Origin of the sequence: Pseudomonas libanensis (assembly GCF_001439685.1) — a bacterium.
GTDB lineage: Bacteria > Pseudomonadota > Gammaproteobacteria > Pseudomonadales > Pseudomonadaceae > Aquipseudomonas > Aquipseudomonas libanensis.
Map to the genome: position 1 here is coordinate 1 of NZ_JYLH01000014.1, position 195,941 is coordinate 195,941.

At 59.9% G+C, this 195,941-nt stretch carries 177 protein-coding genes, 7 tRNA genes and 3 pseudogenes; 95 read left to right on the forward strand and 92 right to left on the reverse strand.

What is annotated here, in order from left to right:
- The first annotated feature begins 258 nt into the window (after nt 1-258).
- Genes TU73_RS20530 through TU73_RS20540 form a run of 3 tightly spaced genes read left to right on the forward strand, consistent with a single transcriptional unit; the run spans nt 259 to nt 3,824 of the window.
- The gene (locus TU73_RS20530; RefSeq protein ID WP_057013757.1) at nt 259-918 is read left to right on the forward strand and encodes a paraquat-inducible protein A; all 660 of its coding nucleotides are present in this window, start codon (nt 259-261) and stop codon (nt 916-918) included.
- Nucleotides 905-1,528: a paraquat-inducible protein A gene (locus TU73_RS20535; RefSeq protein ID WP_057013758.1), complete on the forward strand. Its 624-nt coding sequence runs from the start codon at nt 905-907 to the stop codon at nt 1,526-1,528. Before TU73_RS20530 ends, TU73_RS20535 begins: the two co-directional genes overlap by 14 nt.
- Nucleotides 1,521-3,824, forward strand: a complete 2,304-nt coding sequence (locus tag TU73_RS20540) for a PqiB family protein (protein WP_057013759.1) — start codon at nt 1,521-1,523, stop codon at nt 3,822-3,824. The genes TU73_RS20535 and TU73_RS20540 overlap by 8 nt, the downstream gene beginning before the upstream one ends.
- Before the next feature lie 184 nt (nt 3,825-4,008).
- On the opposite strand, the gene mksF is transcribed toward TU73_RS20540, so the two are convergent.
- The 3 genes from mksF to mksB are packed head-to-tail and all read right to left on the reverse strand — an operon-like array spanning nt 4,009 to nt 8,820.
- Nucleotides 4,009-6,849: an Mks condensin complex protein MksF gene (gene mksF, locus TU73_RS20545; RefSeq protein ID WP_057013760.1), complete on the reverse strand. Its 2,841-nt coding sequence runs from the start codon at nt 6,847-6,849 to the stop codon at nt 4,009-4,011.
- Nucleotides 6,846-7,553: an Mks condensin complex protein MksE gene (gene mksE / locus TU73_RS20550; protein WP_043050870.1), complete on the reverse strand. Its 708-nt coding sequence runs from the start codon at nt 7,551-7,553 to the stop codon at nt 6,846-6,848. The genes mksF and mksE overlap by 4 nt, the downstream gene beginning before the upstream one ends.
- Nucleotides 7,543-8,820 (reverse strand): Mks condensin complex protein MksB, encoded by a 1,278-nt coding sequence (gene mksB / locus TU73_RS20555; RefSeq protein ID WP_043050869.1) that lies wholly within the window; start codon nt 8,818-8,820, stop codon nt 7,543-7,545. Before mksB ends, mksE begins: the two co-directional genes overlap by 11 nt.
- A 187-nt stretch (nt 8,821-9,007) precedes the next feature.
- Between mksB and TU73_RS20560 the strand changes: the two genes are divergently transcribed.
- Both TU73_RS20560 and rimI read left to right on the forward strand, forming a co-directional pair.
- Entirely contained in the window at nt 9,008-9,754 is a 747-nt protein-coding gene (locus TU73_RS20560; RefSeq protein ID WP_057013761.1) for a hypothetical protein, read from the forward strand.
- Nucleotides 9,747-10,199 carry a ribosomal protein S18-alanine N-acetyltransferase gene (gene rimI, locus TU73_RS20565; protein ID WP_057013762.1) on the forward strand — a complete coding sequence of 151 codons (453 nt, stop codon included), beginning with the start codon at nt 9,747-9,749 and terminating at the stop codon, nt 10,197-10,199. The genes TU73_RS20560 and rimI overlap by 8 nt, the downstream gene beginning before the upstream one ends.
- A 58-nt stretch (nt 10,200-10,257) precedes the next feature.
- On the opposite strand, the gene TU73_RS20570 is transcribed toward rimI, so the two are convergent.
- A complete protein-coding gene (locus TU73_RS20570) occupies nt 10,258-10,662 on the reverse strand; it encodes a hypothetical protein (protein WP_057013763.1) in 405 nt (134 codons plus the stop codon).
- 139 nt (nt 10,663-10,801) lie between these two features.
- On the opposite strand from TU73_RS20570, the gene can reads away from it, so the two are divergent.
- A complete protein-coding gene (gene can / locus TU73_RS20575) occupies nt 10,802-11,446 on the forward strand; it encodes a carbonate dehydratase (RefSeq protein ID WP_010213394.1) in 645 nt (214 codons plus the stop codon).
- On the opposite strand, the gene TU73_RS20580 is transcribed toward can, so the two are convergent.
- The 4 genes from TU73_RS20580 to TU73_RS20595 form a co-directional block, all read right to left on the reverse strand.
- Nucleotides 11,443-11,967: a hypothetical protein gene (locus TU73_RS20580; protein ID WP_057013764.1), complete on the reverse strand. Its 525-nt coding sequence runs from the start codon at nt 11,965-11,967 to the stop codon at nt 11,443-11,445. The two genes, can and TU73_RS20580, sit on opposite strands and share 4 nt — an antisense overlap.
- Before the next feature lie 141 nt (nt 11,968-12,108).
- Nucleotides 12,109-13,278, reverse strand: a complete 1,170-nt coding sequence (locus TU73_RS20585; protein WP_057013765.1) for a hypothetical protein — start codon at nt 13,276-13,278, stop codon at nt 12,109-12,111.
- A gap of 119 nt (nt 13,279-13,397) precedes the next feature.
- Nucleotides 13,398-15,098: an acid phosphatase gene (locus TU73_RS20590; protein ID WP_057013766.1), complete on the reverse strand. Its 1,701-nt coding sequence runs from the start codon at nt 15,096-15,098 to the stop codon at nt 13,398-13,400.
- A gap of 138 nt (nt 15,099-15,236) precedes the next feature.
- Nucleotides 15,237-16,655 (reverse strand): short-chain fatty acid transporter, encoded by a 1,419-nt coding sequence (locus tag TU73_RS20595; protein ID WP_057013767.1) that lies wholly within the window; start codon nt 16,653-16,655, stop codon nt 15,237-15,239.
- Between the two features lie 186 nt (nt 16,656-16,841).
- Here TU73_RS20595 and TU73_RS20600 point away from each other — a divergent pair, with 186 nt between their 5' ends.
- From TU73_RS20600 to TU73_RS20620, 5 genes are all read left to right on the forward strand, one after another.
- Nucleotides 16,842-18,131: an MFS transporter gene (locus TU73_RS20600; protein ID WP_057013768.1), complete on the forward strand. Its 1,290-nt coding sequence runs from the start codon at nt 16,842-16,844 to the stop codon at nt 18,129-18,131.
- A gap of 193 nt (nt 18,132-18,324) precedes the next feature.
- Nucleotides 18,325-19,230, forward strand: a complete 906-nt coding sequence (locus tag TU73_RS20605) for a cation diffusion facilitator family transporter (RefSeq protein WP_057013769.1) — start codon at nt 18,325-18,327, stop codon at nt 19,228-19,230.
- Nucleotides 19,231-19,339: 109 nt separating this feature from the next.
- Complete coding sequence (locus TU73_RS20610) at nt 19,340-20,560, forward strand: TolC family protein (protein WP_057013770.1); 1,221 nt, start codon at nt 19,340-19,342, stop codon at nt 20,558-20,560.
- Between the two features lie 20 nt (nt 20,561-20,580).
- Nucleotides 20,581-21,684 (forward strand): efflux RND transporter periplasmic adaptor subunit, encoded by a 1,104-nt coding sequence (locus tag TU73_RS20615; protein WP_057013771.1) that lies wholly within the window; start codon nt 20,581-20,583, stop codon nt 21,682-21,684.
- A 17-nt stretch (nt 21,685-21,701) separates the two neighbouring features.
- A complete protein-coding gene (locus TU73_RS20620; RefSeq protein ID WP_057013772.1) occupies nt 21,702-24,836 on the forward strand; it encodes an efflux RND transporter permease subunit in 3,135 nt (1,044 codons plus the stop codon).
- 66 nt (nt 24,837-24,902) lie between these two features.
- On the opposite strand, the gene TU73_RS20625 is transcribed toward TU73_RS20620, so the two are convergent.
- The 3 genes from TU73_RS20625 to TU73_RS20635 all read right to left on the reverse strand — a co-directional run bounded on the left by TU73_RS20625 (nt 24,903) and on the right by TU73_RS20635 (nt 28,689).
- Complete coding sequence (locus TU73_RS20625) at nt 24,903-26,357, reverse strand: heavy metal sensor histidine kinase (protein WP_057013773.1); 1,455 nt, start codon at nt 26,355-26,357, stop codon at nt 24,903-24,905.
- The gene (locus TU73_RS20630; protein WP_057013774.1) at nt 26,354-27,028 is read right to left on the reverse strand and encodes a heavy metal response regulator transcription factor; all 675 of its coding nucleotides are present in this window, start codon (nt 27,026-27,028) and stop codon (nt 26,354-26,356) included. Before TU73_RS20630 ends, TU73_RS20625 begins: the two co-directional genes overlap by 4 nt.
- Before the next feature lie 341 nt (nt 27,029-27,369).
- Nucleotides 27,370-28,689 (reverse strand): OprD family porin, encoded by a 1,320-nt coding sequence (locus TU73_RS20635; protein WP_057013893.1) that lies wholly within the window; start codon nt 28,687-28,689, stop codon nt 27,370-27,372.
- A 226-nt stretch (nt 28,690-28,915) separates the two neighbouring features.
- On the opposite strand from TU73_RS20635, the gene TU73_RS20640 reads away from it, so the two are divergent.
- From TU73_RS20640 to TU73_RS29660, 3 genes and pseudogenes are all read left to right on the forward strand, one after another.
- Nucleotides 28,916-29,248 carry a DUF2790 domain-containing protein gene (locus TU73_RS20640; RefSeq protein WP_057013775.1) on the forward strand — a complete coding sequence of 111 codons (333 nt, stop codon included), beginning with the start codon at nt 28,916-28,918 and terminating at the stop codon, nt 29,246-29,248.
- 195 nt (nt 29,249-29,443) lie between these two features.
- A pseudogene (locus TU73_RS29655) lies at nt 29,444-30,130 on the forward strand (PAS domain-containing protein); the annotation flags it as partial.
- A 108-nt stretch (nt 30,131-30,238) separates the two neighbouring features.
- Nucleotides 30,239-30,670: pseudogene (locus TU73_RS29660) on the forward strand (methyl-accepting chemotaxis protein); the annotation flags it as partial.
- Between the two features lie 153 nt (nt 30,671-30,823).
- Here TU73_RS29660 and TU73_RS20650 read toward each other — a convergent pair.
- Together TU73_RS20650 and TU73_RS20655 are read right to left on the reverse strand one after the other, a co-directional pair.
- Nucleotides 30,824-31,060: a hypothetical protein gene (locus tag TU73_RS20650; protein WP_057013777.1), complete on the reverse strand. Its 237-nt coding sequence runs from the start codon at nt 31,058-31,060 to the stop codon at nt 30,824-30,826.
- A 441-nt stretch (nt 31,061-31,501) separates the two neighbouring features.
- Nucleotides 31,502-32,311: an AraC family transcriptional regulator gene (locus tag TU73_RS20655; protein WP_057013778.1), complete on the reverse strand. Its 810-nt coding sequence runs from the start codon at nt 32,309-32,311 to the stop codon at nt 31,502-31,504.
- Nucleotides 32,312-32,448: 137 nt separating this feature from the next.
- Between TU73_RS20655 and TU73_RS20660 the strand changes: the two genes are divergently transcribed.
- Together TU73_RS20660 and ddlA are read left to right on the forward strand one after the other, a co-directional pair.
- Complete coding sequence (locus TU73_RS20660; protein ID WP_057013779.1) at nt 32,449-33,087, forward strand: LysE family transporter; 639 nt, start codon at nt 32,449-32,451, stop codon at nt 33,085-33,087.
- 44 nt (nt 33,088-33,131) lie between these two features.
- Entirely contained in the window at nt 33,132-34,226 is a 1,095-nt protein-coding gene (gene ddlA / locus TU73_RS20665) for a D-alanine--D-alanine ligase (protein WP_057013780.1), read from the forward strand.
- A gap of 25 nt (nt 34,227-34,251) precedes the next feature.
- On the opposite strand, the gene TU73_RS20670 is transcribed toward ddlA, so the two are convergent.
- The 6 genes from TU73_RS20670 to TU73_RS20700 all read right to left on the reverse strand — a co-directional run bounded on the left by TU73_RS20670 (nt 34,252) and on the right by TU73_RS20700 (nt 39,496).
- Complete coding sequence (locus TU73_RS20670; protein ID WP_057013781.1) at nt 34,252-34,566, reverse strand: helix-turn-helix domain-containing protein; 315 nt, start codon at nt 34,564-34,566, stop codon at nt 34,252-34,254.
- Nucleotides 34,567-35,038: 472 nt separating this feature from the next.
- A complete protein-coding gene (locus TU73_RS20680) occupies nt 35,039-35,758 on the reverse strand; it encodes a purine nucleoside phosphorylase YfiH/LACC1 family protein (RefSeq protein ID WP_057013782.1) in 720 nt (239 codons plus the stop codon).
- A 27-nt stretch (nt 35,759-35,785) separates the two neighbouring features.
- Complete coding sequence (gene ggt / locus TU73_RS20685; RefSeq protein ID WP_057013783.1) at nt 35,786-37,615, reverse strand: gamma-glutamyltransferase; 1,830 nt, start codon at nt 37,613-37,615, stop codon at nt 35,786-35,788.
- A gap of 36 nt (nt 37,616-37,651) precedes the next feature.
- Complete coding sequence (locus TU73_RS20690) at nt 37,652-38,431, reverse strand: PhzF family phenazine biosynthesis protein (protein WP_057013784.1); 780 nt, start codon at nt 38,429-38,431, stop codon at nt 37,652-37,654.
- Nucleotides 38,432-38,562: 131 nt separating this feature from the next.
- Nucleotides 38,563-38,639: transfer RNA gene (locus TU73_RS20695), tRNA-Met, on the reverse strand.
- 305 nt (nt 38,640-38,944) lie between these two features.
- Nucleotides 38,945-39,496 carry an RNA polymerase sigma factor gene (locus TU73_RS20700; protein ID WP_057013785.1) on the reverse strand — a complete coding sequence of 184 codons (552 nt, stop codon included), beginning with the start codon at nt 39,494-39,496 and terminating at the stop codon, nt 38,945-38,947.
- A gap of 264 nt (nt 39,497-39,760) precedes the next feature.
- On the opposite strand from TU73_RS20700, the gene sctW reads away from it, so the two are divergent.
- From sctW to sctU, 11 genes are read left to right on the forward strand one after another with little or no spacing between them, the layout of a single operon-like run.
- The gene (gene sctW / locus TU73_RS20705) at nt 39,761-40,816 is read left to right on the forward strand and encodes a type III secretion system gatekeeper subunit SctW (protein ID WP_057013786.1); all 1,056 of its coding nucleotides are present in this window, start codon (nt 39,761-39,763) and stop codon (nt 40,814-40,816) included.
- Nucleotides 40,813-42,906 (forward strand): type III secretion system export apparatus subunit SctV, encoded by a 2,094-nt coding sequence (gene sctV, locus TU73_RS20710; RefSeq protein WP_057013787.1) that lies wholly within the window; start codon nt 40,813-40,815, stop codon nt 42,904-42,906. The genes sctW and sctV overlap by 4 nt, the downstream gene beginning before the upstream one ends.
- A gap of 34 nt (nt 42,907-42,940) precedes the next feature.
- Nucleotides 42,941-43,846: an FHA domain-containing protein gene (locus TU73_RS20715; protein ID WP_057013788.1), complete on the forward strand. Its 906-nt coding sequence runs from the start codon at nt 42,941-42,943 to the stop codon at nt 43,844-43,846.
- Entirely contained in the window at nt 43,843-45,201 is a 1,359-nt protein-coding gene (locus TU73_RS20720; protein ID WP_057013789.1) for a FliI/YscN family ATPase, read from the forward strand. The genes TU73_RS20715 and TU73_RS20720 overlap by 4 nt, the downstream gene beginning before the upstream one ends.
- On the forward strand, nt 45,188-45,616 hold the full coding sequence (gene sctO, locus TU73_RS20725) for a type III secretion system stalk subunit SctO (RefSeq protein ID WP_057013790.1): 429 nt from the start codon (nt 45,188-45,190) through the stop codon (nt 45,614-45,616). The genes TU73_RS20720 and sctO overlap by 14 nt, the downstream gene beginning before the upstream one ends.
- Nucleotides 45,613-46,074, forward strand: a complete 462-nt coding sequence (locus tag TU73_RS20730) for a type III secretion system HrpP C-terminal domain-containing protein (RefSeq protein WP_057013791.1) — start codon at nt 45,613-45,615, stop codon at nt 46,072-46,074. The genes sctO and TU73_RS20730 overlap by 4 nt, the downstream gene beginning before the upstream one ends.
- Entirely contained in the window at nt 46,071-47,084 is a 1,014-nt protein-coding gene (locus TU73_RS20735; RefSeq protein WP_057013792.1) for a FliM/FliN family flagellar motor switch protein, read from the forward strand. Before TU73_RS20730 ends, TU73_RS20735 begins: the two co-directional genes overlap by 4 nt.
- On the forward strand, nt 47,081-47,737 hold the full coding sequence (gene sctR / locus TU73_RS20740) for a type III secretion system export apparatus subunit SctR (RefSeq protein ID WP_057013793.1): 657 nt from the start codon (nt 47,081-47,083) through the stop codon (nt 47,735-47,737). Before TU73_RS20735 ends, sctR begins: the two co-directional genes overlap by 4 nt.
- Before the next feature lie 7 nt (nt 47,738-47,744).
- On the forward strand, nt 47,745-48,008 hold the full coding sequence (sctS, locus tag TU73_RS20745; protein WP_057013794.1) for a type III secretion system export apparatus subunit SctS: 264 nt from the start codon (nt 47,745-47,747) through the stop codon (nt 48,006-48,008).
- A 10-nt stretch (nt 48,009-48,018) separates the two neighbouring features.
- Entirely contained in the window at nt 48,019-48,807 is a 789-nt protein-coding gene (sctT, locus tag TU73_RS20750; protein ID WP_057013795.1) for a type III secretion system export apparatus subunit SctT, read from the forward strand.
- Nucleotides 48,804-49,901 (forward strand): type III secretion system export apparatus subunit SctU, encoded by a 1,098-nt coding sequence (gene sctU, locus TU73_RS20755; RefSeq protein WP_057013796.1) that lies wholly within the window; start codon nt 48,804-48,806, stop codon nt 49,899-49,901. Before sctT ends, sctU begins: the two co-directional genes overlap by 4 nt.
- Here the strand turns inward: sctU and TU73_RS20760 are convergent, their stop codons facing one another.
- From TU73_RS20760 to TU73_RS20850, 19 genes are all read right to left on the reverse strand, one after another.
- A complete protein-coding gene (locus TU73_RS20760; protein ID WP_082642643.1) occupies nt 49,902-50,267 on the reverse strand; it encodes a transcriptional regulator in 366 nt (121 codons plus the stop codon).
- Nucleotides 50,264-50,467: an HrpT family type III secretion system protein gene (hrpT, locus tag TU73_RS20765; protein WP_057013797.1), complete on the reverse strand. Its 204-nt coding sequence runs from the start codon at nt 50,465-50,467 to the stop codon at nt 50,264-50,266. The genes TU73_RS20760 and hrpT overlap by 4 nt, the downstream gene beginning before the upstream one ends.
- On the reverse strand, nt 50,464-52,602 hold the full coding sequence (gene sctC, locus TU73_RS20770) for a type III secretion system outer membrane ring subunit SctC (RefSeq protein ID WP_057013798.1): 2,139 nt from the start codon (nt 52,600-52,602) through the stop codon (nt 50,464-50,466). Before sctC ends, hrpT begins: the two co-directional genes overlap by 4 nt.
- A 14-nt stretch (nt 52,603-52,616) precedes the next feature.
- Nucleotides 52,617-53,006, reverse strand: coding sequence for a type III secretion system chaperone (locus TU73_RS20775; protein ID WP_057013896.1), 390 nt, complete (start codon nt 53,004-53,006; stop codon nt 52,617-52,619).
- A 1-nt stretch (nt 53,007) separates the two neighbouring features.
- Nucleotides 53,008-53,226 carry a hypothetical protein gene (locus tag TU73_RS20780; protein WP_046070775.1) on the reverse strand — a complete coding sequence of 73 codons (219 nt, stop codon included), beginning with the start codon at nt 53,224-53,226 and terminating at the stop codon, nt 53,008-53,010.
- A 114-nt stretch (nt 53,227-53,340) separates the two neighbouring features.
- Entirely contained in the window at nt 53,341-53,913 is a 573-nt protein-coding gene (sctL, locus tag TU73_RS20785) for a type III secretion system stator protein SctL (protein WP_057013799.1), read from the reverse strand.
- A 24-nt stretch (nt 53,914-53,937) separates the two neighbouring features.
- On the reverse strand, nt 53,938-54,303 hold the full coding sequence (locus TU73_RS28555; RefSeq protein WP_231984748.1) for a type III secretion protein: 366 nt from the start codon (nt 54,301-54,303) through the stop codon (nt 53,938-53,940).
- A gap of 169 nt (nt 54,304-54,472) precedes the next feature.
- Nucleotides 54,473-55,258: a type III secretion system inner membrane ring lipoprotein SctJ gene (sctJ, locus tag TU73_RS20795; RefSeq protein ID WP_057013801.1), complete on the reverse strand. Its 786-nt coding sequence runs from the start codon at nt 55,256-55,258 to the stop codon at nt 54,473-54,475.
- 6 nt (nt 55,259-55,264) lie between these two features.
- Nucleotides 55,265-55,624 (reverse strand): hypothetical protein, encoded by a 360-nt coding sequence (locus TU73_RS29395; protein WP_231984747.1) that lies wholly within the window; start codon nt 55,622-55,624, stop codon nt 55,265-55,267.
- A gap of 52 nt (nt 55,625-55,676) precedes the next feature.
- Complete coding sequence (locus TU73_RS20805) at nt 55,677-55,856, reverse strand: hypothetical protein (protein WP_057013803.1); 180 nt, start codon at nt 55,854-55,856, stop codon at nt 55,677-55,679.
- A 186-nt stretch (nt 55,857-56,042) separates the two neighbouring features.
- Complete coding sequence (locus TU73_RS20810) at nt 56,043-56,960, reverse strand: sigma 54-interacting transcriptional regulator (protein WP_057013804.1); 918 nt, start codon at nt 56,958-56,960, stop codon at nt 56,043-56,045.
- A 372-nt stretch (nt 56,961-57,332) separates the two neighbouring features.
- Nucleotides 57,333-58,433: a redox-regulated ATPase YchF gene (ychF, locus tag TU73_RS20815; protein WP_046070818.1), complete on the reverse strand. Its 1,101-nt coding sequence runs from the start codon at nt 58,431-58,433 to the stop codon at nt 57,333-57,335.
- Nucleotides 58,434-58,455: 22 nt separating this feature from the next.
- Nucleotides 58,456-59,040 carry an aminoacyl-tRNA hydrolase gene (gene pth, locus TU73_RS20820; RefSeq protein WP_057013805.1) on the reverse strand — a complete coding sequence of 195 codons (585 nt, stop codon included), beginning with the start codon at nt 59,038-59,040 and terminating at the stop codon, nt 58,456-58,458.
- Between the two features lie 167 nt (nt 59,041-59,207).
- Nucleotides 59,208-59,813 carry a 50S ribosomal protein L25/general stress protein Ctc gene (locus TU73_RS20825; protein ID WP_043049236.1) on the reverse strand — a complete coding sequence of 202 codons (606 nt, stop codon included), beginning with the start codon at nt 59,811-59,813 and terminating at the stop codon, nt 59,208-59,210.
- A 138-nt stretch (nt 59,814-59,951) separates the two neighbouring features.
- Nucleotides 59,952-60,893 (reverse strand): ribose-phosphate pyrophosphokinase, encoded by a 942-nt coding sequence (locus TU73_RS20830; RefSeq protein ID WP_003208392.1) that lies wholly within the window; start codon nt 60,891-60,893, stop codon nt 59,952-59,954.
- Between the two features lie 46 nt (nt 60,894-60,939).
- Nucleotides 60,940-61,014, reverse strand: a tRNA-Gln gene (locus tag TU73_RS20835).
- Between the two features lie 37 nt (nt 61,015-61,051).
- Nucleotides 61,052-61,855, reverse strand: coding sequence for a 4-(cytidine 5'-diphospho)-2-C-methyl-D-erythritol kinase (gene ispE, locus TU73_RS20840; RefSeq protein WP_057013897.1), 804 nt, complete (start codon nt 61,853-61,855; stop codon nt 61,052-61,054).
- 64 nt (nt 61,856-61,919) lie between these two features.
- Nucleotides 61,920-62,537, reverse strand: a complete 618-nt coding sequence (gene lolB / locus TU73_RS20845) for a lipoprotein insertase outer membrane protein LolB (protein ID WP_057013806.1) — start codon at nt 62,535-62,537, stop codon at nt 61,920-61,922.
- Between the two features lie 4 nt (nt 62,538-62,541).
- On the reverse strand, nt 62,542-64,266 hold the full coding sequence (locus TU73_RS20850) for a tetratricopeptide repeat protein (RefSeq protein ID WP_057013807.1): 1,725 nt from the start codon (nt 64,264-64,266) through the stop codon (nt 62,542-62,544).
- Nucleotides 64,267-64,569: 303 nt separating this feature from the next.
- Between TU73_RS20850 and hemA the strand changes: the two genes are divergently transcribed.
- The 6 genes from hemA to TU73_RS20880 all read left to right on the forward strand — a co-directional run bounded on the left by hemA (nt 64,570) and on the right by TU73_RS20880 (nt 69,934).
- Nucleotides 64,570-65,859 carry a glutamyl-tRNA reductase gene (hemA, locus tag TU73_RS20855; RefSeq protein WP_057013808.1) on the forward strand — a complete coding sequence of 430 codons (1,290 nt, stop codon included), beginning with the start codon at nt 64,570-64,572 and terminating at the stop codon, nt 65,857-65,859.
- Nucleotides 65,856-66,938 carry a peptide chain release factor 1 gene (gene prfA / locus TU73_RS20860; protein WP_057013809.1) on the forward strand — a complete coding sequence of 361 codons (1,083 nt, stop codon included), beginning with the start codon at nt 65,856-65,858 and terminating at the stop codon, nt 66,936-66,938. The genes hemA and prfA overlap by 4 nt, the downstream gene beginning before the upstream one ends.
- Nucleotides 66,939-67,769 (forward strand): peptide chain release factor N(5)-glutamine methyltransferase, encoded by an 831-nt coding sequence (prmC, locus tag TU73_RS20865; protein ID WP_057013810.1) that lies wholly within the window; start codon nt 66,939-66,941, stop codon nt 67,767-67,769.
- Nucleotides 67,763-68,518 carry a molybdopterin-synthase adenylyltransferase MoeB gene (locus TU73_RS20870; RefSeq protein ID WP_057013811.1) on the forward strand — a complete coding sequence of 252 codons (756 nt, stop codon included), beginning with the start codon at nt 67,763-67,765 and terminating at the stop codon, nt 68,516-68,518. The genes prmC and TU73_RS20870 overlap by 7 nt, the downstream gene beginning before the upstream one ends.
- Nucleotides 68,511-69,305, forward strand: a complete 795-nt coding sequence (gene murI, locus TU73_RS20875; RefSeq protein ID WP_057013812.1) for a glutamate racemase — start codon at nt 68,511-68,513, stop codon at nt 69,303-69,305. The genes TU73_RS20870 and murI overlap by 8 nt, the downstream gene beginning before the upstream one ends.
- A 110-nt stretch (nt 69,306-69,415) precedes the next feature.
- The gene (locus TU73_RS20880) at nt 69,416-69,934 is read left to right on the forward strand and encodes an acyloxyacyl hydrolase (RefSeq protein WP_043049248.1); all 519 of its coding nucleotides are present in this window, start codon (nt 69,416-69,418) and stop codon (nt 69,932-69,934) included.
- Between the two features lie 106 nt (nt 69,935-70,040).
- On the opposite strand, the gene TU73_RS20885 is transcribed toward TU73_RS20880, so the two are convergent.
- The 12 genes and pseudogenes from TU73_RS20885 to TU73_RS20935 form a co-directional block, all read right to left on the reverse strand.
- Entirely contained in the window at nt 70,041-70,346 is a 306-nt protein-coding gene (locus TU73_RS20885) for a YkgJ family cysteine cluster protein (RefSeq protein ID WP_046070825.1), read from the reverse strand.
- A 102-nt stretch (nt 70,347-70,448) separates the two neighbouring features.
- A pseudogene (locus TU73_RS28560) lies at nt 70,449-70,541 on the reverse strand (DUF2878 family protein); the annotation flags it as partial.
- A 4-nt stretch (nt 70,542-70,545) separates the two neighbouring features.
- Complete coding sequence (locus tag TU73_RS20890) at nt 70,546-71,817, reverse strand: SAM-dependent methyltransferase (RefSeq protein WP_057013813.1); 1,272 nt, start codon at nt 71,815-71,817, stop codon at nt 70,546-70,548.
- Nucleotides 71,804-72,613: a DUF1365 domain-containing protein gene (locus TU73_RS20895; protein ID WP_057013814.1), complete on the reverse strand. Its 810-nt coding sequence runs from the start codon at nt 72,611-72,613 to the stop codon at nt 71,804-71,806. Before TU73_RS20895 ends, TU73_RS20890 begins: the two co-directional genes overlap by 14 nt.
- Nucleotides 72,610-73,857: an NAD(P)/FAD-dependent oxidoreductase gene (locus TU73_RS20900; RefSeq protein WP_057013815.1), complete on the reverse strand. Its 1,248-nt coding sequence runs from the start codon at nt 73,855-73,857 to the stop codon at nt 72,610-72,612. Before TU73_RS20900 ends, TU73_RS20895 begins: the two co-directional genes overlap by 4 nt.
- The gene (locus TU73_RS20905) at nt 73,854-74,633 is read right to left on the reverse strand and encodes an SDR family NAD(P)-dependent oxidoreductase (RefSeq protein ID WP_057013816.1); all 780 of its coding nucleotides are present in this window, start codon (nt 74,631-74,633) and stop codon (nt 73,854-73,856) included. Before TU73_RS20905 ends, TU73_RS20900 begins: the two co-directional genes overlap by 4 nt.
- Nucleotides 74,630-75,052 (reverse strand): nuclear transport factor 2 family protein, encoded by a 423-nt coding sequence (locus TU73_RS20910; protein WP_057013817.1) that lies wholly within the window; start codon nt 75,050-75,052, stop codon nt 74,630-74,632. The genes TU73_RS20905 and TU73_RS20910 overlap by 4 nt, the downstream gene beginning before the upstream one ends.
- Nucleotides 75,045-76,487, reverse strand: a complete 1,443-nt coding sequence (gene phrB, locus TU73_RS20915; RefSeq protein WP_057013818.1) for a deoxyribodipyrimidine photo-lyase — start codon at nt 76,485-76,487, stop codon at nt 75,045-75,047. The genes TU73_RS20910 and phrB overlap by 8 nt, the downstream gene beginning before the upstream one ends.
- Entirely contained in the window at nt 76,487-77,416 is a 930-nt protein-coding gene (locus TU73_RS20920) for a MerR family transcriptional regulator (RefSeq protein WP_057013819.1), read from the reverse strand. Before TU73_RS20920 ends, phrB begins: the two co-directional genes overlap by 1 nt.
- Nucleotides 77,417-77,419: 3 nt before the next feature.
- Nucleotides 77,420-78,379: a YbgA family protein gene (locus tag TU73_RS20925; protein WP_057013820.1), complete on the reverse strand. Its 960-nt coding sequence runs from the start codon at nt 78,377-78,379 to the stop codon at nt 77,420-77,422.
- Nucleotides 78,380-78,489: 110 nt separating this feature from the next.
- Entirely contained in the window at nt 78,490-78,705 is a 216-nt protein-coding gene (locus tag TU73_RS20930; protein WP_057013821.1) for a TIGR02450 family Trp-rich protein, read from the reverse strand.
- Nucleotides 78,702-79,688: an NAD(P)/FAD-dependent oxidoreductase gene (locus TU73_RS20935; RefSeq protein WP_057013822.1), complete on the reverse strand. Its 987-nt coding sequence runs from the start codon at nt 79,686-79,688 to the stop codon at nt 78,702-78,704. Before TU73_RS20935 ends, TU73_RS20930 begins: the two co-directional genes overlap by 4 nt.
- 212 nt (nt 79,689-79,900) lie before the next feature.
- Here TU73_RS20935 and TU73_RS20940 point away from each other — a divergent pair, with 212 nt between their 5' ends.
- Together TU73_RS20940 and hemH are read left to right on the forward strand one after the other, a co-directional pair.
- Nucleotides 79,901-80,800 (forward strand): TIGR01777 family oxidoreductase, encoded by a 900-nt coding sequence (locus TU73_RS20940; protein ID WP_057013823.1) that lies wholly within the window; start codon nt 79,901-79,903, stop codon nt 80,798-80,800.
- A gap of 14 nt (nt 80,801-80,814) precedes the next feature.
- Nucleotides 80,815-81,840, forward strand: a complete 1,026-nt coding sequence (hemH, locus tag TU73_RS20945) for a ferrochelatase (RefSeq protein ID WP_057013824.1) — start codon at nt 80,815-80,817, stop codon at nt 81,838-81,840.
- A 67-nt stretch (nt 81,841-81,907) separates the two neighbouring features.
- Here hemH and TU73_RS20950 read toward each other — a convergent pair whose 3' ends face one another.
- The gene (locus TU73_RS20950; protein ID WP_057013825.1) at nt 81,908-84,001 is read right to left on the reverse strand and encodes a TonB-dependent siderophore receptor; all 2,094 of its coding nucleotides are present in this window, start codon (nt 83,999-84,001) and stop codon (nt 81,908-81,910) included.
- 110 nt (nt 84,002-84,111) lie between these two features.
- On the reverse strand, nt 84,112-85,272 hold the full coding sequence (gene algW / locus TU73_RS20955; protein ID WP_043049273.1) for a Do family serine endopeptidase AlgW: 1,161 nt from the start codon (nt 85,270-85,272) through the stop codon (nt 84,112-84,114).
- A gap of 101 nt (nt 85,273-85,373) precedes the next feature.
- Between algW and TU73_RS20960 the strand changes: the two genes are divergently transcribed.
- The 3 genes from TU73_RS20960 (at nt 85,374) to cysN (ending at nt 89,136) form a co-directional block, all read left to right on the forward strand.
- A complete protein-coding gene (locus tag TU73_RS20960) occupies nt 85,374-86,132 on the forward strand; it encodes a Nif3-like dinuclear metal center hexameric protein (protein ID WP_043049274.1) in 759 nt (252 codons plus the stop codon).
- 178 nt (nt 86,133-86,310) lie between these two features.
- Nucleotides 86,311-87,228 carry a sulfate adenylyltransferase subunit CysD gene (gene cysD, locus TU73_RS20965; RefSeq protein ID WP_043049276.1) on the forward strand — a complete coding sequence of 306 codons (918 nt, stop codon included), beginning with the start codon at nt 86,311-86,313 and terminating at the stop codon, nt 87,226-87,228.
- 9 nt (nt 87,229-87,237) lie between these two features.
- A complete protein-coding gene (gene cysN / locus TU73_RS20970) occupies nt 87,238-89,136 on the forward strand; it encodes a sulfate adenylyltransferase subunit CysN (protein WP_057013826.1) in 1,899 nt (632 codons plus the stop codon).
- Between the two features lie 728 nt (nt 89,137-89,864).
- Here cysN and TU73_RS20975 read toward each other — a convergent pair.
- The 3 genes from TU73_RS20975 to TU73_RS20985 form a co-directional block, all read right to left on the reverse strand.
- The gene (locus tag TU73_RS20975) at nt 89,865-90,764 is read right to left on the reverse strand and encodes an acyltransferase (RefSeq protein WP_057013827.1); all 900 of its coding nucleotides are present in this window, start codon (nt 90,762-90,764) and stop codon (nt 89,865-89,867) included.
- Nucleotides 90,765-92,864 carry a phosphate acetyltransferase gene (gene pta, locus TU73_RS20980; RefSeq protein ID WP_057013828.1) on the reverse strand — a complete coding sequence of 700 codons (2,100 nt, stop codon included), beginning with the start codon at nt 92,862-92,864 and terminating at the stop codon, nt 90,765-90,767.
- Nucleotides 92,865-92,943: 79 nt separating this feature from the next.
- Nucleotides 92,944-93,234, reverse strand: coding sequence for a DUF3565 domain-containing protein (locus TU73_RS20985; protein ID WP_057013829.1), 291 nt, complete (start codon nt 93,232-93,234; stop codon nt 92,944-92,946).
- Here TU73_RS20985 and TU73_RS20990 point away from each other — a divergent pair.
- Nucleotides 93,233-93,718: an FKBP-type peptidyl-prolyl cis-trans isomerase gene (locus tag TU73_RS20990; RefSeq protein WP_003171645.1), complete on the forward strand. Its 486-nt coding sequence runs from the start codon at nt 93,233-93,235 to the stop codon at nt 93,716-93,718. The genes TU73_RS20985 and TU73_RS20990 overlap by 2 nt on opposite strands.
- 291 nt (nt 93,719-94,009) lie before the next feature.
- Here TU73_RS20990 and rpsT read toward each other — a convergent pair whose 3' ends face one another.
- Nucleotides 94,010-94,288 carry a 30S ribosomal protein S20 gene (gene rpsT, locus TU73_RS20995; protein ID WP_003188401.1) on the reverse strand — a complete coding sequence of 93 codons (279 nt, stop codon included), beginning with the start codon at nt 94,286-94,288 and terminating at the stop codon, nt 94,010-94,012.
- Nucleotides 94,289-94,541: 253 nt separating this feature from the next.
- Between rpsT and murJ the strand changes: the two genes are divergently transcribed.
- From murJ to ispH, 6 genes are all read left to right on the forward strand, one after another.
- The gene (gene murJ, locus TU73_RS21000; protein ID WP_057013830.1) at nt 94,542-96,080 is read left to right on the forward strand and encodes a murein biosynthesis integral membrane protein MurJ; all 1,539 of its coding nucleotides are present in this window, start codon (nt 94,542-94,544) and stop codon (nt 96,078-96,080) included.
- Between the two features lie 119 nt (nt 96,081-96,199).
- Nucleotides 96,200-97,138, forward strand: a complete 939-nt coding sequence (gene ribF / locus TU73_RS21005; RefSeq protein ID WP_057013831.1) for a bifunctional riboflavin kinase/FAD synthetase — start codon at nt 96,200-96,202, stop codon at nt 97,136-97,138.
- Between the two features lie 14 nt (nt 97,139-97,152).
- On the forward strand, nt 97,153-99,984 hold the full coding sequence (ileS, locus tag TU73_RS21010; protein ID WP_057013832.1) for an isoleucine--tRNA ligase: 2,832 nt from the start codon (nt 97,153-97,155) through the stop codon (nt 99,982-99,984).
- The gene (gene lspA, locus TU73_RS21015) at nt 99,977-100,489 is read left to right on the forward strand and encodes a signal peptidase II (RefSeq protein ID WP_057013833.1); all 513 of its coding nucleotides are present in this window, start codon (nt 99,977-99,979) and stop codon (nt 100,487-100,489) included. Before ileS ends, lspA begins: the two co-directional genes overlap by 8 nt.
- 7 nt (nt 100,490-100,496) lie before the next feature.
- Nucleotides 100,497-100,934, forward strand: a complete 438-nt coding sequence (locus tag TU73_RS21020) for an FKBP-type peptidyl-prolyl cis-trans isomerase (protein ID WP_173668908.1) — start codon at nt 100,497-100,499, stop codon at nt 100,932-100,934.
- A gap of 181 nt (nt 100,935-101,115) precedes the next feature.
- Complete coding sequence (ispH, locus tag TU73_RS21025; RefSeq protein WP_003188409.1) at nt 101,116-102,063, forward strand: 4-hydroxy-3-methylbut-2-enyl diphosphate reductase; 948 nt, start codon at nt 101,116-101,118, stop codon at nt 102,061-102,063.
- On the opposite strand, the gene TU73_RS21030 is transcribed toward ispH, so the two are convergent.
- Nucleotides 102,017-102,598, reverse strand: a complete 582-nt coding sequence (locus tag TU73_RS21030; protein ID WP_057013835.1) for a GspH/FimT family pseudopilin — start codon at nt 102,596-102,598, stop codon at nt 102,017-102,019. The two genes, ispH and TU73_RS21030, sit on opposite strands and share 47 nt — an antisense overlap.
- A 206-nt stretch (nt 102,599-102,804) precedes the next feature.
- Here TU73_RS21030 and pilV point away from each other — a divergent pair, with 206 nt between their 5' ends.
- From pilV to thiO, 5 genes are all read left to right on the forward strand, one after another.
- Entirely contained in the window at nt 102,805-103,290 is a 486-nt protein-coding gene (pilV, locus tag TU73_RS21035; protein ID WP_057013836.1) for a type IV pilus modification protein PilV, read from the forward strand.
- Nucleotides 103,287-103,994 carry a prepilin-type N-terminal cleavage/methylation domain-containing protein gene (locus tag TU73_RS21040; RefSeq protein WP_057013837.1) on the forward strand — a complete coding sequence of 236 codons (708 nt, stop codon included), beginning with the start codon at nt 103,287-103,289 and terminating at the stop codon, nt 103,992-103,994. The genes pilV and TU73_RS21040 overlap by 4 nt, the downstream gene beginning before the upstream one ends.
- Before the next feature lie 5 nt (nt 103,995-103,999).
- Nucleotides 104,000-104,530 (forward strand): PilX N-terminal domain-containing pilus assembly protein, encoded by a 531-nt coding sequence (locus tag TU73_RS21045; RefSeq protein WP_057013838.1) that lies wholly within the window; start codon nt 104,000-104,002, stop codon nt 104,528-104,530.
- A gap of 11 nt (nt 104,531-104,541) precedes the next feature.
- Entirely contained in the window at nt 104,542-104,943 is a 402-nt protein-coding gene (locus TU73_RS21050; protein ID WP_057013839.1) for a type IV pilin protein, read from the forward strand.
- Between the two features lie 62 nt (nt 104,944-105,005).
- Nucleotides 105,006-106,115 carry a glycine oxidase ThiO gene (gene thiO / locus TU73_RS21055; protein WP_057013840.1) on the forward strand — a complete coding sequence of 370 codons (1,110 nt, stop codon included), beginning with the start codon at nt 105,006-105,008 and terminating at the stop codon, nt 106,113-106,115.
- Here the strand turns inward: thiO and TU73_RS21060 are convergent.
- On the reverse strand, nt 106,102-106,335 hold the full coding sequence (locus tag TU73_RS21060) for a PP0621 family protein (protein WP_057013841.1): 234 nt from the start codon (nt 106,333-106,335) through the stop codon (nt 106,102-106,104). The two genes, thiO and TU73_RS21060, sit on opposite strands and share 14 nt — an antisense overlap.
- 126 nt (nt 106,336-106,461) lie before the next feature.
- Complete coding sequence (locus TU73_RS21065) at nt 106,462-107,487, reverse strand: outer membrane protein assembly factor BamD (RefSeq protein ID WP_046070855.1); 1,026 nt, start codon at nt 107,485-107,487, stop codon at nt 106,462-106,464.
- A gap of 149 nt (nt 107,488-107,636) precedes the next feature.
- Here TU73_RS21065 and rluD point away from each other — a divergent pair, with 149 nt between their 5' ends.
- The 7 genes from rluD to TU73_RS21100 all read left to right on the forward strand — a co-directional run bounded on the left by rluD (nt 107,637) and on the right by TU73_RS21100 (nt 112,751).
- Nucleotides 107,637-108,599 carry a 23S rRNA pseudouridine(1911/1915/1917) synthase RluD gene (rluD, locus tag TU73_RS21070; RefSeq protein ID WP_005784662.1) on the forward strand — a complete coding sequence of 321 codons (963 nt, stop codon included), beginning with the start codon at nt 107,637-107,639 and terminating at the stop codon, nt 108,597-108,599.
- Entirely contained in the window at nt 108,596-109,321 is a 726-nt protein-coding gene (gene pgeF, locus TU73_RS21075; protein ID WP_057013842.1) for a peptidoglycan editing factor PgeF, read from the forward strand. Before rluD ends, pgeF begins: the two co-directional genes overlap by 4 nt.
- A gap of 135 nt (nt 109,322-109,456) precedes the next feature.
- The gene (gene clpB / locus TU73_RS21080; RefSeq protein ID WP_057013843.1) at nt 109,457-112,021 is read left to right on the forward strand and encodes an ATP-dependent chaperone ClpB; all 2,565 of its coding nucleotides are present in this window, start codon (nt 109,457-109,459) and stop codon (nt 112,019-112,021) included.
- 316 nt (nt 112,022-112,337) lie between these two features.
- Nucleotides 112,338-112,413: transfer RNA gene (locus TU73_RS21085), tRNA-Asn, on the forward strand.
- Between the two features lie 9 nt (nt 112,414-112,422).
- Nucleotides 112,423-112,499: transfer RNA gene (locus TU73_RS21090), tRNA-Pro, on the forward strand.
- A gap of 5 nt (nt 112,500-112,504) precedes the next feature.
- Nucleotides 112,505-112,580 (forward strand) — tRNA-Lys (locus tag TU73_RS21095).
- A gap of 94 nt (nt 112,581-112,674) precedes the next feature.
- Nucleotides 112,675-112,751, forward strand: a tRNA-Pro gene (locus TU73_RS21100).
- Between the two features lie 117 nt (nt 112,752-112,868).
- Here TU73_RS21100 and TU73_RS21105 read toward each other — a convergent pair.
- The 3 genes from TU73_RS21105 to TU73_RS21115 all read right to left on the reverse strand — a co-directional run bounded on the left by TU73_RS21105 (nt 112,869) and on the right by TU73_RS21115 (nt 115,119).
- Nucleotides 112,869-114,167: an NAD(P)/FAD-dependent oxidoreductase gene (locus TU73_RS21105; RefSeq protein ID WP_046070857.1), complete on the reverse strand. Its 1,299-nt coding sequence runs from the start codon at nt 114,165-114,167 to the stop codon at nt 112,869-112,871.
- A gap of 60 nt (nt 114,168-114,227) precedes the next feature.
- Nucleotides 114,228-114,401, reverse strand: a complete 174-nt coding sequence (locus TU73_RS21110; RefSeq protein ID WP_046070858.1) for a DUF3094 family protein — start codon at nt 114,399-114,401, stop codon at nt 114,228-114,230.
- Nucleotides 114,402-114,489: 88 nt separating this feature from the next.
- Nucleotides 114,490-115,119, reverse strand: a complete 630-nt coding sequence (locus TU73_RS21115; RefSeq protein ID WP_043049309.1) for a DUF1780 domain-containing protein — start codon at nt 115,117-115,119, stop codon at nt 114,490-114,492.
- Nucleotides 115,120-115,290: 171 nt separating this feature from the next.
- On the opposite strand from TU73_RS21115, the gene TU73_RS21120 reads away from it, so the two are divergent.
- Nucleotides 115,291-115,980 (forward strand): energy-coupling factor ABC transporter permease, encoded by a 690-nt coding sequence (locus tag TU73_RS21120; protein ID WP_057013844.1) that lies wholly within the window; start codon nt 115,291-115,293, stop codon nt 115,978-115,980.
- A gap of 64 nt (nt 115,981-116,044) precedes the next feature.
- Nucleotides 116,045-116,260 (forward strand): hypothetical protein, encoded by a 216-nt coding sequence (locus TU73_RS21125; RefSeq protein WP_003171680.1) that lies wholly within the window; start codon nt 116,045-116,047, stop codon nt 116,258-116,260.
- On the opposite strand, the gene yacG is transcribed toward TU73_RS21125, so the two are convergent.
- Genes yacG through TU73_RS21145 form a run of 4 tightly spaced genes read right to left on the reverse strand, consistent with a single transcriptional unit; the run spans nt 116,257 to nt 119,145 of the window.
- The gene (yacG, locus tag TU73_RS21130; protein ID WP_003188437.1) at nt 116,257-116,457 is read right to left on the reverse strand and encodes a DNA gyrase inhibitor YacG; all 201 of its coding nucleotides are present in this window, start codon (nt 116,455-116,457) and stop codon (nt 116,257-116,259) included. The two genes, TU73_RS21125 and yacG, sit on opposite strands and share 4 nt — an antisense overlap.
- The gene (coaE, locus tag TU73_RS21135; RefSeq protein ID WP_057013845.1) at nt 116,454-117,077 is read right to left on the reverse strand and encodes a dephospho-CoA kinase; all 624 of its coding nucleotides are present in this window, start codon (nt 117,075-117,077) and stop codon (nt 116,454-116,456) included. Before coaE ends, yacG begins: the two co-directional genes overlap by 4 nt.
- On the reverse strand, nt 117,074-117,940 hold the full coding sequence (locus tag TU73_RS21140; protein ID WP_057013846.1) for a prepilin peptidase: 867 nt from the start codon (nt 117,938-117,940) through the stop codon (nt 117,074-117,076). The genes coaE and TU73_RS21140 overlap by 4 nt, the downstream gene beginning before the upstream one ends.
- Complete coding sequence (locus TU73_RS21145) at nt 117,937-119,145, reverse strand: type II secretion system F family protein (RefSeq protein ID WP_057013847.1); 1,209 nt, start codon at nt 119,143-119,145, stop codon at nt 117,937-117,939. Before TU73_RS21145 ends, TU73_RS21140 begins: the two co-directional genes overlap by 4 nt.
- A gap of 201 nt (nt 119,146-119,346) precedes the next feature.
- Here TU73_RS21145 and TU73_RS21150 point away from each other — a divergent pair, with 201 nt between their 5' ends.
- The 3 genes from TU73_RS21150 to TU73_RS21160 all read left to right on the forward strand — a co-directional run bounded on the left by TU73_RS21150 (nt 119,347) and on the right by TU73_RS21160 (nt 120,353).
- Nucleotides 119,347-119,760 carry a pilin gene (locus TU73_RS21150; protein WP_057013848.1) on the forward strand — a complete coding sequence of 138 codons (414 nt, stop codon included), beginning with the start codon at nt 119,347-119,349 and terminating at the stop codon, nt 119,758-119,760.
- Between the two features lie 64 nt (nt 119,761-119,824).
- Nucleotides 119,825-119,900: transfer RNA gene (locus TU73_RS21155), tRNA-Thr, on the forward strand.
- 147 nt (nt 119,901-120,047) lie between these two features.
- Nucleotides 120,048-120,353 (forward strand): DUF6388 family protein, encoded by a 306-nt coding sequence (locus tag TU73_RS21160; RefSeq protein ID WP_057013849.1) that lies wholly within the window; start codon nt 120,048-120,050, stop codon nt 120,351-120,353.
- Between the two features lie 47 nt (nt 120,354-120,400).
- On the opposite strand, the gene nadC is transcribed toward TU73_RS21160, so the two are convergent.
- Entirely contained in the window at nt 120,401-121,249 is an 849-nt protein-coding gene (gene nadC / locus TU73_RS21165; protein ID WP_057013850.1) for a carboxylating nicotinate-nucleotide diphosphorylase, read from the reverse strand.
- Nucleotides 121,250-121,494: 245 nt separating this feature from the next.
- Here nadC and TU73_RS21170 point away from each other — a divergent pair, with 245 nt between their 5' ends.
- The 5 genes from TU73_RS21170 (at nt 121,495) to TU73_RS21190 (ending at nt 128,043) form a co-directional block, all read left to right on the forward strand.
- Nucleotides 121,495-123,648 carry a DUF1631 domain-containing protein gene (locus tag TU73_RS21170; protein WP_057013851.1) on the forward strand — a complete coding sequence of 718 codons (2,154 nt, stop codon included), beginning with the start codon at nt 121,495-121,497 and terminating at the stop codon, nt 123,646-123,648.
- 61 nt (nt 123,649-123,709) lie between these two features.
- Complete coding sequence (gene ampD / locus TU73_RS21175; protein WP_057013852.1) at nt 123,710-124,270, forward strand: 1,6-anhydro-N-acetylmuramyl-L-alanine amidase AmpD; 561 nt, start codon at nt 123,710-123,712, stop codon at nt 124,268-124,270.
- Nucleotides 124,270-125,106, forward strand: coding sequence for a regulatory signaling modulator protein AmpE (gene ampE / locus TU73_RS21180; RefSeq protein WP_057013853.1), 837 nt, complete (start codon nt 124,270-124,272; stop codon nt 125,104-125,106). The genes ampD and ampE overlap by 1 nt, the downstream gene beginning before the upstream one ends.
- Nucleotides 125,107-126,784: 1,678 nt before the next feature.
- Entirely contained in the window at nt 126,785-127,489 is a 705-nt protein-coding gene (locus tag TU73_RS29665) for a methyl-accepting chemotaxis protein (protein ID WP_415840065.1), read from the forward strand.
- 125 nt (nt 127,490-127,614) lie between these two features.
- Nucleotides 127,615-128,043 carry a hypothetical protein gene (locus TU73_RS21190; protein ID WP_057013855.1) on the forward strand — a complete coding sequence of 143 codons (429 nt, stop codon included), beginning with the start codon at nt 127,615-127,617 and terminating at the stop codon, nt 128,041-128,043.
- Here the strand turns inward: TU73_RS21190 and TU73_RS21195 are convergent.
- Both TU73_RS21195 and cra read right to left on the reverse strand, forming a co-directional pair.
- On the reverse strand, nt 127,990-128,766 hold the full coding sequence (locus TU73_RS21195) for a TatD family hydrolase (RefSeq protein ID WP_057013856.1): 777 nt from the start codon (nt 128,764-128,766) through the stop codon (nt 127,990-127,992). The two genes, TU73_RS21190 and TU73_RS21195, sit on opposite strands and share 54 nt — an antisense overlap.
- Nucleotides 128,767-128,768: 2 nt before the next feature.
- A complete protein-coding gene (gene cra / locus TU73_RS21200) occupies nt 128,769-129,764 on the reverse strand; it encodes a catabolite repressor/activator (protein WP_057013857.1) in 996 nt (331 codons plus the stop codon).
- A 293-nt stretch (nt 129,765-130,057) separates the two neighbouring features.
- Here cra and ptsP point away from each other — a divergent pair, with 293 nt between their 5' ends.
- The 4 genes from ptsP (at nt 130,058) to TU73_RS21220 (ending at nt 137,240) form a co-directional block, all read left to right on the forward strand.
- The gene (gene ptsP, locus TU73_RS21205) at nt 130,058-132,916 is read left to right on the forward strand and encodes a phosphoenolpyruvate--protein phosphotransferase (protein ID WP_057013858.1); all 2,859 of its coding nucleotides are present in this window, start codon (nt 130,058-130,060) and stop codon (nt 132,914-132,916) included.
- Nucleotides 132,917-133,837: a 1-phosphofructokinase gene (gene pfkB / locus TU73_RS21210; RefSeq protein WP_057013859.1), complete on the forward strand. Its 921-nt coding sequence runs from the start codon at nt 132,917-132,919 to the stop codon at nt 133,835-133,837.
- Between the two features lie 11 nt (nt 133,838-133,848).
- Entirely contained in the window at nt 133,849-135,567 is a 1,719-nt protein-coding gene (locus TU73_RS21215; RefSeq protein WP_057013860.1) for a PTS fructose-like transporter subunit IIB, read from the forward strand.
- Nucleotides 135,568-135,698: 131 nt separating this feature from the next.
- Nucleotides 135,699-137,240, forward strand: coding sequence for an alkaline phosphatase D family protein (locus tag TU73_RS21220; RefSeq protein WP_057013861.1), 1,542 nt, complete (start codon nt 135,699-135,701; stop codon nt 137,238-137,240).
- Nucleotides 137,241-137,298: 58 nt separating this feature from the next.
- Here the strand turns inward: TU73_RS21220 and TU73_RS21225 are convergent, their stop codons facing one another.
- Both TU73_RS21225 and TU73_RS21230 read right to left on the reverse strand, forming a co-directional pair.
- Nucleotides 137,299-139,824: a PepSY domain-containing protein gene (locus tag TU73_RS21225; RefSeq protein WP_057013862.1), complete on the reverse strand. Its 2,526-nt coding sequence runs from the start codon at nt 139,822-139,824 to the stop codon at nt 137,299-137,301.
- Between the two features lie 136 nt (nt 139,825-139,960).
- Entirely contained in the window at nt 139,961-142,246 is a 2,286-nt protein-coding gene (locus tag TU73_RS21230; protein WP_057013863.1) for a TonB-dependent receptor, read from the reverse strand.
- 205 nt (nt 142,247-142,451) lie between these two features.
- On the opposite strand from TU73_RS21230, the gene TU73_RS21235 reads away from it, so the two are divergent.
- The 4 genes from TU73_RS21235 to TU73_RS28580 all read left to right on the forward strand — a co-directional run bounded on the left by TU73_RS21235 (nt 142,452) and on the right by TU73_RS28580 (nt 144,578).
- Nucleotides 142,452-143,132 (forward strand): Fe2+-dependent dioxygenase, encoded by a 681-nt coding sequence (locus tag TU73_RS21235; RefSeq protein WP_043048515.1) that lies wholly within the window; start codon nt 142,452-142,454, stop codon nt 143,130-143,132.
- Nucleotides 143,133-143,134: 2 nt separating this feature from the next.
- Nucleotides 143,135-143,893 carry a tetratricopeptide repeat protein gene (locus TU73_RS21240; RefSeq protein WP_057013864.1) on the forward strand — a complete coding sequence of 253 codons (759 nt, stop codon included), beginning with the start codon at nt 143,135-143,137 and terminating at the stop codon, nt 143,891-143,893.
- 143 nt (nt 143,894-144,036) lie between these two features.
- Nucleotides 144,037-144,303: a CopG family ribbon-helix-helix protein gene (locus TU73_RS21245; protein WP_057013865.1), complete on the forward strand. Its 267-nt coding sequence runs from the start codon at nt 144,037-144,039 to the stop codon at nt 144,301-144,303.
- A complete protein-coding gene (locus tag TU73_RS28580; RefSeq protein WP_082642647.1) occupies nt 144,303-144,578 on the forward strand; it encodes a type II toxin-antitoxin system RelE/ParE family toxin in 276 nt (91 codons plus the stop codon). The genes TU73_RS21245 and TU73_RS28580 overlap by 1 nt, the downstream gene beginning before the upstream one ends.
- Before the next feature lie 63 nt (nt 144,579-144,641).
- Here TU73_RS28580 and TU73_RS21250 read toward each other — a convergent pair whose 3' ends face one another.
- The 5 genes from TU73_RS21250 to TU73_RS21270 all read right to left on the reverse strand — a co-directional run bounded on the left by TU73_RS21250 (nt 144,642) and on the right by TU73_RS21270 (nt 149,700).
- Complete coding sequence (locus TU73_RS21250; RefSeq protein WP_057013866.1) at nt 144,642-145,805, reverse strand: type III PLP-dependent enzyme; 1,164 nt, start codon at nt 145,803-145,805, stop codon at nt 144,642-144,644.
- 444 nt (nt 145,806-146,249) lie between these two features.
- Nucleotides 146,250-147,407: an osmoprotectant ABC transporter ATP-binding protein OsmV gene (locus TU73_RS21255; protein WP_057013867.1), complete on the reverse strand. Its 1,158-nt coding sequence runs from the start codon at nt 147,405-147,407 to the stop codon at nt 146,250-146,252.
- Nucleotides 147,404-148,057, reverse strand: coding sequence for an ABC transporter permease (locus TU73_RS21260; RefSeq protein ID WP_034118069.1), 654 nt, complete (start codon nt 148,055-148,057; stop codon nt 147,404-147,406). Before TU73_RS21260 ends, TU73_RS21255 begins: the two co-directional genes overlap by 4 nt.
- 12 nt (nt 148,058-148,069) lie before the next feature.
- Complete coding sequence (locus TU73_RS21265; protein WP_057013868.1) at nt 148,070-148,963, reverse strand: glycine betaine ABC transporter substrate-binding protein; 894 nt, start codon at nt 148,961-148,963, stop codon at nt 148,070-148,072.
- 20 nt (nt 148,964-148,983) lie between these two features.
- Nucleotides 148,984-149,700, reverse strand: coding sequence for an ABC transporter permease (locus tag TU73_RS21270; RefSeq protein ID WP_004372306.1), 717 nt, complete (start codon nt 149,698-149,700; stop codon nt 148,984-148,986).
- A gap of 330 nt (nt 149,701-150,030) precedes the next feature.
- On the opposite strand from TU73_RS21270, the gene TU73_RS21275 reads away from it, so the two are divergent.
- Complete coding sequence (locus TU73_RS21275; RefSeq protein WP_056845524.1) at nt 150,031-151,614, forward strand: peptide chain release factor 3; 1,584 nt, start codon at nt 150,031-150,033, stop codon at nt 151,612-151,614.
- Between the two features lie 140 nt (nt 151,615-151,754).
- Here TU73_RS21275 and TU73_RS21280 read toward each other — a convergent pair whose 3' ends face one another.
- The 12 genes from TU73_RS21280 to TU73_RS21340 all read right to left on the reverse strand — a co-directional run bounded on the left by TU73_RS21280 (nt 151,755) and on the right by TU73_RS21340 (nt 170,754).
- A complete protein-coding gene (locus TU73_RS21280) occupies nt 151,755-154,013 on the reverse strand; it encodes a TonB-dependent siderophore receptor (RefSeq protein ID WP_057013869.1) in 2,259 nt (752 codons plus the stop codon).
- Nucleotides 154,014-154,346: 333 nt separating this feature from the next.
- Nucleotides 154,347-155,318, reverse strand: a complete 972-nt coding sequence (locus tag TU73_RS21290) for a peptide ABC transporter ATP-binding protein (protein WP_057013871.1) — start codon at nt 155,316-155,318, stop codon at nt 154,347-154,349.
- Nucleotides 155,318-156,286, reverse strand: coding sequence for an ABC transporter ATP-binding protein (locus TU73_RS21295; RefSeq protein WP_057013872.1), 969 nt, complete (start codon nt 156,284-156,286; stop codon nt 155,318-155,320). Before TU73_RS21295 ends, TU73_RS21290 begins: the two co-directional genes overlap by 1 nt.
- Nucleotides 156,287-156,296: 10 nt before the next feature.
- On the reverse strand, nt 156,297-157,208 hold the full coding sequence (locus TU73_RS21300; protein ID WP_005784738.1) for an ABC transporter permease subunit: 912 nt from the start codon (nt 157,206-157,208) through the stop codon (nt 156,297-156,299).
- Between the two features lie 10 nt (nt 157,209-157,218).
- Nucleotides 157,219-158,229 carry an ABC transporter permease subunit gene (locus tag TU73_RS21305; RefSeq protein ID WP_003171721.1) on the reverse strand — a complete coding sequence of 337 codons (1,011 nt, stop codon included), beginning with the start codon at nt 158,227-158,229 and terminating at the stop codon, nt 157,219-157,221.
- A gap of 75 nt (nt 158,230-158,304) precedes the next feature.
- Nucleotides 158,305-159,903 carry an ABC transporter substrate-binding protein gene (locus TU73_RS21310; protein WP_057013873.1) on the reverse strand — a complete coding sequence of 533 codons (1,599 nt, stop codon included), beginning with the start codon at nt 159,901-159,903 and terminating at the stop codon, nt 158,305-158,307.
- An 80-nt stretch (nt 159,904-159,983) separates the two neighbouring features.
- Complete coding sequence (locus TU73_RS21315; protein ID WP_057013874.1) at nt 159,984-161,378, reverse strand: OprD family outer membrane porin; 1,395 nt, start codon at nt 161,376-161,378, stop codon at nt 159,984-159,986.
- 170 nt (nt 161,379-161,548) lie between these two features.
- Nucleotides 161,549-163,126, reverse strand: coding sequence for an ABC transporter substrate-binding protein (locus TU73_RS21320; protein WP_414860428.1), 1,578 nt, complete (start codon nt 163,124-163,126; stop codon nt 161,549-161,551).
- A 331-nt stretch (nt 163,127-163,457) separates the two neighbouring features.
- Nucleotides 163,458-165,086, reverse strand: coding sequence for an ABC transporter substrate-binding protein (locus TU73_RS21325; RefSeq protein WP_057013876.1), 1,629 nt, complete (start codon nt 165,084-165,086; stop codon nt 163,458-163,460).
- 258 nt (nt 165,087-165,344) lie between these two features.
- The gene (locus tag TU73_RS21330) at nt 165,345-166,946 is read right to left on the reverse strand and encodes an ABC transporter substrate-binding protein (RefSeq protein ID WP_057013877.1); all 1,602 of its coding nucleotides are present in this window, start codon (nt 166,944-166,946) and stop codon (nt 165,345-165,347) included.
- Nucleotides 166,947-167,062: 116 nt separating this feature from the next.
- On the reverse strand, nt 167,063-169,819 hold the full coding sequence (locus TU73_RS21335; RefSeq protein WP_231984745.1) for a hypothetical protein: 2,757 nt from the start codon (nt 169,817-169,819) through the stop codon (nt 167,063-167,065).
- Between the two features lie 227 nt (nt 169,820-170,046).
- Nucleotides 170,047-170,754: an SIMPL domain-containing protein gene (locus TU73_RS21340; RefSeq protein ID WP_057013879.1), complete on the reverse strand. Its 708-nt coding sequence runs from the start codon at nt 170,752-170,754 to the stop codon at nt 170,047-170,049.
- 204 nt (nt 170,755-170,958) lie between these two features.
- On the opposite strand from TU73_RS21340, the gene TU73_RS21345 reads away from it, so the two are divergent.
- The 3 genes from TU73_RS21345 (at nt 170,959) to TU73_RS21355 (ending at nt 174,599) form a co-directional block, all read left to right on the forward strand.
- Nucleotides 170,959-172,221, forward strand: coding sequence for an ATP-binding protein (locus TU73_RS21345; RefSeq protein WP_057013880.1), 1,263 nt, complete (start codon nt 170,959-170,961; stop codon nt 172,219-172,221).
- On the forward strand, nt 172,214-172,774 hold the full coding sequence (locus tag TU73_RS21350; protein WP_003171731.1) for a response regulator transcription factor: 561 nt from the start codon (nt 172,214-172,216) through the stop codon (nt 172,772-172,774). Before TU73_RS21345 ends, TU73_RS21350 begins: the two co-directional genes overlap by 8 nt.
- 100 nt (nt 172,775-172,874) lie before the next feature.
- Complete coding sequence (locus tag TU73_RS21355; RefSeq protein WP_057013881.1) at nt 172,875-174,599, forward strand: ABC transporter ATP-binding protein/permease; 1,725 nt, start codon at nt 172,875-172,877, stop codon at nt 174,597-174,599.
- 191 nt (nt 174,600-174,790) lie between these two features.
- Here TU73_RS21355 and TU73_RS21360 read toward each other — a convergent pair whose 3' ends face one another.
- Entirely contained in the window at nt 174,791-175,228 is a 438-nt protein-coding gene (locus tag TU73_RS21360; RefSeq protein WP_003171734.1) for a Z-ring associated ZapG family protein, read from the reverse strand.
- Nucleotides 175,229-175,374: 146 nt separating this feature from the next.
- Between TU73_RS21360 and TU73_RS21365 the strand changes: the two genes are divergently transcribed.
- The 3 genes from TU73_RS21365 (at nt 175,375) to zapE (ending at nt 178,550) form a co-directional block, all read left to right on the forward strand.
- Nucleotides 175,375-176,004: an alpha/beta hydrolase gene (locus tag TU73_RS21365; RefSeq protein WP_057013882.1), complete on the forward strand. Its 630-nt coding sequence runs from the start codon at nt 175,375-175,377 to the stop codon at nt 176,002-176,004.
- 16 nt (nt 176,005-176,020) lie between these two features.
- Nucleotides 176,021-177,376 carry a tryptophan--tRNA ligase gene (locus TU73_RS21370; RefSeq protein WP_057013883.1) on the forward strand — a complete coding sequence of 452 codons (1,356 nt, stop codon included), beginning with the start codon at nt 176,021-176,023 and terminating at the stop codon, nt 177,374-177,376.
- A gap of 79 nt (nt 177,377-177,455) precedes the next feature.
- Nucleotides 177,456-178,550, forward strand: a complete 1,095-nt coding sequence (gene zapE / locus TU73_RS21375) for a cell division protein ZapE (RefSeq protein ID WP_057013884.1) — start codon at nt 177,456-177,458, stop codon at nt 178,548-178,550.
- 137 nt (nt 178,551-178,687) lie between these two features.
- Here zapE and TU73_RS21380 read toward each other — a convergent pair whose 3' ends face one another.
- Entirely contained in the window at nt 178,688-179,608 is a 921-nt protein-coding gene (locus TU73_RS21380) for a GlxA family transcriptional regulator (RefSeq protein ID WP_172833447.1), read from the reverse strand.
- Nucleotides 179,609-179,828: 220 nt separating this feature from the next.
- Between TU73_RS21380 and TU73_RS21385 the strand changes: the two genes are divergently transcribed.
- A complete protein-coding gene (locus TU73_RS21385; RefSeq protein WP_057013885.1) occupies nt 179,829-180,965 on the forward strand; it encodes an acyl-CoA dehydrogenase family protein in 1,137 nt (378 codons plus the stop codon).
- Nucleotides 180,966-181,078: 113 nt separating this feature from the next.
- Here TU73_RS21385 and TU73_RS21390 read toward each other — a convergent pair whose 3' ends face one another.
- On the reverse strand, nt 181,079-182,119 hold the full coding sequence (locus TU73_RS21390; RefSeq protein ID WP_057013886.1) for an NADP(H)-dependent aldo-keto reductase: 1,041 nt from the start codon (nt 182,117-182,119) through the stop codon (nt 181,079-181,081).
- Between the two features lie 249 nt (nt 182,120-182,368).
- On the opposite strand from TU73_RS21390, the gene rplM reads away from it, so the two are divergent.
- The 8 genes from rplM (at nt 182,369) to TU73_RS21430 (ending at nt 188,167) form a co-directional block, all read left to right on the forward strand.
- Nucleotides 182,369-182,797 (forward strand): 50S ribosomal protein L13, encoded by a 429-nt coding sequence (rplM, locus tag TU73_RS21395; protein ID WP_003171742.1) that lies wholly within the window; start codon nt 182,369-182,371, stop codon nt 182,795-182,797.
- A gap of 14 nt (nt 182,798-182,811) precedes the next feature.
- Nucleotides 182,812-183,204, forward strand: a complete 393-nt coding sequence (rpsI, locus tag TU73_RS21400) for a 30S ribosomal protein S9 (protein ID WP_002555064.1) — start codon at nt 182,812-182,814, stop codon at nt 183,202-183,204.
- Between the two features lie 267 nt (nt 183,205-183,471).
- Nucleotides 183,472-184,065, forward strand: a complete 594-nt coding sequence (gene petA / locus TU73_RS21405) for a ubiquinol-cytochrome c reductase iron-sulfur subunit (RefSeq protein WP_043048551.1) — start codon at nt 183,472-183,474, stop codon at nt 184,063-184,065.
- A complete protein-coding gene (locus TU73_RS21410) occupies nt 184,065-185,276 on the forward strand; it encodes a cytochrome b (RefSeq protein WP_003188526.1) in 1,212 nt (403 codons plus the stop codon). The genes petA and TU73_RS21410 overlap by 1 nt, the downstream gene beginning before the upstream one ends.
- The gene (locus tag TU73_RS21415; protein WP_057013887.1) at nt 185,276-186,055 is read left to right on the forward strand and encodes a cytochrome c1; all 780 of its coding nucleotides are present in this window, start codon (nt 185,276-185,278) and stop codon (nt 186,053-186,055) included. Before TU73_RS21410 ends, TU73_RS21415 begins: the two co-directional genes overlap by 1 nt.
- A 148-nt stretch (nt 186,056-186,203) precedes the next feature.
- Nucleotides 186,204-186,821 (forward strand): glutathione S-transferase N-terminal domain-containing protein, encoded by a 618-nt coding sequence (locus TU73_RS21420; RefSeq protein WP_005784778.1) that lies wholly within the window; start codon nt 186,204-186,206, stop codon nt 186,819-186,821.
- Nucleotides 186,822-186,838: 17 nt separating this feature from the next.
- Nucleotides 186,839-187,258 (forward strand): ClpXP protease specificity-enhancing factor, encoded by a 420-nt coding sequence (locus TU73_RS21425; protein ID WP_057013888.1) that lies wholly within the window; start codon nt 186,839-186,841, stop codon nt 187,256-187,258.
- A 159-nt stretch (nt 187,259-187,417) separates the two neighbouring features.
- Complete coding sequence (locus tag TU73_RS21430; protein ID WP_032877801.1) at nt 187,418-188,167, forward strand: FadR/GntR family transcriptional regulator; 750 nt, start codon at nt 187,418-187,420, stop codon at nt 188,165-188,167.
- 662 nt (nt 188,168-188,829) lie between these two features.
- Here the strand turns inward: TU73_RS21430 and TU73_RS21435 are convergent.
- Nucleotides 188,830-189,987 (reverse strand): hypothetical protein, encoded by a 1,158-nt coding sequence (locus tag TU73_RS21435; protein WP_057013889.1) that lies wholly within the window; start codon nt 189,985-189,987, stop codon nt 188,830-188,832.
- Nucleotides 189,988-190,224: 237 nt separating this feature from the next.
- Here TU73_RS21435 and kdgD point away from each other — a divergent pair, with 237 nt between their 5' ends.
- The 4 genes from kdgD (at nt 190,225) to garD (ending at nt 195,751) form a co-directional block, all read left to right on the forward strand.
- Entirely contained in the window at nt 190,225-191,136 is a 912-nt protein-coding gene (gene kdgD, locus TU73_RS21440) for a 5-dehydro-4-deoxyglucarate dehydratase (RefSeq protein ID WP_043048557.1), read from the forward strand.
- 54 nt (nt 191,137-191,190) lie between these two features.
- A complete protein-coding gene (locus TU73_RS21445) occupies nt 191,191-192,636 on the forward strand; it encodes an aldehyde dehydrogenase family protein (protein ID WP_057013890.1) in 1,446 nt (481 codons plus the stop codon).
- A 186-nt stretch (nt 192,637-192,822) separates the two neighbouring features.
- Nucleotides 192,823-194,187 carry an MFS transporter gene (locus TU73_RS21450; RefSeq protein WP_057013891.1) on the forward strand — a complete coding sequence of 455 codons (1,365 nt, stop codon included), beginning with the start codon at nt 192,823-192,825 and terminating at the stop codon, nt 194,185-194,187.
- Between the two features lie 10 nt (nt 194,188-194,197).
- On the forward strand, nt 194,198-195,751 hold the full coding sequence (gene garD, locus TU73_RS21455; RefSeq protein WP_057013892.1) for a galactarate dehydratase: 1,554 nt from the start codon (nt 194,198-194,200) through the stop codon (nt 195,749-195,751).
- Nucleotides 195,752-195,941 lie beyond the last annotated feature (190 nt).

Below are 195,941 nucleotides of genomic sequence, written 5' to 3' on the forward strand. Positions count from 1 at the left end.
AACTCAGTAGTGAAACGATGCATCGCCGATGGTAGTGTGGGGTTTCCCCATGTGAGAGTAGGTCATCGTCAAGATTAAATTCCGAAACCCCAATTGCGAAAGCAGTTGGGGTTTTGTTTTGGGCGCTTGGAAAGTGTCCACGATGTCCCCGCACGCCTGACACTCTCTCCCATCCAGCCCCGACAAAATTGCACAGTTATTTCTGAACCAGACCACTAGAATAGCCACCTAACCATTTTTAGAGTCAGAGCCCTATCTATGCCCGATCCGGTTGATGCCGTTGAGGTGTCAGATTTACCACTGGACGACCTGGTGGCATGCCATGAGTGCGACTTGCTGATGCGCAAGCCAACACTCGCCCGCGGCGAAAAAGCCCAATGCCCGCGTTGTGGTTACGAGCTGTACGCTCATCGCCACAATGTCGTCGAACGAAGCCTGGCCTTGGTGCTCGCAGCCCTACTGCTGTACGTCCCTGCGAACTTTCTGCCCATCATGCAGCTCAATCTACTCGGACAGACCTCGCAGGACACTGTGTGGAGCGGCGTCGTCGGCCTGTTCGATTCCGGTATGCAAGGCGTTGCCGTGGTGGTGTTCCTGTGCAGCATGGGCATTCCCTTGCTCAAGCTGCTCTGCCAATTAGCCGTATTGCTCAGCATTCGCTGGAAGATCGGCCGCAGTTATGGGCTGCTGCTGTACCGCATCTACCACCACATGAAGGATTGGGGGATGTTGGAGGTCTATTTGATGGGCGTGCTGGTGGCAATCGTAAAGCTCGCCGACATGGCCTCCATTACGGTCGGCCTGGGCCTGGCCTGTTTCATCAGTCTATTAATGGTTCAAGTACTGCTGGAGGTGGTGATGTCGCCCCACCAGGTCTGGCGAGCACTGTCAGGAGAAGATGATCATGCGGGCGATTGATGCAGGCATTCTGGTGTGTACCGAATGCCATGAATTGAACAAGCAGGAAGCGGATGCCGACGAGCAGCTCTGCACCCGTTGCGGTGCGTTGATCCATGCTCGGCGTCCCAACAGCCTTACACGTACTTGGGCATTACTGGTGACCGCGGCGATTCTGTATATCCCCGCCAACCTGTTGCCAATCATGACCGTGAACTCCCTCGGCCAAGGCGACCCCAGCACCATCATGTCGGGTGTCATCCAGCTGGTGCAGCACGGGATGTTTCCCATCGCCGCCGTGGTATTCATCGCCAGTATCCTGGTGCCGACGTTCAAGTTGGTAGGCATCGGCCTGCTGCTGTTCTCGGTGCAGCGTCACCAACCGCTGTCCGCGCAACAACGCATTGTGATGTACCGCTTTATCGAATTCATTGGCCGCTGGTCCATGCTGGATATCTTCGTGATCGCCATCCTGGTGGCGGTCGTTAACTTTGGGCGACTTGCCAGTGTCGAGGCCAATCTCGGTGCTGCAGCATTCGCCAGTGTGGTGATCTTGACGATGCTTGCCGCAGTAACTTTCGATCCCCGACTGATTTGGGATAACACGGAGTCGGACGACGACCATGAGTGAATTGCCTAAAGCTAAAACCCGCCCAGCCTCCAATTGGTCGGCCATTTGGGTGTTGCCCCTGATTGCCCTGATCATCGGCGGCTGGCTGGGATGGCGTGCCTATTCCCAGCAAGGCATCGAGATCCAGGTTCGCTTCGAGAGCGGCGAAGGTATCCAGGTCAACAAGACCGAAGTGGTCTACAAAGGCATGACCGTAGGCAAGGTCAAAGCCTTGGCCCTGGACGACGAGGGCAGCAATCGCGGGGTGATTGCTACCATCGAGATGAACAAGGATGTCGAGCAATACCTCAAGACCAACACCCGCTTCTGGTTGGTCAAGCCCAGCGTCAGCCTGGCCGGCATTACCGGCCTGGAGACCCTGGTCTCGGGTAACTACATCGCCGCCAGCCCGGGCGATGGCGAGCCCACGCGCAAATTCAAGGCACTTTCCGAAGAACCACCGTTATCCGATGCCAAGCCCGGCTTGCACCTGACTCTCAAGGCCGACCGCCTGGGCTCGCTGAACCGCGGCAGCCCGGTGTTCTACAAGCAGATTCAGGTCGGCCAGGTCAAAAGCTACCTGTTGTCTGAAGACCAGAGTACCGTCGAGATCAAGGTCTACATTGAGCCAACCTACGCCAACCTGGTGCGCAAACACACGCGCTTCTGGAACGCCAGCGGCATCAGTATCGACGCCAATCTCTCCGGGGTGAAAGTGCGCAGCGAATCCCTCTCCAGCATTGTCGCCGGCGGTATCGCCTTCGCCACGCCGGAGAATCGCAAAGACAGCCCGCCCACCGACCCGAGCCTGCCGTTCCGCCTATACGAAGATTTCGATGCCGCCGCAGCGGGTATCAAGGTCAAGGTCAAACTCACCGACTTCGAAGGCCTGCAGGCCGGCCGGACTCCAGTCATGTACAAGGGCATCCAGGTGGGTAGCCTGAAAACCCTGAAGATCGACCCGGACCTGTCCAGTGCCAGCGCCGAGTTGACCCTCGATCCATTGGCCGAAGACTACCTGGTCCAGGACACGCAATTCTGGGTGGTCAAGCCGTCCATCTCCCTGGCTGGTATCACTGGCCTGGAAGCACTGGTCAAAGGCAACTACATCGCCATCCGTCCGGGTGACAAAGGTACGCCACCGCAGCGTGAATACGTGGCCCGCGCCAAGGCACCGCCTTTGGACCTGCGCTCCCCAGGCTTGCATATGGTGTTGCTCACCGACAGCCTGGGCTCGCTGGATGTGGGCAGTCCAATCCTGTACAAGCAGGTCAAGGTCGGCTCGGTGCAGAGCTATCAGTTTTCACACAAGAAGAAGCAGCTGGTGATCGGTGTTCATATCGAGAAAGAATATGAAAGCCTGGTCAACGGCTCCACGCGTTTCTGGAATGCCAGCGGCGTTACCCTCACCGGCGGGCTTACCGGCGGCATCCAGGTCAAGAGTGAGTCCCTGGCTAGCCTGATGGCGGGTGGTATCGCTTTCGAAACGCCGGAACCGAATGTGCCGCTCAAACGCCGCATCCCGCGCTTCCGTCTGTTCGCTGACCGTGAGGCCGCCAACCAGCACGGGACCCAGGTGACCATCAAGGTCGACCGCGCCGACGGCCTGAGCCCAGGCACGCCGATACGCTTCAAGGGCCTGGATGTGGGCAAGATCGAGAGCGTCGATCTCAGTGCCGACATGCAATCGGTGCTGCTCAAAGCGCGTATCACCCAAGTGGCCGACCGCATCGCTCGCACGGGCAGCCAATTCTGGGTGGTCAAGCCTGAACTGGGGCTGATGAAGACGGCTAACCTGGAAACCCTGGTCACCGGCCAATACATCGAAGTGCAACCGGCGACGAAAAATGCCGGCCCGCAGAAGAGTTTTGTCGCCCTGGCCCAGCCACCTGAAGCAGTGCATCAGGAAGCGGGCCTGAGCCTGACACTCAGCGCCGCTCGCCGTGGTTCGTTGAAGGAAGGCGTGCCGGTCACCTACCGTGAAGTCACCGTGGGCAAAGTTACCGGCTATGAGTTGGGCCAAACCGCCGACCGTGTGCTGGTGCACATTCTGATCGAACCCAAATACGCGCCACTGGTACGCAGTGGCAGTCGCTTCTGGAACACCAGCGGCTTCGGGCTCGACTTCGGCTTGTTCAAGGGCGCGACCGTGCGTACCGAGTCCCTGGAGACGTTGGTAGCCGGCGGGATTGCCTTTGCCACGCCGGACGGTGAGCGCATGGGTAACCCGGCGCGACCGCAGCAGACGTTCCCGTTGTTCGACAAGTTTGAGGATGAATGGCTGACCTGGGCGCCTAAGATTCCATTGGGCAAGTAGACCGAGTTGCGGCTATCGCGGGCAAGCCCGGCTCCCACAGGGATATGCATTTTCAGCAAGTATGCATTCCAACTGTGGGAGCCGGGCTTGCCCGCGATGAGGCCCACATACACACCACAAAACCCAAGCCGAAAAAGGCCGCGATCCATAAGATCGCGGCCTTTTTGCATTTCAGCGCAACACGTCAGACCTCATCCAGCTCCGGCTCGTCCGCCTGCACATTCACCGTCGCCTTCACCACATCATGGCGACGGATGTACTTCCAGTCCGCCTCATCGATGTAGATCCCGTTCGGCCCGCTGCCGCCTTCCAGGTCGATCGCCACCTGGGCGGACACCTGCGGCTTCACACTGGCCAGGATCGGCACGAAGCCCAGTTGCAGGCTGGTTTCCAGCAGTGCCGCCTGGTTCTTCTCGTCGATGTCCGCCGCTTCGTCGAGGTAGTAAGGCAGGCGCACACGACCGGCCTGATCGCGGTCCATCAGGTGCAACAACAAGTACATGTTGGTCAGCGCCTTGATGGTCATGGTGGTGCCGTTGGACGCAGCGCCGTCGATGTCGGTATGGATCACCGGCTGGCCGTGTACCTTGGTGATCTCGAACGCCAGTTCGAACAGATCCTTTAGGCCCAGTTGGTTATGGTTGGCAGCCACCAGGCGTGCCAGGTACTCCTTGGCCTCTTCGTTCTTGTTGTCCTGCTCGGCGCTCTGGCTGAGGTCGAACACCGACAGCGTCTCGCCTTCTTCATACTGGCCGGCACTGTGGATGATCTGGTCGATATGCTTGAGGGCTTCCTTGTTCGGCGCCAGCACGATGCGGAAGCTTTGCAGGTTGGAGACCTGGCGCTTGTTGATCTCGCGGTTGAACAGCGCCAGCTGGTGTTCCAGGCTGTCGTAGTCGCTGCGGATATTGCGCAAGGTACGGGCGATGTCGGTGACCGCTGCACGGCGCGCCTTGCCGAGGGTCAGCGCCTCGTCGGTACGGTGCGCATAGGCGTTGATCAGCAGTTGCAGACGACGTTCGACGTCATCCTCACTGTCGAACTTGGCCACCCCCTTGAGGCGTACCTGGGCGTACAGTGCTTCGATCTGGCCATCGGCGCGCAGCAAGCCCTGCCAGCTGTCCTGATAGTCATTGAGCAGCGGCAGCAGGTTGTCCATGGAATCGTCGACCGGGTCCATGAACGGTGTGCCAAACGGCAGGTCTGCCGGCAACAGTTGGCGACGACGCAGCGCGTCATCCAGCGTACGTTGCTTGGCTTCCATGTCGCCGATCTGGCGGCCGACCAATTGCAGCTTGGCCGACAGTTGCTGCACGCGCTCGGTAAACGCATCGCTGGAGCGCTTCAACTCGTCCTGAGCGGCTTCCATCTGCGCCAGTTGTTCGAGCTTCTCGCCTTCCTCGGCACTCAGGGTCTGGGTGCGGCGGAAGTCCTCCAGCGCCTTCTGCGCGTCCAGCACCTGCTGGTACAGCGCTTCGGTCTGGGTCTTGCTCGCTGCGCGGTCGGAAGCCACGGCCTGCTGGGTTTTCAGTTGCTTGAGTTCTTTTTCCAGGCGCTCTTTCTGGTCACGCAACGCGGCGCGATCCGCCAGGGCTTGCAAGGCCGGAGGCTCGATGTGCGAGATGTCGATGGACAGCCCCGGCACTTCAAAGCGCTCGCCCTTGAAGCCATCGAGGATCTGTTCCAGGGATTTGACCCACTGGCCGTCCTCGTCCAGCGTGATGCCATGTTCACCTAGCGGCAGGCTGAACAACGAACTGTTGAACAGGCGCATCAGGCGCTCGACATCCTGCTGCGAGAATTCTTCGCGCAGCTTGGCGTAGCTGTTGTTGTCGGCGTGATCGAGCTGTTGCCTGACCGACTTCAAACGTTTTTCCAGGTCGCGCAGACGCTCGTCCAGATCTTCGGCGCTGAACTGCCGCGACTGCGCCAGGGCGCCCGCCAGTTCATCGTGAGCGTCCTTGGCCGCGAGCAACTGTTGCTCCAGCACCTTGACGTCATTCACCAGCGCGAAGCGATGCTTGAGCACCGACAATTCGCCCAACCAGCGCTGGATGCCACTGATTTCCCGCTCCAGGCGCATCAGTTCCTGGGTGCCACCGCGCTGGTCGTTCTGCAGCGCATCCTGTTCGTTGCGGTAGTGTTCGGCCTGGATCGTCAGCTCTTCCTTGCGCGCACTGGCGTAGTCCGACCAGGTGCCCAGCAATGAATCCAGCAGCGGCGACAGGCGATGCAGTTTGCCGCGCAAGGCGTCGCGTTGTTTCACACCATTGGCCAAGGCTTCAACCAGCGGGCCGGCAGCCACCAGCGAGTTGTAGTCCTGCTCCATGCGTCGCACATCGCGGAAGGCTTCTTCGCACGCTGCGATGTAGTCGACACTGCCGGAACGCAGGCTGTGCTCGAAGGCATCAAGGAACAACTGCTTGAGCTTGGCCGCCGTGATTTCGCGCATGTGCAGCAGGTTGATAAACAGCGCACGGAAGGTCTTCAGGCTCTGTTCGCTGGTGGAGCGCAGCGGGATCAGGGTCAGGTCCAGCGGGATCGACGTATGGCCGCCCACCAGCAAGCGCCGCAGTTCATCGGGCTTGAGTTCGTAGGCTTTGAGGCCCTCGCGCTCAAGGTTGGTGAACAATTCTTTCTGACGCAGGCAGGTGTCGTTTTTCTGGTAATGGGCCAAGTCCAGCTTGCCGGCATAGGCAAAGAACTGGTGACCGAAACCGCCGCCTGGCCCACGCCCGACCACGCCGATGACGTGCGGGCCGTGGGGCAGGGAGACCTCCACCAGGATGTAGCTGGTGTCGGTGGCAAAGTAGAAGCGCCGCGATTGTTCCAGGGTGTACTTGCCGAAACTCATGTCCGACATGCGCGCCAGGATCGGGAACTGCAAGGCGTTGATCGAGGCGGATTTACCCAGGTTGTTCGCGCCATACACCGACAGCGGCTCTTCCAGCGGGAACAAGCCCAGGCTGTAGCCAGCGGTGTTCAATAGGGCGAAGCGGCGGATGCCGTAGCGTTCCTTACTCATGCGTCGGTCTCCTGTTCTTCGGCAATGGCACGGGCCAGGGCGTCTTCTTCGCTTTCCTCATTGAAGGCGCTCAGGTCCAGCGGGTCATCGGTCTCCAGCAGTTTTTCATCGCTGTCTTCGTCGATGATCACCGGCGCTGGCAACGGCAATACGCTGTGCACGCTGGCCGCCAGGTCGCGGTCCTGCTGCACCGACAGGCACACGTCGAGGAAACGGTGCATCGGCGGCAGGAAGCGGTAGATGCCGTTGTCCTCGCTGGCAAAACCCAGTTGGGTCATGCGGCGCATGATTTTTTCTTCGAGTTCTTCCTGGGTCTGCACTTCGGCCTGGATAAACAGGTCGCGGTATTTTTCCAGCAGCGAAGGCAACTCATCACGGCCCAGGCTGCCGCCGTCGAGCACGGCAATCGGGTCGCGACCCTGGTCGGCCAGATGCTCGACGAGGATGAAGGTAAACAAGGCCAGGCGCTGGGCAGTTTTGTTGACCTGTGCGCTGGCAATGGCGGAATCCGGCACGAAGTAATAGAAACCGCGGGTATCGCACACCAGCTCGAAGCCCAAGGCCTTGAACAGCGTGCGGTATTGGTCCTGGAAGTTCGACAGTTGCGCGTACAGCTCCGGGTCACGGCGGCTGACGTGGTAACCCTTGAACAGCTCGCGAAAGATCGGCGCCAGCTGGGACAGTTCGGATAGATCAAGATGCATAAGGCGTGCTCGCAGAATTCTCGGTGGCGTCGCTGCCGGCCGGGAGCAGGGCGAAGGAGCGCAGGCTGACCTGGTGCTCGTGGGTGTGGTAATCGCGGCGTTCCAGGCGTTCGCGCTTGAAGCGTTTCTCCCGGGACAGGCGCGAAAACCAGTACAGCAATTCGTCGGTGGCGCCGTCCGGTTCCTGCTCCAGCAGCCAGGTCATCAGGTCGGGCATAGGCAGTGCTTCCTCGCAGCGCTCGAGCATTTCCTTGACCGTACGCGGCGCGCGCTGGGCTTCGCCCTTGTGGGATTTGTGCGCCTTGGGGAAACGCGCCGGTTTCGGCTCGAAATTCGCCAGGGCATACACATAAGCCTCGACCTGGCTGGCACTGCCCAGGAAGGTGCTTTGTGGCCGGGTAAACATCGGCATCGCAGCCTGCGGCACCGCGTCCAGGCCCTTGCGTCGGATCGCCGACAGAGCCAGCGCCGCGCCACGGGTCACGGCGTTGTGTCGGCGTGCTTCTTCGCGCAGCGGCAACAGCAGCTCCCGCGCATGGCGCAAGGTCAACTGGGCGCTGGTCTGCATTTCGAGGATGCGCGCGTGGGTGCGCAGCAGCATGTCGTCGTCCACCAGGTGGCCGAGACGCTGTTGCTCGGTAAGCATGCGCAGCAGCACGTTCTCGACCTTGCGCACACCTTGCTCGAAGGCGCCGTCGGCGTTCACCAGTTGGATCATCGGCTCGACGTATTCGTCCCAGGTCGCCAAGACCTCGGCGTAACGCTGGCGCAACGGAATCTGGCGGTCGCTGGTCTTGGCGCGGTCGGCCACGGCGGCGAGGGCCTGTTCGTCGTTGGCGAGCTTTTTCAGCACATCGCGCACGCGCATGTCCAGCAGGCGCAGTTGCCGCGCCAGGTCGTGGCCGTCGCGGATGTCGAAGGCGTCCTGGATATAACCGGCCAGGCGCTCCAGGTGGCGCAGGTAGGCTTCGATTTCCAGGCACAGGCCAAGCCGGTGTTCCTTGCGAAGATAAGCGAGGAAGTCGTGGATCTGCGCGTTGAGCTCGAAACGGTTCGGGCTCTTGGCCACAGGCACCAGGATATCCAGGCGAATCCACACGTCCAGCAGGCTGGTGATGTCCTGGGGCGTGCTGTCCAGTTGTTGGGCGGCCAATTGTGCGCGCAGCTCGGCAAGGCTCAGTGTGCCTTGGTCGAAGTGTTCGCACAGAGGCTCGAGTAAGGCCCAGTGTTCGGCGAGGGCGCGCAGGACGCGCTTGGGTTCGATCATGGGAATGGCCGGCTGGTTGGCGATTAAAAGTCGCGATTGTACTGCATCAGGCGCGGGATTTATCCACAGCCGGTCAGTGCACAGTGGGCGATTGTTACCGAACAGCGGTAGAATCCCCGCTCTTTACTTATCCACAAGTGGCCGAGCTGTGCTTATCGAGTCCCGACGTCGCGCTTACTTGACCGCCATGCAGGTGGTCAACTGGCTGCCCCGCACCGAACTGCCGTTTGCCGCGCCGTCGCGGCCCGAGTTGTTGCAGGCGCTTGAACCCTATGAGGCGTTCGAGACTTCGGGAGAGGAAGCGGCCGCGCCCGTGGCAGTGGTCAAACCGGCCCCCGAGACGCGCCCTGCGGTCGAACGGGCCAGGATCGAAGTCCCACGCCCTTCGCCGGTGACCAAGGCGGTCAAGGTCGCCGAAGAGGCCGCGCCTATCGTCAAGGCGCCGGTAGTGCCGCCGCCACGCTTTGCCTTGCAATTGCTGCGGGCCGGGCGTTGCCTCTTGCTGGTGGAACTGCCCACCGGCGAACGTTTCCAGTCACGCGACCCGGCCTACCTGCTGCTCAAGGACATGCTGCGCGCCGCCGGCCTGCCCGACAGCCCCCAGATCATCGGCGAGCCTGTACGCTGGCCGCTGCTGGTGCGCGGCACTATGGACCAGGGCCCCGAGGCTGCACGGGATTTTGTCCAGGGTTTTGTCTCGGCGCGCCTGGAAGACGAACCCTGCGTGTGCCTGTGGTTGATCGGCCTGCCCGCCGTGCGGTTTGCCGGCGAAGCCAATGCCGAGGCCTGGTACCGCGAGTTGCAGGTCGACAGCCTGGGCTCGGTGTGGGCCCTGCCGGGCCTGGAATTATTAATGGAAGAGCCACAGCGTAAGGCTGATGTCTGGCAAGCCATGCGCCGGCTGATGGCGCGCTGGAAAACAACTGATGAGTGAGGCTTTATCCTTCCGCCCGATGACCGAGGCCGACCTCGACGCCGTGCTGAAAATCGAGTACGCGGCGTTCAGCCACCCCTGGACCCGGGGGATCTTTCTCGACGGGCTGGGCAAGTATCAAATCTGGCTGATGTTTGAAGGCCAGCAGCAGGTGGGGCATGGGGTGGTGCAGATCATTCTCGATGAAGCGCACTTGCTGAACATCACCGTTAAACCGGAAAACCAGGGGCGCGGATTGGGTTTGGCGCTGCTGGAACACCTGATGTCCCGCGCCTATGCGGCCAATGCCCGGGAGTGCTTCCTGGAAGTGCGGGACAGCAATACCGGGGCGTTTCGGTTATATGAGCGCTATGGCTTCAACGAAATTGGCCGTCGCCGGGATTACTACCCGGCGGTGGGTGGCCGCGAAGATGCAGTCGTGATGGCCTGCACCCTCGTCGACTAAATACCGGAACCAATGTGGGAGGGGGCAAGCCCCCTCCCACATTTTGAGCTGCGTTGTGTCAGCGTTTGCTGTTGAGCGGGTCCAGATCGGCCAATTCGGCCTCATCCAGGCCATTGCCGCCGCCAATCTCATCCTCATCCACAATGCTGAGGTCGAAGTCGGCAGGGTTGTCTTCCCCGGCGTCGCGCGCATCCCGCGCGCCATCTTCATGGATCAGGGTCTCCGGACTCATATCATCATCTGTCGATTCATGTTCATCCGTCGAAGCCCCGGTCAGCCCAGCCTCGCGCACCCGTTCGTCGGGCATCAAATGGTCGCGCTCACGGCGGGGCAGCTCGTCGCCGATTTCTGCAGTCTGGTCCTGCTCGTCAAAATCCAGCTCGCGCATTTCACCCATGCGGTCTTCGTTATCATCAATGGGTTCCGGCTGGGTTGCGCCGTAGGGACGTCGTGATTCAGTCATGGCCAATCCTCATACTGTGGGGCTTATAGTGTGTGGACAGGCGTGGCTCCCTAAAGATTCAAGCTAATTAACACTCGGCGTGACCTGGACGAGGGGTTGTCAGTCACAAAACTGCGCATCATTCCTGAGGCTTTCCCTGATGAACGAACTACAAGACCTGCTTGATAACAACGAACGCTGGGCGGATGCGATCAAACAGGAAGATCCCGAATTCTTCGCCAAGCTCGCCCGCCAGCAGACCCCGGAGTACCTGTGGATCGGCTGTTCCGATGCCCGTGTACCGGCCAACGAGATCGTCGGCATGTTGCCCGGTGATCTGTTCGTGCACCGCAACGTCGCCAACGTGGTGCTGCACACCGACCTCAATTGCCTGTCGGTGATCCAGTACGCAGTCGACGTGCTCAAGGTCAAGCACATCCTCGTCACTGGCCACTATGGCTGTGGCGGCGTGCGTGCATCCATGCAGGACCGCCAGTTCGGCCTGATCGACGGCTGGCTGCGCACTATTCGCGATCTCTACTATGAGAATCGCGACTTGCTCGCCCAGTTGCCGACGGAAGAAGAACGTGTCGACCGTTTGTGCGAACTCAACGTGATCCAGCAGGTGGCCAACGTCGGGCATACCAGCATTGTGCAAAATGCCTGGCACCGTGGGCAGAGCCTGTCGATCCATGGCTGCATCTATGGCATCAAGGATGGCCGCTGGAAGAGCTTGAACACCACCATCAGTGGTTTCGAGCAGCTCCCGCCGCAGTACCGCCTGCGTCCGCTGGGCGAAGCCTAAGACCGCTTGTGTTCGCGCCACCTGGTCATGAAAGCCTGGCCTTCGGCGTTCAGCGGTTCCTTGCTGCCGGTGATCCAACCCCGGCAGTTCAGCTCGCCGCAATGGCAAGCGAACTGCCGGGCCAGTGCGTCTTCGGTCATGGCGTAATCAAGGGTCAGCAGGCTACCGGCGAGGATGGGTTGCACCGTCCATAGCTCCAGGTACGTGGTGTCCAGGAACACGTTCGGGTTGCAGGAGTGCTGCAACAGGCCGCAGAACCAACAATCGTACAAATGGATACGCGGCGATAGCTGCAGCGTATGCGTGCGTCGGTCGCTGACGGCATAGCCTGAAACCTGGGCAATGCGCACGCGGCTGTCAAAGGCAATGCGCGCCATGACGCCGGCCGTCATCCCATGGGCGCCTCGCTTGATCTGGAAGTGCTCGGTCGAGGGGTAACCTTGCTCCACGAGCAGCGTCTTGAAGGGATACAGGCAGTTGCTGACCGCGGTTTTAGCCTTATCCATGGCTTGAGTTTTCATCACTCTCCTGAACGGGGCTGCATGGACCTGCGGGTGTTGGCTGACTGCCAGTCTTGCAGCAAATGGGCGCGGCCCCAAGATTCGCCGAAGTTGGCTTCGATATCTACTGTGAATCTTGACAGTACAGACGGTTAATTCGCGTTAAAGCACAGGCGCCATGATGGTGGGCACTGGGGCGACATTTTTCAGCTGTTTCAACTGCGCCTTGATAGGCGGTGTAGCGCACTTGGCATTGGCCTGCTCCGGCGTCAGGTGGCGCACCGAGGTGTAGAACAACTCACAGGTCTGCTCCTTGCGTGTGACTTGCCAGGTGTTCATGCACGCCTTGAGCAACACATTCGCGTCGCTGGCGGGTTTCTGGCCCATGCCGGCCTGCCAGCAGGCTGCGCTCAAATCCTGGCCCATTACTTTCAAACCGGCCTCGTCGGCTTTTTGTTCATCGCCGTCATAGCTTGCCGGGTCCGCTGCATACCAGATGTAGCTGGGGTGGTTGGCGCCCAACACGGGTACGTTTTTGTCGGCTGCCGGGCTGATTTGTGCCAGTTCCAGCACGCCCACATTCTGGCCGTATTGTTGCTTGATCCAGCTGCGCACCGGCGCGCCGAATGCCACCATCGGCAGTGACCCGTTGGCGCGCAGGCTCAGTTCCCTGACCATGCGGGTCTGGTACTCGGTGAAGTAGCTATAGACCTTTTCCAGGTCTTTACCTGCATTGGACGGCGCGGCGATGGGGGCGATATCGATGATGGTCTGGTAGGCCGGCGTTTCGCTGGCCGGGATACCGTTGTCGGTGAGCAGCGCCGCCCAGCGGTCGGTGGTGGCTGACTCCAGATAGTCCTGGGCCTGGGTGAGCGAGTAGTCCGGTGGGAAGTGCAGCAGTTCGATGCTCTTGCGGTTCTCCAGGGCCATGCCCAGCGGCAGGAACAGGTACCAGTTATAAGCCCACTTGCCATCGTTATTGAGTTGGCTGGCGCCTTGATAAGCCAGGTCCGCGGTGTTGAGCAAGGCGGTCAAGGACTGGCCGTAGGTATCCGGTACGCCGCTGAAGGTCGCCGCGACCTGGCCGTCGTGGGTTTTCACGCTGACCTTGGCCCGGCTGTAACCGTCACGCTGCAGGCTCTGGTTCAAATAGTGCTCGGCGGTCTGTTCCAGTGTCCACGGCCGAAAGCAGATCACATTGCAATTATTGGGGAACGCAAACAGCTGGGTGACACGTTGCGTACTGCCCAGTGGCACCTCGATGTCGGCTTGTACGACCGCACTCGCCAGCAGTGCGGCCAGGGTGAAGGACAGCCTGGTCGGTTTAAACATAGTTGGTTCCTTGTCAGCGAGGCCCGTCTGCGCGGGATAAAAGCCCACTTGCACACAGTAGCGGTTGACCGGGAAATTCGCGTGTTAAATCGCCAGGCATGTCGTTATTGGATAAGCCCCTACAAGTTGAACTGCAAAGCGTTGGTCAGATCGCCCATGGGTTTCTGGCCGCGGGCAATCATCGCGTCATCGCGCTGCTTGAGGCCGTCCAGGGTCTCCAGTTGGAACGCCCGGGTGATCAAGCGCAGGATGGATGCCGTGTCATAGACCGTATGGTCCACCGTGCCTTTGCGCGCAAACGGCGACACCACCAGGGCCGGCACCCGCGTGCCCGGGCCCCAGCGGTCACCCTTGGGCGGCGCCACATGGTCCCACCAGCCACCGTTTTCATCGACGGTGACCACCACTACCATGTTTTTCCACTGCGGGCTTTCTTGCAGCACCTTCAAGGCGCGGGCGATATGGCGGTCACCCGAGGCGATATCGGCATAACCGGCGTGCATGTTCAGGTTGCCCTGGGGCTTGTAGAAACTCACGGCAGGCAGCTTGCCGGCCTGGGCATCGGCGAAGAACTTGTTGGTAGTCGACTCATCGCCCAAGCCACCGTCGCGCAGGCGCTTTTCACGTTCAGCGCGGTTTTGCGGACCTTGCTGCTTGAAGTAGTTGAACGGCTGGTGGTGATACTGGAAGTTCGGAATCTTGGGGATGCCACCGGAATCCTTGAACTGCTCCAAAGTGGCTTGCCACGCGCCGGCGTACCAGGCCCAGTCGATGTTCTTTTTCGACAGCTTGTCGCCAATGTGCTCGTGGGTTTGCGGCACCAGTACGTTGGGCAGGTCTGGTTTGGAATAGTCCGGATTTTCCGGGTCGCGAATCCAAGTGGGCCAATACGGTGGGGCCAGGGTGTTCACCCCGTAGCCATCCGGTGTCAGCGCGCTGGGGCCGAATTGCGGCGGGCCGGTCATGGCACTGGCCGGGGATTTTTCCAGAGGCTTGAGTCGCGTATCGGTGGGATCATCGCTTTGCAGCGTGGCGATCTGTGCCTTGGCCACCGACTGTGCGGCATCAGGATAGAACGGCGCCGTGGCGCTGATCAGGTATTGATGATTCAGGAACGAGCCGCCAAATGCGCCCTGGAAGAAGTTATCGCAGAGTACAAATTCCTTGGCCACGTCCCACAGGCGCAGGGAATAACGGCTTTGGGCATAATGGCCCATGACCAGGCCACCGGAATCGCCCCAGGCGACAAAACCGTCGTTTTTGCCGCCGTTGATCTGCATCTGGTTCTGGTAGAACACGTGCCACAGGTCGCGGGTCACCAGGCTCAATGGCAGGTCTTCGGCGTTAGGCCCCTTGAGAGCGAACGGCGCGTTGGGCAGGTTTTGCTGGAATTGCACTTCGCTGGGATAGGTCACCCCATCCACTGTCTGCGGGCCGATCTGCAATACGCCGCCCCACGTGGGGGGCAGGGTGGTCAGTACACTGCCATCGCGGTCGCGCTGCTGGAAGTCCGTGGCGGATAACGCTGAAAGCGGTTTCTCCAATCCTGGGAAATCGGCAAACAGGTTGTTGAAGCTACGGTTCTCGGCATAGATCACCACCACGGTCTTCACCTGGTCGTGCAACGCCTTGTCCAGCTCTTGAGGCGTAAGTGGTCGCGGTACCGGCGTGCTGGGTGTTTCGCTGGTATCACCGCAGGCACTTAAGGTCGCACCGACCCCCAACACCGCCGCACCGCCAAGGAAGCGCCGGCGGCTGGTGTCTACCGGCGGTGGAGTGGCTGAATCGGGGGAGGGGCGGTCTTCGTGCTCGTCGCTCATTGCAGGGGAGTCCTTGGCGAAATGTTGCAAGATATTTCGCAGGACGGTAGCAATGGAATGTGACGGAACGAAGACAGGCTTGAGGGCGCTATAGAACAACTTGTGGAAGCGGGCTTGCTCGCTCCCACACTGACCGCGTTATGGCATGACCGGCGGCAAATACTTCAACGTCGTCCCCAACGCCCACAACAAAAACAGCACCAACGGTGTGTGCACCAGCAACTGCACAAACGAAAACCCGATCAAATCCCGTGCCTTCAACCCCAACACCCCCAGTAGCGGCAGCATATAGAACGGGTTGATCAGGTTCGGCAGCGCCTCGGCCGCGTTGTAGATCTGCACCGCCCAGCCCAGGTGGTATTGCAGGTCATTGGCCACCTGCATCACATAAGGCGCTTCGATGATCCACTTGCCGCCGCCCGATGGGATGAAGAAGCCCAGCACCGCCGAGTACACGCCCATCAGCAGCGCATAGGTGTCGTGGGAGGCGATGGAGGTGAAGAACGTCGAAATATGGTGGGCCAGGGTCTGGCCGTCGCCGCCCTTGACCACGGTCATCAGCGCGGCAATCGAGCCGTACAGCGGGAACTGGATCAATACGCCGGTGGTGGTCGGTACCGCACGGGCCACTGCATCGAGGAAACTGCGCGGGCGCCAGTGCAGCAGCGCGCCGACCATGATGAACAGGAAGTTATAAGTGTTGAGCCCCGAAATGGCGCTGATCGCCGGCTTGGTCGAGAACTCATGGAACAGCCAGCCGGCCGCCAGCAAGGCCAGCAGAATGGTCAGCAACGGGCTGTGTTCCAGCCATTCGCCCGGGCGCGTCGGAGCCTGTGGCTTGGGCAGGTTAAAGGCCGGGTCGATGCCGCAGGCCTTGGCGTCACGGGCGCTGTTGGGGCCAGGCGCGGTGGCGTAGGCGATGATCAGCGACACCACGATCAGTGCCAGCAACAGCACGCCGGATTGCCATAGAAAGATGGTTTCGGTGAACGGGATCATCCCGGTGATCGACAGGATCGACGGCGGCAAGCTGGCCGGGTTGGCCTGTAATTGCGCGGCCGACGACGACAACCCCAGCGCCCACACCGCACCCAGGCCCAGGTACGCCGCAGCGCCGGCGGCGCGGTAGTCCATGCGCAAATCCGTACGCCGGGCCAACGCCCGCACCAGCAAACCGCCGAACACCAGGGACAGCCCCCAGTTGAGCAGGGAGGCCACCATGGAAATCAACGCAACCCAGGCCACCGCCGAGCGGCCATTCCTGGGGATGCGCGCCAGGCGGTCGATCAACTTCACCGCCGGCGGTGAACTGGCGACCACATAACCGCCGATCACCACAAAGGCCATCTGCATGGTGAACGGGATCAGGCTCCAGAACCCGTCGCCGAAGGCCTTGGCCGCTTCGGCCGGCGCGGCGCCCATGCCCAGGGTCGCCACGGCGACGATGACCACGGCGAGGGCGGCAAACACCCAGGAGTCAGGAAACCAGCGCTCTGCAAAGTTGGAGCAGCGCAGGGCAAATCGGGCATAGCGGCTGTCTTCGATAGCATCGGCCACGAGTCTTTCCTCTTGTAGTTATTATGGGGTTTGGCAGTTTTACGGCATATTCCTCTACACCCATTGATTTGGGAATGTAGTTATCTTCAACGATCCATGAGTAAAACAAATATATCCATCGTGATTGCCATCAATGGGCTCAGCTCATAACCTGCACGCCATTTTGTTTGCCTGCCGAGCCTGCACATGACTGCCACCTTTTCACCACGGGCGCAGCGTTTTTCCCGCTCCGACTATAAAACCCTGGGCCTGGCCGCCCTCGGTGGAGCCCTGGAAATCTATGACTTCATTATCTTCGTGTTCTTCGCGCTGACCCTCAGTCAACTGTTCTTCCCTCCGGAAATGCCCGAGTGGCTGCGCCTGCTGCAAAGCTTCGGCATCTTCGTCACCGGCTACCTCGCCCGCCCGCTGGGCGGCATCCTGATGGCGCACTTTGCCGACCACCTGGGACGCAAGCGCGTGTTCAGCCTGAGCATCCTGATGATGGCCTTGCCCTGCCTGCTGATCGGCATCATGCCCACCTACGCGCAAATCGGCTATTTCGCACCGCTGATCCTGCTGGCGTTGCGCGTGCTGCAAGGCGCAGCGGTGGGCGGTGAAGTGCCCAGCGCCTGGACTTTCGTTGCCGAGCACGCCCCGCGTCATCACCGCGGCTACGCCCTGGGCTTTTTGCAAGCCGGCCTGACTTTCGGCTACCTGCTCGGCGCACTGACCGCCACCTTGCTGGCGCAAGTCTTCACTCCCGCCGAAATTCTCGACTACGCCTGGCGCTTGCCTTTCCTGCTCGGCGGCGTATTCGGTGTGATCGGCGTATGGCTGCGCCGCTGGCTCAGCGAAACCCCGGTGTTCCTGGAAATGCAGGCACGCCGCCAAGCGGCCGCTGAAATGCCACTGCGCAGCGTGCTGCGCGACCACCGTGCCGTATTGCTGCCGGCGATGATCCTTACCTGCGTGCTCACCTCGGCCGTGGTGGTGCTGGTGGTCATCACCCCGACCATGATGCAGAAAACCTTCGGCATGAGCCCCAGTCACACCTTCGCCTTGAGCGCGCTGGGCATCGTCTTCCTGAATATCGGTTGCGTCCTCGCAGGCCTGCTGGTCGACCGCATCGGCGCGTGGCGCGCGGTGCTGGTCTACAGCCTGTTGCTGCCGATGGGGATCTTTATCCTGTATGCCAGCCTGATCAGCGGCGGTGTGTGGCTGGGCGCGGCGTACGCCGTGGCAGGCTTGAGCTGTGGCGTGGTGGGCGCGGTGCCGTCGGTGATGGTCGGGCTGTTCCCGGCGCAGGTGCGGGTGTCCGGGATCTCCTTTACTTACAACATCGCCTATGCGTTGTGGGCGAGTACCACACCGTTGCTGTTGATCGCACTGATGCCCACCAGCCCGTGGATCTGTGTGGGGTATTGTGTGGTGATGGGGGCGGTGGGGGTGGCGAGTGTGGCGTGGTTTGGCAAGCGCCACACCTTGGCCAAGTGAAGATCAGGTCAAGAAGTGCCAGAGCACCGAGGTGCCCACCAGCCCCGACCACCGAGACAATCGTCTCATGGGCAATTTGGTGCGCTTGAAAGTAACGACGCACTGGCGCGCGGATGACAATTTTGCAAACCATGCCAGTGGATCTGGCCTATAGCTCTATGATCCGCCGCACCCCAACCCTCGAGGACATTTCATGAGCGCAGGACACAGCCACGCCCAAGTACGCGCCGGCCACGAACGCAAGTTATGGATGGCCCTGGGGCTGACCGGCAGCTTCATGATTGCCGAAGTCATCGGTGCCTTTGTCACCGGCAGCCTGGCGCTGTTGTCTGACGCCGCGCACATGATGACCGACGCCCTGGCCCTTGGCATTTCCCTGGTGGCGATCCAGGTCGCCAAGCGTCCGGCCGATCGCAAGCGTACCTTCGGTTATGCGCGGTTCGAGATCCTGGCGGCGGCCTTCAATGCACTGCTGCTGTTCGGCGTGGCGTTCTACATCTTGTACGAGGCTTACCAGCGCTTGCAGGCCCCCGCCGAGATCCAGTCCACCGGCATGTTGGTGATTGCGCTGCTGGGGCTGGTCGTCAACCTGGTCGCCATGCGCCTGCTCAGCGCGGCCAGCGGCGAGAGTCTCAACGTCAAGGGCGCCTATCTGGAAGTCTGGAGCGACATGCTCGGCTCCATCGGCGTGATTATTGCGGCGTTGGTTATCATGTTCACCGGCTGGGGCTGGGTCGATTCGGTGGTCGCCGCCGCCATCGGTTTCTGGGTGGTGCCGCGCACTTGGGCGCTGCTCAAGGCGAGCATGAACATACTGCTGCAAGGGGTGCCGGACGGCATTGATATCGAGCAGGTGGAGCAGGGCATCCGCAGTGTGCCCGGGGTCAAGGACGTGCACGACCTGCACATCTGGGCCCTCACCAGCGGCAAGAACGTGCTGAGTACGCATTTGGTCGCGGATGCCTCCCAGGGCAGCGATCAAGAGATCCTCAGTCGAGTGACGGAGTTGCTGCACGAACAATTCGATATTGCCCACGCCACGATCCAGGTCGAAGGCGAAGGTTTCCAGCATGACGACCACGACCAAGTGCATGCCTGAGCCTGGCTAACGGATTTGTAATCTTCCACCCACGGCCCTGATAAGTACCGAAAGCTACATTGCCCCCGCTGGGAAACCTCAGCGACTTCATGGGCGTGGAACTCTCGTTATGGCAATTTCCGTTAGAACACTGTTGGGGGCGGCGGCTTTGTGGCTAGGCGCAAATGCCGTCCAGGCACAGACCCTCACCCTCGATGCAGCCTTGCAAACCGCCTTCGCCAACAACCCGGACCTGGCGGCCGCACAATGGGAAATCGACATCGCCCAAGGCGGCCGCCAGCAGGCCGGCTTGATCCCCAACCCGGTGGCCTCCTGGGACGCCGAAGACACCCGCCGCAACAGCCGCACCACCAGCATCAAGCTCAGCCAGACCGTGGAACTGGGCGGCAAGCGCGGTGCGCGCATCGAGGTGGCTACCCGCGCCCAAGACGCCGCCGCATTGACCTTGGAACGGCGCCGCAACGTCCTGCGCGCCGAGGTGATCGACAGTTATTACGCGGCCCTGCGCGCCCAGGAACGCCTCGATCTGGCGCAACGCTCAATGGCCCTGGCTGAGCGCGGTCTGATGGTTGCCAGCGGGCGTGTCAGCGCCGGCAAATCGTCACCGGTGGAGGCCACCCGTGCCCAGGTGCAGGTGTCGGAAATCCGCCTGGAGTTGAATCGTGCCCAGATTGGCCTGAATGACGCCTACCGGCGCCTGGCCACCAGCATCGGCAGTGCCGCCACCGACTTCGAAGCGGTCGCCACACAAAACACCTCCGCACCGGCGTTACCCGCCGCCGCACAATTGCTGGCGCGCCTGGAGCAGACCGCCGAGCTGCGCCTGGCCGAACTGAATATTGTGCAGAACGAAGCCAGCGTGGGCCTGGAAAAAGCCCAGCGCATTCCGGACCTGGATGTGTCCATCGGCAGCCAATACGACGCCAGCGTGCGCGAGCGGGTCAACCTGGTGGGCGTGTCGATGCCGATCCCGTTGTTCAACCGCAACCAGGGCAACATCCTCGCTGCCAGCCGCCGCACCGATCAGGCCCGCGATCAGCGCAACGCCACCGAGCTGCGCCTGCGCACCGAGACCCGCCAGGCCCTGGACCTGTGGCAAACGGCGAATACCGAGGTGCGCGCATTCAACCAGCAGATCCTGCCCGCCGCACAAAGCGCGGTCGACAGCGCCACCCGTGGTTTCGAGATGGGCAAGTTCAACTTCCTCGACGTGCTCGACGCCCAGCGCACCTTGATCGCGGCCCGCACCCAATACCTCAACGCAACTGCCCAGGCCACCGACGCCTGGGTACGCATCGAACGCATTTACGGCGACCTCGCCCGGTTTTGATTTTTTCCTGGAGTCTCCTGATGAACAAAAAACATGGCATGGCGCTCGCCGTCGCCTTGGGCCTGCTGCTATCGGGCTTCGCACGCGCCGAGGAAGAAGGAATGCTCGAGCTCACCGAGCAGCAGATCCAGGCCGCCGGCATTCAGCTGGCCCAGGCTCAACCGCGCTCGATCAGTACTCTGCTGACGCTACCGGGCGAAGTGCGCTTCGATGAAGACCGCACCTCCCACATCGTGCCCCGTGCGGCGGGTGTGGTGGAGGCAGTGAAGGTCAATCTTGGCCAGTCAGTAAAAAAGGGTGAGCTGCTGGCGGTGATCGCCAGCCAGCAGATTTCCGATCAACGCAGCGAGTTGGCGGCCAGCCAGCGCCGGGTCGAGCTGGCGCGCACCACCTTCCAGCGCGAGCGCCAATTGTGGCAGGACAAAATCTCCGCCGAGCAGGATTACTTGCTGGCGCGGCAAACCCTGCAAGAAGCCGAAATCGCCCTGAACAACGCCCGGCAGAAGATGACCGCTCTCAGCGGCAACGCGATATTGGCCGGCGGCAATCGCTATGAACTGCGTGCGCCGTTTGCTGGGGTGGTGGTGGAAAAACACCTGGGCGTGGGCGAGGTGGTCAGTGAAACCAGCAACGCGTTCACGCTCTCGGATTTGTCCCAGGTGTGGGTCACCTTCGGGATGTTTCCCAAAGACTTGAACAAGGTGCGCGTGGGCAAGCCGGTGAAAGTCAGCTCCACGGAAATGGGCACCGAAGTGCTCGGCACCGTGGCCTATGTCGGCAATTTGCTCGGTGAGCAGACCCGCACCGCCACCGTCCGCGTGACGGTGCCCAACCCCGACGACGCCTGGCGCCCAGGCTTGTTTGTGGCGGTGGAGCTCGCCACCGATACCTACCAGGCCAAGGTTACCGTGCCGCAAGCCGCGATCCAGACCGTCGAGGACAAACCCTCGGTGTTCGTACGCACCGCAGACGGTTTTATCACTCGCCATCTTGAACTGGGCGTCAGTGAAAACGGTTACGTCGAAGTGCGCCAGGGCCTGGAGGCCGGCGCGCAGGTGGCGACGGTTGGCAGCTTCATCCTCAAGTCCGAACTGGGCAAAGGCTCGGCCGAACACGCCCATTGATCTGCGAGTGATTCCCCATGTTTGAGCGCCTTATTCAATTTGCCATCGAGCAGCGCATCATCGTGCTGCTGGCGGTGCTGCTGATGGCCGGTGTCGGCATCGCCAGCTATCAGAAACTGCCCATCGACGCGGTGCCTGATATCACCAACGTGCAAGTGCAGATCAACTCAACGGCGGCGGGTTTTTCACCGCTGGAAGCCGAGCAGCGCATCACCTTTCCCATCGAGACGGCCATGGCCGGCCTGCCGGGCATGCAGCAGACGCGTTCGCTGTCGCGTTCCGGTTTGTCCCAGGTCACGGTGATTTTCAAAGACGGCACCGACCTGTTCTTTGCCCGCCAACTGGTCAACGAACGCCTGCAAGTGGCCCGGGAGCAATTGCCCGATGGCATCGAAACCGCCATGGGGCCGATTTCCACCGGCCTTGGGGAAATTTTTCTGTGGACCGTGGAGGCCGAGGACGGTGCGCGCAAGGACGACGGCACGCCCTATACACCCACCGACCTGCGGGTGATCCAGGACTGGATCATCAAGCCGCAACTGCGCAACGTACCGGGCGTGGCCGAGATCAATACGATCGGCGGTTTCGCCAAGGAGTACCAGATTGCGCCAGACCCCAAGCGCCTGGCTGCCTACAACCTGACGCTCAATGACCTGGTCACCGCGCTGGAGCGCAACAACGCCAACGTCGGCGCCGGTTATATCGAGCGCAGCGGCGAGCAGTTGCTGATCCGCGCACCGGGGCAAGTGGCGTCAATCGACGACATCGCCAACATCGTCATCACCACCTCGGACGGCACGCCGATCCGCGTGCGCAATGTGGCCCAGGTGGATATCGGCCGCGAACTGCGCACTGGCGCGGCCACGGAAAATGGCCGTGAAGTGGTGCTGGGCACGGTGTTCATGTTGATCGGCGAGAACAGCCGCAGCGTGTCCCAGGCGGTGGCGAAAAAACTCGAGGAGATCAACCGCTCGCTGCCCGAAGGGGTGGTGGCGGTCACCGTCTACGACCGCACCAACCTGGTAGAAAAAGCCATCGCCACCGTGAAGAAGAACCTCTTCGAAGGTGCGTTGCTGGTGGTCGCGGTGTTGTTCCTGTTCCTCGGCAATATCCGTGCGGCACTGATCACAGCGATGGTGATTCCGCTGGCAATGCTATTCACCTTTACCGGCATGTTCACCAACAAAGTCAGCGCCAACCTGATGAGCCTCGGCGCGTTGGACTTTGGCATTATCGTCGACGGTGCGGTGGTGATCGTCGAGAACGCCATCCGCCGCCTGGCCCATGCGCAGCAGCGCCATGGCCGTTTGCTGACCCGCATTGAGCGCCTGCACGAAGTGTTTGCCGCCGCCAAGCAAGCGCGACGGGCGCTGATCTTCGGGCAGTTGATCATCATGGTGGTGTACCTGCCGATCTTTGCCCTCACCGGCGTGGCCGGCAAGATGTTCCACCCCATGGCCTTCACCGTGGTGATTGCCTTGCTCGGCGCGATGATTCTGTCGGTGACCTTCGTACCGGCGGCGATTGCGTTGTTCGTCACCGGCAAGGTCAAGGAAGAAGAAAACTGGGTCATGCGCGGCGCACGTCGGGTGTACGACCCGGTGCTCAATTGGGTGATGACGCGCCGCCCGCTGGTATTTGGCCTGGCGCTGCTGGCCATTGTCGTGTCGGGCGCGGTGGCCAGCCGCATGGGCAGCGAATTCATCCCCAGCCTGAGTGAAGGTGACTTTGCCCAGCAGGCACTGCGTGTACCCGGCACCAGCCTGACGCAATCGGTGCAGATGCAGCAGCAACTGGAAAAAACCTTACTGGCCGAAGTGCCGGAAATCGAGCGGGTATTTGCGCGTACCGGTACCGCCGAAATCGCTTCCGACCCGATGCCGCCGAATATTTCCGACAGCTACGTGATGCTCAAACCCAAGGCCCAATGGCCCGATCCGAACAAGTCCCGCGAGGCCATCATTGCCGATATCCAGCGAGCCAGTGCGATTGTGCCGGGCAGCGTGTACGAGTTGTCGCAACCGATCCAGCTGCGCTTCAATGAATTGATCTCCGGGGTGCGCAGCGATGTAGCGGTAAAGGTGTTTGGCGATGACATGGCGGTGCTCAACACCACCGCTGGAGAAATCGCCGAGACCTTGCAGAAACTCAACGGCGCCTCGGAAGTGAAGGTGGAACAGACCTCCGGCCTGCCGGTGCTGACCATCAATATCGACCGCGACAAGGCCGCGCGCTTTGGCCTGAACGTGGGCGATGTGCAGGACACCATCGCTGTCGCCGTCGGTGGGCGCCAGGCCGGTACGTTGTACGAAGGGGATCGGCGCTTCGACATGGTGGTGCGTTTGTCCGACGCGTTGCGCACGGACATCGAAGGCTTGTCACGGCTGTTGATTCCGGTGCCGGCGCTGGCCAGCAACACGTCGGGGCAACTGGGCTTTATCGCCTTGTCCCAGGTTGCCAGCCTCGACCTGGTGCTCGGCCCCAACCAGATCAGCCGCGAGAACGGCAAGCGCCTGGTGATTGTCAGCGCCAACGTGCGCGGGCGTGATATCGGCTCGTTTGTCGAGGAAGCCGAAGCCGCCCTCATCGCCCAGGTGAAAGTGCCCGCCGGTTACTGGACCACCTGGGGCGGGCAATTCGAGCAGTTGAAAGAAGCCTCCGAGCGCCTGCGCATCGTGGTGCCGGTGGCGTTACTGCTGGTGTTCGGCTTGCTGTTCATGATGTTCAACAACCTCAAGGACGGCTTGCTGGTGTTTACCGGTATTCCGTTCGCGCTGACTGGTGGGATCATGGCGCTGTGGCTGCGGGATATTCCGCTGTCGATTTCGGCGGGGGTGGGCTTTATCGCGTTGTCGGGTGTGGCGGTGCTGAACGGCCTGGTGATGATCGCCTTTATCCGCAACCTGCGCGAAGAAGGCCGCTCGTTAGCGGTGGCGATCCACGAAGGCGCATTGACCCGTCTGCGGCCGGTGTTGATGACCGCGCTGGTGGCGTCCCTCGGGTTTATCCCCATGGCGCTTGCCACCGGCACCGGCGCCGAAGTGCAGCGCCCGTTGGCGACGGTGGTGATTGGCGGGATTATTTCTTCGACCTTGCTGACCTTGCTGGTGCTGCCGGCGTTGTACCAATGGGCTCATCGCCGCGAAGAGTGAGTTGCCTGATACCTTGAAGACACCACAAAGCAAAGTGGGAGGGGGCTTGCCCCCGATAGCGGTGTGTCAGCCAGCACATGCATCAACTGACCCACAGCCATCGGGGGCAAGCCCCCTCCCACATGAGATCTCTGTTGTCTGCAAAGGAAACACCAGGCTGAACCGCGTAAAGCGCCCCGGCTGGCTGGTGACATGGGCATGCCCCTCATGAAGATGCATGATCGACTTGACGATCGCCAGCCCCAGCCCGGTGCCGCCCTCGGCACGGGTACGGCTGCTGTCGGCGCGGTAGAAGCGTTCGAACAGGTGCGGCAGGTGGTGCGCTTCAATGCCTCGCCCCGGGTTGCCCACCGACAGCGATACGCTCTGCTCGTAGGTCTCCACCAACAGCAACACGGTAGAGGCCTCGGGTGTGTGGCGAATGGCATTGGACAACAAATTGGAAATCGCCCGCTGGATCATCAGCCGATCGCCCGTCACCCAGGCATCGCCGCGCAGGCTCAGGGTGACGTGTTTGTCTTCGGCGCTCAGGGCAAACAACTCCATCACCCGCTGGGCTTCTTGGGCCAGGGACACTTCGGTGAATGACGCCCGCGCCGCCGGATGGCTGACCTGGGCCAGGAACAGCATATCGCTGACGATACGCGCCAGGCGTTCGAGCTCTTCGGTGCTGGATTCCAGCACCGCTTTATATTCCTCGGGTGGTCGCTGGCGTGACAGAGTCAATTGGGCCTTGCCCATCAGGTTGGTCAAGGGCGCGCGCAGTTCGTGGGCCAGGTCATCGGAGAACTGCGAGAGTTGCTGCACCCCGGCATCCAGGCGATCGAGCATCACGTTGATGCCCTGTGCGAGCTCACCGAGTTCGTGGGGCAAGTTATCCACAGACAAACGATGGGTCAGGTCCTGTGTGGTGACTTTCGCCGCCACCTGGCTGAACTGCTTCAACGGTGCCAGGCCGCGTTGCACCAACCACCAGGCGCCCATGCCGATCAGGATCAACAGCAACGGCAATGCAATCAGCGTGGCGCGCAGGTAGGCGCTGAGCAACGCCTGGTCGTCCATGCGGTCCAGGGACAGCAGCACCCGCACGCGCTCGCCGCTGGCCAGGCGCATCAGGCTGGAGGCGCTGAGCACCTGGCTGCCATAGTTGTCGGTCCAGTTCAGGTAGCCGAGGGTTTCCCGAGGCTTGAAGTCAGTGAGCAAAGGCTCCTGGGGCTTGGCACCGATGTTGAGTAACACGCTGTTATTGGGAGCGGTGCCGACGATCGTCAGGTAGAAATTGTCATGGCCGATGACCAGGTCCAACAGCGAATGGGGGCGGGCGCGGATGGCCTGGGCATCGAGCCCCAGGGCCAGGCTGTGCTGGATCTGTTCCATCTTGCTTTCCAGGTTCTTGCGCGCCAGTTTTTCCAACTCATGGGTGAGGGCCAGGTAGGCCAGGGTGGCCAGCAGCAACACCAGCCCCGCGCCCATCAGGCTGACGGTCAGGCCCAGGCGCATCGACAGGCTGCCGGTCTTCATGGACGCGCTTCCAGCACATAGCCCACGCCACGGATGGTGTGGATCAGCTTGACCTCGCTCTGGTCGTCCACCTTGGCCCGCAAGCGGCTGATGGACACTTCCACCACGTTGGTGTCGCAGTCGAAATTCATGTCCCACACCAGGGAAATAATCTGCGTGCGGGTCAGCACTTCGCCGCTCTGGCGCATCAGTACGTGGAGCAGGGCGAACTCCTTGGTAGTCAGGTCAATGCGCCGGGTGCCGCGATAAGCACGATGGCGACGCGGGTCCAGTTCCAGGTCCGACACGCGGAATACTTCCGGCTGCGGAATGTGTTCGCTGCGTCGCAACAAGGTGCGCACACGGGCCAGCAGCTCGGGAAACTCGAAGGGCTTGACCAGGTAATCGTCGGCGCCCATGTCCAGGCCCTTGATCTTGTCAGCCAGCCGGCCCCGGGCGGTCAGCATCATTACCCGCTGGGTGCTATTGCGCCGCAGCTCTTGCAGAACTTGCCAGCCGTCCTTGCCGGGCAGGTTGACGTCGAGAATCACCAGCTCATACGCGTGCTGCCCGGCCAGATGCAGGCCATCGATGCCATTGGCGGCGCAGTCGACCACATAGCCGCTTTCGTTCAAGCCTTGCTGCAGGTAGTCAGCGGTCTTTTGCTCGTCCTCAACCACAAGGATACGCATGGGGTGTTACCTCTAATGTCTGGAGAGAGAAAGCGCCCATTTCCGTTTGGCGGCTGTTTTCAGGGGAGTAGGAAAAGTTTCAACGCTGAAGTAACTTTAGGGTCAACTGCGACCATCGGTCGCATAACCCTGCGGGCAAAAAAAACGCCCCAAGCGGGGCGTTAAAAACTCATCTCTTTCCAAAGGAGCTACACAAAAGCTTCAGAGATGAATGTGCTCGGTGAATAAGTTGAAGCCAGTATAGAAATTTCAACTTAACGAGAAGCTGGAGCCAATATTACAATTTTGATAGACGGCTATTTGTGAACAGATGTTAGTTAATCGCGAGGGAATGTAAGGCGTCATAGCACGGCCAGTGGATATTCGGCGATCAAGCGAACTTCTTCCAGGTCGGATTCAAAGGCACTGGAGCGCACGGTGGCCTGGCGCAAGCGCAGGGACAAGTCCTTGAAACGTCCACTTTGCACTACATACCTGGCTTCGATATCCCGTTCCCAACGGCGTTGATCGGTCAGTGGGTTACCCGCCGCATCGCGCCGCACATACACGGCGTTGGCGTTGCTGTAGTCGGCGCCGGTGCCCTTGCCGTAGCGGGTCATGAACGACAGGCCCGGGATGCCGAACGCCTGCATGTCCAGGTCGTAGCGCACCATCCATGAGCGCTCCTTGGGCGAGTTGAAGTCGCTGTACTGGATCGAGTTATTGAGGGAGATCGAATCAGACTGGCGCAGGTAGTCGAAGTCGTCGTCGCCATTGTTGCGCTGGTGCGACACCGCCACGCTGTGGGCGCCGACTTTGATTCCCAGTCTGGCGCTCCAGATGGTGTTGTCGAATTCGCCGAGCCGTTTGCTGCCTTCGTCCACCGCCTTGTAGACGTTGAAATCGCCGAACAGTGACACGTCGTCGGTCAGCGCATAATTGGCGTAACTGCCGAAGTAGTACTGATTCCACGCGTCTTTCAAACGGCTGCTGTAGAGGCTGACGCTCAGGTGTTTATTAAATTGATAGTCACCGCCGACATAGCCCACCCAAGGCGAATCGACCTTGCCCGCATAGAACGTCGCAAAGCCGTTGTTCATCCCGCTTTCATTGGGTTGGCTCATGCCGCTCAAGCGCCCGCCTTGCAGGCTCAGGCCTTCCAGGCTGGTGTTTTGTACGGTGAAACCGCGAAAGCTTTGCGGCAATACCCGTGAATCGCCGTACGCCACGACGGGCGTCAGCGGGAATACATCGCCCGCCTTGATTACCGTATCCAGTACCCGCAGTTTCGCCGCGCCGCCGAGTTTGCTGTAGCTGTTTTCGGGCTGATTGGCGCTGTCCACCGGCAACACACCGAACGAGCCCTTGCCGCCGCTGCGGCCGGCACCGGAGTCGAGCTTGAGCCCCAACATGGCAAACGCGTCCAGACCAAACCCCACAGTGCCTTGGGTAAAACCGGATTCAAACTGGCTGATCAGCCCTTGCGCCCAGGCTTCGGAATAGCCGTTACCGGTGGGGCTGGATTGGCCCTTGCGATCGTCTCGGTTGAAGTAAAAAGTGCGCGCCAGTACGTTCAGGCTGCTGCCTTCTATAAAGCCTTCGGGCTTTTCCTGCTCTGCGGCCACGGCCAGGGGCAAGGCGGCCATCAGTGAAAAGGGAAGGGTGTAGTGACGAATGTTCATGATGCGCTCCTCGGTGATGGCAGTTATCGGCTTCTTATAGAGGCAGGCGTTCTTATTGATCTGGCCCAGGCTGATAGTTACAAACGGCGTATAACAGTGGCATTGCATGAAGATTACGATTCTGGAAACTAACGGCCATCTAACAAATAAGTAATGCTTTGGTGAACCTGGCGTCAGGGTTGGTTGGTTAGTCTCGACACTTAACTTTTCAGTCGAGGACTTTGCAATGAACTTCTATAAAGTAGGTTTGGGCGTATTAACGGCGGTCTTGTCGTTTGGTGCACTGGCCGAAGGCGGAGGGGATCGAACCTTCGCCCTGATGATGGAGCGCAACGAGAAAGCCATGGCTGCCTACGCGATGAAAAAAGGCAAGGCTGTGCCGCAGGTGCAAACCTATCGCTACGGCATGGACCTGGACATCGCCAAGGTGGTCAACGTGACGCCGCCGATCCGCTCGTGCAACGCCGTGCCGTCGCGCATGACTTATGAAGACTCCAGCGGCAAGCTCAATACCCTGGAATATCAAGTCATGGGTGTGTGCCGGTTCAATGGTGGCTGATGGAGCTGAAAATATAGTCCGACTTGAGTCCCAAGCCCTCTTCAGAAAACTGCGCCAACGCCGATGCAGGTTAGTACGCCCACCTCACTTGCCTAATGGTGCCCCATGTTCAACACCCGCCTGAAGCAGGAGCTGGCCGCTCTTCGCGAAGACTTGTCGAGTTTGCTGCAGGTCAAGGAGAGCCTGGAGAACGAAATGCTATGCCTGACGCTGGATGCCGAGGGCCGGGTGGAGTGGGCCAATGCCAACTTCCTGCGAGAGCTGGTTTATTCGCTGGGCGAAATTGTAGGGCGGGCGATTGAAGACTTGGTGCCGGCCCATGTGCGCCAGGACGAGTTCCAGTTGCGCTTCAAGCATGCGCTGGCGCGCGGCGAACATTTTGCCGGCGCCGTACGCCTGATGCGGGGCAACGGCAAGGAGGCGTGGCTGCGCTCGATTGTGCAGCCGGTGCGTAATTCGCAGGGGCGTCTCAAGCATTTTTCAGTGTTTTCCAGCGACCTCACCCGCACCATCGAGAACTCGCGTGAACATGACAACCTGATCACCGCGCTGATGCGCTCCACGGCGTTGATCGAGTTCGACCTGGACGGGCACGTGCTCACCGCCAATGACCGCTTCCTCAGCAGCATGGGTTACAGCCTGGCGCAGATCCAGGGTAAACATCACCGCATGTTCTGTGAGCCGCAGGAATACAACAGCCCCGAGTACCAGCAGTTCTGGAAACGCCTGAACGCCGGTGAGTACGTTGCGGCGCGCTTCAAGCGCGTGGACAGCCACGGCCGCCTGGTGTGGTTGGAAGCCACCTACAACCCAGTGCTGGACGCTAGCGAGCGACTGTACAAAGTGGTCAAGTTCGCCACGGTGATTACCGATCAGGTCAACCGCGAGCAGGCGGTGGCCGACGCCGCCAGCATTGCCTACAGCACCTCCCTGCAAACCGACGACAGCGCCCAGCGGGGCACCACGGTGGTGACCCAGGCCGTGGAAGTGATGCGTGACCTGGCCCGGCACATGCAACAGGCCGGCGAAGGCATCGAGGCGCTGAACGCCCAGTCCCAAGTGATCGGGAGTATCGTCAAGACCATCAGCGGCATCGCCGAACAGACCAACTTGCTGGCGCTGAACGCAGCCATCGAAGCGGCGCGTGCCGGTGAACAAGGGCGTGGCTTTGCGGTGGTGGCTGATGAGGTGCGGCAACTGGCTTCACGCACCAGCAAAGCCACTGAAGAAATTGTCGGCGTGGTACGCCAGAACCAGGACATGGCCCGCGACGCGGTGGCCTTGATGGCTGACGGTCGCCTGCAAGCCGAGCAGGGCCTGGCGCTGGCGGCGGAGGCGGGTACGGTGATTGTGGAAATCCAGGACGGTGCGCAAAAAGTGGTGAGTGCGGTCGGGCAGTTTGCCAATCAGCTGTCAAGCTAAAGAGAGCGTTCGGACGCCAAACCCGCTTTTGAATACAACAGAGTCCAATTGTGGGAGCTGGCTTGCCTGCGATGGCATCACCTCGGTGTATCTGATGTACCGAGGTGTCTGCATCGCAGGCAAGCCAGCTCCCACATGGGTTTTGTGGTGTCTTCAGGTACGTGGCATGCACTCGATGGTGCGGTTTACCACGGTCTTGGCCATCTCCAGCAGGTGCCATGCGGCATGGATTCGGGCGCGGTCGTGGGGTTGCAGGTGATCGCAACAGTTCCACACCGTGGCCGATGCGCTGTTGATCAGATGGGAAATGTAGAGTTGAGCGTCTTCGAAGCTGAGCTCTTCATTGACGACGAGGCAATCCATGGGTGGATCGGGAAGTGCTTTGGTCATGGTGTAACTCCTATTGAGCAAGGGAGCGACCACTCACGCTGCTAAACGTAAGGTGGCAGCTGTACGCGGGTTAGCAGACCGGTCAATAGGAAAACCGGCGCACCCGAAAGTGCCCCGCGCACAGCCACCATAAACGTATAGGTGAACCTGTGCCTATTGAGTTCGGGCTGCTAAACCCGATCACTGAAATTCAGTGACGGGCCGAAGACTAGCCATCGATTCCGACAGGCACAAGGCGGCAGGGATTGTCTCGGAAACGTCCTGCAATTTAAAGGGACGCGGCTTGCTGGCCCTTTACAAACCATGACCAAATGCCAGCAACGCCACCTCATCCTAATGTGGGAGCTGGCTTGCCTGCGATAGCGGTGTGCCTGATACACCGAGGTGTCTGCATCGCAGGCAAGCCAGCTCCCACAGTTTGAACGTATTCCAACCCAGCACTCAGCGCCCCAGCATCTTCACCCAACGTGACGGCGGCATGCCGTAGGTGCTGCGAAATTGCCGGGTCATGTGGCTTTGGTCGGTGAAGCCTGCGGTCATCGCCGCATCCACCAACGATTGGCCCTGGGCCAGCAAGTGACGCACCAGATCCAACCGGCGCATGGTCAGGTAGCGGTAGGGGCTGGTGCCGAACAATAAGCGAAAATCCCGCGATAACGCCCAGCGGTCTCGGCCGGCGTGGTCGGCCATTTCATCCAGGGTGATGCTGCGGCCCAGGGCGCTGTGGATAAATTCCCGGGCACGCTCGGCGGCGACGTAGTCGAAGGATTTGCGGCTGACGATGGCGCCGCAGGCAGTGCTCAGCGCCTGGGCCAGGTCGAACATGGCGTCCTGTTCTTGTATCGGGTCTATCGGGCAATCCAGGCTTTGCAGCAACACTTCGCTGGCGCGGTGCAGCCGCGGATCGGTGGACAAACCGCCGGGAATGAACGGCAACGGTTTGCCGCCGAGGATCTGCTGGATCAGCGCCGGCTCCACATAAATCATCCGGTACTTGAAGCCTTCCTCGCTGCCCGCACGGCCGTCATGGATTTCATCCGGGTGAATCACCATGGTGGTACCAGGCAGGCTGTGGGTTATGCCGCCGCGGTAATGAAAACTCTGCACGCCGAACAAAGTGCGCCCGATGGCGTAGGTGTCATGGCGATGGGGGTCGAACGCGAAGCCGGCAAAGTACGCCTCGATACGGTCCAGGCCGCTGGCGTGCGGGGCGCGATGCAGCCAGTCGAGGGTGTGGGTGGGTTTGCCCATGGTGGCTTGTCACAAAAGGAGGTGGAAACACGTTAACCGAGTCTGCCGCGCTTGTCTGCCCAGGGTCTTGTACGATTGTGCAGGCGTCGGCCGGGGCCTATGATCGCGGTTCGTCTACTGCACTGGTGGAGCCTTCCATGGTTTTTTTCAACCCTGCCTATGTGACGCCCTTGGTGTCACTCGCGTTGCTGTGGACGGTCGCCGTGGTGACGCCCGGCCCCAACTTCTTCAATACGGCGCAGTTGGCCGCCAGCTGTTCGCGACGTCACGGCGTGGTGGCATCGGCGGGCGTGGCGACCGGCACGATTATCTGGGGGCTGGCGGGTGGCCTGGGCATCAAGTCGCTGTTTACTGCCGCGCCCATGCTGTACCTGGCATTCAAGATCATCGGCGGCTGCTACCTGATCTACCTTGGGCTGAAGCTGTTCAAACGCTCGGCGCCAGCCGCGGGGCAAGCGTTGTTGCCCGATGAGCCGCGACGCTCGTTGTTTTCCGCCTGGCGTTTTGGCTTGCTGGGCAATCTGTCCAACCCCAAGGCCGCGCTGTTCGTCGCCACGGCCTTCGCCTCGACCATGCCGCCGTCGCCATCGCCTGCGCTGCTGACCCTGGCGGTCGTCACCATGGCGACCTTGTCGTTCAGTTGGTACACCAGCGTCGCCCTGGTGTTTTCCAGCGAGCGCATGGCCAACCTCTACAGCCGTTCGCGCAAGTGGCTCGACCGCTTTGCCGGCAGTTGCTACCTGTTGTTCGGTGCACATCTGGTAGCGAATCGCTGACCGCCCGTGGTAAGAAGCCTTACTTTCAACAGTGAGGCCGGGTCATGAGCAAGGTGCGGGTAGGGATTATTTTTGGTGGTCGTTCGGCCGAGCACGAGGTATCGCTGCAATCGGCGCGCAACATCGTCGATGCCCTCGACCGTTCGCGCTTCGAGCCCATCCTGATCGGGATCGACAAGGCCGGCCACTGGCACCTCAACGACACGTCGAACTTCCTGATCAACCAGGAAAACCCGGCGCTGATCGCCCTCAACCAATCCAACCGTGAGTTGGCAGTGGTGCCGGGCAAGGCCAGCCAGCAAGTGGTGGAAACCTCCGGCCAGGGCCTGCTGGAACACATCGATGTGATCTTCCCTATTGTCCACGGCACCCTTGGCGAAGACGGTTGCCTGCAAGGCTTGCTGCGCATGGCTGACTTGCCCTTTGTCGGCTCCGACGTGCTTGGCTCGGCGGTGTGCATGGACAAAGACATCAGCAAACGCCTGCTGCGTGACGCCGGGATCGCTGTCACGCCGTTCATTACCCTTACGCGTCGAAACGCATTACGCACCTCTTTTGAGGCGGCTGCGAACACGCTCGGCGTACCGATGTTCATCAAACCCGCCAACCAGGGCTCCTCTGTGGGCGTGAGCAAAGTCGGCAGCGAAGCCGAGTACCTCGCCGCGATTGAGCTGGCGCTGGGTTTTGATGAAAAAGTGCTGGTGGAGTCCGCCGTCCAGGGCCGTGAAATCGAATGCGCCGTGCTGGGCAATGACCAGCCCATTGCCAGCGGTTGCGGCGAGATCGTGGTGAGCAACGGCTTCTATTCCTACGACAGCAAATACATCGACGACCAGGCCGCCCAGGTGGTGGTGCCGGCCGCTATCAGCCATGAAGCCAGCGAGCGCATTCGCAGCCTGGCCATTGAAGCGTTTGAAGTGTTGGGTTGCGCAGGGCTGGCGCGGGTGGATGTGTTCCTGACCGGTGACGGCGAAGTCCTGATCAACGAGATCAACTCACTGCCCGGTTTTACCCGCATCAGCATGTACCCCAAGCTGTGGCAGGCAGCGGGCATGAGCTACAGCGAGCTGGTGAGCCGCTTGATTGAACTGGCGCTGGAGCGGCATGCGGGGCGCAAGGGGTTGAAGATCAACCGCTGATCATAGGCCCGGGTCAGTAACGCCATCAGGCGTTACTGAGAACTTCGCGAAAAACATCCGGCCTTGAGGCCGCAATGTGTAGTAACGAGCGGGCTGCACCAGAAGGTGCGCGACGCCCTTGCTCCCATTCTTGAAGGGTTCTGACTGACACCCCCAGAAGTTCGGCGAATTTTGGTTGTGAGAGGCCTGTCTTGCTTCTTGCTTCGGCAGCTTGCGTAACTTCGACGTGGCGCACAGCGCCATAACGCCCCGCTTTGACATCCTGAATCGCTGTCAGTAATTCTTCGCCGATATTGCGTTTGGCGTCACGTTCCTTCAGTTGTTTCTCAGTGAGTGGCATGGTTCATTTCCTTTGCGATTTTGTACAGGACATGTGCCGGAATACTCTCAGTGGCGCCCTTGCCATAAATCAGAAGTGCTACGACTGCTCCGCACTCCAACTGCGTAGTGTAGATAATTCGCACCGATCCACTTTTGCCCCGGCCCTCCATGCTCCAGCGTATCTTTCGGCAGCCACCTGAGCGCGCAATAACATTCCCTGAGTCAGGATGGCTGGCAAGAAACGCCATGAAAATACCTTTTTCCTCTTCAGTCCAATAGTCCGGCCATAGCCTGCTGAACAAAGGCGATTCTATGATGGTCAACACGCGAAATTCTACGTCTTTGACGTAGCCTCTGGCAAGAAAGGGCGGGCCAGAAAATCGCAGATGAGAAGGCACTGCTCAAGAGGGTTTTTATCGCAAAAAATGACAAGGCATTTTGAGTTTTGGCGATAGTCAGGGGGCCTGAGAGGTTGGTTTGTAGGCGTTTTTTTATTGGTCTGTACGAGCAATCCACGAATAGATCAACGTCCTGTTCTCCGCCGGGTGATGAGTCCTCCTGCGATAGCTGGCAAACGCCGGCGAGGTGCAGTAGGTGCATACGTCACTCACCTCGATATGTTCGCGCTTGACCCCGGCCGCGTGCAGCAACAGCAGCCCATACCCGCTCAAGTCAAACCAGGCACTTCCTGTTTGCCTGGCATAGGGCGGTGTAATGTGCGGGGCTTGTAGCGGTGCCGGTTGCTCAATGCTCCAGGGCGCCTGGCCGTGCTGCCACAGGTGGCCTTGATCGGCCTGGAACTCGGCAATAAACGCCGCGCTCACCTCATAGCAGCACGGTTTGATCGACGGCCCAATCGCCACTCGCAGTTGGTCTGCGGTAATGCCTTTATCTATGAAGCGCTGCACAGCATTGCCGATGATCCCGCGCTGCAAGCCCTTCCAGCCACCATGAATGGCCGCTACCCACTCACCACCTGCGATCAGAATGGGTAAGCAATCGGCCGTGATAACCGCAATCGGCTGGCGGCTGCGGGTGAGCACCCCGTCGGCCTCAATCGTGTTGACCAACTGACCCGGTTGCCACTCGATCACCGACGCGCTGTGCACTTGTTTGCAAATGAACACGTCATCGGGTCGCAGGGGATCATCAATCGAGCAAAAACCATGATCGACGCCGGGGAGGGCATTGAGGTTATGGGCTTTGTGCACCGTGCATTCTCCTTTGATCAATACACCCTAGTCGCCCAGCGCCTCGCCTTCGCGCCGAGGGTCGGCGCCGCCGCTCAGGGACACCTTGCCCTGGGCCTCCCGCGTGCGCACGATGGCCTGGATGCCGCTGGTCATCTCGATTTCGCTGAGGGCATGACCTTTGTCCTTAAGTGCCTGTTTCAGCGCGGGGCTGAACAGACCGGTTTCCAGTTCAGTGGCCCCGTTACGGCTGCCGAAATTCGGCAGGCTGATGGCTGCTTGCGGGTCGAGCCTCCAGTCGAGCATCGCCACCAGGGATTTGCTCACATATTCGATGATCTGCGAACCGCCGGGGGAGCCGACGGTGGCGAGCAGCTCACCCGTCTGGCGGTCGAACACCAAGGTTGGCGCCATGGCCGAGCGCGGGCGCTTGCCGGGTTGTACGCGGTTGGCCACAGGCTGGCCGTTTTCTTCGGGGATGAACGAGAAGTCGGTCATCTGGTTGTTGAGCAAAAAGCCCTGGACCATCAGGTGTGAGCCGAACGCCGCTTCCACGGTGGTGGTCATCGATACGGCGCCGCCCTGGTCGTCCACCGCTACGACTTGCGAGGTGGAGATGCGCAGCGGCGAGCGGTCCGGTGCATACGCCACCTGCACGCCAGCGGGTTGGCCGGGCTTGGCGACGCCCATGCTGCGTTCACCGATCAGCGCGGCGCGCTGGGCCAGGTAATTGGGCGCGACGAGGCCGGCAACCGGTACGGGCGTGAAGTCTGCATCAGCCACATACAGTGCACGGTCAGCAAAGGCCAGGCGTCCGGCTTCGGCGATCAGGTGTACCGCTTCGGCTGTTGGCTCAAGCCCGGCCGGCGAGGCACTCTTGACCGGTGTCATCGGCGCGATCGCCAGGCGAGGGTCGCGGGCTTCCAGCGCTTGCAGCATTCCTAGGATCTGCGCTACGGCAATCCCGCCCGAGGAAGGCGGCGGCATGCCGCAGACCTTCCATTGTTTGTAGTCGGTACACAAGGGTGCGCGTTCCTTGGCGCTGTAGCTCTTGAGGTCGGCCACGGACAAGCTGCCGGCATTGTGATTGCCCTGCACCTTGCGTGCGATCTCATCGGCAATCGGCCCGTGGTACAGCGCGTCCGGCCCTTCCTTGGCGATGCGCTTGAACACCGCGGCCAGCGCCGGATTTTTCAGCAGCGTGCCGGTGGCTTTTGGCGAGCCGTCGGCATTCAGGAAGTACGCCGCCATTTCCGGTGATTGTGCGATAAAGCGGTCAGCCGCGATCAAGCTGTGCAAGCGCGGGGAAATAGCGAAGCCTTGTTCCGACAAGCGGATCGCCGGCTCGAACAGCTTGGCCCATTGCAGATGGCCGCTCTTCTTGTGCGCCATCTCCAAGGCGCGCAATACCCCTGGCGTACCCACCGAACGTCCACCAATCTGGGCATCCGTAAACGCCATTTGCGTACCATCGGCCTTCAGGAACAAACGCTCGGTCGCACCCGCCGGCGCGGTTTCGCGGCCGTCGTAGGCATGCACCTTTTGCCCATCCCACAGCATGATGAATGCACCGCCGCCGATACCGGAAGACTGCGGCTCCACCAATGTCAGCACCGCCTGCATGGCTATCGCCGCATCGATGGCCGAACCGCCCTGGCGCAACATCTCACGCCCGGCTTCGGCGGCCAGTGGGTTGGCGGCGGCGGCCATGTGGCGTTCGGCGTGGCGGGTGCTGAGGTCGGTGCGATAGCCCGAGCCCAGCTCCGGTGCCAATGGTTGTTCGGTGACGGCAGTGTGGCAGGCCGCGAGGGCCAGGGCTGTTGCGATGACCGTCAGATGGCGGCGGGAAATCAAAAACACGCGCTGAACTCCGTTCATTTTGAGAATGATCTGTTGTCCTTGGGGTACTGCTTTCTACAGGTAGATCGTGCCTTGCATATACAGCACGGCCTTGCCGGAGATAATCACCCGGTCGCCCTGAAGTTCACAGCGCAACTGGCCCTTGCGCTGGCCGCCTTGCTCGGCGGTCAATTGCGATTTGCCCAGGCGCTCGGCCCAGAACGGTGCCAGCGAGGTGTGCGCCGAGCCGGTGACCGGGTCTTCATTGACCCCCACATTCGGGCCGAACCAGCGCGAGACAAAGTCAAACCGAGTGCTTTTGGCGGTGACCGCAATCCCGCGTTTAGGCAGGCCCTTGAGTCGTGCGAAATCCGGTGTGAGCGCCGCCACCTGCGCTTCATCCTCTACCAGCACGATGTAGTCGTCGGTGCCAAACACCTCGGCTTTTTCAATTCCCAACGCACTCAACATCCCGCTCGGCGGCTCGCAGCGCTCGGGCTGTTTGGCCGGGAAATCCATCGCCAATTCATCGCCATTGCGTGTCACCCGCAACTCGCCGCTGCGGGTGGCAAAACGAAGCACCTCGGGTGCATCGGCCAGCTTATGGATCAATACCCATGCCGCCGCCAACGTGGCATGGCCGCACAGGTCCACCTCGACTTCGGGAGTGAGCCAGCGCAATTCATAGAAGTCGCCACGGGGTACGAAGAATGCGGTTTCCGAGAGATTATTTTCCGCCGCGATATTCTGCAGTTGCTCGTCGGGCAGCCATTCGGTGAGCGGACACACCGCCGCTGGGTTGCCGCCGAAGGGGTGGTGGCTGAAGGCGTCGACCTGGTAGATGTCCAGTTTCACAGTGAGGCACTCCGTGTGTGAAGGGAGGCTGGACACTAACAGTGGGGTAGGGGAGCGTCAAAATACAGTTGGGAAGTTTTTTTGCGCGCAATAAAAAACGGCCTACCTTTCGGTAAGCCGTTTTTAGTACTTGGTGGCTACACAGGGACTTGAACCCCGGACCCCAGCATTATGAATGCTATGCTCTAACCAACTGAGCTATGTAGCCAAGTGGCGCGCATTATTCGCCTGGAACGGCAATGCGTCAAGCCTTTTTATCGAAAATTTTTCTACGCTTTCAACTGTTTAAAGGAAAGCGCCGCTTTGGGCGACGGGCGGCAGGGGCTGCGTGCCTCTCATGCATCAACCCAACTCTTTACAGTCACTGGCTTTGATTATCCGGGGAGGAGGTATGGATCGTGGTGACGGCAGCCAGAGCGACGTCGGATGGCTTTGGCTCGTTCGGTAATGCACCAGGCTTGACGGTGTTGGGCAGATATCCCTGTCGCCCAACGCTTGACCGGTTAAGTCAGGTTACTGCTGCATTGTGTTGTGAGTCACCCGCTTGAGTTGCTCACGTGCCCGGGACAGGCGCGAGCGAACGGTGCCGATAGGTATGTCCAATACGTCGGCGGTATCCTGGTAGCTGCCGTCTGTCTCCAATGAAGCGTACAACGTTTTGCGCATCTCGGTCGGCAAATGATCAATAGCGCTCAAGGTGTTTTCCAGGCGCCGGTTGATCTCGAACTCCCAGTCCAGGCTATTGTTTTCTTCCTGGCCGTGCCACAGCGACTCATCGAACTCGCAATGCGCCGGCTTGGCATACAAGCGTCGAAAGTGATTGCGGATCAGGTTCTGCGCAATGCCGCACATCCAGGTGCTGAGCGTTGCAGTGCCACTGAAACGCTCGCGATTACGCCAGGCTTCCAAGTAGGTCAATTGTAGAAGGTCATCCGCATCTTCCGGGTTGAGCACGCGTTTGTGAATGAAGCGACGGAGTTTTTTCTGTTGGTCGTCTGTCAGGTGAAGCATGAATTGAGGCGAGCTGCCAACAAGGTGAGCTATAGCTCCAATAGGGATATTCATGATGTTTTCCTTAAGGTAGACGCTGTCGAAATGATTTCGACGGCTACCTCTTTTGCACCGCCTGTGCCAACGGAGAATCCATTGCTAACTAGCTGATTTATATGAATAAATACTTTATTGGCATGACGCTTTTGTGCAGTAGTTTGCAAAAGGCATCAGAGGCTCGTGCAGGTTTTTTCACGCTGTCGGTGGGTCGGATTTCGATGGAACCATCTGCGCGGGCTCTGCCACACAGGGACAATCTCTTCCTGTACTGGCCTGCCCATGAAAGTCGAATCCACCAACGAAGTGCCAACGCCCCCTCGATTGGAGCTGAACACCGTCAGCCCGGTCGCCAAGCCTGAGCCGGGCAAAGGTATCGATGATCTTTTTCTGCAATTCAGCCAGGAGGTAGAGCCCAACAGCCGCACGTTGGACAAACGCAAAATCGGGGTGCGTGTGCCCCCGGTCCAGGCGTTCTCGCAGCTGTATGAGCAGCTGGGTCATCCGGCCCAGGAAAGTTTTTCGGCGATTGCACGACGGATCAGGCTGCAATTGCTGATGCAGCCCAGCGTAGATAAATTGCTGGAATCCACTGGCGGTGATCCGGCCCGTACCTTTGTGGTACTCAAGTCGGTGTTGGAGCAGGCCGATGCTGAAGCGCGCAAATCCGAAGCCGCCCTGGCACGGGATGCGATTGCCAAGTTGGAGATCCGCTTCAAAGGCCAGATCCAGGCAGGCCTGAATATTGCCGTGGCCTTGCAGAAGGCCGGTGGCGATCCCCAGGAGCGCCAGGCGCTGCGCGCGCTCTATTACGCCAGTGTGGTGACGCGGCAATCCCTGGCGAGCATGATGCAGGCCCTGTTGGGCGTTTACGGCGACGACCGCTTTGCCCACGGGCTGAATGTGATGTCCAGTGCCTTGACCGCCGACATCGCTGCCCACGTCTCGTCTCTGCCTACGGCAATGTTGCGCACCCTGCTGGTGGGGCTGCGTAGTTGCGGTGCGTTGAGCGGGGTGTTGTGCAGCTGCCGTGACTTCACCCAGAACCTGGCGATTGAGCTGCATGCGGTAAACCTGCTGCAACGCCTGCTGGGCTACGCCAGCACCGGCATTGCCTCAGATGAAGTGATGCGCCTGGCCGACGACATGGGGGGCAACACGTCCACGCTTGTGTCTCTGAATATGCTTTACCCGCTGTTTCAGAGCTTGCCGCTGGCGCTATGGCCGGATAGCCGGTCTCGCCAAGAGGCGCTGCATAATTTCCTGTTGGTGATGGATGAGCTTGCCCGTCAAGAAGGCAAGAATCCTCGCTTTCCCGACTCGAGCATTCTGGCGTGAGCGTGCTGTCCTCCATCAACGGCGTACTGCTCAAGCTGGCGCAGCGTGCCGAAGTCTTGGGCGCCGTGGTGATCATGGCGATTGTGTTCATTTTCATCGTGCCGCTGCCCACCTGGCTGGTGGACATCCTGATTGCACTGAATATCTGCATTTCCTGTCTGCTAATCATGCTGGCGCTGTACTTGCCCGGGCCTTTGGCATTCTCTTCCTTCCCGTCGATTCTGCTGCTGACCACCATGTTTCGCCTGGCGCTGTCGATCGCCACGACACGCTTGATCCTGCTTGAACAGGACGCCGGCGATATCGTCGAGGCTTTCGGCAACTTCGTGGTAGGCGGCAACCTGGCGGTGGGTATGGTCATCTTCCTGATCCTGACTCTGGTCAACTTCCTGGTCATCACCAAGGGCTCCGAGCGGGTTGCCGAAGTGGCGGCACGCTTCAGCCTGGACGCGATGCCTGGCAAGCAGATGTCCATCGACAGTGACTTGCGTGCCGGCCTGATCGACGGCGAGCAAGCGCGCGACAAGCGTGAACAGTTGTCTCGCGAGAGCCAGTTGTTCGGTGCGATGGATGGCGCCATGAAATTCGTCAAGGGCGACGCCATCGCTGGGTTGATCATTGTGGTGGTCAACCTGCTGGGCGGGTTTTCCACGGGGATGTTCCAGCACGGATTGAGCGCTGCCGATTCAATGGCGCTGTATTCGGTACTGACCATCGGTGACGGCTTGATTGCGCAGATTCCCGCGCTGCTGATCTCCCTGACCGCCGGCATGATCATTACCCGTGTGGCACCGGACAGGCACAAGGGCGTCACGAACATGGGGGCTGAAATCGCCCGGCAGATGACCAGCGAACCCAGGAGCTGGATGATCGCATCGGTGGCGATGCTGGTGTTTGCGATCGTGCCTGGCATGCCGACCCTGGTGTTTATCCTGATCTCGATAATGACAGGCGCCCTGGGTTATTACCTCGACCGTCGGCGTCGCAGGCAAGCGCAGCCAGAAGCCGAAGCCGTCGAGGCCCCGCGGCCCGAAGAAAACGGCAAGGAGGACTTGCGCGGGTTCGATCCGTCCCGGCCCTACCTGTTGCAGTTTCCCTCGGCCTTGCGAGGAACGCCTGAGGTGACGGATCTCATTCATGGAATCCGTCAGGTGCGAAACTCCCTGGTTGCCAATATCGGCCTGACATTGCCGCCGTTTGAGGTCGAGATCGATGACTCACTGGCCGCCGATGAAATGCGCTTCTGCGTGCATGAAGTACCTATGGTCAAGGCGTCGGTGGTCCAGCGAGTGGCCGTGGCTCGCGCTGCGCTTACGGTTGAGCCTGAGCATGGCATACCGGGATTGGCCGAGCGCAATGAACAGGATTGGCTCTGGCTGCCACCTGATGACCCATTGCTTGATGACTCGCAGCTGGAGCGCTTCAGTGCGACGAGCTTGATCGTCGAGCGCATGAAGCAGGCGATGATGCTCAGCGGGCCGCAGTTCCTGGGGATCCAGGAGAGTAAGGCAATCCTCAGTTGGCTTGAACACAATCAACCTGAGTTGGTGCAGGAACTGCAACGCATCATGCCGATATCGCGCTTTTCGGCGGTGCTGCAACGCCTGGCCAGCGAAGGGGTTCCACTGCGCGCCGTGAGGCTGATTGTCGAGTCGCTGATCGAGTACGGCCAGCATGAGCGTGAGCCGGAAGCGCTGGCCGACTATGCACGAATTGCCCTCAAGTCGCAGATCTTCCACCAGTACAGCGAGGCCGATGGCCTGCATGCCTGGTTGTTATCACCGCAAACCGAAAACACCCTGCGCGAGGCTCTGCGCCAGACCCAGACGGGCGTGTTCTTTGCACTCGACAACGACAATAGCGCGGCGCTGGTCAACCTGCTTAACCAGGCCTTCAGTGCCCGGGCCAAAATTAAAAGCGTGATGTTGGTGGCGCAAGACTTGCGTAGCCCTTTACGGACCTTGTTGCTTGAGGAATTCAACCATGTGCCGGTGCTGTCCTTCGCCGAGCTGGGGAGCAATTCCAAGGTGAAGGTGCTGGGGCGTTTTGATCTTAGCCAAGATGAGTTGATGCACGGGACGTTGGCATGAACACATCGCTACTTGAATATGGGGGGACGCACTGATGTTCGAACTCCGGGTGTTGGACGGCTTGCATCAAGGGGCCGCGCTGCCGTTGTTTGGCGAGCAATGGAGCCTTGGCGCCCACGCGGATGCCGATCTTTTGCTGGATGATCCAGGTATCGCCGAGCATCACGCGCGCCTGCTGTTGGCCGAAGGCCGGTGGTCGGTGCAGGCTGAGGCTGGGCTGTTGAAAAGCAGCGATGGACAAATGTTGGCGCAAATCAGCGATCTGGCGCTCAACACTGCGTTTGTAATTGGCAGTGTCCGCTTGTGTGTCAGCCAGGCCGACCAGCCTTGGCTACAGGCTCCGGCGCCCAAGCAGGACAGGCAGGTAGTGGCGCCTGAGTCCCAGACCCCGCTGCCATTGACCCTGTCGTCCATTTCGTCGACGCAGCAAAAAGGCTTGGTCAGCCTGCTTCTGTTATGCGCCGTGATCATCATGGCGGTCGGTATTATCTTCAGTGGCGAGCGCGAGGCCCAGGCATCGCTGATGCCGGCAGTGATTCAGAAACCCGGGCTGGATTCGCCCTCCGAGGTGCGCCAGCAACTGATGAAGATGCTCACCGAGCGCGAGCTGCTCCAGCGTGTCAGCTTGCAGATCGTCAATGACCAGATAGCCCTCAATGGTGTCGTTTCCCAGGAAGAAGTGGAACTGATCGCGCGTATGCTCGACCGTTTTGCCGAGCAGTTCGATACCGGCGTGCCGGTGATCAGCCGCGTGCGGGTCCGCGACGGCAGGTTGCCGTTCAGGATCTTGCAGATTGTCGGTGGCCCGAACGGCCATGTGGTACTCGAGGAGGGAACCCGGCTGTTCGTGGGCGATGAAGTGGATGGCCTGCGCCTGGTATTGATCGACAACAGCAAAGTGGTGTTCGACGGCGAGCAACGTTATGAGGTGGGCTGGTGAAGGGGTCGTTGCAGGAACGCCTGGAGGCTTGGCAACTGACCCAGTCCCAGGCGCTGAGCAGCTTCGCCCCGGTCACGATGCGCGGACGCATTCAGCGCGTGAACGGCATGCTGCTGCAATGCCGATTGCCCCAGGCCCGTATCGGTGACCTGTGCCAGGTCGAGAAAACACCAGGTGACTACATGCTGGCGGAGATCATCGGGTTCGACCAGCGCGATGCAGTGCTGAGCGCCCTGGGCAATCTGGAAGGTGTGCGCGTGGGTGCCAGCGTTGAGCGGCTGGGGGTGCCACACCAGGTACGGGTCGGTGATGAGTTGCTGGGGCAGGTGCTGGATGGTTTTGGTCGCCCGATTGCGGGTGATGGTGCCGGCGCATTCGTTGAAGCGGACGCATCTGATGCGACCCCGGTGTTGTGCGAGGCGCCCCTGCCTACGGAACGGCCGCGGATCAACCGCGCACTGGCGACGGGCGTGCGCTCGATTGATGGGCTGATGACGCTGGGGGAGGGCCAGCGTGTCGGGCTGTTTGCCGGCGCCGGTTGCGGCAAGACCACCTTGTTGGCCGAGATCGCCCGTAACGTGGAATGCGATGTGATCGTGTTCGGTCTGATTGGTGAGCGGGGCCGGGAATTGCGCGAGTTTCTCGATCACGAGCTGGATGAACAGTTGCGGGCCAAGGCGGTGTTGGTGTGCGCCACCTCTGACCGCTCAAGCATGGAGCGCGCGCGCGCCGCGTTCACGGCAACCGCGCTGGCCGAGGGTTTCCGGCGCAAGGGCCAGCGGGTGTTGTTGCTGATCGACTCCCTGACCCGCTTCGCCAGGGCGCAACGCGAAATCGGCCTGGCTGCCGGTGAACCCTTGGGGCGCGGTGGTTTGCCGCCGTCGGTCTACAGCTTGTTGCCGCGGTTGGTGGAGCGCGCCGGGTTGACCCGCGAAGGTGTGATCACGGCTATTTACACGGTGCTGATCGAGCAGGACTCCATGAATGATCCCGTGGCGGATGAAGTGCGTTCTCTGCTCGATGGTCATATCGTCCTGTCACGCAAGCTGGCCGAGCGCGGCCACTACCCGGCGGTCGACGTCCTGGCCAGTCTTTCGCGGATTTTAAGCAATGTCGCTGAGCCTGCGCATATCCGTGCCGGTACGGCGTTGCGGCGCCTGCTGTCGGCTTACCAGCAGATCGAGCTGATGCTCAAGTTGGGAGAGTATCAACCCGGCAACGATGCCCTCACCGACTTGGCAGTCGACAGTCGGCAGGCGGTAGACGGGTTTCTGCGTCAGGACTTGCGGGAACCTTCGCCGCTAGCCGTCACCATGAACCAACTGACTGAGCTGACTGCCCATGTCCCATTCTGAAGTTTTATCGGGTGAAATCGATACCTTGCGGCGCCTGCGCCGCCATCGTGCCGATCGCGCGGAGCGTGCGTTGCGTGAGGCAAAACGGGCTCAGCAAGCGCTGGTCGCGCACATCCGCGAAATGCAGGACGTGCTCGAGCGGACTCGCCAGGAAGAGGCCCGGCAATGTGCGCAACTCTTGAGCGAGCACCAGGGGCAGGTGGTGACGTTCAAGGCGCTGAAGAACTGGAGTGCCAAGGAACAGGAATTGTCGGCGGGCACGCAGCGCGAAGAACATCAATTGCTGCGGCTGCAAGGGCGGCAGCAAGAGCAGGTGGTGCAGGTCAACCAGGCGCAAAAGCAGGTCACTTTATGCTTGCGCCAAGTGGAAAAAATTCAAGAGTTGTCTGATCTAGTGCGGCAGGAGCCGATATGAAACAGGTTGCAGTTACGACACCTGAACGTCAGCGCCCGCGCGAGCCTCGCGATGAGCGTGCACCCGAGTTCAATGCCTTGGTGCCTTGGGAGCAACGGCGACTGTTTAGCCAGTTGTTTGACGATGACGGTCAGGGCGGGGGCGGATACGGAGCTTCTCTGAACGGAATCAAAACGTCGGGCGATGTCGCCATGATCGAGGCGCTGACCGAGCAGTTGGCGCCGCGAATGCTCGTCGGCCCGCAGTGGCCGTTGATGGCGGTCTTTCACCTCGGACGCCTTGGGCGGATCAATGCCGATATTCGTCGAGAGCAGGGCAGTTGGAGCGTTGAGCTGGACGCGGAGCAAGACGCTTCGGCGCGCTGGCTCAGTGGGGTACGCCAACAATGTGAGCAACGGCTGGCTGCGAGCATGGGTCAGCCCGTGAGTTTGTACTTGGCCAGATCGGCGCCGGCATGATGCTGCCACCTCTTATATTTCCTACGTTCAAAGCTGATATCGCGGTTGCCCGGCAGCGGTTGGGGCACGGGATGCGTATGCCGTTTGAAGTCGCCGGCTCAAGTGGCGAGTTGAAAATGGAGCCTGGTGCTGCCCCTGTGGGTATCCAGCCGCTCTGTTTCGAAACCGCCTGCGGGGTATTGGCCTTCAGTGAGCCGGGACCGCAATTGAGCTTGATGGGTGAATGCCCGGTGACACTGGCGCAGGCCGGCAACGATCCGGATGCCTGGTTCTGGGCCTTGTTCCAGCATCATCTGAGCCCCCAGGTGCAGGCGCTGTTTGGTCATTTGCGTTTACTGCCAGGCACCCGGCCCTTGAATTTTGGCTGCCGATTCTGCGTGACGCTCGGCGCATCCCGTGTTGCAGGCCACCTGTGGCTATCCGTCGATAGCTTTCTGGCGTTATGCCAGGCAGGGCCCTGGCGCCCCATGGCCAAGCCAATGCCGACGCAGTTTCAACTGGCGATTGACGTGACGCTGGGGCGCCTGCAGTTGCCCGTGTACCAATTGCACAGCTTGCGGGCCGGTGACGTGCTGGTGCTTGAACAGGCCTTTTTCAGCGCGTCGGGAACCGGTCATGTACAGGTTGGCAAACGGCGCCTGGTGGGCTGGATTGACGCCGAATCCGGGCCGATGCGCCTGACCCTTACTTCTATCGAGGACATGCTTGTGGACGAGGATTTTGCAGCACAGCCCTACTCAGGGCATGAGGATGAGACGGCAGTGACGGATGTGTTCGGGCATGAACCCTTCGATGAATTGAGCATGGCGCTCAATGTGCGTTGCGGTACGCTGAATCTGACGCTCGGCGAATTACGCAACCTTGCACCTGGCGCGGTATTGGGAGTATCTGGGTACGCCCCCGGCACAGCCGGCCTCTATTACGGTGACCGCCCTCTGGGCCTCGGCCAGTTGGTTGAAGTGGATGGGCGACTGGGGCTGCAGATGTCTCGCGTGATTTTTTCTCGATGAGTAGTTTCCAGGGAATAGATCCGGTCGTCCTGGCAATATTTCTCGGGGCGCTGTCGTTGATGCCCATGCTGCTGGTCGTCTGCACTGCGTTTCTGAAGATCGTGATTGTGTTAATGATCACCCGCAACGCCATCGGTGTGCAGCAGGTGCCTCCGGGAATGGCGATCAACGGCATCGCGCTGGCGGCGACCCTGTTCATCATGGCGCCTGTCGGTTACGAGATGGCCGAGATCGTCAAGGTGTCCCCCCTGGACCTGACCAGCGTGGGTGCTCTGCAACAGACGGGGACGGAGGCGATCAAACCGTTGCGCACCTTCATGCTGCGCAACAGCGACCCGGATATTCTGACCCACCTGCTGGAAAACTCCGCGCGCATGTGGCCGGCGCAGATGGCACAGGAAGTCCAGCGTGAGGACCTGATCCTGCTGGTGCCAGCCTTTGTACTGTCGCAGTTGCAGGCGGGGTTCGAAATTGGCTTCCTGATCTATATCCCTTTTATCGTGATTGACCTGATCGTCTCCAATCTCCTGCTCGCGCTGGGTATGCAAATGGTTTCGCCCATGACTATCTCCCTGCCGCTCAAATTGCTCTTGTTCGTGATGGTCTCCGGGTGGTCGCGATTGCTCGACAGCCTGTTCCTTTCCTATCTCTGAGTGGCCTATGGAACCGATCGTACTGTTCAAGCAGGGCATGCTGCTGGTGGTTATGTTGACGGCGCCGCCGCTGATTGTGGCGGTGGTGGTGGGGGTCCTTACGTCCCTTGTGCAAGCGCTGATGCAAGTGCAGGACCAGACGCTGCCTTTCGGTATCAAGCTGGTGGCGGTGGGTATCACCTTGATCATGACCGGTCGCTGGATCGGTGTGGAGCTGGTCCAGCTCATGAACGTGACCTTCGACATGATCGGTCGCTCGGCCCTGCACTGAGGTCTCGCCTGTGCTGCTATATCTTGAGTATTTGCCCAGCCTGCTGGTCGCCATGGCGCGTATCTACCCCTGTGCCTTTCTCGTGGCGGCATTCTGTTTCCAACACATACGTGGCATGCCCCGGCACACCATCGTGATGGTCCTCGCATTGCTGCCGGCGCCGGCTGTTCATGCGGTGCTGGAGGGCCAGGAGCTCTCTGCGTTAATGATCGGTGGGTTGGTTCTGAAAGAGCTGGCCCTGGGAATGTTGATGGGCGTATTGCTGTCGATGCCGTTCTGGATGTTCGAGTCGGTTGGTGCGCTATTGGATAACCAGCGTGGCGCCTTGGCGGGCGGCCAGCTCAACCCCTCGCTGGGGCCGGATGCAACGCCGGTCGGGCACTTGTTCAAGCAACTGGCGATTTTCCTGTTGATGGCCAGCCTGGGGCTGGGAGCGTTGACCCAAGTGATCTGGGACAGCTACCTGGTGTGGCCACCGACGGTATGGTTTCCGCTGCCCGCTGCCGATGGGTTCAGTACATTTGTCGACCTGCTCGGGGACACGTTCACGCACATGGTGCTTTATGCCGCCCCCTTCATTGCGGTACTGCTGTTGTTGGAGTTCGGCATTGCACTGCTGGGGGTCTACAGTCAGCAATTACAAGTGAGTACCTTGGCGCCGCCCCTCAAGTGCCTGGCGGGTATTGGTATCCTGCTGCTGTATTTTGCGTTGTTACAGGACCTGATCGTCGGGCGCATGGGCTCGCTCACCGACCTCAAGCACTCCCTGGGAGTAATGTTCAAGGTCTCGGTGCCATGAGTGATTCAGGGGAAAAAAAGCACCCCGCGTCAGCCAAGAAACTGCGTGATCAGCGTAAGAAAGGGCAGGTCGCCCAAAGCCAGGATGTAGGTAAGTTGCTGGTGCTGACGGCCATCACTGAAATCGCCTTGTTCACCGCCGAGACCAGCCTGCAACGTTTCCAGCAGTTGATGTTATTGCCGATTTCACGCTCGACCCTGCCTTTCCCGCAGGCGTTGGAAGAAGTGATGGTCGAAAGCGTGATGATGTTCTTCTCATTCGCCCTGCTGATGGCTGCGGTGGCGATTATCACTAAGCTGGTCAGCAGTTGGATGCAGTTTGGGATCCTGTTCGCCCCGGACACCCTCAAGCTCGATTTCAACCGTCTCAATCCGCTCAATCAACTCAAGCAAATGTTCTCTGTACAGTCGTTGATGAACCTGTTGATGAGTGTAGTCAAGGCGGCACTCCTGGGCCTGATCCTGTACGTGGTGATCTGGCCTTCCCTGGGCGTATTGATCAACCTGGCCACCAGCGACCTGCAGAGCTACATCCTGGCATTGATCGCTTTGTTCCGCCATTTGCTGCATGCGTGCCTGGGGTTATTGCTGGTGCTGGCGCTTATTGACCTGACCATGCAGAAGTACTTCTTCGCCAAGCGCATGCGCATGACCCAAGTGGAAGTCGTCAAAGAGTACAAGGATATGGAAGGCGACCCGCATGTGAAGGGGCAGCGCCGCGCCTTGGCACAGCAATTGGCCCAGGAGGAGCCTAAGGTCAAGCTGCCCAAGCTGGAGGAGTCCGACATGCTGGTGGTCAACCCGACGCACTTTGCCGTGGCCTTGTATTACCGCGCCGGCGAAACGCCGCTACCGCTGTTGGTGGAGAAAGGTACCGATGATGATGCCCGTGCGTTGATCGCCCGGGCCAAGAGGGCGGATGTGCCCGTGATCCAGTGTGTCTGGTTGGCACGTACGCTGTATACGAAGAAGCTGGGGGCGAATATTCCTCGTGAAACCTTGCAAGCCGTAGCGTTGATCTACCGTACCCTGCGCGAGCTTGATGATGAAGCCAAGCGTGAGACCCTGGAGTTGCCAGAGCTTGATCTACGTTGACTAACGTTGGGGGGGCGCATCCAGGGTTGCAAGATTGGCCAGCGACAACATTCGGCTTAAGGTCCTGTCGAACAGGTTGCGCTGCGGGGGCAGCGCATGCCAGATCACCAGGGCGTCCTGTGCGTCGATGTAGATGAAGCAACCATCGAATGCCACGGCTTGCTCGAAACGGCGCTCCAGCACCTGCTGTAATTGTAACGGTCGCAATTTTTCGCGTGTCACGTGCAGGGCCAGTCCTTGGCAGGCTCCGGCCTGCATGCCACTGACTGTCACGCCTGGGGCAAGTGCCAGGTGAGCGGCAGAGCCGCCCACCAGGCTGTCGAGGAAGACCTGGCGCTGATCGTCCGGCATTCCTTGGGTGCTCATCGTTCCAGCGACACCGTCTGATAGTCCGCCCGTTCCCCAGCAGGGCCGGGTTCGACGCGCATTTGCGGCGGCCACCAGATCACCAGCTTATCCTTGGTCGATTGGGGGCGTGAGCAGGAGTCGCCCTTGCAAGTGGGTGTACAACCGGCGACGAGCAGCGCCGCGCCGATCAGGGAGGCGTATAGCAAGCGGTGTTTCATGGCTTGGCCTTCTGGGTTGGAGTGATCAGAGAGGGGCGGGGCACGCTGAGGTGTTCATCCTTCACCACCGGGCGCATGGCGATGAACACTTCTGCTTCTTCGCCTGGCTTGAGCCAGGCCCGTGGCCAGACACTGACGGCCAGGGTTTGTGCATTACTGCATTCCTTTTCGTCGATACGCACATTGCGGTTGAACTGATTGCGCAGCACCACCACTGCCACGTTGTACTGCGGGCCGGCATACCACTGGCTGCGTTCGGTGTTCAGCGCCAGCAAGTTGCGAGTGCTGCACAATGTGTTCAGCCCCAGTGGCATCGGCGCTGCCTTGAAGGCCTTGGGCACTTCCCCGCTGACCAGGTGCGCCAGGGCGCTGATAATGTCGCTGCGCTTGATCACCGGCTGGTGAGGGTCATAGCGCCTGACCAGTGGCGCGAGAGCGGCCTGCAATTCGACCTGGTCGGCCTGCGGCAAGTAGCGTGACGGGTCGGCCTGGTCGCCAATGACGCGGGGCGTGAGGATGAACAAGCGTTCACGCCGATTGTTCTGTCGTTCAGTCGAGGAAAACAGTGCCTTGCCTAATAGCGGGATATCACCCAGCAGCGGTACCTTGCTGAGTCTGTCCGTGCTTTCGGTGACATGGAAACCGCCGACTACCAGTGAGCGTTTTTCCGCCATGATGGCCTGGGTGCTGACCTTGCCTCGGCGCACATCGAAGCTGTCGGGGGTGGGGTCGGCTTCTTCGAAGTTACCGTCCTCGATATCTACCAGCAGCTGGATTTGGTGGCCTCCACGGCTAGTAATCACGCGTGGCACTACCTGGAAGCTGGTCCCTACGGTAATCGGTAGAATCGTTGCGTTTTCCCTGCCGCGAGACAGGTATTGGGTTCGGTTGAAATCGATCACTGCAGGCTGGTTTTCCAGCGTCAGCACTGACGGATTGGAGACCATGGTTGCCAGGCCCTTGGCCTCCAGCGCACGTATGTCAGCCTCGAAGCGGTCACGGTTTCTAATGGTCAGCTGAGTGTTGCCGGGAGCCACATCGGCTCCACCACTGAAGCGACTGTTCTGAAAGCCCCACTTCACACCGAATTCGCGTAGTTGCGTGCGCTCGATATCGAGGATGATCGCATCGATTTCCACCAGTTTGCGTGCCACGTCGAGTTGGGTAATCAGCTCTCGGTACATCGCCTGCCGTTCCGGCACGTCATAAATCAGGATGGCGTTATTGCGCAAGTCGGCTTCGACGCGGATACGGGCTGGGCTCACGGGGGCTCGCGGGGTGATTGACATGCCTGCATCGGGCGAGCCGTTCACCGCGTTTGTCGCGGACGAACCGAGCATTTGCCCCAACAACGGATTGCCCAGGCGTGGGGTCATGGAGGTGACGAACGGGGGCTGCGTGGTGGAACGTTGAGTCTGCGCCGAAGGCATCGAGGTTGAGCGCGGCTCCAGCAGCCCTCGGAGCATGGTGGCCACACCGGGGATGATGATTTTTTCGTTACGGTATTCCATCTGGCGATCCGCCGCGCTGGCGAATTTCAGCGGATAGCTCAACACGCTCTGTTTTTCATCCGCGGAACGGCGCTGGCTGCTGAATCGCTTGATCTGTTCGATATAAACCTTGGGGCCTGAGACCAATACGACACCGTCCTCCGGCAACTCGCCCCAGCCGAAACGACTATCGAGCAGACCTATGTCGGTGAGCGCCTGCTTGAGATCGGAAATGGTCTCGGAAGAGACCTCCAGGCGCGCGGAATCTTGCTGGTCGAGGGTGCTGACATAGAGTGTGTTGTTGTACATGTACCATTGGAAACGGTGCTCGACCCCGAGCCGGTCGAGCAATGATTGCGGCGTGTTGGCGCGTATCTTGCCGTTGACGTTACCTTCGAGCAGGCCCTCGACTTGAAGTTGCGTACCAAACGTCTGGGCAAAATCCTCCAGCACTTCGCGTACGGGCTTGTGCTGTGCTTCATAAGCGTAGGCAGTGTTTTTCCATTCGGGCGGAATGGCGGCCAGCGTGCTGCCCAGTGGCAACAGCCATCCGGGCAGCAGGATCAGCCAGCCCCAGGCGGCGCGACGGGTGGCAGTAGATAGGTGAGGGCGCAAGCGTTTGTGCTTGTCGATTTTATCAGGCATGGGAAGGTCTCTGGTTAATGCGGTATCGAGCGCAGTGACGTGGGGACGAATGCACGTGCAGGCCGGGCCTGGCGTGCAACGATGGCGCGCCAGGTGTCGCGTTGGTTAAGAAGGGATTCGAGGCACTTCGCGGGCTGTTCGCCGTGTTGCAACTCCACACATTGAACAAGCCAAAGCGTGCCGGTGGCAGGTGACTGCGCCAGTGCGCCCTGGAAATAGCTCAGGCTGGGGCCTCCCAGGCGCATCCAGGTTTGCAGCGAGGCGTTGTCCGCGCCCGTCCTGGACAACTGGACCTCTATCAGCAGTTTGTTCGAGACGCGCAGAAGGTTGATTTCGTCGTCATTCTCGAACAATTTGAGCTGCTCTTCGTGGCCGTTTAACCAGCCGCCAATGAGTGCGTGCAACTTACTGCACACCATCCAGGGCTGTCTTGAGCAGCGTATGCCTGGAGCGGACTTGTTCGTTGAAAGCGATGATGGAGAGTTTCTGTTGTTTCACTAGATCGCTGAAATACTCGATGTCGCCATCGAATGCTTCCGTGTCTTTATAGGCGGTATTCACACGCTTGGTATCAGATTGAACCTGCTTCAACAGGTGAGTGTTCAGGTTTCCGTAGAAGTCCATGAGTTTTACTCCAGATGTGTCTGAACTGTGTGGCGGGTTGTTTGCCACCAGTTCCATCGGCGGACATGTTTTTTAAAGATATCGCGGCCTTCATCGCTTTTTCGTTGATGTTTCCTACGCGCTCGCAAACAGAATTTCGCGCATTGATGCCCAGTCGATGCGGAAGTCGCCTTCGTCTGTTTCCAACAGCAATGTTTGAGGTTTGACCTGGTCATCAGGACGAAGCCTCCAAAGCGTAGAGTTCAGTTTGGCCAGGGCTTGGGCGATGTGATCGTGTTCAAGGGGGTGGCAAACCAGCGTTGCCTTGATCGGGGGGATTTGCGTCGCTACCAGCTGTTTAATCAATGCCGAAAGGCGTTGGGGCTGAGGCACTTCCTCCAACAGGCAGTGGAAGGCTTGGTTGGCAATGGAGGTGGCGTAGTGCTCAAGGTTGTCGCACATCGCCTGGCGTTGGCGCTCCCAGGCGCTGAGCTGCGCGTTGGCCCGTGACCAGAAGTCGAGACTGGCCTGTTCAAGCAATTCTTCGCGATGTTCGGCCGCCTGGTGCAAGAGTTCTTCGGCTTGGGCCTGGGCGCTACCCAGTAGCTGCCCGGCCCGCGAGCAGTCGGCAAGCATCTCCCGGGTAATCAAAACCTTTGGCTGCCCGGGGGCACCGTTGTGCAACTCAATTCTGCGCAGGGTCAGCATGGACAAGGCTCCGTTCTTTTGCAGTTAACGATGGGTGAGTTCGCTATGCGTTGCGGCGATACGCCAGACAATGGCTTGCCAAAGCGTATTGAGCCGGCCATGGGCGTCGTCAAGTGACAGGTATGTCCTTTCAATTGCCTGCACCCGATGGGGGACCAGGCGCAACCGCAGACGCTGCCAGACAGCAGGCTCGACCCAGGCCCGCAGCAATTGCAGTGGATCGTCGTCCGGTTGCAGCAAGGCCCCGGGATGCAGAGCCTTGGCAAGGCGTTCGCACCACTTGCGGTGTTCGTCGCACAAGGGGCTGTCGAGGTTGGGATGGCACGTGAGGTCCAGTAGCGCTATTGCCAGATCTATCTGCTCCGGTGATGCCAGTGCCAAGCCAAGCACCGTTGCACAGGGGGCAGGAGGCAGGCACGGCTCTATGCCCAAGGCGGCACATGCCAGCCCGGGCCGGCTGCGACACAAGGGCCGCACTGCGTCATAGGCGTGGGTGCTGGTTGCCTCCGGGTGCGAAGATAGCCAGGGGCTGGCCCACCATTGTGCCCAAGCGAGGTGATCACTCATCCGTCAATTGAGCCGGGGCGACAGCTGGCTTTGAACGTTGTCCCCTTATGCGCCAGAACAGCGCAGCGACCAGCATCAGTATCGCGCCGGTAATCAACAGGCCAATACTGGTGCGCCAAAAACTAACGTCGTCCTCAGGGACCAGGAAAGGGCCGAAATAGATCAACCGTTGTTGTTCCTGATAGACCGCCGCCGGCACAAAAACGACCGTGAGCTTTTGGGCGTTATCCAGTGCAGTGCTCATGCCGGGAATACTGCTGGCTACCATCCTGCGTACACGGGCCCTGATACTGTCGGGCTCCAATCGCGGGTCATGCTTGATGAACACCGAGGCGGAAGCGGGTTGGACGGGCTCACCGGGAGCCACGCGTTCGGGCAGCACTACGTGCACACGAGCGACGATGACGCCATCGATGTTCGACAGGGTCGCCTCCAGCTCCTGGGACAGGGCGTAGATGTATCGGGCACGCTCTTCCAGCGGTGTGGAGATGACGCCTTCCTTGCGGAAGGTATCCCCCATTGTGGCGCGGGCAACCTTGGGCAGCCCTACGGCCTCCAGCGTGCGAACGGCGCGGCTGATGTCGGCTACGTTGACCCGGATCACCACACCGTCCTTGGCAGGCACTTTTTGTGCGCGTATGTGTTTGTCAGCCAGCTCCGCGATGACCTCGTTGGCGTCCTGTTCGGACAGTTGGCGATGCAGTTCGACACTTTCGCCGCAGCCGCCCAGTATCAGCGTCAGCGAGAAAATTAATCCGATAGACAGAAAACGAATCATTTTTTCCTACTGTAGGTTGCTGACTTTTTCGAGGCATTGCGCACCCTTGCCGACGCACTTCACCAGGGTTTGGGTCAGCAGTACTGAGTCTGAAAGATGGGAGGCATAGTTGAGTCGATTTTTTTCCTTGAACTCATTGTTGAAGTCCTTGAGGCCTTTGCTCATGCCACTTTTCGCCTTGTCCAGATGCTGCAAAGCATCGGTCAGGGCATTCGATGATGGTGCGGCGGTAACCCGTTGCATCGAAGGTTCCAATTGCGAGCGGAAAAAGCTCACATCTTCGCTGTAGTGCGTAGATGGGGTAGGGGGCTTGCGGGCTGTTAGGCCGTTTTGATATTCGCGTAATACGTCGACTTCTATTTTCATATAGACCTCCTGGGCAGAACCGCCCTTTAGTGATAAAGGGCGGTCAAGCTACTTAACGTATCGCGTCGATGTTCTTTTTCTTCTCAGTGATCTTGAAGGCCTCGATGCTATCCTTCAAAGATTCGCGGGCCGCTGCTTTCCTTTCTGCTTTAAGGTCTTCGTTTTCTCCGCCGCCGGAGCTTTGGATAGGGGGCTGGTAGGTGTTTGCGCTGGCACCAGAGATACTGCTCATAGTAAAACTCCCGTTATTTAAGACATGATGTTTGAGCCCTGTTTTCTAGTGACAATATTGGCGCTTCCAATAGCCACTAAATATATCAGGCTCGTACTTATGTGGCTCAGGCTTGAATATGGTTCCGATTTTTACTTGAAGGATGTGTCTGGAGGTTTCTTCGGTGCATATCGGCTGGGCTATGCGCTACTGTATGTCTAACTGTTTCATCCGATAGTAGAGCGTTCGCTTCGCCATGCCCAACTCCGCCGCCACCTCGTCCACGCAGTAGGAATGGCGACGCAAAGCCTCTTCAATCAGGGCTTTCTCGATTTGTTGCAGGCGTTCTTTCAGGTTCGTTGGCTCGTTTGTCGCGTTCGAGGGTGAGCCAGATAGCGGCGCCAGTCCCAGCACGAATCGCTTGGCAGTGGAGCGCAGTTCACGCACATTCCCCAGCCAAGGGTGGCACAGCAACTGTTGGACCAGTTCGCTGCAAGGGTCTGGGGCCAGGCACTTATAGTGCTTGGCTTCCTCTTGAATCATATTCAGGAACAACGGGACGATTCGGTCGCGGCGGTTGCGCAGCGGAGGAAGATTGATGTTCACCACGCTCAGGCGAAAATACAGGTCGCGCCTGAACCTCCCTTGCTCGACCATCTCATGCAAGGATTGCTGCGCAGAGGCGATGACTCGCATGTCTACCGGGATGAACCGGGTGGAGCCCAGGCGTTCGACGCCTCGTGACTCCAGCGCACGTAGCAGCTTGGCCTGCATGGAAAGCGGCATGCTGTCGATTTCATCCAGATACAAGGTGCCCAAATGTGCGGCTTCGATAAACCCCGCGCGTGACTGCACTGCTCCCGTGTAGGCGCCGCTGTTGACGCCGAATAGTTGGCTCTCTGCAAGGCTTTCCGGGATGGCGGCGCAGTTGACTGCGACAAAATGACCTCGTCGCCCCGACAAGCGATGGACCCGCTGGGCCAGGGTATCCTTGCCAGTGCCGGTTTCTCCCAGTAATAAAATATCGATATCGAGCGCGGCGGTACTCTTAAGCGTACGCTCGATGTCCAAGGCTTCAACGGAGGGGAGGTATGTCTCATTTGTTATTGTGTAAGAAGCTGACATAGTCCAGGTGCTCCACTATCGCTATCACTTCACTGTTGATAGAACGCTGTTGGCGTGCAGCCAGTAGAGCCTAAATAATCCAAAAAGTCATCGTGTCTGTTAATGTGAAAAGGCTGAAAAATAACGTGAGAAATATCAACTATTCCAGCGCGCTGCTTTGTTCAAGTGGTTTTTTGGTGGTTATAGTGTATTTAGCGTAGGAGAAAACTTAAAGACGGGGGGATTAGGTGGATAAGTTGTTTTAGAGTCCTGGTTAAGTAATTTTTTCATACGTTGAATTTGCACTTGTTTCGAATATTGAAACAAGCAGCCACAAAAAAGCCGATGCAATGCATCGGCTTTTTTTGTCCGGTGTAGGGGTTACAGGTCTACTTACACGTTGAAGCGGAAGTGCATGACATCCCCATCCTTGACAATATAGTCCTTGCCTTCAAGACGCCATTTACCGGCTTCCTTGGTCCCAGCCTCACCCTTGTACTGGATGAAGTCGTTATAGGCGATGACTTCGGCGCGGATGAAGCCTTTTTCGAAGTCGGTGTGGATCACGCCGGCAGCCTGTGGCGCAGTCGCACCGACCTTGACGGTCCAGGCGCGGACTTCTTCGACACCGGCGGTGAAGTAGGTCTGCAGGTTGAGCATCTCGTAGCCGGCACGGATCACACGGTTCAGGCCAGGCTCTTCCAGGCCCAGGGCCTCGAGGAACATGTCTTTTTCTTCGCCGTCATCGAGCTCGGCGATTTCCGCTTCGATCTTGTTGCACACCGGAACGACGATGGCGCCTTCTTCCTCGGCGATGGCCTTGACCACATCGAGAAGCGGGTTGTTCTCGAAGCCGTCTTCGGCAACGTTGGCGATGTACATCACCGGCTTGGTGGTCAGCAGGTGGAAGCCCTTGATCACAGCCTTCTCGTCAGTGCCCATAGTCTTCATCAGGCTGCGTGCCGGCTTGCCTTCGGTGAAGTGAGCGATCAACTGCTCCAGCAGGCCCTTCTGGACCACGGCATCCTTGTCACCACCCTTGGCGTTGCGTGCGACTTTCTGCAGCTGCTTCTCGCAGCTGTCGAGGTCGGCGAAGATCAATTCCAGGTCGATGATCTCGATGTCGCGTTTCGGGTCGACGCTGTTGGAGACGTGGATCACGTTCTCGTCTTCAAAGCAGCGGACCACGTGGGCGATGGCGTCGGTTTCACGGATGTTGGCCAGGAACTTGTTGCCCAGGCCTTCGCCTTTCGAGGCGCCGGCGACCAGGCCAGCGATGTCGACGAATTCCATGGTGGTCGGCAGGATGCGCTTGGGGTTGACGATCGCCGCCAATGCCTCCAGGCGTGGGTCCGGCATCGGCACGATACCGCTGTTGGGCTCAATGGTGCAGAAGGGGAAGTTCTCTGCCGCGATACCGGACTTGGTCAGGGCGTTGAACAGGGTGGATTTGCCGACGTTGGGCAGGCCGACGATGCCGCAATTGAATCCCATGGTGTTTCCCCTCGGGTAAGAGTCAGGCCTTCTGGCTGTGCAGGTTTTTCATCGCGCGGTTCCATTCACCGGCGAAGATATCCGGCAGCACGCCGAGGGCAAAATCGATGCTGGCATCGAGTTTTTCCTGTTCGGCGCGTGGCGCACGACCCAGGACGAAATTTGAAACCATACTGGCAACGCCTGGGTGGCCAATGCCGAGCCGCAGGCGGTAAAAAGTATTCTGATTGCCCAACTGCGCGATGATGTCACGCAGGCCGTTGTGCCCGCCATGTCCGCCGCCTTGCTTGAGCTTGGCAACCCCGGGTGGCAGGTCCAGTTCGTCATGGGCCACCAGGATTTCTTCGGGTTTGATCCGGAAGAAGCCCGCAAGCGCCGCGACAGCCTGGCCGCTGCGGTTCATGTAGGTGGTGGGAATCAGCAGACGAATATCCTGACCCTGGTGCGAGAAGCGCCCGGTCAGGCCAAAATATTTGCGATCGGCCACAAGGTTGACGCCTTGGGCGTGGGCGATGCGCTCAACAAAAAGGGCCCCTGCGTTATGCCGGGTCTGTTCGTATTCGGCGCCTGGATTTCCCAGGCCAACGATCAGTTTAATGGCAGTCACGACAGGGGCCCTTCCTTTGGAGTTGTGGATAACATCGCTACACCGGCGTGCGGCGAAAGTGGACGACAGGAGCTCACTTATCCAGAGATAAACTTCGCGTTATCGCCCGCTTTCTCGCTACGTTTCGGTCCGCGATGTTCCTCAAGCTCCTTTCGTTGCAGAGAGCATTACTCTGCAGCGGTTTCGCCTGCTTCATCTTCTGCTACAACACGTGGCGCGTGGACGCTGGCAACAGCCTTGTCGTCGTTGTGAGCCAGTGCAACGAACTCAACGCCTTTAGGGGCCTTGAGGTCGGACAGGTGGATGATGGTGCCGATTTCCGCAGCCGACAGGTCGACTTCGATGAACTCAGGCAGGTCTTTCGGCAGGCAGCTTACTTCCAGCTCGGTAGCAGTGTGGGAAACAACGCCACCTTTCTTGACCGGAGCTTCTTCACCAACAAAGTGCACAGGCACGATAGCGGTCAGTTTCTGACCGGCTACAACGCGTACGAAGTCAGCGTGCAGTACGTGGCCCTTGGAAGGGTGGCGCTGCAGGGCCTTGATGATAACGTTCTGCTTCTTGCCGCCAACGTTCAGTTCGATAACGTGGCTGTAGGCAGCATCGTTTTCGAGCAATTTGGCAACTTCTTTGGCCAGCATGCTGATGGACTCAGGGGCTTTGTCGCCACCGTAGACTACAGCTGGAACCAGGCTTGCGAGACGACGCAGGCGGCGGCTCGCACCTTTCCCCAGGTCGGAACGCACTTCAGCATTCAGGGTAAAATCGTTCATGTTGTATCTCCAAAATAACCACATTCGCCCCAGCGTTTGCGACCAGCGCTAAAGGCGATATGGGCAAAAAAGCCCCGCCCCAACAGAATGCTGGGGCGGGGCGCTTTTCGTCAGTGAGGTGCTCCGAAGGTTTGACCCTTAACGGAACATCGCGCTGATCGATTCTTCGTTGCTGATGCGGCGAACCGCCTCGGCAACTACCGGTGCGATATCCAGTTGACGGATACGCGAACAGGCTTGAGCAGCAGCGGACAACGGGATGGTGTTAGTCACCACCAGTTCGTCCAGCATAGAGTTCTCGATGTTCTCGATCGCTCGGCCCGACAGCACAGGGTGTGTGCAGTAGGCGAAGACTTTTGCCGCACCGTGCTCTTTCAAGGCTTTGGCCGCGTGGCACAGGGTGCCGGCGGTGTCGACCATGTCATCAACCAGAATACAGGTACGCCCTTCGACATCACCGATGATATGCATCACTTCAGAGTGATTGGCTTTTTCACGGCGTTTGTCGATGATCCCGAGGTCCACGCCCAGGGATTTGGCAACAGCCCGTGCACGCACGACGCCGCCAATGTCCGGGGACACGATCATCAGGTTTTCAAAGCGCTGGTCTTCGATGTCATCCACCAGGACGGGGGAGCCGTAGATGTTATCTACCGGAATATCGAAGAACCCCTGGATTTGGTCAGCGTGCAGGTCAACCGTGAGAACACGGTCGATACCCACCACGGTCAGCATGTCAGCAACGACTTTCGCGCTGATAGCCACACGTGCGGAACGCGGACGGCGATCCTGACGGGCATAACCAAAGTAAGGGATTACAGCTGTGATTCGAGTCGCTGAGGAGCGGCGGAAGGCATCAGCCATCACGACGAGTTCCATCAGGTTATCGTTGGTCGGAGCGCAGGTCGGCTGAATAATGAAGACGTCTTTACCGCGGACATTTTCATTGATCTCGGCAGTAATTTCGCCGTCGGAGAACTTACCGACAGAGATGTCACCGAGAGGGATATGCAGCTGACGTACGACACGCCGAGCCAGATCGGGGTTGGCATTCCCCGTAAAGACCATCATCTTGGACACGCGCAGTACCTAGAGGCTGAGGGTAACCTGGATGAGTATTAGAAAATGGCAGGGGCGGCTGGATTCGAACCAACGCATGGCAGGATCAAAACCTGCTGCCTTACCGCTTGGCGACGCCCCTGTATCTGTTGCAACGAGTGCCCAGCACTCGATTCCTTTTAGAGCAGACTTTGCAGCTTGCGATGCAACATCGAAACGTTGCTTCCCTTTGCTACAAACCCTGTAAGGGTCTCTGTAAGAAGGGCCGAGACTTTATCAGCTTCAGCTTTGCTTGGGAAGCCCCCAAACACACAACTTCCAGTTCCGGTTAATTTTGCTTCGGTAAATTTACCTAACAAATTCAAAGCGTTACGTACTTCTGGATAACGCCTTGCTACAACCGGTAAGCAGTCATTTCGACTGTTTCCCTTGGGAACGGGGCGCACTTTAATGGGAGAAGAGTTACGTGTCAACAACGGATCTGAAAAAATTTCTGCTGTACTTACAGATACTTGCGGCACAAGCACGACATACCAAGGTTCTTCGGGCTCTACAGGGGTGAGTTTCTCCCCCACGCCTTCGGCAAACGCGGCGTGCCCACGCACGAAAACCGGGACGTCGGCGCCCAGTGTGAGGCCCAGTGCAGCCAGGCGGTCGTGGTCCCAGCCCAGTTGCCACAGGTGATTGAGGCCCAGCAATGTGGTCGCGGCATTTGAGCTGCCTCCACCGATACCTCCGCCCATGGGCAGGATCTTGTCGATCCAGATATCGATGCCGAGCGAGGTGCCAGTTTGTTGCTGAAGTTTTTTCGCAGCCTTCACAATCAGGTTGCTGTCGTGGGGCACGCCTTCAAATTCGGTATGCAGCTGGATCACGCCATCGTCGCGTACGGCGAAGGTCAGCTCATCGCCGTAGTCGAGGAATTGAAACAGCGTCTGCAACTCGTGGTAACCGTCTTCACGGCGCCCGAGGATGTGCAGCATCAGATTGAGTTTGGCCGGGGAGGGCAGGGTCAGGCCCTGCTTTTCTAGACGAGCGGTGGTCACGTTATTGCCCCAGCCTGCGCGGTTGCCAGTCCTTGATTACCAGCGTGACGTCAAGGTCGGTGCCGTGCAGCTTGATGCGTTCGGGCAGCCAATAACCGCTTTGTTCAACGTAGCTCAAGTACTCCACCTGCCAACCATCCTGCTCCAGCGTGGCCAGGCGGCTGTCGCCGTTGAGGCTCAGGCGGCTCCTGCTATCGGGCGCCGGCAAGCCGCGTACCCACCAGACCAGATGCGAGACAGGCAGCTTCCAGCCGATCTGCTGCTCCAGCAGTTCTTCCGGGGAGGTCGCTTCGTAGCGTCCCTGGTTGGCCACTTCCAGGCTCACTTGCCCCGGTCGGCCGGTCAGGCGCGCCGCGCCCCGGCCCAGCGGGCCCGAGAGACGAATATCGTAATAATCCTGGCGTTGCAGCCAGAACAGGGTACCGCTGCCGGAGTCTTTCGGCGCACGAACTCCGACTTTGCCCTCGATCTGCCAGCCATCGATACTGCTCAACTGGTCCTTGTGTTGTTTCCATTGGGTCGGGTTGCCCTGGCCTTCAACGGATTCGCGGCTGCCTATGCCCGCGCAACCGGCGAGCAAGGCGATGAAGCTGAAAACAATAATGTGGCGCAAGAACATAAGCTTAAAGGGTCTCGGATCCGGTCAGGCGCTTGATGGTGCCGCGCAGGATGGGGCTTTCGGGTTGTTCCTTGAGGAATTTTTCCCAGATTTGTCGCGCTTCGCGTTGCTTGCCTTTAGCCCAGAGCACTTCGCCCAGGTGTGCGGCGACTTCTTGATCGGGAAAACGCTCCAGTGCCTGGCGCAGCAAACGCTCGGCTTCGTCGAGGTTACCCAGGCGATAGTTCACCCAACCCAGGCTATCGAGCACGGCCGGGTCTTCCGGGTTGAGCTGGTGGGCTTGCTCGATCAACACTTTGGCTTCGGCATAGCGCGTGGTGCGGTCGGACAAGGTGTAACCCAGGGCATTGAGTGCCATGGCGTTGTCCGGGTCGCGCTTGATGATCAGCCGCAGGTCTTTTTCCAGCTGGGCCAGGTCATTGCGTTTTTCCGCCTGCATGGCGCGGGTGTACAGCAGGTTCAAATCGTCAGGATATTGCAGCAATGCTTGTTGCAGCAGCTTCCAGGCGCGTTCGCCCTGCTTGTTGGCCGACAAGGTCTCGGCCTGGATCAGGTACAACTGGATAGCGTAGTCCGGCTCGGCATCGCGGGCCGCGGCCAGGCGTTTTTCTGCCTCGTCGGTACGGCCGTTGCTCATCAGGATGTCAGCCTGGCGCAGTTGGGCCGGCAGGTAGTCGTTGCCGGGGCCGACCTGGGCGTATTCCAGCAGGGCGGCCTGCGGGTCGTTGCGCTCTTCGGCAATGCGGCCGAGGTTCAGGTGCGCCGAGTCCACGTGGCTATCGCGTTCGATCAGTTCTTCCAGATAGCCCTTGGCCTCGTCCCAGGCCTTGGCTTCCAGGCAGACCAGTGCCAGGGAATAACGCAGTTCGTCGTCGTCCGGGTATTGCTGGACCAGGTTGGCGAACTGCACTTTGGCGTCCTCCATGCGGTCCTGCTCCACCAGCATGCGTGCGTAAGTCAGGCGCAGGCGCTTGTCATCCGGGTACTTCTTGATGCTTTTTTCCAGCAGCGGAATCGCTTCCTTGCCGCGGTTGAGGTTTTGCAGCAGGCGCGCGCGCAGCAGGATCGGCGCGATCTCGCCGTCTTCCGGCGGGTTTTGCTCCAGCAACTTGAGTGCGGCGTCGGCTTCGTCATCCTGTTGCAACAACAGGGCCTTGCCGAACACCAGTTGGCTGTTCTTCGGGTGTTTTTGCAGCAGGCGGTCGAAACTTTTCATCAGGCCATTGCGCGTGTCCTGGTCGGTGTCGGCGGCCGACAGCGCAAGGAAGTCGAAATGTGTGTCGCCCTTGCCCTGCAGGACTTTCTCCATATAGACCATGGAGTCGTCATAGCGTCCTGCACGCGCCAGTTGCACGGCAGCTGCACGTTGGGCTTCCAGATCATTCGGGGCGTTTTTCGCCCAGATCAGCGAAGCGTCCAGCGCAGCCTGGTCGGCGCCCAGGTATTCGGCGATGCGAAACGCTCGCTCGGAGATGCCCGGGTCCTGGGTGTTGATGGCCTGGGTCACATAATTATCCAGCGCGATATCAAAACGATTGCGCTGGCCGGCCAGTTCAGCGGTCAGCAGGCTGTAGATCGTTTCTTCACTGAACGAGGAATAAACCTTGGGCTTTTCAGGGGCGGGGGTGCTGTCTTCCGCCGGCGGCGCAGCGTCCGGCGACACGGGTGCCATGGCCTGGCAGCCGCTGAGGAAGACAAAAGCAAGGAGCAACGCGGAAGATCTATTCATATAGGAAGAGGACGACTAACCTGCGGTCGGATCATCATGACACAAGCCTTCGGTCAAACATAACCGGGGCACTCTGAATACGACTATTGCTGCCTTTGTAGGCGCGAGCACGCTCGCGAATATCGTCAACGATAATGCGGGAAGCCTGACACTCAGCGGTGTTCCTGCGTTTTTCGCGAGCAAGCTCGCTCCTGCAGGGTGCATTTATAGGCATAACGTATAGGGACAATAGACGACGGTGGTTGTTCTGGATCTTTCGAAGTAGGACAATTGTCGGCTTCCCGACATCATCAGCGATATTGAATGGCCTTCCTCGCACTCGGTATTAACCACAAGACTGCCTCCGTAGACGTGCGCGAGCGCGTGGCGTTTACGCCAGAGCAGTTGGTTGAGGCCCTGCAGCAGCTCTGCCGGCTCACCGACAGCCGCGAAGCTGCGATCCTTTCGACCTGCAATCGCAGCGAGCTCTATATAGAGCAGGAACATCTTTGCGCGGATGTCGTACTGCGCTGGCTGGCTGATTATCACCATTTGAGCCTCGATGACCTGCGCGCCAGTGCCTATGTGCACGAAGAGGATGCGGCAGTTCGTCACATGATGCGGGTGGCGGCCGGTCTCGATTCGCTGGTGCTGGGCGAGCCGCAGATTCTTGGCCAGATGAAATCCGCCTATGCCGTGGCGCGTGAGGCCGGCACTGTCGGCCCATTGCTGGGCCGGCTGTTCCAGGCCACGTTCAATTCTGCCAAACAGGTGCGAACCGACACGGCTATCGGCGAAAACCCGGTGTCGGTGGCCTTTGCCGCCGTGAGCCTGGCCAAGCAGATTTTCAGCGATTTGCAGCGCAGCCAGGCCTTGCTGATTGGCGCCGGGGAAACCATCACCCTGGTGGCCCGTCACCTGCATGACCTGGGCGTGAAACGCATTGTGGTCGCCAACCGTACCCTTGAACGAGCGAGTATCCTTGCCGAGCAGTTCGGTGCCCACGCCGTGCTGCTGTCGGATATCCCGGCTGAATTGGTACGCAGTGATATCGTCATCAGCTCCACCGCCAGCCAGTTGCCGATCCTTGGCAAGGGCGCGGTCGAAAGCGCGTTGAAGCTGCGCAAGCACAAGCCGATCTTCATGGTGGACATCGCCGTTCCCCGGGATATCGAGCCCGAAGTCGGAGAGTTGGACGACGTTTACCTCTATAGCGTCGACGATCTGCATGAGGTGGTGGCCGAGAATCTCAAGAGCCGCCAGGGCGCCGCCCAGGCCGCCGAGGAAATGGTCAGCACCGGCGCCGAAGATTTCATGGTGCGCCTGCGTGAACTGGCGGCGGTGGATGTGCTCAAGGCGTATCGTCAGCAGGGCGAACGCCTGCGTGATGAAGAGTTGCTCAAGGCCCAGCGGATGCTGGCCAACGGCAGCGGCGCCGAAGAGGTGCTGATGCAATTGGCCCGTGGCCTGACCAACAAGCTGCTCCACGCTCCCAGCGTCCAGTTGAAAAAGCTTACTGCCGAAGGCCGCCTCGATGCGCTGGCCATGGCCCAGGAACTCTTTGCCCTCGGTGAGGGCGCGTCAGACAGCTCTTCGGATAAAAAATCGCAATGAAAGCGTCACTGCTCAATAAACTGGACGTGCTCCAGGACCGTTTCGAAGAACTGACCGCCTTGCTCGGCGATGGCGAGGTCATTTCCGATCAGGCCAAGTTCCGTGCTTATTCAAAGGAATACGCAGAAGTTGAGCCCATTGTGGCTACCTATAAAAGCCTCACGAAAGTGCAGGCCGACCTCGAAGGCGCCCAGGCGCTGCTCAAGGACAGCGACCCGGACATGCGTGAAATGGCCGTGGAAGAAGTCCGCGAAGCCAAGGAAAAGCTCGCCGAGCTGGAAAGCGACCTGCAACGCATGCTGCTGCCCAAGGACCCCAACGACGGGCGCAACGTGTATCTCGAAATCCGCGCCGGCACCGGTGGCGACGAGGCAGCGATCTTCTCCGGCGATCTGTTTCGCATGTACTCGCGCTATGCAGAACGACGCGGCTGGCGGGTCGAGATCCTGTCCGAGAACGAAGGTGAACACGGCGGCTATAAAGAAGTCATTGCCCGGGTCGAAGGTGACAACGTCTATGGCAAGCTGAAATTCGAGTCCGGCGCCCACCGCGTACAACGTGTCCCTGCGACAGAATCCCAGGGCCGTATCCACACCTCGGCGTGCACTGTCGCGGTGCTGCCCGAGCCGGACGAGCAGGAAGCCATCGAGATCAACCCGGCGGACTTGCGCGTAGATACCTACCGCTCATCCGGTGCGGGAGGCCAGCACGTCAACAAGACCGATTCGGCAATCCGTATCACCCACTTGCCGTCGGGCATCGTGGTGGAGTGCCAGGAAGAACGCTCCCAGCACAAGAACCGTGCGCGGGCCATGTCTTGGCTATCGGCCAAGCTGAACGACCAGCAGACCAGCGCCGCCGCCAACGCGATTGCCAGCGAGCGCAAGCTGCTGGTGGGCTCGGGCGACCGCTCCGAGCGTATCCGTACCTACAATTTTGCCCAGGGCCGGGTCACCGATCATCGGGTCAACCTGACCCTTTACTCCCTGGACGAGATTCTCGCCGGTGGCGTGGATGCGGTGATCGAGCCGTTGCTTGCCGAATACCAGGCTGATCAATTGGCGGCGATAGGTGAATAAATGACCATTATTGCCAGCCTGCTGCGCGCCGCCGACCTGCCCGATTCGCCGACTGCACGCCTGGATGTGGAGCTGCTGCTGGCTGCTGCCCTGGGCAAATCGCGCAGCTACTTGCATACCTGGCCGGAAAAGATCGTCAGCAGCGAAGATGCCCTGACCTTTGCCGGCTACCTGCAACGCCGCCGCAGCGGCGAACCGGTGGCGTATATTCTAGGCCAGCAAGGTTTCTGGAAACTCGACCTGGAGGTCGCGCCGCACACGCTGATCCCGCGTCCGGAAACCGAACTGCTGGTGGAAGCCGCCCTGGAATTGCTGCCCGCCACGCCCGCCAACGTCCTCGACCTGGGCACCGGCAGTGGCGCCATCGCCTTGGCGTTGGCCAGCGAACGCCCGGCCTGGCAGGTCACGGCCGTCGACCGCGTGCTGGAAGCCGTGGCCCTGGCCGAGCGCAATCGCCAGCGCCTGCACCTCCACAACGCCACGGTGCTGAACAGCCATTGGTTCAGCGCTTTGCAAGGCCACAGTTTTGACTTGATCATCAGCAACCCACCCTACATCGCCGACAATGACCCCCACCTGGTGGCTGGCGACGTGCGTTTCGAGCCGGCCAGCGCGCTGGTGGCGGGCCACGATGGCCTGGACGATTTGCGCCTGATCATCAAGCAAGCCCCGGCCCATCTGAATGCCGGTGGCTGGTTGCTGCTCGAGCATGGCTACGACCAGGCTGCGGCCGTGCGTGAATTGCTGCTGGACCAGGGGTTCGAAAACCTGCACAGCCGCATTGACCTTGGCGGTCACGAACGCATCAGCCTGGGACGCCGCCCGTGCTGACCGACCAGGAGCTGTTGCGCTATAGCCGGCAGATTCTGTTGCAGCATGTCGACGTTGAAGGCCAGTTGCGCCTGAAACAGAGTCGCGCGCTGATCGTTGGCCTGGGTGGCCTGGGCGCACCGGTTGCGCTGTATCTCGCCGCCGCCGGCGTAGGCGAATTGCACCTGGCCGACTTTGACACGGTCGACCTGACCAACCTGCAACGCCAGATCATCCATGACACCGACAGCGTAGGGCAGACCAAGGTCGATTCGGCCCTGCGTCGCCTAAGCGCGATCAACCCTGAAATCACCTTGGTCGCCCATCGCACCGCGCTGGATGCCGACTCGCTGGCCGCCGCCGTCGCCGCAGTGGACGTGGTGCTTGATTGCAGCGACAACTTCTCCACCCGCGAAGCGGTCAACGCTGCCTGTGTCGCCGCCGACAAGCCGTTGATCAGTGGCGCGGCGATTCGCCTGGAGGGGCAATTGTCGGTGTTCGATCCACGGCGCGCCGACAGCCCGTGCTACCACTGTTTATACGGGCACGGCAGCGACACCGAGCTGACCTGCAGCGAAGCCGGGGTAGTCGGGCCGTTAGTGGGCCTGGTCGGCAGCTTGCAAGCGCTGGAAGCCTTGAAGCTGCTGGCGGGCTTTGGCGAGCCACTGGTGGGCCGGCTGTTGCTGATCGATGCCCTGACCACGCGCTTTCGCGAGCTGCGCGTCAAGCGTGACCCGGGCTGCAGCGTCTGCGGGCCCCAGCATGGTTAAGGGCGCGCCCATCGGTGTGTTCGACTCCGGCATTGGTGGCCTGACGGTGCTGGAGGAAATCCAGCGATTATTGCCCCATGAGTCACTGTTGTATGTGGCCGACTGTGGGCATATTCCCTATGGCGAAAAAACTCCGGCATTCATTCTTGAGCGTTCCCGTTCCGTCGCTGAATTTTTCCGCGAGCAGGGCGCCAAGGCATTTGTGATTGCCTGTAATACGGCCACCGTCGCCGCCGTTGCCGATTTGCGCCAGGACTACCCCGATTGGCCGTTGGTCGGCATGGAGCCTGCGGTCAAGCCCGCCGCTGCTGCCACGCGCAGTGGCGTCGTCGGTGTGCTCGCCACCACCGGCACCCTGCAAAGCGCCAAGTTCGCCGCCTTGCTCGACCGCTTCGCCACCGATGTGCGGGTGATTACCCAGCCGTGCCCGGGCCTGGTGGAGTTGATCGAAACCGGCGACCTGAACAGTGCTGTCTTGCACCAGCTTTTGCAGGGCTATGTCGAGCCGCTGATCAGCACCGGTTGCGACACTATCATCCTGGGCTGCACCCACTATCCCTTCCTCAAGCCACTGCTGGCGCAGATGCTGCCCCCCAGCATCATCCTCATTGATACCGGCGCCGCCGTGGCGCGCCAGCTCAAACGCTTATTGGGTGAGCGCGACCTGCTGGCCGTTGGCGATCCTGAGCCTGCACAGTTCTGGACCAGTGGTGACCTGTATCACCTAAGAAATATCCTACCGACACTTTGGAAACGTCCCGGAGTTGTGCGAAGCTTTGCTTCGTGAAAATTTCGTGAAATGCGCTGATAAAAGCTGAACTTCCGTCTATGCCTCAGCTTCTATAGCCAGTTAGCCTGTTTAAAACCCTATAACTTCGTTCGGAAAGGATGTTTCTTATGAAGCGCTTGTTCTGTTTGGCTGCGATTGCGGCCGCCGTGTTGGGACACTCTGTTTCAGCCCAGGCCGCTGGCCTGGAGTTCGGGTTGGGGAGCACCAGTGATTCGACGTTGACCTATCGACTGGGCCTGACCTCGGATTGGGATAAGAGCTGGATGCAAAGCAACGTTGGCCGTCTGACCGGCTACTGGAGCGGCGCTTATACCTATTGGGAAGGTGACGACCGCGCAGGCGCCAGCAGCCTGTCGTTCTCGCCGGTGTTCGTGTATGAGTTTGCCGGCGAGTCGGTCAAGCCCTACATCGAAGCCGGTATCGGCGTGGCGCTGTTCTCCCGCACCCGTCTGGAAGACAACAACATCGGCCAATCTTTTCAGTTCGAAGACCGCCTGGGTTTCGGCCTGCGCTTCAACGGCGGGCATGAAGTCGGCATTCGGGCCACGCACTATTCCAATGCCGGTATCAGCAGCAATAACGATGGTGTAGAGAGCTACTCGCTGCACTACACCATGCCGCTGTAGGCAATGTAGGAGCGAGCCTGCTCGCGAAGAACGTCAACGATAACGCAGTGAACCCGGGTTGACGTGGCGCGTTCAGATTTTTCGCGAGCAAGCTCGCTCCTGCAGGTCAGCGATAGACTGTGGCGATGCCTTCGCGCTCTTCCAGGCATTCCGGCGCACCCATCTCAAACTCCCGGCAGATCAATGGCCGAAGCGCGTAAATCGTGCACATCATCGTGTCCCGGTCCAGCGCGGCGCACCAGCCGTCGTCCAGGCGCAGCATCACTTCACCGCCCCAATCGTCGGTATCGATAAAGCGCTGCGGCACGCCGGTGTCGGTGATCAGCATGACCTCCAACTGGCAGCAGCAGGCCGCACACGTCGAGCAGGTGACGGCGGGTTCGGTGATTTGAATATGGGGGATGTTGGTCATAGGCCCGCAGTGTAAGGCAAGTGTGTTGACCGCGTATGCATGCTCGGACGGGCGTCAGTGCCGCAACCCCGAGTTAGGCAATGCAACAAGGGAAACAGCATGGCCCAGTACCGCCAGCCCCACCAGCAGCCACAGACTATCGCCGCCGAGCACACAGGCAAACCAGCCGCACTGGAACAGCACGGCATTGGCCAAGGGTTTAGGCGCTGAAGCGCCCGAGCAACGGCGGGTTGATCGCCGCCGGTTTGGCCAGCAGCAATTGCGCCGTACCAATGGTGCGTTCCATGAAGCCGCCCTCGCAGTAGCACAGGTAGAACTCCCACAGGCGCAGGAAGTATTCGTCGTAGCCAAGTTCGGTGAGGCGGCCATGGGCGCGGCGAAAGTTCTCATGCCACAGGCGCAGGGTGCGGGCGTAGTGCAGGCCGAAGTCTTCCATGTGCAACAGGTTCATGTCGGTGTCGCGGCTGACGATCTGCAGCATGTTCTGTACACAGGGCAGGGCGCCGCCGGGAAAGATATAGCGCTGGATAAAGTCGACGCTGCGCTTGGCCTGCTCGAAGCGTTGTTCGCGGATGGTGATGGCTTGCAGCAACATCAGGCCGTCGGGCTTGAGCAAATGGGCACATTGCTTGAAATAGGTGGGCAGGAAGCGATGGCCCACCGCTTCGATCATTTCGATCGACACCAGCTTATCGTACGTGCCGGTGAGGTCACGGTAATCGCTTAGCAGCAAGGTCACTTGATCTTGCAGGCCCAGTGCCTGGATGCGTTGCGCGGTGTAGGTGAACTGCTCCCTGGACAAGGTCGTGGTGGTGACCTTGCAACCGTAGTGCTGCGCCGCATACAGCGCCATGCTGCCCCAGCCGGTGCCGATTTCCAGCAGATGGTCGCTGGGCTTGAGCGCCAGCTTCTGGCAGATACGCGCCAACTTGTTCAGTTGCGCCTGTTCCAGGGTGTCATCGGGCGTCAGGAACTGCGCCGACGAGTACATCATAGTGGGGTCGAGGAACTCTTCGAAGAGGTCGTTGCCCAGGTCGTAATGGGCGGCAATGTTTTTCTGCGCGCCCTTGCGCGTATTGCGGTTGAGCCAGTGCAGGCCTTGGGTAAACGGCCGGGCCAGGCGTGCCAGGCCCCCCTCCATGGCGTCGAGTACGTCAAGATTGCTGACCATCACTCGGACCACGGCGGTAAGGTCAGGGCTGGTCCAGTATCCGTGGATAAACGCTTCGCCGGCACCGATTGAACCATTGGCTGCCACCAGGCCCCAGGCCGCCGAGTCGAGAATCTGGATTTCCCCCAGCAGGTGCGCTTCCCGGGCGCCGAAGACTTGTCGCTCGCCGTCCTCGATGATCACCAACTGACCATGGCGCAATTGGCTGAACTGGCGCAGCACGCCCTTGCGCAACAAGGCGGCGGTCACACCGTTGACGTTCAGGCGGTTGGCCTTGACCGATAAGCTAGGGGGTTTCATGGCGGCGATCCTTGGTGTACCCGACTGCGGTGCGAGAGGCGCCATCGGCGGCCCGGTGGGGAAAAATCGGTGTGCGCTTGAGCAGCAGGCGCAGGGCTTGCCAGTAGATCGCCAGGCAGGTCTTGGCGGTCATCCACGGAAAACGCCATAAATAACCATGCAGGCTGGCGCGGCTCAGAGGTTGGCGTTCCAGGCTCAACGTAGCGTCAAAGAGTTTCTGTGTGCCTTGCCAGTCGGCCATGTGCACGCCGAGCCTGACGGCGGGCGGGCTGAAACTCATGCGATATTCCAGATCGCGGGGTAAAAAAGGCGACACATGAAAAGCCTTGGCCACGGCGAAATGCTCGTGCTCATCGGCGCCGTGGGCCTGGGCCGGCAGCACGTAGTGATAGCGTTCGCGCCAAGGTGTGTTGGTCACTTCACACAGGATCGCAGCCAATCGTCCGTCGGCCTCGAAGCAGTAGAAGAAACTCACAGGATTAAAAGCCAGGCCCCAACTGCGGGCCTGGGTCAGTAGGCAGATAACGCCCCGGGGTGTATGCCCCAGTGCCTTGCCGACTTCGTGGCGCACGGCATCGCTCAAGCTCATGCCGTGGCGGGTGAGTTCACGCAGATAGTCCTGCTGGCGGAAACCGAAGGGCGCCAAGCGACTTGGGCCGGCCATGGGCGACAGGCCAAGCACTTCGTCCTCTTCGCTGAGGTCCAGGTACAGCAGGCCGATGCGGTAGCGAAAGGCGTGAGCCCTGGGCGTGAACCGGCGATGGGCGATCCAGCCGCTGTACAGGGCACTGTTCACAGGGTTTCCCCGAAGGCTTGGGCCACGCGCAGGGCGCTGACCACACCGTCTTCATGGAAGCCGTTGGCCCAGTAGGCACCGCAGTAGAAAGTATTGCGCGCACCGTGCAGTTCTTCCCAGCGGGCTTGAGCGGCCACGGCGGCCAGGCTGTACTGGGGATGGGCATAGGTGTAGCGCGCGAGGATCTTCAACGGGTTGATCATCTGCGTCTGGTTGAGGCTGACGCAAAAGGTGGTGGCGCTGTCGATGCCTTGCAGGATGTTCATGTCGTAGGTCACGGCGGCCTGAGGCTGCTGGTTGCCGGCCAGCCGGTAATTCCAGCTGGCCCAGGCCAGTTTGCGGTCGGGCAGCAGGCGTGTGTCGGTGTGCAGTACCACGTCGTTGTCGGCGTAGGGCAGCGCACCGAGGATCTCCTGTTCAGCCTGGCTGGGGTCGGCGAGCAAGGCCAGGGCCTGATCGCTGTGGCAGGCGAACACCACACGGTCGAAGGTTTCGCTGCCGGCAGGGCTGTGGATAACCACGCCATCATCTGTGCGTTGCACGTTATGCACAGGGCAATTGAGTCGTACCTGTTCGATAAAGCTGCGGGTCAGCGGTTCGATATAGCGGCTGGAGCCGCCTTCGATCACGCACCATTGCGGGCGGTTGCTCAGCGAGAGCAAGCCGTGGTTCTTGAAGAAGCGCACAAAGAACTGCAGCGGAAAGTTGAGCATGTCGGCCAGGGACATCGACCAGATTGCCGCGCCCATCGGCACGATGTAGTGCTGGATAAACCTGGGGCCATAACCGCCGGCTGCGAGGTAGTCACCGAGGGTCATCTCGGCGCTGATGCGCTGCGCTTGCAGGTCCAGGGGGGCCTGGCGGTTGAAACGCAGGATATCGCGCAACATGCCCCAGAAGCCCGGCGACAGAAGATTGCGGCGCTGGGCAAACAGGCTGTTGAGGTTGTTGCCGTTGTACTCGAAGCCGGTGCTCTGGTCGCACACCGAAAAACTCATCTCGGTGGGTTTGAATTTGACGCCAATCTGGCCCAGCAGGCGGATGAAATTAGGGTAGGTCCAGTCATTGAACACAATGAAGCCTGTGTCTACCGCATAGCCCTTGCCTTCGACTGTGACGTTGGCCGTGTGGGTATGCCCGCCGATGCAGTCACCCGCTTCGAACAAGGTAATGTCGTGGCGGCGGCTGAGCAGGTAGGCGCTGGTCAGCCCGGCGATACCGCCGCCGATGATGGCAATCTTCACAGATCGTCCTTGTGCGGCGGTGGGCTGCGCAGCATGCGCTTGCCGATGATCAATTGCGCGCGGTTGGGCAGTTTGGACAACGGCCACAGGGTGGCGATGAACATCGCCGGAAAGGCGATCTCCAGCGGGCGTTTTTCCAGTTTTGCAACGATATGCCGTGCCGCCTTGTTAGCGGACCAGCTCAAGGGCATCGGGAAATCATTGCGCTCGGTCAGCGGCGTGTCCACAAAGCCAGGGCTGATCACCGTGACGTCGATCTTTTCCGGCGACAGGCTGATGCGCAGGGATTCGAACAGGTAGCGCAGCCCGGCCTTTGACGCGCCATAGGCTTCGGCGCGGGGCATTGGCAGGTAAGTCACGGCGCTGGCTACGCCCACCAGGTGCGGGGTAAGCCCGGCACGTAACAGCGGCAGCGCGGCCTCGATGCAATAACTGCTGGCAAGCAGGTTGGTGCGCACCACGTGCTCGATGATCGAGGAGTCAAACTGCCGGGCGTCGACATATTCACAGGTCCCGGCATTAAGGATCACCGTGTCCAGGGCACCCCAGACCTCGCCGATACGTTCACCGATCTCGCGCACGGTCTGGCTGTTGGTCAAGTCGCCGGCCACCACCAGCACTTGTCCCGGATAGCGATGGGCGAGCGCTTCCAGCGGGCCTTTAGTGCGGGAGCTGAGTGCCACGTGGGCGCCGCTGTTGAGCAACTCCACGGCCAGCGCGGCACCGATGCCACTGCTGGCGCCGGTCAGCCAATAACGTCGGGGTGCAAGGCTCATCCCATTCTCCTTTTCAACCAACTGACCATACGACCGAGTACCGGCACGTGTTCATAGAGCAGGGCACCGGCATCGAAATAGTCACGATGACGATAGACCTTGTCGTGCCACATTAAATGGGAACAGCCCTGCACTTGAATCACCTTGCCGCCCGAGAGGCGCGGGTGGCGAAACTTCATGGTCCAGCGCAGGTAACCTTCGCCTTCGGCCACGGCATCGAAGCCGTGGAAGTCGAACTGCAGCTGGCTGACGTTGCTATACAGTTCGGCAAAGTAGCGCCTAAGCGCAGGCAGGCCATGGACTTCATGCAGCGGGTCGGTAAATGCGATGTCCTCGCTGTACAGGCTGTCGAGCAGTTGCAGGTTGTGCTTGTCCAGCGTGGCGAAGCTGTGGGCGAAGCGGCGCAGGAAGTCACTCATGATCGGCCATCTCCTGACGTGAAGGCAGGCTGCGAAAGGCGGCCAAGGCACGCTCCCGGGACTGCTTCAGGTCGACGATGGCCCGCGGGTAATCCGCGACGCCAAACAAACTGCCAGCAGCTGCGGGGTTGTGCACCTCTTTTTTATTCAACGCGGCCAGCTCTGGCAGCCAGCGCTTGATGAAGACACCCTCACTGTCGAATTTTTCCGATTGGCTCAGCGGGCTGAAAATTCGGAAGTAGGGGGCCGAGTCGGTGCCGGTCGATGAACTCCACTGCCAGCCGCCGTTGTTGGCCGCCAAGTCGCCGTCGATCAGGTGCCGCATGAAGAAACGCTCGCCTTCGCGCCAGTCGATCAGCAGGTTCTTGGTCAGGAACATCGCCACCACCATGCGCAGGCGGTTGTGCATCCAACCGGTTTCCAGCAGTTGGCGCATGGCCGCATCGATGATCGGCAGGCCGGTACGCGCCTGTTGCCAGGCGGCCAGGTCCGCGGGTGCATTGCGCCAGGCCAGCGCTTCGGTTTCCGGGCGAAAGGCGCGGTGCCGGGACACCCGTGGGTAGCCCACCAGGATATGTTTGTAGAACTCGCGCCACAGCAGCTCATTGATCCAAGTGATGGCGCCGATGGCGCCGCTCTCGAACTCGCCCTGGTTGGTTTGCAGCGCGGCGTGCAAGCACTGGCGCGGCGACACCACGCCGGCGGCCAGGTAGGCGGACAACTGACTGGTACCGGGTTTGGCCGGAAAGTCGCGCTCGTCCTTGTAATAGCTGATCTGCTGGTCGGCGAAGGCGTCGAGACGGCGATTCGCTTCGTCTTCACCGGCGGGCCAGAGGGCGCGCAAGCTGTCGCTGGGCGGCTCGAAACCTTCTACTGTTGTCGGCACAGGATCGCTTTTCAACTCAAGCCTGGCTTGCGCCTTGGGCGTTGCGACCAGGCGGGGCAGGGCACTGTGCAGGCGGTTGTAGCAGACCTTGCGAAACTGGCTGAACACCTGAAAGTAGGTGCCGGTCTTGGTCAGCACGCTGCCCGGCTGGAACAACAGCTGGTCCAGGTAGCTGTGAAAGGTCACCCCGCGCGCTTCCAGGGCCTTGGCCACGGCAACATCGCGCTGGCTTTCGTGGATGCCGTATTCCTCGTTGACGTGCACCGATTCCACCGACAGTTCCCGGCACACTTCGCTCAGCACCGTCGGCGCCTGGTTCCAGGTTGCCACGTGGCGGATCAGCAGCGGAATGTTCAGTTTGCCCAGCGTCTGGCTCAACTGCCCCAGGTTGCGCAGCCAGAAGTCGACTTTGCACGGCGCATCATCATGGGCCAGCCACTGCTCGGGCGTGACCAGGTAAATGGCCGCAACCGGGCCGCGCTTGCTCGCGGCAGCCAGGGCTGTGTTGTCGTGCAGGCGCAGGTCGGTGCGCAGCCAGATCAAATGCATCAGACAATTCCACGCTGGATCAATAACTGGTGGGCCGCCAATGGATCTTCGGCCACAAACAATTCAGGTATGTCATGGGTTAATTCGGCCAGCTCGGCGTGATGGATACACACCGTTGGGCCGGCAATCAATATTGGGCAACTGACGCCGCCCAATAGTTTTGAGAGTGCCGACAAATGGAGGGCCTTGCTTGAGTACAACAGCACGGCACGCGGTTGCAGATGCTCCACCGCCAACGCCAATTCGCCGGCCGGCAGTGGCCAGTCAAACACTTCCACCGGGCAATCGGCACTGCTGGCCAGCCAGGCGCTGAGCCACAAGTGCGGTTCCAGTGGCAAGTCGGAATGGTTGACCAGCAGCAGCGGTGCGCCGTGGAGCTGGCGATTGTTGTGATAAATCCGCGCGCCGAACTTGCTGCGCAGCCAGGACAGGAAAAACACCCGCTCCATCTGCGCGCCGAACTGGCCCTGCCAACGCTGCTCCAGCTCCCTGAGCAGCGGCAGCATCAATTGTTCGCATAAGGTACGCGGCGGGTAGAGCGCCATGGCTTGGTTGAAGGCATCGTCGACCCGGCGTTCGGCCAGTTCGCTGATGGCACTGAGCAAATGCTGGCGCAGGCTGTGCCACTCGTTTTCCATCGGCTCGACACTGGGTTGGGCCGAATCGATCAAATCCTTGACCTGGCTGACTGGCACGCCGCGATTGAGCCATGTGAGGATGGCATGGATGCGTTGCACGTGTGCGGCGCTGAACAGCCGATGCCCCTTGGGCGTGCGCTGGGGCACGATCAGGCCGTAGCGGCGTTCCCAGGCGCGCAGGGTCACTGCGTTGACGCCGGTCTGGCGTGCCACTTCGCGGATCGGCAACCAGCCGTTTTCCAAAGCCAGGGCAATGTCTTCGCCGGGTTCGTCGAGCAGGGCAGGTTTCATGGATTAGATCGCATTACGCAGGCTGAGGTTTTCCGGGTGCGGTTGCAGGTAGGCCTGCTGCGCGATGTAACGGTCCGGATGTTGACGAAAGTGATGCTTGAGCAGGGTCAGCGGCACCACCAGCGGCACAATGCCGTGGCGGTACTGGCCGATGACGGTCTGCATTTCCTGTTTGTCATCGTCGCTGATGACCTGTTTGAGGTAGCCGCTGATGTGTTGCAGCACATTGGTGTGAGTGCCGCGTGTGGCGCACTTTTTCAGGCCCGTCATCAGCTCGCTGAAGTAGCCGTGGGCCAGTGCCTGGAGATCGACGCCCTTGCCCATGCTGCCGAGCAAATGGCCCAGGCTTTTATAATGCGCCGGGCTGTGGGCCATCAGCAGGTATTTGTAGCGCGAGTGGAACGTCAGCAGGCCGTGACGGGTGAGCCCCTCGGCCAGCAATCGCTGCCAACTGGCGTAAACGAATACGCGAGTCAGGAAGTTCTCGCGCAGCACCGGGTCATTCAGGCGGCCGTCTTCTTCCACCGGAAGGTTGGGGTGGCGTGCGCAGAATGCCCGGGCGTAGATACCGCGCCCGCCACCGTCAACGGGTGTGCCGTTGTCGCGGTATACCTTGACCCGTTCAAGTCCGCAGGACGGCGACTTCTGCATGAAAATGTAGCCGCACAGGTCGGTGTGTTCCCGGGCCATTCGCTGCCCGTAGTCATCCAGAGGCTGCGTGACGTTGAGCTCAGGGTTTACCGTGCCAACGGCTTGCGGAGCGGCAGGATCGCCCACCAGGCGGATCGGCTCCCGAGGGATGCCCAGGCCGATGGCGACTTCCGGGCACAGCGGCACAAAATCGAAATAGTCGCTGAGGGTCTGGGTGCACAGCAGGGATTGTTTATGTCCACCGTTGAAGCGCACGTTTTCACCCAGGAGGCAGGCACTGATGGCGATCTTCGGTTTTGCATTGCTCGACATAAGCAAACCTCTGCAAGAATCCTGTACAAGGTAGAAAACTTGTACAACCAATTCTCATCATAGGTCCTGTGTTGTACAAGTCAAATAATTTGTACAGGTCCTGGCAGGGTTTACTTCCAACCCATTTGCCAGGCTTCAACGTTCTGGAGGGTCTGCCAGGAAAAGCGTCCAGTGCGTCGAGTGAGGATGGCTTGCAGTTCAATCTCCAGCACAGTGCCTTCTTCGTCACAAAACACTTCGGTGACCAGGAAATGTTTTTCCTTGTGGCGGGGCTGTGCTGCCGTCCATTTCGACAGCAGCAGTTTGGCGGGATTGATGCGATTCATTGCAGATGCTCGATCAAGCGCCGCGCCGCTTCCTGGCCGCTGAGCCAGGCGCCCTCCACACGGCCGGATAAGCACCAGTCACCGCAGACGAACAATCCCAGGTCGGCATCGGCCAGCACTCCGAACTCATGGCTGCTGGACGGCCGGGCATAGAGCCAGCGGTGCGCCAGGCTGAACGAAGGCGCGGGCATCGCGCTGTGCAGCAGCTCGGCGAAGGCACCGTGCAGGTGTTCGATCACTGCTTCCTTGGGCAGGTCCAGGTGCGCCTTGCTCCAGGCGCTGGTGGCGTGCAGCACCCAGGTGTCGAGGGTGGTGTCACGCCCGGGTTTGCTGCGGTTGCGTGCCAGCCAATCCAAGGGGCTGTCTTGTAGGAAGCAGCCCTCCATTGGCGTATCCAGGGGCTTGTCGAATGCCAGGGCGATGGCCCAGGTCGGGTCCATCTTTACGCCGGCCGCGGCACTCGCCAGTTTGGGGGCGGCGGCCAGCAACGTGGTGGCTTGGGGCGCCGGCGTGGCGACGATCACATGACTGAAGGGGCCATGGTTGCCGCCGTCCGCGTCGAGCAGGTTCCAGTGCTGCGTACCTTGGAATACCTCGGTGATGCGGCAACCGAACTGCACCGGCAAGTCATCGAGCAGCGCGCGCGTAATGGCGCTCATGCGCGGCGTGCCAACCCAGCGGATCTGTTCATCGGGCGAGGGCGTCAGCTGGCCGGACTTGAAGTTGTACAGCTGGGGCTTCCATTGCTCTGCCCAGCCGTTAGTTTGCCAGCGCTGCACTTCGTTGACGAAGCGCCGGTCACGGGCGGTGAAATATTGTGCGCCCATGTCCAGGGCTCCGGCATCGCTGCGTTTGCTGGACATGCGTCCGCCACTGCCGCGGCTTTTATCGAAGAGTTGTACAACATGCCCTGCGTCTCGTAACGCTCGGGCGGCGGAGAGACCGGCGATGCCGGTACCAATGATCGCGATAGGAACAGTCATGGGAGGCCTCGTTTTACCGTTGGGTACAGACTACGCCGACACCAATAGCTGTACAATATTGTTTTTTGGTATAAGTTTTGGCGTGCCTGATTGTGTGGCGTGACCTATGGTTAAGCTAAGGCTTAAACGCTCGTCACGCTCGATTATCAAATTGATCCCTGCTTATAAAATAGACCAGTGAGCGGCGGCGAACGTTACATGAGGAGAGTCCCATGCATATTTTGCTGACCGGCGGTACCGGCCTGATTGGCCGTCAACTCTGCAAGCACTGGCTCGCCCAGGGCCATCGCCTGACGGTGTGGAGCCGGCAACCGGAAACGGTTGCCCGGGTGTGTGGTGCGCAGGTGCTTGGAGTTGCTCGTCTGCAAGAGGTGATTGGCGCGGTGGACGCGGTGGTCAACCTGGCGGGCGCGCCCATTGCTGATCGGCCCTGGACCCACAAGCGCAAGGCGTTGTTGTGGAGCAGTCGGATCAACCTCACGGAAACCCTGCTGGCGTGGATGGAGGGCCTGGAGCAAAAACCTGCGGTACTGATCTCCGGTTCTGCCGTGGGTTGGTATGGCGACGGCGGCGAGCGCGAATTGACTGAGGCCAGCGGCCCGGTACTGGATGATTTCCCCAGCCAGCTGTGTATTGCCTGGGAAGAAACCGCCCAGCGTGCCGAAGCCCTGGGCATACGTGTGGTGCTGGTGCGCACCGGCCTGGTGCTGGCGGCCGAGGGCGGCTTTTTGTCGCGCCTGTTGCTGCCGTTCAAACTGGCGCTGGGCGGGCCGATCGGCAAGGGTCGGCAGTGGATGCCCTGGGTGCATATCAAGGATCAAATCGCCCTGATTGATTTTCTTCTGCACAAGGAAGACACCAGCGGTCCTTATAATGCCTGCGCGCCTCACCCGGTGCGTAACCGCGAGTTTGCCAAGACCTTGGGCCAGGTGTTGCACCGCCCGGCGTTCATGCCGATGCCGGCCTTCGTGTTGAAGGTTGGTCTGGGGGAGTTGTCCGGCCTGTTGCTGGGCGGGCAAAAGGCACTGCCCGAGCGGCTGTTGGCGGCGGGTTTCACTTTCCAGTTCACTGAATTGCGTGCGGCTCTGGACGACTTGTCCAGCCGCCTCTAGAGATAGGATGTTGCATGACGGATCACGCGTTGTTACTGGTCAACCTGGGCTCGCCAAAGTCCACTTCGGTGGCCGATGTGCGCAGCTACCTCAATCAGTTCCTGATGGATCCCTACGTGATCGACTTGCCTTGGCCGGTAAGGCGCTTGCTGGTGTCGCTGATCCTGATCAAGCGTCCCGAGCAGTCGGCCCATGCCTACGCATCGATCTGGTGGGACGAGGGTTCGCCGCTGGTGGTGCTGAGCCGTCGCCTGCAACAGCAGATGACCGCGCAGTGGACCCATGGCCCGGTGGAGCTGGCGATGCGGTATGGCGAGCCGTCCCTGGAAACCACCCTGACGCGCTTGGCCGCCCAGGGCATCCAGAACGTCACGCTGGCGCCGTTGTATCCGCAGTTTGCCGACAGCACCGTCACCACGGTGGTGGAGGAGGCCAAGCGTGTGGTGCGCGACAAGAAACTGAATATCCAGTTTTCGATTCTGCAACCCTTCTATGATCAGCCGGAATATTTGGATGCCCTGGTTACCAGCGCCCGCGCTCACCTGGAGCAGGATTACGATCATTTGTTGCTGAGTTTTCATGGCTTGCCCGAGCGGCATCTGAAAAAGCTCGACCCTACCGGCGGGCATTGCTTCAAGGATGCCGACTGCTGCAAGAATGCTTCGCCTCAAGTGCTCGCCACTTGCTATCGCGCGCAATGCTTCAGCGTTGCCCGGGATTTTGCCGAGCGCGCCGGTTTGCCCGATGGCAAATGGTCGGTCGCGTTTCAATCGCGCCTGGGTCGGGCGAAGTGGATCGAGCCCTACACCGAGGCACGCCTGGAGGCGTTGGCCCAGCAAGGGGTGAAAAAGTTGCTGGTGATGTGCCCGGCGTTTGTCGCCGACTGCATCGAGACCCTGGAAGAAATTGGCGATCGCGGCCGTGAGCAGTTTCGCGCGGCGGGGGGCGAGGAGTTGGTGCTGGTGCCGTGCCTGAATGACGACCCGCAATGGGCGGCAGCACTCAATACTCTGTGCGAACGAGCGCCGACGACGCTATAACCCGAACCGAGTGAAGATCAAAGTGTGGGAGGGGGCTTGCCCCTTTCCACATTTAGTCCAATGTTCGTCAGAGATTGAGGGTCAAGCTGACTGTGAGGTTGCGCGGCTCGCCGGGGTTGGCCCAGTACCTGCTGTAGGACCGCTCGTAGTACTTCTCATCGAACAGATTGTTAAGGTTCAACCCCACGGTGACATTCTCCGTCGCCTTGTAATGGGCGAGCAAATCCACGGTGTGGTAGGCCGGCAGCTCAAAACCTGTACCCGCTTCACCAGAACGATCACCCACGTAGGTGAACGCCGCACCCAGGTCCGAACCACGCAACGCGCCATCCTGGAATTCATACACCCCCAACAGACTGCCACTGCGCTTGGCTACGCCGAGAATGCGGCTGCCGGTGGGGATTTCTTTGTCGCCCTTGGTCACTTCGGCGTCGATATACGCGAAGGCGCCGATCACACGTATGGCGTCGGTCACTTGCCCGCTCACTTGCAGGTCAAAGCCCTGGCTGCGGGCCTTGCCCATGGCGCGGTTGGTGTCGCTCGCAGGGTCCAGGGCCAAAACGTTTTCCTTTTCGATATGGAAGGCGGCCAGGGTTGCGCTGAGTCGCTCGTCAAACAGTTCGCTCTTGATCCCCACCTCATAGCCCACGCCTTCTTCTGGCTTGAAGGATTTGCCACCGGCATCCAGGCCGTTGTTTGGCTTGAACGAGGTGGACGCATTGGCGAACACCCCGATTTCCGGCGTCAGTTGGTAGAGCAGGCCGGTGCGCTGGGTGAGGGCGTCGTGGCTCTGGCGACTTTTGGTGTGGTTGCGGGCGAAGTCGTCGGTGCTTTGTTCGAAATGTTCGAAGCGCGCACCCACCATGCCGCGCAGGCGGTCGGTGAAGATGATCTGGTCTTGTAGATTCAGCGCGTGGCTTTTGGTCTGTTCGAAGAAGTCGGTACCAGAACGTTTGCCATTGGGTTTGGGCTGGCCATAGACCGGTTTATAGATATCGATAGGGTAGTCGCCGTCGATCGCTGTCACGCGCTCCTTCTTGCGGTAGTCCTCGTATTCGGTGCCAATCAGCAGTTCATGCTGCCAACTGCCAATATCGAACAGGCCGCGTAGTTCCAACTGGGTGATGCTGTCGTGCCAGCCCGTGGAGCGTTCACGGTAGCGGCGGTTGACGGTGTGGCCATCCGCGTTAAGCGCACGGCTTTCCGACGCGTCACCCCACAGGCTGCCTTGCTTGTAGTGGCTGGCCAGGCGCAGCTTCCAGGCGTCATTGAGGTGGTGCTCCAACGCGGCCTGGATGCGGTTGTTGTGGTTATCAATATTGCTGTCGTTGGGCTCGCCGAGGAAGGTTGAGTGGGACATGCCGGTATTGGCGACGATGCCGCGGTCGAAGGTGGAGCTGTGGCGCACGAATTCGCTTTCTACGAGCAGATGGGTGTCGGGGTCGAGTTGCCAACTGAATGAAGGCGCGACGAACACCCGTTTGCTGTCGACGTGATCGCGAAAGCTGTGATTGTCTTCCACCGCCAGGTTGACCCGGGACAATACGCGCCCTTCGCTGTCCAGCGGTGTATTCACGTCCAAAGCGGTGCGGTAGCGGTCCCAACTGCCGGCGCTGGTCTGTAGGGTGGTGAAGGCGTCGGGCTGGGGTTTCTTGGTGACGATATTCACCGTGCCGCCAGGGTCGCCGCGCCCATACAGGCTGGCGGCGGGGCCCTTGAGCACTTCAATGCGTTCGATATTGGCGGTATCGGGCGTACTCGGGTAACCGCGGTTGGCGCTGAAACCATCCTGGTAGAACTCGGACGTGGTGAAGCCGCGCACGCTGTATTCGTAGAGGGTCAGGCCGCCGAAGTTGTTTTGCTTGGACACGCCGCCGGCAAATTCCAGGGCGCGTTCGACATTGGTGCTGCCCAGGTCCTTGAGCACTGTAGCGGGAATCACGCTGATCGACTGTGGGATATCGCGCAGGGCGGTGTCGGTCTTGGTGGCACTGGCCGAGCGTGTGGCACGGTAGCCCGTGACTGGCCCGGTGGCGGATTCATAGGCCTCGGAGGTCACGCTGATGGTGTCCAGTTCCAGGGTGTTTTCTTCGGCGTAGGCAGGGTCGAGCAGCAAACCCAGGGCCAGGCCGGCCGAGGGCACAAACTTGCGAGGCGGCATGATAGAACGTTCCAATGGCGATATTGAAACAATATAACATGCCTAATGAGAATGAATGCTTTAAAGCGTGGCCTGCAAGCGCCCGCGAACGGGCGCCTGGTATGCGTGGGCTATTGTTCCTCTTTCACCGGCGCCGTCGCCGGCGGTGGGCGCAGGCCGATTTCCGCTGACAGCTTGATCTCCTTGCCGTTGCGCATGACCTGGATCGCCACCTTGTCGGTCGGCTTGATCCGCGCCACCTGGTTCATCGACTTGCGGCCATCACCGGCCGGGGCCCCGTCGATACTGAGGATCACATCGCCCAGTTGCAGGCCGGCTTTCTGCGCCGGACCGTCGCGGAAGATCCCGGCAACCACGATCCCCGGGCGCCCGGTCAAGCCGAACGACTCTGCCAGTTCCTTGGTCAGTGGCTGCACTTCAATGCCCAGCCAGCCACGAATCACCTGGCCGTGTTCGATGATCGACTTCATCACTTCCATCGCCAGCTTCACCGGGATCGCGAAACCGATGCCCTGTGAGCCGCCGGACTTGGAAAAAATCGCGGTATTGATGCCCGTCAGGTTGCCATTGGCATCCACCAGCGCGCCGCCGGAATTGCCCGGGTTAATGGCCGCGTCGGTCTGGATGAAGTCTTCGTAGCTGTTAAGGCCCAGTTGGTTACGCCCGGTGGCGCTGATGATGCCCATGGTGACCGTCTGGCCAACGCCGAACGGGTTGCCGATGGCCAGCGCCACATCACCCACGCGCAAACCGTCGGAACGGCCGAGAGTGATGGACGGCAAGTTCTTCAAATCGATCTTCAGTACCGCAAGGTCGGTTTCCGGGTCGCTGCCCACCACGCGGGCCAAGGTCTCGCGACCGTCACGCAGGGCCACCACGATCTGGTCGGCGCCGCTGGTCACGTGGTTATTGGTGAGGATGTAGCCTTCGGGGCTCATGATCACCCCGGAACCCAGGCTGGACTCCATGCGGCGTTGCTTGGGACCGTTGTCACCGAAATAGCGGCGGAACTGCGGGTCTTCGAACAATGGATGCGCGGGTTTGTTGATGACCTTGGTGGTGTACAGGTTGACCACCGCAGGGGCTGCAATGGTGACCGCATCGGCATAGGTCACCGGGCCTTGGACCACCGTGCTGGTCTGCGGCGCCTGTTGCAGGTTCACATCTAGGGTGGGCAGGCCCACCCATTGGGGATAACGCTGGATAATCAGCATCGCGATCAGCACGCCAGCCAACAATGGCCATCCAAAAAAACGCAGTGCCTTGAGCATCAAGTAAGTCCTGACAGGTTGCAGGGGGCGGGAGAGCGCCCATAATGTCGCGCATTATACGAGGCTGCGAGGCCTGCGAACGGGATATTTAGGAGTCTTTTATGGCCGTCCCCCTTACCACCCTCGTCGAGGAAGCGGACCGCTACCTCGGCAGTGCAAAAATTGCTGATTATTGCCCCAACGGCCTGCAGGTCGAGGGGCGCCCGCAGGTGATGCGCATCGTCAGCGGCGTGACCGCCAGCCAAGCGTTGCTGGACGCCGCCGTCGAAGCCAAGGCCGATCTGGTGCTGGTGCACCATGGTTATTTCTGGAAGGGCGAAAACCCGTGCATTACCGGCATGAAGCAACGCCGCCTGAAGACCCTGCTCAAGCATGACATCAGCTTGTTGGCTTACCACTTGCCTTTGGACCTGCACGCCGATGTCGGCAACAACGTGCAACTGGCGCGTCACTTGGACATCACCGTCGAAGGCCCGCTGGACCCGAGCAACCCCAAGATCGTCGGTCTGGTTGGCTCCCTGGCTGAGCCTCTATCGCCCCGGGACTTCGCTCGCCGCGTGCAGGACGTGATGGGCCGCGAGCCGCTGCTGATCGAAGGCAGCCAGATGATCCGTCGCGTTGGTTGGTGCACCGGGGGTGGCCAGGGCTATATCGACCAGGCGATTGCCGCGGGTGTCGACCTGTACCTGAGCGGTGAGGCATCCGAACAGACCTTCCACAGCGCACGGGAAAACGACATCAGCTTCATCGCCGCCGGCCATCACGCCACCGAGCGCTACGGTGTTCAGGCATTGGGCGACTACCTGGCGCGACGCTTTGCCCTGGAGCATCTGTTCATCGATTGCCCGAACCCGATCTGAAGGTGGGAGGAGGCTTGCCCCTCCCACACTTGCCCGCATTTCAGGCCAAACTCGACGGCATATTCATATACCGTTTCGATCTAGTTGGCGCCCTGAATAGAAGCAGGTGCTGTGCTAGCATGCCTCGCTCGAACACGGCCCGCTGGCCGTCCATAAGATCGTTTTTCCGTGAGTAACCATGGTCGACAAACTGACGCATCTGAAACAGCTGGAGGCGGAAAGCATCCACATCATCCGCGAGGTCGCCGCCGAGTTCGACAACCCGGTGATGCTCTACTCGATCGGTAAAGACTCCGCCGTGATGTTGCACCTGGCACGCAAGGCTTTTTTCCCAGGCAAGCTGCCGTTCCCGGTGATGCACGTCGACACCCGCTGGAAATTCCAGGAGATGTACAAGTTCCGCGACCGCATGGTTGAAGAGCTGGGCCTGGATCTGATCACCCACGTCAACCCCGATGGCGTGGCGCAGGGCATCAACCCGTTCACACACGGCAGTGCGAAGCACACCGACATCATGAAGACCGAGGGCCTCAAGCAGGCCCTGGACAAGCATGGTTTCGACGCAGCGTTCGGCGGTGCCCGTCGCGATGAAGAGAAATCCCGTGCCAAAGAGCGCGTGTACTCGTTCCGTGACAGCAAGCACCGCTGGGATCCGAAGAACCAGCGTCCGGAGCTGTGGAACGTCTACAACGGCAACGTCAACAAGGGCGAGTCGATCCGCGTGTTCCCGCTGTCCAACTGGACCGAGCTGGACATCTGGCAGTACATCTATCTGGAAGGCATCCCGATCGTGCCGCTGTACTTCGCCGCCGAGCGCGACGTGATCGAAAAGAACGGCACGTTGATCATGATCGACGACGACCGCATCCTCGAGCACCTGTCCGACGAAGACAAAGCCCGCATCGTCAAAAAGAAAGTACGTTTCCGCACCCTTGGCTGCTACCCGTTGACGGGCGCGGTGGAGTCCGAAGCCGAGACGCTGACGGACATCATTCAGGAAATGCTCCTGACGCGAACTTCCGAGCGCCAGGGCCGGGTCATCGATCACGATGGCGCCGGCTCCATGGAAGACAAAAAACGTCAGGGTTATTTCTAAGGGGTTGTCATGTCGCACGTATCTGATTTGATCAGCGAGGACATCCTCGCCTACCTGGCCCAGCACGAGCGCAAGGAAATGTTGCGCTTCCTGACCTGCGGCAACGTCGATGACGGCAAGAGCACCCTGATCGGGCGCCTGCTGCACGACTCCAAGATGATCTACGAAGATCACCTGGAAGCCATCACCCGCGATTCGAAGAAGTCCGGCACCACGGGCGATGACATCGACCTGGCCTTGCTGGTCGACGGCCTGCAGGCCGAGCGTGAGCAGGGCATCACCATCGATGTTGCCTATCGCTACTTCTCTACCGCCAAGCGCAAATTCATCATCGCCGACACCCCCGGCCATGAGCAGTACACCCGCAACATGGCCACCGGTGCGTCTACCTGCGACCTGGCGATCATCCTGATCGACGCCCGCTACGGCGTGCAGACCCAGACCCGTCGCCACAGCTTTATCGCTTCGTTGCTGGGGATCAAACACATCGTGGTGGCCGTCAACAAGATGGACATCAATGGCTTTGACCAAAGCGTCTTCGAGTCGATCAAGGCCGATTACCTGAAGTTCGCCGAAGGTATTGCGTTCAAGCCGAGCACCCTGGCCTTTGTACCGATGTCGGCGCTCAAGGGCGACAACGTGGTGAACAAGAGCGAGCGTTCGCCCTGGTACACCGGCCAGTCGCTGATGGAGATCCTCGAGACCGTCGAGATCGCCAACGACCGCAACTACACCGACCTGCGTTTCCCGGTGCAGTACGTCAACCGTCCGAACCTGAATTTCCGTGGTTTCGCCGGCACCCTGGCCAGCGGCATCGTGCACAAGGGCGATGAAGTGGTGGTGCTGCCGTCGGGCAAGAGCAGCCGGGTCAAATCCATTGTCACCTTCGAAGGTGAGCTGGAAAACGCCGGCCCAGGCCAGGCCGTGACCTTGACCATGGAAGACGAGATCGATATCTCCCGTGGCGACCTGCTGGTGCATGCCGACAACGTGCCGCAAGTGACCGACGCCTTCGACGCCATGCTGGTGTGGATGGCCGAAGAGCCGATGCTGCCGGGCAAGAAATACGATATCAAGCGCGCCACCAGCTACGTACCGGGGTCCATCACCAGTATCGTGCATCGCGTGGATGTGAACACCCTGGCCGAGGGCCCGGCGAGTTCGCTGCAACTCAACGAAATCGGCCGGGTTAAGGTCAGCCTCGACGCTGCCATTGCGTTGGATGGCTATGACAGTAACCGCACCACTGGCGCCTTCATCGTTATCGACCGTTTGACCAATGGCACTGTTGCCGCGGGCATGATCATCGCGCCGCCGATCAATCATGGCGGTTCCGCGCAGCACGGCAGTCTCGCGCATGTCGCCACCGAAGAGCGCGCCCTGCGTTTCGGCCAGCAGCCGGCTACGGTGTTGTTCAGCGGCCTGTCCGGCGCTGGCAAGAGCACCTTGGCCTACGCGGTTGAGCGTAAGCTGTTCGATATGGGGCGTGCGGTGTTTGTACTGGACGGCCAGAACCTGCGTCACGACCTGAACAAGGGCTTGCCCCAGGACCGTACCGGGCGTACCGAGAACTGGCGCCGTGCGGCTCACGTCGCCCGTCAGTTCAATGAGGCTGGCTTGCTGACCCTGGCCGCGTTCGTGGCGCCGGATGCCGAAGGCCGTGAGCAGGCCAAGGCGCTGATAGGTGCCGATCGTCTGCTGACCGTGTACGTGCAGGCGTCGCCGCTGGTATGTGCCGAGCGCGATCCGCAAGGTTTGTATGCGGCGGGCGGGGATAACATCCCTGGCGAATCCTTCCCGTACGACGTGCCGTTGAATGCCGACCTGGTAATCGACACCCAGGCCCTGTCGTTGGAAGAGAGCGTCAAGCAAGTGCTGGAGCTGTTGCGTCAGCGCGGCGCGATCTAAGGGTTGGCGCTACAAAAAAGCCCGCCACCGATGACTCGATGGCGGGCTTTTTTACACCTTCTCAAATGTGGACTCGGTCAATGTGGGAGCTGGCTTGCCTGCGATGGCGGACTGTCAGTTTATTTATCCTTAGCTGATCCACCGCTATCGCAGCATAGGTATCTACACAACTGCGATACGAAGCTGAACCCGTGGCGAGGGAGCTTGCTCCCGTGACGGCCTGACAGTCGGCGCCTATCTCCCTAACGTGCCGCGATCCAAATGTGGGAGCTGGCTTGCCTGCGAAGGCGGCCTGGCAGCGAACTGGGATGGTGGATCAGACCGCGTACATATCCGTTATTAAAGTAACGGCCACTTAGGGTTCCGCCCTGACGGCGGGTCACTTTGGAAAAGAGCCCCAAAGTAACCAAAGGGCTCTTGCCCCACCACTCGGCACCTCGCCTTGGCTCGGTGTGCCCGAACGCAGGCTTGAGTCCGTGGGCCGCCGCCACGCGCCATCCATGGCGCGGGGCGGCTAACCCGGCGTCCTGCCGGGTTACCCACGAATTCAAGCCTGCGTTCGGCCAGCGTGGTTTAACGGGGCGCCTGAGATCAAAAGCAGATCAAGATCAAGAGCGACTTGCTTCGCATCGTGGTTACCGTCGGCTGATACAACCTACAAAGTTATGTAGATACCTATGGCTATCGCAGGCAAGCCAGCTCCCACATTAAATTTCTTCCACATGTGATCAGCGGCTGGCCGGAAAGTCTTTGTGAAGCTGCTCCAGAAATGCATCCTTGTCTTCCCACAGCTGGTTTATCCAGCCTTGGAACGCCAACCGATACGCTCCATCCTGCTCATAATTCTTGCCAATGAACTCGGCCGGAATCTGCACCTCTTCAAAGTGCACCACCACGTCCTTCACATTCCCGCACAGCAAATCCCAATACCCAGGGCGTCCGCCAGGATAGTGAATGGTCACATTCACCAGTGACTTCAACTGCTCCCCCATGGCATCCAGCACAAACGCAATGCCGCCGGCCTTGGGCTTGAGCAAATAGCGAAATGGGGAATTTTGTTGTGCATGCTTGCCCGGGGTAAATCGTGTGCCTTCGGCAAAGTTGAAAATCCCCACCGGATTGTCGCGAAACTTCGCACAGGTTTTGCGCGTGGTTTCCAAGTCTTTGCCTTTCTTCTCCGGGTGCTTCTCCAAATATGCCTTGCTGTAGCGCTTCATGAAGGGAAAACCCAGTGCCCACCAGGCCAAACCAATCACCGGCACCCAGATCAATTCCTGCTTGAGGAAGAACTTCAGCGGGCGAATACGCCGATTGAGCACGTATTGCAGCACCATGATGTCGACCCAGCTCTGGTGGTTGCTGGTCACCAGGTAGGAGTGCTGGTAGTCCAAGCCCTCGAGGCCAGTCAGGTGCCAGCGCGTGCGCCGTACCAGGTTCATCCAGCCCTTGTTGTTGGTGACCCAGGCTTCATGGGTATGGTTCATCAGCCATTCGCTGAAGCGCTTGGCGAACGGCAGCGCCTTGAACAGGGCGACGATAAACAGGAACGAGCACAGCAGGATCGTGTTCAGCGCCAACAGCAGCGATGCGATCACACCACGCACGGCGGCAGGTAGAAAATCCAGCATTTAGATATCCATAGGTCGGTTAGCGGCTTGAATCGCCGTCAGGGCGATGGTGTACACGATGTCGTCTACCTGGGCGCCACGCGGCAGGTCGTTCACCGGTTTGCGCAGGCCCTGGAGCATCGGCCCCAGGCTTACGCAATCGGCGCTGCGTTGTACGGCTTTGTAGGTGGTGTTGCCGGTGTTCAGGTCCGGGAACACGAACACCGTAGCCTTGCCCGCAACCTGGCTGTTGGGGGCCAGTTGCCGGGCGACGTTTTCGTTGGCGGCGGCGTCGTATTGCAGCGGGCCGTCGATCAGCAGCGAGCTTTGCTGTTCGTGGGCGAGCAGGGTAGCTTCACGGACTTTTTCCACTTCTTCGCCACTGGCCGAATCACCGCTGGAATAGCTGATCATCGCCACCCGTGGCGTGATGCCGAATGCGGCGGCGGAATCGGCGCTTTGCAGGGCGATTTCCGCCAGTTCCGCAGCGCTTGGGTGTGGGTTCATCACACAGTCGCCGTACACCAGCACCTGCTCGGGGAACAGCATGAAGAACACCGACGATACCAGGGTGCATCCGGGCGCGGTCTTGATCAGCTGCAGGGCAGGGCGAATGGTATTGGCAGTGGAGTGAACAACCCCGGAGACCAGGCCGTCCACTTCGTCCAGGGCGAGCATCATGGTGGCGATCACCACGGTATCTTCCAGCTGTTGCTCGGCCATGGGCGCGTTGAGGCTCTTGGTCTTGCGCAACGCGACCATTGGCTCGACGTAGCGTTGGCGTATCAGGTCCGGGTCGAGAATCTCCAGGCCCTCGGGCAGTTCGATACCCTGGGCGCGGGCGACCGCCTCCACATCCTCCGGCTTGGCCAGCAGCACGCAACGGGCAATGCCCCGGGCCTGACAGATGGCGGCGGCTTGCACGGTCAGCGGCTCGCTGCCTTCGGGCAACACAATGCGCTTGTTGGCGGCCTGGGCGCGTTGGATCAACTGGTAGCGGAACACGGCCGGCGACAGGCGCATCTCCCGTGGCGTACCGCAACGTTGGTGCAGCCAGCGCGCATCGAGGTGGCTGGCGACGAAGTCAGTGATGATCTCCGCACGCTCGCGGTCATCGATGGGAATTTCCTTGTTGAGGCTATTGAGCTGGTTGGCGGTGTCATAGGAGCCCGTGCTCACCGACAGCACCGGCAACCCGGCCTGGAAGGCGCCACGGCACAGGTCCATGATGCGCGGGTCGGGCAGGGTGTCGCTGGTCAGCAGCAGGCCGGCCAGTGGCACGCCGTTGATCGCCGCCAGGCTGACGGCAAGGATGATATCGTCGCGATCCCCTGGGGTTACCACCAGCACGCCGGGCTTGAGCAGCTCCACGGTGTTGCGCATGGTGCGCGCGCAGATGATGATCTTGGTCATGCGCCGGCTTTCGTAGTCGCCGGCGTTGAGGATCTGCGCGCCCATCAGGTCGGCCACGTCACGGGTGCGCGGGGCGTTGAGCTCGGGCTGGTAGGGGATGCAGCCGAGCAGCCGGAAATCACCGGTGCGCAACAGCGGCGAATGCTCTTTCAGGCGCGCCGAGAAGGCTTCCATGCTTTCGTCGGTGCGTACCTTGTTGAGGATCACGCCCAGCACTTTCGGGTCTTTCGGACCGCCGAACAATTGCGCCTGCAATTCCACCCGGCCAGAAAGTTCGGTGAGCACCTCGTTTTCTGGTGCCGAGACCAGGATCACTTCGGCATCCAGGCTCTTGGCCAGGTGCAGGTTGACCCGTGCGGCGTAGCTGGCGCTGCGGGTCGGCACCATGCCTTCGACGATCAGGACGTCCTTGCCCACGGCGGCCTGCTGGTAGAGGGTGATGATTTCTTCGAGCAGTTCATCGAGCTGGCCGTCGCCGAGCATGCGCTCTACGTGGGCAAGGCCCAAGGGTTGGGGCGGTTTGAGCCCGTGGGTGCGTGCCACCAGTTCAGTGGAACGTTCCGGGCCGGTATCGCCCGGGTGAGGCTGGGCAATCGGTTTGAAAAAGCCGACTTTAAGGCCGGCCCGTTCCAGGGTGCGCACCAGCCCAAGGCTGATGGAGGTCAGGCCCACACCAAAATCGGTGGGCGCGATAAAAAAAGTCTGCATGCGGATTCTCTGGAGGTGCATGGCTTGGGTGACGCTCTATGTTTGAGCGCCTACCGCGGATCAGGCGCCAAGGTTAGCGCTATTCTTGCGCTTGCGCACACCAGCCGCACGCAAAGGGTTGGCCTATTTTTTCCAGGCGTTGCGCGGGGTCGAGTACCCAGGCGCGCGACTGCCATGGCGGCTGGTGGCGCAGGTGCTGGGTGTGCCCGCAGGACAGTTCGACGACCCAATGCCGGTCGTCGTCCTGATGGAAGCCGGTGATGAAGGATGCCGTTGATCGGCCCCGTCCGTCCGGGTTCTGTTCGCTTTCGGGTAAATCCTTGTTTAGACTTGTCCGTTCTTCATTCTTTTGCAAAAGGTCTCGCCCCATGACGATCGCCGCTAACAAGGCTGTCTCCATCGACTATACCCTGACCAACGACGCTGGTGAGGTCATCGACAGCTCAGCCGGCGGCGCGCCGCTGGTCTACCTGCAAGGCGCAGGTAACATCATCCCGGGCCTGGAAAAAGCTCTGGAAGGCAAGGCTGTTGGTGATGAACTGACCGTCGCCGTGGAACCTGAAGATGCCTACGGCGAATACTCCGCCGAGCTGGTCAGCACCCTGAGCCGCAGCATGTTCGAAGGCGTTGACGAGCTGGAAGTGGGCATGCAGTTCCACGCTTCCGCGCCGGACGGCCAAATGCAGATCGTCACCATCCGTGACCTGGACGGCGACGACGTGACCGTCGACGGTAACCACCCTCTGGCAGGCCAGCGCCTGAACTTCCAAGTGAAGATCGTTGCCATTCGCGACGCTTCCCAGGAAGAAGTGGCCCACGGCCACGTCCACGGTGAAGGCGGTCATCACCATTGATTGTGGTTTGATCAATAGATAGCAAAAACGCCCCGACTGGTTCGGGGCGTTTTTTTGGGGCCTGAAAATACCTGCCTGACACCCATGGTCCAATGTGGGAGGGGGCTTGCCCCCGATAACGGTGGATCAGTCGCCAGAAGCAGTGGCTGACACTCCGCAATCGGGGGCAAGCCCCCTCCCACAGTTTGGTCGCGGTGTATTTTCAAGCACAAACAAAAATGCCCCGGACCTTTCGGTACGGGGCATTTCTTAACTGTTTCGCAACCAGGGCTGCGTGGCAGTTGTTACCACTTAGGCTGCAGCAGGAACGCTCAGAGCCTTGATGTGGCCATTCAGGCGGCTCTTATGACGAGCGGCCTTGTTCTTGTGGATGATGCCTTTATCGGCCATACGGTCGATAACTGGCACGGCCAGAACGTAAGCAGCTTGGGCTTTTTCAGCGTCTTTGGTGTCGATGGCTTTAACTACATTCTTGATGTAGGTACGAACCATGGAACGCAGGCTGGCGTTGTGGCTGCGACGCTTCTCAGCCTGTTTTGCACGTTTTTTGGCGGAAGGTGTGTTGGCCACCGTCGAGCTCCTCGAAAGACTTTTTAGGAAATAGCAAACAAAATAGGCCGCGAATCATGCCGATGACTTGATGGGTTGTCAAGGGCGGCTGATGCGAACTGCTGAGTGGTCGATCTGAAGAGGCGGGTGATTTATTTCCGGCGCTTGACCTGTAAACTCGCGAGCTTTGGCTCTGTGCTGTTGCAGGCGCGCAGTATCGCATAAGTGGGCGCTTTGTTCGCCTGCTCTTTATCTATAGGCGCAAACTCTTTCAATGAATCTGCTCAAATCGTTGGCTGCCGTCAGCTCTATCACGATGATCTCCCGGGTTTTGGGGTTTGTGCGTGACACCCTGCTGGCGCGCATCTTTGGCGCCAGCATGGCCACGGATGCCTTCTTTATTGCCTTTAAACTGCCCAACCTGTTGCGGCGGATCTTCGCCGAAGGCGCATTTTCCCAGGCGTTCGTGCCGATCCTGGCCGAATACAAGACCCAGCAAGGCGAGGAGGCGACCCGTACCTTTATCGCCTACGTCTCGGGCCTGCTGACCCTGGTACTGATGCTGGTGACCCTGATCGGCATGCTCGCCGCACCCTGGGTGATCTGGGCCACAGCCCCGGGATTTGCCAATACTCCGGAAAAATTCGCACTGACCACTGATCTGCTGCGAGTGACCTTTCCTTATATATTGCTGATTTCCCTGTCGTCCCTGGCCGGGGCGATCCTCAATACGTGGAACCGTTTCTCGGTGCCCGCCTTCGTGCCGACCCTGCTTAACGTCAGCATGATTATTTTTGCGCTGTTCCTGACGCCGTATTTCGATCCGCCAGTCATGGCCCTGGGCTGGGCGGTCCTGGCCGGAGGCCTGGCGCAGCTGCTGTACCAGCTGCCGCACTTGAAGAAAATCGGCATGCTCGTGCTGCCGCGCCTGAATCTCAAGGACACCGGTGTCTGGCGCGTGATGCGCAATATGCTGCCGGCGATTCTCGGGGTGTCGGTGAGCCAGATTTCGCTGATCATCAACACCGCGTTCGCCTCGCTGCTGGTCTCGGGCTCGGTGTCGTGGATGTATTACGCTGATCGCCTGATGGAGTTGCCGTCCGGCGTGCTTGGCGTGGCGTTGGGCACGATCCTGCTGCCGACCCTGGCGCGCACCTACGCCAGCAAGGACCGCCAGGAGTATTCGCGAATCCTCGATTGGGGTCTGCGCCTGTGCTTCCTGCTGGTATTGCCATGCGCCCTGGCCCTGGGGATCCTTGCCGAACCGCTCACGGTCTCGCTGTTTCAATACGGAGAATTCGATGCGCATGACGCCTTGATGACCCAACACGCGCTGGTTGCCTACTCCGTCGGTCTGCTCGGCATTATTGTGATCAAGGTGCTGGCACCTGGTTTTTACGCGCAGCAAAACATCCGCACACCGGTGAAAATCGCAATTTTCACGCTGATCGTCACGCAACTGCTCAACCTGGTATTTATCGGACCTTTGGCCCATGCCGGGCTGGCGTTGGCGATCAGTGCCGGCGCCTGTATCAATGCCGGCCTGCTGTTTTACCAACTGCGCAAACAGCAGATGTACCAGCCACAGCCGGGTTGGGGAGTGTTCTCCCTCAAGTTGCTCGTGGCAGTCGCCGCGATGTCCGCCGTGCTCGTTGGCCTGATGCACGTAATGCCGGCTTGGGGCCATGGCGATATGCTGGAGCGCTTCATGCGCCTGGGTGTATTGGTGGTCGCGGGCGCGGCGGTGTACTTCGGCATGTTGCTGTTGCAGGGTTTCCGCCTGCGGCATTTCAATCGCAAGTCGCTGGGATAGAGAGTTTGCCGCGATAAAACGGGTGTTTTATCGAATCGACCCATTTGGCCTGCGCTGTTGCCTGTCGTCCGGGGCTGGGTGTGGTTATAATCGACCACTTTATGAGCAAGAAGCGCGTTATGCAGCTGGTTCGAGGTCTTCACAACCTGCGCCCCGAGCATCGGGGCTGCGTCGCCACTATTGGCAACTTTGACGGTGTTCACCGTGGTCACCAGGCTATCCTGGCCCGGCTACGTGAGCGTGCGGTCGAGTTGGGCGTGCCCAGCTGCGTGGTGATTTTCGAGCCACAACCGCGGGAGTTCTTTACCCCGGAAACGGCGCCGGCCCGTCTGGCGCGCTTGCGCGACAAGCTGCAACTGCTGGCCGAAGAGGGTGTGGACCGCGTCCTTTGCCTGGCTTTCAACCAGCGCTTGCGTAGCCTCAGCGCCACCGAGTTCGTTGACCGTATCCTGGTGGAGGGCCTGGGGGTGCAACACCTGGAAGTCGGCGACGACTTCCGTTTCGGGTGTGACCGGGTCGGAGATTTCGATTTCCTGCAACATGCCGGCGCCAGCCAGGGGTTTACCGTCGAAGCCGCGCAAACCGTCGAACTGGACGGTCTGCGCGTGAGCAGCACCCAGGTGCGTAACGCCCTGGCTGCTGCCGACTTCGGCTTGGCCGAGCGTTTGCTCGGTCGCCCGTTCCGCATTGCCGGGCGGGTATTGCACGGTCAGAAGCTGGCGCGCCAATTGGGCACGCCAACTGCCAACGTGCAACTCAAGCGCCGTCGTGTACCGTTGACCGGGGTTTACCTGGTGAGCGTCGATATCGACGGTCAATCGTGGCAGGGAGTCGCCAATATAGGCGTCAGGCCCACGGTTGCAGGTGATGGCAAGGCCCACCTGGAAGTTCACCTTTTGGATTTTGCCGGTGATTTATACGACCGGCGTTTGACGGTGGTTTTCCACCAGAAGCTGCGTGAAGAGCAGCGTTTCGCCTCCCTGGAGGCGTTGAAAACGGCGATCAATGCGGATGTCGCCGCCGCCCGTGCACTAGCCGCACCTAGCGCCCATCGCTAACCGAAGAGCCTTAAATGACCGACTATAAAGCCACGCTAAACCTTCCGGACACCGCCTTCCCAATGAAGGCCGGCCTGCCACAGCGCGAACCGCAGATCCTGCAGCGCTGGGACAGTATTGGCCTGTACGGAAAGTTGCGCGAAATTGGCAAGGATCGTCCGAAATTCGTCCTGCACGACGGCCCTCCTTACGCCAACGGCACGATTCACATCGGTCATGCGCTGAACAAGATTCTCAAGGACATGATCATCCGCTCGAAGACCCTTTCGGGCTTCGACGCGCCGTATGTCCCGGGCTGGGACTGCCACGGCCTGCCGATCGAGCATAAAGTCGAAGTGACCTACGGCAAGAACCTGGGCGCGGATAAAACCCGCGAGCTGTGCCGTGCCTATGCCACCGAGCAGATCGAAGGGCAGAAGTCCGAATTCATCCGCCTGGGCGTGCTGGGCGAGTGGGACAACCCGTACAAGACCATGAATTTCAAGAACGAGGCCGGTGAAATCCGTGCCTTGGCCGAAATCGTCAAGGGCGGTTTCGTGTTCAAGGGCCTCAAGCCCGTGAACTGGTGCTTCGATTGCGGTTCGGCCCTGGCCGAAGCGGAAGTCGAGTACGAAGACAAGAAGTCCTCGACCATCGACGTGGCGTTCCCGATCGCCGACGACGCCAAGCTGGCCGAGGCCTTTGGCCTGGCGAGCCTGAGCAAACCGGCTGCCATCGTGATCTGGACCACCACCCCGTGGACCATCCCGGCCAACCAGGCGCTGAACGTGCACCCGGAATTCATCTACGCCCTGGTGGACGTCGGTGATCGCCTGCTGGTGCTGGCCGAGGAAATGGTCGAATCGTGCCTGGCGCGTTACGAGTTGCAAGGCTCGGTGATCGCCACCACCACCGGTTCAGCGCTGGAGCTGATCAACTTCCGCCATCCGTTCTACGACCGCCTGTCGCCGGTGTACCTGGCCGACTACGTGGAACTGGGCGCCGGCACCGGCATCGTTCATTCATCGCCAGCCTATGGCGTGGATGACTTCGTGACCTGCAAAGCCTATGGCATGGTCAATGACGACATCCTGAACCCTGTGCAGAGCAATGGCGTCTACGTGCCGTCCCTGGAATTCTTCGGCGGCCAGTTCATCTTCAAGGCCAACCAGCCGATCATCGACAAGCTGTCGGAAGTCGGCGCGCTGCTGCACACCGAAACCATCAAGCACAGCTACATGCACTGCTGGCGCCACAAGACCCCGCTGATCTATCGCGCCACCGCGCAGTGGTTTATCGGCATGGACAAGCAGCCTGCTCAGGGCGAGACCCTGCGCAACCGTGCGATCAAGGCCATCGAAGACACCCAGTTCGTCCCGGCCTGGGGTCAGGCGCGCCTGCACTCGATGATCGCCAATCGCCCCGACTGGTGCATCTCGCGCCAGCGCAACTGGGGTGTGCCGATCCCGTTTTTCCTGAACAAGGAAAGCGGCGAGCTGCACCCACGTACCGTCGAACTGATGGAAGTCGTGGCTCAACGCGTCGAGCAGGAAGGCATCGAAGCCTGGTTCAAGCTGGATGCCGCTGAGCTGTTGGGTGACGAAGCGCCGCTGTATGACAAGATCAGCGACACCCTCGACGTGTGGTTCGATTCGGGTACCACCCACTGGCACGTGCTGCGCGGCTCGCACCCTATGGGTCACGAGACCGGCCCGCGTGCCGACCTGTACCTGGAAGGCTCGGACCAGCACCGCGGCTGGTTCCACTCGTCGTTGCTGACCGGATGCGCCATCGACGACCACGCACCATACCGTGAGCTGCTGACCCATGGCTTCACCGTCGACGAAAACGGTCGCAAGATGTCCAAGTCCCTGGGCAACGTGATCGCGCCGCAAAAGGTCAACGACACCCTGGGTGCCGATATTATGCGCCTGTGGGTGGCCTCGACCGACTATTCGGGCGAGATGGCCGTTTCGGAGCAGATCCTGCAGCGCAGCGCCGACGCCTACCGTCGCATCCGCAATACCGCACGCTTCATGCTGTCGAACCTGACCGGTTTCAACCCGGCCACCGACCTGCTGCCAGCCGAGGACATGCTCGCCCTGGACCGTTGGGCTGTGGACCGTACCCTGTTGCTGCAGCGTGAGCTGCAGGAGCACTACGGCGAGTACCGCTTCTGGAACGTCTACTCGAAGATCCACAACTTCTGCGTGCAGGAGCTGGGCGGTTTCTACCTCGACATCATCAAGGACCGCCAGTACACCACCGGCGCCAACAGTAAGGCGCGCCGCTCGGCGCAGACCGCGCTGTACCACATCAGCGAAGCGCTGGTGCGCTGGATCGCACCGATCCTGGCGTTCACCGCCGACGAACTATGGGAATACCTGCCGGGCGAGCGTAACGAGTCCGTCATGCTCAACACCTGGTACGAAGGCCTGACCGAACTGCCGGCCGACTTCGAACTGGGCCGCGAGTACTGGGAAGGCGTCATGGCGGTCAAGGCTGCGGTGAACAAAGAGCTGGAAGTCCAGCGTGCGGCCAAGGCCGTGGGCGGCAACCTGCAAGCCGAAGTCACCCTGTTTGCCGAGGAAGGCCTGACCGCCAACCTGGCCAAGCTGAGCAACGAACTGCGCTTCGTGCTGATTACCTCCACCGCGAGCCTGGCACCTTTCGCCCAGGCCCCGGCGGATGCAGTAGCTACCGAAGTACCGGGCCTCAAGCTCAAAGTGGTCAAGTCGGCCTTCCCCAAGTGCGCCCGTTGCTGGCACTGCCGTGAAGATGTCGGTGTGAACCCTGAGCACCCGGAAATCTGTGGTCGTTGCGTCGACAACATTTCTGGTGACGGCGAGGTTCGCCACTATGCCTAATGCAGCCAGTCGTTTCGGACGTCTGGGCTGGCTCGTACTGAGCCTGCTGGTCCTGGTCATTGACCAGGTCAGCAAGGCTCACTTCGAAGGCTCCCTGGAAATGTTCCAGCAAATCGTGGTGATCCCGGATTACTTCAGCTGGACCCTGGCCTACAACACCGGCGCCGCCTTCAGCTTCCTGGCGGATGGCGGGGGCTGGCAGCGCTGGTTGTTTGCCCTGATCGCCGTGGTAGTCAGTGCCGTGCTGGTGGTGTGGCTCAAGCGGCTGGGCCGCGACGACACCTGGCTGGCTATCGCCCTGGCCCTGGTGCTGGGTGGCGCGCTGGGCAACCTGTATGACCGCATCGCCCTGGGCCATGTGATCGACTTCATCCTGGTGCATTGGCAGAACCGCCATTACTTCCCGGCGTTCAACTTTGCCGATAGCGCCATTACTGTCGGTGCAATCATGCTGGCGCTGGATATGTTCAAGAGCAAGAAAACCGGAGAGACCGTCAATGACTGATCAGGTATTGGCTGAGCAACGCATCGGCCAGAACACGGAAGTCACTTTGCATTTCGCATTGCGCCTGGAGAATGGCGACACGGTCGATAGCACCTTCGACAAAGCTCCGGCGACTTTCAAGGTGGGCGACGGTAACCTGTTGCCGGGTTTTGAAGCAGCCCTGTTCGGCTTCAAGGCTGGCGACAAGCGTAACCTGCAGATCCTGCCGGAAAACGCCTTTGGCCAGCCCAACCCGCAAAACATACAGATCATCCCGCGTTCGCAGTTCGAAGGCATGGACCTGTCGGAAGGCTTGCTGGTGATCTTCAATGATGCGGCGAATACCGAATTGCCTGGTGTGGTTAAAGCCTTCGATGATGTGCAAGTGACCATCGATTTCAACCATCCGTTGGCCGGTAAAACCTTGACGTTTGATGTTGAAATCATCGACGTTAAAGCGCTCTAACTGACGAAACCGGTTCCTGTGACGCTGGCTTGTGTGGGAGCTGGCTTGCCTGCGATAGCATCACCTCGGTGTACCTGATACATCGAGTCGCTTGCATCGCGGGCAAGCCCGCTCCCACAGAGGCTTATTCTATAGAGCTGAGTTGGTCCAATTTCTTGCCCTGCAAGGCACGAGGCACAGCATGCAAATCAAACTCGCCAACCCCCGTGGCTTCTGCGCCGGCGTGGACCGGGCGATCGAAATCGTCAACCGCGCCCTGGAAGTCTTCGGGCCGCCGATTTATGTGCGCCATGAAGTCGTCCATAACAAATTCGTGGTCGAAGACCTGCGCGCACGCGGCGCTATCTTTGTCGAAGAACTCGACCAGGTGCCCGACGACGTTATCGTCATCTTCAGTGCCCACGGCGTGTCCCAGGCCGTACGTACCGAAGCGGCAGGCCGTGGCCTTAAAGTATTCGATGCCACCTGCCCGCTGGTGACCAAGGTGCACATCGAAGTGGCTCGCTACAGCCGTGACGGCCGCGAATGCATCCTGATCGGCCATGCCGGTCACCCGGAAGTCGAAGGCACCATGGGTCAGTACGACGCCAGCAACGGCGGCGCCATCTACCTGGTGGAAGACGAAAAAGACGTCGCCAACTTGCAGGTGCACAACCCGGATCGCCTGGCGTTCGTGACCCAGACCACCTTGTCCATGGACGATACCAGCCGCGTAATCGATGCCCTGCGCACACGATTCCCCGCCATTGGCGGCCCCCGCAAGGACGACATCTGCTACGCCACGCAAAACCGCCAGGATGCGGTCAAGCAACTGGCGGATGAGTGCGATGTGGTGCTGGTGGTCGGCAGCCCGAACAGCTCCAACTCCAATCGCTTGCGTGAGCTGGCCGAACGCATGGCCACACCGGCATACCTGATCGATGGCGCCGAAGACATGCAGCGCAGTTGGTTCGATGGTGTCGAGCGGATTGGCATCACCGCGGGCGCCTCGGCCCCGGAAGTCCTGGTGCGCGGCGTGATCCAGCAGTTGCAGGCCTGGGGAGCCACTGGTGCTGATGAGCTGGCTGGCCGTGAAGAGAACATCACGTTCTCCATGCCCAAGGAACTGCGGGTCCGCTCGCTGCTCTGACGCCCGACGTGCTGGTATAGCCTCGGCATAATGCCTGCTCGGTTTTCACACTGCGCAGGCTGATGCGCCCGCTGGGCGCCAGCACTACCTGGTACAGGCTCTGTGCCTGGCTTGTGTCGCACACATGCACGGTGCCGGCACGGAAGCCCCCGCCGGCAAAGACCGGCTCCCCCAAACCGCTGAAACGCACCTGGTTCGTGACCGGGCCATTGCCCGCGATAAGCACATGCCCGCTGTCCTGCCGTTCCAGCAATACCGGGTTATCTTGGTCCAGGTGACCACGCCCACTGACGTCCAGTATCACCCGCCACCCCAGGCTCCAGTCCTCGTCCCGCGCGTGAATGACCACCGCCTGATTGCGTGCGATGGCCTCGGTGCGTGCGTAGCGCAGGCCGGCGGCGAGTGATTGGGCCACGCTTTGTCGCTGCTGTGATTCAAGCAACCCTTTGAAGCCTGGCACGGCCAGTTGTGCAAGGAAGCTGGTCACGATCAGCCCAAGCAGCATTTCAATCAGGGTGAACCCTCGTTCTGTCATGTGCGTTCCCTCCGTGGACGCGAGTGAGTCTCCAAGTTGCAGATCTAGGTATAGCTCTGGGCCCCTGGTGATGAATGATGGCCTTCATGTCCAAAGTATTTCCCTTTGTTCCTTGAGCAGCGCCGCTTGAAAACCGACGCTAGTCTTGGGTCGCACAGCAGGTTTTGCCTGCTTTTTTCCGGCCTTCGACATGGATGACAACGGTAATGCCCGCCTGCCCGAATCGATTTTTCCTGCGCGCTTTCCAGCGGCGCCAATCCGGCATGACCTTGATCGAGGTGCTGGTAGCGCTGCTGATCCTGGCCATTGGTCTGATGGGCGCTGCGGTGCTCCAGCTCAATGCGCTCAAGTACACCGACAGCGCCAGGATGACCAGCCAAGCCAGTTTTATCGCCTACGACATGCTTGACCGCATTCGCGCCAACGCCGGTGCAGATTACTCGTGGGGCAGCGCCGAGCCCGCGCCGCGCAGCACTTCGACTGCCAGTGTGCGTGACTTGGACCTGCACGATTTCGAGGCCAATATCATTGGTTTTGCTGGCGAAGACGCTAAAGGGTCAGTGGCTTTGAGTGGGCACGAGGTCACCATCAGCATCAGCTGGCAGGACGCTCGGGCGGCAAACAGGCCTGGAGCCCGGGAAACCTTCACCCTGACCAGTCGTATCGCCAATGATCAGGGAGCGTTGCAATGAATCGTCTTGCTCGAGGTTTCAGCCTGGTGGAATTGTTGCTGGCACTCGCCGTAGGGCTAGTGCTGGTGCTGGGTGCGAGCCAGGTGTTGATCAGCTCGCGACTGACCCATGCCAGCCAGCAGGCCGCAATGGTGATGCAGGATGATGCGCGGTTTGTCCTGAGCAAGATGATCCAGGACATACGCCAGGCAGGCATGCTGGGGTGCCTGGCCACGGCCGTCATCGACAACGCGCCTGCCGCTTTTGATCGACCGATAAGCTGGGAGGCGTCGGCGAGTGCAAAGTCACTGACATTGGTTACGGCGAGCGTCGGTGAGGGTGTTGTCAGGCCCGATTGGACGGTACTGTCTGACTGCAAGGAGGTGGCCCAGGCTTATGCCGGGGCACCGCCTGCCGCCGCACCTGGCCAGATCCGCTTTGGCATACGCCAGCTCACCTACACCTACGAAACAGGCCAGTTGAAGATCAGTACGCCGGCAACGCCTGCGAAAGCCGTACTGATGGATAACGTACGGGCATTCGACATCAGCTTTGGCATGGCGACCCGGCCGGCATCAACGGTTGTGGTGCGTTACGACAGCCACCCGGTTGACCCGTCGTTGATACGCAGCGTGCGCATACATATGACGCTGCAAGACCCGTCTGGACGGGTGAAGGATCAGAGCTACAGCGTCGTGGCCGCGCTGCGAAATCGGCTGGGTTAGGCGTGATGGTCATGCTTGGCGGGTTTCATGTGCGGCAGGCCGGGATGGTGTTGCTGATCAGCCTGGTATTCCTGCTGCTGTTATCGCTGGTGGGGTTGTCATCCATGCAGGGGGCGGTATCCCAGCAAAAAGTCGCGAGCAGCCTATGGCATCGCAATCAATCATTTCAACATGCCGAAAGTGGCTTGAGGTTGGGCGAATGGGCGGTACAGAGGGTAGGCGGGGCATTGCCCATCTGCCACTCGATCACCACGTGTGCGCCGCCCGTTGAAGCTTTTTCGCTGGTGGGCGGCGGGACCAATCCTGCCTCGGCGGTCTCTTGGGTAGCGCTGATGGGCGGATTCTATGGCGTTCAAGCACTGGGTATGGGGGCTGGTGTGGTCCATCTACCGGTCCATGCCTCGGCGGCACTGTATCGGGTGACTGCAATCGGGCTCGCAGGCCAATCACGCACGGTGCTGGAGACGGTCTTCGCACGCGTGGAGGAGGGCGGTAGCGTCAGGTATCGACGGGTCTCATGGCGGCAACTTCAATAGGGAGCAATAGAATGGGCATGGATAGCCGGGGCTTTAGCCTGATCGAGTTACTGATCGTGGTGGCGATCATCGCGTTGCTGGCTGGGGTCACCTACCCCGGATATATCGGTCAGGTTAAAAAGGTTTATCGAGCGCAAATCGTCGCGTTGTTGAGCGAGCAAGCCCAGCACTTGGAGCGTTTTTATACGAGGAACGGCACTTTTATTGATGCAAGCGGCGTCAGTGCGGGCAATGATCATTATAGAATCAGCGTCGTTTTAAACCCCCAGGATTTTGACCTGCTCGCTACGCCTGTTGTGGATTCATTGATGGCGGGTGATGCGTGTGCAGCCTTCAGCTTGACCAGCACCGGTATGCGAAGTAATCCGGGAGCGGCGCCTGATGTGCCGCGCAAACTCTGCTGGGGGCAATGATGAGCGTGCGTGAAGAGTGGGCGCCGGGCGCGTCTTTCCCTGTTTATCGGCTGGATCAAATAATGGCTAAGCAAAAGCAAGTGGTGATTGTCGGCGGCGGAGTAATCGGCCTGTTGACGGCGTACAACCTCGCCAGGGAGGGGCAGACGATCATATTGCTGGAGCGGTCGGGGCTTGGGCAGGAGTCTTCCTGGGCGGGTGGCGGGATTGTTTCGCCGCTGTATCCATGGCGCTATAGCCCGGCGGTCACCGCCTTGGCCCATTGGTCCCAGGATTTTTACCCGCAACTGGCGCAGCGCTTGTTTGCCGCTACCGGCGTGGATCCTGAGGTGCATACCACGGGCCTGTACTGGCTTGACCTGGATGATGAAGGTCAAGCATTGGCCTGGGCTGCGCGTGAAGGACGGCCATTAAGCAAGGTGGATGTGTCGGCGGCCCATGATGCAGTGCCGGCATTGGGAGGCGGCTATTCCCGGGCGATCTACATGGCCGACGTGGCCAATGTACGCAACCCACGCCTGGTCAAATCCCTGAGGGCTGCGCTGCTGGCATTACCGGGTGTGACAATACAAGAGCATTGCGAAGTGCAAGGATTTGTCCGCGAGGGTGACAGCGTGGTGGGCGTTAACACCGCTGCAGGGCAGGTTCCAGGTGATCAGGTGGTGCTCGCTGCCGGGGCCTGGAGTGGGCAGTTGCTGGGCACGCTGGGCTTGGCGTTACCCGTAGAGCCGGTCAAAGGCCAGATGATTCTGTACAAATGTGCGTCTGACTTTTTATCCAGCATGGTCCTGGCCAAGGGGCGGTATGCGATCCCGCGACGTGATGGGCACATCCTGATCGGAAGCACATTGGAGCATGAGGGGTTCAACAAGACGCCGACCGAAACCGCGCTGGAAAGCCTCAAGGCCTCTGCGGTAGAGCTGATTCCGGCCTTGGCGGCCGCCGAGGTGGTCGGACATTGGGCAGGGTTGCGGCCTGGCTCGCCGGAGGGTATCCCGTATATCGGTGAGGTGCCTGGGTTCAAGGGGTTGTGGCTCAATTGCGGGCATTACCGCAATGGCCTGGTGCTGGCGCCGGCCTCCTGCCAATTATTCGCCGACTTGCTGTTAGCGCGGGCCCCGATCATCGATCCAGCGCCTTACTCGCCCGCAGGTCGCCTCAACGCTGGATAGACTTCGGCCCTTGTTCCAGGTGTGCCTGGGTGCAATACCACGCCTGGCTTGAACTCAGTGCGCGATCCTGCGGCAGATGCACGCCGCAGTGGGCGCAACGCACCATCAGCGCCGCATTCGGCTCAACAGGCCGTTGCTGGCGGGCTGTAGGGTTTTTGAATTTGCGCCAGAACCATACCGCGGCAGCAATGACGGCAATCCAGAACAGTAGACGAAGCATAATGGGCAGTTTCTCGGCAAGGAATGCGTCAGTTTAGCCAAGGTGGCCACGGGCGCACAGCGCAATAAATACTCGCTCATAAAAAAGGGAGCTCCTCAGAGCTCCCTTTTGCGTTGCGTCGAACAATCAGTCGAACACACCGAAGGTCATGTAGCTGAACCATGAACGGTCTTCGTTGTTGCCAAGGGCCTGCGGCTCCTCTTCTTCGATGACGTCGCCGTTCTCGTCGTGAGGCTTGAGGTCCGAAGGAATGGCGTCCTTGGCATCCTGGTACTGCTTGATCACGTCCTGGTTGGCGCGGGTTTCGCCCGGTGGCAGCGGTGGGCGGGATTCGATCAGGCCCAGGGTGTACTTGCTCAGCCACGAACGGTTGTCCGCTTCGGCCACCTGAGGCACGAACTGGCCGTCTTTCAGGCTTGGATGGTCAGGGTAGTTGAGTTTCAAGGTTTCCAGGCTGGTGGTCGCCAGTGTATCGAGGTGCAGACGCTGGTAAGCCTCGGTCATGACTGCCAGGCCGTCGCCCACGGATGGGGTTTCCTGGAAGTTCTCCACTACATAGCGGCCACGGTTGGCGGCCGCGACGTACGCCTGGCGGGTCAGGTAGTAGTGGGCTACGTGGATCTCGTAGGACGCCAGCAGGTTGCGCAGGTAGATCATGCGCTGCTTGGCGTCCGGCGCGTAGCGGCTGTTCGGGTAGCGGCTGGTCAACTGGGCGAACTCGTTGTAGGAGTCGCGGGCAGCACCCGGGTCACGCTTGGTCATGTCCAGCGGCAGGAAGCGCGCCAGCAGGCCAACGTCCTGGTCGAACGAGGTCAGGCCCTTCATGTAGTAGGCGTAGTCCACGTTCGGGTGCTGCGGGTGCAGGCGGATAAAACGCTCGGCCGCGGACTTGGCAGCTTCCGGCTCGGCGTTCTTGTAGTTGGCGTAGATCAGCTCAAGCTGGGCCTGGTCGGCATAGCGCCCGAACGGGTAACGCGACTCCAAGGCCTTCAGCTTCGCTGTGGCGCTGGTGAAGCTATTATTGTCCAGGTCGGTCTGAGCTTGCTGGTACAGCTCGACTTCGCTCAGGTTTTCGTCGACGACGTCCTTTGTTGACGAGCAAGCAGCAGTCATGGCGAGGATGGCGATCAGCAGCAGGTGTTTCACTTGCATGGCGGCTTGCGTCCCTATGACGGCCGCTGTCTTGGGCGGGGCCGTCCTGTTATGATGAGCGCCCCGTTGAAAGCATCGGGGCAAAAGACGCCGTATTTAACCACAAGCGCGCAGCCGAAACCAAAGGCTGTGCCACGCCTAGTCTGAGCATGTCCGATAAAATTGAACTTCGCGCAGAGGTGCCGTCCGAATTGGGCGGCCAACGCCTCGATCAAGTCGCCGCACAATTATTCGCTGAGCACTCGCGCTCGCGCCTTTCCGCCTGGATCAAAGACGGCCGCCTGACTGTGGATGGAGCGGTTATCCGCCCGCGAGACATAGTCCATGGCGGTGCGATTCTTGAGCTGACTGCCGAGCAGGAAGCCCAGGGAGAATGGGTCGCCCAGGACATCGAGCTGGATATCGTCTATGAAGACGACGACATCCTGGTCATCAACAAACCCGCAGGCCTGGTGGTTCACCCGGCCGCCGGGCATGCTGATGGCACCTTGCTCAATGCCCTGTTGCACCACGTGCCGGACATTATCAATGTGCCGCGCTGCGGCATCGTGCACCGCCTGGACAAGGACACCACCGGCCTGATGGTGGTGGCCAAGACCATCCAGGCGCAGACGCAGCTTGTTACTCAATTGCAGAGCCGCAGCGTCAGTCGTATCTACGAGTGCATCGTGATCGGCGTGGTGGTGGCTGGTGGCAAGATCAACGCACCCATCGGTCGCCACGGCCAGCAGCGCCAGCGTATGGCGGTGATGGAAGGCGGCAAGCAAGCTGTCAGCCACTACCGTGTGCTGGAGCGTTTCCGCTCCCACACCCACGTGCGGGTCAAGCTGGAAACCGGGCGTACCCACCAGATTCGCGTGCATATGGCGCACATCAACTTCCCGTTGGTCGGAGATCCTGCCTACGGCGGTCGCTTCCGTATCCCGCCGGCGGCCAGTCAGACCATGGTTGAATCGCTGAAATCCTTCCCGCGCCAGGCACTGCATGCCCGTTTCCTGGAGCTGGACCATCCGACAAGCGGTAAGCGAATGAGCTGGGAATCGCCGCTGCCAGACGATCTGGTCTGGTTGCTGTCGCTGCTCAAGCAGGATCGCGAGGCATTTATCGGATGAATGACTGGCTGATTCCTGACTGGCCCGCGCCGGCCGGGGTGAAAGCCTGCGTCACTACCCGAGCGGGCGGCGTCAGTCAGGCGCCGTTCGACAGCCTCAACCTGGGCGATCACGTCGAGGACAGCCTGGAGGCCGTCCTTGAAAATCGCCGTCGCCTTAGTGGCGCCTTCGATATCAAGCCTGCCTGGTTGCGCCAGGTCCACGGTATTAACGTGGTTGAGGCTGATCCGGGCCGTACTGTCGAGGCAGATGGCAGTTGGACCCGCACCCCTGGCATTGCCTGCACATCCATGACAGCCGATTGCCTGCCTGCGCTGTTCTGTAATCGGGCGGGCACCCGGGTTGCCGCAGCCCATGCCGGTTGGCGTGGCTTGGCGGCTGGCGTGCTGGAGGCTGTGCACGAAAGCCTGGATACCGCTCCCGAAGACGTCTTGGTCTGGCTCGGCCCTGCTATTGGCCCGCAAGCCTTTGAGGTTGGCCCGGAAGTGCGTGAAGTGTTCATGCAGCAACTGCCGGCCACCGCTGAAGCCTTTGTTCCCAGCCACAACGCTGGCAAGTTCATGGCCGACATCTACCAGTTGGCGCGCCTGCGTCTGGCAGCGCGCGGTGTTTCCGCTGTGTATGGTGGCGGTTTGTGCACTGTGAACGACCCGCGCTTCTTTTCTTATCGCCGCAGCCCGCGTACGGGCCGATTCGCCTCCCTTATCTGGCTTGAACGCTAGACTGTCCTGACCTGTATCAATCATCCGCCGCTTGAAACCCCCAGAATCCACCCCATCTATAAGGGTATCTGGCAGGTTTCTTCATTCAGGATGTGTTTGTTCATAGCTCCGGCCTGCTCAAAAGGAAGGTGACTAATGCGTATTGATCGTTTAACCAGCAAATTGCAGTTGGCCTTATCGGACTCCCAATCCCTGGCGGTCGGCCTCGACCATCCGGCGATTGAGCCTGCGCACTTGATGCAGGCGCTCCTGGAACAACAAGGTGGTTCCATCAAGCCCTTGCTGATGCAGGTGGGCTTTGACGTCAACAGCCTGCGCAAGGAGTTGAGCAAAGAGCTCGACCAACTGCCGAAAATTCAAAACCCTACCGGCGACGTGAATATGTCCCAGGATCTGGCGCGCCTGCTCAACCAGGCCGACCGCCTGGCCCAGCAGAAAGGTGACCAGTTCATCTCCAGCGAGCTGGTACTGCTCGCCGCCATGGACGACAACAGCAAGCTCGGCAAATTGTTGCTGGGCCAGGGCGTGAGCAAGAAAGCCCTGGAAAACGCCATCAACAACCTGCGTGGCGGCGAGGCGGTGAACGACCCCAACCATGAGGAGTCGCGCCAGGCCTTGGACAAATACACCGTCGACCTGACCAAGCGCGCCGAAGAAGGCAAGCTCGATCCGGTGATCGGTCGTGACGACGAAATCCGTCGTACCATCCAGGTCCTGCAACGCCGCACCAAGAACAACCCGGTGCTGATCGGTGAGCCTGGCGTGGGTAAAACCGCGATTGCCGAGGGCCTGGCCCAGCGCATCATTAATGGTGAAGTGCCGGACGGCCTGAAAGGCAAGCGCCTGCTGTCTTTGGACATGGGCTCGCTGATCGCCGGTGCCAAGTTCCGTGGTGAGTTCGAAGAGCGCCTGAAATCGTTGCTCAATGAATTGTCGAAGCAGGAAGGGCAGATCATTCTGTTTATCGACGAATTGCACACCATGGTCGGCGCCGGTAAAGGCGAAGGGTCCATGGACGCGGGCAATATGCTCAAGCCCGCTTTGGCGCGGGGTGAGTTGCACTGCGTCGGTGCGACCACGCTCAACGAATACCGCCAGTACATCGAAAAGGACGCAGCGCTGGAGCGTCGCTTCCAGAAAGTCCTGGTGGAAGAGCCAAGCGAAGAAGACACCATCGCGATCCTGCGTGGCCTGAAAGAACGCTATGAGGTCCACCATAAGGTGGCGATCACCGACGGCGCGATCATTGCGGCGGCCAAGTTGAGCCATCGCTATATCACTGATCGTCAGTTGCCGGACAAGGCCATCGACCTGATCGACGAGGCAGCCAGCCGTATCCGCATGGAGATTGACTCCAAGCCGGAAGTACTTGACCGCCTGGATCGCCGCCTGATTCAACTGAAGGTCGAATCCCAGGCGTTGAAGAAAGAAGAGGACGAGGCGGCGAAGAAGCGCCTGGAAAAACTCCAGGAAGAAATTGTCCGCCTGGAACGCGAGTATTCGGACCTCGAAGAAATCTGGACCTCGGAAAAAGCCGAAGTACAGGGTTCGGCGCAGATCCAGCAAAAGATCGAGCAGTCCCGCCAGGAACTGGAAGCGGCGCGCCGTAAAGGCGACCTGAACCGCATGGCCGAGTTGCAGTACGGGGTGATCCCGGACCTGGAACGCAGCCTGCAGATGGTCGACCAGCACGGCAAGCCTGAAAACCAGTTGCTGCGCAGCAAGGTGACCGAGGAAGAAATTGCCGAAGTGGTCTCCAAGTGGACCGGTATTCCGGTGTCGAAGATGCTCGAAGGCGAGCGCGACAAGCTGCTTAAGATGGAGAGCCTGCTGCACCAGCGCGTCATCGGCCAGGAAGAGGCCGTTGTCGCGGTGTCCAACGCGGTACGACGTTCCCGGGCTGGTTTGTCCGACCCGAACCGCCCAAGCGGCTCGTTCATGTTCCTCGGCCCGACCGGTGTGGGTAAGACCGAGTTGTGCAAGGCCCTGGCCGAGTTCCTCTTTGATACTGAAGAGGCCATGGTACGGATCGATATGTCCGAATTCATGGAGAAGCACTCGGTGGCTCGCTTGATCGGCGCACCACCAGGCTACGTGGGCTACGAGGAGGGCGGTTACCTGACCGAAGCCGTGCGGCGTAAGCCTTACTCGGTGATCCTGTTGGACGAGGTCGAGAAGGCCCATCCGGATGTGTTCAACATCCTGCTGCAGGTACTGGAGGACGGTCGCCTGACTGACAGTCACGGGCGTACCGTGGACTTTCGCAATACGGTGATCGTGATGACCTCCAACCTGGGCTCGACGCAGATCCAGGAACTGGTGGGCGACCGTGAAGCCCAGCGTGCTGCGGTCATGGATGCGCTGACCTCGCACTTCCGTCCGGAATTTATCAACCGGGTGGATGAGGTGGTGATCTTCGAGCCTTTGGCGCGGGATCAGATCGCGGGCATCACCGAGATCCAGCTGGGCCGCCTGCGTAGCCGCCTGGCTGAACGCGAGCTGGACCTGGAGTTGAGCGGCGAGGCGTTGGACAAGCTGATTGCGGTCGGGTACGACCCGGTGTATGGCGCACGGCCTCTGAAACGTGCGATCCAGCGCTGGATCGAGAACCCGCTGGCGCAGCTGATCCTGTCGGGCAGCTTTATGCCTGGCACCCGCGTCACGGCAACGGTGAAAGACGACGAAATCGTCTTCCACTAAGCTCGGCGCCCGGCGTTATAAGAGGAGGCCCTGCATTGCGGGGCCTTTTTTTTCGATAGGGCGTTGAACTGTAAGGCAAAGGCTTGTAAAGTGCGCCCCGCAGCAACGTCAGCCCACGGGTTTCTTCTCCCCAAGAAGAAATCAGAAACAAGCGCAAATCATTGTCTTAAAAGCAATTTAAAGGGTTGACAGGGGTTTTTAAGATTGTAGAATAGCGCGCCTCAGACACATGAACGTAGCGATACGGACAAGTCGAAGAGAAGGTTACACCGCAGTAAAAATGCTTTGAAAAAAGTAATAATTTGAAATATGTAGTTCCGTGATAGCTCAGTCGGTAGAGCAAATGACTGTTAATCATTGGGTCCCAGGTTCGAGTCCTGGTCACGGAGCCAATTTCAAACCGGGGTATAGCGCAGTCCGGTAGCGCGCCTGCTTTGGGAGCAGGATGTCGGGAGTTCGAATCCCCCTACCCCGACCATATTTGGGTCGTTAGCTCAGTTGGTAGAGCAGTTGGCTTTTAACCAATTGGTCGTAGGTTCGAATCCCACACGACCCACCATTTTTGAGACCAGTCCAGGCTGGAATCGAATCTTAAGATCAGAGGCCAAAAGCGCTGATCGAAGAAGGCGACTGAAAGGTCGCCTTTTTTTTACCGGGGTATAGCGCAGTCCGGTAGCGCGCCTGCTTTGGGAGCAGGATGTCAGGAGTTCGAATCCCCTTACCCCGACCATATTAAAAATCCTCGTATCGAAAGATGCGGGGATTTTTTTTGCGCGCGCGAATCCTGAGTTCACCGCAAATCAAATGTGGGAGGGAGCAAGCCCCCCCCCACAGGTATTATGCGTTGTCAGTGGAGTTTGAGGCGCGGCTCGGTGCCTCGGCCAATCTTGCTCCCCAACATCAGCATCGCCGTACGGAAGAACCCATACAGCGCCATCTGGTGCATGCGGTACAGCGATACATAGAACATCCGCGCCAGCCAACCCTCCAGCATCACACTGCCGGTCAGGTTGCCCATCAGGTTGCCCACCGCCGAGAAGCGCGACAGCGAGATCAACGAACCGTAGTCGGTGTACTTATAGGTCGGCAGATCCTTGCCTTCGATGCGCAATTTCAGCGATTTAGCCAATAGCGATGCCTGCTGATGCGCAGCCTGGGCTCGTGGCGGTACATTGCGGTCGGTGCCCGGTTGCGGGCAGGCAGCGCAATCACCAAAGGCGAAGATGTTTTCGTCGCGGGTGGTTTGCAGGGTTTGCAGCACCTGCAGCTGATTGATGCGATTGGTTTCCAGGCCGTCGATGTCCTTGAGGAAACCCGGTGCGCGAATCCCGGCCGCCCATACTTTGAGGCTGGCGGGAATCACTTGGCCGCTGCTGGTGATCAGGGCGTCGGCAGTCACTTCACTGACCGCCGAGTTCGTCAGCACGGTCACCCCGAGTTTCTCCAGGGTTTTATGCACCGGCCCGCCGATGCGCTCCGGCAGCGCAGGCAATACCCGCGGGCCGGCTTCGATCAGGGTGATGTGCATGTTCTCTGGCTTGATACGGTCCAGGCCATAGGCGGCCAGCTCATGGGCGGCGTTATGCAGCTCGGCGGCCAGTTCGACGCCGGTGGCGCCAGCGCCAACGATGGCAACGCTGATTTGTTCAATGGCATCGGTCTGCCCGGCATGGGCGCGCAGGTAGTGGTTGAGCAGTTGCTGGTGAAAACGCTCGGCCTGCTTGCGAGTGTCAAGGAACAGGCAATGTTGCGCCGCACCCTCGGTGCCGAAGTCGTTGGTGGTGCTGCCCACAGCGATTACCAGGCTGTCATAGCCCAGTACGCGTGCAGGTACCAGTTCGCGTCCTTCTTCGTCGAGGGTGGCGGCCAGCTGGATTTTCTTCTGTTCGCGATCAAGCCCGCTCATGCGCCCCAGCTGGAACTCGAAGTGGTTCCATTTCGCTTGGGCAACATAGTTGAGTTCATCTTCAGAAGAGTTCAGCGAGCCGGCAGCCACTTCGTGCAGCAGGGGCTTCCAGATGTGGGTCAGGTTGGCGTCCACCAGCGTGATGCTGGCCTTGCCGCGCTTGCCCAGGGTCTTACCCAGGCGGGTAGCCAACTCCAGGCCGCCGGCGCCGCCGCCGACGATAATAATACGATGGGTCATGGGGGTATCTCGCAAGGCTAAAAGAAATCGGAGCAGTTACCCTCGCGAGCGCCAGGCAGCTCATAGCGTCAGGTAACTCAATAGGCGGCTCAGCACACCGAGCCCGATCACCACTACCAGCACCACGCAGAGGAGCAGCCACGGCCGGAAAGGCTTGCGCTCGACTCTGTTCTGGGAGAGTTGCAGGTACTCTTCGACATGCTGTTGGTCATCGGGGTTCAGGCGGCTGGTCATAAAGGCCTCGTCAGGTAGACGTTGCAAAAGGGCGCCACGTTACAGCCAGGGGTTGGCGCTATCGCCATAAGCGTAGCCGGTGCCTGTGTCACAGGCTTATGCCGACGTCGAATACTATGCTGCGCCCCAGGTTGTTGCGCAAGAAATCCGGTGCATCCGGGTGGGCGAACAGCACCCGGGCGAAGGTTGGGCCCACCAACGACAGCGAGCGCCAGCCTTGGCGCAAATACTCGGTGGGGGGCGGGAAGTGGCTGTTGAGGTCCAGTACTTCACGTTTGAGGCTGGCAAAGGCGATGAGATCCAACTCTCCCAGGTCCATGCCGCGCTCTTTGTAGTTGTGGGCTTTTTTACGCAGTGTCGGCGCCAGGCGCAGCAGGAACTCATGGGCCGGAATGCGCCGTGGCTTGGCTTCGCGCCGCACCAGCTGGCTCAAGGAGAAAGCGCTGCGCCTGCGCAGTAATTCGTCGCGCCATTCATCGTTCAGGCGGCGGCCTTCGTCCAGTACGAAAAACACCTCGAAGCTGGCGTCGCGAAACAACACATCCGGCGGCTCCTGGCCGGCAGCGTGAAATTCTTCGACGCGGTAGGGCACGTTCAAGCCTTGCAACAGTCGCTGGCAGACCCAACGCTCACGCTCCCACTTGCGGGCATTGGACAGGAACGCATTGGCTTGTTCGGCTGCTACGGTGAGCAGGCGCAAATAATCTGAGTCATCCATATTCGCAGCTTAGCGTTCAAATGATGACCACAGGAAGTCTTGCTTGTGTCGCCCCTCCCAGATTTGAATCTCGCTTCGACCCAGACCAAAGTTAAAACGCAGGTGTAGACTGCGCACTCGGCAGTAAGCCCTGAGGTTCGTGGTGAGGCTTTTTGTAGAGGTAGTGCATCCGTGATCAGTGCAACTGTTCTGGCGCCATCGACCCTCGGCATCGGCTGGCTGTTGTATGCGCCCGTGGTGATATGGGCGGTGCTGCGCTCGCCCTGGGTCGAGTTGTTCGCCGACCGACGGCGCCAGCACTTGCTGTTCGGCACGGTGTTCGCGCTGTTCATGCTGTGGCTGGTGCGGCGGGATTTCGATACCGGAGTGTCCTATCACTTTATCGGCATGACCGCCGTCACCTTGCTGCTGGATTGGCCGCTGGCAATCGTCGGTGGGTTTACCGCCCAGCTCGGCCTCATGCTGCTGGGGCGCCAGGACCTGGCAGCGCTTGGTGTCAATGGCCTGCTCCTGATCGGGTTGCCGGTGCTGGTCACCGAAGGCTGTGCGCTGCTGGTCGAGCGGGCGCAACCGCGAAACCCCTTTGTGTATATCTTCTGTTCCGGTTTTTTTGCCGCAGCGCTGTCGGCCTTGCTGTGCCTGTTGGCCGGGCTGGGTTTGTTGTGGTTTGACGGCCGCTTTGCGATGCCGCAATGGCTGGAAGACTTTGTGGGCTACCTGTGGCTGATCATCTTTCCCGAAGCCTTTATCAACGGCATGGTCATCAGTGCATTGGTGGTGTTCTGCCCGGAATGGCTGGAGACCTTCAACCGTACCCGCTACCTCTCGGCGCCTTGGAAGGACGACGATTCACCGCGTTGATCCAAGTCAAATGCCGAGCAACGGCGCAGGTCCATGCTCTGCAAAATTTTCAGGAGCAGGGATCATGAGTGTGTATGAGTGGGCACGGCAGGAGTTGCGCAGAAGCCAGGATGCGGCGCAGGAAATCGGTTTTGACCCAGGCTTGACCTTGCGCGCCATGCTCAGTGCGGTAGTGCAGCAAAGCAAGGGCGTACGCAGTTTTGAAGACCTGGCCGACGAGCTGCAATACCTCGCAGAAAACCTCGACGACCAGCAGGAATATGCCTTTATGCGGCCTTAGTGGCGTGGTGGCAGGTCTTCGGAAAACAGCTCGTCTTCGGCATCCGGGGCCACGGGGATCTTGTGTTCCTCGGCGGCCCAGGCGCCCAGGTCGATGAGTTTGCAGCGGTCCGAGCAGAACGGCCGGTTGAGGTTGGTCGCTTTCCATTCCACGGGGGCACCGCAGGTTGGGCAGTCGACGGTCAAGGGTTGGCTCATGATCGGCCTCCACGCAAAGTAAGGTAAAAGTGGTGCAGTCGCTCGACCTCGCCATGCAGCCAGGCAAGGTCCTGGTCATTGACCAGTACATCATCGGCATGGTTCAGGCGGTCTTCGCGGCTGGACTGAGCCTTCAGAATCGCCTGCACCTGTTGTTCGCTGATGCCATCGCGCTGCAGGGTACGCTGAATCTGCAGTGATTGCGGCACGTCGATCACCAGGATGCGCTGGGTCATGCTGTATTGGCCTGACTCGATCAGCAGCGGTGACACCAGGATCGCGTAAGGCGAACGGGCACGCGCCAAGTGACTGCGAATTTCCTCGGCGATCAACGGGTGCAGCAGGGCTTCCAGCCACAGGCGTTCTTCAGGGACCTCAAAGATCAGTTTACGCAGCGCGGCGCGGTCCAGTTGGCCGTCGGGGTGCAGCACGCCGCTGCCGAAATGCTCGGCAATGCACGCCAGTGCCGGCCGCCCAGGCTCGACGACCCAGCGGGCAGCATGATCGGCATCCACCAGGTCGATGCCCAGCTTGATAAAGTGCTCGGCCGCAGCGCTTTTGCCGCTGCCAATGCCGCCCGTGAGGCCAAGAATCCAGGGTGTTGCGACAGAAGTGGTCATCTGAAACCGACAGACTGCAAATAGAAGTCGGTTATTTGACCACCCCAGAGCAATGCAATCCAGCCGGCAATTGCCAGGCAGGGGCCAAATGGCATCGGTGCTGACACCGGGGCCTTGCGCAAACGCAATAGAATCAGCCCGGCAATCAAGCCCAGCAGTGAGGCCATCAGCAATGTCATCGGCAGTATCTGCCAGCCGCCCCAGGCTCCCAACAATGCCAATAACTTGAAGTCGCCATGGCCCATGCCATCTTTACCGGTGACCAGCTTGAACAGCCAGAACACGCTCCACAGGCTCATGTAGCCAATGACCGCGCCCCACAGCGCATCGGGCAAGGTCGCCAGCAGGTCGGCGCTGTTGAGGATGAGTCCCAGCCATAGCAGTGGCAGCACCAGCGCATCTGGCAACAATTGATGGTCGAGGTCAATCAGGCTCAGGCCCAGCAAGCCCCAGCTCAGCAACAGCACCGCGCCGGCTTGCCAGCCAAAGCCGAAGTGCCAGGCAACAGCGGCCGAGATCAACGCGCAGGCCAGCTCGGTTAAGGGATAACGAAGGCTGATGGGTTCACGGCAATGGGCACAACGCCCCCTGAGCAACAGGTAGCTGAGCAGTGGAATATTTTCCCAGGGCCGAATCGGCTGTTCGCAGCGGGTGCAGCAGGAATTCGGGCGCATCAGGTTATAGGCCGGCCCGGCGGATGCGGCAGGCAAGCCGAGGATCTCATGGGCCTGGGCACGCCATTCGCGCTCGAGCATTTTTGGCAGTCGCCACGCCAGCACATTGAGGAAACTGCCGACGATCAGGCCCAGCACCAGTGCCATGGCAACAAAAAACCAGGGCCGTTCGGTCAGCAGCAGGATCAAAATGCCGTGCCCAATTGAAAGACCGGCAGGTACAGGGCGATCACCAACGCCCCGACAATGCCCCCCAGTACCACCATGATCAGCGGTTCCATCAGGCTGGTGAGGTTATCGACCAAGGTGTCCACGTCCGCCTCGTAATGGTTCGCGACTTTTTCCAGCATTCGGTCCAGCGTGCCGGATTCCTCACCGATGGCCGTCATCTGTATCGCCATGCCTGGAAACAGGCCATTGCAGGCCATGGCCTGGTTCAATTGCATGCCTGTGGATACATCGTGGCGCATACGTTCAATTGCCTGTTTGAATGGTCCATTGCCGACGGCGCCGGCCACCGAGCCCAATGCCTGTACGAGGGGCACGCCCGCTGCAAACGTGGTCGAAAGCGTGCGGGCGTAACGAGCGATGGCAGAGTTGTGCAGCAGTTTGCCTGCCAGGGGCATTTTCAACAAACCCGCTTGCAGCCGATGGCGAAAGCCTGGGTAAGCACGGTGAGCCTGGCGAAGCCCTGCCAGCGACGCACCCAAGCCCAGCGTCAGCATCCACCACGCCTGTTGCAGGAATTCGGACAGGGCAATGACCGCCAAGGTAAACCCGGGCAATTGGCCGCCGACGCCGGTGAACAGTTTCTGGAATTGAGGCACGACGTGCATCAGTAGCACCACGCTGACCAGTGTGGCGACCACCAATACCGTGACAGGGTAGGTCATGGCCTTTTTGATCCTGGCTTTGAGCCGTTGGCTTTTTTCCAGGTAAATCGCCACGCGCTCCAGTAGGGTTTCCAGGGCACCTGCCTGTTCCCCGGCGGCGACCAGGTTGCAGTACAGCTCGTCGAAATAACGCGGGTGTTGGCGCAGCGCATCGGCCAAGCTGTTGCCGCTGGCGATCTGTTGTTTCAAGGCTTGGACCAGGTCACACACCTGCCGGTTCTCGACGCCCTCGCTGATGATATCGAAGGCTTGCAGCAGCGGGATTCCGGCCTTGAGCAATGTGGCCAACTGGCGGGTGAACAGGGCGATATCCGCAGGCAATATTCGTGGGGCAAAGATCGGCCGTGATGCAGGCTTCTTGCGCACACGCTCGGGGCAGATCCCTTTCCGGCGCAATTGTGCCTTGATCAGCGCAAGGTCATGGCCAGCAATTTGCCCGGACACCCTGCGCCCCTTGCGATTGATGCCTTCCCAGGCGTAGATCGTTGAAGTGTCATTCATGTCAGGTCCGCGTAGGCAGCTCGTGAAGAATTTATAGCTTAGCCAGGGGGCGTATCCGGGCAGGCTGGCGTTCAGGAATAAAATGTCAGAATGTGCGTCCTGTACGCGATTGGCCGCGTGGGCATGAGTACACTGGCGCCGTTGCACACTACGGGGCGCAGGACGCGCCTTGTCATGGTTCTATTCTGGAGAGTGAAAGAGATGCGTCAAAAAGGCTTTACCTTGATCGAGTTGTTGATCGTCGTGGCAATTATCGGCATTTTGGCCACCATCGGTTTGCCCATGTACACCAAGCACCAGGCCAAGGCCAAGTTCACGGCGGGGCTGGCTGAAATCAGCGCGTTGAAGGCTGGCTACGAAGACACGATCAACCAGGGCACTGTGCCCACGCTGGAGTTGATCGGTGGCACCAGCCCGACGGCCAACTGCACGATCACCGTGGCGGGTGATGTGGCTTCGGGCGCCGGCTCCATCAGTTGTGAAATCCTCGATGCGCCGGCCCCTGTGTTGGGCAAGACCATCACCTTGATCCGCAGCGCCACCAGTGGCTGGACTTGTGCCACCACGGCTGATGCGCAGTACGTTGCCAAGGGCTGCTCCGCCAACGGAGCGTGACGGCCGCCGGGCGGTAAGCGAGCCAGTTGCTGCATGCCCGATGCAGTGCTAGCTTTAGCCCACCGCCCGTGTAGCTCAGCCGGTAGAGCAGCGCACTCGTAACGCGAAGGTCGCAGGTTCGATTCCTGTCTCGGGCACCAAGGCACCACCGCTTCAAAGGCAATGTTTTCAGATGATCCCAGAATGGTTCTGAAGGCCAGACGAGCCGGCATTCGTGCCCGCTCTTTTGTATCTGCGCAACCTTGATGACCCAGATGCATCCCCATTCCTCGATCTAAGAGAACGACATGACCACGACTGAGATGACCCAGGAAGTTCGGCACCAAGCAGCTCTCGAAAAATATCTCGAGGAGTCGCCGCAGCTTAAAGAAGAGATCAAGGAACTGAGCGCTGACGACCAGCGTGACCAGATCCAGTGGGCATTCGAGGACGAGGCCGAGAGCCAGGGCTACCAGCCCTGGGAGCTGACCCTCAAGTACACTTCTACGCCTGAAGAGTTTGAAGCCGCACGGCTGGCCTTGCACAAAGAGGCGGCCGAAGTGCTGGGTGTCGAGTGGGACGAATACTGCGAGATGAATAACCTCGTAGTTTAAAAGCAGCCTGTAGGAGCGAGCTTGCTCGCTCCTACAGTCAAGGCACTTTAGATGCTCAGACGCATCGACAGATCCACCGCCTTCACATCCTTGGTCATCGCGCCAATGGAGATGTAGTCCACGCCGGTTTCAGCGATAGGCAGCAGCGTGGTTTCGTTGATCCCGCCGCTGGCTTCCAGCTTGGCCTTGCCGGCGGTCAGGCGCACGGCTTCGCGCATGTCGTCCAGGCTCAGTTCATCCAGCATGATGATATCGGCACCCGCCGCGAGGGCTTCGCGCAATTCTTCCAGGCTTTCCACTTCGATTTCCACCGGCTTGCCCGGGGCGATCTTGTGGGCGGCCGTGACGGCCTGGGTAATACCTCCACAGGCGGCAATGTGGTTTTCCTTGATCAGGAACGCGTCATACAGCCCGATGCGGTGATTATGGCAGCCACCGCAGGTGACTGCGTACTTCTGCGCCAGGCGCAGGCCCGGCAATGTCTTGCGAGTGTCCAGCAGCTTGACCTGGGTACTGGCAACAAAGTCCGCCAGGAACTGCGCACGGGTGGCGACGCCTGACAGCATCTGCAGGAAATTCAGCGCGCAGCGTTCACCGCTGAGCAGCGAGCGTGCCGGGCCTTCAAGGTGGAACAGCGCCTGGTTGGGGTTGACCCGTTCACCGTCGGCCACCTGCCAATGCACGGCTACCCGTGGGTCCAGTTGGCGGAACACCGCATCCACCCACGCCGTACCGGCGATAACGGCCGCCTCGCGGGTAATGATCGTCGCCTTGGCCAGCCGTTCGACCGGGATCAACTGCGCGGTGATATCGCCACTGCCGATGTCTTCCAGGAGTGCGCGGCGCACGTTGGCTTCAATTTCGGCGGTAAGGTCGGCGAGACGGAGGTTCGGCATAACAGGCTCCACAAACAAAGTGCCTCGATTATAGGGGCTGCGCGCGTTTGAACCCAGGCTCGCCACTCAATTACAGCGCAAAGGCATAGTTTGCTGGCGCAACTACCCTCATTTGCAAGATAATCTCGCGCCTTGCGATTGGCGTCATAGCTTTGACGTCCTGGTGGTAGCCGGGTGTTTGCAGTGCCTCCCGGGCCTGCCCCCGTTCTTTCCCCCTCTCAACACCGCCGTTTCAGGAGGCCAGGATGCACAATGACGGAAAGGTGGTGCCTTTCAACAGGGCACAGGCCACGCCATCGCCGCTCGCGCGCCTGCCGGTGGTGGTGCTGCAGGTGCGTGACAAGGCCGCGCAACAGTTGCAACAGGGTTTGCAGGAGTTGTTCGATAACGCCGACGACACCCTGTTCGAAATGGCTGACAAGGCGCGTAGCACCGTCGATCATCATATTTTCTTCGAGGCCATGCGCGACCTGCGCCTCAAGCGCAAGAACTTCGAGCGCGTATTCATGGAGCAGCTGTTCGTCGCCTTTGCCGATCTGGGCCTGGCCGGGCGCGGCGACATGCACTTGGTGCCGGTGGTGTCTTACGAAGGCGCGTCCGGTACAAGCGCGGACGAGGCGGAAAAAGCCGTGGCCCTGGAAGCGATGCTCAGTCGAGTACGGCATCGCGATGGGTTGGCACTGGGGCAGTTGAGTGCGCGGTTCAGTGAATTGCTTGGCAGGCGCCTGGATGACCATGAGAACCCACTGGGGCCGGCCTTGCTTTGCGAGTTCTTCCTGCAGGCCGGGCGCAGCCTGGGGGTGGAGATCCGGGTCAAGCTGATCATGCTCAAGCTGTTTGAAAAATATGTGCTCAGCGACGCTGATCTGCTGTACGCCGAGGCCAATCAGCTACTGGTCGCCACTGGGGTACTGCCCCAACTCAAGGCCGTTCCGTCCCGTCGTCCCGGCGCGCCTGCGGCCCGTGAACAGCACCACGCCAGCCAGTCGATCGCCGAGCCGCCGTTCGAGCCAAGCGGACAAGAGGCCTTCAGTGCCTTGCAAAAATGGCTGGTGGCCGTGCGTGGCAGCGTAGCGCCGACCCTCGAGGCCAGTACCGAGCCGCAACCCATTGCCACCCGCGACCTGCTGCGCCTGCTGTCGCATTTGCAACAGTACGTCCCGGAGCCCGACGCCGACGCCGATTTCGACCTGCGCAACCAGCTTGAGCAGCTACTGACTCGGGTCAGCGTCAAGAGTGGCAGGTCGCGGGTGCTGGAAGAGGCTGACGAAGATGTAATCAACCTGGTTGCCTTGCTGTTTGAGTTCATTCTCGATGACCGCGGCGTGCCGGTTGCTTTCAAGGGCTTGATTGCCCGCTTGCAGATTCCGATGCTGAAAGTCGCGGTGCTGGACAAAAGCCTGTTCAGCTGCGCGAACCATCCGGTGCGACGCTTGCTCAATGAAATCGCAAACGCCGTCATGGGATGGAGCCCGCCCGGGGACAACCCGCGCGACTACCTCTACCTGCGTATCGAGCAGGTCGTACAGCGGCTACTGAATGAGTTTGTCGAAGATACGGCAATTTTTTCCCAGCTACTGGCGCAGTTCAGCGCGTTTACCGCCGATGAGCGCGGGCGTAGTGAGTTGCTGGAGCGGCACACCCATGAAGCCGAGCAAGAGCGCCTGCATACCGAGGCTGCTCGCCAGCGTGTGGCGCAGGTGCTCAATCGGCGGCTACTGGGTAAAGTCTTGCCGCAGTTTGTGCTGCAGTTTCTGCAGCGAGCCTGGAGCCAGGTGCTGGTCTTGACCGCGCTCAAGCACGGTGAACAATCCCTGCAATGGCAAACGGCGCTGCGCACCATGGATGAGCTGATCTGGAGCGTTGGCCTGCAGAAAGACACCGAAGCAGGCCGGCGTTTGCTCGAACAATTACCCGGGCTGCTCAAGGCGTTGCGTGACGGCCTGACCAGCGCGGCGTTCGATTCGTTCAGCACCCGTGAGTTTTTCCAGCAGTTGCAGGCCATGCATGTGCAGTCGTCAGAGGGCGAGGGCGTCGATGTGCTGGTCGAAGTCCGCGAGCCTTTCGTCTTCAGCCCGAGTTTGCCGCCACCCCACGAGCCTCTGCCCGATGATGATTCCGATCTGCTCAAGGTCCAGCAGTTGCGTATAGGCACCTGGATCGAGCTGCAGCAAAACGACGCCGCCATCCTGCGCTGCAAGTTGACGGCAATCATGCCGCCTGCCAGTACCTATGTTTTTGTCAGTCGCACAGGGCTCAAGGTCCTGGAGCAAACCGCCGGGCAGTTAGCCCTGGCCTTCAAGCGTGGCGCGCTGCGCACGCTGGATAATGGCTTGCTGTTCGAACGTGCGCTGGCTGCGGTGGTGGGTAACCTGCGTCAACTCAATCGCGGCAAGTGATCGCAACCGCAGGGCGGAACGCGGCATACTGGTAACACTTCGTCTCATTCAAGGAGCCTGTATGCAGTTGGACCACGCCAGCGGTTGGTGCCAGGGCATTCGTCACTGCCCTTCGCCCAACTTCAACGAGCGCCCGGAAGGCGAAATCTCGCTGTTGGTGGTGCACAACATCAGCTTGCCGCCGGCGCAGTTCGCCACTGGCAAGGTGCAGGAGTTTTTCCAGAATCGCCTGAATATCTCGGAACATCCCTACTTTGAGGGGATTGCACACCTACGTGTATCTGCGCATTTTCTGATTGAGCGTGACGGCATTGTGACGCAATTTGTTTCTTGTCGGGAACGAGCCTGGCATGCAGGTGTTTCCAGCTTCGAGGGCCGCGAAGTGTGCAACGATTTCTCCCTGGGGATCGAGCTGGAGGGCACTGACGAACTGCCATTTACCGATGCCCAGTACAGGTCGCTTATCGACCTGACACGCCAGCTGCTGGCGGCCTACCCGAAGATTACCCAACAACGTATTTGTGGTCATAGCGACATCGCTCCGGGACGCAAAACCGACCCGGGCCCCGCTTTTGATTGGACGCGCTTTCGTAGCGCCCTGCAGGATGGAGGACACGAATAATGAGTTTCCTGGTGTTGGTGCTGGCGGTCTGGATCGAGAAGTTCTCGGCCTTGCGCCTGCGGCTGCAGCGCGACGGCGGATGGCTGCGTGAGCTGGCCAGGCTGGAGTCGAGCCCGCGCATGGGCAAGCGCCCCTGGCTGATCCTGCTGATCATGGTGCTGCTGCCCGTGGCGTTGCTGGCGCTGTTGCTGCTGGTACTGGAGCCCGTGGCCTATGGCCTGCTGGCATTGCCGGTGCACTTGTTGGTGGTGATCTACAGCCTGGGCCGTGGTGATCTGTTGGCAGGGCTGGGACCGTTTCGTGACGCCTGGCGGCGCGGTGACCTGCAAGCTGCCGAACACGTGGCCGAGCGCGATCTGAATCTTGGCGCGGACAGTGGCGAGCAATTACTGGAGCGCGTTCAGGGCTACTTGCTGTGGCAGGCGTATCAGAGCTTTTTCGCGGTGATTTTCTGGTATTTCCTGCTGGGCCCAGTGGCCGCCTTGGCCTACCGCCTGTTGGCCCTGGCCAGCGAACATAGCCAGAACCCCTTGGTGACCGAGCGTGCCACGCAATTGCGCCACGCGTTTGACTGGCTGCCGGTACGCCTGCTGGCGGCGAGTTTTGCCTTGGTGGGCAATTTCGTCGGGGTCAGCCGTGTGATGCTCCACGAACTGCTGAGCTGGGACATCAGCGCTGCACAGCTGATGGAAAAAGTCGGGCTGGCCGCTGCCGAAATTCCGCCGCCGGTGGTGGGTGCCGATGGCATCAACAGTCTGGATCGCCTGTGGGAGCTGCTGCTGCGTGCAGCGGTGCTGTGGTATGCCGGTTTTGCCATCTGGACTGTATTGCCCTAAACATTGTGGGAGGGGGCTTGCCCCCGATGGCGGCTAAACCGGCATCCCTGCCGGTTTACCCCCCAAATCCCTGTCGAATTCCGGCCAGCGTGGTTTAACGGGGCGCCTCAGATCAAAAGCAAGATCACGAGCGGCTCGCTGCGCATCGTGGTTACCGTCGGCTGCTACACGATTGTTTAGATACCCATGGCTATCGGGGGCAAGCCCCCTCCCACATTGGGGCTCCGGACACGCCGTTAACCTTACGTTACAAAACTCCCTTTCAAATTGAGCTATACAGACAGAGCGCTAAATAGTGGCTATCTGCCGTCGCCCTGCGCCTCAATAAAAATAAAAGAAGGGGAGGTCACCTGTGAAGAGCTTGCTCTATCCCGCCGTCGCGCTGATGAACCGCCTGAGCTTCGGCATGAAGTTCAGCCTGATCAGCGTGCTATTCCTGCTGCCGATGCTGGCGACCAACTATTACCTGGTGCGTGATTCCTGGCGCGAATTCCAGGGCACTCGCATCGAACTCCAGAGCCTTGACCTGCTTGGCAGCAGCCTGGTGTTGCGTCGCGACCTGGAAACCCTCAACAACCAGGTGCAGATCAACGCCACGCTTGGCCAGTCCGGCAAGGCCGCCGACCTTGAGGCGAGGATCAGCGCCCTGGAGCAGAGTGTGCTGGACCGCTTGCAAGCCTTCAGCGCCGTGGCGACCCAGCCCGAGCACGTCACCGTTTTTGAAAGCAAGCGCGACGAGTTGATCGCCGCGTTCAAGGCGCAGCAACAGGAAAGTTCGTTGCTCAACAAAACGGCGCTGATCGGCAAATTACTTAACCAGGCCCAGATGCTCAGCCAGATTATTGCCAGCCAGGCCGGCTTGAGCCGTGACGCGCAAAGTGATCTACGCCAACTCTCCGACCTGGTCACCACCGTCACCCCGCAAGTCACCCAGGCCCTCGGGGAGGGGCGTGCGATGGGCGCGTACTCCCTGGGCCAAGGCTTTATCAATTCTGCTTCCAGCACACGCTTTGACGAACTGCTGCAGCAGTTGGAAAAACTCCAGGGCGAATATGGCTTGAAACTGCAGGACGCGCTGGGCGCCAGCCATGCTGCACACGCTACCCTTGACACCCTGGCGCAAGCCAGTCAGGCCAGCCTCAAGCAAGGCAGCGAATTGTTCGAAGAACAGGTGGTGATGGCCGAGACCCTCGACACATCGTGGCAGGTGTTTTACGACAGCGTCAGCCAACTGATGGTCAAGACATATCAACTGGATGACGCCACCTTGGCGTTCATCGGGCAGCAACTGGAGCAACGCCTGGCACAAAACCGACTGCACATGGTGCTGCTGGTCGCGGCCCTGGCGGCTGTATTTGCGCTGATTTTCTACTTATATGCAGGCTTCTTCGTTTCCACCCGTACCACCTTGCGTCGCCTGGGGGCAATGATGGACAAAGTGGCGGCAGGTGACATGACGGTCACCTTCGTTGCCCAAAGCCGCGATGAGCTCGGGGACTTGGGCCAGGTGTTCAATGGCACCGTGGCCAAGATCCACGACTTGATCGAGCGCGTCGGGCATACGGTCAGCCAGGTCGAGCTGCAGGCCGGACAGGTCCAGGCGGTTTCGGCACAGAGTAACCAGGCGGTGTCTGGCCAGCGCAGCCAGATCGAACAAGTGGCGACGGCGATGAACCAAATGTCGGCCACTGCCCAGGAGGTGGCGCGTAGCGCGGCGGCGGCAGTCAACAGCGCCCAGAGCGTCAATGATGAAACCGTCAGTGGGCGAGCGCTGGTGCAATCACAGCAAGGCGGTATCGCACGCCTGGCTACGGAGCTTGATGAGTCGGTGCGGGTAATCAACCAGTTGGCCGCCGACAGCCAGGACATCAGCAGGGTTTTGGAAGTGATCAAGAGCATTGCCGAGCAGACCAACTTGTTGGCGCTCAACGCGGCCATCGAAGCCGCCCGGGCCGGTGAACAGGGCCGAGGTTTTGCCGTGGTGGCCGACGAGGTGCGCACCCTGGCCCGACGCACCCAGCACTCCACCGAAGAAATCGAGCAAATGATCAGCCGCTTGCACAGTGGCGTCGGCGCGGCGGTGAAGGCCATGGGCAGCAGCCATGAAATGGCGAGTGGCACGGTGGGGCAGTCGGAAAAAGTCCAGCAAGCCCTGGAGAATATCCTCGGCGCCGTAGGGATGATCGTTGACCAGAACCAGCAGATTGCCGCTGCCGTAGAGCAGCAAACGGCGGTCGCCCAAGACATCGACCAGAATATTGTCGAAATCAATCGCGCTGGGGAGCATGCGGCGCAAGGCGCCCAACAGACCGAAGCGGCCAGCCGGCAATTGTCGGCGCAGGTCATTGAGTTGAAGCAATTGATCGGTGCGTTTCGAGTGTAGGAATTTTCTGTGGGATTGAGCTTCGGATTGCGTGGCGCATATCCTGATTTGTCGGACTGTGTTTTATCGCAGCGTGGTTAGGTGAGAATTTATTTCATCCGTCACGGTCACGAGGAGACACGACGATGGCCGCTGCATTCGGCATCAAGGGGCATTGCGCCCAGTGCGACATGACGTTTGAACTCAAGCCTTGGCAATTGAACGCCATTGCCGTTGAGATACCTTTTGACTGTACGTATTGCCACTGCGGCTTGCAGCTGTGTTGCCTCAAGCAGTTACGTCAGTTTCGCGCCCTCGACCAGTGGGCGTTGGTGCGGCCGGGCATGATCATGCTGACGTGCGCGACCTTGGTGGTGGCCCTGGTCGCAGAGTGGTTGGGGCTGCTCAGCATGATTGCGCAGTTCAACCTTTCACTGGCTACGGTGTTGATTCATTTCCTGGTCGTGCGCTACGCCCGTCATCGACAGAGGATGACCTTGGAGTTGCAGGTCATCAGCCCGCTACCAGTTGAACAACTCACACGCATTGCGTGTGCTCGTCTCAGCCAGCAATGAAGGGCTGATTGCCATGCGCTGCGCCAGGGCGACGCAGATGTCCGGCAGGTGCTGCGGGCTGTTGCGCTGGTTGGGATACATGGCCGGGGCCATATCCGGCGAATCGGTTTCCAGCACAACAGCGTCAAGGGGCAACTGGGCAAGCACCTTGTGCATGCGCAGGGCCTGGGGCCAGGTGGCGGCGCCGCCCAGGCCAAGTTTGAAACCGAGCTTGATGTACTCGCGGGCCTCCTCGGCGCTGCCGGCGAACGCATGGATGATCCCGCCCCGTGGCAGGCGGATGCGCTTGAGGGTGGCAATCACGGCGGCGTGGCTGCGGCGTACATGCAGCAAGGCCGGCAGTTGGAAATCCACCGCAAGTTTCAGCTGGGCCTCAAACAGGCTTTGCTGCTGCTCGCGGTCCAGTTGCTCAAGAAAGTAATCCAGGCCGATTTCGCCCACCGCGCACAGTTGCCGGTGGCCGTGCAGGCGCGTCAACCATTCACCCAGCTCCAGCAGGTCGCCGGGGCGATGTTCGTCGAGATACACCGGGTGCATGCCGAAGGCCGCGAACAAGTCGTCGTCCTCCTGTACCAAATCCCACAGCCGCTGCCAATTTTTCTGGTATACGCCCAACACCACCATGCGCCGTACGCCAAGTTGACGACTATGGGCGAGGACTTGCGAGCGGTCGTGGTCGAAATCCGCGAAGTCCAGGTGGGTGTGGGTGTCGATCAGCTCCACGCTCAGGCCTCGTGAATACGCTGCTTGAAGGTTCGGCCAATGGCGTGCACGCCCGGTTGATACTGTTCTTCCTCAATGGCGGCCAGGGCCAGGCGCAGGGCGGTCTCGGCGATCAACTGGTGTTGCTGGGCCATGGCGTTGACCGGCAGTGGCAGGAAATCCAGCAGTTGGGTATCGCCGAAGGTGCCCAGGCGCAGGGGGCGCGACCTGAGGGGGAAGTCATGCAGTGCGTCGAACACGCCTTGCAGCAGTACGTAGGATGTCGTCGCCAGCGCGTCGGGCAAATGGCCCAGGCGTTGCAGCAGTTGTTCCATCAACTGTCGGCCGCAGTCACGGCTGAAGGCTTCGCCCTGTTCGATGATCACTTCGCCGGTGAAGCCTTGCAGCGCTTCACGGAAGCCTGCTGTACGCTCCTGGCTGATGCTCAACTCGGGGCGTGCGCCGATCAGCGCGATTTGCTTGGGAAGCGATTGCAGCAGGCTGCTGGTGAGTTGCTGGCAGGCCTGGCGGTCATCACTGACCACCGAGCAGAATTGACTTGGCTCCATGACCCGGTCGATGGCGATCACCGGCAACCCCTTGGCTTGCAGCTCGCGATAGCTGTCATCCGAGGCTGGCAGGCAACTGGCGACGAACAACGCATCGCAACGCCGCGCACGGAACAGTTGCAGCAGTTGGCGTTCGCTGGCGGCTTCGTCATCGGAACTGGCAATCAGCAACTGGTAGCCCCGCGCCCGTGCACCTTGTTCCAGCAGCTTGGCGATGCGTGCGTAACTGGGGTTTTCCAGGTCGGGCAGGATGAACCCCAGAGTGCGCGTGTGCCGGCTGCGCAGCCCGGCGGCTTGGGGATTGGGCGTAAAGCCATGGGCCTGGACCACGGCGCGCACACGCTCAACGGTTGCATTGCTGATGCGTTGCTGTTCGGCCTTGCCATTGATGACATAGCTGGCGGTGGTCACGGACACACCGGCCAGACGTGCGATATCACTGAGTTTCAATCCGGGATTTCCTTGTTTTTTAGCGCGTGCCCCGACATTTTGTCCAATCGTAACCGATTCCAGCCTATGACCAATGTCCCAGAGCAAGCGCCGAGCGGCCCTTCTAGCTTGCGCAATTAACGCGTAATCTGCCATAAATTCTAGATTAAACGTTTCAGCAGGCGTATTTTTACGATGTTCGCCACTGAGTGACCACTGCCAATTGACCACTCAGTCAGTTATTTTTGAACGTCTCGCGCTGATTAATTCAAAACAATACCTAGTGCGCACATCGCACTAACTAGGAGAACGGCATGCTTGAGCTCACCGTAGAGCAGATATCCATGGGCCAGGTGGCTGTGGATAAGTCTGCTGCCTTGCACCTGCTCGCTGACAAATTGGTGGCCGACGGCCTGGTTGCCGAGGGTTATCTCAGTGGCTTGCAAGCCCGTGAGGCCCAAGGTTCGACTTTTCTCGGCCAGGGCATCGCCATTCCCCACGGCACGCCAGAAACCCGCGACCAGGTATTTTCCACCGGTGTGCGCCTGCTGCAGTTCCCCGAAGGGGTGGACTGGGGCGACGGCCAGGTGGTCTACCTGGCGATTGGCATCGCGGCTAAATCCGACGAGCACCTGCGGCTGCTGCAACTGCTGACCCGCGCCCTCGGTGAAACCGATTTGGGCCAGGCACTACGTCGGGCCGGCAGCGCCGAAGCCTTGTTGAAGCTGTTGCAAGGCGCGCCCCAGGAGCTGGCGCTGGATGCGCAGATGATCAGCCTGGGCGTGTCTGCCGATGATTTTGAAGAGTTGGTATGGCGCGGCGCAAGGCTGCTGCGCCAGGCCGACTGCGTGAGCAATGGTTTTGCAGCAGTGCTGCAACAAGTTGACGCGCTGCCCCTGGGCGATGGCTTGTGGTGGTTGCACAGCGAGCAGACGGTCAAGCGCCCGGGCCTGGCGTTTGTCACGCCGGACAAACCCATGCGCTACCTCGGCCAGCCCCTGCACGGCCTGTTCTGCCTGGCGAGCCTCGGTGAAGCCCACCAAGCCCTGCTTGAACGCCTGTGTGCCTTGTTGATTGAAGGGCGCGGCCAGGAACTGGGGCGTGCCACCAGCAGCCGTGCGGTGCTGGAAGTGCTGGGCGGCGAACTGCCTGCGGACTGGCCCAGCGCCCGCATTACCCTGGCCAACGCCCATGGCCTGCATGCGCGCCCGGCGAAGATCCTCGCGCAATTGGCGAAGAGTTTCGATGGCGATATCCGTGTGCGTATCATCGATGGCCCGGTGGGCGCCGTGTCGGTCAAAAGCTTGAGCAAGTTGCTCAGCCTTGGTGCGCGTCGCGGCCAGGTACTGGAATTCGTTGCCGAGCCGACGATTGCCGGCGACGCATTGCCCGCGCTGTTGGCCGCGATCGAAGAGGGCCTTGGCGAAGACGTCGAGCCATTGCCGAGCGTAAGCGCCCAACCTGCCCAGGTCGATGTCGAGCCGGTACTCAGCGCGCCGCTCAGTGGTAGCCAGCTCCAGGCCATCGCCGCCGCGCCGGGCATCGCCATCGGCCCGGCCCATATCCAGATTCCACAACTGTTTGATTACCCCCTGCGCGGTGAGTCTGCCGCGATTGAGCGCCAGCGCCTGCACACGGCCTTGAACGAGGTGCGCCAGGATATCCAGGGCCTGATCGAACGCAGCCTGGCCAAGGCCATCCGCGAGATTTTCATCACCCACCAGGAAATGCTCGACGACCCGGAACTGACCGACGAAGTCGACACCCGCCTCAAGCAGGGCGAAAGCGCCGAAGCCGCCTGGATGAGCGTGATCGAGGCTGCCGCCAAACAGCAGGAAGCGTTGCAGGACGCCCTGCTGGCCGAGCGCGCCGCCGACCTGCGCGATATCGGCCGTCGAGTGCTGGCGCAGCTGTGCGGTGTCGAAACCGTCCAGGAGCCCAGCGAGCCCTACATCCTGGTGATGGATGAAGTCGGCCCTTCGGACGTGGCGCGCCTGGACCCGGCCCGCGTCGCCGGTATCCTTACCGCTCGCGGCGGTGCCACCGCCCACAGCGCCATCGTCGCTCGCGCCCTGGGCATTCCTGCCTTGGTCGGCGCAGGCGCTGCGGTGTTGTTGCTGAACGCCGGCACACCGCTGTTGCTCGACGGCCAGCGCGGTCGCCTGCATGTCGACCCGGACGCCGCCACCCTGCAACGGGCCGTGGCCGAGCGCGATACCCGCGAGCAACGCTTGCAGGCGGCGTCGGCCCAACGCCACGAACCGGCGCTGACCCGTGACGGTCACGCCGTGGAAGTGTTCGCCAATATCGGCGAAAGCGCCGGGGTGGCCAGTGCGGTGGAGCAGGGCGCCGAAGGCATTGGCCTGCTGCGCACCGAACTGATTTTCATGGCCCATCCCCAAGCGCCGGACGAAGCCACCCAGGAGGCCGAATACCGTCGCGTGCTCGACGGCCTCGACGGGCGCCCGCTGGTAGTGCGCACCCTCGATGTGGGCGGCGATAAGCCTTTGCCGTATTGGCCTATCGCCGAAGAGGAAAACCCCTTTCTTGGCGTACGCGGCATTCGCCTGACCTTGCAGCGCCCCAAGATCATGGAAGCGCAACTGCGTGCGCTGCTGCGTTCGGCGGATAACCGGCCGTTGCGCATCATGTTTCCCATGGTCGGCAGCGTGGATGAATGGCGCGCAGCCCGGGACATGACCGAGCGCCTGCGCCTGGAAATCCCGGTGGCTGATTTGCAATTGGGCATCATGATTGAAGTACCGTCAGCCGCCTTGCTGGCGCCGGTGCTGGCCAAGGAAGTGGACTTCTTCAGCGTCGGCACCAATGACCTGACCCAGTACACCCTGGCCATCGACCGTGGTCACCCGACCCTGTCAGCCCAGGCCGACGGCCTGCACCCGGCGGTGTTGCAACTGATCGACATCACCGTGCGCGCCGCCCATGCCCACGGCAAATGGGTCGGCGTCTGCGGCGAGTTGGCGGCGGACCCATTGGCCGTGCCGGTGCTGGTCGGCCTGGGTGTGGATGAGTTGAGTGTGTCGGCCCGCAGCATTCCTGAAGTGAAGGCGCGGGTGCGTGAATTCAGTCTGAGCGAGGCCCAGGGCCTGGCGCAACAGGCACTGGCGGTGGGTTCGCCTGCCGAGGTGCGTGCCCTTGTGGAGGCCGTGTAAATGGCGAAGATTCTGACCCTGACGCTGAACCCGGCGTTGGACCTCACGGTGCGCCTGGCGCGCCTGGAACCGGGTGCAGTCAATCGCAGTGAAGCGATGCTCACCCATGCAGCGGGCAAGGGCGTGAACGTGGCGCAAGTGCTGGCGGACCTGGGCCATGACGTCAGCGTTGGCGGGTTTCTTGGTGAGGCGAACCCCCAGGCTTTCGATGCGCTGATCAGCCGCCGTGGATTTGGCGATGCGTTCGTTCGCGTGCCCGGCGAAACCCGCAGCAATATCAAGATTGCCGAGCAGGATGGGCGGGTCACCGACATCAATGCGCCGGGACCGCTGGTGAGTGAAGAGGCGCAGAACGCACTGCTCGAGAGGGTCGCAATGATTGGCCCGCAATTCGACGCGGTGGTGGTGGCCGGCAGCTTGCCGCGCGGCGTCAGCCCACAGTGGTTTCAAGGGCTGTTGCAGCAGTTGAAAGGCCTCGGTTTGAAAGTCGCCCTGGACACCAGTGGAGAAGCGTTGCGCACCGGTTTGCAGGCCGGGCCGTGGCTGGTCAAGCCCAATACCGAAGAGCTGGCCGAAGCCTTGGATAATGCCACCGATGCCATCAGCCAACTGCATCAGCAGGGCGTCGAACATGTGGTGGTCTCCGACGGCGCTGCGGGTGTGACCTGGTACCGCCCAGGTGCAGCGCTGCACGCCACGCCGCCCAAGGTGACGGTGGCCAGCACCGTGGGCGCCGGCGACTCGCTGTTGGCCGGCATGCTTCACGGCTTGCTCAGCGACGAAGCAGCCGAACAGACCCTGCGCCGTGCCACGGCGATTGCCGCGATGGCGGTAACGCAGATCGGCTTTGGCATCAGCGATGACGCGCAGTTGGCGCACCTTGAAAGCGGCGTCGATGTACGCGTCCTGACAAAACAATAAGAGGGTTTGTGATGAAGTTAGCCATTGTTACCGCCTGCCCCAACGGCATGGTCACCAGTGTGCTGTGCGCCCGCTTGTTGGACGCCGCCGCCCAGCGCATGGGCTTGCACACCAGTGTCGAAGTCGTCGACGTGCAGCGCCCGGAGCGCCAGTTGTCCCAGGCCACCCTCGATGACGCTGAATGGGTGTTGTTGGTCAGCAGCACGCCGGTGGACATGCAGCGTTTTGTCGGCAAGCGCGTGTTCCAGACCACGCCGGCCCAGGCGCTGGCGGATGTCGAGGCCGTATTGCGCCGCGGCGCCGAAGAAGCCCAGGTGTATGTCGCCAACGACGCCCCGCTGGCCGCGAAGCATGCGCCGCGTATCGTCGCAATTACCGCCTGCCCGACGGGCGTGGCCCACACCTTCATGGCCGCCGAAGCGTTGCAGCAGGCCGCCAAGCGCCTGGGTTATGACTTGCAGGTCGAGACCCAGGGCTCGGTGGGCGCCCGCACGCCGTTGAGCCCGGAAGCCATCGCCAATGCCGACGTGGTGTTGCTGGCGGCCGATATCGAAGTCGCTACCGAGCGTTTTGCCGGCAAGAAGATCTACCGCTGTGGCACCGGTATTGCCCTCAAGCAATCCGAAGCCATCCTCAACAAGGCCCTGGCCGAAGGCGCAGTGGAAAGCGCAGCCAGCGGCGCGCCGGCCAAATCGGAGAAAACCGGCGTCTACAAACACTTGCTCACCGGCGTGTCGTACATGTTGCCGATGGTGGTGGCGGGGGGCTTGCTGATCGCCTTGTCATTCGTGTTCGGCATCCATGCGTTCGAGCAGCCGGGCACCTTGGCGGCAGCGCTGAAAAGCGTCGGTGACCAGGCGTTCCTGCTGATGGTGCCCCTGTTGGCGGGCTACATCGCCTATTCGATCGCTGACCGCCCTGGCCTGGCGCCGGGCATGATCGGCGGGTTGCTGGCGGGTACGCTGGGCGCGGGCTTTATCGGCGGCATCCTGGCGGGTTTCGTTGCGGGCTACTGCGTCAAGTTGATCAGCCGTGCGGTACGACTGCCCCAGAGCCTGGAGGCGCTCAAGCCGATCCTGATCATCCCGTTGCTGGCGAGCTTGTTCACCGGTCTGGTGATGATCTACCTGGTCGGCCCGCCGGTCGCCCGGTTGCTGTCCGGCCTGACTGATTTTCTCAGCACCATGGGCACCACCAACGCGGTGCTGCTGGGTATTTTGCTCGGCGGCATGATGTGCGTGGACTTGGGTGGACCGATCAACAAGGCGGCGTATGCGTTTTCCGTCGGCCTGTTGGCGGCGTCGAGTGGTGCGCCGATGGCCGCGACCATGGCTGCCGGCATGGTGCCGCCGATTGGCATGGGCATCGCCACCTTGCTCGCCCGGCGCAAGTTCGCCCAGACCGAACGCGAAGCCGGCAAGGCCGCGATGGTCCTGGGCCTGTGCTTTATCTCCGAAGGCGCGATCCCGTTCGCGGCCAAAGACCCGCTGCGGGTGATCCCGGCCAGCATTGCCGGTGGCGCCTTGACCGGTGCGCTGTCGATGTATTTTGGCTGCAAACTCGCCGCGCCCCACGGCGGCTTGTTTGTGCTGGTGATCCCGAATGCGATGAACCATGCATTGATGTATTTGCTGGCGATTGTGGCGGGCAGTGTGTTGACGGGGTTGGTGTATGCGCTGCTTAAGCGACCGGAAGCTGTGGAGCTGACGGTCACTGCTGCCAAGGGCTGATGAGGTACAAAATGTGGGAGGGGGCTTGCCCCATCCCATATTTGAGTTCTCATTGGCTGTAAGGACGGTGTCATATCTGCTTCATCCCCGCATGCTTTAGTGAGCCTTTTGATACTCAAGAGGGCACCTGCATGAGCCACTTCGATCTCAGCCGTCGCCGTGTGATGCAAGCCGTGGGCGCCGGGCTGTTGTTGCCGGGCCTGGCCCCGGCGGTGATCGCTTCGGTGAAGGACCGGCCGCAACTCACTGACGGAGTGCAGTCCGGCGACCTGCTCGGCGACCGTGCGATGATCTGGAGCCGCAGCGACCGCCCGGCGAAGATGGTGGTGGAGTGGGACACCCGCAGTGTGTTCAGCAACCCGCGCAAGTTTATCTCGGCCCTGGCCGACAGCCGCACCGACTTTACCGCCCGTGTGGAACTCACCGGTTTACCGGTGGACCAGGCGATTTTCTATCGCGTGCATTTCGAAGATGCCCAGACCGGTGTCGCCAGCGAACCCTGGTTCGGCCACTTGCGCAGCGTGCCGCAACAGCGCCGCGACATCCGCTTTGTGTGGAGCGGCGACACCGTCGGCCAAGGCTTCGGTATCAACCCGGACATCGGTGGTATGCGCATCTATGAAGCCATGCGCCTGCGCCTGCCGGACTTCTTTATCCACAGCGGCGACACCATCTACGCCGACGGCCCGGTGCCTGCACAACTGGCCACCGAAGGCGGGCGCATCTGGCGCAACATCACCACCGAGGCCAAAAGCAAAGTCGCCGAGACCCTGGATGAGTATCGCGGCAATTACCGCTACAACCTGCTGGATGAGAACGTGCGCCGCTTCAATGCCGAAGTGCCGCAGATCTGGCAGTGGGACGATCACGAGGTGATTAATAACTGGTCGTCCAGCAAGCAGTTGGACGAGCGTTACCAGACCCGCGATATCAACACCCTTGTCGGTCGCGCTCGCCAGGCCTGGCTGGAGTATTCACCCATGCGGCGGCAGAGTGCCGACGGTGGTGGGCGTATTTATCGCAAGCTCAGTTATGGACCGCTGCTGGATGTATTTGTGCTGGATATGCGCAGCTACCGTGGGCCGAATGACGACAACCTGGGCGGTGAAAAACCCTTTCTCGGTCGCGAACAGCTGGATTGGCTCAAGCGTGAACTCAAGGTGTCGCAAGCGCAGTGGAAGGTGATAGCCGCCGACATGCCCATCGGCCTGGGCGTGCCCGACGGTGAAGTAAGCCCAGGCGTGCCGCGTTGGGAAGCCATCGCCAACGGCGACTCCGGCCCGGCGCAAGGACGCGAGTTGGAGATTGCCGAACTGCTTGGTTTTCTGCATGCGCAAAAGGTACGCAACCATGTGTGGTTGACCGCTGATGTGCACTATTGCGCGGCGCATCACTACCATCCGGACCGGGCGGCGTTCCAGGATTTCGAGCCGTTCTGGGAGTTTGTCGCGGGCCCGTTGAATGCCGGGAGTTTCGGGCCTAATCCGCTGGATAAAACCTTTGGCCCGCAAGTGGTGTTCGAGAAGGCGCCGCCTGCGCAAAACACTTCGCCGTTTGCCGGTTTTCAGTTTTTTGGCGAGGTGCAGATTGACGGGCAGACGGCGGAGTTGACCGTGATTCTGCGGGATCTGGATGGGGTCTCAGTGTTCGAACAAAAGCTGCAACCCGTCTGACCTGGAGTAGATGATCGTTCCCACGCGAAGCGTGGGAACGATCAGGACCAACAAAATCTCAGTACACATCCCGGCGATAGCGGCCCTGTTCAATCAAGCGCTCCACCGCCTCATTGCCCAGGATATCCACCAACGCCTGATCCACCCCCGTCGCCATCCCTTGCAGACTGCCACACACATAAATCGCCGCGCCGTCCGCCAGCCATTTACGCAGCACATCGGCCGATTCGCGCAGGCGGTCCTGTACGTAGATCTTCTCTTCCTGATCCCGGGAAAACGCCAGGTCGAGCAGGGCCAGGTCGCCACTGGCGAGCCAGCCTTGCAGTTCGCCCTGGCACAGGTAGTCATGGGCGATCTGGCGCTCGCCAAACAGCAGCCAGTTGCGCTGCTGGCCAGCGGCGATGCGTGCCTTGAGCAAGCTGCGCAAGCCCGCCAGGCCGGTGCCGTTGCCCAGCAGGATCAGCGGCACCGGCGCATCCGGCAGATGGAAGCCGCTGTTGCGGCGCAGCCGCAGACTGATGCCCGAACCGATGGCCGCGTGTTCCGTCAGCCAGCCTGAGCCGAGGCCCAGGCTTCCATCGGCGTGGCGTTCCTGGCGCACGATCAGCTCCAGCACGCCATCGCTGGTGATCGAGGCGATGGAGTATTCGCGCATGCCCAGGGGCACCAGTGCGTTCACCAGGGCTTGGGCATGCAGGCCGACCAAATGCGTGCGGTTATCCGGCAATTGGCGGGTGGCCAAGGCTTGGTCGAGAGTGTGCGCCAGGCCGTCGATCAGCACGCCATCGCTGCCGGCCAGGCCCAGGCCGTGGAGGAAGTGATCAATGGCCCAGGGGCAGTTGCGCGGCAGGATTTCCACTAGGTCACCGGCCTGCCAGCTTTGCGCCGTGGGCGGCGTGAGGCCCAGCAGATAGACGTCGGCGCCGACGCTGCCAGGGTTGAGCAGGGTGCGTTGGCTCAGTGTCCAGGTTTCATACTGGGCGGGTTGCCAAGCCGCCGCTGGCGCGTGACCGGTGAGTTGTCCGAGTTGCTGTTGCCAGGTCAGCAAGGCCTCAGTGTCGCCGTTGTCGACTTCCACCGGGGCGAACAGGGCGTTACCGCCCTGGTTGGTCAGCCAGAAATGCAGGCGTCGGGCAAAGCCGCAGAAGTGTTCATATTGGCGATCACCCAGGGCCAGTACCGAGTAGTTCAAGCCTTTGAGCGGTAAGTTCTGACCGAGCACGCTGCGCTCAAAACCACGCGCGTTGTCAGGCGCTTCGCCGTCGCCGAAAGTGCTGACCACGAACAACGCATGTTCCGATTGGCTCAAGTCGTCTTGGCTGAGGCTACCCAGGGGCTGCACCTTCACCGGCAGGCCCGCCGCTTGCAACTGGCCAGCCGTTTGCCATGCGAGCTGTTCGGCAAAGCCGCTCTGGCTGGCAAAACCGATCAGCCAGGCCGGCGCATTGCTGTGATTGGCCGTCAGGCCCTTGCGGGCGTCACGTACCTGGCGCTTCTTGCGGCGGCGGTCGAGGTACAGCAGCCATCCGGTGATAAAGAACAACGGCATGAGCAGCGAGCTGACGGTGAGGATGATGCGCCCGGGCAGGCCGAAATAACTGCCGGTGTGCAGCGCATAGACACTGGTCAGTAATTGCGACTTGAGGCTCTTGCTGGCGTAGCGCTCGTGGGATTTGACCTCGCCGGTGGCCGGGTCCAGGTTGATCTGGTTCAGCGCACGGTCATGGGGCGAGTCTTTGAGCAGGTAATACACAGTGGCCGGCTGCCCGGCGACGGCCGGCATGCGGATGTTGTAGGCACTCAGGTCGGGGCCGGCGCTGCTGTAGATGCTGCTCCAGATCGCGTCGTAGTTGGCTACCGGAGCAGGGCCGGCCGGTGGCGGGCCGCGTTTGCGCATGCGCTCGTTTTGCGGCGCGTCGGAGAGCAGTTTGGTCACGCCCTGGTTATACCAGTCGTAGGACCAATACAGCCCGGTCAGCGCCGCCAGCAGGTAAAACAGCAGGCACCAGGTGCCGAATACCGAATGCAGGTCCCAATTGAAACTGCGGCCCTTCTTGCGCCAGTCCAGGGTCAACCATGCGCGCCAGCTTTTTACCTGGCGCGGCCAGCGCAGATACAGGCCGGAAAGGCAGAAAAACACCAGGATCAGGGTGCAGGCGCCAGTGATGTTGCGCCCGGTGTCGCCGATGGCGAGGAAGCGATGCAGTTGCAGGATAAAACCGAACACATCCTGGCCGACGGCGTCGCCCAGGTAGTCGCCGGTGTAGGGGTCGAAGTAACGCATCTGGCCACGGCGCTCTCCCGGCGGCGGGGTGAAGGACACTCGGGCAGCGTTGCCGCTGTCGCTTTCCACCCACAGCATCGCGACGCTCTTGCCTTCGGCGGCCTCCAGCTTGCGCACCAGTTCGGCAGGCGGCAGCACACCGGCCTCGCGCTTCTGTACGCTCAAGACGGTGGGGTTGAGTGCCCGCAGGATTTCATCCTGGAACGAGTACGCCGCCCCGGTGACCCCCATCAAGGCCAGCACCAGCCCGGCAGTGATGCCGAAAAACCAGTGCAACTGGAACAGGGTTTTCTTCAACACGTCGCACCGCCTCGCTCATCTGGATATCTATTTCACGGCGCGCATTATGCCGTGGGTTAACGAGAAAAATTCTGTTTTACACACAAAAGCCCCACGCATCCGATGCGTGGGGCCTTGGGGCAGGCATTGACTGCTTTTAGAAGTGGAAACTGGTGGTCAACAGCGCTGTACGACCGGCCGCCTGGTTGGCGAAGTGCGCCGAGTAGGCCTTGTCGTAGTAGGTCTTGTCGGTAAGGTTCTGCACGTTCAGTTGCAGGTCGACGTTCTTGGTCAGCTTGTAGCTGGCCATGGCGTCATAGCGGGTGTAGGACGGCACGTACACGGTGTTGCCGGCATCGCCATAAACCTCGTCGACGTAGAACGCGCCGCCGCCGACGGTCAGCTTGGGCGTGATGTCGTAGGTGGTCCACAGGCTGAAGGAGTTCTTCGGCGTGTTGGGCATCTGGTTGCCTTTGTTGGAGCCGGCGCTTACCACACCGTTACGCCCGTTGAGGCCGGACTTGACCAACTCGCTGTCCAGGTAGGTGTAGCCGGCGAACACTTGCCAGTGATCGGTGAGCTTGCCGCTGGCCGACAACTCTACGCCATCGACTTGGGACTCGCCGCCGTTCTCGTAGGTGAGGGCGTCCACCAGGATACGTGTGTTTTTCTTCTCGGTACGGAACACGGCAGCGGACAGGGACAGACGATCATGGAACAGATCCCACTTGGTGCCCAGTTCGTAGTTGACGGTTTCTTCAGGCTGCAAGTCGCTTGTGGCGGCACCGGCAGACAATGGGTTACCGTCGGCGCCTTCACCTACCAGGCCACCAGCTGGTGAGGCCGAGGTGGCATAGGAGGCGTAGATGCTGCCGTTTTCCAAAGGCTTCCAGACCAGGCCGGCCTGCCAGTTGAAGAACTGGCTGTCATCCTTGATCTTGGTGCGTCCGGTAGTGGCGTTGGTGTTGGCTTCGGTATCGAAGGTGTCGTAGCGCAGGCCGACGTTCAGCAGCCATTTCGGATCCAGCTCGATGGTGTCGAACACATAGGCGGCGCGGCTGGTGGCCTTGGTGTTGGTGCCGTTGTAGTTGCGCGCGACACTGCCGTTCCAGGCGTCGTCCGGGTTCGGGTTGCTGAGCGAGGTGCACTGGCCGCCCACGCCGCCCTTGGCCGGGTTGCACACCGGGTTGGCATTGGGGCTGACGGTGTAGCCGCTGACGCGGGTTTCTTCGCCGGTGAATTCCAGGCCGGTGGAGTAGCTGTGCTTGAAGCCCAGGGCCTGGAAGCTGCCGAACAGGTCGGTCTGGTTGGTGGTCGTGGTGGTCGTGGACACGCGGCTGTTAGCGCGACGCCATACGGTGCCGAATTTGTTGACGTTGAGTTTGCTGTCATCCGGTTGGGTCAGCACATAGTCCTGGCCGGTGCTGCCGTGACGCAGGGTGTTTTTCAAGGTCATGTTGTCGTTCAGGTCGTGCTCGATAGAGAACGTACTGATATCAGCGCGAGTCTTACGGAAGTCGCGGCTTTTCAAACCGTAGAAATTGTTGCTGTCGCCGCCATCGGTGGGCTTGTCGTGCACGTGGGCAGTAGCAGTCGACGAACCATAGCCATAGGGAATCCCCGAATCCGGCAGGTCATCGCTTTCCATATGGTAGTAGCTGAGGTTCACGCGGGTTGGCGTGCCCAGGCCAAAGGTCAACGACGGTGCCACGCCCCAGCGGTCGTAATTCACCGCATCGCGGCCGGCAACGTTTTGTTCGTGGCTCATCAGGTTCAGGCGGAAGGCGGCGCTGTCGTCGAGGAACTGGCGGTTGACGTCGAGCACGTAGCGGCGGGTCTGGTCGGAACCGTAGGTGAAGCCGCCGTTGGTGAAGTCCCGCGCTTGTGGGGTCTTGCTCACCAGGTTGAGGCTGCCACCGGCCGAGCCACGGCCGCCGAACGAGGAGTTCGGGCCTTTGCTGACCTCGATCGACTCGATGTCGAAGATCTCGCGGCTCTGGCCGCCGGTATCGCGCACGCCATCCAGGTAGGTGTCGCCCTGGGCGTCAAAGCCGCGGATAAACGGACGGTCGCCCTGGGGGTTGCCACCTTCACCGGCACCAAAGGTAATGCCCGGTACGGTGCGCAAGGCATCCTGCAACGAGGTAGCGGCAGTGTCCTTGAGTACTTGTTGCGGCACCACGGTGACCGAGCGCGGTGTGTCCACCAATGGTGCGGTGTATTTCTGAGAAGAGGCTTTTTCCACCTGATAAGAGGTGTTGTCCTGCTCCTGGCCGGTGATATTGGTGGCGCCAAGGGAGATAGGGTTGCGCTCGCCTTTCTGCTCGGTGTTTTCCGCCGCCTGCGCCAGGTGGGCAGCAGAGCTGGCACTCAAGGCTACACCGATGGCCGAGGCCAGCATGCGTGGTGAACTGGCTGGTGTTTTTATAAGAATGCGCGACATGACGTGTCCCTTCCCCAAGGATGTGAGGCCGCGGAATATAGGGCCAACAAGACTTTGTATCAATTGCGAGGTATTGCTATTCGCATCGAATTTACATTCTTTACACTTTTTTCTTACGGTTTTTGCAATCTCGTTCGTCTCCGGGTTTTACAGGGTAGATAAGAATCAATACTATTGGCGCCTCTCTGATTGCAGGTATTGCCTCATGTTGCTGCACATTCCCGGCCTGTTTTCTCGCGAGGAGGTGCTGCGCATTCGCCAGGCTCTGGAAGAGACCGAGTGGGCCGACGGCAAAATCACTGCCGGGCATCAGTCCGCCAAGGCCAAGCACAACCTGCAATTGCCCGAAGGCCACCCGTTGGCCAAGGAAATCGGCGCGGCCATGCTGGAACGGTTGTGGAGCAACCCATTGTTCATGTCGGCAGCGCTGCCGCACAAAGTCTTCCCGCCGCTGCTCAACTGCTACACCGCCGGCGGCAGTTTCGACTTTCATATCGACAACGCCGTACGCCAACCCAAAGGCAGCCCTGAACGTGTGCGTACCGATCTGTCGTCCACGCTGTTCTTCAGCGACCCGGACGAATACGACGGCGGCGAACTGGAAATCCAGGACACCTTCGGCCTGCAGCGGGTCAAGCTGCCCGCCGGCGATATGGTGCTGTACCCGGGCTCCAGCCTGCACAAGGTCAACGCCGTCACCCGTGGCGCCCGCTATGCTTCGTTCTTCTGGACCCAAAGCCTGGTGCGCGAAGACAGCCAGCGCACCCTGCTGTTCGAAATGGACGGCGCGATCCAGCAACTGACCCGCGACGTTCCTGACCACCCGGCACTGATCCAGCTCACCGGCACCTACCACAACCTGCTGCGCCGCTGGGTCGAGGTCTGAACATGGGCTTTTTATTGCGTCGCCAGGAAGTGCTCAACGTCGAGCAATTGCAGTCCATGCTCGATGATTCCCCGGTGCGCGCCGCCCAGGCGATCCTGATCGCAGCCAGGGAAGGCGTGGTCGACGCCCAGGCGTTGCTCGGGCAGATCCTGCTGGAAGGGCGCGGCATCGCACGCGATGAGGCGCTGGCACTGCGCTGGTTCCAGATTGCGGCGCAGGGCGGGCACTGGATGGCGCGCAATATGACCGGGCGCTGCCTGGAGCATGGCTGGGGCTGTGCCGTCGATGAAGCAGCGGCAGCCCGGGAATATCGGCTGGCAGCCGAAGGGGGGTTGGATTGGGGCCAGTACAACTACGCTAACCTTTTGGCGACCGGCCGCGGCGTTATGCAAGACCAGGCCCAAGCGCTGACGTTTTATCGCCAGGCCGCAGGGCAGGGCCACGCCAAGTCGATGAACCTGGTGGGGCGTTATCTGGAAGACGGCCAGCATTGCCCCAGGGATCTGGAAGCGGCCATTGAGTGGTACCGGCGCTCCGCCGAAGCCGGGGATTTTCGGGGGCAGTTCAGCTATGCGGCGGTGCTGGCGGACAGAGGCCAGATCGACGCTGCGCTGGAATGGCTACGCAAGGCGCTGGAAGGCGGGAATCTCAAGTTCCTGCGAACGGCGCACAAGGCGCTAACGCTGGCCAATGACCCGCAGATTCGCGCCATGGCCGAGGCTTATCAAGAGCACGCGGACCAATTGGAGAAAACGCTGTAGGAACCCGTTTCTACACATTCACGTGTTCCGGTTTGGCGATGAACGGCAAGGACCAAAGGTTGAAGCTCTGGCTTAAGTCACTATGATTAAGCTTGAATCATTTTTAATCGCTTGCTTGTCATTTGTCCGCAAAGAGAGTTTTCATGGGTGCCGAAACCAAAGTAATGACAGCTCATATACCCACTGCCCTTGCTCAGAAAGTTGACCAGATGGCCGCGCGAATGGATCGCTCACGCGGATGGGTGGTGAAACAGGCCCTCGCTGATTGGGTCGATCAAGAAGAAGAGCGCAGCCGGCTGACGCTTGAGGCTATGGCAGATGTAGATGCGGGGCGCGTGATCGATCACCAGGCAGTGCTGGCCTGGGCAGATAGCCTGAGCACCGATTCGCCGCTACCGGTACCGCGCTGATGGAGCTGAGGTGGACAAGTAAAGCCTTATCCGACCTGGCTCGATTATATGACTTCCTCTCTGTTGTAAACCGCGAAGCTGCCGCCCGCATCGTGCAGTCACTGTCTCAAGCGCCTGACACGCTGCACGGTAATCCGCGCATCGGTGAGAGAATTGAAGAGTTTTCACCGCGCGACGTAAGAAGACTTTTAGTCGGCCATTACGAAATGCGCTACGAAATTCAACAGTCGACACTCTATATTCTACGGTTGTGGCACGTTCGCGAAGATCGATGAGGGCGCGTACCACAGACAAAAAAAAGCCCATGAAACGTCATGGGCTTTTTAGTTATAACCGTCTTACACGTAGAACGATTTCAACGGCGGAAACCCATTGAACTCAACTGCGCTGTAGCTGGTGGTGTAGGCACCAGTCGACAACCAGTACAAACGATCACCAATCGCCAGGTTCAACGGCAAACCGTACTTGTAGTTCTCGTACATGATATCGGCGCTGTCGCAGGTGGGGCCGGCGATGACCACTTCTTCCATTTCGCCTTTCTTCTCGGTCCAGATCGGGAACTTGATGGCTTCGTCCATGGTTTCGATCAGGCCGGAGAACTTGCCCACGTCGGTGTACACCCAACGCTCGACGGCGGTGCGCGATTTACGTGCAACCAGTACCACTTCACTGACCAGGATGCCGGCGTTGGCGATCAACGAACGGCCTGGCTCCAGGATGATTTCCGGCAGGTCGTCGCCGAAATCTTCCTTGAGGAAACGGATGATTTCTTCGGCGTAGGTTTCCAGGCTGTTGGTGCGAGTGATGTAGTTGGCCGGGAAGCCGCCGCCCATGTTGATCAGCTTCAGCTCGATGCCATCTTCTTCTTTCAAACGTTCGAAGATCACCTTGACCTTGGCGATGGCCGCGTCCCACACGCTAATGTCGCGCTGTTGCGAACCGACGTGGAACGAGATGCCGTAAGGCACCAGGCCCAGGTCGCGGGCGAGGATCAGCAGGTCCATGGCCATGTCGGTCTGGCAGCCGAATTTGCGCGACAACGGCCAGTCGGCAGTGGTCGAGCCTTCGGTGAGGATGCGCACATACACTTTCGATCCCGGCGCGGCCTTGGCGATGTTGCGCAGGTCGGCTTCGGAGTCGGTGGAGAACAGGCGCACGCCCTTCTCATAGAAGTAACGGATGTCCCTGGATTTCTTGATGGTGTTGCCGTAGCTGATACGGTCGGCGCTGACGCCGCGGTCCATGACCTTGTCCAGCTCGTAGATCGAGGCGATGTCGAAGCTCGAACCCTTGTCTTTCAACAGGTCGATGATCTCGACGGCCGGGTTGGCCTTGACCGCGTAATACACCTTGGCGAATTCGAAACCGGCGCGCAGGTCATCGTAGGCCTGGCTGATCATCGCGGTGTCGATCACCACGAACGGGGTTTCTTGCTTGTCGGCGAACGCCTTCATTTTGTCAAAAGTGGCGCGCGCGAAATAGTCTTCGACGTTGATCGACATGCTGGGGGACTCCTAGGGGCAAACTATATTAATCAATGGGTACAACTGAACGTCCTCCGTATCCCCACTTTGGTTCGCCTACTTCCCAAGGCATGTCGCCGAAAGCAAAAAGGCCATGGGATAAGCTTCCCTTGGCCTTGCTGTCTCGTCGTCAGTACTTGAGCCGGATGGATCGTTTCCAGCATGGACGTTCGGCGCGAACTTTAGGGCTTGGCGGGCGTGGGATCAACTAAAAATGTCGCGTTTTTGCACGCGTTCGTCGTGCGGCCGCGTGCAGCTACTTATGTAACCGACCGGTGTGACGGATTGATGTTCCCCGGATGGGGCCAATCAGATGGATTTGCGGTGTATTCATCGCAGGCAAGCCAGCTCCCACAGGGGAGTGCATTCCAACATATGAATGCAGTCAAATGTGGGAGCTGGCTTGCCTGCGATAGCGATCTATCAGGCCAAAGCAGTCTCGGCAGGCGACACGATGCTGGTCTTGCCACCACGGGACTTGCCAGAGCTCAAGTACTCGGCAATCGACTCCTGGGTCACTTCCCCAAGGAACACCCGCTCCGCATCCATCACCGGCAACCACGAACGGTTGAACTCGTACATGCGCGACAGCAGGATGCGCAAGTGTTCGTCATACGCTGCCGTGGCGTTGAACTCGCGCAGGTACTGGCCGCAGGTACCGGTCTGACGGTGCAGGTCGCGACGTCGTACATAACCCAGCGCCTTGTTCTCGGCACAGGTGACTACCACGTAGCGACGGTCCAGTTCGTCCATCAGTTCCAGCGCTTCGGCCACCGGCGTTTCCGGGCTCACCGACGGGGCGTTGTCCGCCGCGTCTTCGGCCTTCACCAACAGCAGGCGCTTGAGCGTACTGTCCTGGCCCACGAAGTTGCTGACGAATTCGTCCGCCGGGTGCGCCAGGAGCGTGTCCGGATGGTCGATCTGCAGCAGCTTGCCGGCGCGGAAGATGGCGATCTTGTCACCCAGCTTGATCGCTTCGTCGATGTCGTGGCTGACCATGATCACGGTCTTGTTCAACGCGCGCTGCATCTCGAAGAACTCGTTCTGGATCATCTCGCGGTTGATCGGGTCGACCGCGCCGAACGGCTCATCCATCAGCAGCAGCGGCGCATCGGCCGCCAGGGCACGGATCACACCGATGCGCTGTTGCTGGCCGCCGGACAGCTCACGCGGGTAGCGATGCAGGTACTGCTTGGGCTCCAGCTTGATCATGCTCATCAACTCGCGGGCGCGGTCGTGGCATTTTTGCTTGTCCCAACCCAGCAGCTTGGGCACCACCACAATGTTCTCTTCGATGGTCATGTTGGGGAACAGGCCGATCTGCTGGATCACATAGCCGATGTTGCGGCGCAGGGTCACTTCGTCCAGGTCGGTGGTGTCTTCGCCATTGATCAGGATCTTGCCCGAGCTGGGCTTGATCAGGCGGTTGATCATTTTCAACGTGGTGCTCTTGCCGCAGCCCGAGGGCCCCAGGAATACGCAAATCTCGCCTTCGTTGACGGTCAGGCTTACATCGTTGACGGCGGTGATGGTCTTGCCGTTGCTTTGAAAAGTCTTGGACAGGTTTTGAAGTTCGATCATTTGAGCAATCCTTTTGGAGTCAGCGAGCGTTGCAGCCATTGCAGGAGCAGGTCGGCGAAGATGGCCAGGAGGCTGACCAGCACGGCGCCGACAATCAGCATCGACATATCGCTGCGGCTGATGGAAGCCAGAATAAGTACACCCAGGCCACCGGCGCCGATGGTGGCGGCGATGGTCATCACGCCGATGTTCATCACCACGGCGGTGCGCACCCCGGCGAGGATCACCGGCACGGCGATAGGCAGCTCGACCATGCGCAGGCGCTGGCCGAAGGTCATGCCGATGCCGCGTGCGGCTTCGCGAATGCCTGGCTCAACGCCGGTCAGTGCGAGGTAGGTATTACGCATAATCGGCAGCAGGGAGTAGAGGAACACGGCGGTAATCGCCGGCATCGGCCCCAGGCCCTGGCCGAACTTGGAGTAGAAGGGCAGCAGCAGGCCGAACAGGGCGATGGACGGCACCGTCAGCAGTACCGTGGCGCTGGCTTGCAAAGGGCCGGCCAGGGTCGGGAAACGGGTCATCAGCACGCCCAGGGGCACGCCGACGACAATCGCCAGGATCACTGCGATGCCGACCAGGGTGATGTGCTGCCAGGTCAGGTGCAGGACTTGGGCCCAATCAAGATGGGAAAAGGCGTTCAGGAATTCCATGTCTTCTCCTTCTTAGTTGATCGGATGTTGGCGCAGGAAATCGGCGGCGACAGCGGACGGGCTTTCGTGGTCGACGTCGACCCGCGCGTTCAGCTCGCGCATGGTTGCGTCGTCGAACAGTTCGGCCAAGGGCTTGAGCTCTGCGGCCAAGTGAGGATGCTGGTCGAGATATTGCTGACGGATCACCGGAGCTGCGGTGTAGTCCGGGAAGTAATGTTTGTCGTCGGCCAGCAGTTTCAATTTGAACGCGTTCAGGCGGCCATCGGTGGTGTAGACCAAACCGGCAAACACCTGGCCATTACGCAGGGCGGTGTAGACCAGGCCAGCGTCCATCTGCCGAGTGTTTTTGCGCGTGAGGTTCATGTCATACAGCTTGACCATGCCACCCATGCCGTCGGAACGGTTGGCGAACTCGGTGTCGAGGGCCACCAGGCGGTTTTCCTTGGTGTCCTCGGCCAGCGCCTTGGTCAGGTCGCTGATGCTGTTGATCTGCGGAAATTCCTTGGCCACGTTTTCCGGGAGTGCCAGCGCGTAGGTGTTGCTGAATTTCGACGGCGAGAGCCAGACCAAGCCTTTTTGCGCGTCGAGTTCTTTCACCCGGGCGTAGGACTGTTCGCTGTCGAGTTTCTCGTCCACGTGGTTGTAGGCCACCAGGGAGACGCCGGTGTATTCCCAGATCAGATCCAGTTGCCCGCTTTCCTGGGCACTGCGCGCCAGGTTGCTGCCCAGGCCGCCAGTGACGCGGGCGTCATAGCCCTTGGTGCGCAGGTACTGGGAGGTGATTTCGGCCAGCAGGGTCTGCTCGGTGAAGACCCGTGCGCCGATGCGGATCACGGGTTTTTCGGCGGCTTGCGCGATACCTGCGAACAGCAGGACGCAGCCTAATATCAAGCTTAGTTTTTTCATGTGAGTTCCTTTGCCAAGCCTTAAGACGGACGTAACCCGCGTTCCAGCCAGAGACGGCTGGCCATGGTCACCAGGCCATCAAGCAGCAAGGCGAGCAGCGCGGTGCATGCAGCGCCGAGCAGCAGTTGCGGCTGGTTGTTCAGGGCAATGCCGGGGAAGATCAGGCTGCCCAGGCTGTTGGCGCCAATCAGGAACGCCAGCGGTGCGGTGCCGACGTTGATCGCCAGGGCCACACGTACACCGCCGATGATGATCGGCACGGCGTTGGGCAGTTCCACGCGAAACAGCACCTGACGCGGCGTCATGCCGATGCCGGTGGCGGCTTCCTTCAGGGAACCCTGAACATTCTTCAGGCCTTCGTAGGTGTTGCGCACGATGGGCAGCAAGGAGGCGAGGAACAACGCGAAGATGGCCGGGCCGCTGCCGATGCCGAGGACGCCGAGGGCGATGGCCAGTACGGCCAGGGGAGGGACGGTGTTGCCGATGTTGAAGATTTGCATGAAACGTTCTGCGCGCCCGACCATGTTGGGTCGGCTGAGCAGGATACCGGCGGGGATGCCCACAATCAGGGCTGCCAGCATGGAGACTAGGACGAGAATCAGATGAGCTTGCAGGTAAAACAACAAATCGTCGCGGTACAGTTCGATCGTGTTGATGCCGATCCAGTGGACCAGCAGGGCCAGGAGCGCGACGACAACCGCGCCTCCTATCAGCCCTTTGCCATAGCGAATAGCCACAGGCGGACTCCTTTTTTTCTTTTGTCGGCGAACACATTTCCGAGCGGCAATGCCATTCCTGGCTGTCGGCGATGAGTTCGCGAAAAGCAGCTCGCCGATACTGGCAATGCAGTATGCGATCAAGCCATGAGCGCAGCCTCGTCAGGCTAACTAGCTGATTTTTCAGCCCTGTTCCGAGTGCGGTAGCAGGGGAGTGGACGTCTCGACCTTTTAAAAGGTTCCACACTTGGGCGCATTTAGCCACCCCCAATAGGCTCAACGGTGGTCTGTACCCTCGGGTTTGCGCTATACTCGCCGCCCTTTTTTGACTCACCTGCCAGGCGATTTCCCATGACCCACCAGGCCGCCGAAGTCGCGAAACGCCGCACTTTCGCCATTATTTCCCACCCCGATGCCGGTAAAACCACCATCACCGAAAAGCTCCTGCTGATGGGCAAGGCAATCGCGGTGGCCGGCACGGTGAAATCGCGCAAATCCGACCGCCATGCGACCTCCGACTGGATGGAAATGGAAAAGCAACGGGGTATTTCCATTACCACGTCGGTCATGCAGTTCCCGTATCGCGACCACATGGTCAACCTGCTCGACACTCCGGGTCACGAAGACTTCTCTGAAGATACCTATCGCACCCTCACTGCAGTGGACTCGGCGCTGATGGTCCTCGACGGCGGTAAAGGTGTTGAGCCACGTACCATCGCGCTGATGGACGTCTGCCGCCTGCGTGACACCCCGATCGTCAGCTTTATCAACAAACTCGACCGCGATATCCGCGACCCGATCGAGCTGCTGGATGAGATCGAAGCCGTCCTGAAGATTAAGGCCGCGCCGATCACCTGGCCGATCGGTTGCTATCGCGATTTCAAGGGCGTGTACCACCTGGCCGACGACTACATCATTGTCTACACCGCCGGTCACGGTCATGAACGCACCGAAACCAAGATCATCGAAAAGCTCGATTCGGACGAAGCCCGCGCTCACCTGGGCGACGAGTACGACCGTTTCGTCGACCAGCTGGAGCTGGTGCAGGGCGCCTGCCATGAGTTCAACCAGCAGGAGTTTCTCGACGGCCAGCTGACGCCGGTGTTCTTCGGCACCGCCCTGGGCAACTTCGGCGTCGACCATGTGCTTGACGCTGTTGTGAACTGGGCGCCGAAACCCCTGGCCCGTGTCGCCAACGAACGCACCGTGGAACCGGTCGAAGAGAAATTCACCGGCTTCGTGTTCAAGATCCAGGCGAACATGGACCCCAAGCACCGCGACCGTATCGCCTTCATGCGTATCTGCTCGGGCCGCTACGAAAAAGGCATGAAGATGCGCCACGTGCGCACCGGCAAGGACGTGCGCATCGGCGATGCGCTGACGTTCTTCTCCTCCGAGCGTGAACAGCTCGAAGAAGCCTACGCCGGCGATATCATCGGCCTGCACAACCACGGCACCATCCAGATCGGCGACACTTTCACCGAAGGCGAAGCGCTGGGCTTTACCGGTATCCCGCACTTCGCCCCGGAACTGTTCCGCCGCGTACGCCTGCGCGACCCGCTCAAATCCAAGCAACTGCGCCAGGGCTTGCAGCAATTGGCCGAAGAAGGCGCCACCCAGGTGTTCTTCCCCGAGCGCAGCAACGACATCATCCTCGGCGCCGTCGGTGTGCTGCAGTTCGACGTGGTCGCCAGCCGCTTGAAAGAGGAATACAAGGTGGAGTGCTCCTACGAGCCGATTACCGTGTATTCGGCGCGCTGGATTGATTGCAGCGATAAGAAGAAGTTGGAAGAGTTCTCCAACAAGGCCGTGGAAAACCTCGCGATCGACGGCGGTGGTCACCTGACCTACCTGGCCCCGACGCGGGTCAACCTGGCGCTGATGGAAGAGCGCTGGCCGGATGTGAAATTCCGTGCGACCCGCGAACACCACTAAGGTCTGGGCGGAAGAGAGAAGGGCGAAGCTATGATGGCTTCGCCCTTTTTATTGACTTCAAATGCAGTCAAATGTGGGAGGGGGCTCGCCCCTCCCACATTCTGATCTCTATTAGGCTGGAAATTGGCGCAAACCCTGGATCAGAACGACGTGGTCACCGACGCAAAGTAAGCCCGGCCTGGCTCATTGTAAGTCTGGGCTCCAGCATCCTCGGCGTTGCCTTTGCGCGACAGGCGCTTGTCCAGCAGGTTGTTGATACCGACGCGTACGCTGAGGTTTTTGCTGAACTCATAGCCACTGCTCAGGCCCATCAAGCCGTACGGGTCGACATCCTGCTGGGCGCTGCGGTCATAGCTGTTGGCGCTGCGTGAGTTGAGCGTCGGCGCTTCCTGTTTTCCGTAGTAAGTGCCGCTGACCTGGAAAGACAGTTTGTCGGTGGCTTGCCAGTCCAGCGTGGTGTTGACGGTGTACTTGGGGATGATGCTCAACGGCTCGCCGGTGTCCTTGTCCTTGGAGTCGATCATGTAGGTCAGGTTGGTGTTCCAGTCCAGGTCGTCACGCAGGCTCACGAACAAGTTGCCTTCAACCCCCTGCACCAACGCGGGCCCGCTGTTTTCCCATTCCAGTACACGGCGACCATTGCCCAGGCGGAACGCCGCCTCGTTGCTGGCATTGATCTTGTTCTTGTAGTCATTACGGAAGTACGTCGCGCTGGTGCGCCAGTTGCCCTTGTCGTAGGCCAGGCCGATTTCCTTGTTGACGCTGATTTCCGGCTTCAAGTCCCGATTACCCACCAGGTAGCAACCGCCCATGTTGGCTTCGCTGGCGTTGCAACCGTTGCCACGGCTGTAGAGCAAGTAGTTGGGATTGGACTGATACAGGTTCGGGGTCTTGTAGGCCCGGGCGATACCGCCCTTGAGGCTCAGCTCATCGGTCAACTGGTGTGAGGCGTTGAGGCTGGGGCTCCAGTTGCCGCCGTATTCTTCATGATCATCGTAGCGCAGGCCTGGAGTGATGATGGTCTTGCTGCCCAACTCGATGTTGTCCTCGGCAAACAAGGCGTAGCTCGATGCGGTGGTCTTGGTGCTGTTGCGGCTGACCCCTGGGATGGCGGGGACGCCGCCGGTGCCCGGGTCATAGCTTTGCGGACGCAACGAGCCGGGATCGTTCATCGATTCGTAGAGGTATTCGCTGCCCAGTGTCAGCACCTGTTCGGTGCCCAGGCTCAGTGGCAGGTTGACCTCGGCGGTGGCTCGGGTATTGCGCAAGCGTGATTCGAAACGACCGGCGCTTGCCGAAGGCGCACCCTCGCCGGCACCGGCCAGGCCTTCGTTGAGGCGCTCGTTGCGGGTCAGGTCGTGGGTCAGCGAGGCCAGGGTCGAGCCCCAGTCAAATTCGCCACGGTGCGTGGCGGAGAAGCTGCTGCGTTGAATCACACTGGTTTCCTTGCCCACCAGGCTTTCCACGAATGCGCCACCGCCGTTAAGCATGGTATCGCCGGCGAAAATATTGCCCTGGCGGCTGTAGCTGGCTTCCAGGTCGAGGGTTTGTTCCGGGGTGAATTGCCAACTCAGCAGGCCATTGACGTCTTTATTGCGCACGCCTTCACGACCGGCCACCAGCGAATCAGGAGTCGCTTGGGCTGCGCGGTTGATGTCGGCGTCATCGGCGTCAGTCTTGTTCAGTCCGCCATAGACGCGGAAGGCGAGACTGTCGGTCAAAGGGCCGCTGAGATTGAAGTTGGTACGTTTGCTCGCGCCTTCGGCGTCATTTTCGGGGAAGGCGGTGTAGGCGGTCAGCGAACCGTGTAGCTGATCAGTCGGGCGTTTAGTGATGATGTTGATCACCCCGCCCATGGCACCGGAGCCGTAACGGGCGGCGGCCGGGCCACGCAGGATTTCAATGCGCTCGACTTCTTCGGCCGGTACCCAGTTGGTTTCCCCACGGGTGTCACGGTCACCACTCCAGCCATAACGCACTGCGTTGCGGGAGGTCGACGGTTTACCGTCGATCAGGATCAGGGTGTTTTCCGGGCCCATGCCGCGCAGGTCGATCTGACGGTTATTACCGCGGCTGCCGCTGGAACTGTTGCCGGTCAGGTTGACGCCTGGCTCGCGGCGAATGATCTCCGACAGGTCGTTGCTGGGCGGACGCTTTTTGATGTCCTCGGCGGTGATGATCGATACGCCAGGGGCTTGCTTGAGTTCTTCGGCGGCAGTGCCCAGCACTCGTGTCTCTTCCAGCACCAAGGCCTGGGGTGTGCCGTCTACAGGCAGGTCTGTCGCTTCGATCGGCACTTTGTCGCGCTGTTTTTCCACACTCTCCGCCAACAGCGCGGGAGACGAAAGGGTAGCGATAAACGCCAGCGATAGATGGCTGAGCCTGAATTGAGACGACATGTCCACAAAGTCCTTTAGGGGGGGCGATTGAACGAGAGGCGTCTGAATGGTTTCGTGCAGCCAGCGCTCTCTTAGCGCCGTAATGGTATTGATTCTCAAACAGAAGTAAATGTCATTTACAATCTATACACTTTTCGTATGGCTCTGGCTCAATGTTTTCAAGGCTCTTGGCAGTGAAAGGCGCGGTATGTTTTTTGTTACAGACGCGCAAAAAAAAGCCCCTCCGGCCAGACTGATGCGCAATCTGGCGGGAAGGGCGATGGAACTCATTGAAACCGCGGCCCCTGTAGGAGCGAGCTTGCTCGCTCCTACAGGGGGGGAGGTTGTGTTGCTTTAGGCCACGAATTGCTCCGCGTAATGGCACGCCACCTGCCGATTATCCAACGGCCGCAACAACGGCTCTTCCCTGCTGCAGCGCTCGGTCGCATACGGGCAACGCTTATGGAACGCGCAGCCAGGCGGCGGGTTCAGCGGGTTGGGCAACTCGCCGACGATCTTGATCTTCGGCTTGTTCGGGTCCGGGTGAATGGTCGGCGTGGCCGACAGCAACGCCTGGGTGTAGGGGTGCAGCGGGCGGGCGTAGATGTCTTCCTTGGGACCCACTTCAACCGGGCGGCCGAGGTACATCACCATCACGTCATCGGCGACGTGTTGCACCACCGCCAGGTTGTGGGAAATGAACACGTAGGCGGTGTTGAATTCCTGCTGCAGATCCATGAACAGGTTGAGCACCTGGGCCTGGATCGACACGTCCAACGCCGAGGTCGGTTCATCCGCCACCAGCACTTTGGGTTGCAGCATCATCGCCCGGGCCAACGCGATGCGCTGGCGCTGGCCGCCGGAGAACATGTGCGGGTAGCGCTGATAATGCTCAGGGCGCAGGCCCACCTGCTTCATCATCGCCTGCACTTTTTCACGGCGTTCGGCGGCGGACAGATTGGTGTTGATCAGCAACGGCTCCGCCAGTTGATCACCGACTTTCTGGCGTGGGTTCAACGAGGCATATGGACTCTGGAACACCATCTGCACGTCTTTGCGCAATTGCTTGCGCTGGGCCTTGTCGGCGCCGGCCACTTCCTGCCCGGCGATTTTCAACGAGCCCGACGATGGCTCCTCAATCAGCGTCAGGGCCCGGGCCAGGGTGGATTTGCCGCAACCCGACTCGCCTACGACGGCGAGGGTCTTGCCGGCCTCCAGTTCGAAGGACACACCATTGAGAGCACGCACCGTGGCGTGGCCCTTGAACAGGCCACGGGACACTTCGTAGTGACGGGTAAGGTCGCGGGCGGTAAGAACGACGGCCATTACGCCACCTCCTGGTTCAAGGGGTAGAAGCAACGCGCGAGGCTGTTGGTTTTCGGATCGAGGGCCGGACGTTCGGTGCGGCAGTTATCACGTACGTACGGGCAACGCGGCGACAGCAGGCAACCCTGCGGACGGTCATACCGACCGGGCACGATGCCTGGCAGCGTGGCCAGGCGCGTGGCACCGAGACTGTGTTCCGGAATCGCCTTGAGCAGCGCTTCGCTGTAGGGGTGTGCCGGAATGTCGAACAACTGCGGCACCTGGCCGACTTCCACGGCCTGGCCGGCATACATCACGCACACGCGCTGGGCGGTTTCGGCCACCACCGCGAGGTCGTGGGTGATCAGCACCAGGCCCATGTCCTGCTCTTTCTGCAGGGCCAGCAGCAGTTCCATGATCTGCGCCTGGATGGTTACGTCCAATGCGGTGGTCGGTTCATCGGCGATCAGCAGCTTGGGCTCGCCGGCAATCGCCATGGCGATTGCCACGCGCTGGCTCATACCACCGGACAGTTGATGTGGGTAGGCATCCATACGGCTGGCAGCGCCTGGGATCTCGACCTTTTCCAATAGCTCGATGGCGCGTTTGCGCGCTTGCTTGCCGGACATTTTCAAATGCAGGCGCAGCACTTCTTCGATCTGGAAACCCACGGTGTAGCTGGGGTTCAGCGCGGTCATCGGGTCCTGGAACACCATCGCCAGGTCTTTGCCGACGATCTGGCGGCGCTGGCGGTTGCTCAGCTTGAGCATGTCCTTGCCGTCGAAGTTCAGGGCGTCGGCGGTGACGATGCCGGGGTGCTCGATCAGGCCCATCAGCGCCATCATGGTCACGGATTTGCCCGAACCCGACTCGCCAACGATCGCCAGTACTTCGCCTTTGTCGACGGAAATGTCGAGGCCATCGACCACCGGCACGGCGGTCTTGTCGCCGAAGCGCACGTTGAGATTCTTGATTTCTAACAGTGACATGGGAATCTCCTCAGGCGGCGTTCTTGAGTTTCGGGTCCAGCGCATCGCGCAGGCCGTCACCCATCAAGTTGATTGCCAGCACGCTGAGCAAAATGGTCAAGCCAGGCAGGCTCACGACCCACCAGGCGCGTTCGATGTAGTCACGGGCCGAGGCCAGCATGGTGCCCCACTCCGGGGTTGGCGGTTGTACACCAAGGCCGAGGAAGCCCAGGGCCGCGGCATCGAGAATCGCCGAGGAAAAGCTCAAGGTCGCTTGTACGATCAGCGGCGCCATGCAGTTAGGCAGCACGGTGATGAACATCAGGCGTGGCAGGCCGGCGCCGGCCAGGCGGGCGGCCGTCACGTAGTCGCGGTTCAGCTCGCCCATTACCGCAGCGCGGGTCAGACGGACATAAGACGGCAACGACACGATGGCGATGGCGATCACGGTGTTGATCAGGCCAGGGCCGAGGATGGCGACAATCGCCACGGCCAGCAGCAGCGACGGCAAGGCCAGCATGATGTCCATCAGGCGCATGATGGTCGGGCCGAGCAAGCGCGGGAAGAACCCGGCGAACAGACCCAGCAGGATACCCGGGATCAGCGACATCACCACCGACGACAAACCGATCAGTAACGACAGGCGCGAGCCCTGGATCAGGCGCGAGAGCAAGTCACGGCCCAATTCGTCGGTGCCGAGCAGGAACTGCATCTGCCCACCTTCCAGCCAGGCGGGCGGGGTCAGCAGGAAGTCGCGGTATTGCTCGCTGGGGTTATGCGGCGCAACCCAGGGCGCGAAGATCGCGCAGAACACGATCAGCAACATGAACAGCAGGCCGGCCACCGCGCCCTTATTCTTGGAGAAGGCTTGCCAGAATTCTTTGTACGGGGACGGGTACAGCAGGCTCTGATCGACTGCTGACACTGGAGTAGAGGTAGTCATGGTCATGATCTCAGCGCTGGTGACGGATGCGTGGATTGGCGAAGCCGTAGAGGATATCCACCACGAAGTTCACCAGGATCACCAGGCAGGCGATCAGCAGGATGCCGTTTTGCACCACCGGGTAGTCCCGCGCGCCAATGGCTTCGATCAGCCATTTGCCGATGCCGGGCCACGAGAAGATGGTTTCGGTCAGTACCGCACCGGCCAGCAGCGTGCCGACTTGCAGGCCGACCACGGTAAGTACCGGGATCAGCGCGTTGCGCAGGCCATGCACGAACACCACGCGTGCTGGCGACAGGCCCTTGGCCTTGGCGGTACGGATGTAGTCTTCACGCAGCACTTCGAGCATCGACGAACGGGTCATCCGCGCGATTACCGCCAGCGGGATGGTGCCGAGCACGATGGCCGGCAGGATCAGGTGGTGCAACGCATCCCAGAACGCGTCCGGCTCGTCGGCCAGCAGGGTGTCGATCAGCATGAAGCCGGTGCGCGGCTCGATGTCGTAGAGCAGGTCGATACGCCCGGAAACCGGGGTCCAGCCCAGGCTTACCGAGAAGAACATGATCAGGATCAGGCCCCACCAGAAGATCGGCATCGAATAGCCAGCCAGGGAGATGCCCATCACCCCATGGTCGAACAGGGATCCTCGTTTCAAGGCCGCGATCACCCCGGCCAACAGGCCCAGGATACCGGCGAACAACAGGGCGGCCATGGACAGTTCCAGGGTCGCGGGGAAGAGGGCGGTGAACTCGGTCCACACGCTGGTGCGGGTGCGCAGCGATTCGCCAAGGTCGCCCTGGGCGAGCTTGCCGACATAGTCCAGGTATTGCGCATACAGCGGCTTGTTAAGGCCAAGGCGCTCCATTGCCTGTGCGTGCATTTCGGGGTCAACCCGTCGCTCGCCCATCATGACTTCTACGGGGTCGCCTGGAATCATGCGAATCAACGCAAAGGTCAGCAACGTGATGCCGAAGAACGTGGGGATCAATAACCCCAGTCGGCGGGCAATAAAACTAAACATCTTGGTGTGTACCTCAATCAGCCGGTTAGGCAGGTTCGGCACCGTCAATGTCGACGGTGCCGAGCGTTTTTCTTATTACTTCACCTGGGTGGTGGCGAAGTTATTCGTACCCAGAGGGCTTTGGATGAAGCCTTCTACGTTCTTGCGCATGGCGGTGAACAGTTTCGGGTAAGCCATGGGAAGCCAGGGTTGGTCCTTTTCGAAGACATCCTGTGCTTGTTCATAGAGCGCGGCCCGTTCGGCCGGTTCCGCGATTGCACGGGCTTTGTCGATCAAGTCCTGAAACTCTTTGTTACACCAGCGGGCGTAGTTTTCGCCGTTTTTGGCTGCATCGCAACTCAGGTTCGGGGTGAGGAAGTTATCCGGGTCGCCGTTATCACCGACCCAGCCTGCCGAAACCATGTCGTGTTCGCCGTTTTTGGCACGCTTGAGCATCTCGCCCCATTCCATGACCTTGATATTGATTTTCAAGCCAATCTGGGCCAGGTCTGCTTGCATACGCTGGGCGCCCAGCATCGGGTTGGGGTTGGTCGGGCCGCCGCCGTTACGGGTGAACAGGGTGAACTCGGTGCCTTCCGGCACGCCGGCTTCCTTGAGCAGGGCGCGCGCCTTATCCAGGTCGCGCGGTGGGTTTTTCAGCTTTTCACTGAAACCCAGCAAGGTCGGCGGATACGGGCCGGTGCCCACGACTGCATTGCCTTTGCCGAACAGCGCTTCGGTATAACCGGCCTTGTCGAACGCGATGTTGATCGCGTGACGTACCCGGGCATCGCTCATGTATTTGCGAGTGGTGTTCAATGCGGTGTAGCTGGTGGTCATCGCCGCCAGTTCATCGACCTTCAGGTTCGGGTCTTTCTTGATGCTTGGAATGTCATCCGGCTTGGGGAACAACGCGATCTGACATTCGTTGGCCTTGAGCTTCTGCAGCCGCACGTTGTTATCGGTGGTGATCGCCAGAATCAGCGGGTCGACCGCCGGCTTGCCGCGGAAGTAGTCCGGGTTGGCCTTGAAGCGCGCCTGGGCATCTTTCTGATATCGATTGAAGACGAATGGGCCAGTGCCGATAGGCTTGGCGTTGAGGTCTTCAGTTTTACCGGACTTGAGCAACTGGTCGGCGTATTCCTTCGAGTGGATTGAAGAGAATGCCATGCCCAGATCGGCCAGGAACGGAGCTTCAGGACGGGTCAGGGTAAAGACGACGGTGTGATCATCGGTCTTCTCTACGCTCTTGAGCAGTTCCTTGAAACCCATGCTTTCGAAATACGGGTAACCCACGAGAGATTTGTTATGCCACGGGTGATTCGGGTCCAGCTGGCGCTGGAAGCTCCAAAGCACATCATCGGCGTTCATGTTGCGCGTGGGTTTGAAATAGTCGGTGGTGTGGAACTTGATGTCGTCACGCAGGTGGAAGGTGTAGGTCAGGCCATCGGCGCTGATTTCCGGCAGGTCTTTGGCCAGGGCAGGCACCACTTCTGTGGTGCCGGGCTTGAAGTCCACCAGACGGTTGAACATGGTTTCAGCGGCGGCGTCAGCGGTCACGGCGGTGGTGTACAGCACCGGGTCGAAACCTTCCGGGCTGGCTTCGGTGCAGACCACCAGCGGTTTGGCCGAAACGCCGATTGCCACGCTCAACAGCGCAGCGGCCATGGCGGCTTGTAGTGGGAGCATTTTCATTCAGAGCCCTCTGCAATCGATGGAGCCAGAAAAGCGTAGGCGGCGGGCTCGTCCTGAGCTCGCCGCCTGCCTGGCACTAATTAAAGAATGTTGAACGGGATGGTGGTGACCAGACGGAACTCTTTGATGCTGCCGTCGGACTGGAACTCGCTGCCACGGTGCTCAACATAAGTTGCGCGTACGGTGGTGGCTTTGAGTGGGCCGCTCTGCAGAGCGTAAGAGGCGCCTACACCATATTCCTGGTGCTTCTCGCCGTCCTGGGACTGGATGCCGTCGTAGGCGAACTTGGCCCGGCCATTGTTGCCGGTGTAGTGGGTACCGTCGATGCCCCAACCGCGTGCCGAGTAGGCATTGAACTTCAGGCCTGGTACGCCGTATTCAGCCATGTTGATGGCATAGGCGATCTGGAAGGATTTCTCGTTCGGGCCGTTGAAGTCAGACGTCAGGGAGTTGGCCAGGTAGATGCCGTTGGTTTCGTGCAGGTAGTCGAAGTACTCGTTACCGTTCACTTGCTGGTAACCGAAGGTCAGGCTGTGTGCCTGGTGAGTCAGGCCCAGGGAGAGGGAGAAGGTATCGTTGTCGATTTCCCCCATCTCTTTTTTGCCTTCATCGACGGTCTTGTAGTAGTTGAAACCGGTGGTCAGGCCCAGTTGCTGAGCGTCGCCCAATTCGTGGGTAGCGCCGAAGTAGTACTGGTTCCAGAAGTCCTTCACGTTGGCGGCGAAGAAGCTGGTCTTCAGGCTTTTCAGCGGCTGGTAGTTCACGCCCAGGGTGGACACTTTGTCGGTTTCTGCGCCATTGCCGTATTCGGTACGGAATTTCGACAGGCTCTGCTCGCTACGTGGCGAAACGCGGTCAAACACGCCGCCCTGGAAGGACAGGTTGCTGAACTCTTCACTGTTGAAGCTCACACCCTGGAAGCTGGAAGGCAGGGCACGGTTGCCGATGGTGTCGACGATGCCGCTGCTGAAGTTCTGGCGGCCGGCGGTCAGGGTGGTGTTGGACACGCGGAATTGCACGTTGGCCAGGCCCAGTTTGCTCCACTGGTCGACGGCGTCGCCGTTGGAGTCCGCCAGGGTACGGTTGGAGCCACCCTTGATGTCACGTTTGCTGCGGTCCAGTACCAGGGCGTTGTAGACCGCTACTTCGGTCTTGACCCCAACGGTGCCCTGGGTGAAACCCGAGCTGGCATTGAGGATGGTGCCCTGCACCCAGTTGGTACGGTTGCGATCAGTCAGGGTCTGGCCGTGTTTCTGGTAGGCGAAGGTGCCCCCACGGTATTTGCTTTCATGGGAGTACCAGTTACGCGTGGTGCCGCCCAGGCTGAAATCTTCAATGAAGCCCTTGGCCTCGCCTTGGGCGCTGGTGCCGGCCAATGTGGTAGGAACGAAGTCCTGGCTGGCGGGTTCAGCATAGGCGGTGGCCGTGATGCTGCTGATGGCCAGGGCCAGAAGCGCTTTGCTGCTCAGTTTCATGGGTGAAGCTCCTTTGGTTCTCTTTTTAATGCCGGTCTTTTTAGGTGAACCGGCTATTGGGTGTGGAACTCATTCAAGCCTTTGCAAACGTTTGGCGTAGGAATTTTCCCGACAAAAGCCTGCACGTTTGCCGGAGAGCCGACTTCGCTCCCCGCAATCCGGTTATTTTCTTATGGGGTAATGCTGACGCCCGAGAACACGTTGCGGCCGAAGGGGCTCACCTTGAAACCTTCGACTTTGGCGCTTAACGGCTGGTTGACCGTCGAGTGGGCGATGGGCGTGATCGGCACCTGCTGCTTGAGCAGTTGCTGCGCCTGTTTGTACAGAACAGTCCTTTGTTCGCGGTCGGTCACGACCTTGGCTTGCTTGATCAGCTTGTCGTACGCCGGGTCACACCACATGGAGTAGTTGTTCCCGCCGATGGCGTCGCAGCTGTAGAGGGTGCCGAGCCAGTTGTCCGGGTCACCGTTGTCGCCGGTCCAGCCGATCAGGCTGACATCGTGCTCACCGTTCTTGGTGCGCTTGATGTACTCGCCCCATTCATAGCTGACGATTTTGACCTTGAGGCCGATCTTGGCCCAGTCGTTCTGCAGCATCTCGGCCATCAGCTTGGCGTTGGGGTTGTACGGGCGTTGCACCGGCATGGCCCACAGGGTGATCTCGGTGCCTTCCTTGACGCCGGCAGCCTTGAGCAATTCCTTGGCTTTTTCCGGGTTGTAGGCAGCGTCCTTGATGCTGTCGTCGTAGGACCATTGCGTCGGCGGCATGGCGTTGACCGCCAGTTGCCCGGCGCCCTGGTACACGGCATTCAGGATGCTCTGCTTGTTCACTGCCATGTCCAATGCCTGGCGGACCTCGAGCTGGTCGAAGGGCTTATGGCGCACGTTGTAGGAGATATAGCCGAGGTTGAAGCCGGGTTTGGTCAGCAGTTGCAGGTTCGGGTCAGTCTTGAGGGCTTCGACATCGGCGGGGCGTGGATGCAGGGTGACCTGGCATTCGCCGGCCTTGAGCTTCTGTACCCGCACCGAGGCATCGGTATTGATGGCAAAGATCAGTTGGTCCAGCTTGACCCGGCTCGGGTCCCAGTACTGTTTGTTGCCCACATAACGGATCTGCGAGTCTTTCTGGTAGCGCTGGAACACGAAAGGGCCAGTGCCGATCGGCTTCTGGTTGATATCGCTGGGTCGTCCTTGCTTGAGCAACTGCTCGGCGTATTCGGCCGAGAGGATGGCGGCAAAGCTCATGGCGATGTTCTGCACGAACGCGGCGTCGACCGTGTTCAAGGTCATCACCACGGTGTAGGGGCCGGTTTTCTCGACCTTGGCGATGTTCTTGTTCAGGCTCATCCCGTTGAAGTACGGAAACTCGGTAGGGTAGGCCTTGCGGAACGGGTGGTCGGGGTCAAGCATGCGGTTGAAGGTAAACAGCACGTCGTCGGCGTTGAAGTCCCGCGTCGGCTTGAATTCCTTGTTGCTGTGGAACTTCACCCCTTCACGCAGGTGAAACGTATAGGTCAGCCCGTCTTCGGAGATATCCCACTTGGTTGCCAGCCCTGGCACCACGTCGGTGGCGCCTTTTTCGAACTCGACCAGGCGGTTGTACAACGGCTCTGCGGCATCGTTGTCGGTGGCGGTGGTGTATTGCGCAGTATCAAAACCTGCCGGGCTGCCTTCGGAGCAGAAAACCAGGCTCTTCTTCTCGGCGGCTTGGCCCATGGTGGCCACGGCCAGCAGGCTGGAGGCAAACATCGCGGATAGAACGGTGGTATGGCGCATGACAATCCCGATCCTTGTTTGTAGTTATCAACAGCGAACCACCTCTCTGGCGTACGGCCAGGGAGATATCACTGATCCCACACACAGCAAGTGCCTTTCCCAGAATGATGCCTCTGCTGTCCTACGACGTTATGGGGCGCGGACACTGCAGTAAATGCGTCAATTCTGACTGGCCTTGTAGGTAACGGAGACACGGGGCGCAGTTCGTTGCTGTAGGACGCAACGCTTAACAACGTGGTCTGTTTCCTATGGCCCTGGCAGATGGAATAACGGCGACGTTATAAAACGTCGCCGTTATTGATCCTTACTTGCCGCTGACGCTAACGCCGTAGAAGGAGTTCAAGCCAAACGGGCTGATCTTGAAGTCCTGTACGGTATTACGCATGGGTTGATACACCGTCGAGTGCGCGATAGGTGTCATCGGAACTGCATCTTTGAGGATATGTTGCGCCTGCTTGTACAGCTCGGTGCGTTTGGCGACATCCGACGTGGCCTTGGCTTCTTTCACGATGCCGTCGAATTTTTTGTCGCACCACTTGGAGAAGTTGTTACCAGACAGCGAATCGCAGCCGAACAGTACGTTCAGCCAGTTGTCCGGGTCACCATTGTCGCCGCTCCAGCCAATGATCATGGCCTGGTTCTCGCCGCCTTTGGAACGCTTGATGTACTCGCCCCATTCATAGCTGGTGATCTTGACCTTCAGGCCGATCTTGGACCAGTCGTTCTGCAGCATTTCAGCCATCAGCTTGGCGTTCGGGTTGTACGGACGCTGAACCGGCATCGCCCACAGGACGATTTCGGTACCTTCCTTGACGCCGGCTTCCTTGAGCAGCGCCTTGGCTTTTTCAGGGTCGTACTGGGCGTCCTTGATGCTGGTGTCGTAGGACCATTGGGTCGGCGGCATGGCGTTGACGGCCAGTTGACCGGCGCCCTGGTACACCGAGTCAATGATCTGCTGCTTGTTCACCGCCATGTCCAGCGCCTGGCGTACGCGCAGGTCAGCCAGCGGGTTTGGCTGGTCGCTGCCCTTGACCTTGTCCATGACGTTGTAGGCAACGTAGCCCAGGTTGAAACCGGCCTGGTGCGGCAGTTTCAGGTCCTTGTCTTCGCCCAGGGCCTTGAGGTCGGCCGGACGCGGGAACAGGGTGATCTGGCATTCGTTTTTCTTGAGCTTCTGGATACGCACCGACGGGTCAGTGGTGATGGCGAAGATCAGGTTGTCGATCTTCACATCTTCCGGTTTCCAGTAGTCCTTGTTGCCGGTGTAGCGAATGTTCGAATCTTTCTGGTAGCTCTTGAACACGAACGGGCCAGTGCCGACCGGCTTCTGGTTGATGTCGGCGGGCTTGCCTTCCTTCAACAGCTGCGCGGCATATTCGGCGGACTGGATCGACGCGAAGCTCATGGCCAGGTTCTGGATGAAAGCCGCGTCCACGGTGCCAAGAGTGAACTTGACGGTGTGGTCATCGACTTTCTCGATGTTCTTGATATTGGTGTCCATCCCCATGTCCGTGAAGTATGGGAACTCGGTGGGGTAGGCCTTACGGAATGGATCGTCTTTATTGATCATCCGGTTGAAGGTGAACAGTACGTCGTCAGCCGAGAATTCACGAGTAGGCTTGAAGTACGGGGTGGTATGGAACTTGACGCCTTCGCGAAGGTGGAAGGTGTACGTCAGGCCATCCGGGGACACGTCCCAGCGGGTGGCCAGGCCAGGAACCACGGCGGTGCCGCCACGTTCGAACTGGCTCAGGCGGTTGAACATGGTTTCGGCCGAGGCATCGAAGTCTGTTCCGGTGGTGTACTGGCCTGGGTCGAAACCGGCCGGGCTCCCTTCGGAGCAGAACACCAGGTTAGTTGCCGCAAGGGCTGCAGGGGCGGCGGCCATAAGGCCCGCGCTCACTAATAACGGAAGGACTGCGTGTTTAAGCATGTTGGCCTCATGATTTGTTGTCATTTTTGGTGGTGAGGGCGACCTCGTGAGTCGGCCTGCGGATACTTATGCAGGCGCCATACCCAATGCAAGATGCAGAGCGGCCAGGAGCGGCAAACAGTGGTACGAACGTACAGGAATGTCGCAATTATGAAAGTTTCGACACAAATATGCCTGTTTGGAGGGTTTTTTCGGTGCAATAGGCGCACCCAAAAAGCCCATCCGAGGCGTCTAGCGCACTCGGTTGGGGCGCTGTTGTTACTTATCTAGACTCACGCCATAGAACGGCGTGAGCCCGAAGGGGCTGATCTTGAAGTCGCGCACTTCCTTGCGCAAAGGCTGGAAAACCGTCGAGTTCGCAATAGGCGTTATAGGTAATTGTTCCTTAAGGATTTTTTGTGCCTGTTGATACCACCTGATGCGCTGCTCGCGGTCGTTGCTGACCTTGGCTTGTTGCACCAGTGTGTCGTAGGCCGGGTTACACCATTTGGCGTAGTTGCTGCCCTTGACTGCGGCACAACTGTAGAGCACGCCGAGCCAGTTATCCGGGTCGCCGTTATCACCGGTCCAGCCGTAAATCATTGCATCGTGCTCGCCATTCTTGGCGCGCTTTATGTATTCCCCCCACTCATAGCTGACGATGTTGGCCGTGATGCCGACCTTGGCCCAATCCTGTTGGATCATTTGCGCGGACATGCGCGCATTCGGGTTGGAGGCGCGCTGCACGGTCATCGCCCACAGATCGATGGTGGTACCTGGTGCAACCCCTGCTTCTTTTAGTAGCAACCGCGCCTTGGCCGGATCATGGGGCGCGTCTTGGATTTTCGGGTCATAAGACCACTGCGCCGGTGGCAATGCGTTCTGCGCCAATTGTCCGGCGCCCTGGTATACGGCCTTGATGATTGCAGGCTTGTCGATGGCCATGTCCAGAGCCTGGCGCACCTTGAGCTGGTCCAGCGGCGGGTGGGTCACGTTGTAGGCCAGGAAGCCCAGGTTGAAGCCGGCTTGCTGCAACACACGCAGGTTGGGATCTTGTTTCATCACCTCGATATCGGCGGGGCGCGGGTAACCGCTGACCTGGCATTCGCCGGCCTTGAGTTTCTGCAGGCGCGCGGCGGCGTCCGGGGTGATGGCGAACACCAGGTTGTCGAGCTTCACGTCCTCGGGTTTCCAATACTGTTTATTGGCCGCATAGCGAATTTGCGAGTCTTTCTGGTAACGCTTGAACACAAATGGCCCGGTGCCGACCGGTTTTTGATTGATCTGCTCGGGCTTGCCTTCTTTCAGAAGCTGCGCGGCATATTCAGCCGATTGCACCGAGGCAAAACTCATGGCCAGGTTCTGTACAAACGCAGCATCGACATTATTCAGATTGAAACGCACGGTGTGTTCGTCGAGCTTGTCGATGCTCTTGATCGTGGTGTTCAAGCCCATGTCGGTGAAGTAGGGCGATTCGGACGGGTAGGCCTTGCGAAACGGGCTGTCGGCATCGAGCAAGCGATTGAAGGTGAACAGCACGTCATCGGCGTTGAAGTTGCGGGTCGGTGTGAAGAAGTCGGTGGTGTGGAACTTGACGCCATCGCGCAGGTGGAAGGTGTATGTCAGACCGTCCTTAGAAACATCCCAACTTGTGGCCAGACCAGGTTCTACCTCGGTGCCGCCGCGTTTGAATTGGGTAAGGCGGTTGAACACGGTTTCGGCGGACGCATCGAAGTCGGTGCCGCTGGTGTACTGGCTCGGGTCGAAGCCGGCGGGGCTGGCTTCGGAGCAGTAGACCAGGGTGGTAGCGGCGTGGGCCATTGGTATAAAAGCTAGAAAGCTTGCGGCGAGGAGCGCTGATTTGACGGCGATTCTTTCCATGGAGACCCCTGAAATGGCAGGCAGACCAAAGCTGCCTGAACGAAAACGGCGGTCACCGAGGTTACCGCCGTTCTGGTTACTCAGGTAGGGGCATGTGCATCAAATGGTGCCCTTGATTACTGAGGGAGGTCATCGGGGATCGAAACTTCCACGTGAGTTGGAGCGTCATCGTCAATCGTGTAGAGGACGCCGGACACATCATTGTTCTCGCGGATGGTAAAGGTTCGGACGGTGGTTGCTTCTAAATCCGGAATCACTTTTGGAACGTCACCGTTGACATCGCTTACAAACCACGTGGCGATGACTTTGACGCGGGCTTCACTGTGTATCGGGTCGTAGTCAATAACGAAAGAAGTATTGCTTGCTGTGACGCCGTAGCCTTCTTTCAAGCTTTGCATCAACTCCAAAACGGCGGGTAATGCTGATCCTTGATGGGCGACCTCGGAGATACGAGAGCGCAGTTCTGCGTCGGGAATCGCTTGCTCGAATTGCTTGAGACGTTCCAGTCTTGTGGCTTCGGGTGTGTCTGCACTGGCATCCAAAGGCAACTCGATATCGCCGCTTTTTGAGCTTTTGATGACGGTGTAGTCATTGCGATTCAGATCCGGCAAAAAGGGGTCTGAGTACTCAGTTGTACTGAGTGGCGTAGGCGCTGCTCGTTCCGAGGGCAATAGCTCGAACTTCTGCTTGGGTGCCTCCCAGGAAATATTCAGCTTTCTTTTAACAATGCCGTTGTCTTCAAAGCCGCGGGTCGATACGGCGTAAGGTTTTGTCTCGTCGACTTTCATGAACGTGTCGAACCTTTCCGCTTGCTTCACGGCCTCTTGGTCGACATCGGCGAAGAGGTCGGAAAACTGCGGGGTGAGATTTTCACTCGGGGTGGGTGAATCCGGGCGCTGCCATGGCCACTTCACGCCGCCGACTTCACCGCGCCGGCTCCATACCCCGGCCTCATCAGGGCGGGCAATAATCCCGCTACTGGCTAATTTCGATGGGTCATTGGGATCCCGTACGCGTAACAGGTAATGAACCCCGTCTCCGGCATCAGGCTTCTCTGCCGCGAAGTACGTCTTTGCGTTGAACTCTATTTCCCGCATGCCCGGAAAGGACGCAGCCTGTGGCCCTGATGGTTCTTGCGGTGCCAGTTTGGGCGTGACTGAAGCTGCATCCGTATCGCTTGCCGACTTAGGAACTCGCGCCAGCTCAAATTCGCCGGTCTGCGCGTTGCGTTGCCAATTGTAGTGTTCGATGCCGGAGGCGTTAAAGTTCAAGGGCGGTTCACCCAGCCCTGCCTCTACCCCGACCGGTATGACTTCGTGCGCCAGCAGGAGGCCTGATATTACTGCGCCGGTCGTCCCTCCAACGCGATCGCTGGCCGTCATGCCATGGTCGGCGTCATGCTTGCCGAAAACAATATTGCCAGCGTTGCCAACGACGGGTACGTAGCCAAAGGTATTGCCCCACACTTCTTTTGCGGACTTCCAGCCCTGCTCCACGGCACCAAAAACCTTGGTTTGATCGTCCCATAGTGCATTCTTGGCGTTCACCTCTTGATAATGCGCGGCAATACCCTTGTTCAGATCGCCGAATTTCAGTTCATAATCACTGCCTCGCGACTGGGTATAATTAAACAATTCTCGAACGGGCACGGATTTATCGCTTAGCAAACTGTTGCGCCCTATATAGTGGGTTTTATTATCCTGGATCAGATTGTCGAGTACCGCTGCGGCCGGCGGCCAATGCGCATCTTTTCCTCCTTGCAGGTCTCTGGCATTGAAACGACTTATCAGTTGGTTACGGTTGTCTTTGGCCCATGCCGCAAATTCTTCATCGCCCTTTATCTCTCGAAGAGCGCCACTTCTCAAGTCCAACATGACACCCTGATTGGGTCTGTTGTTGTCATTGCCGTCATAGGGCGTATAGGGAATAAACGCGTACCCACTCAGGGGGTAACCGTAGATATTGGGAATAATAACCTGCCCATTCTTATCCAGCGTGCGGCTAATCGCTTCTTGACCGGCAGGGCTTAACTTTTCAAAGGCGTCCTTATCGCTACGAAGACTCTGCAAAGCACCTCGCGTTACATAGGCGTCTGCTTTGCCCGAGCGTTCAGGTATTACTGTTGATATTTTTGGTTGGGGTAGGGGGATATGGGGTATGAAAGGCAGGTCGTCCATAACCTCAATAAGGGTGTTGAGCCTAGCGTCGCCGCGCATTGGCGTGGCTATATCATGCTCCCAGTGTTTTTGCAGTTGTTTGCCAAACGATTTCAGATCATTAATTTTATTCCGATCTTCTGGGTCAATTACCATGCTATGGAAATTGACAATCCCGCCCCGTTCTGGTGTGTCGTGTTCGAGCACACCCGCGGCGATTTCCCATGCAGAGTAGGTTCGGCTTTCGGTATCGGAGCGGTTTTTTGCTGCCCCCATACCGACGTAAGTGTTGAACGTTACGGTGAACTTTTCATGGGGATCGAACCCTGCCGCCAATAGTCCTCCACTGAAGTAGCCGGAAGGTTCCATGAACAGGCGCACGCTCTGGAATTTAACGTTTCTCTCGCCGTCACTACCACTTTCGATATTTTTGATCTGTGTATTTACGCGCGTGGCGTAGGCATCAATGCGACCCTCGCGCTCCTTTAATGTGTACTTGGTGCCGGGCGCTTGAACAGGGTCTGATCCATAAATGGTTGCCTGGTAGGCATCGGATTGGCGTTTGGTAATAGAGGCCGTGTTATCCGTTGTATAAACTTCGTTATTGTTTAATGGCGTGGGCGTTTTTCGTTCCTGCGCCTCGGTGCGTTCTTCTTGAGTGGATCCAGGTGTTGAGGGTGAATAACGAACGATATTAAGTTGGGTTGAATTTGTCATTTTTTGATTATCTGATTAGGGAGATTGGAGTTGTTTTTGTATTGAGTGTGTGGCTCTTTTCACAAGAGAAGTTCCATCTCCCAATCAGGGAAGGTGTAAGTTGTTTAATCAGTCAAGTATATGGCGGCCTCATTGCGAGACTAAGTCGACTGAAGTTTCGGTGGTGGCGAAACAGCATAAAAAATGGCGCAGCCTGTTAAGGCTGCGCCATGGTCTTTTGTTTACGATTATTGCAAAACTTCAATCACTCCATCGGCAATCATGCTGACCTGGCTGGTGCCTGCTTCAACTTCAGGCGTCGGTGCTGAGTCGGCCATGGCTTTCATCATCATTTCTCCACGGGCGTAAGGCATCGGGTAACCATTGGTGTTGAAGTTCAGGTTGACGATCTTGTAACCCTTGCCGCCCAGTGCGTCGGTAGCCAGTTGTGCTCGGGCTTTGAACGCGGTGACGGCGTCTTTGAGCAGCGCATCTTCGCTGGCCTTGCGCGTGGCATCAGCGATGGCGAAGTCCATGTTCTCCATTTTCAGCGTGTTCAACAGCTCGCCGGTGAGCTTGGACAGTGCCGGGAAGTCCGCACTTTCCAGGCGCAGTTCGGCGCGTTCACGCCAGCCGGTGATCTTCTGGTTCTTGTTGTCGTAGATCGGGTAGCTGTTGCGGCTGCCCTGGCGCAGGGTCACGCTTTTGACTGCGCGGGCCTGGCCCAGAGCGGTGTTCATGGTGGTGGTGATTTCAGCGGCAAGCTTGGCCGGGTCGGCGTTTTGCGATTCGGTGTAGAGGGTGACGATCATTTTGTCGCGGGCCACTTCCTGGCTGACTTCGGCGCGCAGGGAGATCTGGTTGTAATTCAGTGCATCGGCGGCCATCGCCGGCAGGCTGGCAATCGCGCTGGCGCTGAGAGTGATGATGGCAGCACTGCGAGTGAAACGAGACATGGAAGCTCCTTGAGGTAGTCGTGCTCGGTATGACTGTAGACGCTGGCATTGGGTTCTTCGGGTTTACACATGACCTGCAAGTAGGTCTGCGCCGACGAACGGTCATTTGCCGGGCCTGCGTCAAAGAGCCACACGCGGCGTGCCAGCAGGTCTGCTTCGTTTATACTCGTGCCGATCCGCCTGCAGCGCTCATCGGGAGAGCTCATGCTCGCCGCCGTAAAACTGACTTCCGCCACTCGCCAGAACCTCTGGCGCCTGACGTTCATTCGCACCCTGGTATTGGCCGCACAGGCCGGTTCCGTCGGGCTTGCCTATTGGTTCGATCTGCTGCCGCTGCCCTGGCTGCAACTGGGCGTGACCCTCGGTTTTTCCACCGTGTTGTGTGCGTTTACCGCCATACGGCTGCGTACCACCTGGCCGGTCACCGAGTTGGAATATGCCCTGCAATTGGCTTGCGACCTGTTTATCCACAGCGTGTTGCTGTATTTCTCCGGTGGGTCCACCAACCCGTTCGTTTCGTATTACCTGGTGCCGCTGACCATCGCTGCCGTGACGTTGCCGTGGCGCTACTCGGTGGTGCTGTCTGGGATCGCGCTCACGCTGTACACCCTGCTGCTGGCGCAGTTCTACCCGTTGCAGACCTTCCCCATCGCGCGGGAAAACCTGCAGATTTACGGGATGTGGTTGAGTTTTGCCCTGTCCGCCGCCGTCATCACCTTCTTTGCCGCACGTATGGCCGAAGAGCTGCGTCGCCAGGAAGAACTGCGCGCCATTCGCCGTGAAGAGGGCCTGCGCGACCAGCAACTGCTGGCGGTCGCCACTCAGGCCGCCGGTGCCGCCCATGAGTTGGGCACGCCGCTGGCGACCATGAGCGTGCTGCTCAAGGAGATGACCCAGGACCATCACGACCCGGCTCTGCAGGACGATTTGAGCGTGCTGCAGGAACAGGTCAAGCAGTGCAAGCTGACGCTCCAGCAACTGGTGCGCGCCGCCGAAGCCAATCGGCGTCTGGCGGTCGAAATGCAGGACGTCACCCAGTGGCTCGATGAGGCCCTGAACCGTTGGCACCTGATGCGTCCCGAAGCCAGTTACCGCTTCAACCTGCTGGGCCAAGGCAGCGTACCGCGCCTGGCGCCACCGCCGGACCTGACCCAGGCGCTGCTCAACCTGCTGAACAACGCGGCTGACGCCTGCCCTGAAGGGCTTGGCGTACAGTTGGACTGGGACGCTGAAAACATCACCATCAGCATTCGTGACCACGGCGCGGGCGTGCCGCTGGCCATTGCCGAACAGATCGGCAAACCCTTCTTTACCACCAAGGGCAAAGGCTTCGGTCTGGGCCTGTTTTTGAGCAAGGCCAGCGTGACCCGCGCGGGCGGCTCAGTGAAGCTCTATAGTCATGAGGAAGGCGGCACGCTCACCGAGCTGCGCCTGCCCCGTGTCGCACGAGGAGATATCGATGAGTGATGAGATCCAAGTCGAAGGCGAAGAACTGCCGCACCTGTTGCTGGTAGATGACGACGCGACCTTTACCCGCGTGATGGCACGCGCCATGAGCCGGCGCGGTTTTCGCGTCAGCACCGCAGGTTCCGCCGAAGAGGGCTTGACCATCGCCCAGGCCGACCTGCCGGACTACGCCGCCCTCGACCTGAAAATGGACGGCGACTCCGGCCTGGTGCTGCTGCCCAAGCTGCTGGAACTCGACCCGGAAATGCGCGTGGTGATCCTCACCGGTTACTCCAGCATCGCCACCGCCGTCGAGGCGATCAAGCGCGGCGCCTGCAACTACCTGTGCAAGCCGGCGGACGCCGACGACGTGCTGGCCGCGCTGCTTTCCGAACACGCCGACCTCGACACCCTGGTGCCGGAAAACCCGATGTCGGTGGACCGCCTGCAGTGGGAGCACATACAGCGGGTGCTCACCGAACACGAGGGCAACATCTCCGCCACGGCCCGTGCCCTGGGCATGCACCGCCGCACGCTGCAACGCAAGCTGCAGAAGCGCCCGGTACGACGCTGAACGAAAACTGAACAACCTGCTTCAGGCTGCACGGATGCGCGAACCGATCACCTATGATCGGTTCAAACGCCTGTGATGTTTTTCCTACCGAGCCTGAACAATGAACCAGAACGCTGAGTACTCCGCGGTCAACGACGCGGTGCGGGGGCAATTCTTCCGCCGAACCTGGGCCATGATCACACCGTATTGGCGTAGCGAAGAGAAGGGCAGGGCCTGGCTGTTGCTGGCTGCCGTGATTGGCCTGTCGCTGTTCAGCGTGGCGATCTCCGTATGGATCAACCACTGGTACAAGGATTTCTACAACGCCCTGGAGAAGAAGGACACCGCAGCCTTCTGGCAACTGATCGGTTATTTCGGCGGTATTGCGGCGGTGGCGATTCTCGGCGCGGTCTACCGTCTCTACCTGACCCAGATGCTGACGATCCGTTGGCGTGCCTGGCTCACCGAAAAACACTTCACCCGTTGGCTCGCGCACAAGAACTACTACCAGCTGGAGCAGGGCGGCTATACCGATAACCCGGACCAGCGGATTTCCGAAGACCTCAATAACTTCACCTCCGGCACCTTGAGCCTTGGCCTCGGATTGCTGCGTAATGTGGTCAGCCTGGTGTCGTTCTCGATCATCCTGTGGGGCGTGTCGGGCAGCATCGAAGTGTTCGGTATCACTATTCCGGGGTACATGTTCTGGTGTGCGCTGCTGTACGCCGCCGTGGGCAGTTGGTTGACCCATCTGATCGGCCGTCGCTTGATCGGCCTGAGTAACCAGCAGCAGCGCTTCGAAGCGGATTTGCGTTTCTCTATGGTGCGGATACGTGAGAATGCCGAGAGCATTGCCCTGTACAACGGCGAACCGAATGAAAGGCAACGCCTGAGCACACGTTTCGGCAAGGTCTGGCACAACTTCTGGGACATCATGAAAGTGTCCAAGCGCCTGACCTTTTTCACGGCCGGCTACAGCCAGATCGCGATCATCTTCCCGTTTATCGTCGCCGCGCCGCGCTACTTCGCCGGCAAGATCGAACTGGGCGAGCTGATGCAAATCAACTCGGCGTTCGGCAACGTGCAAGAGAATTTCAGCTGGTTTATCAACGCCTATTCGGAACTGGCCACATGGCGTGCCACCAGTGACCGTCTGCTGAGCTTCCAACAGGCCATGAGCGACAATGAGCAACGCGCCCCGGCCATCGATGTGCGCCCTGAAGGCGAGCGCCTGGTGATAGAGGATCTTGGAATGGACCTGGCCGACGGTCGTCATTTGCTCAGCGACGCCGATATGACTGTGGAACCTGGCCAGCGCGTCATGCTCAGCGGGCGTTCCGGCAGTGGCAAGAGTACCTTGCTGCGAGCGATGGGCCATCTATGGCCGGCCGGTCATGGCAGCATTCGTTTGCCGGCGACACGCTACCTGTTCCTGCCGCAGAAGCCTTACCTGCCGATTGGCACGCTTAAGGCCGTATTGAGTTATCCACAGGACGACAGCGCCTATCCGGCTGAACGTTATGCACAGGTCCTGGAAACCTGTCGTCTGCCCCATCTGGTCGCACGGCTGGATGAAGCCAACCACTGGCAACGCATGCTCTCGCCCGGCGAGCAACAGCGCCTGGCCTTTGCCCGTGCATTGTTGTTCGCGCCGCAATGGCTGTACATGGATGAGGCAACCTCGGCCATGGATGAAGAAGACGAGGCAACCTTGTACCAGGCGTTGATCGATGAGTTACCGGGGTTGAGCATCGTCAGCGTCGGCCACCGCAGCAGCCTCAAGCGTTTCCATGGGCGGCATGTGCGGATTGAGGGTGGGCGGTTGCAGGAACAGCCTGTGTCTTAAGGCTCAAACGCGGTCAAAAATGTGGGAGCGGGCTTGCTCGCGAATACGGAGTGTCAGTCACTGACATTTTGATTGATACGCCGCATTCGCGAGCAAGCCCGCTCCCACATTGGGTCTGCGTTGTCTTGGAGAATGAGAAAAAAGCCCGGCTGATCATCGATCAGCCGGGCTTTTTATTGCTCGAAGAGGACTTACTTCTTCAAGCCGTAATGCTCATCCAGCATGCCTGGGGCGTTCGGCGTCTTTGGCGCGTAGTCCCGTGGTGGCTCCTGGTTTTCCCGCGGCGGGGTCAGGCGTTCCCGTGGGGTTTGCGGTGCATCGGAATGCAGCGCAGCCAGCAGGCGCTGGCGGGTGATGTCGTCGAGGGCCAGGCGATTAGCGCCATCGGCGAGATGATCCTGTACTTCCTGGTAGCTCTGGGTGAGCTTCTTGACCAGGGTTGCGGTGCTGTTGAAGTGGGTAACAACCTCGTTCTGATAACTGTCAAAACGTTCCTGGATGTCATCGAGCTGACGCTGCGTGCGGTTAGGCGCGGCATTCGGCAGCAAGCGAGCAACCAGGAATCCAATGGCGACACCGGCAACCAGGGCAAGAGTCGGCAACAACCAAACTAAGAGCGAGTGTTCCACGAGTCCTTCCTCTATAAACGGCTTTGCTTTACGTTAACGGCTCAAACCTGCGCTGTATACCGCGATTAAGCTCGCAATGATGCCATGCACAGACTTTTAGCTAGACGAGTCGACCCCTTGAGAGGTCACGGAGTTCATCCTTGCTCATGCGTGAAACCCCCGTTTTGATCGATGGCCCGGTAGGCCAATTGGAAGCCCTGTACCTGGATCACCCCGAGCCACGTGGCCTGGCGCTGGTCTGCCACCCTAATCCGGTGCAGGGTGGGACCATGCTCAATAAAGTCGTTTCGACCCTGCAACGCACCGCCCGCGATGCCGGCTTGATTACGTTGCGTTTCAATTATCGTGGCGTCGGCGCCAGCGCCGGTACTCACGATATGGCCGCCGGTGAAGTGGACGATGCCGAAGCGGCCGCCACCTGGCTGCGGGAAAAACACCCGGACCTGCCGATTACCTTGCTGGGGTTTTCCTTCGGCGGCTACGTCGCAGCCAGTCTTGGTGGCCGCTTGGAAGCCAAGGGCGAGAAGCTTGCGCACCTGTTCATGGTTGCCGCCGCCGTGATGCGCCTGGGCGATGCGGATGTGCTGCCTCAAGGCTGCCCATTGACCCTGATCCAGCCGGAAACCGACGAAGTAGTTGATCCGCAGTTGGTCTACGACTGGTCGGCCGCCCTGAAACGCCCCCATGAGCTGCTGAAAGTGGCAGAATGCGGACACTTTTTTCATGGCAAGCTGACCGATCTCAAGGATCTGGTGCTGCCACGTCTTTCGAATTGATGACAAGCGATCCCCCATGACGACCCGTACCCGTATCCTCACCGGCATCACCACCACCGGCACGCCGCACTTGGGCAACTATGCGGGTGCGATTCGCCCGGCGATCCTTGCCAGCGAAGACGCCAATGCCGATTCCTTTTACTTCCTGGCCGACTACCACGCCCTGATCAAGTGCGATGACCCGCAGCGCATCCAGCGCTCGCGCATGGAAATCGCCGCGACCTGGCTGGCCGGCGGCCTGGATGTGAACCGGGTGACCTTCTATCGTCAGTCCGACATCCCCGAAATCCCCGAGCTGACCTGGCTGCTGACCTGTGTTGCCGCCAAGGGCCTGCTCAATCGCGCCCACGCCTACAAGGCCTCGGTGGACAAGAACGTGGAAAACGGTGAAGACCCGGATGCGGGCATCACCATGGGCCTGTACAGCTACCCGGTACTGATGGCGGCGGACATCCTGATGTTCAACGCGCACAAGGTGCCGGTCGGTCGCGACCAGATTCAGCACGTGGAGATGGCCCGCGACATCGGCCAGCGCTTCAACCACCTGTTTGGCAATGGTAAGGAATTCTTCACCATGCCCGAGGCGTTGATCGAAGAAAGCGTCGCCACCTTGCCGGGCCTGGATGGCCGCAAGATGTCCAAAAGCTACGACAACACCATCCCGTTGTTCACCAGCGCCAAGGACATGAAAGACGCGATCTCGCGGATCGTCACCGATTCTCGCGCCCCAGGCGAAGCCAAGGACCCGGACAATTCGCACCTGTTTACCTTGTACCAGGCGTTTGCGACCAAGGCCCAGGAGCAGGAATTCCGTGGCGAGCTGCTGCAAGGCCTGGGTTGGGGTGAGGCGAAGAACCGTCTGTTCCAGTTGCTGGACGGCCAACTTGGTGAAGCTCGCGAGCGCTATCACCAACTGATGTCGCGCCCGTCGGACATGGAAGACCTGCTGCTGATCGGCGCCAAGAAAGCCCGCTCCGTGGCGGCACCGTTCCTGGCCGAGCTGCGCGAAGCGGTGGGCCTGCGTTCGTTCGTCAACCAGGCGGCGGCGCCGGTCAGCGCTAAAAAGAAAGCCGCGAAAGCCGCACGCTTTGTAAGCTTTCGCGAAGAGGACGGCAGTTTCCGCTTCCGCCTGTTGGCGGCTGACGGCGAGCAGCTGCTGCTGTCGCGCAACTTTGCCGACGGCAAGGCGGCGGGTGCGGTGACCAAGCAATTGCAAAGCGGCGACGCGCTGGATGTTCGCACTGAGGCTCAGGGCTTCAGCGTTTGGCTGGACGGTGCAGCAGTGGCCGATAGCGCACCGTTCGCCGACGCCGCCTCCCGCGATGCCGCCATCGTCGCCTTGCGCGTGGCCTTGACCCCAACGGAGGATTAACCCGACCAAGGGTTGATTGCCATTATCCAGGGCCGTCGTTACAGTGACGGCCCGTTTTTGTTGCCTTGCTAACGAAATTATGACGCCCCTAGAACGATATCAAGCTGATCTGAAACGCCCTGAATTCTTCCATGACGCGGCCCAGGAAAATGCCGTGCGTCATTTGCAGCGCCTGTACGATGACCTCGTCGCGGCCTCGCAAAGCAAGCCGGGGATGTTCAGCAAGCTGTTTGGCAAGAAAGACCACACGCCGGTCAAAGGCCTGTACTTCTGGGGCGGCGTCGGCCGGGGCAAGACTTACCTGGTGGACACCTTCTTCGAAGCGCTGCCGTTCAAGGAAAAGGTCCGGACCCACTTCCACCGCTTCATGAAGCGCGTGCACGAAGAAATGAAGACCCTGCCGGGCGAAAAAAACCCGCTGACCATCATCGCCAAGCGCTTCTCCGAGGAAGCGCGAGTGATCTGCTTCGATGAGTTCTTCGTCTCCGACATCACCGACGCCATGATCCTTGGCACGCTGATGGAGGAGCTGTTCAAGAACGGCGTGACCCTGGTCGCCACCTCGAACATCGTGCCCGACGGTTTGTACAAGGATGGCCTGCAGCGTGCGCGCTTCCTGCCGGCCATCGCGCTGATCAAGCAGAACACCGATATCGTTAATGTCGACAGCGGCGTCGACTACCGCCTGCGTCATTTGGAGCAAGCCGAGCTGTTCCACTTTCCGCTGAACGAAGCGGCCCACGAAAGCCTGAAAAAGAGCTTTCGCGCCCTGACCCCGGAATGCACTCAGGCGGTGGAAAACGACAAGCTGATGATCGAGAACCGCGAAATCATCGCGCTGCGCACCTGCGATGACGTGGCCTGGTTCGAGTTCCGCCAACTGTGCGACGGCCCGCGTAGCCAGAACGACTACATTGAGCTGGGCAAGATTTTCCATGCGGTCATTTTGAGCGGCGTCGAGCAGATGGGCGTTGCCACCGACGATATCGCCCGACGGTTTATCAACATGGTCGATGAGTTCTACGACCGTAACGTCAAGCTGATCATCTCGGCGGAAGTCGAACTCAAGGACCTCTATACCGGCGGCCGCTTGAATTTCGAATTCCAGCGCACCCTGAGCCGCCTGCTGGAAATGCAGTCCCACGAGTTCCTGTCGCGCGGCCACAAGCCTTAATCAATCTCCAGCTCAATGGAGATCTAATGTGGGAGCCGGGCTTGCCCGCGATGGCGGTGTATCAGTCAACTATAGGCTGGCTGATCACCGCCATCGCAGGCAAGCCAGCTCCCACAATGGTTTGTGTTGGCCTGAGATCAGGCGGCCTGCTGGAACTGCTGGCGATACTGGTTCGGCGACAGCTCCGTGTGCTGCCTGAACAAGCGCGCAAAGAAACTCGCATCGTCGTAACCCACCTCATAACTGATGGTCTTGATGCTCTTGCGGCTGCCCGAGAGCAGGCCTTTTGCCGTCTCGATACGCAGCCGTTGCAGGTAATGCAGCGGCTTGTCGCCGGTAGCGGTTTGGAAGCGCCGCATGAAGTTGCGGATGCTCATGCCGTGTTCCCGGGCGACGTCTTCGAAGCGGAACTTGTCGGCAAAGTGTTCCTCGAGCCAGTGCTGGATCTGCAGGATGATCACGTCCTGGTGCAGCTTCTGCCCACCAAAACCGATACGTCCCGGTGAATAGCTGCGCTGCACCTCATAGAGGATGTCGCGGGCCACGGCCTGGGCAATGCTGGCGCCGCAGAAGCGTTCGATCAGATAGATGTAGAGGTCGCAGGCTGAAGTGGTGCCGCCCGCGCAATACAGGTTGTCGGCATCGGTGAGGTGCTTGTCCTGGTTGAGCTGGACTTTGGGGAAGCGCTCGCTGAATGCAGTGAAGAACCGCCAGTAGGTGGTCGCCTCCTTGCCATCGAGCAACCCGGCTTCTGCCAGCCAGAACACCCCGGTGGCTTCGCCGCAGAGCACGGCGCCGCGGGCATGTTGTTCGCGCAGCCACGGCAATACTTGCGGGTAGCGGGCGCAGAGGCCGTCGAAGTCGTCCCAGAAGGCCGGCAGCACGATGATGTCGGCATCTTCCAGGCCGCCGTCCACCGGCATGATCACATCACTGAAGCTGCGCACCGACTGCCCGTCGGGGCTGACCAGGCGCGTATCGAACCCTGGGGTCAGGCCCAGGCCCTGCTGTTTGCCGTAACGCAGGCTGGCAAGGTGGAAGAAATCCTTGGCTTGCATCAGGGTTGAAGCGAATACCCGATCAATGGCCAAAATGCTGACGCGCCGCAAGGGCGTGGAGATTTGGTTAGACATAATTTCATTTATTCTTATAGGTGAAAGTGGTCACCAGACGGCTGGATCGTCTTATTTTTTGTCGCATGTGTCCAGTGTCCCGTGACGCCTTCGGGGCATAGGCTCTGTGGGCTCGTCCTTGTCCGACAATCCACGCAGGTGACCCATGATCCCCAGAACCTTGTTCAGCTCGGAGCACGAACTCTTCCGTGAGAGCGTGCGCACCTTCCTCGAAAAGCACGCCGTGCCCTTCCATGGGCAGTGGGAAAAGCAGGGCTATATCGACCGTAACCTGTGGAACCAGGCGGGGGAGGCGGGCATGTTGTGTTCCCACCTGCCAGAGGAATATGGCGGTCTGGGCGCGGATTTTCTCTACAGCGCGGTGGTGATCGAAGAAGTCAGCCGCCTGGGTTTGACCGGCATAGGCTTTTCCCTGCATTCGGATATCGTCGCGCCGTACATCCTGCATTACGGCAGTGAAGCGCTGAAGCACAAGTACCTGCCCAAGTTGATCTCCGGAGAGATGGTCACGGCCATTGCCATGACCGAGCCAGGCGCTGGTTCCGACCTGCAGGGCGTCAAGACCACAGCGGTTTTGGATGGTGATGAGTACGTGATCAACGGCTCCAAGACTTTTATCACTAACGGTTACCTGGCCGATCTGGTGATCGTCGTCGCCAAGACCGACCCCAAGGCCGGCGCCAAGGGCACCAGCCTGTTCCTGGTGGAGGCCGGCACGCCAGGCTTCGACAAGGGCAAGCGCCTGGAAAAAGTCGGCATGAAGGCCCAGGACACCTCGGAGCTGTTCTTCCAGGACGTGCGGGTGCCCAAGGAAAACCTACTGGGCCAGGCCGGTATGGGCTTTGCGTACCTGATGCAGGAGCTGCCCCAGGAGCGTTTGACCGTGGCGATAGGTGCACTGTCTTCAGCCGAGGCGGCATTGCAATGGACCCTGGACTACACCCGCGAGCGCAAGGCGTTTGGCAAGGCGATTGCCGACTTCCAGAACACTCGCTTCAAGCTGGCGGAGATGGCCACCGAGATTCAGATCGGCCGCGTGTTTGTCGACAAATGCATGGCGTTGCACCTGGAAGGCAAGCTGGATGTGCCTACTGCGGCGATGGCCAAGTATTGGACCACGGACCTGCAATGCAAGGTACTTGATGAGTGCGTGCAGTTGCACGGCGGCTACGGCTTCATGTGGGAATACCCGATTGCCCGGGCCTGGGCGGATGCGCGGGTGCAGCGCATTTATGCGGGGACCAATGAGATCATGAAGGAGATTATTGCGCGGGCACTTTGATTGTCTGGTGCTCTTGATGGCCTCATCGCAGGCAAGCCAGCTCCCACATTTGACGGTATTCACAGATCAAAATGTGGGAGCTGGCTTGCCTGCGATGGCGGTCTGAAGGTCAATCAAGGTGCCGGGTTTGGATGATCCTTTTGAATCGCTTCAATCCCTTCCAGCACCTCTTTCGACAGTTTCAACTCGGCACTGGCAATGTTGCTATTCAACTGTTCCAGCGACGTAGCCCCAATAATATTGCTGGTCACAAACGGCTGCTGCGTCACAAACGCCAGTGCCATCTGCGCCGGGTCCAGACCATGTTCCCGCGCCAATGCCACATACCGGCTGCACGCCGCCTCCGACTGCGGGTTGAAATAACGGCTGAACCGGCTGTATTCAGTCAGGCGTGCCTTGGCCGGCCGTGCGCCATTTTCGTATTTGCCGCTGAGCATGCCGAACGCCAGTGGCGAATACGCCAGCAAGCCGCACTGTTCACGAATGGCGATTTCCGCCAGGCCCACCTCGAAGCTGCGGTTGAGCAGGTTATAGGGGTTCTGGATCGACACCGCACGGGGCCAGCCGCGGGTTTCGGCCAGGGCGAGGAACTTCATGGTGCCCCACGGGGTTTCGTTGGACAGGCCGATGTGACGGATCTTGCCGGCCTTGACCTGCTCATCCAGGGCTTCGAGGGTTTCCTCCAGCGGGGTGAGGTCGTCTTCGTCCTTGTGCTTGTAGCTCAGTTGGCCGAAGAAGTTGGTGCTACGCTCCGGCCAGTGCAGTTGGTAGAGGTCGATCCACTCGGTCTGCAGGCGCGCGAGGCTGGCGTCGAGTGCCTGGGCGATGTGCTTGCGGTTGTGGCGCAGGTAGCCGTCGCGGATGTAGTCGATGGTGTTGCCGGGGCCGGCGATCTTGCTGGCGAGGATCCAGTCGGCGCGGTCGCCACGGCTTTTGAAGTAATTGCCGATGTAGCGCTCGGTGGTGGCGTAGGTGTCGGCCTTGGGCGGTACCGGGTACATTTCCGCGGTATCGAGGAAGTTGATCCCTGCGGCCTTGGCCCGTTCGATCTGCGCGAAGGCCTCTGCCTCGCTGTTCTGCTCACCCCAGGTCATGGTGCCCAAGGCAATCGCGCTGACGTTCAGATCGGTGCGGCCCAGCTGTCGGTAATCCATCGGGTACTCCTTCGGGGGAAAACAATCATAAAAGCAGGTTGAATTTTTTTTCGCAATCTGCATAATTGCCCACCTCTTTCTGCAGTGGAAGTGATGCGCCGTCTGCCGAAGAATCTTGCCGTTGAACGGACGCGCCGACCCGAGCCCCCGATAGCGTCTGTATCCGGCTGCCTTTGACTTGTCAAAGTAAGCACTATTCAGTAAGATCCGCCGTCTAATTTACAGGGCGGCCCCTGAGGCTATTAAAGAATGACAACTTTTACTGCAAAACCGGAAACAGTTCAGCGCGACTGGTTTGTCGTCGACGCCGCTGGTCAGACCCTGGGTCGTCTGGCCACTGAAGTCGCCAGCCGTCTGCGTGGCAAGCACAAGCCTGAGTACACCCCTCACGTTGACACCGGTGACTACATCGTGATCATCAACGCTGAGCAGGTACGTGTTACCGGCAACAAAGCGCAAGACAAAATGTACTACCGTCACTCCGGTTTCCCAGGCGGTATCAAGTCTTCCAACTTTGAAGGCCTGATCTCCAAGAAGCCTGAAGCCCCGATCGAAATCGCGGTCAAAGGCATGCTGCCGAAGGGCCCACTGGGTCGCGATATGTTTCGCAAGCTGAAAGTCTATGCGGGCGCTGTACACCCTCATGCTGCTCAGCAGCCCCAAGAACTGAAGTTTTAACGGAATAGTTCATTATGTCGGCGACTCAAAATTACGGCACTGGCCGTCGCAAAACCGCAACCGCACGCGTTTTCCTGCGTCCGGGCACTGGTAACATCTCGATCAACAACCGCTCCCTGGACAACTTCTTCGGTCGCGAAACTGCCCGCATGGTAGTTCGTCAGCCGCTGGAATTGACCGAGACCGTTGAAAAGTTCGACATCTACGTCACCGTTATCGGTGGCGGTGTAAGTGGTCAAGCTGGCGCAATCCGCCACGGTATCACTCGCGCTCTGATGCAGTACGACGAAACCCTGCGTGGCGCTCTGCGCAAAGCTGGCTTCGTGACTCGCGATGCTCGTGAAGTTGAACGTAAGAAAGTCGGTCTGCGTAAAGCGCGTAAGCGTCCGCAGTACTCGAAGCGTTAATTCGCTTTACGTTCCACAAAAACGCCCAGCCTCCTCACGGAGCTGGGCGTTTTTTATTGCCTGCGATTTATACATAAATTTGTGCGTGACAACTTGCCACATCCGTAGACCCCCTATACTACAAGGCCTGGGGGCGGAGGCCCGGGCAATTCCCTTGTCATACGTGGGGCTTTTCATTACCATCCGTCAAAATTTTTATAAGTAAAGTTTCAACACTTAGTAGACGCCTGATTTAACAGGCCAAAAAAGCTGATGGGAGAGGACTGAATGAGCAATGACGGCGTGAATGCAGGCCGGCGTCGCTTCTTGGTAGCAGCCACATCCGTGGTGGGTGCTGCAGGAGCGGTGGGGGCTGCGGTCCCGTTCGTGGGGTCATGGTTTCCCAGTGCCAAGGCGAAAGCCGCAGGTGCACCGGTGAAGGTGAATGTCAGCAAGATCGAGCCAGGCCAGCAGATGATTGCTGAGTGGCGCGGCCAACCGGTATTCATCGTTCGTCGTACCGAGGAAATCCTGGGGAATCTGAAGAAGATCGAGGGCCAGTTGTCCGACCCGCAATCCGAAAATTCCGACCAGCCCGCCTACGCCAAGAACGAAGTACGTTCGATCAAGCCAGAGATTCTGCTGCTGGTCGGTCTGTGTACCCACCTGGGTTGCTCGCCTACCTTCCGCCCGGAAGTGGCCCCTGTCGATCTGGGCAAGGACTGGGTCGGCGGTTATTTCTGCCCGTGCCACGGTTCCCACTACGACCTCGCCGGCCGAGTCTACAAGTCCCAGCCCGCGCCCTTGAACCTGCCCGTGCCTCCGCATACCTACGAAACTGACGACCTCATAGTCATTGGCCTCGACAAGGAGAACGCGTGATGAGCAAGTTCATGGATTGGGTGGATGCGCGCTTCCCCGCCACTAAAATGTGGGAAGACCATCTCAGCAAGTATTACGCGCCAAAGAACTTCAACTTCTTCTACTTCTTCGGCTCCCTGGCCCTGTTGGTGCTGGTCAACCAGATCGTCACCGGCGTGTGGCTGACGATGAGCTACACCCCGTCGGCGGAGGAGGCGTTCGCTTCCGTTGAATACATCATGCGTGACGTCGAGTACGGCTCGATCCTGCGCCTGCTGCACTCCACCGGCGCGTCAGCGTTCTTTATCGTCGTCTACCTGCACATGTTCCGTGGCCTGCTCTATGGGTCGTACCAGAAGCCTCGCGAGCTGGTGTGGGTGTTCGGCATGCTGATCTACCTGGCGCTGATGGCAGAAGCCTTCATGGGTTACCTGCTGCCGTGGGGCCAGATGTCGTACTGGGGCGCCCAGGTGATCATTTCGCTGTTCGGTGCGATCCCGGTGATCGGCAACGACCTGACCCAGTGGATCCGAGGTGACTACCTGATCTCGGGCATTACCCTGAACCGCTTCTTCGCCCTGCACGTGGTGGCCTTGCCGATCGTGATCCTGGGCCTGGTTGTGCTGCACATCCTGGCGCTGCACGAAGTGGGCTCCAACAACCCCGATGGCGTGGACATCAAGAAGCACAAGGACGAGAACGGTATCCCGCTGGATGGCATTCCATTCCACCCTTACTACACCGTCAAAGACATTGTCGGCGTGGTGGTGTTCCTGTTCGTGTTCTGCTCGATCGTGTTCTTTTTCCCGGAGATGGGCGGTTATTTCCTCGAGAAGCCTAACTTCGAGCAGGCCAACGCCTTCAAGACTCCCGAGCACATTGCACCGGTGTGGTACTTCACGCCGTTCTACGCGATCCTGCGCGCCATCCCTGACAAGTTGATGGGCGTGATCGCCATGGGCGCAGCCATCGCGGTGCTGTTCGTGCTGCCATGGCTCGACCGCAGCCCGGTCAAGTCAATGCGCTACAAAGGCTGGTTGAGCAAGATCTGGTTGTGGGTGTTCTGCATTTCGTTCGTGATCCTGGGCGTACTCGGCGTATTGGCGCCAACCCCTGAGCGTACGTTGCTGTCGCAGGTCTGCACCTTCCTGTACTTCGCCTACTTCATTCTGATGCCGTTCTATACCCGGCTCGAGAAGACCAAACCGGTTCCGGAAAGGGTGACTGGCTGATGAAAAAGTTATTCGTTGCATTCGTGCTTGCGGCCCTGCCGCTACTGTCCTTCGCCGCCGAACATGGCGCGCAGCTGGAAAAGGTCGATATCGATGTGTCTGACAAAGCCGCCATGCAGGATGGGCTGCGTACATTCACTAACTACTGCATGGGTTGCCACAGCGCCAAGTTCCAACGTTACGAGCGGGTCGCCGATGACCTGGGCATCCCTCATGAAGTGATGCTCAGCCACGCGGTGTTCACCGGTGCGAAAATCGGCGACCACATGACCACCGGCATGCAACCGGCCGACGCCAAGACCTGGTTCGGCGCCGCACCGCCCGACCTGACCCTGGTGGCTCGCGTGCGCGGCACCGACTGGCTCTACGGCTACCTGAAATCCTTCTACGAAGACCCTGCGCGCCCTTACGGCGTGAACAACAAAGTCTTCCCGAACGTCGGCATGCCGAACGTTCTGGTCGGCCTGCAGGGTCGTCAAGTGGTAGGATGCAAGCAGGTTCAGGTCGTTGAAGACGGCAAGAAGCAATATGATCCGTTGACCGGTACGCCTCTGACCCATGAAGCATGCGATCAACTGACCATCGTGCCCAAGACCGGTACGCTGAATGAAGAGCAGTTCGACGAGAAGGTCAAGAACCTGGTGACCTTCCTGGCCTACTCGGCCAACCCGGTCAAACTGCAGCACCAGCGCATCGGTACTTACGTCTTGCTGTACCTGGCTTTCTTCTTCGTATTCGCTTATCTGCTCAAGCGCGAATACTGGAAGGATGTGCATTGATCCAACCGTAAGCAATTGCTGTTAATCTTGCGCGCCCAGCGGCATCTCTGAACACGTAGCGACCGGTTGAACCGGACGTTACAGGGATGCTCTCTGGGCGCGCTCGTTTTTGAGCTTTCGATAATTTCAACAAGCGAGGAGGACCGCCATGGGCGTGACCAATCGGTTGGCCTGTTACTCCGACCCCGCCGACCACTATTCCCACCGAGTACGCATCGTGCTCGCAGAGAAGGGTGTCAGCGCCGAGATCATCAGTGTGGAGGCGGGCCGTCATCCGCCGAAACTGATCGAAGTGAACCCTTACGGCAGCTTGCCCACCCTGGTCGATCGTGACCTGGCGTTGTGGGAGTCAACCGTGGTGATGGAATACTTGGATGAGCGTTACCCTCATCCGCCTTTGCTGCCGGTATACCCGGTGGCGCGTGCCAACAGCCGCCTGCTGATCCATCGGATCCAGCGCGACTGGTGCGGGCTGGTGGATGTGATTCTGGATTCGCGTTCAAAAGAAGCCGCTCGGGTGCAGGCGCGCAAGGAATTGCGCGAGAGCCTGACCGGCGTTTCGCCGTTGTTCGCCGACAAACCTTTTTTCCTCAGTGAGGAACAAAGCTTGGTGGATTGCTGCCTATTACCCATACTCTGGCGCTTGCCGATCCTGGGCATTGAACTGCCACGGCCGGCCAAGCCGTTGCTTGATTACATGGAGCGCCAGTTTGCGCGTGAGGCTTTCCAGGCGAGTCTGTCTGGTGTCGAACGCGATATGCGCTAAGGCTTAAGGAGCCGTTGATGAACTCCAGTCGACCTTACCTGGTCCGCGCGCTCTATGAGTGGATTGTGGACAACGATTGCACCCCGCACATGCTGGTCAATTCCGAATTTCCTGCGGTTCAGGTACCGCAGGGTTTTGCCAGTGACGGACAAATCGTGCTGAACGTATCGCCCAGTGCCGTGCGTCACCTGCACATGGACAACGAAGCGGTGAGCTTCGAAGGGCGTTTCGGCGGTGTGCCCCATACGCTGTTCGTGCCAATCGGTGCCATCCTCGGGATCTATGCCCGGGAAAATGGCCAAGGCATGGTGTTCGATCTGGAGTCGCCTTTCGAGGACGGCGAAACGATCGAAGGTGAAGGCGGTGATGATGTGCCGCCACCGGATACCGAGCCGCCGCGCCCTAGCGGTCGGCCGAGCTTGAAAGTGGTGAAGTAGGCGGATTACGCCTCCAGGCCCATAGGAAAAATGCCTCGACTGCTGTCGGGGCATTTTTTTTGCGCGAAGGATATGGATGAAAGTCGCGCCGGAACGGTGATCGTACAACCACCATGGGCTATGATGCGGTCTTTAGTTCGCCGAGAAAGATGGTTCATCATGGAAAACGCCAGCGCCGCTCCACGTCTTCCCCGCAAGCGCCGCAGCCTTGCCCAGGAATTGGTCACGGTGTTGTCCGAGCAGATCCGCGACGGCCAGCTCAAGCGGGGCGACAAGCTGCCCACCGAATCGGCGATCATGGACGCCCATGGCGTCAGCCGCACCGTGGTGCGTGAAGCCATCTCGCGTCTGCAAGCGGCGGGGCAGGTCGAGACCCGCCACGGTATCGGCACCTTTGTGCTGGACACGCCAAGCCCCAGCGGTTTCCGCATTGACCCGGCCACCGTAGTGACCTTGCGTGACGTGCTGGCGATCCTGGAGCTGCGTATCAGCCTTGAAGTGGAGTCTGCGGGCCTGGCAGCTTTGCGTCGCAGCGATGCACAGCTGGCCGCCATGCGTGCGGCCCTCGATGCCCTGAACGAAAGCGCGGCCCATGCCGGCGATGCGGTAGCTTCGGACTTTGCCTTCCATCTGGAAATTGCTTTGTCTACCGGCAACCGTTACTTCACCGACATCATGACCCACCTGGGTACCAGCATCATTCCACGCACGCGCCTGAATTCGGCGCGCCTGGCCCATGATGACCAACAGCACTACATGAGCCGCCTGAGTCGCGAACACGAAGAAATTTATGAGGCGATTGCACGCCAGGATTCGGATGCGGCACGTGCGGCCATGCGTCTGCATTTGACCAATAGCCGTGAACGGCTGCGCCATGCCCATGAAGAGGCAGAGGCGCAGCGGGGCTGAGGTTATCCATATCCCGTGGGGGAGCTGGCTTGCCTGCGATGGCCATAGGTATCTACATAACTTTCGCGTGGCCTGAACCTGTAACGAGGGAGCTTGCTCCCTTGACGGTTCGGCATCTGGCGACTATCTACCTGACACCCCCGCGACCTAAATGTGGGAGGGGCGGTGCGACGATTCGACTTGCCCCCGATGGCGGCCTGACTGCCGTCCAGGATGTTGGATCAGACCGAGTACATATCCGTTGCTGCGGTAACGGCTACTTAGGGTTACGCCCTTACGGCGTGTCACTTTTGTAAAGGCACAAAAGTAACCAAAAGGCCTTCGCCCCAACACTCGGCACCTCGCTTAGGCTCGGTGTGCCCGAACGCAGGCTTGAATCCGTGGGCCGCCGCCACGCGCCATCCATGGCGCGGGGCGGCTAACCCGGCGTCCTGCCGGGTTACCCGCGGCTTCAAGCCTGCGTTCGGCCAGCGTGTTTGACGGGGCGCCTGAGATCAAGATCAAAAGCCAGAGCAACAGCAACAGCGCAAGAGCAAGCAGTTGTGTAGATACCTATGCTGCGATGGCGGCGTGTCAGTCACTTAGCTTGTCACTGAATCACTGCATTCGCAGGCAAGCCGGCTCCCACATTTGATCTCCCTTATCTGGAGTACTGCGTCTAATCAGCTGGCGGGTTGATTGGGCTTGTAGTCCTTGAGCAACAAGTACGTACTCCACCCCCACCAATCATTGGTCCAGTGCTTGTCGTTCAGGTCATTGACGTCCTTGCGCCGCAGCACTTTGTCTCCCTCCATCTTGAACAGTGGCGAGAAGTTATTCGCCGGGTTCTGCGCCGCGTTCAGGTCGGGTACGTAAAGCGGTGCCTTGAAGCTGGCCGGAGAGGGCGCGACGCCGCTGATGAACGTCTCGAAGATCTCATCAGCCGAAGCCTGCACTGCGCGTTTGACCTGCTTGCGGTTGTCCGCGTCGATGTCATCGAAGTAGCGTTTATCCCCATAGGCATGCCATTGATCACCCATGGCATTGCGCACCTTGAGCCCGAACTTGCTGTCTTCATCGTGCATGAAACGGCTGATCAGCGAACCCAGTTCACCCGGCGTCACTACCGCTGCCAGTTGCTTGCGCGGTACGCGCAGGTGGCCGGCGGAAAACAGGTCAGTCAAGAAATGATCAGCAAAGCTGTTCATCGCATAAGCCAGCTCAAGGGCCTGATCGGTGCCGGTTTGATGGGCCGCGACGGCCTGTTGCAGCGCTGCCGTGTGGCCGGCCAGGTACGCCGACAGGGCCCACTCGCCGAAGTGGTCGGCGTTGTCCGCCGCCAGCTTCAGATAGCGCCCCAGGGGGATAAGGGCTGAAACAGCACTGCCACCGCCGGTGATGCGGTTCCACTCCTCTGACAACGTATCACCCAAGGCGTCATAGGCTTCGTGGGGCTGCTTGCCGTCCTTGATCGCCTGCTTGACCGCGGCGATCTCCTTTTGCATCACCGCCAGGATCTGGTGGGCTTCTTCCCGGGAGGCGGGTAGCACTGCCAGAGAATTGAACGCGGCAGTGAAACGTTGCACGCGCTCGGCAGGGGAGGCGCCATCACTGATGGCCTGGCCGGGAATGCCATAGAAATCGCCGCCCAGGGCAATGACTTGACCGTAGGTCAGTGCGAGCCCGTTGGGCAGGTGCAGTTCGACTTGGTGAGCGGGGATCGCCGGCGCGTCCTTGGCGAAACGTAAAAGGGTTTCATCACCGATGGCGGTGTGCTCACCCCCCTCGAAACGTAGGGTAGGCGCTTGCTTTTGCGGTGCAGCGAGTTCTAGACCTGACATGTTAGCTCCTTGCTATGTCGTAGGAATCTTCCTTGATTGCTGTATATACATACAGTCATTCTGAGCATAAAGGAGAAATTTCCTACGTCAAGAAGCATTGTTAAGCGTGCCGGCTTTGCGATGAACAGCCATGAATTGGAGTTGACGAATCTTTTTATAGTTGTACGATGACGTACGACATCATCAAAACCTACAACAACCTTTCTTTAGAAAGTCTTCGCCCAGGGTGTTCGAATAATGAATCCACAAGAACTGAAGTCCATCCTCTCCCACGGTCTGCTGTCTTTCCCGGTGACCGATTTCACTGCCCAGGGTGATTTCCACCAGGCGGGCTATATCAAGCGCCTGGAATGGTTGGCCCCATATGGCGCCACCGCCTTGTTCGCAGCGGGTGGCACCGGTGAGTTTTTCTCCCTCGCCGCGAGCGAATACTCCCAAGTGGTAAAAACCGCCGTTGATACCTGCGCCACCAGCGTGCCGATCCTGGCCGGTGTGGGCGGTGCGACCCGTCAGGCCATCGAGTACGCCCAAGAGGCCGAACGCCTCGGCGCCAAAGGCTTGCTGCTGCTGCCGCACTACCTCACCGAAGCCAGCCAGGACGGGGTGGCTGCCCACGTTGAAGCGGTGTGCAAGTCGGTCAAGATCGGCGTAGTGGTCTACAACCGCAATGTCTGCCGCCTGACTGCGCCACTGCTGGAGCGCCTGGCCGAGCGCTGCCCGAACCTGATCGGCTACAAGGATGGCCTGGGTGATATCGAGTTGATGGTATCGATTCGCCGCCGCCTCGGCGACCGTTTCAGCTACCTCGGCGGCCTGCCGACTGCAGAGGTTTACGCTGCGGCCTACAAGGCCCTGGGGGTTCCGGTGTACTCCTCGGCAGTGTTCAACTTCATCCCGAAAACCGCGATGGATTTCTACCACGCCATTGCCCGCGAAGATCACGCCACCGTCGGCAAGATCATCGATGACTTTTTCCTGCCGTACCTGGACATCCGCAACCGTAAAGCCGGTTACGCAGTGAGCATCGTCAAGGCCGGTGCGAAAATCGTCGGTTATGACGCCGGGCCAGTGCGCACGCCGCTCACCGACCTGCTGCCGGAAGAGTACGAAGCCCTCGCCGCGCTGATCGACAAGCAAGGCCCGCAGTAAATTATCCACAAGGCCGCTGAGCAATCAGCGGCCTTTTGCGTCAGGAGAAGATTCGTGTCCCAAGCAAAGCGTTTTGAGAACTACATCAACGGCGAATGGGTAAGCGGCGCCGATTACTGCGCCAATATCAACCCGTCGGATGTGTCCGATGTCATTGGCGACTATGCCAAGGCGGATGTGGCCCAAGTCAACGCGGCTATCGACGCCGCCCGCGCGGCGTTCCCGGCCTGGTCGACTTCCGGTATCCAGGCGCGCCACGATGCGTTGGACAAAGTCGGCAGCGAAATCCTCGCTCGTCGTGAAGAGCTCGGCACCCTGCTGGCCCGTGAAGAGGGCAAGACCCTGCCCGAGGCCATCGGCGAAGTGACCCGCGCCGGCAATATCTTCAAGTTCTTCGCCGGTGAGTGCCTGCGCCTGTCGGGTGACTACGTGCCGTCGGTACGCCCGGGCGTCAACGTTGAAGTCACTCGTGAAGCCCTTGGTGTGGTCGGCCTGATCACCCCGTGGAACTTCCCGATTGCCATTCCCGCGTGGAAGATCGCCCCGGCCCTGGCCTACGGCAACTGCGTGGTGATCAAGCCCGCCGAACTGGTGCCTGGTTGTGCTTGGGCCCTGGCGGAAATCATCTCCCGCGCCGGTTTCCCGGCCGGTGTGTTCAACCTGGTGATGGGCAGCGGCCGTGTGGTCGGTGATGTGTTGGTCAACAGCCCGAAAGTCGATGGCATCAGTTTCACCGGCTCCGTCGGCGTGGGCCGTCAGATCGCCGTCAGCTGTGTATCGCGCCAGGCCAAGGTGCAGTTGGAAATGGGCGGCAAGAACCCGCAGATTATCCTCGATGACGCCGACCTCAAGCAGGCTGTCGAGCTGTCGGTACAGAGCGCGTTTTACTCCACCGGCCAGCGGTGCACCGCGTCGAGCCGCTTGATTGTCACTGCGGGTATTCACGACCAGTTTGTTGCGGCCATGGCCGAGCGCATGCAGTCGATCAAGGTCGGCCACGCACTGAAAAGCGGCACCGACATCGGCCCGGTGGTTTCCCAGGCCCAGTTGGACCAGGACCTGAAATACATCGACATCGGCCAAAGCGAAGGTGCGCGGCTGGTGAGCGGCGGTGGCCTGGTGACCTGCGACACCGAAGGCTATTACCTGGCGCCGACACTGTTTGCCGACAGCGAAGCCGCCATGCGTATCAGCCGTGAAGAAATTTTCGGCCCGGTGGCCAACGTGGTACGCGTGGCGGACTACGAGGCGGCGCTGGCCATGGCCAACGACACCGAATTCGGCCTGTCGGCGGGTATCGCCACTACGTCGCTGAAGTACGCCAACCACTTCAAACGCCACTCCCAGGCCGGGATGGTGATGGTCAACCTGCCGACTGCGGGTGTGGACTACCACGTTCCGTTCGGGGGTCGTAAGGGCTCATCCTACGGTTCGCGTGAGCAAGGTCGCTATGCGCAAGAGTTCTACACCGTGGTGAAAACCAGCTACGTCGGTTCGTAACACGCAGCGCCTCGTGGCACCGGCTCCAGGTGGGAGCTGGCTTGCCTGCGATAGCATCACCTCGGTCTCGCTGACACACCGAGGTGCCTGCATCGCGGGCAAGCCCGGCTCCCACATAGAGTGGTTCCCACGGCAAAACAGAAAATCATTACCCGCAAAAAAAATAATTAGTGGGAGTACTTCTACATGCAAACGACCAAGCCGACCCATGTCCGCTATTTGATCCTGCTCATGCTGTTCCTGGTGACCACGATCAACTACGCCGACCGGGCCACCATCGCCATCGCCGGTTCCAGCCTGCAAAAAGACCTCGGCATCGACGCGGTCACCCTCGGTTATATCTTTTCCGCTTTCGGTTGGGCCTACGTTGCCGGGCAAATCCCCGGCGGCTGGCTGCTCGATCGCTTCGGTTCGAAAAAAGTCTATGCCCTGAGCATTTTCACCTGGTCCTTGTTTACCGTGCTGCAAGGCTATGTCGGTGAGTTCGGTGTCTCCACCGCCGTGGTTGCGCTGTTTATGCTGCGCTTTATGGTGGGCCTGGCCGAGGCACCCTCGTTTCCGGGCAACGCCCGTATCGTTGCAGCGTGGTTTCCGACGGCTGAACGCGGCACTGCATCGGCGATCTTCAATTCAGCGCAGTACTTCGCCACAGTGTTGTTCGCGCCGTTGATGGGCTGGATCGTCTACCGCTTCGGCTGGCAGCATGTGTTTATCGTGATGGGCGTGATCGGCATCGTGTTCTCGCTGATCTGGCTGAAAGTTATCCACAGCCCGCGCCAGCACCCGATGATCAACGAGGCCGAGTTCAATCACATCGCCGCCAATGGCGCGATGGTCGACATGGACCAGGACAAAGGCAAGGGCAAGAAAACCGACGGGCCGAAGTGGGATTACATCCGTCAACTGCTGACCAACCGCATGATGCTCGGTGTGTACCTGGGCCAGTACTGCATCAATGGCATCACCTACTTCTTCCTCACCTGGTTCCCGGTGTACCTGGTGCAGGACCGTGGCATGACCATTCTCAAGGCCGGTTTCATTGCCTCGTTGCCAGCGATCTGCGGCTTTATTGGCGGGGTGCTCGGCGGGGTGATTTCCGATTACCTGCTGCGCAAGGGCCACTCGCTGACTTTTGCCCGCAAGGCACCGATCATTGCGGGCCTGCTGGTGTCCAGCAGTATCATTGCGTGTAACTACGTCGATGTTGAATGGATGGTGGTGGGCTTCATGGCGCTGGCCTTCTTCGGTAAAGGCGTTGGCGCACTGGGTTGGGCGGTGGTGTCCGACACCTCGCCGAAACAGATCGCCGGCCTCAGTGGCGGCTTGTTCAACACCTTCGGTAACCTGGCCTCCATCACCACGCCGATCGTGATCGGCTACATCATCAGCACCACCGGCTCGTTCAAGTGGGCCCTGGTGTTCGTCGGCGCCAACGCCCTGGTGGCGGTGTTCAGCTACCTGGTGATTGTCGGCCCGATCAAGCGCGTGGTGCTCAAGGAGCCGCCCACCAAAGGCCCGGAGTTGACCAACCTTTCCCAAGCGCATTCCTGAGGTTCGTGTGATGCAGTTGATTGAACATGCCGACTCGCCGCGCTCGATCCGTTTGCACGAGCGCGACAACGTAGTGATCGTGGTGAACGACCAGGGCGTGCCGGCGGGCACTGAATTTCCCGACGGCCTGGTCACCGTGGATTTTATTCCCCAGAGCCACAAGGTGACCCTGGAAGATATCCCCGAGGGCGGCCGGATCATTCGCTACGGCCAGACCATCGGTTATGCCTTGGCGCCAATACCCCGTGGCAGTTGGGTGCAGGAGGATCAGCTGCGCATGCCCACCGCGCCACCCCTGGACAGCTTGCCGCTGTCCACCGAAGTACCTGAAACCCAGGCACCGCTTGAGGGGTTTACCTTCGAGGGCTATCGCAATGCCGATGGCACGGTGGGCACGCGCAATATCCTCGGCATCACCACTACCGTGCAGTGCGTTACCGGTGTGCTGGACCATGCGGTCAAGCGCATCAAGGATGAGTTGCTGCCCAAATACCCGCATGTCGATGACGTAGTGGCACTGACCCACAGCTACGGCTGCGGCGTGGCGATCACGGCGACGGATGCCTATATCCCGATCCGTACGGTGCGCAACCTGGCGCGTAACCCGAACCTGGGCGGCGAAGCCTTGGTGATCAGCCTGGGCTGCGAGAAGTTGCAGGCCGGGCAGGTGATGCACGACAACGACAGCTCCGTGGACCTGAGCGAGCCATGGCTGTACCGCTTGCAGGACTCCAGCCACGGTTTTACCGAAATGATCGAGCAGATCATGGAACTGGCCGAAGTGCGTTTGAAAAAACTCGACCAGCGCCGCCGGGAAACCGTACCGGCCTGCGAGCTGATCCTGGGCATGCAGTGCGGCGGCAGTGATGCGTTTTCCGGCATTACCGCCAATCCGGCGCTGGGGTATGCCTCTGACCTGCTGCTGCGGGCCGGGGCGACGGTAATGTTTTCCGAAGTGACGGAGGTGCGTGATGCGATCTACCTGCTGACGGCACGCGCGCAAAACGAGGACGTCGCCCGCGAACTGGTCAGGGAAATGGACTGGTACGATCGTTACCTGGCCAAGGGCGAAGCGGACCGCAGCGCCAATACCACACCGGGGAACAAGAAGGGTGGACTGTCGAATATCGTCGAGAAATCCTTGGGCTCCATCGTCAAATCCGGCAGCAGCGCGATCAATGGCGTGCTCGGCCCGGGTGAGCGCTTCAAGGGCAAAGGGCTGATCTTCTGCGCTACACCGGCCAGTGATTTTGTGTGCGGCACCTTGCAACTGGCGGCCGGGATGAACCTGCATGTGTTCACAACCGGGCGTGGTACGCCCTATGGGTTGGCGATGGCACCGGTGGTGAAGGTTTCGACCCGTACCGAGCTGGCCCAGCGTTGGCCGGACCTGATCGATATCGATGCCGGGCGCATTGCTACCGGGCGTGCGAGTATCGAGGAACTGGGCTGGGAGTTGTTCCACTTCTACCTGGATGTGGCCAGTGGCAGGAAGCAGACGTGGGCGGAGCGTCACAAGCTGCATAACGACATCACCCTGTTCAATCCAGCGCCCATTACCTGAAACCGAGTCGCCTGCATCGGGAGCAAGCCCCCTCCCACATTCGATCGGGTGAAAGCGGTCGAGGTGGGAGCAACTGTCTTATTGGATTCAATTCAGAAGTCATTTTCATAGGCAGCAAAGCTTCCACAGCTTTAGGCCGTGCAATGCTGAAGGAAATTGCTGCTACCGAGCTAATCGGTGCGCTCTTTCC

What these genes read in the sequence shown, in the direction of transcription:
- TU73_RS20530 (WP_057013757.1), top strand. Translation starts at nt 259, where the DNA reads ATGCCCGATCCGGTTGATGCCGTTGAGGTGTCAGATTTACCACTGGAC.
- TU73_RS20535 (WP_057013758.1), top strand. Translation starts at nt 905, where the DNA reads ATGCGGGCGATTGATGCAGGCATTCTGGTGTGTACCGAATGCCATGAA.
- TU73_RS20540 (WP_057013759.1), top strand. Translation starts at nt 1,521, where the DNA reads ATGAGTGAATTGCCTAAAGCTAAAACCCGCCCAGCCTCCAATTGGTCG.
- mksF (WP_057013760.1), bottom strand. Translation starts at nt 6,849, where the DNA reads ATGAGTAAGGAACGCTACGGCATCCGCCGCTTCGCCCTATTGAACACC.
- mksE (WP_043050870.1), bottom strand. Translation starts at nt 7,553, where the DNA reads ATGCATCTTGATCTATCCGAACTGTCCCAGCTGGCGCCGATCTTTCGC.
- mksB (WP_043050869.1), bottom strand. Translation starts at nt 8,820, where the DNA reads ATGATCGAACCCAAGCGCGTCCTGCGCGCCCTCGCCGAACACTGGGCC.
- TU73_RS20560 (WP_057013761.1), top strand. Translation starts at nt 9,008, where the DNA reads ATGCAGGTGGTCAACTGGCTGCCCCGCACCGAACTGCCGTTTGCCGCG.
- rimI (WP_057013762.1), top strand. Translation starts at nt 9,747, where the DNA reads ATGAGTGAGGCTTTATCCTTCCGCCCGATGACCGAGGCCGACCTCGAC.
- TU73_RS20570 (WP_057013763.1), bottom strand. Translation starts at nt 10,662, where the DNA reads ATGACTGAATCACGACGTCCCTACGGCGCAACCCAGCCGGAACCCATT.
- can (WP_010213394.1), top strand. Translation starts at nt 10,802, where the DNA reads ATGAACGAACTACAAGACCTGCTTGATAACAACGAACGCTGGGCGGAT.
- TU73_RS20580 (WP_057013764.1), bottom strand. Translation starts at nt 11,967, where the DNA reads ATGAAAACTCAAGCCATGGATAAGGCTAAAACCGCGGTCAGCAACTGC.
- TU73_RS20585 (WP_057013765.1), bottom strand. Translation starts at nt 13,278, where the DNA reads ATGTTTAAACCGACCAGGCTGTCCTTCACCCTGGCCGCACTGCTGGCG.
- TU73_RS20590 (WP_057013766.1), bottom strand. Translation starts at nt 15,098, where the DNA reads ATGAGCGACGAGCACGAAGACCGCCCCTCCCCCGATTCAGCCACTCCA.
- TU73_RS20600 (WP_057013768.1), top strand. Translation starts at nt 16,842, where the DNA reads ATGACTGCCACCTTTTCACCACGGGCGCAGCGTTTTTCCCGCTCCGAC.
- TU73_RS20605 (WP_057013769.1), top strand. Translation starts at nt 18,325, where the DNA reads ATGAGCGCAGGACACAGCCACGCCCAAGTACGCGCCGGCCACGAACGC.
- TU73_RS20610 (WP_057013770.1), top strand. Translation starts at nt 19,340, where the DNA reads ATGGCAATTTCCGTTAGAACACTGTTGGGGGCGGCGGCTTTGTGGCTA.
- TU73_RS20615 (WP_057013771.1), top strand. Translation starts at nt 20,581, where the DNA reads ATGAACAAAAAACATGGCATGGCGCTCGCCGTCGCCTTGGGCCTGCTG.
- TU73_RS20620 (WP_057013772.1), top strand. Translation starts at nt 21,702, where the DNA reads ATGTTTGAGCGCCTTATTCAATTTGCCATCGAGCAGCGCATCATCGTG.
- TU73_RS20625 (WP_057013773.1), bottom strand. Translation starts at nt 26,357, where the DNA reads ATGAAGACCGGCAGCCTGTCGATGCGCCTGGGCCTGACCGTCAGCCTG.
- TU73_RS20630 (WP_057013774.1), bottom strand. Translation starts at nt 27,028, where the DNA reads ATGCGTATCCTTGTGGTTGAGGACGAGCAAAAGACCGCTGACTACCTG.
- TU73_RS20635 (WP_057013893.1), bottom strand. Translation starts at nt 28,689, where the DNA reads ATGAACATTCGTCACTACACCCTTCCCTTTTCACTGATGGCCGCCTTG.
- TU73_RS20640 (WP_057013775.1), top strand. Translation starts at nt 28,916, where the DNA reads ATGAACTTCTATAAAGTAGGTTTGGGCGTATTAACGGCGGTCTTGTCG.
- TU73_RS20650 (WP_057013777.1), bottom strand. Translation starts at nt 31,060, where the DNA reads ATGACCAAAGCACTTCCCGATCCACCCATGGATTGCCTCGTCGTCAAT.
- TU73_RS20655 (WP_057013778.1), bottom strand. Translation starts at nt 32,311, where the DNA reads ATGGGCAAACCCACCCACACCCTCGACTGGCTGCATCGCGCCCCGCAC.
- TU73_RS20660 (WP_057013779.1), top strand. Translation starts at nt 32,449, where the DNA reads ATGGTTTTTTTCAACCCTGCCTATGTGACGCCCTTGGTGTCACTCGCG.
- ddlA (WP_057013780.1), top strand. Translation starts at nt 33,132, where the DNA reads ATGAGCAAGGTGCGGGTAGGGATTATTTTTGGTGGTCGTTCGGCCGAG.
- TU73_RS20670 (WP_057013781.1), bottom strand. Translation starts at nt 34,566, where the DNA reads ATGCCACTCACTGAGAAACAACTGAAGGAACGTGACGCCAAACGCAAT.
- ggt (WP_057013783.1), bottom strand. Translation starts at nt 37,615, where the DNA reads ATGAACGGAGTTCAGCGCGTGTTTTTGATTTCCCGCCGCCATCTGACG.
- TU73_RS20700 (WP_057013785.1), bottom strand. Translation starts at nt 39,496, where the DNA reads ATGAATATCCCTATTGGAGCTATAGCTCACCTTGTTGGCAGCTCGCCT.
- sctW (WP_057013786.1), top strand. Translation starts at nt 39,761, where the DNA reads ATGAAAGTCGAATCCACCAACGAAGTGCCAACGCCCCCTCGATTGGAG.
- TU73_RS20715 (WP_057013788.1), top strand. Translation starts at nt 42,941, where the DNA reads ATGTTCGAACTCCGGGTGTTGGACGGCTTGCATCAAGGGGCCGCGCTG.
- sctO (WP_057013790.1), top strand. Translation starts at nt 45,188, where the DNA reads ATGTCCCATTCTGAAGTTTTATCGGGTGAAATCGATACCTTGCGGCGC.
- TU73_RS20730 (WP_057013791.1), top strand. Translation starts at nt 45,613, where the DNA reads ATGAAACAGGTTGCAGTTACGACACCTGAACGTCAGCGCCCGCGCGAG.
- TU73_RS20735 (WP_057013792.1), top strand. Translation starts at nt 46,071, where the DNA reads ATGATGCTGCCACCTCTTATATTTCCTACGTTCAAAGCTGATATCGCG.
- sctR (WP_057013793.1), top strand. Translation starts at nt 47,081, where the DNA reads ATGAGTAGTTTCCAGGGAATAGATCCGGTCGTCCTGGCAATATTTCTC.
- sctS (WP_057013794.1), top strand. Translation starts at nt 47,745, where the DNA reads ATGGAACCGATCGTACTGTTCAAGCAGGGCATGCTGCTGGTGGTTATG.
- sctU (WP_057013796.1), top strand. Translation starts at nt 48,804, where the DNA reads ATGAGTGATTCAGGGGAAAAAAAGCACCCCGCGTCAGCCAAGAAACTG.
- TU73_RS20760 (WP_082642643.1), bottom strand. Translation starts at nt 50,267, where the DNA reads ATGAGCACCCAAGGAATGCCGGACGATCAGCGCCAGGTCTTCCTCGAC.
- hrpT (WP_057013797.1), bottom strand. Translation starts at nt 50,467, where the DNA reads ATGAAACACCGCTTGCTATACGCCTCCCTGATCGGCGCGGCGCTGCTC.
- sctC (WP_057013798.1), bottom strand. Translation starts at nt 52,602, where the DNA reads ATGCCTGATAAAATCGACAAGCACAAACGCTTGCGCCCTCACCTATCT.
- TU73_RS20780 (WP_046070775.1), bottom strand. Translation starts at nt 53,226, where the DNA reads ATGGACTTCTACGGAAACCTGAACACTCACCTGTTGAAGCAGGTTCAA.
- sctL (WP_057013799.1), bottom strand. Translation starts at nt 53,913, where the DNA reads ATGCTGACCCTGCGCAGAATTGAGTTGCACAACGGTGCCCCCGGGCAG.
- sctJ (WP_057013801.1), bottom strand. Translation starts at nt 55,258, where the DNA reads ATGATTCGTTTTCTGTCTATCGGATTAATTTTCTCGCTGACGCTGATA.
- TU73_RS29395 (WP_231984747.1), bottom strand. Translation starts at nt 55,624, where the DNA reads ATGAAAATAGAAGTCGACGTATTACGCGAATATCAAAACGGCCTAACA.
- TU73_RS20805 (WP_057013803.1), bottom strand. Translation starts at nt 55,856, where the DNA reads ATGAGCAGTATCTCTGGTGCCAGCGCAAACACCTACCAGCCCCCTATC.
- TU73_RS20810 (WP_057013804.1), bottom strand. Translation starts at nt 56,960, where the DNA reads ATGTCAGCTTCTTACACAATAACAAATGAGACATACCTCCCCTCCGTT.
- ychF (WP_046070818.1), bottom strand. Translation starts at nt 58,433, where the DNA reads ATGGGATTCAATTGCGGCATCGTCGGCCTGCCCAACGTCGGCAAATCC.
- TU73_RS20825 (WP_043049236.1), bottom strand. Translation starts at nt 59,813, where the DNA reads ATGAACGATTTTACCCTGAATGCTGAAGTGCGTTCCGACCTGGGGAAA.
- ispE (WP_057013897.1), bottom strand. Translation starts at nt 61,855, where the DNA reads ATGCTGCACATCCTCGGGCGCCGTGAAGACGGTTACCACGAGTTGCAG.
- lolB (WP_057013806.1), bottom strand. Translation starts at nt 62,537, where the DNA reads ATGTTCTTGCGCCACATTATTGTTTTCAGCTTCATCGCCTTGCTCGCC.
- TU73_RS20850 (WP_057013807.1), bottom strand. Translation starts at nt 64,266, where the DNA reads ATGAATAGATCTTCCGCGTTGCTCCTTGCTTTTGTCTTCCTCAGCGGC.
- hemA (WP_057013808.1), top strand. Translation starts at nt 64,570, where the DNA reads ATGGCCTTCCTCGCACTCGGTATTAACCACAAGACTGCCTCCGTAGAC.
- prfA (WP_057013809.1), top strand. Translation starts at nt 65,856, where the DNA reads ATGAAAGCGTCACTGCTCAATAAACTGGACGTGCTCCAGGACCGTTTC.
- prmC (WP_057013810.1), top strand. Translation starts at nt 66,939, where the DNA reads ATGACCATTATTGCCAGCCTGCTGCGCGCCGCCGACCTGCCCGATTCG.
- murI (WP_057013812.1), top strand. Translation starts at nt 68,511, where the DNA reads ATGGTTAAGGGCGCGCCCATCGGTGTGTTCGACTCCGGCATTGGTGGC.
- TU73_RS20880 (WP_043049248.1), top strand. Translation starts at nt 69,416, where the DNA reads ATGAAGCGCTTGTTCTGTTTGGCTGCGATTGCGGCCGCCGTGTTGGGA.
- TU73_RS20885 (WP_046070825.1), bottom strand. Translation starts at nt 70,346, where the DNA reads ATGACCAACATCCCCCATATTCAAATCACCGAACCCGCCGTCACCTGC.
- TU73_RS20890 (WP_057013813.1), bottom strand. Translation starts at nt 71,817, where the DNA reads ATGAAACCCCCTAGCTTATCGGTCAAGGCCAACCGCCTGAACGTCAAC.
- TU73_RS20905 (WP_057013816.1), bottom strand. Translation starts at nt 74,633, where the DNA reads ATGAGCCTTGCACCCCGACGTTATTGGCTGACCGGCGCCAGCAGTGGC.
- TU73_RS20910 (WP_057013817.1), bottom strand. Translation starts at nt 75,052, where the DNA reads ATGAGTGACTTCCTGCGCCGCTTCGCCCACAGCTTCGCCACGCTGGAC.
- phrB (WP_057013818.1), bottom strand. Translation starts at nt 76,487, where the DNA reads ATGCATTTGATCTGGCTGCGCACCGACCTGCGCCTGCACGACAACACA.
- TU73_RS20920 (WP_057013819.1), bottom strand. Translation starts at nt 77,416, where the DNA reads ATGAAACCTGCCCTGCTCGACGAACCCGGCGAAGACATTGCCCTGGCT.
- TU73_RS20925 (WP_057013820.1), bottom strand. Translation starts at nt 78,379, where the DNA reads ATGTCGAGCAATGCAAAACCGAAGATCGCCATCAGTGCCTGCCTCCTG.
- TU73_RS20930 (WP_057013821.1), bottom strand. Translation starts at nt 78,705, where the DNA reads ATGAATCGCATCAATCCCGCCAAACTGCTGCTGTCGAAATGGACGGCA.
- TU73_RS20935 (WP_057013822.1), bottom strand. Translation starts at nt 79,688, where the DNA reads ATGACTGTTCCTATCGCGATCATTGGTACCGGCATCGCCGGTCTCTCC.
- TU73_RS20940 (WP_057013823.1), top strand. Translation starts at nt 79,901, where the DNA reads ATGCATATTTTGCTGACCGGCGGTACCGGCCTGATTGGCCGTCAACTC.
- hemH (WP_057013824.1), top strand. Translation starts at nt 80,815, where the DNA reads ATGACGGATCACGCGTTGTTACTGGTCAACCTGGGCTCGCCAAAGTCC.
- TU73_RS20950 (WP_057013825.1), bottom strand. Translation starts at nt 84,001, where the DNA reads ATGCCGCCTCGCAAGTTTGTGCCCTCGGCCGGCCTGGCCCTGGGTTTG.
- algW (WP_043049273.1), bottom strand. Translation starts at nt 85,272, where the DNA reads ATGCTCAAGGCACTGCGTTTTTTTGGATGGCCATTGTTGGCTGGCGTG.
- TU73_RS20960 (WP_043049274.1), top strand. Translation starts at nt 85,374, where the DNA reads ATGGCCGTCCCCCTTACCACCCTCGTCGAGGAAGCGGACCGCTACCTC.
- cysD (WP_043049276.1), top strand. Translation starts at nt 86,311, where the DNA reads ATGGTCGACAAACTGACGCATCTGAAACAGCTGGAGGCGGAAAGCATC.
- cysN (WP_057013826.1), top strand. Translation starts at nt 87,238, where the DNA reads ATGTCGCACGTATCTGATTTGATCAGCGAGGACATCCTCGCCTACCTG.
- TU73_RS20975 (WP_057013827.1), bottom strand. Translation starts at nt 90,764, where the DNA reads ATGCTGGATTTTCTACCTGCCGCCGTGCGTGGTGTGATCGCATCGCTG.
- pta (WP_057013828.1), bottom strand. Translation starts at nt 92,864, where the DNA reads ATGCAGACTTTTTTTATCGCGCCCACCGATTTTGGTGTGGGCCTGACC.
- TU73_RS20990 (WP_003171645.1), top strand. Translation starts at nt 93,233, where the DNA reads ATGACGATCGCCGCTAACAAGGCTGTCTCCATCGACTATACCCTGACC.
- TU73_RS20985 (WP_057013829.1), bottom strand. Translation starts at nt 93,234, where the DNA reads ATGGGGCGAGACCTTTTGCAAAAGAATGAAGAACGGACAAGTCTAAAC.
- murJ (WP_057013830.1), top strand. Translation starts at nt 94,542, where the DNA reads ATGAATCTGCTCAAATCGTTGGCTGCCGTCAGCTCTATCACGATGATC.
- ribF (WP_057013831.1), top strand. Translation starts at nt 96,200, where the DNA reads ATGCAGCTGGTTCGAGGTCTTCACAACCTGCGCCCCGAGCATCGGGGC.
- ileS (WP_057013832.1), top strand. Translation starts at nt 97,153, where the DNA reads ATGACCGACTATAAAGCCACGCTAAACCTTCCGGACACCGCCTTCCCA.
- lspA (WP_057013833.1), top strand. Translation starts at nt 99,977, where the DNA reads ATGCCTAATGCAGCCAGTCGTTTCGGACGTCTGGGCTGGCTCGTACTG.
- ispH (WP_003188409.1), top strand. Translation starts at nt 101,116, where the DNA reads ATGCAAATCAAACTCGCCAACCCCCGTGGCTTCTGCGCCGGCGTGGAC.
- TU73_RS21030 (WP_057013835.1), bottom strand. Translation starts at nt 102,598, where the DNA reads ATGACAGAACGAGGGTTCACCCTGATTGAAATGCTGCTTGGGCTGATC.
- pilV (WP_057013836.1), top strand. Translation starts at nt 102,805, where the DNA reads ATGCCCGCCTGCCCGAATCGATTTTTCCTGCGCGCTTTCCAGCGGCGC.
- TU73_RS21040 (WP_057013837.1), top strand. Translation starts at nt 103,287, where the DNA reads ATGAATCGTCTTGCTCGAGGTTTCAGCCTGGTGGAATTGTTGCTGGCA.
- TU73_RS21045 (WP_057013838.1), top strand. Translation starts at nt 104,000, where the DNA reads ATGGTCATGCTTGGCGGGTTTCATGTGCGGCAGGCCGGGATGGTGTTG.
- TU73_RS21050 (WP_057013839.1), top strand. Translation starts at nt 104,542, where the DNA reads ATGGGCATGGATAGCCGGGGCTTTAGCCTGATCGAGTTACTGATCGTG.
- thiO (WP_057013840.1), top strand. Translation starts at nt 105,006, where the DNA reads ATGGCTAAGCAAAAGCAAGTGGTGATTGTCGGCGGCGGAGTAATCGGC.
- TU73_RS21060 (WP_057013841.1), bottom strand. Translation starts at nt 106,335, where the DNA reads ATGCTTCGTCTACTGTTCTGGATTGCCGTCATTGCTGCCGCGGTATGG.
- TU73_RS21065 (WP_046070855.1), bottom strand. Translation starts at nt 107,487, where the DNA reads ATGCAAGTGAAACACCTGCTGCTGATCGCCATCCTCGCCATGACTGCT.
- rluD (WP_005784662.1), top strand. Translation starts at nt 107,637, where the DNA reads ATGTCCGATAAAATTGAACTTCGCGCAGAGGTGCCGTCCGAATTGGGC.
- pgeF (WP_057013842.1), top strand. Translation starts at nt 108,596, where the DNA reads ATGAATGACTGGCTGATTCCTGACTGGCCCGCGCCGGCCGGGGTGAAA.
- clpB (WP_057013843.1), top strand. Translation starts at nt 109,457, where the DNA reads ATGCGTATTGATCGTTTAACCAGCAAATTGCAGTTGGCCTTATCGGAC.
- TU73_RS21105 (WP_046070857.1), bottom strand. Translation starts at nt 114,167, where the DNA reads ATGACCCATCGTATTATTATCGTCGGCGGCGGCGCCGGCGGCCTGGAG.
- TU73_RS21110 (WP_046070858.1), bottom strand. Translation starts at nt 114,401, where the DNA reads ATGACCAGCCGCCTGAACCCCGATGACCAACAGCATGTCGAAGAGTAC.
- TU73_RS21115 (WP_043049309.1), bottom strand. Translation starts at nt 115,119, where the DNA reads ATGGATGACTCAGATTATTTGCGCCTGCTCACCGTAGCAGCCGAACAA.
- TU73_RS21125 (WP_003171680.1), top strand. Translation starts at nt 116,045, where the DNA reads ATGAGTGTGTATGAGTGGGCACGGCAGGAGTTGCGCAGAAGCCAGGAT.
- yacG (WP_003188437.1), bottom strand. Translation starts at nt 116,457, where the DNA reads ATGAGCCAACCCTTGACCGTCGACTGCCCAACCTGCGGTGCCCCCGTG.
- coaE (WP_057013845.1), bottom strand. Translation starts at nt 117,077, where the DNA reads ATGACCACTTCTGTCGCAACACCCTGGATTCTTGGCCTCACGGGCGGC.
- TU73_RS21145 (WP_057013847.1), bottom strand. Translation starts at nt 119,145, where the DNA reads ATGAATGACACTTCAACGATCTACGCCTGGGAAGGCATCAATCGCAAG.
- TU73_RS21150 (WP_057013848.1), top strand. Translation starts at nt 119,347, where the DNA reads ATGCGTCAAAAAGGCTTTACCTTGATCGAGTTGTTGATCGTCGTGGCA.
- TU73_RS21160 (WP_057013849.1), top strand. Translation starts at nt 120,048, where the DNA reads ATGACCACGACTGAGATGACCCAGGAAGTTCGGCACCAAGCAGCTCTC.
- nadC (WP_057013850.1), bottom strand. Translation starts at nt 121,249, where the DNA reads ATGCCGAACCTCCGTCTCGCCGACCTTACCGCCGAAATTGAAGCCAAC.
- TU73_RS21170 (WP_057013851.1), top strand. Translation starts at nt 121,495, where the DNA reads ATGCACAATGACGGAAAGGTGGTGCCTTTCAACAGGGCACAGGCCACG.
- ampD (WP_057013852.1), top strand. Translation starts at nt 123,710, where the DNA reads ATGCAGTTGGACCACGCCAGCGGTTGGTGCCAGGGCATTCGTCACTGC.
- ampE (WP_057013853.1), top strand. Translation starts at nt 124,270, where the DNA reads ATGAGTTTCCTGGTGTTGGTGCTGGCGGTCTGGATCGAGAAGTTCTCG.
- TU73_RS29665 (WP_415840065.1), top strand. Translation starts at nt 126,785, where the DNA reads ATGTCGGCCACTGCCCAGGAGGTGGCGCGTAGCGCGGCGGCGGCAGTC.
- TU73_RS21190 (WP_057013855.1), top strand. Translation starts at nt 127,615, where the DNA reads ATGGCCGCTGCATTCGGCATCAAGGGGCATTGCGCCCAGTGCGACATG.
- ptsP (WP_057013858.1), top strand. Translation starts at nt 130,058, where the DNA reads ATGCTTGAGCTCACCGTAGAGCAGATATCCATGGGCCAGGTGGCTGTG.
- pfkB (WP_057013859.1), top strand. Translation starts at nt 132,917, where the DNA reads ATGGCGAAGATTCTGACCCTGACGCTGAACCCGGCGTTGGACCTCACG.
- TU73_RS21215 (WP_057013860.1), top strand. Translation starts at nt 133,849, where the DNA reads ATGAAGTTAGCCATTGTTACCGCCTGCCCCAACGGCATGGTCACCAGT.
- TU73_RS21220 (WP_057013861.1), top strand. Translation starts at nt 135,699, where the DNA reads ATGAGCCACTTCGATCTCAGCCGTCGCCGTGTGATGCAAGCCGTGGGC.
- TU73_RS21230 (WP_057013863.1), bottom strand. Translation starts at nt 142,246, where the DNA reads ATGTCGCGCATTCTTATAAAAACACCAGCCAGTTCACCACGCATGCTG.
- TU73_RS21235 (WP_043048515.1), top strand. Translation starts at nt 142,452, where the DNA reads ATGTTGCTGCACATTCCCGGCCTGTTTTCTCGCGAGGAGGTGCTGCGC.
- TU73_RS21240 (WP_057013864.1), top strand. Translation starts at nt 143,135, where the DNA reads ATGGGCTTTTTATTGCGTCGCCAGGAAGTGCTCAACGTCGAGCAATTG.
- TU73_RS21245 (WP_057013865.1), top strand. Translation starts at nt 144,037, where the DNA reads ATGGGTGCCGAAACCAAAGTAATGACAGCTCATATACCCACTGCCCTT.
- TU73_RS28580 (WP_082642647.1), top strand. Translation starts at nt 144,303, where the DNA reads ATGGAGCTGAGGTGGACAAGTAAAGCCTTATCCGACCTGGCTCGATTA.
- TU73_RS21250 (WP_057013866.1), bottom strand. Translation starts at nt 145,805, where the DNA reads ATGTCGATCAACGTCGAAGACTATTTCGCGCGCGCCACTTTTGACAAA.
- TU73_RS21255 (WP_057013867.1), bottom strand. Translation starts at nt 147,407, where the DNA reads ATGATCGAACTTCAAAACCTGTCCAAGACTTTTCAAAGCAACGGCAAG.
- TU73_RS21260 (WP_034118069.1), bottom strand. Translation starts at nt 148,057, where the DNA reads ATGGAATTCCTGAACGCCTTTTCCCATCTTGATTGGGCCCAAGTCCTG.
- TU73_RS21265 (WP_057013868.1), bottom strand. Translation starts at nt 148,963, where the DNA reads ATGAAAAAACTAAGCTTGATATTAGGCTGCGTCCTGCTGTTCGCAGGT.
- TU73_RS21275 (WP_056845524.1), top strand. Translation starts at nt 150,031, where the DNA reads ATGACCCACCAGGCCGCCGAAGTCGCGAAACGCCGCACTTTCGCCATT.
- TU73_RS21280 (WP_057013869.1), bottom strand. Translation starts at nt 154,013, where the DNA reads ATGTCGTCTCAATTCAGGCTCAGCCATCTATCGCTGGCGTTTATCGCT.
- TU73_RS21290 (WP_057013871.1), bottom strand. Translation starts at nt 155,318, where the DNA reads ATGGCCGTCGTTCTTACCGCCCGCGACCTTACCCGTCACTACGAAGTG.
- TU73_RS21295 (WP_057013872.1), bottom strand. Translation starts at nt 156,286, where the DNA reads ATGTCACTGTTAGAAATCAAGAATCTCAACGTGCGCTTCGGCGACAAG.
- TU73_RS21300 (WP_005784738.1), bottom strand. Translation starts at nt 157,208, where the DNA reads ATGACTACCTCTACTCCAGTGTCAGCAGTCGATCAGAGCCTGCTGTAC.
- TU73_RS21305 (WP_003171721.1), bottom strand. Translation starts at nt 158,229, where the DNA reads ATGTTTAGTTTTATTGCCCGCCGACTGGGGTTATTGATCCCCACGTTC.
- TU73_RS21310 (WP_057013873.1), bottom strand. Translation starts at nt 159,903, where the DNA reads ATGAAAATGCTCCCACTACAAGCCGCCATGGCCGCTGCGCTGTTGAGC.
- TU73_RS21315 (WP_057013874.1), bottom strand. Translation starts at nt 161,378, where the DNA reads ATGAAACTGAGCAGCAAAGCGCTTCTGGCCCTGGCCATCAGCAGCATC.
- TU73_RS21320 (WP_414860428.1), bottom strand. Translation starts at nt 163,126, where the DNA reads ATGTTTGCCTCCAGCCTGCTGGCCGTGGCCACCATGGGCCAAGCCGCC.
- TU73_RS21325 (WP_057013876.1), bottom strand. Translation starts at nt 165,086, where the DNA reads ATGCTTAAACACGCAGTCCTTCCGTTATTAGTGAGCGCGGGCCTTATG.
- TU73_RS21330 (WP_057013877.1), bottom strand. Translation starts at nt 166,946, where the DNA reads ATGGAAAGAATCGCCGTCAAATCAGCGCTCCTCGCCGCAAGCTTTCTA.
- TU73_RS21335 (WP_231984745.1), bottom strand. Translation starts at nt 169,819, where the DNA reads ATGACAAATTCAACCCAACTTAATATCGTTCGTTATTCACCCTCAACA.
- TU73_RS21340 (WP_057013879.1), bottom strand. Translation starts at nt 170,754, where the DNA reads ATGTCTCGTTTCACTCGCAGTGCTGCCATCATCACTCTCAGCGCCAGC.
- TU73_RS21345 (WP_057013880.1), top strand. Translation starts at nt 170,959, where the DNA reads ATGCTCGCCGCCGTAAAACTGACTTCCGCCACTCGCCAGAACCTCTGG.
- TU73_RS21350 (WP_003171731.1), top strand. Translation starts at nt 172,214, where the DNA reads ATGAGTGATGAGATCCAAGTCGAAGGCGAAGAACTGCCGCACCTGTTG.
- TU73_RS21355 (WP_057013881.1), top strand. Translation starts at nt 172,875, where the DNA reads ATGAACCAGAACGCTGAGTACTCCGCGGTCAACGACGCGGTGCGGGGG.
- TU73_RS21365 (WP_057013882.1), top strand. Translation starts at nt 175,375, where the DNA reads ATGCGTGAAACCCCCGTTTTGATCGATGGCCCGGTAGGCCAATTGGAA.
- TU73_RS21370 (WP_057013883.1), top strand. Translation starts at nt 176,021, where the DNA reads ATGACGACCCGTACCCGTATCCTCACCGGCATCACCACCACCGGCACG.
- zapE (WP_057013884.1), top strand. Translation starts at nt 177,456, where the DNA reads ATGACGCCCCTAGAACGATATCAAGCTGATCTGAAACGCCCTGAATTC.
- TU73_RS21380 (WP_172833447.1), bottom strand. Translation starts at nt 179,608, where the DNA reads ATGCAAGCCAAGGATTTCTTCCACCTTGCCAGCCTGCGTTACGGCAAA.
- TU73_RS21385 (WP_057013885.1), top strand. Translation starts at nt 179,829, where the DNA reads ATGATCCCCAGAACCTTGTTCAGCTCGGAGCACGAACTCTTCCGTGAG.
- TU73_RS21390 (WP_057013886.1), bottom strand. Translation starts at nt 182,119, where the DNA reads ATGGATTACCGACAGCTGGGCCGCACCGATCTGAACGTCAGCGCGATT.
- rplM (WP_003171742.1), top strand. Translation starts at nt 182,369, where the DNA reads ATGACAACTTTTACTGCAAAACCGGAAACAGTTCAGCGCGACTGGTTT.
- rpsI (WP_002555064.1), top strand. Translation starts at nt 182,812, where the DNA reads ATGTCGGCGACTCAAAATTACGGCACTGGCCGTCGCAAAACCGCAACC.
- petA (WP_043048551.1), top strand. Translation starts at nt 183,472, where the DNA reads ATGAGCAATGACGGCGTGAATGCAGGCCGGCGTCGCTTCTTGGTAGCA.
- TU73_RS21410 (WP_003188526.1), top strand. Translation starts at nt 184,065, where the DNA reads ATGAGCAAGTTCATGGATTGGGTGGATGCGCGCTTCCCCGCCACTAAA.
- TU73_RS21415 (WP_057013887.1), top strand. Translation starts at nt 185,276, where the DNA reads ATGAAAAAGTTATTCGTTGCATTCGTGCTTGCGGCCCTGCCGCTACTG.
- TU73_RS21420 (WP_005784778.1), top strand. Translation starts at nt 186,204, where the DNA reads ATGGGCGTGACCAATCGGTTGGCCTGTTACTCCGACCCCGCCGACCAC.
- TU73_RS21425 (WP_057013888.1), top strand. Translation starts at nt 186,839, where the DNA reads ATGAACTCCAGTCGACCTTACCTGGTCCGCGCGCTCTATGAGTGGATT.
- TU73_RS21430 (WP_032877801.1), top strand. Translation starts at nt 187,418, where the DNA reads ATGGAAAACGCCAGCGCCGCTCCACGTCTTCCCCGCAAGCGCCGCAGC.
- TU73_RS21435 (WP_057013889.1), bottom strand. Translation starts at nt 189,987, where the DNA reads ATGTCAGGTCTAGAACTCGCTGCACCGCAAAAGCAAGCGCCTACCCTA.
- kdgD (WP_043048557.1), top strand. Translation starts at nt 190,225, where the DNA reads ATGAATCCACAAGAACTGAAGTCCATCCTCTCCCACGGTCTGCTGTCT.
- TU73_RS21450 (WP_057013891.1), top strand. Translation starts at nt 192,823, where the DNA reads ATGCAAACGACCAAGCCGACCCATGTCCGCTATTTGATCCTGCTCATG.
- garD (WP_057013892.1), top strand. Translation starts at nt 194,198, where the DNA reads ATGCAGTTGATTGAACATGCCGACTCGCCGCGCTCGATCCGTTTGCAC.